Source organism: Candidatus Neomarinimicrobiota bacterium, from assembly GCA_041154365.1.
GTDB lineage: Bacteria > Fidelibacterota > Fidelibacteria > Fidelibacterales > Fidelibacteraceae > Fidelibacter > Fidelibacter multiformis.
In genome coordinates, this window is the sequence record AP035449.1 from 57672 (window position 1) to 288357 (window position 230686).

Consider the following 230686-nt stretch of genomic DNA (forward strand, 5'->3'; position numbering starts at 1 on the left):
TCAATGGAATATCCCTGTAAAACGGGACTGATATACCGACCGTCGGGAAAGATGGAAAGGATTCTGAAATCATGGAGTCCGTCCCCATCTATGGAGGAATCCGCCAGGGTGTGCACAAGGATTTCATAGGTATCCATGGCATAAGCAGCCGTGGAATTGGCTGCGATCCACTCTCCACCGTGCCGGATTTCTACCGTATAAAGCCCCAATGTATCTGCCATATCCTTTCCGATTGGTTCAGCATGTTTTGTATCAAAGTAGCTTCGGCTGAAATGTACCGTGACCCAGCCGCCCTGATCTTCCGGAACATCCATCACAGCATGAATCATGGCTGATACACTGACGTCGGCCATGATGTAATTCTCCTTGATGACCTGGTAAGCCCCACTGGTATCAGTTGCCGTGAATGTTACGGTGTATGCTCCCGGGATGGTATATGTATGAACCGGGTTTTGTTCCTCCGATGTATTACCATCACCGAAATCCCAGTGGATATTGGTCACAGGTGCCATCCCGGGGATTGTCAGGTCGGTGAAATGAACTTCGAGGGGTACAGGCCCCTGGGTGATATCTGTCGAAAATTCAGGTGTCATGGCTCGGCGGGTACGCCAAAGGGTCTGGTTGGGACCAAAGGCCCACACCGTGCCGTCTGAAGCAATGTCTACACCATAAAAACTCAATTCATCCGGGACGGTTCCGGATGTTTTTTGGGTCCAGGACGCACCCAAATCCTCTGTCATATACAATGCTTTATCGCCATGCCATCCGGCAGCATATCCTGTACCACTGACAGGATCAATGCGTATATTGACAAGCATGTAGGGTTGAACATCAAAGGAGGATTCATACCAGGCGGAGCCTCCGTTATCGGTGCGCCAGATGTGAGTTTGATATTCGCCATTTACCGAGAGGCTGTATGTCAGGATAATCGTGTTTTCATCCAGCATCTGGATATTCCGGTAGCCCGGGCCAATACTTGTATTGTCCAGGACAGGTAAGTTTCCACGAATAGATTGCCAGCTTTGGCCGCCATCCCGTGTGATAAAGGGCTCCATGGTCCAGGGGGCTACATTCAGACGGGCAAGAACTGCACCGGTATTCTGGTGTAACCAATGGCCTCCGAAAACATGGGGTCGGCTTGTAGGTGTGGGCGTGATGGATGACAAGGTGAAATGGCCGGTTTCAGGATCCCGCATAATTTTTTTAAACCATCGTGTGCTGGTGACACCCAGGCGGGCTGCTCCACTGACATATACTGTGTTTTCATTTACCTGCTGAAGATGGGTGATCATATCGTCATTCACATCAAAGCGCTGTGACCACGTGTGTCCCCCGTCTGTCGTGCACCAGACATATCCGAAGACGATATTGTAATCGTAATTGTTTGATCCGTCATCCAGGGAGAAGGCCACAGTTCCAATATTTTCGTTGATAAAACTCACTTTGGCTGAGGCGCCTAAACCTGAAAAATCAGTTTCGGCTTCAGGTGAAATATCTCTCCAGGAATCCCCGCCGTCCGTTGTTTTATAAAGTTTATTTTTATTGGAAACCAGGTATACAAGATCTTTGGACAGGAATGCCCCGTCGAGGTAATGATCTCCTTCATTACCAGGCAAGGTTGACAGTTGTTCAAAGGGAGAATCCACCGGATTTTGATGGACCGGTTCTTGAACCATAATATAGGCAGATTTTTCCGCCTGTTTATTTTCTGTGCCATCTGAGACGGTCAAAGATACCGTGTATGATCCAGGTGTCGTGTACGTATGCGCCGGATTCCGGGTCTGGGAGGTCGTTTGATCTCCAAAATCCCAGTTCCAGGAGACACCCTCGCCGGTGCTGAGATCGGTGAAATTCACCAGTAACGGAGCCCTTCCGGAAAGCACATCTGCCGTAAAATCCACCGCCCATTCCAGGTTTTCCTGGTGATAATAAAAAGCGCCCATATCTGCACGGGTTCCGTCAGGATCAGGTGTATAACCGGGGTGACCTGCATCTATCACGGGAGATCCGGCCTGTAAATGGTAATCCTCTGTAAAAAGAGGATCCAGGTTGACATCACCGGTTCCGGGTGTGATTGCCGTATAATCCGCACCGTTGTTCCATACACAGTTGTATTGAATGTTGACCTGGTTGTCTTCCAGGCCGCTGATGCCGGTTCCGTTGCCGGTACAGATATTATTCATAACCTCGCCATACACCATCACGCTAATGCCGATGTATTCACTATTCACAATGGTGTTATTGATAATGAGCGGTGTTCCCCCTTCTCCCAGAGCGATCCCATCCTGTTCGGAATGCTTGATGAGATTATACCGGATGATGGGAGATGATGCCGGAGGGTCATCCATCTGCCAATCCCGCGAGGTAATAATCCCGTAAAAACAACTGTCCATCACGCAGTTTTCTATGACAGGTGAAGCGCTGGGAACGTAAACACCTGCCCAGGCATTGCGGATGGTAAATCCGGAAATGAGGGTGCTTTGGGCCGCATGAGTGACTTTAATGGAATTCATCCATTTTTCGGGAGCCGGTTCGAGGATGCAGTTTTCGGGACCATTTTCAGATGTGAGCACAATTTCTTTTCCATCGATCATGAAATCAAAATCATCGTTATCCGCCGGGTGATACACGCCGTCTTTTACAATAACGGTATCAAAATCTGAAGCCATATTGATTCCATGCTGGATCGTGGCAAAGGGATTGTTGGCGGATCCGTCTCCCGTCACATCTGATCCGTCATTGGATACATAAATGGATTGGTATGTGACCGGTTCAAGGGCTGTGACAGCTCCGTGAATCGTCAACATATCAGACGTAAAATCATTGGTAACGATCAGGGTAACATCATAAACCCCGGGGTTGGTATACACATATTCAGGATGGATTTGTGTGCTTGTGTCGCCGTCTCCGAAATCCCAGAGACGGGATTCAACGGGGCCTGTGGACTGGTCTGTGAAACGGACAATCAGGGGGATGGGTCCATTGCCGGGTGAAAATGTAAAACCGGCCTGGAGTTCCGGTGGAAAGACAATAACCATATCCTCAATGGTATGACTATCAGATAAATCTCCGTCAGAAATAGTCAGGGTTACTGTATAAGTTCCGGGAGTTTCATAGATGTGGACCGGAGCCTGTAAGTTGCTGCTTCCTCCGTCGCCGAAGTCCCATTCCCAGGAGACAATGTGTGTGTTCTCTGCGGTGGACATGTCCGAAAAACGGACAGAAAGCGGTGCAGGTCCGTGAGGAGAGCTGAGAACAGTAAAATCTGCAAGCAGCGAGGAAGGCGCATCTTCAAATTCATAAACGCCCATATCCGGTGCGCCGCCGGACCAGCTTCCGATTGGCATATCCACGATCAGTTCATCCCCCATAGAATAGACGGCGGCTCCTTCATCAATACAGGGGGAATTGGCTGTTAAGTGGTAATCCGTATCAAAGGCGGGATAGTGGCTTGTGACAGAATTCCCCAAATTATTATCAAGCCAGTTGATCACACCGCCGTACATAGTACTTTGTGTAGTGGGACCACCCCGGACATTGGAATAGGCGATCTGCATCTGGCTGTTGGACCAGCATCCGATTTCAGGCAATCCATTAGCATCATTTCCCCAAATAATGCTGTTTACAATATTTACATTGGATACCATGGTAAAAAGGGCGCCAGCCCATTGATTGGCTGAATTGTCTGCAATTGTACAATTGATAATATTCCCATTGGATGCCTGAAGATAGATACCCCCTCCGGCTCCACCGCTGCTGACGCCGGTTGCTACATTTCCGGTTATCAAAACCCTTTCAAGTGTGAAGTCCGTATAACCGCTTTGAAAACCGGCACCGGCAAACCGGGTATTGTTCATGATTCTGGAGTCTGACACATGAACCGTGGAACTGTATGAATGGATGGCGCCATTGTGATTTTCAAGAATGTCTGTAAACGAGACTTGGGCTGTAGAATTGTTTCCCAGCACGACACCGATATTTTCGTTATTGTTAATGGTACAATGTGACAGGGTTGCATGGGAGGCATCTAAATATACACCGCTTTTTAAGTTGTTTTCGATCCGACAATTGCTGATGTCTGCAGAAGCACTTTCAATCAGAATCGCTGCAATGGGCAAATCCGAATAGCCCTGGTTAATCAGGCGAAGATTTTCCAAACCCGGCGATGCCCCTTCACGGATTCTCACATGTGCATATACACTTTGCAGTTCACCGTCCATGGTAAATCCGATAAGCCTGCTGGCAGATGTTATATTTGTTTTGTAAAGAATAATGGGATTAAAAGTGGACAGGCTTTGCAGGATGGTATTATCGATATCGTTCTGATTCCCGGATAGGATGTAGCGGGATGCGAGCACCAGATCTTTATTTTCCAGAACCAGGTTTGTTTCATATACACCGGGATTCACAAGTATTGTATCTCCAGTCACTGCAGCCGTAACGGCTTCTTCCAGTGTTGTGTAGCTATCTGGAACATGAATAACAGCCGCATTTAATGAAGATAACAACATGATCAGGGTCAGCATACTTAAAATCGACTTCATGGTCAGTCCCTTTTTTCTTGAGGATTCATTTATCCCGTCTATGAAATGGGATATTTGAAGCCGGGTTGATCTTGTTTAAGAAATATTTGCTTGTTTAATAGTACTTTAAAATTTATTGGAAAAGTGTATCCAGCATCACTTTTTTATAAAAAATTTTTTAGAAATAGTGTTATGATGTTTTACCCAGGGGTTTGATATATCCGATAAGCCGCCAAACTGCCAAAAGAATCAGCAGATAGGCGACCATAGCCCCAAAGGCGATCCAGTAGCCGGTAATTGAGTTATTGAAAAATACAATTGGTAAATTCAGCAGGATAAGGAGAGGGAAACCCAGAAAGAGGGCAATGCCACCTCCGTATGCCAGATCTTCTGCAGCCGGGGTTTCGAATTCGGGATCGGTGATACGGATGAGCACCAGGCCGGAATTGATGGTACCCGTCATTTCACCGAAAATTCCAATAAACCGTTCAAAATAATAATCATCAAAAGCCCTTTTGGATGCCCAGTGGATGATCAGAAAGGTTGTAAAAGCGGCGGTACCGGACATCACCAGGATAGGCAGCCAGTACTGGCCTATTACAGTGATACTGATAGCAGCGACTGAACCGGTAATCAGGTAGTCCACACTGACACCGGAAGCCCGGTTCATCAGTCCCTTATCGATCACGTAACTTTTTTTTGTCACATCCAGGATGCGCCGGACACCTACGGCAATTAGAAGTCCGATCACAAAGTGAAAAGACCACAGGGTATCTGAAAATTCCCCCAGTCCACCAGACTCCATCAGAAGCGTGACCCCCCGGATGAACAAATAGGTTAAAAGGTAGATGAATCCGATGAGCCCCACCTGAAACGCCATGGGTTCGATAGCTTCAGGAGAGAGAGTAAGAAACCCGGCGACCCCCGGGGAATTCTCCTTTACAATACCGGTCCGGATGTCCCGGTTCAGGCTGTCTTTCCCCTTAATCAGGGCTGTTTCTCCCCGCCGGATGCCCCGGTTGACAAGGGTAATGCCGGCGACATATGCAATGAGAAAGCCGATAACGGCAAATGTGAGTCCAATCATCCCCCCGTTTACCAAACCGGCTTTTTCCCAGCTGTGTCCCATGGTGTAAGCAATTCCCGGTCCCATTCCAAAGCCCAAAGGTACCAGAAAACCGATGCCGGCGAAAAAATTCGGGTTGAAGAAATAGATTACCGTAAATGCCAACAAAAGACCGGCCATTGCCTGGGTGATATAACAGGTAAGTTCAATAAATGCTTTACTCACGGGTCCTTTACCAAAGGACGTTTTGGATTGGCGTAATCCTAATACAATAAATGTCAATGCGAGCAGATGATAAACATACATCCCTAAACGATTCCCATCCAGAGGTATAATATTTAAGACCTGGCTGCCCAGAATCAGTCCGATAAAACCGCCGATTATATTATTGGGGATAAGAAAACGCTGAAAAAAAGGGATATAACGGCGCAGAATGGTTCCTGCAATTAAAAAAAGACTCAGAAATGTAAAATCAAGAACCACATCCTTCAAATTGAGCGTAAGATCCCAGGGTGTCATGGTATCCTCCTGTGTCGGTTTGGCAGTAACCCCATGTAATATAAGATAAAAAGAGTAGAAGAATAAGGATGATGGAACGAGGGGGACAAAGATCGACGGAGTGAGGGAGAGAGGGAGTGAAAAAATGCCGGTCATCGAGTGATCCAGCTATGTCAGGATTGTATCGAGATACCGGTCACCGGGGCGGCTGCCGACAGGTGGAAGTACCGAAGCGCCAGCTTCAAATACAACAAATACTCCTCATATAAAAAAATCAAGACAGCACAATATATTAAAGATAATATAATCTTGCATTTGATCGGATACGGGATTATTTTATCCCCGGGGGATCACACGTATAAGTATCTTCCTATATAGTGAGAATAAAATTTCATAAATCCACACCACATATACTCTATTTGCATACGTCACCCCGAACCCCTGAACCCCTGAACCCCCAAAATGACATAATATAAAAAGCCCCCGTTGAAAAACGGGGGCAGGATTGTCCGGATCAATATTTAAATTGATCAGAAGCGACGGTTTTCTTCGCGACGGGGACGTGCCTCATTGACACGCAGAGCGCGGCCGGAGAGCTCTTTGCCGTTGAGTTCTTCCATTGCTTTTTGCGCTTCTGAATCATCGCTCATTTCGACAAAACCGAATCCCTTGGAACGGCCGGATTCACGATCAGTAATGATGCGGGCCGATTCCACGCTACCATAACCCTCGAACAATGTTTTCAGTTCTTCTTCCGACGTTGACCAGGGCAGGTTTCCTACATAGATATTCATACGAATCCTCTGCTTATCTGTCATGTATTCAAACCAGATCGCCAGGCCATGACAGCCAACCTGAAAATCTGCGTCCTGAGGACGGTTATCAAATGAAATCTGCTTCAGGACACGGTTTCCCATCCCTGAAACGTTGAAAAATAATAACATTTGAGCGAAATCCACTCTTTTTTTTGGAAATATTGAAGATTTATCCCCTAAAAACAGACAAAAAGTGATCAAATTGAAGCATTTACGGGTTTTTTATCCCCCCAAACCGGTTTATTTATGCCTAAATACAGAAAACCCCCTCCGTGAGGAGAGGGTTTGAAAGTCTGATCGCATAGTTTATGACAGATCAGTAGCGCCTGCGCCGGGAGTCGTTGTCGGCAGTGGGGCGGGCTTCATTCACCCGGAGTGCCCGGCCGTCCATCTCTTTTCCGTTGAGGGCTTCAATGGCTTCCTGTGCATCTGAATCATTGCTCATTTCGACAAATCCGAAGCCTTTTGAACGGCCTGAATTACGGTCGGTGATCACACGGGCGGTATCAACCGTTCCGTATTCAGAGAAAAGGGTCTTCAGGGCTTCTTCAGTGACGCCCCAGGGCAGGTTTCCTACATAGATATTCATATCAATCCTTATTACCTGTTGTGTTGTGTACTTCAGATCCTCCGACCACAACAGCCAACCGGTGGAATCCGCGTCCTCTGGACGATGATCGTGTCAACCGGACATGTGCCCGGCCATCTCTTTGAATAAACCTCATGTTGGGGCCTATCGCAGAAAACGGTGAAATATACGACAAGTTTTTTACATTACAAGCTTTTTATTTTAAAAAATTTTTTATTTTCAGCCAGACTCCATGGCCTGTACATCCTGCACCTGATTCTCTGTTGTTGATTTCAACTGTTATTTCATTTATTTTCAAGTAACAGCCTTCGGAAAAAAGCGGTATGTAACGAAGTTTTTTGACGGAAGTCTGAAATATAGGATACGACATAAAGCTTTTTTCCCTTTATAATAGTTATGAAAGGAGCGATTCATGGAAAAACTCATTCAGTCCCTGCAAGGTGTCAATTGGATTGACCTGGGACTCGAAGCTGCGAAAATTGTCTTGATCCTGGTTGTTGCCTGGATTGTGATAAAAATTATTAAACGATCCCTGAAAAGCGTGGAAAAACGCATGGTTCAAAACCGTGTGATGGAAGGTGAAATTGCCACCGATTCCAGCAAACGAGTCCAGACCCTGATGAATCTCACCAGCCAGGGGGTCACCATCCTCCTTTGGGCTGTGGTAATCCTGATGGTTCTGACCCAGATTGGTGTGGAAATCGGGCCTTTACTCGCTGGTGCCGGAATCCTTGGTTTAGCTGTTGGTTTTGGTGCACAGAACCTGGTAAAGGATGTGATATCCGGCTTTTTCATGATTCTTGAGGATCAGATCCGTGTGGGAGATGTGGCCATTCTCAATGGTACCGGTGGACTGGTGGAAAAGATGAATTTCCGGGTGACGGTTTTGAGGGACCTGTCCGGAACGGTCCATGTTTTTCCGAACGGAAGCATCACGACCCTGAGTAATATGACCAACGAGTGGTCTGCCTATGTGTTTAACGTGGGAGTTGCTTACAAGGAAAATACCGATCAAGTGACAGAAGTCATTCAGGAAGTTTTGGAAGGCCTGAAAAAAGATGAAACCCTTGGTTCAAGCATCCTGGAGACGGAGATCTTCGGAGTGGACGGCCTGGGCGATTCGGCGGTTACCATTAAAGGCAGAATCAAAACCATTCCCCTGAAACAATGGGCCGTCGGCCGGGAATTTCTCCGCCGTGTCAAACTAGAGTTTGATGCCCGTGATATTGAAATCCCCTTTCCCCACCAGACACTTTATTTCGGTGAAGCCAGTAAACCTTTTGAACTTCAGGTTATGGAAAAAATTTCACAAAAAGCCAAAGGTGTTGACAGCTAAATTCAAACGGGCCGGATAAAGGTTTTTTATTTTTGTGTTTCAAGGAGTTTGGAATACAAGGATTTGGCCTTTGCTTCGAGTGCTTCAATGGATCCGTCGTTGTGGATCACATAATCTGCACGGCGGATCTTTTCTTTTTCCGGCATTTGCAAAGACATTCTGAAGATAATTTGTTCTTGACTAAGGGATCCCCGCTTCAGGGCCCTATCCATCCGGCATGATGTGGGTGCTGTTACGACAAGTACACCATCGTACATATTTTCGGAACCGGCTTCAAACAGCATGCTGGCCTCGATGACCAAAAGAGGAGGATTTATTTTTAAGGCGGTCTGATGGATTTCCCGGATTTTCTCTTTGACATAGGGATGAATCAGGGCATTGAGTTTTTCCTGGTTTTCCCGGGAGGTAAAGGCTCGTTCTGCCAGAAGGGTTTTGTTGAAATCATGTGTTGAGGGATAAATATCCTCACCAAAAAGAAGGCAGATTTTGTGCTTCACCGTTTCATTGTTGCCAATGATTGATTTTGCAATATCATCAGCATCATATACTTCGGCACCCCAGGCCTTGAAAAAAGCGGCAACAGTTGATTTTCCCGATCCCAGTCCGCCGGTAAGTCCCAGGAAAAACATAAACGCCTCACATCTTTTTCAAAACAGTTTCGATACGTTGTGTGATCTCTTCAATCTCCCCTTCTCCGGAAATACGGTGGAGGAGTCCGTTCTTTTCGTAGTAGTCAATCAGGGGATATGTATTCTTCCGATATACGTCGAAGCGCTTCAGGATTGTTTCACGTGTGTCATCTTCCCGTTGATACAAATCTTTGCTGCCACAATTCGGACAGATGGCATCATCCGGTTTCCCGCCCGGGAACGATGGCGTTGCACCACAATTTCGACAGGTCCAGCGGCTTGTCAGGCGGCGAAGCAGTTCCTCTTCCGGAACGTCGATCAGAATGGCTGCGTCCAATGGAGCCTCAATTTTTTCCAGCATGGCATCCAAAGCACGTGCCTGGGGAAGGGTCCGGGGGAATCCATCTAAAATATATCCTATCCCCTCTTTTTCAAACTCAGTGACCTTTTTTTTCAGAATATCTATCATGATATCATCCGGGACCAGTTTCCCCTGATTCATATATTCTGCCGCTTTTTTCCCCAAGGGGCTCTGTTTTTCCGTCTCTGCTCTTAGAAGATCACCTGTGGAGAGTTTTGTCAGAGACAAACGCTCTTTTAAAATATCTGCCTGGGTTCCTTTTCCGGATCCGGGTGCGCCAAGAAATACAAGTCTCATGCTTCAATCTCCTTTGTTTGGAGGATTTTATAATAAATACACCATGAAAGCAAGATAAGGGAATAAAGCATAGGATTTGCAGTTCGCTTAATGTTACCTGATAGTTCAGGCCTTACAGCATGAAAAATATTCCACGAAAAAGGCAAAACGGCAAAGTTTGCTTTGCCGTTTTGCAAGTATCTTGTGATATGCGGATTTATGCCGTGGTTTTGGGTTCTTCCGGTGTTTTTTGCAGGGCAAGGACCAGGGACAGAATCAGCACGACAATTCCAGCTATTATGAAGTTGAGTTGTACAATCAGTGACGGAACCAGTCCGCTGATGAAGATCCAGATTCCAACAATACCTGCAACAATTGCCGGCCATTTTTTTGAAGCGGTAAATCCCAGCAGAGCAATCAGAATTCCGGCAATAATCATATTCCAATTTACCTGCACACCCGGTATAAAACCGGAAACCACAAGCCACAATCCAAGAATCACATTAACCCATGCTTGCCACATAGAACACCTCCTTTTTTATGTGACACACTGTTTCTGATATCATCAGATGTTCGTAAAAACAGAATAAAATCCACCCACCTGTTAAAGTCTGATAAGACAGGATATGTATCCGGTTGAATAATCATGGTTACACCCTGTACCTTAAGGTAGCGGCTGTATCCCTGTTTTTCAAGCAAAATTTATATCATTTTACTTGTATTCTATTTTTTTATAAGCCTTTCTTAAAGTGCTTCAAGAGCTTTCAGTGCCGTATCGTAATCAGGTTCCTGTGTAATTTCCGGGACCAGTTCCCTGTAAACAACAGTCCCCTCGGTATTGATAATGACAACAGAACGGGCCAAAAGTCCGGCCATGGGACCATCTTCAATCCGCACACCGTAATCCTTACCGAAATCACTGTTCCGCAATTCACTAAGGGAGATTACGTTGTTGATTCCTTCGGCCACACAAAACCGTTTATGGGCAAATGGGAGATCTTTTGAGATACATAAAACCCGGGTGTTTTTCATTTTAACCGCCAGGGAATTAAAACGCCGGACGGACATGGCGCAAACATCTGTATCCAGACTTGGGAAGATATTCAACAGGAGGTTTTTTCCCTTGAAATCCTTCAGGGAAACATCTTTCAGGTCCGTTGTGGTGAGAAGAAAATCCGGGGTTTTATCTTTTTCCCGGGGAAGATCCCCAAAGGTATGAATGGGATTGCCTTTTAATGTAATGTGTGCCATCACGACTCCTTTTGTTTCAGTTTATATTGATTAGAGACAGAGAGCTCCGGAAAGTTGCAGAATGTGGGATTTGTTAATAAAAACAGGGGTCTTTTGAAGAATACGTAAGGTTTTTTAGCCTTTAGAAAAACATCATGCTCCCTTTACAATACGCCGGATATCATTCATCCGGTCCAGGGTTTTTTGATATCCTTCCCCGATAATTTCTTTTCCCAAATCAAAATCCATCAGTTTAATATGCCCCAAATCCGGTGTAATCAGGATATCAGGAGGATTCAGTCTGAGTCCAAGCCGGGAAATTTGCATTTCCATTATATCTACAGACTGCCGATAGACATCCAGAAAGCCGGGAATGTCCTCCTTTTTTTCTCCGGTGCCGGTTTCAAATTTAAACCAGGACTGAAGGAGGGATTCCACAGAAGGAAAGCGATCGGAAAATTTCTCAAAGATAGCTTTATTCAGGGCTTTGTCGCGTTTTTCATCCTGTTTGGATTTCTTCTTTTTTTCCCGGCGCTGAATGAGGCAGTGGTTCAGGTCCACGGCAATAATTACTTCAGCCCCCATCTTTTTTACCACATCCACGGGGACGGGATTCAGAAGTCCACCGTCTACGCAAAGGCGTTTATTTATTTCTACCGGGCGGAAAATCCCCGGGATGGAGATACTGGCACGGACGGCTTCTTTGACAGATCCTTCCGAGAAAATAATTTCTTCACCGGTTTTCAGATCTGCGGCCACGACCCGGAGGGGGATTTTCAAATCCTTAAATGTCCGGACGGTCATGACATGTTCAGCCAGATCCATTACCTTTCGCCCTTCCAGGACCCCGGTGAGACTCATGGAAAGATCCAGAAGGGAAACCACCCGTTTCCAGTCCATGTCCAAAACCGTCTGGTGAAACTCTTCGATATGGCCGGAAGCAAAAATGGCGCCCACATAAGCGCCAATACTGGTACCTGCCACAAAATCCACCGGAATATCATGTTCCTGGAGTGCCTGAATTACACCGATATGGGACCAGCCCCGGGAAGAGCCGCTTCCCAGGGCAAGTCCGACTTTTTTTCTTTGGGTCATTCAGCTGGCTCCAGGAGGAATTTTTCAAAAAACAGCATGAGACTTTGGGTATAAAAATCCCGATTGTTCTTTTTTCGAAATCCGTGACCCTCATCTTTAGCCAGAAGATACCAGGTTTCCGTATCGTTTTTTTTCACAGCATCCAGGATTTGTTCGGCTTCACTGGCCGGAACCCGGGGATCATTAAGTCCCTGAACGATAAAAAGCGGAGTGGAAATTTTATAAGCATTGTTCACCGGGGCAATGGATTCCAGATAAGCCCTCATGTCGGGATCCCGTTCGTCTCCATATTCAGCCCTTCGTAAATCCCGACGGTAAGATTTTGTGTTTTCCAGGAAGGTGACAAAATGGCTGATTCCTACCACATCCACACCAGCTCTCAGGCGGTCATTATAGTGGGTCAGACTGGCGAGGACCATGTAACCGCCATAGGATCCACCCCATACGGCCACTCGGCTTTCATCCAGCTCAGGTTGTTCAGCTATCCAATCAAGTAAAGCTCCGATATCGAAAACCGATTCTTCACGTAGAGTGCCATTATCCAGAAGCAGGTAAGATTTTCCATATCCGGCCGATCCTCTGACATTAGGTGCGAGAATGGACACACCCATTTCATTCAGGATGTACTGGAAGGTTGATGAAAAAGATGGCCTGAACTGGCTTTCGGGACCGCCGTGGATATAGATGATGACAGGTGCTTTTGCAACAGTGCTCTTGCCCTTGTAATAAAATGCCGGGATTTTCCGGAGGCTCCCGTCCGGCAGGGAATCGAAGGTTGTATAATGGATGAGTTCCGGCTGGATAAAACCATCTGTATTCAGTCCACCGACTTCGCTGGTGGTCCACCGGGTAAGGGTGGCATTGGTCAGGCGGATAGAATAGACATCGGTGGGATTTTTGGGTGTATTCAGGCTGATCGCCAGCTCGGTGCCATCCGGGTTGAACCGGAGTCCGCCGATGATACCCAGGGGGAGTTTAGGCAGATTGAGTCGACTACCGCTCCGGAGATTCAGGACAGATAAACGGCTCATGCCGTCTTCATTGGTTACCCAGGCCAGAAGCATGCCATCCCTGCTGACTGTAAAGCCACTGACATCCCAGGTGGTTTTCCCCAATAGCAATTTGATATTGCCGGTGGATATATCGTAACTGCGCAGGGTTTGAAATTCGGCATTTTCATCGGATGTAAAGAAAATCTTGTCACCCAGGGGGGACCATTTGGCGCCACCATAGGAAATTTTTCTGTCAGAGGGGTTGATTGGTGACATTTCTCCTGTTGTCACATCCAGGATATGCAGATAGGATTCATTAATGGAGACATAATTCAGGAGGATGAGTTTATCATTTGCAGGGGACCAGCTAACAGGTTCCCAGTATCCTTCCAGTTGGGCCGCCATCCTGGCGTTGGACAGATCCTCAGCCGGTGCCACATAGATGTCATAATCCGTTCCATTCCGTTGAGTGCCAGGATAGGCCAGCAGCGATCCATCATGAGACCAGAGAGGGGTACCATGGCGGGCTTTTCCGTTTGTTATCATGGTTACCCTGCCATCCTCCAGGTTCATGGCAAAAAGCTGATAGGCTTCATTTCCTCCCACATCCTTCATGAAAACCACAATGGGAGTATCCTCATTGGGACACACCGCGGCATCACCTACCGGTTCATCAAAAAAGGTAAGCTGGTAGCGGGTACCACCGGGCATGCTAACTTTATGAAGCTGGGATGTTTCACCGAAGCGGGTCGATATCAGCATCCCTCCCCCGGGAAGCCAGTCTTCAAGATAGGCTGAACGAACGTTTTGATATTGGTTTAAGCGGTCTTTTAATGATTCAGGGACGGGTGGAATATTTTCCATCACCAGGTTTCCGATTTCAGCCCGGCCGTTATCAGCCCTTTGGGGATCTTTTCCGCATCCGGCCAGTGTTATGGAAAGAATGAGAAAAATCCATAGAATTCGAAATAGTTTCATGGCAAAATCCTTTAACAGTTTATTGTACACGGCAAAAGTCAAAATAAAAAAGAATGATGAAAAGAAAAAGGAGATAGTGGATAAATAGTATTGAAGAATGGATGGCGAATCGTGAGGGGCAAGGTGGAACAGGAGACAATTCCCAGCTGAGGACGCAGGGACTCAAAATTATTTTTTGGGGGATGTGGGAGCTACAAGATTCGAACTTGTGACCCCCTGCTTGTAAGGCAGGTGCTCTGGACCAGCTGAGCTAAGCTCCCCTCAAAAAGCCAGAAAGTTTACGATTCGAAGCAATATTATGCAAGGGAAAAGTCAGTCGACTGTCGACCGAAAAAGTGACGCGTGACAAGTAACGCGTGACAAGGGGTCCAATCATCCAATCCCCCAATCGAATCAATCCCTCATGTCCACTGTCCACTGCCGACTGTCAACTGTCGACTGAAAAAGTGACGCGTGACAAGTGACGCGTGACAAGTAACCCGTGACGAGTGGGTTTGAGGGAGAGGCATTTATTGGCGGGGAAGGTATCGGATTAGGCCGATAGTCATTTTTTTAATTTCAAGGATTTCTTTTTGAAATGTTTTTAATAATTCTTCCGAAATATATTCGAGATGATGTGGGATGATGAGTGGTGTCTCCAGCTTCGAAATACTGCCCCGCCCCATTTCACAGGGCAGGCAATCAAATCAATCCCTCAGCGCTCTCTGCGCCCTCTGCGGGAAGAACCAACTCCAAACTCATAACTCCAACTCAATACTCATCCCTCATCCCTCATCACTCCTCCAAATTCCCCTCCTCACACTCACATAGCGGTTCCGGGCAAAGATTTCCAGGGCTGAATCTGCTTTTACGGGATATCCACCCGTGGGGGGGACAACCCGGCCGCCGGATTCAAGGTAATAGGGCTCATTGTTAATAAATACAATAATGCCCACATGACCATTCCGCCCGGCAATGTCTCCGGGACGTAGTTTTGTCAGATCATCAGGTGACAGGGAACCTCCCTTTTCGATGCGTAGGATTTCGTCTCCCAGCCGGTAGAGTTCCCGGGTATCCAGCCGGTAATTGTTGGAGCCGCCATCCAATCCACCCTGATCTTCAAAACCGGTTTTTTCACAATAATATTTAAATCCCTGCCACGAAAAAAGGGCCACTGTATCTGGAAGCAGGTTAAAATGAACCGCCATCTCATAGGGAGCCGCTACAAAACCGGAGCAATCGAGCCCATAAAGTTTTCGACTGCTTCCTCTATGGGTTTGGGGATCATCCAAATCGAAGAGATCTCCACCCCAACGGTAAAAAGATTGGCCAAAATAGGCCTGGTATATGTTGAATGTAAAAAGGGCCAGTTGGTTGATAATTTCGGAAGGGGATAAGGTGGATAGCGTATCCAGATAAGGCTCAATTGCCGGTGTAATCACATCTTCGAAAAATCTCCGGTTTTGGGTTTTGAAACCGGTCCAGGCCGTATCTCCCTTTTCATAATAGAGACTGTCTGCCAAAACATTTTTATTGAAACGGCTTTTCAAGTCCGGATCTGCGATCTGATAGGGGATGAGAGTCCCATAATCTGTTTTTTGATATATTGCCTCGTTTGGAACGGCGGTATCTGTTTTGGAACAGGCGCTAAGCGAGAGATAGAGAAAAAAACAGAGAACAAGGATAAGAATAAGATTAAGGTTGAGTCCCGTGTCATCAGTGGAACGTATTTCATGGGGTCTCGCAGGTTTTGGGTTCACTTTGTTCCTTTCAACATTTCTTGCTGTTTTCACGATTCAATCGCCACGGTGTGGCATTCCAACGCCTGGCAGTGTTCATTAGCCACTGCGCAGCGTTTTCAGAAGTTAGAAGCTGGAAGTTGGTGTCGCTTCACTCCTGACGAATCAATCCCTCAGCGCTCTCTGCGCCCTCTGCGGGAGGAATCAACTCCAAACTCATAACTCCAACCCAATACTCATCCCTCATCTCTCATCCCTCTTTTTCATGATCATCACACCAATCCCTCCGGCAATCATGGCCAGACACAGAAGCTGTCCCATGGTGACCCAGTCAAAAAAGAGAAAGCCCAGCTGTTCATCCGGCTCTCGAAAAAACTCGATGATAAAACGGCCGATACCGTAAAATATAAGGCCGGATGCGAATTTCACATGTCCGGCAACTCCTTTTCTATGGAGCCAGAAAAGAAAAAGGAAGAGAACGAGTCCTTCGACCAGGGCTTCATAGAGTTGTGAGGGGTGGCGGGGAATGCCGCCGGATCCGGGGAAAATCACGGCCCAGGGGACCTCAGCCGGCCGGCCCCACAATTCTCCATTGATAAAATTTCCAAGGCGACCGAAAAAGAGTCCCACCGGTGCAATGGTTGTGAATTCTCCAATCAGATCCCAGAATTTGATCTGGTGTTTCCGGGCAAACCAGACGACGTACAGGATAATAGCAATTGCGCCACCGTGAAAGGACATCCCCCCGTGCCAGGTCATAAAAATTTCCAGGGGGTTTTTCAGATACCAGGAAAGGTTGTAAAAAAGAACGTATCCCAGGCGGGCTCCTACCAGTAGACTGATGATCGCACCGGTAAAGAGGGAATCCAGCTGTTTTTCCGTCATTTTCAGATCACCCCGGCGGATGATATATTTCATCCAGTAGTAAAAACAGATAAATCCCAACACGTACATGAGTCCGTAATAGCGGATCTCAAAAGTGCCGATTTTAAAGAGATAGGGCTTTAAGTTGTGGACCCATGCCAAGATCATGGCGAACTCCTTCCATGTTTTCGGGAATTTAAATGATTCACCTCAGGAAAAAAAGAAAGGTAGGCCAAAAGTGTCACTTATCTTCTTAACCCTTTTGTTGAGACATAGACCATATGGAAGGATTATAAAATGGCTATTTGACAAAAAGCGGTTATATCACGTGAAATCAGTGAGATAAACCGGACATCCCACACGTTATCCACCGGGGATGTGGATAAGTGTGAACAATGAAAATTATCATAAGTGTTTATAATCGACTGACAATCAATGTTTTATGTTATAGTAAAATTTGTATATTATTATGTGCATACACAGGTTATCCACATTTTAAAAATCGGGTGATGGCCTTTTGATCCATTCTTGCTCATAAGCCATTCCATCAGTACATTTCATGAAAAAATGAGGGAAATATGATCAAAACAGCCTTACCGGGAGTCCGCCTGCGTTTTGCCCGGCCCGGGGATTCAACACAGGTATTGGAATTTATCAAATCACTGGCAGCGTATGAACGCATGAGTGATGAGGTGCTTGCCACAGAAGAGACAATCAGAAAAACATTATTTGGAGAAAAGGCCTATGCTGAAGTGATTTTTGCCGAGCTGGATGGAAAGGCTGTGGGATTTGCTCTCTTTTTTCATAATTATTCAACCTTTGTTTCGCGGCCGGGTCTCTATCTTGAGGATATTTATATCTATCCGGAGTACCGGGGGCGGGGTATCGGCAAAATGATGATGACCTATCTGGCCCAATTGGCGGTGGAACGGGATTGTGGCCGTTTTGAGTGGTCGTGTTTAAAATGGAACAAGCCCTCTTTGGATTTCTATGCCTCGTTGGGAGCTGAAACTATGGATGAATGGGTTACCCTGCGGGTAAGCGGTAAAAAGTTAAAGAACCTTGCCGGTTTTTTTAAGCCGCAGGAGGATTGATCAGGCTCGCCTGGACAGTATCCATGGGAGGATGAGTTCTGCCAGCCGGTGTGTATCTGCCTCAGTGCCTGAATAACAATACGAAAGTGCTATCGTGATAAGTGGTGCTTTTTGAACAAGATCTTTCAACGTGTCTAAAAAACTGAGAATTTCATCATTGGTCCACACGTCCCCTTGGCCGAAAAAGATGGATCTGTTAAAGATATCCACATCCAGATCCAGAGCGGTATCCGCCGGATTGAGATGGTTTAATGCCGTGGCAATATCCGGGTGAATATATTGCCGGACCCTGTTGTGCATCAGAATTTCCGGGCTAAGCCCTGGCTCAATATTTCGTTGATAACAGTAAAAATGGATATTCCTGAAAAAATGTCCCCTGATTGCAGGCGATATGAAGGAATCTTTTCGTATCAGGCGATCTTCTGAAATCACTTTTTTCAAGGCCTTGGGATTGGAAAGGAGCCCGGTAAGGGATTTATCATCTCCGGAAAAATCATTGGCTCCATCCCAGTGATAATCTACATGAAAAAGTGTCCGCGGGAGGATGTCTCTATGGGTTGCCCAAACCCATAGTGCCCATTTATGATCATCCATAACCCATACACCGGGAGCCATTTCCAGGCAGGCGTCGTTATTTCCCTCCTTCGGGTAATCAGGGCATTGCATGGAGGAAGATAATAAGAAAATGATGAATTATGAATGGTGAGTTATGAGTGATGAGGGATGAGTATTGAGTTGGAGTTATGAGTTTGGAGTTGGTTCCTCCCGCAGAGGGCACAGAGAGCGCTGAGGGATGAGTATTGAGTTGGAGTTATGAGTTTGGAGTTGGTTCTTCCCGCAGAGGGCGCAGAGAGCGCTGAGGGATTGATTTGATTGCCTGCCCTGTGAAATGGGGCGGGGCAGTATTTCGAAGCTGGAGACACCACTCATCATCCCACATCATCTCGAATATATTTCGGAAGAATTATTAAAAACATTTCAAAAAGAAATCCTTGAAATTAAAAACATGACTATCGGCCTAATCCGATACCTTCCCCGCCAATAAATGCCTCTCCCTCAAACCCACTCGTCATGCGTTACTTGTCACGCGTCACTTTTTCAGTCGACAGTTGACAGTCGGCAGTGGACAGTGGACATGAGGGATTGATTCGATTGGGGGATTGGATGATTGGACCCCCTTGTCACGCGTCACTTGTCACGCGTCACTTTTTCAGTCGGCAGTCGACAGTCGGCAGTGGACAGTGGACATGAGGGATTGATTCTATTGGGGGATTGGATGATTGGACCCCCTTGTCACGCGTCACGCGTTACTCGTCACTTTTTCAGTCGGCAGTCGGCAGTAGAAAGTCGGAACCTGTACCCCTGAACCCCTGAACCAACTATCAGGAGCGAAGCGACGCTAACTTCGGACAGGCCACGGCCTTTCCTACATCTTCCAGCTTCCAATTTCTTATAAATGATTGGAATCATTTTTCCTACCTGAAACCGAATTATAAGAGAGATGGGATATATGATTTCGTTTAGGTGACGCCCCCCACCCCGGGGGTAAAATACGCCAAAATGCGACACAATGCAAGATTATATTGTTAATCATATATGTGTTATTTCGAATTATTTAATGGATTAATTACAGTTTTCATTTATACTTTGTGACAGTCGCATCCAAGATATCAGCCTATGAAAGATAATGGATTCAAACGCTGCACAGCAGCGTTTGAAAGCCGCGTAGCGGCTATTGAACACCGAACGCAGTGAGGTGCTTGAATCCCATATAGCAGCGCTTGAGCCCACCTCATCATTCATCATTCTTAATTCATCATTCATCATTCATCATTCATCCCCCCTCCCCTTTCATCTCCGCCTTAAATCATGTAAATTATTTCACTACACTTATCAGGGAGAAAGCATGCATATTCCAAGACCGGGGAAATATGTGATTCATGACGAAGATGAAGATAGGCGATTTGATTTTTCAAAATATATGCGGCGGCGGAAATCCCCCCGATCTTTCTGGGGTACTCTCATTATGCTGATTATTGTAGTGGTCGTTTATTTCTTTCTTCAGGGCTTATTAAAATGAGGTGATTATGAAATTAATAGAGTGCGTCCCCAATTTTAGTGAGGGACGTGATAAACAATTGATTGATGAAATTGTCCGTGATATTGCTTCGGTCGAAGGAATTCGGGTGCTGGATATAGATCCGGGCGTGGACACAAACCGGACAGTGGTGACTTTTGTCGGGGAACCGGAGGCAGTTCTTGAGGGGGCTTTTCAGGGAATACGATCGGCATCCCAGCGAATAGATATGCGGCATCACACCGGTGCCCATGCCCGGTTGGGTGCAACAGACGTGTGTCCTTTTGTACCGGTGACGGGTGTGACAGTGGATGAATGTATTGATCTGGCGAAACGCCTGGGAGATCGGGTTGCCCGTGAACTGGGGATTCCTGTTTATCTCTATGAAAAAGCTGCTTCCCGTCCCGAACGGCGAAACCTGGCGGATATCCGGTCCGGGGAGTATGAAGGACTGGCGGAAAAACTGGAGGACCCCGACTGGGCCCCTGATTTTGGCGAGGCGGTTTTCAATGAACGGTCCGGAGCGACGGTCATCGGTGTCCGGGAGTTTCTCATTGCCTATAATGTCAACCTGAATACCCGGGATCGGAAACTGGCTCATGATATCGCCCTGGATATCCGGGAAAAAGGCCGGGCTAAGCGGGATGAGAACGGAAAGATCATAAGGGATGATGAGGGAAAGATTGCCCGGACTCCCGGACTCCTTCAGGAATGCAAGGCTGTGGGTTGGTATATGGAAGCCTTTGATTGTGCCCAGGTCTCCATCAATCTGACGAATTACCACGTGACACCTGTTCACAAAGCTTTTGAAACGGTGGTGGAAGAGGCGGCAAAACGCGGGCTGCGGGTCACCGGGTCTGAACTCGTTGGACTTATTCCTCTGGAAGCCATTTTGGAGGCAGGAGATTACTACCTGAAACGCCAGGGGAAACCTACGGGATATCCTGAAAATGAGCGGATACGCATGGCCGTACAAAGCCTGGGGCTCTCGGAGCTCTCTCCTTTTGAACCGGAGAAAAAAATCATTGAATATTGTGTACAGGATCCAGACAAAGAAACACTTGCAGGTATGAGAATATGTGATTTTACTGACCTGTTGTCGATAGATACACCGGCACCCGGAGGAGGAAGTGTAAGCGCACTTGCCGGAGCTTTGGCTGCAGGACTCGCATCTATGGTGGCTCACCTGACAGCTGGGAAAAAAAGTTATGAGGATGTTCGGGAACGGATGCTGGTCCTTCCTGAAGAAGCCCAAAAGCTGAAAGATAAACTCCTGTTGGCTATTGATGAAGATACTCGTGCCTTCAATGCCGTGATGGATGCCTATCGACTGCCCAAAAAAAGTGAAGATCAGCAGAAAGTTCGGAAAAAAGCAATTGAAGAGGCGATGAAACATGCCTGTCGTATTCCATTAAATGTCATGGAACTCTCATACCAGGCTCTTCGCTTATGCCGTGAGACAGAGGAAAAGGGGAACAAAAATTCCCAATCCGATGCAGCAGTAGGTGTCCTGATGGCCCAGGCTGCCATGCAAGGCGCTGCTTTGAATGTCCGGATCAACCTGAAGGATCTTGAGGATCAGACCTTTCAGGATGAAATGAACAAGGCTGTAAACATCCTCCTGAAAAAAATGGAGGAACAATCCGGAACAAATGGGTAAAGGATGGGGTTTTAAGGGTAAGATCCTTGAAAGATCCGCCTGAATATTTGGGGAATAACCGGAAAAGAATTTATAAGCAATGGTTGTTCACTCTATAACTACAAAAAAGATGTGGACTTAATGGGCAGCAATTCCCATTTTATAGAGGATTCTTACTGAGACAATCATAAAAGAGGAAGGGTTATATGGCTAAAACAAGCATTCTATTCCATTTCAACAGTGAGTCCGGGCAGACCCGGGAACAGTTGAAAGCCACTGTGCAGGCAATGGTTCAACAACGGAACAATGATGTTGAATTAATCGGGATAACCAATGAACCGGAAGAATTAAAAAAGCTGGTACAAGGGGCCAGACCATTGAAAACTGTCCCCACCAGTCAGGACGACGGATTATCTGTCATGTTGAATAAGGCTCTGAAATTAGCTGAAGGGGAGTTTATCCTTCTCCTGGACAATATGGCGACGCCGGTCCTTTTGCGGAAAGCGGCAGTGGATGCCTTCATGATGGCAGCAGAACGGAGTCCGGATGCCGGTCTTTTTTATGCCAGTTATGAACTGGAAGACCAGGGCAAGGTGGAAGAAAAACACCTGTTGGATCACCATATCGGCCGGGTTCGGGATAACATGGACTTTGGAAAGGCCTTTTTTATCCGGAAAAAGGCACTTGAAGCCGTAGGTGGTTTTGATGAAACGGTCAAATACAATGTGTTGTATGATATGCGGCTGAAATTATCCGAAAAGCAGCGTGTCGTCCGTATTGCAAACCGGTATAACGGATCCCTGTACCGCGTACAGTCTGCCGGTAAAAAAGCCAATGTCTTTGATTATCTTCTGGCTGGTAAAGATGTTCAGCTGGAAGCTGAGCGGGTTGTGACTGAACATCTTAAACGAATCGATGCCTATTTGGCTCCAGGGGTTTTCCGGGATCACCAGGCCCCACCGGCAAAAGAACCGGAACTAATCGCATCGGTGATTATTCCTGTCGGTTTCCGGCCGGAGTTTATCGGCACTGCCATTGAAAGCGTCCAGGCACAGACCATTCAGGATATTGAGTGCATTGTCATGGTCAACGGGGGAGAAGAAGATCCAACGGCAGATGTGGTCCGGAAATACATGAAAGGCGGAGAAAAATATGACAGTAAAAAACCTGACGTCCGCCTGGTTGTATTGGATATCAACAACATCGGTCTCTGCCTGAATATCGGATCCAAACTATCCCGGGCCAAATACTATGTCCAGTTGGATTCCGATGACCGCCTGAAACCGGATGCCGTGGAAAAGGTGCTGAAGGTTTTTGAATCCGACCCGGAAATCGGCATGGTGATCGGATCTTATGAAGTCTGGGAAAAGAAAGACAACGGTGAGCTGGTCCGGATGAAAGAGATCCCGGTTGTGACCCATGATGAATGGACAGATGATAATGGCCGGAACAACCTGCTCCGGATTAACGGTGCCGGAGCTCCCCGGTGTATTCCCATTCACGTTATCAAGGAGATGGGTTATTTCAGTATTAATGATGATCCTCATGCCCGGAACTATGGTGAGGATTATGAAATGGTCAATAAAATTGCCGAGTATTACCGGATTGGCCGTGTATGGGATCCCATTTATGAAGTGGTGCGTCATGGCGGTGGGACTGATCATGCGATTGATCAGAATACGGTGGATCGGAACGACAACGCCAAGGACGATATGCGCCGGGAGGCTATACTGCGGCGGCAGGTTTTTAACCGGGACCGGAAAAAGAAATAACGAATCAGACCTCTCTGTCTGTTTGAAAGAGAGGTTAAGCCATATCAACAGCAGGTGTGGGATCATGCCTGCTGTTTTTCCAACGTTTGAAAAGGGGAGTGTGTTATGACACAGGATTTGTTGATTATAGGAATTGATGGAGGTGCCACAAAAGTCAGCGGTTGGACGGCTGAACGGAAAGAGGACGGCACATTCGAGCTGGGCGATCTGAATGTTCAGAAAAAATACAGTGAATACGATTATTATAATCCGGAATTCAAACCGGTGGATATCAAAATTCAGCTTAAGGAGATGGAGGAGGGTATTCATCTGACAGATGAGGAAAAGCGTCAGGGAATAGCTTATATGTATGCAACGGCGGATGTGATCATTGAGCTTGTCAAAGCAAATTCCGGAAAAAAGGCCCTCATCGGTATTGGTATGCCCGGATTGAAAACCAAGGACAGGCGGGGTATCAGCGCCCTGGCAAACGGTCCCCGCATGCCTGAATATGCATCCATCATTGAGAACCGGATCATGCTGAATGATGTTTCGTTGGCGTCGCCCATTCATCATCTTGGATCGGATGCGGATTATTGTGGACTGGGAGAAGAATATTCTTCCCAGGGGCAGTTCAGGGGAGTGGAAAACAGTTATTATCTGGGTGGCGGTACCGGTGTGGCGGATGCGTTGAAACTTAAAGGCCAGCTGGTTCCCTTTGATAACATCAAACCCTGGATGGCCAAGGCATGGGAGATGAAGGCTGAAAGTGGAAAGTCCCTGGAGCGGTATTGTTCTGCTGCCGGTATACAAAGCATTTATAGTGAATACTCCGGTATTCCCGTGACCGAATTGAATCAACAGGAGATCTATGCACCCCAGATTATGGAAAAAGCGATTCAGGGAGAGGAAGGGGCTGTTAAAACCATGAAAGATATCAGCCATTACCTGGCGGAACTTCTTTTCGAAAGGATATCCACCCTTTATGCCGGATCCACCAATCAGTTTGAATTTGTAAATCCTGCCCGGGCTCAGCTCATTTCACGGCATCCATACCTGGGGACGCTTTTGGATCATATCATTATCGGTCAGAGACTGGGAGATTATCTGGAAGCATCCCGGGGAAAGAATCAGATGTGGGAACCTATGATCAGACACCTGGGTGAACTCATTTCAGAAAATGAAAACTTGACAAAGGAATTCAAACAGCATTACCTTAAAGGGAATACATTTAACGAAAACCGCATTGTCCTTTCCAAACTCCGTGAAGCCCCGGCCATGGGAGCGGCAGTGGATGCATGGTTATCAAGGGAAGGATAATTTTTTACACGAAATGGAAGGTGTACTATGTTAGAACCCGGAGTAATCCCTCAAAAAGAGCCCCGGCTGCGTGTGGGAATTGTGTTACCTGAAGATGACCAGCAGGAGATTCAAATAGAATTCCCTTCGGACAACAGTTTTATCATGGAAGTGGACGGTGCCCTGGCGGATCCTCAACCGGGTGCACAGCTTGTGCTCCGGGTGGCCGAAAAAGGGATTCAGATTAAGGATTCTCCCTTTGTCAAGGCGGAAAAAATTGTCTTTAAACAAGTTCGCGGAGAACATGGTCTGGGTGTTCATCCGGTGATTACCGGCCGGAGTTTCCACTGGAAGAAATATATTATGGTACATCTCCCAGATAAAGTGGAAATCACACGGCATAAGGATACCCTATTAGTGGTCAACGAACTAAACCTGGAAACATACCTGATGTGTGTAGCGACGTCGGAAATGGGTTCTGAATGTCCCACAGCCCTGATAGAAGCACAGACCATTGTCGCCCGGAGCTGGATGCTGGCCAATGTGGAGCAAAAGCACATCAGCCTGGGGATCGATGTTTGTAATGATGATTGCTGCCAGCGCTATCAGGGGTTGAATAACCTGACGGACCATTCACAGGAAGGGGCAAATAAAACACGGGGAAAAGTGCTCCTTTACGATGGAAAAATGGTGGATGCCCGCTATTCCAAAGCCTGCGGCGGGGTGATGGAACGCTTTGAAAACCTCTGGTTTGGCGACCCACTTCCCTATATGAAAAATCTAAAGGATATGCCAGAAACGGAAAATGCCCCGGATTTGACAGTTGAAGAAAATGCCCGGGAATGGATTCTGGGAAATCCTGAAGCGTTTTGCAGCGAAGCCTATATTCCTCCCGGGGATTTAAAAAAATATCTGGGCAGCGTGGATGAGGAATCCCGTTATTTCCGTTGGACTGTGACGATAACCAATAAAGAACTGACGGAAAATATGAATGATAAACTGGGATTGCATATCAAGGCGGTAAAAGATATTTACCCCATTCAGCGCGGTGGATCCGGAAGGATGATTCTCATGGGAAACAAAGTGGTGAATCAGCGGGGGGAAGATGAGGAACTTAAAATCAAATCGGATTATGAAGCCCGTCGCATTCTCCATAAAAAGTTTCTATATAGTTCCGCCATTGTGGTGGAAAAGAAGAAAATCCGCAAGGATATCCCCGGAGAATTTATTCTTCACGGCGCCGGATGGGGACATGGAGCCGGTATGTGCCAGATCGGAGCCCTGGGAATGGCCCTTGCCGGATACTCTGCAGAGGAAATTCTGAAACACTACTATCCCGGCGTTGAACTGACCTCGATTTATTCATAACCATAAAACTCTTAAATAGAAATGCAGACCCGTGGGAAAATCCGTCACACAGGAGGACAACCCCGGGTCTGCTTGATTTCCCCCTCCTTCATCTCTTTAAGATATTCTCCGGTTTAAATATATGTGCAGCCGTTTATAATAATGTTAATAATTAATAAATATAATATAAACTTGCATTTATTCATGGATTGCTGTATACTTGTTTGTGAAAATGCTCATCAAAGCCGTGACAATCTGTCTTGGAACAACCATCGGAGGTCTGTCACAGACTGTGAGGATTCAGGAAATGATGATTGATCCTGTCTTTTCCGAAAACAGTGGGGAATATGTGGAAATTCTGAATACCGGGGATCAGTCTGTGAGTCTGAAAAGCTGGTCTTTTGGGGATCCGGGAGATGTGGATATGCTTCTGATGCCGGGGGATTCCCTCCTGTTGCCTGGTGAGTATGGATTGATTCTGGATCCTGATTATGCCGGAGAATATGATGAGGTGATACCCGATTCAACAAAACTGTTTACAATTGAAGACAGCCGGTTTGGGAGTTATGGCCTGAGTAACAGTACAGAGAAAGTATACCGGCTTCTAAATGCCGAAGGACATATCGTCGATTCTTGTATATCTGTTACAGATTTACCGGAAGGATATTCCATGGAACGGGATGATGATGGGCTCTGGCGGGTTAGTCTCGTGGCAGGAGGAACTCCGGGATACCGGAACAGTGTTTGCCGGCCTGATGGTCCCTTCCTGGATGTTTCTTTCAAGGAGATTTTCTGTGAAGGATATACAGTTACAGCTTACATATCCATTTTGAACCAGGGGAATGTATCATCGGGCGAGTGGGAACTATCATTTAAGGATTCCATCACAGAGCAGGAAATCTGGTCCTATGGGAATGGTGAAATAGCAGCTGGTGATTCCATGAAGTGTTTCTGTTCATGGATTTCTCCCCTTTATGGATATTCAAACATCCTATGGCATTGCCGTTATGGAACCTTGGAAAATACAGGAGCAGAAAAAATACAGGTTCCTTTACCGGCAGATTCCCTGTACATCACTGAATTTTGTCCTCTGCCGGCAGATGGTATCTCCTGTGAGTATATTGAGTTTTACAATGAATCCAGGCGGCCTGTTAATCTGGCAGGTACGACGATCAGTGATCTCACGGGGACAGCCTATCTGACAAAAACAGATTACGTGCTTCCAAAACTCGGGCTGAGGGTGGCTGCTGAATGTCCTGATCTCCGGCAGGATATGCAGTCACCCCCATTTTTTGTCTGGATCCCTCCGGAATGGCGTTCCCTGAATAATGGTGGAGATGCGATTGTATGGAAAGATTTTGATGGTCGAGTGCTGGACAGCTTGATGTACACATCATCCTGGAATCTTCAAAGTGGCTTTGGCCTGGATCGGCGTTTCCTTTTCCGTCCGGCCGATCGTGTGGATAACTGGAGTCCTGGATTTTCGCCCGGTGTGATTGCCCTGGATTCATTGCCGGACCGGGCATGGAAAGGTGAACTTTTTCTCATAAACCGCCGGACAGATACCCTGACATTTAAGGTGAATGTTAGCAACCAGGGTCGCCTGTCCGGCCTCCCCCCTTCCACGGAGCTTTTGGCCGTAAACCCTTCAGGTGACAGAAAAGCGATTCACTCTTTTAAGTTTACAGAGGATTGTGAATCCGGTGATACACTCAGGATTTTGGTAAGTGTTTGTTTTGAATTTCCCGGAACCTGGTTGTGGACACTGAACGGAGAGAGTCTATTGGCCGATACAGTGGCAGTGTATACTCCATATATTCGATCTCCCGTGACTTTCAGTGAAGTGATGAATTGTCCATCCTCTCAGGAACCGGCAGAGTGGATTGAACTATATTCCAAAGATATTCCGCTTATTCTCGACCATTGGCAGATACAGGTGGATCAAAGAGTCGCAGAACTGAAAGGCGTGATGACACAGCCCTATACAACGATTACCCATGAAAAACGGCTTCAGAATTTACCTTCTCTGCCTGCTGAAAATTTTCCGGTGTTGTCAAACTCAGGATTTGTACTCAGGCTTTTTGATCCAGATTCAAATCTTATGGATTCGGTCAACCTGGAAAACCACCCGGATTTTACCACTGGTGTCAGTCTGGAAAATCCTCAAACCGGACACCCGTTTATGAGTGGAAAAAGCTGGCACAGGAGTCGGGCTCTAAGGGGACATTCAGCCGGCATGGAAAACAGTATTGCTTTGCGTCCACAGGAAAATATCACTTTTCTATCCGCGGACCCCCGGATACTTAAACAAGGCGCAGGTGAACCCATGATGATTACGGTTTGTGGAGAAAGGGGACTTTCTTATGCAGAAATTCACATTTTCACCCTTACGGGGAATCCGGTGTCTTCCTATGAAATAAATGCCTTTTCTTCTCCACTGGCTCAGGTGTTTTGGGATGGTAACTTCAAAAACGGTTCCCCGGTACCTTTAGGTCTATATGTCATCACGGCGAAAGTTCGCTATGTCGATGGAACGAAAAAAGAAGGCTTCAAATCGGTTCTTGTAAATAGCCCGTGATTCAGATCATGGATAAAACGGTCCGGACCAGTTTTGTAATGCCTGTTTCTGCTTCAGAGATAGAGCGGGCAAGCATATAAGCGGGTGTGGTCACGATCTGATTTTGTGTATCAATGACAACATCAACCGCCGGACAATTTTTATGTTCAGCACCCATGGCTTCCACAGCTCTTGCCATATCCGGATCATTGCCCAGGGTGACCAACGGTTTACGGCCGGCCCTCACGCCGGCTTTTGCCGCCAAAAGAGGAGCCAGGCACATGAATCCCAGTACCTTTTTTTGTTCCAGGGCATCAATGATCAGACGCTCTACTTTTGGCACCAGGGTGCATTGGGGGCCTTGATCGGAAAAATTACTCAGATTTTTCACAATGCCTGATCCTCCGGGGAAAATCAGAGCGTCCAGACTGTTCAGATCAGCCCGGCTGATATCCTGAATTTTACCTCTGGCGATTCGGGCTGATTCTTCCAGGATATCTCTCTCTTCTCCTTTGACCACTTTGTTCCTGACATGGTCTACTACATGCTTTTGTGGGCCTGATGGAGCAAAAATATGGACAGAGGCTCCGGCCTTGTCCAGGGCCAGAAGGGTCAGAACCGATTCATGGATTTCTGATCCGTCGAATATGCCGCAACCGGATAAAATGACGCCAACTGTTGCCATTGTATCACCTCCTCTTCAGAATTTAACCCTTGGAATCCCCCAGGGTAATATAATCATCATGTCGTTCTCTTTCCAGAGCAGTTCCTGTTCCACACCTGCACCGGCTTTTTGCAGTGTTGGGTATTTTTCCAGGGTTTTCCCCAGCATTTTATCCCCCAGGGATATGCTTTTCATGGCGTATCCCTTACCCGGATAAGGGTTTGTGTGGGCATATCTAGGATTTACGCGGGCAAGGGTTGCCGCATAGCGGATGGCGTCTGTCAATGTCCCCAGTGTATCAACCAATCCCAGAGATAAGGCATCCTGTCCTGTCCAGATTCTGCCTTGTCCAATGCTGTCCACCTGAGCATAGCTCATATTTCTTCCGTCTGACACAAAGTTTACAAAACGGTCATACCCGCTTTGCAGAGTTTTGAATTGCCAGGTCCGCTCTGCTTCGGTCATGGAAAACAGCGGATTTCCAAATTGACTGTTGGGATAGAATAGAAGTGAATCAGGATGGATACGGAGCTTTTCCCGAAGAAATTTCTCAAATGTCAAAGAGCCGCCGTAAATCCCGATAGACCCTGTAAGGGTATTGGTTTCTGCAAAAATTTTATCGGCTGGGGCCGAAATATAATAACCGCCCGATGCTGCCAGAGTACCCATGGAAACAATAAAGGGCTTGGTTTTCTTTTTATTGGAAGGATTTATGATGCGGGAAATTTCCCGGTGGATTTTATCACTGGCCAGAATACTGCCACCGGGAGAATCCACCCTGAAGACAATAGCTTTTACCCTTGGATCTTTCCGTGCGGTTTTCAGGCGGTCGCAAATGGTTTGATCCCCCATGGTGAGCTCTCCTGAAAAGGGTGAATAACGGCTACGCCCTTCCAGAATGGTGCCGCTGGCATAAATAACAGCTATTGGTGAGGATGTTCCGTCAGGTTTCCAGTCATAGGGCCAGCCACGGGTCGGGCTGTAAGTCCATAGGCTTTTGTATTCAATCTTTTTTACATCCTCATAACCTGCAATGAGCTCTTTGATTTCATCCGGGTACGCGAGTTCTTGAATAAGATCCAAATCCCGGGCTTCCTGGATCAGATAAGGTCCCCTCCGGATCAAAGAATCCACAGTTTCATAACTCTGCCCATTCCCCCAGGCAATGCCTGTGATGATTTCATCCATGATGTCGGAAAGATATTCTTTCAAAGCTTCTTTGCCGTGTTCAGACATGCCGGTCATGAGTAACGGCTCCGGTCCGGATTTATATTTCCCGATACGCTTAATTTCAACGTTAATACCCAGAGAATCGAGCATCTCTCGCACATACAGACTGCTTGACGATAATCCCTGAATCCGGTATTCCCCCAGGGGATATGCCATCCGTTTTTCTGCTGCAGCAGACAGATACCAGGTCGCCAGATTACCATTGGTACTGTATACATAGATCCGTTTTCCTGCATCCCGCAAATCGGCCAGGGCATGCTGAAATTCCATCAGCTCCGAAAGCCCCATAGTAAAAGACCGGATATCCAGGAAAAGGCATTCAACAGAAACATCATTTTGAAAGGCCCGAAGTGCAGCCAGAAGATCGTTCATATCTGTAGTATTTGCCATTCCGGGAACCATTTCCCGAACATAGGTTCCCTCTAAGCGTATATGGACAACAGGTTTGGCGGTGTTGACCTTTCGCAGGTATCGTGAGTGAAAAGCGGCAGATAATGTGGTCCGTTCTTTATCTTTCCAAAAAGCCAGCGACTGATGGGAGAACGTGACACCCATGGAGACCTGGGCTGTTTTGAGATGATCATCATAAGAGAGTCCTACGTGTAATCCGTCCTTGACCTCCATATCGGCGGTATATATGGCGTGATGATTCCGGAACCGGAAATGTTCATCCACGTTTGTCAGGTAGGAATATCCAAAGGTCAACCGGTTATTAAATGGACGTATTGCCAGGCCAGCTGTAAGATGATTCGGTTCAGCCAGATTGTGTAGAACGGCACCCAGGGAGAGGTAGGGAAAGGGACGAAGCAACATACCGGCGGAAAGGCTTTTATCTGCAGTGGAATATTCAGCGCCAATCCACATATGCCTGAACAGGGGAACCCCAAGTCCGTAATTCCAGGTGAAGGAGCTGTCATATTGTCCGATGATAGAGAATCTTCCCAAAGACAATCCGGCACCTCCGTAGTAATCATCCCCTGTAGCCTGCTGAAAAAAGAGATGCAGTTCGGATCCTTTGGAAAGACCCGAAACAGCAGGGTTGATACCCCGATATTGGAGAAAGGATTCCCCCATAGCCGGATTGTTCAGTCGGGGAAATTGAGCCCATACAAGGGCAGGAATCATTAAAATACAAAGCATAAGCTGTTTCATATTCACTCCATATCCTTCATGTGATCAGTCTATGAAATCTAAACGAAAATCAGAATGTGATGAAAGCTTTTTAAGGGGATTTGCCTGCGTCTTGACAGTAAAAAAAGGGGAATGCGGAAAATTTTTGGAAAGAGGAAGATGCTTTACTATTTTTGAAACCGGATTTCGATGTGGTGTCATGACGACTAAAAAAGAAAAGGAAAAGCCATGAAGCGGTTCAAGATTTTAAAATTAGTCTTAGTAGTTATTTTATTGGGTGGATGTGCTGTTTTTCGCTACCAGGTACCGGATACGGCGATTCGAACAACGCCTGTTCCCCCGCTGAGTGCTGAAAGAAAGGCAGACATTTTAGCCTTATATCATTCTCTGAACCAACCGGTACCGGTATCACCTGAGATCTTTATCAAAGCAGTTCATGGGTATGACCATATTCCCAGGGATAAAGACTTACTGACGATTATTGATTTTTCCCAGCCGTCAACGGAAAAGCGTGCGACAGTGATTGATATGGAAGCCGGTGAGATCCTGTTTAACACCTGGGTTTCTCACGGAGTGAACACGGGTGAAAATATGGCAGAGCACTTTTCAAATACGGAAGGGAGCCGGAAGAGCTCTCTGGGATTTTATTTGACTGGGGAAACCTACCGTGGGAAAAATGGACGGTCTTTGCGGCTGGACGGGCTGGAAAAGGGGTTTAACGACAGTGCCCGGACACGGTATATCGTGATTCATGGGGCCGATTATGTGAGTCCGGAGTTTATTGAAAAAGAAGGCCGGCTTGGCAGAAGCTGGGGATGTCCTGCCTTTCCCCTGGATGTAGTAAAACCGATTATTCGTAAAATTAAACGGGGAAGTGTGGTGTTTATTTATGGAGAGGATCCCGATTATTTAAATCATTCCCTGTATCTTTCACAGGAATCATAAAAACGGGGAATCTTTAAGTGATCCCCCGCTTGAATTTGTAGAAAGTGTTTTAATTAAAAAGTTCTGGAAAGTCTGAAATAGCTGATCCAGGGTGCCTTGCTTGTACTCATATCCTTGGCGATATCAAACCGGACACCAAATTCCCGGGTTGAACCGGTTTCTATACCCAGTCCGATGGTGCTGACCCATTGGTCTCTGTCGAAATCCGTCAGCTGGTCTTTGAGAGATCCTCCGGAAAGGATGTCATCCGTCATCCCGACATCGATAAAACCAAAAAACCACAAATCATCATCAAATCCTACTCCAAGTTCATGGTTCATCAGGAACATCCGCTGTCCCTGGAAGGATTTGTAAGAGATTCCCCGGAGTGTCCCAATACCTCCAAGAGTATATTCATAATGTTTGGGATGGGTTTGATTCCCCTCTTGATCATCCCTTAGTGAGGCCACGGCAATCCGGTTCCGGTACTGGATTGCACGGCCGATGGTTCCGATATACTGGCTGGAGAGATAAAGTCTGTCGAAATCCCAGCCCCCCCCCATGGATGAAGCGTAAGTTTCGTAAAGAAGATCCAGCTGAAGCGCTCCAGGCAGAGACATCCCGTCATTTCCCAAGGCAAGGGTAGCTGAAAAACGGTACCCGGTATTTCTTCCTGGATCTACGCGGCTTATGACAGAATTCATAGAAATCGTATTGTGATGATGAACCGCCAGTGTGTCTTCGTTCTGATAGACATACTCCCCCTTCAGCCTGAGATGGTTGAAAAGTCTCAGAACACCTCCAAAACGGTATCCTTCTGCCAGATATCGGGTGTGGTAATCCTGCTTTAAAAGCAGATAAGCCAATCCGTTATCAAGTTCAGGAAGATTTCGCCAATCCTGTGATTGGGCTTCATGGTAAGCCAACCCATAAAGGTGGAGGGGATTTTTTTCAAAAAAATTGATTCTTAACTGTACAGCGCCCTCTGCTTCTTTGCTGCTGAAGCCGTAGCCAAGTTTGTAAAGCAGGGTTGTTCTTTCCAAATTGCCCATGGAATGGATAATATCTCCATACATCAGATAGAAACCCTGTTGTGTATTGACGGTTACAAAGGGTTCATAGACTGGCAGGGGGTCAATAGGCATAAAAATGGAATACACCCTTTTTTCATGTTTCAGTTCAATGTTTTCGAGGATATTTTCCTGAGGTTTCCAGAAAAAATCCCGGACGGAGCGTCCTTTTAGATTGGATGAAACGATTTTGCCATTTCCGGAATAATTTTTCGGATAGTGGACTTCACCGCCCAGACTCCGGACTGCTCCCTGAATGACGGCCAGACTGTCCACATAAATATCACCGGCATAAACAGTAAGTAGTCCCTGTACTACCCCGGAAACTCTGGCATTCCCGACAAAAACCTTAACATGGGTTTTGGGCTGAATGGTGTCTTCAGGTGCCAGTTCATAGTCTTTATATACCTGCTCCACAAACATATTCTCTTCATTGATGACCGTACCGGCAGTCAAAGCAGAGAACAGAACCGTCAGAACACATAATATTTTTAAAGAGTGCATTGGATTCCTCATCTCGTTTCTTGATTGAGTTTATGAATAGTAATGCTTCCGTTTTCTACAAAGATTTCCACAGGATAAGTTCCTTTACCCGATTTTCCTGATGCGGTTTTACGGGTGGGATCAGAACGGGTTGTTTCCAGTGTAAAGTCAGATTTGATTTTATTGTCATACCCCCGGGTGGTGAGATTGAAGAGGGCATCGACAGATTCCGGTAGTTCCAGGGTAATGGATCCGTTTTTAGAAGTGGCATAAATATGGTGATCATCGAATTTTGATGAGTACAATTTTATGATTCGGATTGAACCGTTATCTGTTTCAGCATCTACAGCACCCAGAACCCTGAAGATGTCGATATCTCCCCCAAGGGTTTTCAGATCGGTACTTCCGTTCAGGTTTTTGGCTTCAATATTTCCGCCGTAGGTTTTGCCCTTTGAAGGCCCTGAGATATCACGAAGGCTGATTTCACCACCTTTGGTTTCTATATAGAGTTCTGATTCACATTCTTCCACTTCAATATCCCCCCCCATAGTGGTCAGACGGGCTTTAAGTCCTGTCATGCCGGAGAGTTCAATATCTCCTCCCATGGTCATGATATCCAGATTGCCGTTCATATCCCGCATGAGAATATCGCCTCCGGCTGTTTCTACAGAGATGTCGCCGGTCAGGACTCTCATTTCGATATCACCGCCTGCTGATTTGATATCAATTTTCCCCTCCAGTTCATAGACATAAGTATCCCCGCCGTATGTTTTTGCATAAATCCGGCCACGGGTGTTTTCGACACGCACATCTCCCCCGGCTGAAACCAATTCAACGGCACCCTGAATGTCTGATATATAAATATCTCCGCCCAGGGTGTTCACGGCGATACTGGTCATCATGGGGACATCCACGATATATTCGACTTTGATATTCCGCGTTCCAAAGGACCATTTTTTCTTATTTTCTTTGTTGACAATATAGCCATTCTCATCGTTTTCAAGTTTCAGGTGATACTCTTTCCACAAGGCATCGGCCTCTTTTTGTGAATTGGCGTCGATTTGCATTTTTTCAACGTAATGAATGGATTCCTCATGATATCCCCGTATCAGAACATCTCCGTTCAGATGGTTCATCGTCAGCTGGGACGGGAGGTCCGAGACCTCGGCTTTTTCACTCCAGGTGAACACATATTTGTCCCCGCTGCAAACAACTCCAGGATTCTGTGCCAACAGAATGGATGCTGTGAAAAGCAAAAGGGTGAATTGAAGTAATTTTTTCATGATATTATTTCTCCAGGGATTGCCCGGGCTCCTGATAATAGCGTTTTACAATGTCCTGAATGTTTTCATTTTTTTCCTCTTCCGAGGCGTTGAGTACTGCCGTTCGTGTTCCGGGATCTTCATCCTGCATGAGAATTTGGATCGCCTCAATGCGAAGGGCCGGACTCGGATCATTGGAAATGACATTTAAGTAGGTGTTTCGTAAGTCATCGTTGATGGGATATTGTGCCAGGGCTCTTAATGCCCGCTGGCGAACGCCCTGATTCTCATCATTAAGGACAGATGAAATCAGTGCCTGCTGGACGGCATCACTGGAGGTGACTCCTTCCATAAGCTTCACGGACCGCAGACGGGTTCCGGGATTCTGATCACTCACCAGTGCGTATGCCAATACTTTTTGTATATCTGGATCACTGATGTTGCCGGTCAATGTCAGATTGTCCTTCCTGGCTGCACTGATGACAAGTTCTCCGGTTGTGTGATCAACCTGTTCAATGCGGATATCTGCAAGGGACTGATTCTTCAGCAACTCATCGAAATTGGCGGATGCCAAAGGTGTCTCAACAGATCCGGCACCACCCGGTCCTCCGATGAAATTTCCAAGAACAATCCCAAAAACCAAGGTTGCAGCAGCAACGCCAACATAGCGGAATGTTCCAGACGGAAGATGAAAACGGTTGTGTTGGGTTGATTCCCTGAACATTTCCCGGTGGATACTGTTCATAATGTTGGCATGTAATGTGGGAATACGGTCTTCATCGATGGGAACTTCCGGCAGAGATTTGATGGCTTTTGACAAGATTTGCTGATTCTCCCAGATTTCCGCACACCGGATACACCGGCTTACATGGGATTCAATTTCTTTTTTTATTTTTTCGGGGATTTCTTCATAATCATAATTCAGAAGAATATCCTCACATTGCCTGCACTTCATGGCTAATCCTCTAATAATTGATTTTTAAAAGGTTTCAAAAGATTCCTCAGTTTTTCCTGGGCACGGAATAAATATTTTTTTACCGTTCCTTCTCCCACACCCAAAATGGTGGAGATTTCTTTGATTTTCAGGTGCTGTAAATAGCGCATTATGAAAACGGTCCGCTGTTTTTCCGGAAGCTTCTTTAAAGCCCCCTCGAGGACAGCTTGAAAATCTGTTTGTTCACTGAAATCAGTGGAATCTTCCTCTGAAACGTCAATATACCGGTCCTCATCTTCGTCGTTGGTTAAAAATTCATGATACTTCCTTTGACGGGTGTGATTGAAGGCCGTGTTCATCGTGATACGATAAATCCATGAATAGAAACTGGCTTCAAAACGAAATGTCCTGATATTCCGGTAGACAGAGAGAAAAACGTCCTGTGTCACGTCCTCTGCATCCTGTTGATTGCGGCAGATTTGTGCCGCGGCGATCAGGACCCGCTTTTCGTATGTCTGAACAAGTTGTTCAAAGGCTGCCATATCTCCATCCTGGGCTCTGCGTATGATCTCTGTTTCGTTCATTTTACTCTCTGATCTGTTGACAGCTTGACGGGTTAAAACGTTGTCACCTTTCTTTTGACGTGTGAATATTGTGAATATGAGGTTATATGGATTCTTTTTCAAGTATTCTGTCTTTCATTAAACAGATTGTCACAGGATTTGTATAAGCGACACATGCCAATATGACACACTATTTGCATTTATGGCAAAATTGTTGCCAATGTGGCAGATGTTACGCTTTGGCACAGCCTGTGCACCTATATATAGTGAAAAAGAAAAAATGAAAAAAAGAAAATAAAAGGAGGTAGCCATGACATTGACAAGACGATATCCGATGTTAAAAGCACGCCGCAACCTGGTGGATGATTTCTTTGAATCCTTTCTGGATAGTTTCAACACCATGTCCAATGTGAACTGGAGTCCCAGCGTAGACCTGGAAGAAACAAAGAATGATTATATCATTCATGCTGAACTGCCGGGCATGAACAAAAAGGACATTGATATCTCAGTGGAGAATGATGTCCTGACCATTTCCGGTGAAAAGAAAGAACGGGTCCAAACGAAGGATTCCAATTGCCTGATTTCTGAGATTATGTCCGGTCATTTCTCCCGGAGCTTCAGACTCCCGGCACAGATCGATTCTGAAAAGATCGAAGCCAAATGGGATAACGGTATTCTTGTGGTGAAGATTCCCAAGAGTGAAGTTGCAAAACCCAAAAAGATTCAAATCAGCTGACGGGAATCCACAGAGTGGTTAACATAGATAAAAAGGGCGTGTCAAACGCCCTTTTTTATGTTGTTTCCAGATTTTCCGCAACGACAGATGTCTCCAGCATACGTTCCAACAAGTGTTTCAGTTCATCATCATAGCTTTGAAATTCATGGTATTGCGTCTGGGTTTCCAGCATTCTGACCAAATTTTCCAGTTCATCCAAATTACAACTGACGGCAAAGTATTCTGGATTCCAGATAAGATGATCCGGTTTTTCCTGACGGTTGTACTCTCGTGACGTATCCCTGAAAAAAACTTTGAAAAAAAGGGATAAAGATACATGTGGATTCATGAAAAACAAAAGATGGATGTGATCGCTTTGAACAGAAGTATATACATGTTGTTGACCATGTGTCTCAAGGTGTTCCCTTATGATTCGTTTCAAATCCCATTCCCTTGCCTGAAGGCATTTACCGCTTAATATTGGTAAAATTACATGGATGAGGATTTGTGCATTACCAGGCGTCATGGTCTAAAATATTAATAAAAAATAAACAAAACAAGCTAATAGTATATTTAATATATTATAAAATAAAAAAAGAAGGCGGAGAACTCTCCGCCTTTGAGGGGGTACGCGAGGTTTTTATGGGATTACATTTTGACATACGACCAGGTGTTGGACCGAAGCGTTTCTTCATCGAAAATGAAACGGAGCATATATTTGGATTCTCCGTTGTTCTTAATCCAGACAGCGACAAATTCGTCGTTATCCCGTTCAATCGTATCGGGTTCACCAAAATCCTGAACAAATCCATGATAATCCTGAGTATGAATACAACCATTCACATATTGTGAAATTTCCTCTTTTTCCCAGCATGGATCAAAGACCTGTGAGGTGGAGGCTGCACACCCGATCAGAATCATTCCTGCTATCAGTACTGCTAATGTTTTCATCTCATGTCCCTTTTTATTTGTTGTTTTTTTCACCATCCGTCCAAGTAGACAGGCTGATTGACAAAAAGTTGTCAGGCGCTTTTTTAAAAGAGTGGGTTTACGAAAAAAGAATTTCTTGCATTAAATCGTAAACTTTACGATATTGTTAAAAACGTAAACCCCCGGAGGACATGACACCCAAACAGAAAAAACTTATGGATACCGCTCTTGCACTCTTTCAGAAAAGAGGGTTCAAGAGTGTTACTGTCGAAGAAATCTGCCGGACCGCCGATGTCAGCAAGATGACTTTTTACAAACATTTCCGGAATAAAGAGGATTTAGTCCTGCAGATTATAAAACATTTGTATGAAGGTGCTATAGATGAGGGTAAAACAATTCTTAAGAGTTCAAAACCCCACCGGGAAAGGATTGCCGATCTTTTGGAATGGAAAATTCAGATGCTGGATCAGTTCACACCTCCCATGCTGCTGGATATGAAAGATTTTGATCCTGCTTTGATGCACTTTATACAGGAAAAATCTTCTGAATCCCTCTCTTTATTCGAAGATTTTATCAGGGATGGCCAGAAAGACGGGGTGTTCAGAGAAAATTTAAACATTGGTTTTTTAATGCACATCTTTCAGATTTTATCCAATAGTTTTTTTTCTGAGAATCTTGAGCAGTATTTTACATCCTACGAGGATTATATTCGGGAGTATCTGGATTTTCTCTTTTATGGCCTGGCGGATCGGGAGTCCAAAACATGAACCGGATCTATAAAGCGGTATGCTTGTTTCTTGCGTGTGTTGTTTCTCTATATGCTGAAGCCGGATTTCGTTCGGAAGTCGTGGGAATGGGTTCACTCTGGAAACAGCAGGATAATCTGGAAGCAAATGGTGGAATTCTCTGGATTCCTGAATTACAGTTTTCATGGCCGGCACGCGTCAACATGGATTTTTTTCTCAGCAGCCGGTTCTCTGGTACCTGGGATAGCTATGATAAGCATCAGTCCGACGGCGACATTTACCGAACGTGGCTCAGGGTAGCAGGCAATACCTGGGACATCCGGGCTGGTCTCCAGAAAATTACCTTTGGTCCCGCCAGACTCTTTAGACCCCTCATGTGGTTTGATGAATTGAACCCGGCAGATCTTTTGGGATTAACAAATGGTGTATGGGGGCTCCGGGGACGGTATTTTTTTCCGGCCAATACGAATGTGTGGGGTTGGGTGCTGTATGGGAACAGTGATTTAAAAGGGCAGGAATGGTATCCGACCAAAGACGAAACGGTGGAATATGGGGGTCGTATTCAATTTCCTGTTACACCGGGAGAATGGGGCTTTTCGCTTCATAGCCGCATCCCCGATGCCAGCCCGGATTATGTACCGGCTGTATTCGATTCCACAAATCAGTTCATCAATGATAATTCCCGGGAATGGCGTGTTGGATTTGACGGATATTGGGACATTGTAACCGGCGTGTGGTTTGAGTCGGTGATAACCCATTCACCTGTTAATCCTGCGATTCCATGGGTTTATTCAAATGTGATCGGCATTGATTACACCTTACCTCTTGGATACGGACTCCATGTCCTGGGCGAGTATGGGTTTAATCATACTTTTAATGAGGAATTTAATGTTATCCTATCTACAAATATGTGGGGAATGATGCTGGATTATCCTCTTTCTTTTTTTAGTTCCCTTTCTGCCATGGGAGTATGGATTCCAGATGAAGACCTGGCTTCCGGCGTGATTTCCTGGCAGTATACCTCCGGGAATTTCACCTACTATGTTCAATTTTTACAAACGTTTACTCAGAATAACAATGTCTCTGTCCCCGGCTTAAATATCCCCTATGACACACAAATAAAAGGAATGCTTAGTTGGACGATCTCTAAATGAACTCTTCAACGTCTGAACGTCTCAGCGTTTCAATGTCTCAACCTAAAAAGGGAGAATACACATGAAAGAATCCGAACTCATAACCATTGATCATCTGACCAAGGTGTATCCTACAGGTACCGGGGGTTTTAAAGCCCTGAAGGATATCAATTTAACCTTCCGGTCCGGTGAGTTTTCGGGTGTCGTAGGTCCCAGCGGGTCTGGTAAAACCACCTTGCTGAATATTATCGGGACCCTGGATAATCCCACAGAAGGAAAAGCAAGTATCCTGGGTCGTTCAGTGAATGCTTTGTCTTCAAAAGATGCAGCCCGTCTGCGAAATCATCACATTGGATTTATTTTTCAGACTTACAATCTTCTGCCGGTTTATACGGTGTATGAAAATGTGGAATTTCCCTTATTGTTGCTGGACTATTCTTCCGACAAACGGGAAAAGATGGTGATGGATGCATTAAGCTGGGTGAATCTTACGGATAAAAAAGATTCCAGACCCTCTCAGTTATCAGGCGGAGAAAGTCAGCGTGTAGCCATAGCCAGGGCTATTGTGAAAAAGCCCGAACTGATACTTGCCGATGAACCCACGGCTAATCTGGATGCCAAAAATTCCTATATGATTCTTGAAATCATGGTAAAAATGAACCAGGAATTAGGAACAACCTTCATCTTTTCCACTCACGATGATAAAGTGATGAAGTATCTGAAACGGACCATATCCCTTGAGGACGGACGGGTCGCCGGGGATGAACAGGCAAAGGCCTGACAGGAGGATATCATGCTTCTTTTCAAACTGGCATATCGAAATATCCGGGGTGCAGGACTCAGATCTTTCCTCAATATTCTGGTTATGAGCATCATCTTTGTCCTGATTGTCTGGATGCAGGGACTGTATGAAGGCGTTACGGTCCAGGCAACAACGGATATGATCCGGGAAGATGTCGCCGGTGGACATTACCGCCACCCTGCTTATGATCCCCATGACCTGGTAGATCTGATGGAAGCACACCAATCATATCAGCCACAACAGAAAGCAGTGGACCGACACGATCTTGAGCCGGTCCTTATAATCAATGCGTCAGTTTATCCAAACGGTAGAATGCAATCCGCACTTTTAAAAGGAATCCGTCCGGATCAGGTTTTGCTGGATTTTCCTGCCCATGAGCTGAAGCCCCAGACGGATGGTGTTATTCCCGCTTTAATCGGAAAGCGAATGGCTGACATGATGCAGGTGGCGTTAGGGGATGAATTTATTATTCAGTGGCGGGACCGTCAGGGGACTTTTGATGCGGCAACTGTCCGGATTGTTCATATTATGACCACGATTGTTCCAACAATCGATGCCGGACAACTGTGGATTCCCCTTAAAAGACTTCAGGAAATGACGGGCATGACAGATGAAGCCACCTATATGATTGCCCGCCCCGGTTTTCAACTTCAGGATCCTCAAGACTGGAAGTTCTATTCTCAGGATGAATTGGTTCACTCCATTGTCAATCTGATGGAAACAAAATCTTCCGGTGGCATGTTTCTGTATCTTATCCTCCTGCTCATGGCCATGCTTTCCATTTTTGACACACAGGTTTTGGCTATTTTCAAACGGCGGAAAGAGATTGGAACCCTGGTCGCCCTGGGAATGACACAAAAGGAAGTATCCCGCCTGTTTACCCTTGAAGGAACCATGTTTGGGCTTTTGGGAGCAGCCCTGGCTGTGATTCTGGGTATTCCCATCTGCCTGTATACCTGGCGGAACGGCATCAATTTCGGACCTGTTATGGATAGCTTCAACCTGGCGGTTTCACCCATTATTTATCCGATTTATACACCCGAAATGATTGTCACAACTTTTATCCTTGTCCTGTTTTTGGTTATGGTGATCAGCTGGATCCCGGCCCGGAAAATTGCCAGCCTCCGGCCAACGGATGCCATTGCAGGGCGCAGGATATATAAGGTGAGAGGTGCAAAATGATACGATTTCTCATAAAAGGACTCCTGAGAGACCGTTCCCGAAGTCTCTTCCCATTGATTACGGTGACAATCGGTGTTGCCCTGGTGACTTTGGGAGACAGCTGGGTTGACGGGGCTCTGGTCGATATTATCGATAACAACGCCCGTCTTGAGACCGGTCATGTGAAAGTGGTTACCCGGGCTTACAAGGAGCAGCTCAGTTCAGCTCCGAATGATTTGGCACTCTTGGGTACGAAAGACCTCATTAATGATCTGGAAAAGGAGTTTACCAATATGGAGTGGGCTCCCAGAATCCGATTTGGCGGTTTACTGGATGTTGGCGGAGAAGAAAATGTTACAATCCGGCAGGTCCGGGGTTCAGGACTGGCAGTGGATTTATCCGAAGGCTCCAAAGAAATTGAACGTCTGGATTTGAACAAAATCCTGGTTCAGGGACATTTGCCCCAGGCTTCTGATGAAATTCTCCTTTCTCCAGGATTAATGGAAAATCTACAGGTGGAAGTCGGTGATGAAGTCACACTCATCAGTTCATCCATGTATGGCAGCATGGTAATCCATAATTTTACCGTTTCGGGTAAGATCCGATTTGGTATTGTAGCGCTGGACAGGAACATGATGATTGCGCCATTGGAGGGAATCCGGTATGCGTTAAATATGGAAGATGCTGCCGGCGCAATCCTGGGATACTTCAAAGATCCGGATGAATATGATAAAAACCTGACCGCATCCATGAAAGAATACTTCAATAAGACATATCACAATCCAAAGGATGAATTTTCACCCTATATGCTGACACTTCGGGATCAGAATTTTCTAAATGATATTCTTCTGCTTTATGAAAACGCCATGGGGATTTTCATTTTTATTTTTGTACTGGTTATGTTTATCGTCCTCTGGAACGCCGGTCTGATGAACGGCATCCGTCGCTATGGTGAAATGGGTCTTCGCCTGGCCATTGGCGAGTCGGCTCACCATATATATCTTACATCCATCGCTGAAGCAGTATTTATTGGATTAGGTGGCAGTGTGACAGGTACACTTATTGGACTGGGATTTGCCTGGTATCTGCAAAATTATGGTGTGGATGTCACGGGGATGTTGGATAGCAATTCCCTCTATATGTCCAATGTTATCCGGGCACGGATTTCCGGATCCACCTTTTATATCGGATTTATTCCCGGCGTTTTGGCAACTGCTCTGGGAGCGATTGTCAGTGGCAGGGGGATTTATAAACGGAAAACAGCTCAACTTTTCAAGGAGCTTGAAGTATGAAAAAATATTACATCGTTATTATCATCGGTATTCTTTTTATGTCAGCCTTGCAGGCGGCGCCACTGCCTGAAGGGATGGAAATACTGAAAAAGGTAGATGAAAATATCACGGCTGAAAACCGGATCATGACATCCCGCATGATTGTCCGAAACCGGCGCAGTGAACGTGAAATAAAAGCCAGGACATGGATTCGTGGAATGGATCAGGCTTTTACAGAATATCTTTCGTCGGCCCGGGAACAGGGGACAAAGATGTTGAAAGAAGGAGACAGGATGTGGATTTATTCTCCTTCTACCGACCGGATTATTCAGATTGCAGGCCACATGTTAAGGCAATCGGTGATGGGATCGGACCTTTCCTATGAAGATATGATGGAAGATCCTATACTGAGCAACCTGTATACAGCCAAAACCCTGTCTGCAGATACCTTACGGAAAAGGCCGTGTTGGGTTTTGGAGTTAACAGCAAAAACAGAAGATATTGCTTATCACTCACGAAAACTCTGGGTAGATCAGGAACGGATGATTGTATTGCGTGAAGAACGTTTTGCCAAAGGTGGAACCCTTCTAAAGGAAACGGATGTACTTCATGTGTTTCAGGTCGATGGCCTCTGGTATCCAAAAGAGATCCTGTATCGGGATGTGTTGAATCAGAATAGCGAAGGGACACGCTTCATCATTGAATCCCTGGAACTGAATGCAGAAATACCTGCTTGGCGCTTTACCAAAGCAGCCCTCAGGCGTTCGTAAAAAAGAGAGGATAAATGTAATCGCAACTTGACTTTATCATAGAATTTGATGAAATTTACCGATGCGACAAAAAAATGCTCATCGAAAACTATGGAGTAAAGACGATTAAAAGATACTTCATTCCTGAGAGTAATCGAAAAGTTAAGAATAAAGAGCACCTTTTTACAGGTGCTTTTTTTTTAGGAACAAATAATCAGCCCGGAGGATTTTAATGCACGAGACGATGGAAAGGCTTGTCAAGCTACAGTCTGTGGACTATCAATTAAAGAGTATAAAGGAAAAGATGGGGAATTTACCGGAGACAGTCCTTGCCCTGGAATCCCGCATCAAGGAAGAAGAAGAAAAGAAAGTTCAGGAATCGGAGCGCATGAATCAGAATCAGGCAGGCGTGACAAAAAACCAGGGGAAGATCAAGGAATACCGGGCAAAACTGGAAAAATATCAGGAACAGCTCTATCTGGTAACGACCAACAGGGAATATGATGCATTAACAGCAGAGATAGATTACGCAAAAAAGGAGATTGAAGAAGCGGAAACACAGATACATGAGGCCCGGGAAGAGAATCAGGAGCTGGAAGAAAGTATTAAACATTCCGATGAAAATATCGAAATGTTAAAAGTGGATTTGGAAAAAGCCAAAAAAAATCTGGAAAAAACCATACAGGAAACCCGGGATGAAAAAGAACGTCTGGAAAAGGAGCGTCAGGAGATTACAAAAAAAATCCCCCGGAATATTCTGAATGTATACGAGAGGGTTCGAAAAGCCCGGCGAGGTGTTGCTGTTGTCCCCATTATACGGGATGCCTGCGGCGGGTGCAACAACAAAGTAATCCCCCAGAAGCGGGTGGATATTTACAAGCGGAATAAAATCGTGACTTGTGATATCTGTGGGCGCTTCATATATTCAGACGAAGGCAATTTGACAGTAGATAAATAAAAGGTATATAGATCTGGAGTTGAAACGACGGTCGCGTCCCGACGGGAATAATCCGGCCGGGATGAGGAAAGTCCGAACTCCGCAGGGCAGGCCGCCTCGTAACGCGAGGAATCAGTAATGATTGGAAAGTGCCACAGAAAACAGACTATCTGTCCTCTTCTGGGAGGAGACTCCCGGAAACAGGCGGATACAGGTGAAAAGGCGAGGTAAAAGCTCACCGGGTCTGCCGAAAGGCAGGCCGCATGGTAAACCCCGGTCGGAGCAATGCAAAACTGAGAGACCGCTCCGGCGGTGAATCCGGCCCGGATTCCATTCTCAAGGTGGCAGCATGATTCCGGAAGTGATTCCGGAACCAGATAAATGACCGTCCTCCCCCATGTCGTATGACATGAAGGGAGAACAGAATTCGGCTTACGTTCAACTCCGGATCATATTTACAAAATGCAATGGATTTTCAAAGAGTTTGATTCCGATCAGTTGCTGATCTTCAGCCGAACCCTTGGCCTCGATCCCCTATATGCTAAACTTTTATTAACCCGGAATATCATCACCCAGCAACAACTGGAAGAATATTTTAATCCCACACCAGACAAACTGTACGATCCGTTTCTCATGAAGGACATGAAAAAGGCGCTCCTTCGAATTCGTCAGGCACTGGCCAAAGAAGAAAAAATTCTTGTCTATGGTGATTATGATGTAGATGGTATTACATCCGCCTCGATCCTCTATCTCTTCTTTCAGAAATTGGGCGGTGATATCTGTTATTATATTCCGGACCGGGAGAAAGAAGGGTATGGGCTTTCCCGGGAAGGACTCGACCATGCAGTCCGTTTGGGTGTTTCCCTTATCATTACCTGTGATTGCGGCATCAATGCAGTGGAAAAGGTCCGCTATGCGAAGCAAAAAGGACTGGATGTAATTATCACAGACCATCACGAGCCTTCCCCAGAGCTCCCACCTGCCCTGGCTATAGTGAATCCCAAGCAGACAGATGACATCTACCCGGAAAAAAACCTGTGCGGTGCCGGTGTCGCTTTCAAACTCATCCAGGGATATTGCCGTTATGAAAGCCTGGATGAAGAAACTGCCTATGATTATCTGGACCTGGTGGCTTTGGGAACGGCAGCAGATATTGTAAGCATGACGGGTGAAAATCGCATACTCATGAGTGAAGGATTAAGGAAAATAAATGTGGGGAGAAACCGGATCGGCCTGAAAGCCCTGATGGATGTCAGCCGGATCCGCCCAGAAGAGATGGATGTATCAAAAATCGTTTTTGGCATTGCTCCCCGGTTAAATGCCGTGGGTCGACTGGGTGAAGCCTCCCGAGCCGTAAAATTACTCACAACACAGGATCCTGTCGAAGCAAAAGCCTATTCGGAAATCCTGGATGATGAAAATACCCAGCGGCGCGCTATTGAGAAAGATGTGATGGAAGAAGCAATCCAGGATATTGAAAAGCGGTATCCTCATCAGCTTCCCAACATTCTGGTCCTGCATAATCCCACATGGCATCCGGGTGTTATTGGAATTGTGGCATCAAAAATCAAAGAACTCTACCATCGTCCTGTGATTATGATTGCTTTTCAGGATGAATTGGGTAAAGGCAGCGGACGGAGTATTACCGGATTTGATTTATACGGCGCGTTGCATGTCCATGAAAAGTGGCTGCAAACCTATGGTGGACACGTGATGGCGGCCGGGCTGACCATTTCGAGGAAAAATCTGGATCAGTTTATGCAGGATCTCCATAAATTTGCGGAAGACACCATCTCACCGGATCTTCTGGAACCCCGGATTTATATCGATGCAGAGGTGGAAATAGAACAAATCAACATGGAGCTTCTTACTTTTCTCGATCGACTGAGACCCTTCGGCCCCGGGAATATGAGGCCTAAGTTCTACCTTAAAAATGTACAACCACAGCAAGCCCGTATCGTGGGAGGAAATCACCTGAAATTCAGAGTCCGGAAAAATCATCGTTCCCTGGATTGTATCGCCTGGAATTTTGGGGAAGAACTGCCATTGGTCAGCGCCCCCGGCAAAACTGTGGATCTTGTTTTTGTCCCGTCCATAAACGACTGGAATGGAACACGTTCGATTCAACTCATTGTAAAAGACTTAAAACCACACGAACAAGCATAAGGAGAGTCAAGGTGGGTGTTAAAATAGCCGGTTATGGGTATTATGTTCCCGAAAAGGTGGTGACAAACCACGACATGGAAAAATTAATGGATACGTCTGACGAATGGATTACCGAACGGACAGGTATAAAAGAAAGACATTTTGTCAAGGTAGGCGAAGAAGGAACATCAGATCTGGCAGTGAAAGCTGCTGAGAAAGCCCTTGATAAAGCCGGCATGACTTCTGGAGACCTGGATATGATCGTGGCTGCAACCCTATCCCCTGATCATGAAATTCCCGGTATCGGTGTGATGATCCAGAATAAACTGACCGGCTGCCGCACGATTCCGGCCTATGATATTCGGCAACAGTGTAGCGGATTTGTATATGGACTCGAACTGGCATCCACCTTTATCAAATCAGGCAAGTACAAGACAATCCTCCTGGTGGGTGCAGAGGTTCAGAGCGTGGGTCTCAATCTGTCTACCGAAGGTCGGGATCTTGCTGTTCTTTTCGGTGACGGTGCCGGAGCTTTTGTGTTGACTGCCTCTGAGGATGAATCCGACGTGTTGGATTCGGTGCTCCACAGCGAGGGAGAGTACTACCAGGCACTGTGGAAAGAGTATCCCAGCATTTATGTGCAGGACAGAATCAGTAAGGAAGATATCACTCTGGGGCGCCACTACCCATCCATGAACGGCCGTTTTGTCTTTAAACATGCCTCAACCCGCATGCCTGAAGTGGTAATGGAATTATTGAATAAAAACAGTGTGAGTAAAGATGAAATTGCCCAGATTATTCCCCATCAGGCAAATTTGCGTATCACACAGATGGTTGCCAACCGGTTGGAACTGACACTTGATACAGTTTATTCAAATATTGAACGATATGGCAATACAACAGCTGCGTCAATTCCCATAGCTTTCTGTGAAGCGCTGAATGAAAAACGGTTCAAACGTGGGGACTATGTGATCACTGTTTCCTTTGGTTCAGGTTTTACCTGGGGAGCAAATCTGATTAAATTCTGATCGTGGTATCGATTGGAGAACAATAATGACAGCAAAAAAAATAAAGAAAAAACCGGTCAATTGGGATCTCATCCTGAAAGCAGGCATGATGGTTCTGGTTGTAATCATAGCAACAATTCTGATTCCCCGGGAACGCTCCCATATATACAGATATCAAATTGGAGAAATCACCCGAGCAACCATTATTGCTCCCTATGATTTTGATATTCTGAAACCTGAAGACGTGATTGAAGCTGAAAAACGGGAAGCTCTGAAGCGGGTCCCCTTTGTCTTTAACCACGATCACGATGCGGAAATCAGAAGCACACAGGATATTGAACAGTTTTTCCGGATGGCGACTGCCCTCAAACAACGCTACCAGTCCCTTAAAAAATCACGGGAAGACCGAAATCTCTACCGGTATAATGTGGAGCGTTTTGAAGAACAAAACAAACGTGTCCGGTCGGACAGTACAGCTTTCTATCAACTGATCAGCCAGTTCAAACAAGATTATAATATCGATATGGAGAGTGATCTTTACCGCGGCTTGTATGATCCTGATAAAAGTCCTCTTCCGGACCTGGAGAACCTGAAAACCCAGTTTCTTCAGGAAATCACCCAGTATATGGATAAGGGAATTGTGGATATCCCCCTCGAGGATATCATGTCCAGTCAAATTGCCATTTCCAGAGCTGGAGAGGAAATTTACCGATCCACCAGTGAAATTTATGACAGGGACAAGGCCATTAATACCCTCTCCCAGAGCCTGAAAACAAACGGGAACGAGCTGAGTTTTGAAAAGAAACAGATGTTGTTTCAGATTTCCCGGATTTTTATCCGTCCGAATCTTATTTACGATAAAGAGCGGACACTCCGGCGCCAGCAGGATGCCATCAGCAGGATTCCCATTGTAGATGGCAAGGTGTTAAAAAATGAAAAAATTGTGGATGCCAATACCCGGGTTACACCTCAAATCTATCGAAAACTTTATTCCCTGAATGTTGCAGAATCCAAAAGAAATCAAAATGCCTTTGGACGGGCTTATTTCATGGGATTTTTCGGCGACCTGCTTATCATGGGATTGCTTTATACAATATTTATACTTTTTATTTACCATTTCAGGAAGGAAATCTATTCAGACCGAAAAAACATTTTTCTTATTGTGATCAATCAATTGATTGTAATCGGACTGGGTTACCTGATTTCATCCCTGAATCATGCGGCCTTTATGGCCGTCCCCGTGACCCTTCTGGCCATGATTGTATCCATCTTTTATGATGAACGGGCTGCCATTTTTTCTACGGTCCCCATTATTCTTATGCTTTCCTATATCTTTGGGAATCCTTTCCATTTTACCGTGGTCCACATGCTTCCGGCACTTATTTCTACTATTTCTATTAAAAAATTGAGAAGCAGGGATCAGATTTTTCAACCCCTGATCTGGGTCTTCCTTTCTTACATTCTCGGTTTGATCGCCCTTGAGCTTGTCAGCTTCAGCTCCTTTGCCGAGCTGACACGGGGAATTTTGTTCGCCTTTATCAATACGGTCGGATCGGTCCTGGCGGCATATGGCCTGGTAAGTGTTTTTGAACGGATGCTGAATATTACAACCGATATGACGCTTTTGGAATTAACGGATTTAAACAAGCCCTTATTGAAAGAGCTGGCCATGAAAGCTCCGGGGACATTCAATCATTCGGTAATGGTGGGGACCATTGTGGATACGGCTGCCGAAGCCATTGGGGCCAATAACCTGCTGGCACGTGTTGGGGCTTATTATCATGATATTGGGAAAATTGCCAAATCCAACTATTTTGCTGAAAACCAGCGGGATGAAAACCGCCTGGAAAAACTCAAACCCCACATGGCGGCAAAGGTGGTGATTAATCATGTCCGGACCGGTATAGAACTGGCTGAACAGTATAATCTGCCAAAAATTGTTATGGATTTTATTCCCATGCACCATGGGACCCAGATTGTGAAGTTTTTTTATGACAGGGCGATGGATCTGGCCGAAGATCCGGCGGATGTGAAGGACAGTGATTTTAAATATCCAGGCCCAAAGCCCAATACCAAGGAAACAGCATTGGTTATGATCGCCGAAGCCTGTGAAGCAGCCATAAAAGCACTGGATAAACCGACAGATGCCGACATTGAAAACCGTGTCAACCTGATTATCAAAACACGGATGGATGAAGGACAGCTGTCTGATTGTCCCCTTACTTTTCATGATATCACAGTGATCCGTGAATCTCTGATCAGGCAGTTTATCAGTATGTATCATCATCGCCCCGAATATCCGGGCCAACAAAAAAGTGAAACGACAAAATAATCCATGCATTCCAGTCGACGTAAAGAAAAGCATATTCACATCTACAATGAATCCGGTTTACGGCTTCCCCTGCGCCATGAGGACATTTCAGGGATTATTCTCACATTGCTGAAAGCCTACCAGTTGTCCTCTTGTGATATCAACATTATTTATATGGCTGACGAACCTCTCAGAGAGATGAAAAAAGAATATTTTGATCAGGATCTCTTTACGGATATTATCAGCTTTACGATGGAATGTTGTGAAGATTATCTGGAAGGAGAGTTGTATATCTCTCTGCCTCGAATCCGGGAAAATGCGTCCCGATATCATGTCAGTATTCGCCAGGAATGTGCACGGATTCTGATTCACGGTTTTTTGCATCTTATGGGATACGAAGACGGCAACCCAGGCGCCAGGGAACAGATGACAAAACTGGAAAACCGTCATCTGGAGGAATGTGGTTATGCCTGATGACCTGCTTCTACGGAGCATATTGTTTGTGGTTCTGTTGCTTTTTTCCGGCCTCTTTTCCAGCAGTGAAACCGCTGTTTTTTCCGTCAAACGGTCCAAGCTGGAAGAAAAAATGCGTGGGGGGCACCCTGAAGCTTTGAGACTTTTAGCCCTTCTGAATTTTCCCCGGCGCCTCCTGATTGCAATTCTTACTGGAAATACTTTTGTCAATATTGCCATGTCTGTCATTTCGGCTTCAGTTGCCAGGGATATCGCCAATTACTATCAGTTATCCCCCATTTTATCCATCCTGGTTCAGGTGTTTGCCGTCACGCTGGTGATTCTCATTGTGGGAGAAATTCTCCCCAAAATCATTGCGGTCCGAAGTGCTATCAAACACAGCCTTCGCATGTCCTCTTTTTTAACGATTGTTTATACGTTGCTTAAACCCCTGACAGCTGTTTTTTACTGGATCACCGATCTTTTCGCCAGGATGTTTCGCATTCAGGGTGAAGAGTTTATTGAAGATTCTGAAGAGTTATCCGCACTGGTAAACCTGAGTGGCGAATCCGGGGCTATCCGTGAAAAAGAACGGGATATGATCCAGTCCCTACTGAAATTGTCCGACACCCGGGTCCGGGAAATTATGATCCCAAGGCCCGATATCCATGCCATCGATATCAACCAGTCCCTGCCCGATATCATCCAGGAGGTGCGCGAATCCAAATTTTCAAGGCTGCCGGTTCATGGCGGCGACCTGGATCATATTATCGGTTTTATTTTTCTTAAAGATATTCTTCACTTAACAGATAAAGAAACCGGAAAGACACACATAAAAAGTTTGCTCAGACCCCCGCTCTTTGTCCATGAGAATAAAAGTGTTGCGAAAATGCTCAGGGAATTTCAAACAAAAAAGACCAAACTTGCCATTGTGGTAGATGAATTTGGAGGGACAAGCGGCCTGGTGACCCTGGAAGATGTGGTGGAAGAAATTGTGGGTGAAATCCAGGATGAAATGGATGAGGAAAACCAGACCATGATCCGGAAGAGCGGCGAAAAAGAGTATATTGTCAATGCTGCCCTAAACCTGGATGAACTGGAAGAAGAACTGGGGATTTCCTTTCCGGAGGAACGGGATTATGATACTCTGGGTGGTTTTGTCATGGATAAACTGGGACGGGTGCCCAAAAAGCAGGATCAATTTGTCTTTCAGAATGTAAGATTTACGGTTGTATTGATGCAACGCCGGCGAATCAAGGAAATTCGCCTGGAATTTTTACCCGAAGCATAAGGGCCTGGATGAAAGCATTTAGTGACCTGGTGGAAATTATCAAGAAGTTGCGTTCACCGGAAGGGTGCCCATGGGATCGTGAGCAAACACCGGAAAGCCTGATCCCTTTTATGATTGAAGAGGTTTACGAAGTGATTGATGCTTTGGACCACCGAAATGACCGGGATTTGGTCAAGGAGCTGGGGGATGTGATGCTTCACCTTGTTTTTCAGGCGGTGTTGGCAGAAGAAGACAATCGTTTTACCATCCAGGATGTTTTGTTTCATATTAATCACAAAATGATCAGCCGACATCCCCATGTTTTTACAAACAAGGTTTTTAATTCTGAAGAAGAGATTCATCATTACTGGGAAAAAAAGAAGAAAGCTGAAGGACGGAAAAGACTCCTGGATGGAATCCCAAAGGAGCTTCCCTCCTTGCACAAAGCCTATCGTGTACAATCCAAAGCTTCCATGGTGGGATTCGACTGGGATAAAATTCATGATGTATGGGAAAAAATCCGGGAAGAGATCCGGGAACTGGAAGATGCCTCCCGGGAAAAAGACGCCGACTCTATGGAAATGGAATTTGGGGATCTTCTTTTTTCCCTGGTAAATGTGGGTCGCTTTCTGGGGATCAATGCCGACGAAGCTTTGAGAAAATCTACCGATAAATTTATCCGCCGCTTTCACCGCGTGGAAGAAATGGCTGAAAGAAATAAGAAAGACCTGCGGGCTCTTTCCCTGGATGAACTGGAAAAAATGTGGCAGCAGGTGAAAGATGTGGATGACGGGGAGATGGGATGAGGATACAAAAGGATGAAGATATGAGGCGGACAGGGGCCTGGGTCCGGGGAGAAAGAGGATTCAGAACGTTCATTGGTCCGGGTAAGCCAACTCATAATTCAATTCATCATGCATCACTCACAATCATCCAATTATATGAATAATAATATAATCTTGCGTTTGATCGGGTTCGTGCTTATTTTATCCCCGGGGGCGTATACACATAAACATCTTGCTATATAGTGCGAATAAAATTTCTCGAATTCACATCACCTGTAACACTTCAGCAATCTATGAAATTTATGCCAGGGCGAGGCAATGATTCCTATGGAGAAGCGTATCGGTAAATCCACGAGCCCTCACAATTTCGAAGCAACTTCTCTTGCCACTTCCAGCGATGTATTACTGCCTCCCATGTCGTAGGTTTTTACTTTTCCTTCGGAAATCACAGCTGCAATCGCCTTTTCCAGACGTTCAGCCATATCTTTTTCACCAAGCCAGTCCAGCATCATTTTTGTCGTCAACAACATAGCCATAGGATTGACTTTATATTGACCGTGATATTTCGGTGCACTTCCGTGTGTTGGTTCGAAAACCGCATAATTGTCTCCAATATTTCCACTGGAAGCAAATCCGAGTCCACCTACCAGCTGGGCAGACAAATCGCTGAGAATATCACCGAACATATTTTCGGCTACGAGGATTTCATAATTCTCCGGGTTTTTCACCAGCCACATGCATTGGGCGTCGATATTGGTTTCCCAGAGTTCGATGTCCGGATAATTTTTTGCTACTTCCCGGGCAGTCCGGATCATGAGTCCGCCTGTCTCTCTGAGGACATTGGGTTTATCTACGACTGTGACCGCTTTTTTCCCAAACTCCCTGGCATATTCAAATGCTTGTGTCACGATGTTCCGGCAGGCCTGACGAGTCATGATGCGCGTAGAAATGGCCATATTGTCCAGGCCCGCATCTTTGAATTTTTTCATTTTGGGATGATGCTTATCCAGCACCTCGTAAACTTCCTTTGGAACCGGATGAAACTCTACACCGCCATACATTCCCTCCGTGTTTTCCCTAAAAATGGTAATATCTATGCCGTCCCGGTAATTCAGGGGATTGCCGGGATAAGCTTTGCAGGGCCGCATGTTCGTATGAAGGTTAAAGGTTTGGCGCAGGCGCACTATGGGACTAAAATACACATAGCCTTTGCCTTTCAAAGTGGGATCCAGTTCCTCATCCGCTTCTTCTTTGGGCTTGGAAGTAATAGCTCCAAAAAGGGCACAATCTGTTGTTTTCAACATATCGAGGGTTCGTTGCGGCAAGGGATCTCCCTCGCTTTTCCAGAATTCCCATCCAATATCTCCGTGAATATAATCGGCATCCAGCTTGAGTGTATCCAGCACAATCCGTGCGGCATCCATCACATCATTCCCTACCCCGTCTCCGGGAAGCCATCCAATTCGGTACTTGGCCATAATCTCTCCTCAGTTCGTTATTGTCTTTATCCTTTAACCAGCTCGAAATCAATGAAATCGGCGTGATGAAATATGATGGATTCAGGGGACCGTTTTTCCCCGGCTCCTTCCTTGGAATGGGTGGCGATGACATGCATCACCGATTCAGGAACTCCATGCTTGAATGCCAGCCCCACACCACTGAAGGGATGGCGAAGATAGCGACCGTAATCGGACTTTGTCACCTTCCCGTTTACGATCTCATATTCAAGCAGTTTTCCCACATCCGCCAGGAGCGCGCCGGCAATCAGAACGTCCCGGTTTACTGGGGTTCGCCGTTCCTGATGGATGGTTTTCAGGACATCTTCAGTTGCTATACACAGACGGCACACAGCCCTCACATGGTCTATGAAGGGAATGGTAACACCCTCTGCAAGCAGGGTAAACGGAATTTTCATCAAAAGATCCCGGGTCCAGCCACGATAAGCCGCGGCTTCCTGCCATACGGCTTCTACCTTTTGTCTGAGTGTTTCGTCCCGGATTTCCTTCATTTCGGGGAGCATGGCGATAACATCCAGCATTAAGGGTTCCTCCTTACTTTTTTTATCACGTCAATCACCGTTCCATCCACCCATTTGACGGCAGCAACCACTTCATCTTCGAAGTCCACCGGTTCAGGTACTCCACACAAAGCTTCTGCTTCGGCTTTCAGTTCCTCAATGCTTTTCAGCGGTAATCCGCTGTTTTTAACTTTTTCCAATAGGTCTGTCCGCAGAGGATTAATTGCGATACCCCGTTCTGTCACAATTACATCGATAAGTTCTCCTGGGCCGCATAGAGTTGTGACTTCATCCCGGATGATGGGAATCCGGTTTCTGAACAAAGGGACGGGCAGGATGGTACACCGGGCATGGAGGCAATTTTGCCAGCCACCGATACCATGTAGCAAAATACCGTCGGAATGGGTCACCACATTTCCATTGAAGTGGACATCCACTTCGGTAGCCCCAAGAATCATGACATCCATCATGGTTGTATAGGTCCCTTTGCCGTGGAAATCATAACAGTGAAAAATGGAAATATCCGGATGCCTGGGATTATTTCGCATGGATTCTACCGCTGTCAGATCAAATGTCTGGGCATCCAGCATATATTCCAGCACCTCATCTTCCAGCATTTTTACTGAATATTCGGTAGAACCGCCAACGGCAAAACGAGCTTTTATTCCCCGTTCTTTCAGCATTTTGTGAAAATAGATACCTATGGCCAGGGATGTCCCGCCGGCTCCGGCCTGGAAGGAAAAACCGTCTTTAATCAATCCGGCTGCATCACAAAATCTGGCAGTATATTCGGCGATGAGAAGGCGGTCCGGGCTACGGGTAATCCGGGTGGTTCCGGATACGATTTGTTCCGGAATACCGATTTTATCCATGACAACCACAAAATCCACATAATTCCCGATGATTTGCATGGGGATACATGGAAAAGGTACCAGATGATCGGTGACAACAATCACCCGGTCTCCATAAAGCATATCTGCCAGAGAATAACCCAGTCCGCCACAGGCTGAGGGGCCATAAAGCCCGTTGGCATTGCCAAAAGGATCGGCTGTTGGAGCAGCGATGACGGCAATATCAATTTTAACTTCACCATCCTGAATGGCCTGGTAGCGGCCACCGTGAGAGCGAAGGACACCCACTCCTCTCATTTTTCCTTCAGAACAAAAACGTCCCAAGGCGCCATTCATGCTGCCTTCGATATGATGGATAGTTCCATCTTTTAAATACTCAATCATGGGCTCATGACATGGAAAAGAGGCAGAAGGAAACCAGACAAGATCTTTAATTCCCAGATCGGATGCGGCTTTGAACACCTGGTTGGCTACCAAATCACCATTCCGGAGGTGATGATGAGTGGAAATCACCATCCCATCCCTGATCCCGGATTTGACCAGGGCGTCTTTTAAAGTTTCCACTTGTTTGTTTCCGTCCGGCGGGTAATCGATGGATGTACGAATAGGCGGACCGTAACGATTTCCTGAAGGCCTGTGTTTGCCGATTCCTTTAAACGGGATGACTTTTTCTCCGTTAATTTCCGGAGGAATCCATCGCCCGGCGGCGTTTTTGGTCCAATCGGATTTATGTGCCATAGGTTTCTCTCCAGTTCTTCGGTATCCGGTTCAATGTTTCTGCCAAACGAATGGTCTTCATTGCCCGTTTGAGGACAGGTGCATCGATCATTTTTGATCCCAGGCTTACAACCCCCAGCCCTTTTTTTTCTGCATCTTCATACGCCATGACAATGGCCTGAGCCTTTTCTATTTCAAATGAAGTGGGAGCAAAGACTTCATGAATGACCGGAATCTGCCGGGGATGGATACACCCCATTCCGTCAAACCCCATCTTTTTGGATTCAAGAGCTGTTTTTTCAAGAGCATTCATATTTGCCACATCGGAAAACACGGAGTCCGTTGCCTGGACCCCTGCAGCCCGGGCCGCAAGTACAAGCAGCGATCGGGCGACAAAACTTTCATCCCCTTCCTCAGTCCGCCGGGTACCCAGATCAGCCGTCAGATCCTCCAGGCCTATAGCCAAAGCAACAACGGTATCACAGGCTTCGGCGATCTCTTGTGCTGCCCCAACACCCCGGGCCGATTCCACAATTGGTATGAGGTAAACGGGATGGTCGATGCCTGATTCAGAAGCAATTTCCTTAATTTTCAAATCAGCCCGAATCACATCTTCCCGGCTTTCACATTTGGGTATTAATACACAATTCACCTTTTCAGGAATCAATGTTTCCAGATCCAGAATCCCTGCAGGGAAAGGATTGATCCGGATCATCCGCTCTGCAGTACCGAAATTGAGTTCATGGAGGGCATTGCGGACCAGAATCCGGGCTTCATCTTTCCGGGAAGGGGCCACAGAATCCTCCAGATCCAGAATGATACCGTCAGCAGCATAGAGTCCGGCATTGATCATCAGTTTTGGATTATTGCCCGGCAAATACAGACGGGAACGGCGGAATCGGTCCTTTTCCGAGGGATAGAAAATACCGGAATGATCTGTGACCAGAAAAGGCTTACAGTCGGGAAAAGCCTTTCGGATAGCTGCTTCCAGTCGGGCCCTCAAGGTGAATGGCAGGGCACCCTGATCTTCTATGCTCAGATGGGCATCCGGAATTCCGTAGTATTCCATCATGTCCAGACAAAGATTACGTATGGATTTTCCGAAAAGATCCCCGACTTTACTCTGGATATCCAGTGTGATTCCACCGGATTCCTTCAGTGTCAGGGTAACAAAACAGTCCCCCCGGGCTGAAGGACCTGTGTTGCCCGATGAAAAAGAGTCACTCAATGGTTTTCCTCCTGCTTATCATAATAGGCTTATAGAGCCATTCCAATCAGAAATGTGGGGCGTTTTCAAAGCTCGCTAAGTTTGTTTACGAATATATCCAAAAGCCTGCAAAGTTTCAATCAAATCAGCTTAAAAAACTAATCGGTGATAAGAATTTTATCCGGGAAATAACACTCGACCTGAAAAACAGGAATTAGGCTCAGTGGATATGTGTCAATAATGAAGGTATTGTCCATGTTGATGGTGACGGGTAAATACAATCTGGCACCCAGATAAGGTGTCAGGTAAAAACGAAAAGTGTGGACATGTATTTGGTAAGCCCGGCCGAAAAGCAGTTCTGCCCGGCGGTCGTAAGGAGTTTGAAGACTCCAGTTGGTGGAAAAACGAACCAGGGTATTGGGGAGCTGAATCTGAGGTATCTTTTCCGAAGAGATCCCCTTTCTGTTAAATGTAAACTTAATGATTTGATCATCCAGGTCCCTGCCGATGAAAAGCAGTGAGAAACGGCGGGTAAATATTTCCTGGGCCAGGTCTGAAACATATTCGATGTGTTTATTTTCAAATCCGATTTCCATGCCGGGATAGGGAACGATATCTTTTCCGATACTCAGAAGATGGCTGAAAGAAAAAAATGTCCCCCGGACATTATATCCTTTATCCTTTTGCCGGTGGATTTCCCCGTAAAAAAGACGCACTTGAAAAGGGCGCTGTGAATTGGCGTAAATATCCCAGAAATTCCAGTAATTATAGACACCCATCTCATACAATTCCGGATCGGTGCGGTATGCCAGGGGGCCTGCCAGCGTTTTGGGATAGCCTCTGAGCTCCAACTGCATAAGTTCGGCAAAGCGGGGTGTCGTCTGATACCCCAGCCCGATATTGGATATATTATAGTAAAAATAAAGATGATGATCCTCAATCACCAGTTCGGTCCGGTTGATGTCTGATGCTGCCAGGGGTGCTATTATGGCTGTAATGAGTAATGTGTATTTAATGAATCGCATAATGAGTCAGGGTAGCTTTTATATTGACTGTAGCGTTCCCTTATCCGGATTTCCATCTGTTTATCAACGGTGATGATATGGCTTAAGGATTGCATTCCAAAACGGATGATTCGTCCCTTTTCATCATAGGTGTTGAAAATTTCGATCTCCATTTTTGTAAGGCCTTCCGGAAGAGGATGGGGTTCAAGGATCATTTTGATGATTCCGTAAGTTTTGGGATCTATCCAGGCCCGGCCCTTCATGAGTCCGGACGTTTCTCCCCGGGGAATAAATTCCACAAGGCGCATTTCTGTGTTGTTCAAAGAGGTTTTTCCCAAATCCCGGATCATGTAGTAACGGTGAAAATTTTCATCATAGAAGTCCGGTGGGTTTTTTTGCGATAGGAGTGTATCCGGTTTCAGTAACGTATCAATGGGCGATTGATTTATTCGGAGCTCTTTATATACACGGACAATGGGCTGATTTTTAAAGTGGTACTCTTGCCCCTTTAGGATCATGCGGGTGCTTAGGGAATCTTCACGAATCATTTGTTCCCGATAAAAAGCAAACATGTAACAGCCCAGGGATTGAAGGTCCTTTTCCCGTTTTATCCGGACATTTTCTATAAATTTTTCAAAGGCATAGATGCGCTGGGGTAAAAGTTTGTCCGGAAGTAAAAAAAGGACTATGAAGAGGGATACAATGATATTCAATTTGATTTTCATCGTTCCACCAGGACTGTGATTTGACCGCCGGGGAGAATAAACAGGGCTTTTTTGCCTTTACCCGATTTCTCTTCCGGTGCTGATACAATCCGGGCCGGCGAAGCCAGGATTTCATCCCATGCCCGATTTATATCACTCACACGCATGACAAGGGTATCTGTACCGACGATTCCATCCCTTATGATAAATCCCTTATCGAAAACATAAGATGTGTTACCCTTTGTGATCACGGGATCAACCTTTTTCATGTGAAGCACTTCCTCGAGGAAATAAGCATCAGCTTCAGGATCCTGTGAAGGAATGACCCATTCTCCGGATAGGATAAGAGGTTCTTCCGGCAGATTCCGGATCAGGGTTGTATTGAAAAACCAGATAATGACCGCAATGAGGATCAGGATTGCCGAAACCCTTTGTATTGGACTAACGCTCATGGAAAAAGACCTTTGCAGCTTTGGGAAAAAGGAAGAGATTCATCAGATTTACGCTCAGGTGGATTCCCCAGGGCATGATAAGACTCTGTCGTGTGACGGTAAAATACGAGAGGATCAGGCTGGTGATGAAAATCCAAACAGTGGCGCTCATCTGCTGGATGTTTGTGTGGACAAAGGCAAAGATAGCAGACAGGAGCAGTGCAGCCCAAAGCCAGTGATTCCACAGCGTTATCAGCGCCATAAAAAGGTAAGCCCGAAAAAGAATCTCCTCCACCATGGAGGCACTCAGGTTGATGGCAAAAGCCCAGCGGCGCTGAACGGAGGTTTTCGGGATGAGCTCGTCCTGCCGGGACAGGCGCTCAGTCGGGGATTCACCCTTGATGCGGCTGATAAGCCATTCCAGCAGAAGAAAAAGGAGGGAAAGAAGTGCTCCTGCCAAAAGCCCCAAAACCAGATCCGGGATCAGATTTTCCAGGGTAAATAATTTTCCTACACGGGTTAACCACCGGTATAAAGACTGATATTTCAGGGGATTTATGGAGTAGAAAAGCCACACAAGGGCCGGAATGGCGGCCGTAAAGAGCCATAAAAAGATCTGCTGATAGAATCCAATCGGACTCCAAACCAATGAGGCAGAAATTTTAAGATCATTCCGGTCCTTGTCCATGTTTCCTTTTCACAAGGTTACAGGATTTTTTTGATTTCTTCCTCCCAGAAAGTCCTGGGACGATAGCCGGTTACCTTATTTACGATCCGGCCCTTTTTGTCGATGATGAAAGTTGTGGGAATACTTTGAAAATTATCATAATTCCGAATCACATCCGGTGTGAACATCATGACGGGATATTGAATCCCCATATTCTGAATATATTTATCTACGGCATCCCAACCGGTCTGATCAACCGAAACTCCCACAATCATAAGACCGTCTTCTTTATATTCATCGTATAAATCGATAAAATCAGGAATTTCCCGCTGACAGGGTGGACACCAGGTTGCCCAGAAGTTTAAAATAACCATTTTCCCTTTTTGATCAGATAAGGTAAAAGTTTCGCCATATCCGTTACGGAGTGTAAAATCCGGTGCATCTTTCAGGTTTTCTTTGTTTTTGTCACATCCCGTCAGCATCATAGCCAGGACCAGTATGGGAATCACAAACCAGCTTTTTTTCATTTTATGTCTCCTGTTTTCTCTTTTAACCTTTTAAACATCACGTTTGTTTTTAGGCGGTTAAAAGAAAAAAGGTTACAAACCCGGGGATTTCAGCCGGCCTACGAGAAATTCCAGACCTTCCAGGTAACTCTGTTCTTTTTTTCCGGCAAATGTGGCAAGGCACACATCCCGGATCATGGATTCACGGCGGAAGGGTTCGCGGGATTGAATATCAGATAAATGGATTTCCACCACCGGGATTTTTATCAGCTCAATGGCATCCCGGATGGCAATGCTGGTATGGGTATATGCAGCCGGATTTATCAGGATGCCGTCCACATATTTCCGTTGCCGCTGCAACAGTGTTACCAGATCCCCCTCGTGATTGGTCTGATAAAACTTCACATCTACATCCAGTTCCCGTGCCCTCTTTCGGATGAGCGTATTCAGCTTGTCCAGTGTCAAATGGCCATAGTGTCTGGGATCCCTGTGCCCCAGGAGATTCAAATTAGGGCCATGAAGTACAAGAATTTTGAGTCTCTTTTCAGATATTGTTGACAAACTGTAGGTCCTTTACCCATTCAAGGGTTTCATAAATCATAGATTTGGGGACATCATCCCGGATCACAGCGTCACCGATCTTTTGTAGAAGAACAAACTGGATTTTGCCATTCCGTACTTTTTTATCGTGTGTCATGGCTTCGTACATTCGGTCGGTATTGTATTTTTTCAGGGATCCGGGAATGGGAATTCGCCGGAGATGCTGAATATACTGCTGGGCGATTTCCACGGGAAGAAGCCCCATGTCGGTACTAAGTTTTAAAGCAGCACACATGCCGATAATCACCGCCTCGCCGTGGGTGTAGGTTCCGTAACCGGCTGTATGTTCCACTGCATGACCAACGGTATGACCAAAATTCAACACCATCCGTAAATTGCTTTCATGTTCATCAGCCGATACAATGAAAGATTTGATCTCAATGGCCCGGATAATCGCAGCGTTTACATGATCCAGGTTTTTCAGAGTCAGGATATCGGAAAAATTTTCCAGGAGAAACTGTGTAAAAATGCGATCCCGGATAAATCCATATTTAATCACCTCTCCAAAGCCGGAAACACGCTGGCGGAACTCCAGGGTTTTAAGGACCGTTGGATCAACGATCACAATTTTCGGCTGATAGATGGCACCGATCAGGTTTTTCCCCCGGGCATGGTTGATGCCCACTTTACCGCCGATGGAAGAATCCACCTGGGCCAAAAGGGTTGTGGGAATTTGTACCAGATTCATGCCACGGTACATGGTGGCGGCCAGAAAACCGGCGGTATCTCCCACCACCCCGCCTCCCAGGGCGATGACAGTGGATCCCCGGTCCATCTTTAAATCCAGCATGGTATCATACAGATATTGTACCGTCTTCAGGTTTTTATTGGTTTCTCCGCTGGGCATGAGAATATACTGAACCTGAAAGCCCTCATTTTTCAGCGATTTTTCCACGACATCCTTATAAAGAGCTGAAACATTCTGACTGGATACCAATACCACCTGGGGGTTGATATTTAATTGTTTCAATATGCTTCCTACCGTGGGAAGGCTCTCGTTCTTTACATAGATGGGGTAACTGCGTTCGTGAAGGTCTACTCGTATTTTATGCATGGTTCTTTTCTACTTTTTCTAGGATTTCGAGGACAATGTCCCGGATGCTTTTTCCGTCAGTTTGAATATAATAATTCGCTTGTTTATAAACAAAAGTCCGTTTCTCCAGAATACTCTCAATGTGAGCAAGCCGGAGTGGCCGGGGCAGCATCGGTCTGTTATCACTCGTTTGAATACGATTCAGGATCGTTTGGGGTTCTGCCTGCAGCCAGATAACCACTCCTGTGGATTGCATCCATTCCCGGTTTCCTTCGTCCAGTGGAAAACCACCACCTGTAGCGATTACCAAATCAGGTGTATTGGGAACAGGATCATGTTTAATCTCCCGTTCCAGTTTCCGGAAAGCAGCTTCACCTTCTGTCCTGAAAATGTCCGGAATACGTTTCCCCGTTTTTTTTTCCAGGTACAGGTCCAGATCCACAAAGGGGCACTTGATGGTTTCTGCCAGGGCCTGACCTACTTTGGTTTTGCCTGTTCCCATCATACCTGTCAGAAAGATGATCATTGAGATGCATCCCGGTGCTTCAGGGTTTCGTCCCAGCTGTCTCCGCCGAATTTTATAAGAAATGCTTCAAGGAGTGGAATGGCTGTGACATTTTCAGCAACTACAGAGGCTGCGGGAACGGCACAACTGTCTGTCCGTTCTTTATGTGCGGAGGTTTTTTCCCCGGTTTTCAAATCCACACTGGCCAGTGGCTTGGCAAGGGTGGGAATGGGTTTCATCACAGCAGAAAAAATCAGGTCACACCCATTGCTCATGCCGCCTTCAATACCACCGCTGTGGTTGGTGCTCCGAATGATGTTCCCATCTTTTATTTCAAAGGGATCATGAACAAGGCTTCCGGGGATTTCAGCAGTTTTAAAACCCAGGCCGAATTCGATTCCGCGAATGGCAGGGATGCCCAGGATCTGGGCGGCAATCATGGATGTCAGGCGCTCGTTCCATTGTGTGTGACTTCCCAGCCCGACCGGCAGATTTTGGACGGCAATTCGGAACAAACCACCCAGAGAATCTCCCTCTTTCCGGGCGGTATCAATAACTTCCATCATTCTTTTTTCCGTTTTTGGATCCGGACAGCGAACCGGAGAGTTTTCTGCCCGATTCCATTCAGTGACAGGAGGCAGGTCATCGGGATCCACTCCGGCGGGGCCGATCCGCGTGACGACAGAATGAAGCGAGATCCCGGCATTTTCCAGGAACTGTCGGCATACGGCGCCGGCAAGAGTCCGGACTGCAGTTTCCCGGGCACTGGCCCGTTCAAGAATATTCCGGAGATCGTCGGTTTTATACTTCAGCATGCCTGCGTAATCGGCATGACCGGGGCGGGGAATTGAAATTTTTTCCGATACATCCGCCTGAACCGGATCCATAACTTTTTTCCAGTTTTCAAAATCACGGTTTCGGATGATACAGGAGAGGGGACTCCCCAGGGTCATGCTGTTTCTCAGTCCGGACAGGATTTCTACCTGATCTTTTTCGATGGCCATCCGGCCGCCCCGCCCATAACCTTTTTGACGGCGGCTTAGCTGATGATTGATTTCATCTATATTCAACCGAAATCCTGCCGGAAGTCCATGGATAATCACGCTGAGGGCTGGTCCGTGACTTTCACCGGCAGTAATACATTGGATTCGTTTCATGTTGATATCCCCATTTGTTTTATGATCTCACGGCGAAGTGATTCCCGGTTGATTTTTTTTGTTATGCCGGGATCATTCCGCCAGATGACCTGACTGTCCAGCGCCTGTTCAATGAGAAGTCCAAGCCCATCTGCCGTTTCTATGCCGCATTCCCTGAAATAATGTTGGAAATGAGTGGGAAGGGGCGCATAATTCAAGTCAAGAAAGCAGTCTCCCGACTTCGGTATGACCTGAAACTCTGCCGGAATATCCGGATGGTTGACTGATCCTGCCGGTGTGGCATTGATCCAAAGGGTAGATCCTGAATAAGTTTCTTTTTCTGAATAAGGCAGCAGACTGAATCGGGCGCAGAATGTCCGGACAGCTTCAGGTGACCTCCCGGCAATATAGATGGCGTGGATCTTATGGGCTTTCAGGGCATTGACAACAGCCGGAGCTACGCCACCGTATCCAAACAGAACATAGCGGTTAAATGCTGTATAACCACTGGTTTTTAAAACCCGGACCAATCCTGTCATGTCTGTGTTCCAGGCCTGAATCCCTGAGGGTGAAAAAAACAGTGTATTCGCCGCGTCACATTCTTTTACACTGATATCCTGTTGCCGGGTATAGGCAAGGACCTCTTTTTTATAGGGGATGGTGATGTTGACGCCTGTATATCCCTCCTGTTGCAAACGGGTCAGGGTTTTTCCCAGATCAGATGGGGGAATATCAAACCGTTCGTAACAGAGGGAAGGCAGACCTGATTCCCTGCCGATAAGGGTGTGAAGTTTTGGACTGATGGAGTAGGCAATGTGATGCCCGATAATTCCCAGTTTCATCATTTACTGCCGGATTTTTTCAAGGGTGCTGAAGAAATCCGGATAACTGATATCCACAACCGAGTAATCTTCGATATTCACCGGGTCCGAAGCAATCAACCCGGCAATGGCCATCGTCATGGCAATCCGGTGGTCCATATAAGCTTTGACTGTCCCGCCGTGAAGGGGGGTGGGGCCGTGGATTGTCATGCCATCCTCGTGTTCTTCAATTTCGGCACCCAGGGTTTTCAAACAGGCAACGGTTGTGGCGATCCGGTCACTTTCTTTGACCCGAAGTTCCCGGGCCCCTCGGATGCGCGTCATGCCTTTTGCCTGGGTGGCAATGAGGGCCAGTATGGGGATTTCATCAATAAGGCCTGGGATGTTTCTGGAGGAAATGGAAAATCCCTGGAGTTCTGAACTTTTAACTACAATATCGCCGTAGGGTTCATGGCTTCTTGTCTCTTCACTGCAGCGGATGTCTGCCCCGGCTTTCTGCAGAAGCCGGAGAAAGGCAATACGGGTAGGGTTCAGACTGACATTGCTCAGCACGATACGGCTTTTATGCAATAAAAGAGCCGCTGCTACCCAAAATGCTGCCGATGAAGGATCGGCGGGTACATTGTATTCAAACCCTGGGATCGGCCTTTTCAGAGCATGAACCGTCCACGTGTTTTTCTTTTTGAAGATAGGAATACCCAACATTTTCATCATCCGTTCCGTATGATCCCTGCACTGGACCGGTTCAGTCACATGGGTTTTTCCTTCAGCCAATAGCCCTGCCAGCAAAATGGCGGATTTGACCTGAGCACTGGCCACCGGCAGGGTATAGCGGATTCCCTTGAGTTTTGAAGGGAAAATGGTTAATGGCAGATGGCCATCAGTGCTGTTAAAAAGGGCATTCATTTTCGACAGGGGCTCAATAATCCGTCCCATGGGTCTGCGGGACAGTGATTCGTCACCATACAGTACCGACTCAAAGGACTGTCCGGGAAGAAGTCCTGCCAGGAGTCGGGTGGTGGTTCCGGAATTGCCGCAATTGAAAGCCGTTTTATCCTCTCCGGTCCAGCCGTGTAACCCCGGGCTCTTTACATTGACGGTATATCGGCCCAGTTGGAAATGGACTCCCACTTTTTGCAGACAGGCGATGGTAGAAAGGACATCCACTCCGGTATTCAGGTAACGGATTTTGGATTTTCCCCTGGCAATAGCAGCAAAAATCAAAGCCCGGTGACTGATGGATTTGTCCCCCGGAAGGGTAATGTTTCCACGGACCCGTTCGGCGGGTGTTATTTGGCAGGTATTTTCAATCATCCATGATAACGGAAATAAAATCCGTGATGTTGTAGTCCAAATCCTGTATACCGGACCGGACCAGTTTCAAATGATGCAATTTTACACAGGTTTCAGGAGCAATCACAAAGGCATTCCGGGGAAGGTCTCCACGGGACAGCATGGCAGCTGCAGCGGCGGTGTCCCGTTCTTCAATCTGGGGGACATCCGGATAGTGGGTGTTCAGGTAGCTTTTGCATTGCCGGAGTGCCTGCAGGTGTGAATGGATCGAAACAGGTTTCCCTTCAAAATCCAGCCGGGATAAAAGACACTGTTTAACCAGAAAGGGAAAATGACCAGAGATTTTGCAGCGGGTCCCCGCCAGATGAGTCAGGGTTTCCTGAACCACACCGCCTACAGCATTCTGTATGGGAAGCAGCCCGATGTCAATGCGCCCCAGTTCAAGATGCTCCAGAACATTTTCTGCTGATGTCAGGCAAAGCACTTCCCCATTCACCAGCTGACGGTCCCGGATGTATTGTAAAGCGGCTTCATGGGAAAAACTCCCTTCATCTCCCATGGCTCCCACACGGATCTTCTCTTTCTGAATGTTGAAGGATTCCTTCCGTATCAGAGATGCGACAGTGTGGGTTGCTTTCATAAAGGATCTGAACATCTCCGAGGAGTGTTCATTGTACATCAGCATATCCCTGAAAAGCTGGGGGGTGTCGTTGCTGCAGAAAGCTTCCACCGCCCGGAGCATCCCATACCCCTTGGTGGGTGTTTTTGATTCCGGCAAATTCAGAGTCAGAAGAATATTTCCGATAAAATGAGTAAGTCCCTGGGATTCGGCAATATGTTTGTCATGCTCATCCGGACTCAGAATCCGGGTGAAAAAATGCCATTCCTGAAAAGTATCCCGCCAGGTTTCAGCCAGTTGAGGGTGTTGATTGGAAGGTGTCAGGATAATCAGATTAACCCTGTTTTCCGCGTAACTGTCCGGCCCAAAAAGAGGGTGGATTCCCAGGTGGGGTATATGGGGAATCATCTCATCCATCCAGCGTATGGGATATGTTTTGACCGATCCGGTATCAATAATAGTGGATGATGGATTTATTTTTTCCCGGTTTTCATGGAGAAAGGCCGGGATACTTGATATGGGGATACAAAGAAAAATTACCTCTTTTTGAAGTGCTTCCTCCAGGGATACCTGTTGGATATTCTTTTCAGGGGTAAAGGGATGGATATCATAAACAGATACATTTCCGTAGCGGCTAAGGATGGATGCAAACACCCGACCGAAACGGCCGTAACCGACGATTGCAAATTCGCGGGATTTCATTTCTTCAGCAATCCCCGTCCGATCACCTGACTGATGATATGGAGCTCTTTCATAAGGTGGTTGAATTGTTTGGGATAAAGGGATTGGGGACCGTCAGAGAGGGCATTGTTGGGGTCGTCGTGGACTTCCACCATAATACCATCTGCTCCGGCAGCCACGGCGGCCCGGGCCATGGAAACCACAAGATCCCGGTTTCCCATAGCATGGCTTGGATCCACAATGATAGGGAGATGGGATAATTTTTTCACTACAGGGACGGAGGAAAGATCCAGGGTAAAACGGGTGGAGTTTTCAAATGTCCGGATCCCCCGCTCGCATAAGATTACCTGTGAATTGCCACCGTTTACAATATACTCGGCAGCATTCAGCCACTCTTCCACAGTAGCAGAAATACCACGCTTGAGGATCACCGGCTTGTCCACGGACCCCAGGGCTTTGAGAAGACTGTAATTCTGCATATTCCGGGCACCTACCTGCAGGGCATCCACATATTTACAAAACAGGTCAATATCCGATATGGCCATGACTTCGGAAACACAGGGGATTCCTGATGCAAAAGCGGCATCCTGCAAGTATTTCAGTCCTTCTTCACCCAAACCCTGAAATGTATAGGGGGATGACCGGGGTTTGTAAGCGCCGCCCCGGAGTACATGAGCCCCGTACCGCTTGATTTCCCGGGAGAGCTTATGAACCATTTTCTCATTTTCCACGGAACAGGGACCGGCGATGACGGCGATTTCCTTACTTCCAAAGGGTACTTTCCCTACGTGAACAATGGTATTCGTGGGTTTAAAGGTCCGGGAACACTGCTTGTAACTTTCGGATATCCGGATAATCTTGTTTACACCGTCAAAACCCTTAACTTTTTCAATATCGACCCGTGAAATATCACCGATAACACCCAGGATCATGTGATCCTCACCCTGGGATTTGTGAATTTTCAGATCCAGTTTGTGCAAATGTTCGGAGATTTGTTCGATCTGGGCGTCTTTAGCCCCTGGATTCATGACAATAATCATGATGTTTTTCCTATCTTTTGATTCACATCTCTGGCACCCTTTTCCCCGGCTTTACGGCCCAGAGCAATGATTTGCGCAAACAAGGATTTCAGGTCTTCAGATGTTAAAAAGCGGGATTCCTGGCCTTCCAGGGAGTGGTAAATTTCCTCTTCACGGCCCGGGACCGTCACGGGTTGCCCCGTTTTACCTTTCTCTTGTCCGATCTGATAGGCCAATTCCATTCTTTGGGATAAAAGGTCGACCAGCGATTTATCAATCCTGTCAATGTGAGCCCGGAGCGATTGTATGTTGGTTTCATCCATGGGAAGTGTTTATTCTCCTATTATTTTCACCATAACCCGTTTAGGTCTGCGCCCGTCAAATTCACCGTAAAAAATCTGTTCCCATGGACCGAAATCAAGGCGGCCGTTTGTGATGGCTACAACGACTTCACGTCCCATGATTTGCCGCTTGTGGTGGGCATCGCCATTATCTTCTCCAGTCCGGTTGTGAGCGTAGAGATCCGTACCCGGATCAAAGGGAGCCAGTTTTTCCAGCCAGCGTTTATAATCCTGATGAAGTCCCGGCTCGTCATCATTAATGAAAACAGAGGCGGTTATGTGCATGGCATTAACCAGGCACAAACCTTCCTGTATGCCTGACTCACGAACCAGATCTTCCACCTGTCCGGTTATATTTACAAAATCCATCCTTGCAGGAATGTTAAATGTAAGGTGTTTTGTCAGTGATTTCATAAGACCTCCTTTAACCTGAAAAGGTAAGGAAAAAAGACGGAAAATAGAAAGCAACATTCTGGGCTATGCCGAGTAAAACTATTGAAAAGTGGAACAGACATCCCGTATATTGAATTAGAAATGCCTCGAATAACATAAATATCCCAACATAACCATTAGTTCAAGGAGGGCTGATATGAATTCAGTGACGGTAATTCAGTCTCTGCAAACCCTGAAAACTGAGGGAAATCCCGTAACAACGGTTTATCTTGACGTGTCAACATCCCAAAAGCTCCGGAATGCAGATATTGTGGTAAATAACATGTTTAAACAAAAAAAGGACAAAACATTTTATAAAAACCTTTCAGATCAGGAGAAAGTGTCGGTTGAGAAAGATGTGGAGGGTATGATCAAATTCCTCAAGAACCAGCTGGGGGAAGAGCGCCGGTCTTTGATGATCGTTTCATCCAACCGGGCGTATGTATGGCAGGTCATTCATCTGGGATTTTCCGTGGAAAATATGATGGTGATAAAGGATCGTCCTTATCTGCGACCTTTTCTGGAAGGTATCAGTCATGAGCGAAATTATGCCATTGTCCTGGTGGATCAGGGAAAGGCTAAGATTCTCATGAATCACCTCGGGAATAAGGAAGAACTTTTCAATGTGGTGAATCTGCTTCCTGAAGATGGAAATGAAGGTGGATTTGGTGGTATGGATGAGCGGAAAAATGAACGTCACCGGGAAGAAATTGTGGCCAAACATTATAAAAATGTAGCAGCTCAACTGGATGTTCTGGATCAGAAATACCATTTCGACTGGATCATTTTAGGCGGACTCCGGGAGAGTATGTCTGATTTTGCCAATTATCTCAGATCAGGCCTGAAGGATAAAATCAGCCGTGAAGTTCCGGTGGATCCCAATCTTTCCATGGATAAGGTTTTTCATCTTGTAGACAAAGAAATCCCGGGATGCCGAATGGATTTTGAGAAAAACATCCTGAACATGTTTGCCAATGAATTCCACAAGAACTACAAAGGGGTTTCCGGCATACGTCAGACGGAAGAAGCCCTTCAACAGGGACGGGTAGAAATGCTGATGATCCAGGATGGTTTTCAAACCAAAGGCAGGGTATGCAAATGGTGCCTGCACATGACAACGGAGGAAGAAGATGAATGTCCCAACTGCGGACATCCCATGGCCCGGACCCTGGATATTACCGACGAGCTGATTCACATGGCCTTGGATACAGGCGCAAAAATAGAATTTATCTCCTCGGATATGGGTGAATTCTCTCCCTTGTGCGGATTGCTTCGATATAAACCGTAACTTGTTGATAATACAGGGACTTTTAAGAAAAGTCTCAACAAATTTTTTAATGAAAGGGTTTAAAACAATGATATATAGTTTTTATCTTGACTTTCATGTGTTTTGAATTTATATTTTTTTAAGTATGTATATATGTTGAAAGTTGTTATTCAACAACCGTAAATTCAGAATAAAAAAGGAAGACAGGATGTCCCTCAATCGATGGCTTCGTTTGGGAACCGTTTTGGTGTTGTTGTCAGGTTGTGCCTGGTTCAGGGGGGGCGAAAGTCCCGAAGGGGACGAAGAGCTTGCAGGTGATTCCACAGAAATAGCTGTGCAAAATGATTTAATTCAGCAGGAGATGAATGAGATCACGGCTTCAGGAAGCCGGGATAGCGTGATTCAGGAGCGGGATTATCCCTTTGTGCTGAATGAGCTCACCTATGAATTGAAAAAACAGGGGGCGCGAATCAAACACCTGGAATCTCAGTTGAAAGAGTTGAAAGCCCAATCCACCCTTTGGGAAAACCCTCTGAAGATTTACAACAAGGAAATTATTCTTCAGAACGGGACCAGCATGTTTGGCAAGATTATATATCAGGATAGTGATGTTTTAAAAATTCAAACACTCATCGGGTACTTTGTCATTCCCCGGGAAGAAGTGGTACGTATTGTAGATAATATTCCCTCATCGGCTGTCGAAAGTCCAGCTGGTACACCGGAACAGGCTGCAGAGTCGCCGGTGTCGGCACCGACGGCAGAAACGGTTTCCCCGGTTGAGCTGCCGGACAGACCCTCACCCTCAGCTGTCAATGCCAATTGCATTTTGGTAGGGAATATCCGTGAAAGTACCGACCCCTCGGGGAATCGGATCTTTTCAGGAGAGGTGAAGAATATTGGTGCCCGCCGGGCTGATTTTGTAAAGGTCACCTTTGTCTTTCGCATGAACTGGAGTGGCGAAACGAAAACCCTGACAACTTTCGTCAAAGGATCCTTTATGAATTATGCCAGCGGGGTAAGTTCAGATGCTGCCTTGCTGCCGGGTGCCACGGGAAGGTTCACATTGAATATTCCGGCTTCTTTTGGTACATTCATCGGTTATTCATACAGCATTAACTGGGAGGAATATGATTAAGCGATTCTCAGCGTTGCCGCATGTGATGATTGTACTCTTTATCCCTGTTCTTTTTCTTGCCTCCTGTGGAGGCTCCCGGCCGGATGTTCCCCCGGAAAAATTACAGCGGACCGAAGACGATTTAAGACGGCGCGAACAGGAAGTCCAGCAAAAAACTATCGAGATCCTTGATTTGAAAAACCAGATTATTATCCTCCAGAGTGAAATCAGTGAACTGAAATCCAATATAATCGAGCTGGAAAATCACCGGGACTCTCTTCGATCCAGGTTGATGAATGAGAAACTGTCCGCCGAAGAGCTGGAAGGTATGCTCTCGGAACTGGACGAAAAAAACCTGGAATTAAAACGGCAAAATGAATTGCTTCAATCGTACCTGAATGCCTCGCAGGATTCCATCCGGAAGGCTTTGGAAACGGCTGCCGTCAAAGAATCCGAACAAAATCTTTTACAGGCAATTACCCGGGATGAGCCGGCAAAAAGCGATACAACGACAGGAAAAATCGCAGCCGATACAAGCGCTTTGGATGCGGCAATCAGTCCTGTCATGGATCTGACACAGGATGAATACCTGCAACGGTACCAGGATGCCCTGGACCTGCTGTTCGACAAACAACGGAATAAAGCTATCGAAGAATTCAGGGAATTGATTCGTATTGCCCCGGACAATGACTATTCTGACAATTGTCAATACTGGATAGGTGAAGGATATTATTCCCAGGGGCTTTATCGTCGGGCCATAGAAGAATTTGAAAAAGTTAAAACACTGCCGAACGGGAATAAAGCCGATCATGCCCAGTTCAAAATCGGATTGTCCTACCTGAAACTAGGCCGGCAGGTGGAAGGACTTGAGGCCTTTAAAACACTACTGGAGGAGTATCCGGAAAGCGAATTGGTCAGCAAGGTCCGGGATATGATTAATTCAGGACAGTTCTGATATGAAATTTTTATGTTTCATCTGTTCTTTGACATGTTTTGCCACTCTTGGGTTTTCGCAGGATCCCATGCTGGATATGGATATGCTTTTTCCTGAACGGACCGCACGGCAGGATTCTGCCATGACATCCCGGCACACTTTCAGAACCGATACAGGTGAATCCGTTTCTTTGGAAGACTTGCTGAAACGTATAGAACGCCTGGAAGAAGAATTCCAACAGCTGAAAGAAGCCCTGGAAGAAAAGCAACCGGTAACGGAAAAAAAGCAGGATGATCCGGGAATTCCTCTCATTGAACAACAGCTTTATGCCCGGGCCCTCCGTCATTTTACTGCCGGGGAGTATGGGAAGGCATCCGAATTGCTGCGGCAGGTAAGAGACAACACCCAGGAGAAAGAACTGAACCTCAGTGCCCTCTATTGGCTGGGGGAATGTGCCTTTCGGCAAGACAACTACAATGAGGCAGTGGTCCTTCTTCAGGAATTGCTTTCCGAAGAGAGTGAGGTTTTTCGGGAAAATGCCCTGATCCTTCTTGCTGTCAGTTTCAGGAATCTCGGGAAACAAGCCGAATCGAACCGTTATTTTCAAACATATCTAAAGGCTTATCCCGAATCCAGGTATTCGGCCCTTGCCCGGAAAGAATTACAAAGAAGTCAGTGATAAAAGTGAAAAAAAATATGAAACAAGTAAAATGGCTGTTCCTCCTGCTGTGCGTGGTTCTGTTAAGCCATACGGCCCACGCATCCTCACAGGTCTCCTTTATGAAACCGGGATCCATGATGCGGGTGCCGTCAAGTTCTGTGGAAGAATCTCCCTATCTTTTTCGCACCGGCTTCGCTTCCGATCTGTACGGGATCGAAGATTTCCGTATGTCCAAAGGTGTTTTCTTTGATATGGACATTATCAATTCACTGAATGTGGGTCTCTCTGTGATTCAACCCTATGATGTCACTGCCATGAGTGCGGCCGATGTAGAATACGGCTTTCACCTGACGAAACGGGTCATGGCCTATGGGGATATTTCCATGGCCGTGGGACTCTGGGATTTTGTCCTGAGGGATATCGACGGCGAAATGCAGGTGGATAATCAGGACTTTTCTATTTTTGCTGTGATTTCTACTGAAAAGATGGTTGGGGAAACGGGATTTAATACCTATATGGGTGTCGGAAGCGGCGGGCTTTCCCGGGGCTTTTCCAGTAATGATTCGACCACAAGTATCGGTGTCTTCGCCGGTTTTCTGTTCAGGACCGGTATGATGTCAGACCGTGGGGGCATTAACCTCATCGGTGAATTTGACGGAGGAGGGTTGAATCTGGGGATGCAAATTCCCCTGACGGCAGAGTACCGCTTAAATCTGGGGATTTCCCAATTGCAGTGGCTGCCAAATTTTGGAAAGGACAATGAAAGTGATTTACCGGCAATTTCCATGGGGCTGACACTGGCGATCCCCCGGGCGATGCCGGAACGGACAGCACGCCGGAGCAGAATATCAACTGTTTCGGATGAGGATGCAGGAACACCAGAAGCAGAAACTGAATACGGAGCGGAACTGGATTCCCTACTCAGAGAAGCGGATGCCACCATTATGGGACTCCGGGATTCCCTGAGGATTTCTGTCCAGACGGTGGATGATCTGAATAATACAATCGCACAGCTTCGGCAGCAGAAATCCGTCCTGGAGGATTCTCTCCAATCGGTGAAACTTCAGCAGCATGTGATGCAGCAAAATATTAACCTGGCCTTAAAACATTTAAGCCGGAGCCTTCGGTATTTTTATGCCGGCGATTATATTCAGGCGCTGAATGAAGTGGATATTGCCATACAGCTCAATCCCAACCTTTCCCTGGCTTATGCACGACGTGGATCCATTTATTACAAAATGGGAGATATACAGAGGGCCACAATTAATTGGAATCTGGCACTGCAGATCGACCCGGAATATGATGACGTCCGCAATATTCTGAAGGTCCTTCAGGAAACACGATCACGGACAGGATCCTTCATGAAAAATAATTAAGGAGTCTGAATGGATTTTGCAACCATCTTAGGGATTTTTATGGGCCTGGGACTGATTTTTTATGGAATCACCCTGCTCACCCAGGATTACCAGATGTTCTGGTCCCTGCCCTCACTTGCCATCGTTTTGGGAGGATCCCTGGCCGCCACTTTGATTGCCTTTCCTCTTCATGAGGTGGGCCGTGTTTTTAAGGTGATAGGCATTGTCTTCAGAAAAGAACGGCGGGATATGCAAATACTGGTCCGCCAGATTGCGGAATTGGCGGCTTTTGCCCGGCGGGGCCCCACAGAACTGGAGAAGCACATCGAAGAGGTACGGCATCCCTTTTTGAAGGATGGCATCCAGCTTGTGATAGACGGCTACAGCGATGTTGATATCCGGGAAATTCTTACATCGAGGATTGTAAACCGGGAACAGCGAGAAAAAGGGGAAGTGAATGTGGTAAAAACCATGGGAAAATTATCCCCTGCCTTTGGAATGATTGGAACCCTTATTGGATTGGTCGTGATGCTCTATGGGATGAGCGTGAGCGACGCCTCAGGTGACATGGCTGCCCAGCTTGGGAAAGGCATGGGGGCTGCCATTGTGACCACCTTCTATGGAGCTATTCTTGCAAACCTCTTTTTCAATCCGGCTGCCGCTAAAATCGATTCGCGTATTCAGAAAGCATCTATGCTGCAACTGATGCTCATCGAAGGGGTCTGCCTTCTCTATCACCGGAAACATCCCCTTATTGTCCGGGAAAAACTGAATTCCTTTCTGCCGCCACGGGACTGGATCCGTGAAGAAGAACGTAAAGAGTGATGGAAGAAACAAAGAAAAAATTACCCCTTCCTCCGGAAGAAACCGATACGGAAGAGTGGCTTGTTACCTATTCGGATATCATGACACTCCTCATGACCTTTTTTGTCCTGCTTTTTTCCATGTCTACGATCGATCCTGTAAAAATTGAACAGTTTGGTGAGGCCATGGGAAAGGAACTGGGGGTCAAAACCTCTGAAAGAACCGGTCGGGTCTCCCTGGCTCAGATTGACCAGGATGTAAAGGAGATTGTGAACGAAGAGAATCTGAACGAGTACGTGGAAGTCACCCATTCCTACAGAGGGGTCACCATCTCCATTGTAGCCGATATTCTCTTTACCCGGGGCAGTGCCGAGCTGAATCCACAGGTTTATCCAATCCTGGATAAATTTATTCCGAAAATTAAAAATTCCATTTATCAGATTGCGGTGGAAGGACATACAGACAGTGACCCCATCCATTCGGATAAATATCCGTCTAACTGGGAATTGTCGGCGGCCAGGGCTTCTCAGGTCGTCAATTATTATATTTCACAGGGCATTGATCCGGAACGGTTCAGGGCCATCGGTTTTGCCCATACCCGGCCCAAAAAACCCAATACAAGTCCGGAATACAAGAGCCAGAACCGCCGGGTAGAAATCACATTCCTGGCAATATCTTAATAAAGGAGAGCTACAATGAATTGTCGGAATCGTATGTTTTTAACTCTGACAATAATTCTGTTAACAGCAGTCATGCTGAGTGGTCAATCCCCGAATTATCTGTCCCAGAAACTCGAACTCGAACAGGCGCTCCAGAATAAAATTTCCCAGGCTGTAGAACGCATTCTTGGGAATAATCATTTTATTGTCGACGTGAAAGCCGATTTGGATTTTGTCCCCGATCAGCGGGTAGAGGAAGTGTATGAACCGGCAGCCCCGGGACGTGTACCGGCACAAACGGCTCCGGAGGCTGAAGGGGCTGAGGAGGGTGACAGGACCTATGAAGAGGAATACAATGAAATTCTTCCAGGTATACCTGCCCGGATAGGTGACCGGGGATTGGATATTCTAACCGAAGAATTACCATCGGATACATCCCGCATTCGTGAAGAGCAAACGGCCGTCTTACCCGGGGTGGGGGATATCGAACCGGAAAGACTTAAAAGCCGTTCGGTTGCCCGCTCTGTGCCCCTGATTCCAAAAGTCCGGAAACTGGATATCAGCATCATTCTGAAAGAGGGTATTGCTCCCGATCTGGTGGAATCCATTCGCCAGGTGGCTATGGTTGCCTCCCATTTTGATCGCTCCCGGGGGGATATGCTGAGTATTATGACAACAACTTTCAGTGAAGATCAACTGATTGCCGGTACGGAAACAGGTGTAGTACCGGGAGCTGTAGAGTATCAGCCCTCCCGTGAAGAAAGGGAACGAACCGGCGAAACCCAGGAATTGATTCGCCAAATCCAGGATCAAATTGAGCGTCTTTCACAACAACAGCAGATGCAGGCACCCCGGAGCAGTGAACCCACACCGACGGAAAATATGCTACTCAAAATCATTGATAAACTCAATACCCGACAGTCCCTGGCTGATGATCTGGAAGCACAGAAGATGATCACAGAGCAAAAACTCCGGCTTGAAATGTTGGGGCGTGATACCACACGCTTGCAGGAACTCAGGGATGAAATTGCTGCATTGAAACTTCAGCTGGCGACTCAGCAGATGGCCGTTGAAGACCGTGTAAGCACACGGGCTGCCTCAGATAGCATGCTTCGGGAAAAAGAAGAACTGGAAGAAGCCATTGCAGAAAAAATCTCTCTTCTCTCTGAGACCCAAAAAGAATTGATGAGTATGCAAAAAGCTCAGATCCCATGGTGGTTCTGGGGGCTTTTGGCTGCATTGCTTGCGGCTGTGATTGTGCTGGTTGTCATGATCTTGAACCGTGGCAAATCTGTACGTCAGGAAGAAGAACCGTTGAAACCCGATCCGGCATCCGGCGAGGACGCTATCCGGGAAAAGATTCTGAAAGAACTGCGCGAAAGCAAGAAAGAGAGCAAACTTGAACGGGAACCGGATCAGGGTTCCGATATGGCTGAAAAGCGGGCAGAACTGGAAGGAATCCGGAAAAATATCGTCAACATGAGTGTCGCCAATCCCGATGCTGCCAGTAAGATCATCCGGGACTGGATGGAAGAAGATGAAACGCCCGCAGACCAGGCGGAAGACAAAGGAGAACGGGAAAATGAGTGATCCTCAAAAACTTTCCAATCTGGACAGGGCCGCTATTATTTATAAAATGCTGGGGGACAATCTATCCGTCTCCCTGTTCAGACACCTTTCCCAGGCACAACTGAACAAATTGCGGCGCCATGCCGAAACACTGGCAAAAGTACCGTTTGATCTGAAAAGAAAGGTTCTGGAAGAGTATTATTTTCAGCTTATGTCTGAAAAAATCCGGGCTGTCAGCGACGGGGACCAGAAAGTGCTTTTTGATTTTTTAAAGCCCATGTCCTCTGATCAAATTAAATACCTTCTGGAACCGGAAAGTGAGCTGGTAAAAGCCCTTGTCCTGAGCCAGTTAAGTATTGAAGTTCAGGTGGATGTGATTAAAAACATGGAAGAGGATGAGCGGGCCAGGGTCCTGATACAGATGAATGATATTGATAAAATCCCCTATGAAGGGATTATCAACATTGAAAACGACATTCGTGAAAAAGCCCGGCTGGTTCCCCATAAAGCCCATTTTAACAAAGGGGGATCCAAGCAGATTGCTGATATTCTCAGCAAACTGGAACCGGATTTTGAAGAACAATTTGTGAGTCATGTGCAAAATGAAGATCCTGAACTGGCCCGGGATCTGGCGAAATATTACATTCCTTTTGATAGTTTCGACAAACTCCCTGTGGATGTGGTCCGGGAGGCATTGAAAAGCGTGGAGCTGAATGACCTGGCCCTGGCCATGAAAGGAATGAGTGAAGAATTTGTCACCTATATCCTGGGAAATCTGCCACAGAAAACCCAGATTATGCTGGAAGATGAAATAAAAGATGTGGAAGGTCCTCAACCCCGGCGGAAGGTGGAAAGCGCACGGCGTAAATTGATTCAGGCCGTTAAACAGCTGGCCGCCGAGGGGAAATTTGATATTGAGGATTTTCTCGATACGGATATGGTGGAATAAAAGCAAACGGTCTGATACATTGAGATTTATTGCCGGACGGGATGTGTCCTGTCCGGCATTTTTTCGCAAGCATGTAATAAGGAGATGAACATGTCCCGCTTTGAAGAGATTATTGAATTTGCTATTGACCAGGAAAAGAAAGCTGCCCGCCGGTATGAACGTCTTGCAGATCTTGTAAAAAATCCCCATACCCGGGAAATGCTCCTCCGGATGAAAGCAATGGAAGAAGAGCACCGGGAAAAACTGGAAAACCTGGATATCAGCGAATTTTTAAATCACACGAACGGCCCCATTCAGGATCTCCATCTGAGTGATGAAAAGGATATTCAATCCAAATTAAAAGATTTAACACCGGAAGATATTCTGGTGATGGCGGCTGATTTTGAGAACGATGCCCACGAACTGTATCTGGTTTTGGCAGACCAGGCTCCTGTTGGCTCGGCAACCCGGGATCTTTTTTTGAAGCTTGCTGAAGAAGAAGCCCGGCATAAATACGATATTGAATCACAATTAGAATCCGGAGTCTAAGCTGCCATGAAGTCCATTCGCCGCTTTTTCAGAATTGTCAGTATCCTCCTTTTATTTCTTATTTCGATCATTCTTTTAGGTATACTCAAAGGGGTAATCAGGCTTTTCAGCCGGACAAAAGGGGATCAGATGATTTTTTATATCATCAAACCCTTTTGTACCCTGATCCGATGGATCTGTGGTGTCCGGATTCAGGTTGAAGGCTTGGAAAATATTCCCTCACGAAATGGTTATCTGGTTGTGGGCAATCATTACAGCTATGTGGAAGTGGTAAGCACGATGTCTGTCGTCCCGGCCGTTCCTGTTTCCAAATCGGAAATCCGCAGTTGGCCTGTTTTTGGTCATGCCGCCCGGATCGGGGGAACTGTGTTTGTAGACAGGGAAAAAGGTGGTTTATCCGGAACCTATATTGAAGTTCTTATGAAAACACTCACAAAAGGCATCAATATCATCTTTTTTCCGGAAGGCACGACTACAGACGGTACCTACCTGAAACGCTTTAAATCCGCCTTGTTTGTCCCCGCCAACCGGCTGAAAGTACCGGTGCTGCCGGTTGTAAGTACAGTAACTGCTATCAATGGAAAACCGGTTCCCCCGGACCATAGAGATCTGATTGCCTGGTACGGAGGTGCCTCATTTGTTCCCCATGCCATGCGCCTGCTTGCTTTCCGTCGCATTGACATGAAATTTAAAATCTGTGAACCCCTCATCCCCGATTATGACGACTCCTCGATAGATGAAAGACGAAAATTTGCCAAACAGGTCCAAAGCCGGATGGATGCAGCGCTTCGGGAAATTGCCCCTGATTATCAGGGTATCCGGGACGAGTAAACAGTCGATTTAAGAATAAAAAGTTATTACATTTCTTTAACAACAAAAGACAGGACTCTCCATGAATCTCGTGCTTATGCGTCATGGACTTGCCGAACCCCGTGAAAGGCACCATGATAGCGATTCAGACAGGAATTTAACGGAAGAAGGGCGCCGGAAACTCTTGCAGTTTATCCCCCTGATTCATCCCTGGTTTCCCAAACCAGACGTCGTGTTTACCAGCCCGGCTATGCGGACCTGTCAAACAGCAGCGATTCTGTGTGATATCTTCCATGTAAGCGAGGATGTGATTCAAACCAATCCTTTGGTTCTGGATGGCTCTGCAGGGGAAATCATTTCATGGCTGGCCGGGATGGTTCTGCCCTCCTGTTTATGGATTGTGGGACATCAGCCAACCCTGGGCCAGCTTTTAAGCGTTCTGATCGGCCTGGATGTTTTCCAGGGATTCCACATGAGTCCAGGTGATTGTGCCCTGGTTTCTTTTCAGGATACACCGGATATCCATAAAGGACATTTGCTCAGCTATGCATCTCCCCGGTTGTTGGACACGCTTATAACACAGGGAGGTTAGATGATTCACGGGCTCAAAGTTTTTTTTTCCAATTCACTTCAGTCAGCCTACAACTGTGTGGATGCCATCAACCGTGGTGAAACAGATGTACACCAGACGGAAACCCTGACCGAATCCATCCGGAGAAGCATGGTCTCGGCTCACCTTTTAGGTGTTGCAACCGGTCACAAAGATTTATCCCGGGAGATTGGGGTTTTACAAAGAATTTTGAATATCTGTCAGGTATACAGTTTCCATCAGGATCGGATTCTCTATTTTGAGGCATCGGCCTATCAAAACCGGAAAGGAGCCCTTCGTGGAGCCCTTTATGTAGAAACACTTCAACGGCAGGATTTTGAAAGCCGGCGGAAAAAACTACCCTTCCAATTGGAAAAAAGTTTCCATCCTGAACGGAAAGCAGACTTTTTACATAAAATTGAACGGCTTCCGGAAAAGATAATCCATACTGATGATTTGCACAAAACAGCCCTGGACTATCTGATTCCCCTGGTATTGATCAAAACAGTGGATTTTGACAAACTGACCATGAAACTCCCCTGGGAACTGCTACCTGATTTTCAGGCTCTTCATGCCTTTTTACTGGCCATGGGACAAGGGGATGCCTTTTGGAAAAAAGAGGTAGAGACGATTCATAAAATAATCAAAGGGATCCGGTCTGTTCTGTGCCTGGATGAAAATTTCAGTACCACAAAACGGGTTTTGTTGGAAGAACGTGAAAAAACAATCCAATTGCTGAAAGGCAACATTTTTGCCCAGTATGAAATGCTGGATCAGTGGGATGAGGTGTTGCGTATGCTGGCAACCCGGAATGATAAAGGATTGATTAAATTTCTTACCCAGCTGATTCGGGAGCGAAAGGAAGCCGTTGATGATTTGCAGAGCTTACAGAAGGCCTGTGAAGAGAAGAGGCTGTGGAAGAATTATTATAAAAAAATTGAAAACTTGTTCGTAACATCTGATGCAGTTTGATAACTAAAAGGGAAAACCATGAAGTATTGTGCAAAAATATCCCTCCTGTTTCTGCTTTTGACCGGCACCCTGGCGGCCCAGTTCGTCCCGGCACCGGTTCAGCTCATCAATACCCCAACTGTTGCAACACTGGCACGGGGATCTTACCTGACAGACTTGCGTTTTACCACCAATGGCGGGGTTCTTATCGGTGCAACCGTGGGACTGACAGACCGCTTTACCATGGGGGTAACCTATGGAGGATCCAATATTATCGGCAATGAGGCCATTACCTGGAATCCCCAGCCCGGTGTGAGTGTCAAATACCGCCTGATTGATGAAGGAATGAAAAAACCAGGTGTATCGGTGGGATTTTCCTCCCAGGGCTATGGAGCCTATACAGACGGGAATTATGAAATTCCATCCCCCGGCTTTTATTCAGTCCTCAGTAAGAACTGGCATTTTATAGGCAATACCAGCCTCCATGCCGGAGCGAATTATTCCCTTGAACAACCGGACAGCACCTATATGCCTTCTTTCTTTGCCGGCGCTGCCATTGAACTGAACCCCCAGTTCTCCCTTATGATTGAATACGATGCCGCCCTGAACTATGAAAAATTTTCAGATTTAAAAAAATTCAAAATTTCCGGTGGATATGGTTTTCTGAATGCAGGACTTCGCGTCGGTATTACCGAAAATCTCTACCTGGAAGTGGATCTGAACAATCTTATCTGGGGTGAAAATGTAGAATCCTTTAACCGTGAAATTAAACTCATGTATTTTGATATCTTCTGATATGAAAATGCCCATGCTTTCCTCTGAAGCACTTTCCTCTAAATCCAAAGAAGAACTGATTGATACTATCAGGACACTTCAGGACCGGGTTCATGTATTTGTCTCGGTGGGGACATCTCTCAGCACGGAAAAAGACCAGGATATCCTCCTGGAAAATATTGTGACCTATGCAAAGAAAATAACCGGTGCTGATGCCGCGACGCTCTATATGATGTCGGAGGATGAGAAAAAACTCCATTTCAGTATTGTCCATACGGATTCCATGAAAATCCGGATGGGGGGGACCTCAGGAAAACCCATCGACTGGTATCCGGTGAAATTGTATAACGAGGATGGGTCACCTTATCTGGAAATGGTTGCGGCTTATGTTGCTTTGAAGAAAAAAACACTAAATTTTAAAGATGTCTATGATGTAAAGGATTTTAATTTCACGGGAACCCGGCAGTTTGATCAAAAAACCGGTTACCGGACCCAGTCTATGCTGGCACTGCCGATGCTGAATCACGTGAATGAAGTAATTGGTGTGCTCCAATTGATTAATGCCAAGGATGAATCGGGGAATACCATTGCCTTTAGTCCTGAATCCCAGGCATTGACGGAAGCTTTGGCCAGTCAGGCAGCCGTGGCGATTACCGAAAACCGCCTGATTCGCGGACTTGAAGAATTATTAAATTCCATCATCCGGGTGATTGCCTCGGCGATTGATGAAAAATCCAAATATACAAGCGGGCATATCGAGCGTGTGGCCGAACTGGCCGTGTATCTTGCACAGCAGGTTTCTGAAAGCCCAAATGGTGTATTTAAGGATGTCCACTACAGTGATGATAAAATTGAGGAGATCCGTTTTGCCGGCCTTCTTCACGACATCGGCAAGATTACCACACCTGAATATGTGGTGGATAAAGCAACAAAACTGGAAACCATTTATGACCGGATCCATACGGTTTTCCTCCGTTTTGAACTGCTGAAAAAAGATCGTGAAATTGAGATGTGGAAAGCACTGGCAGGATCCCCTGAAGAGCCCAACGCCAAGGCGGAACGGGACAATCTGATGAAAAGACTGGAAGAAGAAATCCGGAAAATCAGTGAGGATTATACCTTTATTCAACGGATGAATACAGGGGGGGAATTCCTAAAACCTGAATATAAGGACCGGATTTGCGAGATTGCACAGACACGTGTCTTGATTGACGGGGAAAATACACCTGTTCTTACAGAAGACGAGATCCTTAATCTTCATATTTCCAGAGGCACGTTGACGGAGGCTGAGCGGCAGATTATCAACAATCATGCGGTTGTGACCGACAAGATGCTCTCGCAGCTTCCCTTCCCCAAAAAATTGAAAAATGTACCTTCTTATGCAGCCAATCATCATGAACGGATGGATGGTTCGGGATATCCCAAGGGACTGAAAGCAGAAGATTTGGAATTGCCGGCGCGTATCATGGCCATGGCTGATATTTTTGAAGCACTGACAGCACCGGACAGACCTTACAAAAAGGGTAAAACCCTTTCAGAAGCCATGAAAATAATGGAGTTCATGGTGAAAGATTATCATATTGATCCGGATCTCTTTGCCTTTTTCAAGGAAGCTAAAGTTTACCGCTGGTATGCAGAGAAATTTATGAATCCCGAGCAAATTGATATGGATTAGATATACTCCCGGAAGGGAATTTCTTTAAACTGGAAAAATCATGATTTTTGACCCTTCAGACCATCCTTACAGAAAAACATACCATTTAATGACATCCCTGATTGTGCCCCGTCCTGTGGCCTGGATTTCCACAGTGTCGGCTGACGGGGTGAACAATCTGGCACCTTACAGTTATTTTACCGGTGTCAGCAGTAATCCCCCGGTGCTTGCCGTCTCCATTGCCCGGCGGCGGGACAAGCCCCATGTAAAAGATACCCTTGCGAATATTCGGGATACCGGGTTTTTTGCCGTCAACAGTGTGCCTGTGTCCCTGGGAAACGCCATGGTTGTAACGGCTCAGGATGAACCTCCGGAAACAGATGAATTTTCCCTGGCGGGACTGACCCCCATTTCCTGTGAAAAGATCTCCTGTCCACGGATCAAAGAATCTCCGGCAGCCATGGAATGCAAGATGCTGAAATGGGTTGACGTCGGAGAAAATCATCCCGGTTCATCTGTGCTGATTTTAGGAGAAATCCTGCTCTTTCATCTGGATGATGGTATCATGGATGGAGACAGGATAAACTTAAGTAAACTGGATCCCCTGGGTCGGTTAAACAACAACTTTTACACACGTTTATCGGAAATCTTTGAATTATGAGTGCGACCCGTATTCTCGTTCCCGAGGCATATCACGCCTATCTTGGCATCCCCTATGATGAAGAAATTGTCCCCTTCCCCAATTTTGGTACGGTTCTGATTCAGCACCGACGCTATCTGCCGGATAAACCGGTATTTGTCTGGAAGAATGTTTCACCTTTTACATTTAAAGAGTGGAGTTCCGGTGTCAGGTTGCTGTCGGATGCGTTAAAACAGGCAGGACTGAATGTTTCATCAAGGGTCTGCCTAAAACCGGATCTGTCTCCGGAAACGCTTTTTCTCTTTCATGCCCTGCTGGACGGGGGTATTCCGGCATTTTTTGCCGCCGATTCCGAATCCGGTTCCACCTTACCCCTCCCGGGAGATGTGATTCTGCCTGAAGAATATGTCCTGAAAGGTCCTGGAGATATTTCCGGATCCATTTATTCGGTTGTTGATTCCCTGCTCCACACCCGGCCTGAAGCAGAAGATCCCTTTGATGTACCCTATATTTCCCTGGATCATCCCGCCCTCTTTTTATCTGTTGAAGAGATTTGGTATGAGTTTACACAGTATAATCTCCTCTCTGCGGCACAATCTGTGGGTAAGGAACTCTCCCTTTTCAGGGAAGGGGAGACCCTTTTTACGAAACAAATCTCAGATTCGGTGGATTGGCTGTTTGCCGCTCTCACATCCTTTTATTACGGGTCGACGACACGTTTCGATACCGGTGTGGACGCTCAAAAAGCTGAAAGTCTCCTCAAGGAGAAAAAAATACAGGTTCTGATCCCTGATATTTCCAAAACCGGTGTTTTCTCATTGGATCTGGCAACAGATGATGTCCTCCGGGATACGGTTATTCTTTACAGAGAGTCCCGGACCGGAAAAATACCGAAAACCCTCCCTTATCCCTGGCGCTATTTCTGGACGGCTCCGGTTTTCGCAGGAAACGGTTTTTTTGTTTCCGGGAGAACAGGAAAATGTTGCAAGGGTATGGATTTTATGGTATCGGACTCATCTGACAGGGGGCAACTTTTGCTGCTGGGACATTCTCTTCCTCATGCCGTCTGGATGGAAAAAACTGATCAATTGGAAGCCGTATTGAAAAAACACCTGGAGACACCTTTCCGTGTTCGTTGTGAAGACCCGCAACGCCGGACTTTCATTGTCCTTGATGATCAATAAAATAAAAGGTATTTTACTTGAAAAATAGCGGGATTAGTCATGGATATTGCAACACTTTTCGGTTTACTTATCGGACTTGGACTTATTGCCTTCGGCATGATGGATGAATCATTCAGCATTCCCCACACCTTTCTGAATTGGAATGCCATGGCAGTTGTGCTGGGTGGCACCCTGGCTGCCACAATGATCAATTATCCCTTCAGACAATTTCTTGGCCTGTTGAAAGTGACGGGCAAAGCGTTTGCCAGTCACCAGCAGGAAAGCCTGAAAACGATTCATCAGCTCGTGAATTACAGCCGGTTGATACGAGAAAAGGGACTGCTTTCCCTGGAAGACCAGCTGCCGGAGATGAAGAATCGTTTTATGCAAACAGGTATTGAAATGGCCTTGATCGAAAAAGACAGTGAAAAACTGGAGCGTTTTTTAAGAAGCGAACTGACGAATATGGTTATCCGGCACCGGAATGGCCAGGAGATGTTTTACAATATGGGGTCCTATGCCCCTGCTTTCGGACTGTTGGGAACTGTGATGGGACTTATCCTGATGATGACTCAACAGAGCCGGGTTACCGGTGTAATGACCTTTGCCCAGGATACACAGGTGATGATGACATCCCTCCTGAGTGGTATGGGAAGGGCCTTGGTCACCACATTTTATGGAGTTCTTCTGGCGAATCTTGTCTTTATCCCGATCGGCGGAAAACTGAAAACCCGATCCGATGAAGAAGTTTTTATCAACGAAATCATATTGACAGGCATCTTAAGCCTCCATGCCCGGGAACATCCCCTGATTATGGAAGAGAAACTGTTGACCTTTATTCCCAAAGCGGAAAAGGATGCGCTGAAACATCAAAACGGATGACCGTATGGGCCATATTACATTCGACAGAGACGGTTGGAAACTCATATATGCCTCCCTGCTTACAGGAGTCCTGGCCTTTTTCCTCCTCTTTGTCAGCCGGGCGACCCATGAAGCGACTTCCGTATTCCGTTTTTCAGATAATCTGACAACCCGGATCGGCCGTCAGCTGGAACAGATCAGGGAGCGGGATGGAATGGATTGGCTGTATATTGAAAACACCGGAACAAAAGGGATTAAAATCCTCATTCCTTCCCAGGTGGGAGCCCAGCCCTTTTTCAATTCAGCATCAGATGAAATCAACCCCAATTTTTATCCCTATCTGGCCCAGCTTGTGAGTCTGATTAACGAAACAGACCTTCCCCTGCTGGAAACGATGTACCGGGAACAGATTGCCCGGATTGAATCCTATGGATACCACATCGATACGGATATCCGGATTGAAGGACATTCAGATCAGCAGTCGATACGAACACAACGGTTTTCGGATAATTGGGATCTGTCCACTGCCCGGGCGTATCAGGTCATGCAATATCTGCAAAACCGTCTGCCTGTGCCGGAGGATTATTTTTCCATTGCAGGATACGGTTCCTTTCATCCTCTGCATGATGTGAAAAAATGGGATGAGAACCGCCGGGTTGAAATATATATTAAGGTGAATATGACAAACAGGCGCCACAGGATATCATGAAACTTTTTTCCACACGGCAGGATGCATTATCCAGTCGGGAAAAGGCTGTTCGTTCCGGTTGGATTCTCTCTTTTGGTGATATCATGACCCTTTTGTTGACATTTTTCATCATGATGATTGCCCGCCAGTCCGGTGAAATCAGCCGGATCCATAAATGGACCCATGACCGGCTGGAAGAATCCGGCCGGGAAATCCGATCAGTCATTGAAAAGCAGGATTTATCAGCCTTTACCGTGAACTATCATTCAAAAGGCGTACAGATTACCATCAGTGGTGAATCCCTGTTTGATCCGGGAAAGGCAGAACCCCTTCCGGAGTTTAGGCGTCAACTGACAGATCTGTCCCACGCGATTCGTACCCTGGATATTTTGGACTTAACTCAGACGGAACATGGGCAGTTACTCCGGGAGTTGCGGGAAAACGGTCTGGCCTGGCAGGTGGAAATCCGTATAGAGGGTCATACGGATAACGTCCCCTTGGGTCCAAATGTCAAGTTTAGGGACAACTGGGAACTAAGTGCTGCCCGGGCACAGAGTGTGATGCGGATTTTACATCAGGAAACAGGAATTCCTGAAGAACGTTTTGCCGTGGCCGGCTTTGGTGAGTTTAACCCTGTGGCGTCCAACGAGACCGAATCGGGGAGAAACCAAAACCGGCGTGTAGAAATCTATATTGATGCTTCCATTCAAAAAATTCAGTAATCTATCGGCAGGACATTTCGTACAATCTTCCAACAAAAACAGATCAGGAGACTTATGGAACTTGGATTCATCGGTGTAAAATTTTCAGGAAAAAGCACCCTCTTTGAACTACTCACAGGAAATCATTTTGAAATCCTCCGGTCCGGCCTGGCAGAATCCCGTCGGGGCAGAGTGGTGGTTCCTGATCCCCGTGTAGATACTCTTTCAGAGATTTTCAAGCCGAAAAAAACAACACACGCCACATTCAATTGTATTGATATTATGGGTATCCCATCGGGGAATCGGCACGATACATCCTCGAAATATCTGGAGGCAGTCCGTCAGGTGGACGGTCTGGTGGCTGTTATCCGGGTTTTTGAAGGTTATGGGGACGACGGGAAAGCTGTAACTATCGATCCTCCTGGCGAAATCCGGCACCTGGAAGAGGAAATTCAATTTGCCGACCTGGTGGTTGCCGAAAGCCGCCTTGAGAAAGTAGAACATCTGAAACAGCGGGGAGCCCCCCAGTATGATAAGCATGAACATGACATTCTGATACGATGCAAAGAAGCATTGGATGGTGGAATACCGATTCGGGAGATTTCATTTACCGAGGAAGAAGAAAAGCGAATCCGGGGATTTCAGTTTTTATCAGCCAAGCCTTTTCTGGCGGTTTTAAATTGCAGTGAGATCCGGTACCAGGAACGGGATGTATATATTCGTAAGGTAAAAGAAACATTTCCGGATATGGCTGTAACCGCCGTGTCTGCACTGTCTGAAAAGGAAATTCAGGAATTGGAGGAAAAAGACCGGGCGCTGTTCATGGAGGAACTGGGGATCGACGAACCGGCCATCCATCATGTGATTCGCGCAGCTTATGAAGGGCTGGGATTATTAAGTTTTTTCACGGTTGGGGAAGATGAGGTCAGAGCCTGGACGCTCCGGCAGGGACTCACGGCACCTGCAGCAGCCGGTGTGATACACTCCGATCTGGAAAAGGGATTTATCCGGGCGGAAGTCATTTCCTATGATGTGTTTATGGAAACCCAATCCATGACGAAAGCAAAAGCAAATGGTCAGATCCGCCTGGAAGGAAAGGATTATGTTGTACAGGATGGTGATATATTAAATATTCGATTTAACGTATAGGATAAACCATGGCCAGACCGCAAAAAAACAGACATGTTAAAAATCCACCCCGTTTCGGACAGTTCAAACCCCTGGGAATTCCTTCACGGCAACTGGATGAACTGATTCTCTCCCTGGATGAGTATGAAGCACTCCGGCTTGCTGATGGAGAGGGATATGATCAGTCCCAGGCAGCGGATCTGATGGGCATTTCGCGCCCTACCTTTACAAGGTTGATTGAAAACGCCAGACATAAAATGGCGGAATTCCTTGAAAAAGGTCCTCTCCTTACAATCGATGGAGGTGCCGTACACTTTCTGAAGGATCAGTGGTGGTGCCGAAAATGCGGCCATGCCTTCAGTGGCGAGCTGGTAACCCATCCTGGTCAATGCCCCCAATGTGGCAGTACGGATCTCCACTCCCTGGCAGAACGGTACGGACACGGTAAATGTTGCCGGAATTTATCCGATGATTTTTAAGAAGGTAATACTTCATCCTTTTTTCTATGTGAGTATCTCTATAAGTCCATGCAATTGTTATAACCTACACAATGACTGAGATGGATAGATGATGTTTGAATTTTAACCATTATTCACTGACTCACATATATGATTAATAATATTATCTTGCATTGTGTCGCATTTCGGTGTATTTTACCCCCGGGGTGGGGGGCCTCACCTAAGCGAAATCATATATCGGATTTTTCTTATAATCTCATATTCTGATCAGCAAAAGAATCTAATCAATCATTAATAAGAAATTGGAAGCTGGAAGATGTAGGGACAGGCTGTGGCCTGTCCGAAGTTGGCGTCGCTACGCTCCTGATCGTTGGTTCAGGAGTTCAATGGTTCAGGGGTTCATGGGCTCAGGGGCTCAAGGGTTCAAGGGTTCGGTGGTGGTGGTACAGGTTCCGACTTCCGACTGTTGACTGAAAAAGTGACGAGTAACGCGTGATGCGTGACAAGTGGTCCAATCGAATCAATCGAATCAATCCCTCCAATCTCCGCGTCACTGTCCACTGCCGACTGTTGACTGCCGACTGTCCACTTTCGACTGAAAAAGTGACGCGTAACAAGTAACGTGTGCGAGTGGGTTTAGGGGACAGGCTTTTGTTGACGGGAAAGATATTGGATCAGGCCGATAGTCCTGTTTTTGATTTCAAGTGATTATTCCAAACTATTTTATACAATTAACTAAGTTATACTAATAAATATTACAAAAAATAAAAATTATCCCACAAAAACCACTTGTTACTCGTCACACGTTACGCGTCACCGCCCCGCCCCATTTCACAGGGCAGGCAATCCCCCAATCCAATCAATCTATTCAATCGACTTTTTGACTTTCGACTTTCGACTGATGACTGTCCACTGTCGACTGAAAAAGTAACGCGTGACTGCACTTGCCCCATTTCACAGGGCAGGCAATCAAACCAATCATTCAATCGAATCAATCTCCCCAATCCCCCCAACCTCTCCGCGCCCTCCGCGGGAATGCCCAAAATAAACCCTGCCTCTCTGCGCCCTCTGCGGGAGGAATCAACTCCAAACTCATAACTCCAACTCAATACTCATCACTCATCACTCATCACTCAATTTATCATTCATCATTCATCATTCATAATTCCAAAATAAATCCTCCCACCGGCATGGTCTGGTATTGCAATATTTTCTCAATACTCCCATCCTCTCCATAGGAATATTCCCATATATTTTCCCGGTTGAAGACATTCTGGATATTCAAATATGATGTTAAATGGGCATTCTTAAAATGGACCTTCCACTGAAGAGAAAGGTCAAAACGCTGATAATCAGGATAACGCTCGGTATTGTAGTGGTTTTCGTCCACATACCACCGCCGGAGTTCAGGATAATAGGAACGTTTTGTATAGGGACGCCCACCGGTGTAACGGTAGCGGACACTGATAATGAATTCATCGGCATTAAAGGTAAGGATTTTCATGGGAATGCTCCAGGAATCCTCTTTTATCAGTTTGTATCCGCCGACAAGATTGGCAACGTGACGGAAATCGTAGGAACTGTGATACCACTCTTCATACCGGGGATCCCACAATTCGGATCTGGAAAAGGAATAGCTGGCAATGGCATACCAGCGTTCAAACATTTTTTTATGAAAGAAAAATTCAATACCGCGGGCTTTTCCCTTTCCTTCGGAAAGATAGTAAAGGTCTGTGTCGGTTGTGTCTTTCCCTGGATTCAGACGTGTTGAAGGCAAAGCCAGATCGGCATACCCTTTATAAAATATTTCTGTGGAAAATTTCATGTCATCTGCCGGGTAGAATTCAATTCCGGCTATCACATGATCTGAATATTTACTGTTCAGTGCCGGTTGATTTTCATCCTCATTGGTCATGTTGTGGTAGTAAAACGGAGTTTGATAATGTCTGCCGGCTCCGGCATTCAAATACATCCGGGGACCTACCCTGTATGAAAGTCCCAGCCGGGGGGCCCAGGTGAGTGTGTGCCCCATCGTAAAATAATCAGCACGTAATCCGGCAATGATTTTAAGTCGCTCCAGGGGGTGAAAAGTCATTGAGACAAAGCCGTAACCCTTCTGTTCATGCCGGTCTTCTGAAGATGTATTGTAATCGTAGGTTCTGAATATGCCACGGATAGAATCCCCCTCGTAAAAGAAAAGGGTATCAGGCCATGACACAGATTGGTAGTCCAGATGAACGTTCTTTATCTGCCCGCCAAACTGAATATCTGTCAAAGGTGAAAAGGCTTTGGATACATAGAGTTTAAGAGCCGTTTCTCCCTCAGCAAATTTTGAATTGGCAAAGTCTGTCCTGTGCCCTGGTGATGTATAGCGCTCCACATCATAGCGGTAATCCAGCTGATTCCGGTAAAGTGTCAGCTTACTGTACATATTTTTATTCCAGGTTGTGAGAAGGGTGCCTCCAGTTGCGTAGGTTTCGTTTTCCGTATAGACATACTCTGCTCCACGGCTCCAGGCATCATTTTCATCGGCATCAATTTCTATATGATCCCGGCCATATACCCCGTTTACGATCAGGCGGTGTTTTGACGAAAGGCGGTAAACCGCTTTACCCTGGGTGTTCCAGTAATAGGGAATGGCCATCAGACCGGTATTCTGTATCACAAGATCCAGAAAGCTCTTGTGAAATGTCAACAGATAGGACCCTTTTTCCTGAATCGGACCTTCCAGGGCTGATCCGATGCCGGACATTCCCATGTCGATGTAAAACTGAGGGTGATTTGTGGATCCTTCCCTGAATTTGATGTTCATCACGGATGAAGCTTTGTCGCCGAACTGTGCCGGAAAAGCGCCGGCGTAAAAATCGATGGACTGGACGAACTCCGCATTAATCAGATTAACGGGTCCTCCTCCGGTTCCAGGTTGACCGAAATGATTGGGGTTGGGGATTTCAATGTCATCAATGATGAAAAGGTTTTCTCCCAAAAGTCCGCCACGGACTATGATTTCATTCATCTGGTCGGATGTGTTGGAAACAGAGGGCAGAACCTGTACACTCCGTTGGATATCTCCCTGACTGGCCGGATCTGTCCGGATCTCTCCCAGATCTATGGTCCGTTCACTGACAACAGCCCCCTTCGATTTTTCAAAAGCCGGTGCGGTGACTGTGATGGCATCCAATGACACGGCTTCCGTCACCAGTTCCACGTTCAGATGTGTCTGATTGCCTGCGTGGACTTCCACATTGATTTTAGAGATATCCCGGTATCCTATCATAGAAAAGCGAAGGACATAGCTGCCGGCTGGTATATCCGTCAGACGGTAATATCCCTCTTCATCAGTCATGGTTCCCCATTCCGTATCCAAAACCATCACATTGACACCTGCCAGGGGTTGGGCTGTTTTTTGATCTGTCACCTGTCCCTGAATGTGACCACGACGAGGATCAGCCCCCAGGGTGTGAACACATACCATGATCATCAGCAGAATCACCTTTTTCAGCATTTTGTCTTCCTCCATTTTTCAGAACGGGGAGAATATAAGCATTTCATATAAACTTAGTAGTTGATGTGGTTCACGTGAAAAAGGATGTCAGCCTTTAAATCTGTAAAATTTGTTTAATAAACGGCAGGAATCCCTTATTTTTAACCGTTATAATAATGATGGATTTCAGGGATGAAATACAGTGAGGTGTTGAAAAATGACCACTTATCTTGAAAAAATTCAGCTTGATTTAAAAAATGCCATGAAAGACCGGGATACCGTGCGTACCCGGACTTTGCGAATGCTCCTGTCCAAATTGAAAGAAAAACGCATTGAAGTACTCCACGACCTGAAAGAAGAAGAAGCCCTGGCTGTGATCCGGAAAGCAGCCAAAGAACGCCAGGATTCTGCCCGAACCTATCAGGAGGCGGGACGAACCGATTTGTCCGAAAAGGAAGAGGAGGAGCTGAAAATTATTGAAACCTATCTGCCGGCGGAAATGGATGATGAAGCCATCCGTCAGATCGTCCGGAAAATTATCCGCGATAGCGGTGCAGAAAGTATCCGGGATCTTGGAAAGGTGATGGGACCGGCAATGAAAGAACTTACCGGTCGTGCAGACGGGAAACGGGTCCAAATGATAGTTCGCGAAGAACTGGGAGGTTAATATGCATTGGATGGATATCCTGGCCATTATCATTGTTGCCTGGTTTGTGGTAAAAGATTATTTCAACGGATTGATTTTAAGCAGTTTCCGGTTGATCGGGCTGGTGCTGGGTATTATCATCGGGTCAAACTACAGTGTGAGCGTGGGAAACGCTCTTTTTGGCCGTTTTGACTGGAATCCCACCCTGACCATGGCCCTTGGTTTTGTGGTCCTTTTCCTGGGTGTTGTGATTGTTGCCCAGATTCTGGCCAATCTTATCCGGGCCGCCCTCAACCTGGTCCTTTTGGGATGGGTGGATAAATTGGGAGGTATCGCTCTGGGTGCCTTGAAAGCGGTGATTGTTCTGAGTGTTATTTTCTGGATTTTTGATTTAATGCCCAATAATAACTGGGTTCCCCAGATAAAACGGAATTCCAAAAGTTATGAGCTGCTTGAAGGGGTTGTGCCCATGGTTCATAAAACACTGATCAAACCCTTTTTTGATGAAGGCAAACTCCGTCAGCAATTGAATAACCGGGTTCGTGAGGATATTCTGCCGGCCATTCAGGGTACAACGGAAGAATTTGCCAGGCAACTTCGCCAGTTGGATGCCTTTGATTTTCAGGAACAGCAATATCTGGTGGAGAATTTCAAGAAACTGCCCCTCCCTGAGCGAAAAGAGATTATGCTGAAATTAAAACAGGGTGGACAGGAAATGCGTGAGGCCATCGAACGTTTGAATCAGGGATTATGACAGGATTATGATACACCCCGAAGCGGTCCTGGGGTTTGACCGGGTCCGGCGCCTTCTCAGGGCGGAAACCTCTACAGAAAAGGCAGCTGACCGGGCAGATAATTTGCGCTCTTTCCAGGCTCCTGAAACCTTCCGTAAAACACAGGATTTAATTCTTGAAATGCGGGATCTCATTGCCCTGGATACGGCAATCCCCCTCTCCGGCTTTGGTAACCAGACGCATGTTTTTAAGCGTGCAGCTGTACAGGGAACAGCTTTATCTGGTGAAGAGCTCTTTACCTTGGGTTCCATTCTTCAAACCAGCCGGCAAATCCGGGAATATTTTAAACACCGGCCCGAGAAATATCCCTTGTTACGCAAACGGGTCCTGGACCCTACGGTTGATTTACACCCACTTGAACAGGATATACTCTCTGTTCTCGATGAAAGTGGAGCTGTTGCCGACCACGCATCACCGGAACTGCATGCCATCCGGAAAAAGATCAGCCGGCTGAATCAACGGATTTTCCAGGAAGTACAGAAAATTTCTGCAAAACTGGCAGAAGATCAGGTGGCTGTCAGTGATCAGGTCTCATTCCGGAATGGCCGTCATGTGATACCTGTCAGGGCCAGCCGAAAAAATCAAATTCAGGGCATTATCCACGATCAGAGCCAGACAGGGCAGACTTTTTATATTGAACCGTTAGCTATTGTGGTGATGAATAATGAATTACGGGAAGCCCAGCTGGCTGAAAAAGAAGAGATACACCGGATTTTACAGGCATTAACTGACCAGGTACGGCAGAATCTTGGGGATTTTCAGGCAGCAACAAGTATGCTGGAAGATTTGGATTTTATCCATGCCGCCGGAAAGGTTGCCGTCCGATATGTGTGTGATAAACCCTCGGAAGAAACGGATACTTTTCGTATCGTCAATGGACGGAATCTGGAACTGGCAGTGCAGCGGGATGTGGTTCCTCTCACTTTTTCTCTCGGGAAAAGAAAACGGGGTATTGTCATTACCGGTCCAAATGCAGGAGGTAAAACTGTTGCTCTGAAAACAGTAGGACTTCTTGTCCTTATGAATCAGGCAGGGTTATTGATCCCTGCCGATGCCTCCAGTTCTTTGCCAGTCTTTGATCAGATTTTTGTGGATATCGGTGACGAGCAATCGATTGAAGGGGATCTTTCCACCTTCAGTTCCCATATTCTCCGCATCCGGACCATTCTTGAGGAGGCAACTCATGAAAGTCTGGTCCTGATCGATGAACTGGGCACGGGAACAGATCCTGACGAAGGAGCGGCTCTGGCAGAAGGCATTCTAAGGGAGCTCATGCACCGGGGCACCATGACCTTTGCTACAACACACCACGGTGCCCTGAAAACCCTGGCTTTTGAGATTGATGAACTGGAAAACGGCAGCATGATGTTTGATGATAAATCTCTTTCTCCCACCTATGAATTCCGCTTAGGTATTCCCGGGAGCAGTTATGCCATAGAAATTGCACGGCGCTACCATCTGGATCCCCGGGTCATTGAAACCGCCGTGATGCGGGTCGGGAAAAGCCGTGAAAAGCTGGAACGGCTGATCCAGGATCTTCAACGAAAAATTTTCCGCTATGATACGTTGCTGAAGGATATCCGGAAACGGGAAGAACATCTGAAACAAGACACAGAACATATTCAGGAAAAATTGAAGACCATTGATACTAAATATAAAAAAGCTGAACGGGATGCCCTGAAACGGGCAGAGCTCATCATTGCCGATTTGCAGAAAGAACTGGAAGGAACCATCCGGGAAATCCGCGAATCCGGAGCAGAATCGGCTGCGATTCACAAGGCAAGGCAAACATTTACCCAGATAAAGACCAAGGTTCAGGACCGGCAGGAAAAGACGGCAGATCCCCAAAAAAACATCCTGAAAATGAATGCCTTGAATGTTGGGGATGAAGTGTGGATTCGCTCACTGGGACAAAATGGCAGAATTGTGGAAATCAATCCCCGGAAACGCCGTGTCTGGGTGGATGTGGATGGTTCAAGAATGCGACTGGACCTGTCATGGCTTGACAAAGCCCGGAAATCAGCTCAACGGGTGGAAACTCATGTGGAAAGAAGCACTGATATTGTATCGCACCGGATTGATTTGAGGGGATTCCGGACAGAAGAGGCCCTGAGCAGCCTGGACCGCTTTATCGACAGGGCCGTGGTCAGCCGCCTTTCCCAGGTGGACATTCTCCATGGGACAGGTTATGGGATCCTGAAAAAATTTATTGAAGAATTTCTCGCGAAAGACCGGCGGGTCCTCTCTTTCGAAGAAGCTCCCTGGGATCAGGGTGGTGCCGGTATAACCCTTGTAAAATTGAATATTTAACGGCAGGATATAATGGGACGCATCCCCGAACATGTGATTGAACAGATAAAAGAATCCAATGATATCGTGGATGTCGTATCCTCTTATTTCTCCCTTACCCGGAAAGGACAGAATTACTGGGCACGTTGTCCCTTTCACCAGGAAAAAACGGCGTCCTTCAGCGTGAGCCCGTCCAAGCAGATTTATCATTGTTTTGGCTGTGGAGCCGGAGGAAATGTGATCAATTTTGTGATGAATTATGAAAAAATCACGTTTCCCGAAGCCCTTCACGCACTGGCAGACCGGGCGGGCATCAACCTTGAGGAATATACCTATCAACCTTCGGAAGAAGAAAAAAGTATCAGTTCACGACTCTACGAACTGCACCGCCTGGCCATCGATGTATACAGAAAAGCCCTGAAATCTCCTGAAGGAAAAGCAGCCCGGGAGTATTTGATCAAACGGGGATTGGATGAACATACACTGAGTACTTTTGAAATCGGGTTTGCTCCCGATGCCTGGGATACTCTGTTGAAAACGGCATTAAAGAAAAAATTCGATGAAAACCTGCTTATATCGTCAGGACTTGTGACCGAATCGGAGCGAAAGAAAAAATATGATCGTTTCCGAAACCGGATTATGTTTCCTGTTTTCGACACCCGGGGGAATCCCGTTGGTTTCGGTGGACGGGTTCTGGCCGGTGATGACCAGGGCGCAAAATATCTCAATTCCCCTGAAACTCCGGTGTATCATAAAAGCCGGATTTTGTACGGACTTCATAAATCCCGGGATGCCATACGGAAAGCTGATACCGTTTTGATTGTGGAAGGATATATGGATCTGCTCCAGTTGTGGCAGAACGGTTTTACATATATTATTGCTGGTTCAGGAACCGCCTTTACTCCTGATCATGCCCGGATGATCAAAAGATTTGCTTCCAAAGCGGTTTTATGTTACGATGGTGACGAAGCAGGACAAAAAGCTGCCGTTAAAACAGGTCTTATACTCGCACCCCAGGGAATATCCTGCCGGGTATTAAGGCTGCCGGAAAAAGAAGACCCCGATAGTTTTATCCGCCAGGCAGGTCCGGAAGCGTTTCAGATGAAAATCAGTGAAGCACCGGATTTTATGTCCTACATCGAGTCTTTGATCAAACCATTGCGCCTTTCCGCAGCCAGACGGTCTGATGCTGTCAGGCGGATCCTGGATCAGTTGGGACCCTTTGCCGATCCAGTGATGGAAGAGATGTTCCTCAGCGATTTAGGCCGGGTTTTCGGGACGGATATGGCCGTGTTGAAACAGCAGCTGAATCGTACAGGTTTCAGAGATAAAGAGGATACCGTATATATGGGTCCTGTAGAGAAAGAGAAACATTTTGCCAATAAATCTGAAGCGGCTCAATACCAGCTTATCCAACTGCTTGTAAATAATTCCTCCACATCCATCCGGGCTGCTGCTCTCCGGGTACTGAAGGAGGATCTTTTTACCCATGCCTTCCTCAAAAAGGTCTATCAACACATTCAGCCCCTTCTGCGCAAACAGATTCAAATCTCCCCTTCTTCCCTGGCGGAATCCGTAAAAGATGTTACGGTTCAGCGCTTTATTTTTCGTCTGATAATGGAAGGGAATCCTTTTAAGGAACCCAAAAAAACATTTCTGGATTGTCTGGCACGTCTGGGCGAACAAAAAATCCGGGATCAGCTGAACCTGATTGGAGAAAAACTCCGGGAAGCTGACAAAAAAGGAGAATTTCCAGGTACTCTGTTGAAAGAAAAGCAAATCTTATTGAAAAAACTCAAATCCCTTCAGGATACCCTGACATCAGACATTTTTCACGAAGAGGATGAATAAAGATCCTGTGGCTTTATTTTGTCGTCATGATAAATTCACCCTGCCAATGATCAGGCGGCGGGGTTATTTTAAAATCGCGGCAGCGCTGAATAAAGCGTTCTGAGGGCGGATCGCCCGGGACAAACTCAAGGGCTTTCCGGAAAGCATCGATGGCATCATCCCATTTCTGATTCCAGTAGAGATTTAATCCCTTTTCATACCATTCTATGAGCTTCAGTTCCGCCTCTGTGGCTTCCCCTTTTTTTGCCATCAGATTATATACAGTAATCGGCCTGGCTTTCCCCTTGACGATCAGACGGTCCAGCATCCGGGCTTCTATGAAGGGCTTTGCCAGATTGTATGTGCTTTCTCCAATCATCAGGTAGGTGCCATACTGTTTATTGGCCCCTTCAAATCGGGAAGCGGAATTTACAGCATCCCCCATTACGGTATATTGAAAACGTTGTTCAGATCCCATGTTGCCGGCACTGACCAGCCCGGAATTGATGCCCATGCGGACATAGATTTCCACGCCATATTCCTTTTTTAATTCAGGCCGTAGCTCGGATATCTTTTTCTGCTGCTCCAGAGCGGCCCAGCAGGCTTTCCGGGCATGTTCGTCGTCTTCAACAGGGACACCGAAATCACACATAATGGCGTCACCTTCGTACTTGTCTACGTATCCGTCATAACTCATGAGAATTTGTGTCATAGGAGAAAGATATTTGTTCAATAACATGGCCAGGTCTTCCGGATTCAGACTCTCGGAAATGGTTGTGAAACTTTGAACATCAGAGAAAAACATGGTGGCTTCCCGTTTTTCTCCCGTCAGTGTAAAGGCGTCCGGATGCTCTTCCAGATATTTTAAGATCTTGGGTGATATATAGGTGGAAAACATCCCCCGGATTTTTTTCTTTTCACGCTGCTCTAAGATGAATTCATACAACATGTCAAAAGCATAGGAGAGAAAAACGGCAAGGATGGGAATAAAAAGCTCGATGATAATCCGGTTTTCATTGAATAGATAAAAGGATAAATAGGAATAGCCCAGGATCAAAAGTGAGATGATGATAATCCCCCATACAGGCCCCAGTGTGATAGTGATAATCAGGGCAAGAACACTTAAAACCAGTACAACGATATTATTCACCCATTTATCGGGTTTGATCAGATAATTTCCATCCAGGACCGTTTGCATGGCATGAGCATGGGTTTCTACACCGGCCATAAGGTTCGTCATTCCCTCATAATTGTAAAAGGGAGTGAATTTGGTGTCAAAATGTTCTTCCAGGGCATCTCCGATGAGTACAATCTTATCTTTAAAGGGAGAATCTTCACCGGTAGGATTCAGGATGGAAAGAAGTTCCTTGGGATAGACCGATTTGTCGCCTTTCCACAATTCCATATAATCTGTGTCATAGTCTCCCCTGAGATCTGTTTCCGCATCATCCAGAACAGATGACAGGGAGTAAGAACTAAAGGTTTTGGCCGGCCCGTAATAATTGATCATAAAACTGTTTCCGTTGTTATGCCGGATGCGCAAGGGGCCGTACTCAATAAAATTCATATCCCCGGAAAAGGCCATTTTTACAGAATCGTGAATACCCAGATACTCTTTAATGGCTTTCATGCCCAAAAAAAGATAGTACTTATCTTTAAGGGGATAAAAAATTGAATAATTCCGGGTATACTGATCAATATCTTTCAATTCGCCGATGAGTCCCGTTGTCAGGCAGGCATCGTAAAAAAGATCCACCGGCTCAGTAATATGCTGGATGACATGTCCCCGGACAATTTCCTGGTTCAGCTTACTGGGAAGGATCACATTGCCGGCATATTCTATGGCTTCAGCAAAAAGGGTGTCGCTATGAAGATCATTGATATCATGGGTGTCAAACTGAAAGTCAAAGACGATGAGCTTTGCACCGGCATCCTTGAGGTTCCGGACGACCTTCCCCCACATTTTTCGGGGATAGGGAAAGCGATAGGGGATGGATTCCCAGGATTCCTGATCCAGGGCAACCACGACAATCGGACTCCTCTCCCGGATATCTTCTATGGGGCCGCGCCGCTTGAACCGGTAATCGATGGATTTCAGTTCGACGGTTTCTATCATGCCGGCTTCCCGGATTAAAATGGTCAGTAACATGACGATTGTTCCGATGATCACACCGGCTAAGATGTTTTGCCAGGTCTTTTGTTTGATCTTCATCAAAATTGGTAAGTGTATTTCGTATAAAACCGGGTGCTGGTTCCTGTTGTCCCGGATTGGTTCAGTTTATTAATGTGCAGGTTTAGAAACAAATCATTTTCGAAGATTTTTATACGTAGTTCAGGTGAAACCTGGTACTGGTCAAAGGCCACGTCTCCCGAAGCGTGAGTCCACTTTATTTCAAAAGCACCGAAGAGTTTATTTTCCCACAATGATTTTTCAATTTTTCCGACGAAGGTCTGGTATGTAAAATCGGATGTACGACTGATTTTATTATCCATCAAACTCCAGGATAGAGTCTGGATCAGAGTGGATGACCATCGGGTCAGGGCGGAGGCAGACCAGAGGTTCAGGGAATAGTCGGGACTGATATAGCCTGGTGGTCTGTTAGGAATTTTATCCTTCCGAAGTGTGCGGATATAGTTGATTGTCAGATCTGTGGGGATTCCACCGGTTTTCAGGGGTTGGGTCAGGGTAAACATCTGATACAGGTTTTCATTTCGTATCCGCTGGTCGGTTGCTGCAGATGTAAGCAATTCGCTGAGTGTATCCGCGGCAGTATTCAGGTCGTTTTCTCTGAGATAGTATCTGAAAGACATGGATACCGTGGGAAGTTCCTGTCCCGGCATGACAGACATTGCCGCAGATATGGAATTGGTATTGGTCACATACTCTTTCTGTTGCCCCAACAGATTATCATACTGGCTGCTGTACCGGAGGGTTACGATCAGTCTGTTCCGGAACAGACGAATCCGGTCCCCGATTTCAGACAAGTGTATATCGGTCTGTAAACCCGGGTAAGCAAGGGATGAAAACTCAGGCGCGATATGCTTAAATGTCCATGTAACCAGGTTGTTGTAGTAATTCAGGCGCAAGGTTGTCCAGTATGCCAGGGAAGGATAGTCCATGATTTTATTGGGCTGGAGCCTGAATTCTGTCAGGTCTTCGCTGACTTCGGCTGGTATGGGAAGATTTGTGTTTTCGTTGATGATGAAGAAACGGGACAGCCGGTCAGGACTCATAAAATCCGGGAGTTTGTCTGAAATACTGATGATTTCGTCACCGATGGTGATGGAGTCATGCACTCCTCCCCGGATGTTCCGGTTTGTCATGCTCAGAGCTACATTGTGGGACCATACCAGGCGCTGATTATCCAGGCTCAGTGTGATACTGTTATCAAAAACCAGATTGTCCACCGGTGAATTTCCCTGGAAGATATACGAATCGGTCTCCGGGTTATAATCTTCAATATTCAGGGCCGGATCAAGGCTGGCAGTATCATCCCGGGCATGCATGAGGGTCATTTTCCAATTCAGAAAGGATCCAAAACGGATTTCAGGCTGAATGACCTGGATATCCCGGGCATAGGTAAAGGAGGATATGGTCCAGGTGTGCGAGCTGCTGTCAAGCTCCGCTCGGTTAAGAACCTCCCGAAGCAGTTCTCCCCTGAGGTATGTCAGGTTCAGGAAATTCAGCTTCAGGCGGATCATGGCACCGTTAACCCGATTTCCATAAAGAGTAAGCCGGGAGAGTTCCGGATAAAAAGTACCTAATTCAAGATCCGTATAGGATGTCCGGGCATAGGCATTGAAAGAATTTCTGGGCTGATAGCGTCGGGATTCATTGGAGACCCACAATCCCGAAAGCCCCAGTGTAATACCCTGGATGCTTCCGGTGATTCTGCCGGTAAACCGAAGAAGATTGTTGGGCTCCCCATCTACATCTTCCCAGCGGAATTCGGTCCCTACCTGACCACTCAGGGAACGGTCTATGCGTTGCATGGACTCTTGTGCACTGATGAGAGTAAATGTCCAGGTTTCGGGACTAAAACGGGTACCATAATGATTTTGGGCATAGAGAGTTGCCGTGTACATCCCGGGCTCAAGGGTGCCGGGTGGCAGGGTGAGTGTGATAATATCGGGTGATTTTTCCAGGTAGGAGGAATAATCTGTGTCGTTTAGTTCCAGACGAATGCTGGATAAATCAATATCCGGCATATTAAAAAGGGATACGGCCACCACAAAATCACCGCTTTCAATGGTTCCGCCCGGCTCTGGGGCAAGAATAATATATTCTGCCGGGATACCGCCTTCTTCCGGGGATGTCGTATGTTCTGGAACAGATGCCTTGCCGGTTTCCATATCCCGGATCGTCAGGGGATAATCAAAGGGATTATCATCCGGTGTACTGATCACCCCCCCGTGGGATAATTCAGCCAGGATGAAATATTCCATGTCTCCGCCGGATAAAGCAGTTCCGGGTATAGTGACTGTCCATTCGATCCCGTTGTATTTCATGGGATATTGGTGATATGCCCGGTTCCCGGCGGGACGGATAAACACAACCACTCCATCAACATGGGAGATATTCCCGGAAAATAAACATTGAAAAGTCAGCGTTTCACCGGCTGTGTATTCTCTGACCGGAATATGGACGAGTGTACCGGTTTGAGCTGAAAGGATGCAGGGGATCCAAAGGAGGAACAGAGTCCGGAAGAGGCGATTCTTCATTACCGATATTCTATGATGATGTTTTTTGATTCTCCCCGGGGATTTTGAAACTGGATTTTCAGTTGTTGAAGTTCTTTTTCATCTATGACGATATCCTCGGGGATGTCATTCGGGTTGGTTACCTGAACGTTTACGTTGCCGTTTGTGAGAGATAATCCCGTTTGATTCGGGCCGACCGATACCGTATAGCCTGTGATTTGGTTCATCAATTCCACGAGTCCGCTCAGACCGATAATTTTATCACCCAATCGGGGATCGGATAAGATCCAGAAATCGGTCCCTTTCACTGAAGCGACAGAGGTTGGTGTGGATATTTTAAATTCCCCGCGGCGCTGATCAGAAATTTCTGCCTTCAGTTCCCCGAAATTCATGGATAGATCCTTATTGAGCTGATTCCGGATCTTTTCTCCCCGGATCTCCAAATCGCAGTTTTCGAGGAGTTTCACCTGGCTTTTATCATCGAGAAAGATCAGGGCGACAAAAGACTCTTTTCCTGTTTTGATGATATCTCCGTTTTCCAGGATCGTACCGGCTTTTGCCGTGTTTTTAAACGCCGTTTCATCTTCATGGCGGAATGTTACCTCTCCCCGTGTTTTTGCCACCATGGCAAGTTTCTGATTATCGGCATTGACGGGGATGACCGTTAAGATCAGGAGGATGATAAGAAAGGCTTGTATATATTTCATGGCGACCTCGTTATTCCACAAACACATTTTGTATCGTGTAGGATCCGTTGCGGATGCCGTTGACGATGGTCCGGAGCTCTTCAACTGTGATGGGCCGTCCATTCACAGTCATCATGCCAGACACCTGGTAACCGCTTAACTGACCGGCTTTCAAGGTTTCAAACTGGTCTTCACCCACCAGTTCCTTTAACAACTCTTCCACCGGATTGATCATTCGGCGGGCCGTTTCCTTCGAGGATGGATCTTCAAGAAAGAATCCGAAGATTTCGCTTTTCATGCTTTGAAGCCCCCCCGAAGTTTCAAAGGTTTTTTCAACCTGCCACACGTAATATTTCCCAAATTCCAGATCCCGGCCGGCCAAAGCAGGATCATAATTTAAGACGGTGATATTATTTCCCACGTCATAAAAATCCCCATCATCAGGGAAGGGCAGAACAGCCTCATCCATCATGGCATCGTAAGGACTTGCATGGATGCCAGGAACATACTCACAGATGCGGATGGCATAGTTGCAGGATGCACAGGCTTCGCTTTCCCACTGGAACATGGGAAAGCGGTTGAACTGACTTTCAAAGTCCCGAAGTCCGTGAACCAGATTCCCGGGGCCGATGAGTTCCAGAGAGGTAGGGGATACAATCCGTATATTTTTGGAGACTTCCGACATCTGGCCGCTGCCTTCATTGACAATGCGGACAAGAAAAGAGTAGGTCCCTGCAGGAAGTTGTCCCGTGGATAAGATGGAGTTGGATAAACGGGACATGGCCGTATTGTCCACATCCGCCTGTCCATCGTTCAGATCCACATAGGGACTCCCGGTGTTCACCTGGGCGGGGCAATCATAGGGAATGAAAAAATTGGAGATATTTGAAGAAATAATCTGGTTGGATATGCGGCATGGACCTGCAATGGTAAAGGGATTTAAAACAATAGTGGCGATGGGCTGAAAATCGGTCCAGCCCAAAGCCCTGATGCGGGCTTTAAAATGAAATTCCAGGCTGATCTGGACCGGTTCGGGAAATACACAGGGATAATTCCTGTTACCAATGTAGTATTCGAAAATCAACGGATTTCCCTGAGGGCTTTCCAGATTGAAATCAGAGAGGTAGAACACAACGATATCTTCATTGAAAAATTCTTCGGAAATTTCGATGGGAACCGCTCCTGACAGTCCGGAAGTGGCCATTAAAAAAATAAGAAAACATAAAAGACCACGTTTCATGACAGGCTCCTCTATATTTTTATGGTGTTTAGGGTAAGTTAGGTATTCTCCCTGCGGGTTGTTGTGATAAATATCATCCCGGCTCATTAAATATAGAGGGGTCTGGCAATTAAGTCAATTATATATAGCTAAAAATTTAAATTAAAAAGAAAAGCCTTCCCATGGGAAGGCTTTGTTGATTGAGTATCCCGTAGGGGAGTCGAACCCCTGTTGCAGGAATGAAAGTCCTGAGTCCTGACCACTAGACGAACGGGACGTATCTCAAATAGCCCGCAATTTTAAGAGGATATAGAATATAGTGCAAGAAAAAAATCCGCAGCAAGTGGGGGGACAGGCGGAAAACGCCTGGTATAAATGGTGCGATTCCATGTGTTGTATTTCAAGGGGAAACTCATTATCTTAAAACAATGAACAGGAGGGAACAGTTCATGACCTATCAATTGGAATATATTGAAACAATTCCGGCATTGTTTGCAGATGCCCAGAAACGCAACGCCGGTATGGTTGCCTTTTACACCAAAAAAGAGGGTGAGTGGCAGGGAATTACGTATGCCGAGCTACGGGATGTTACTGAAAATATTGCCATGGGAATGGATGCGTTGGGACTGAAACCGGGTGACCGGATTGCCATTCAGTCTGAAAACCGCCCGGAATGGGTCATGACAGATTTTGCCTGTGCTCATTTTGGCATTGTAAGTGCCACCATCTATCCGACCCTGGTGGAAAAACAGGTGGAATACATCCTGAAAGATTCAGGATCCAAAGCCGTTTTTGCCTCTTCTGAAGAGGATGTGAAAAAAGTGCTGGCCGTTCGGAAAAATTTACCGGACTTACAATATATCATTGTCTTTGATCCTTTTGAAACCGATGATCCCATGATTTTGTCTTTCGGGGAATTGGCGGAAAAAGGCAAAGCCCATAAGGCCAAAGTGGATTTTACCCTTGAAAGCCGGGGCGCTGAGCGGAAAAAGGATGATTTGTGGACAATCATATACACCAGCGGTACCACGGGCATGCCCAAGGGAGTGATGCTGTCACAATTCAATATTTCCACAAATATTCAGGCTGCCCAGGAAACGTTGCATTTCAAAAGTGGATGTCGCTGGCTCTCCTTCCTTCCCCTGAGTCACAGCCTTGAACGGGTTGGCATTCACATGTCTTTCTGGGTTGGATCAACCACCTATTTTGCCGAAGGAATCCTGAAAGTCCCGGATAACCTCAAAGAGGCCAAACCCCACTACCTGGTCAGTGTCCCCCGTTTATATGAAAAGATTTATGCCAAGGTTCTGGATGGTATTGGTCAGGCATCTCCATTAAAACAGAAGATTTTTTTCTGGGCCAAGAACGTGGGTAGTGTTGCGGCACGGGATTTTATCCAGAAAGGAAAAGAGCCGTCCGGTTTGATCGGTTTTAAATACCGTTTGGCCAATAAACTGGTTTTGTCCAAGGTGATGGATGCCTTTGGTGGTCATTTTATCTTCGGGATTTCCGGCGGAGCACCCCTGCCCCGTGTGGTGGGAGAATTTTTTGCGTCTGCAGGCATTGTGATCCTGGAAGGATTCGGTCTGACTGAAACCACACCGGTGACCAATGTGACTCCCCGGGATAATATTAAATTCGGGAAAGTGGGGCCTACAATGCCGGATGTAGAAATGAAAATCGCCGATGATGGAGAAATACTCTTCCGGGGCCCCAATATCATGCAGGGATACTGGAAAAATGAAGAAGCCACCCAAGAGGTCATCGATGAGGATGGATGGTTTCATTCTGGTGATATTGGGACGGTTGACGAAGAAGGCTTTCTCCAGATTACCGACCGTAAAAAGAATATCATTGTCACATCAGGCGGCAAGAACATTGCACCTTTCCAGATTGAAAATGTGCTGAGCAAATCCCGGTATATCGATCAGATTGTGGTGATCGGGGACCGGCGTAATTTTCTGACAGCTGCCGTAGTGCCGGCCCAGGAAGCCGTGGAGCTTTGGGCTAAAGCCAGTGGGATTAACTTTACATCCTGGGATGAACTCCAAAACAAACAGGAAGTTTACACACTGATTGATCATGAAATTCAGCACCTGCAGGAAGAATTTGCCCGGTACGAAAAGGTGAAAAAATTCTTTATCCCTCCCAACCCCTTTACCATTGAAGGAGGAGAGCTGACACCCAGTATGAAAATTAAACGAAAAGTTGTGGAAGAAAAATACAAGAAGGAAATCGATGCCCTGTATTCAGCCTGAGCCTCTTGCGGGAACCTGAGAATCAGGCCGGGATCTATATCCTTCACACATATATCCGAACAGGAGGGAACGATGACAAACGAACGTAATAAGCTGACGGTTATCCCTGATTTTTTTAATGAATCCCTGAGCCGGAATCCGGACAGAAATGTATTCTATGAAAATAAGGGAGGGAAATGGGTCTCTATGACCTATCGCGAAGCGGCTGACCGCATTGAGCTGATTGCCTTTGGCCTCAGACGTCTGGGACTTACCAAGGGAGACCGTGTGGCCATTCAATCGGAAAACCGTTCTGAATGGACACTTACCGATTATGCCTGTGCCCATTTTGGGTATGTCAGTGTGGCTGTTTATCCCACACTTCTGGCACCCCAGATCCAGTTTATTCTCCAGGATTCAGAAACCAGTGCCGTGATTGTTTCCACCCGGGAACAAGCGGAAAAAATTATCTCAATTAAAAAGTCCCTGCCTTCTTTGAAATCCATGGTGGTAATGGACGATGAACCCTTTGATGAAAAATGGATTATTTCCTTTCGTGAGCTGCTGGATATGGGCCGGGAACAGAAAAAGGATTCTGGCACCACCCTGGTAGAAGAAGGGAAAAAAATCATGAAGGATGACCTGTGGACCCTGATTTATACATCCGGAACCACAGGCAATCCCAAAGGTGTGATGCTAACCCATTACAATCTGGTATCGGATGTGACATCCACCTTTGATATTGTGAAATTTGAACGGGGTTGCCGATGGCTCTCCTTTTTGCCCCTGAGCCACAGTTTTGAGCGAGCCGCTTCTCATCTTACTTTCTGGCTTGGATCGGAAATTTATATTGCCGAAGATATTCTGAAAGTCCCGGAATATCTTAAAATCGCCCGCCCCCACTACCTGGTCAGTGTTCCGCGCCTGTATGAAAAGATCTTTGCGAAAATCACCAATCAGATCCATGACGCGCCTGCAACAAAACAGAAAATTTTCAGCTGGGCCAGTCGTGTGGGACGTGAAGCAGCCTCAAAATACCTGGTGAAGGGGAAAAACCCCTCCGGTATGCTGGGAATTCAATATGGGATTGCCAAAAAACTGGTTTTTAAGAAAATCCAGGATGCCTTCGGCGGAGAACTTCGTTTCTGTGTTTCCGGCGGGGCTCCACTGCCCAAAGAAATCGGCGAATTTTTTGCCGCCGCCGGAATTATCATCCTGGAAGGTTTTGGCCTGACCGAAACATCTCCCGTCACCAACGTGAACCTTCCCGATGATATCCGCTTTGGTAAAGTCGGTCCCACCATTTCATGCTGTGAAATGCGTATAGCCGATGACGGAGAAATTCTTTTCAAAGGCAGCAATATCATGAAGGGCTACTGGAACAATCCGGAAGCCACAGCGGAAGCTATTGATGAAGATGGCTGGTTCCATACCGGAGATATCGGCATGGTGGATGAAGACGGTTTTCTGAAGATCACCGACCGAAAAAAGAACCTGATTGTCACCTCCGGTGGTAAAAATATTGCACCTGCCAATATTGAAAATCTTCTGGGTCAGTCTCCCTATATTGATCAGATTGTGGTGATCGGAGACCGCCGGAATTATCTGGTAGCTGTGATTGTCCCAGCCCAAGATGTAATTGAAAAATGGGCACAGGAAAAGGGTTTTACCGAACCCTATGAAGAGATCCTGAAAAAAAAGGAGCTCAAAGATTTGATCGGTGAAGATATTGCCACACGCCAAACTGCCCTGGCCCGTTATGAGCAGATTAAGAAGTTCCTCCTCATTCCCGATGCATTTACCATTTCAAGCGGTGAGCTGACACCCAGCCTGAAAATCAAACGGAAAGTAGTGGAAGAAGGGTACAAAAAAGAGATTGAAAGTCTTTACAAAGAGAACAATATGAACGGACTGATGTAATCTCTATACACCATACACAATATCAAAAAGCATCCGATATCGGATGCTTTTTTTTTATGAGTACTATTCAAATAGCTGAATATTTCCACCGGTATGGATAAACAGGACCGCTTCACCCGGGGAGATGATGCCTTTATTGCAATAGTCAAGTAATCCTGAAGCCCCTTTTCCTGTATAGACGGTATCCAAAAAGATTCCTTCACGGGAAGCAAAGTGTTGAATGGCTTCCCGGCATGCCGGGGTGGGTATGCCATATCCTTCACCGATATAGGCACCGTCTGTATGGACCTGCTTCGGATCCACGGATACATCCATCAGAGCTCCGGCCTGCGATGCAAGGGTGAAAACATTTTTTGCCAGCTCTTTTTCGGGAACGTCCACACTGATGCCGGTAATCCGGCCGTCCCAGTCGCTTATGGCCTGACCCAATACCAGTCCGGCCTGGGTTCCGGCCGACGAAGAGGCATGAATGATATGGCGGATAGGGACATTTGATTGTTTTATATCCCGGAGGATTTCGTCAAAACCGGCGGCATATCCCAGGGTACCGACGGGTGTGGAGCCCCCCGGCGGCATAAAATAGACCCTTCTTCCACGGGCTGTCAGTTCGTCGTACAGCTCCTGTGCCCGGCGTTCACGCTGAGAACGGGGAACATGATATATTGTGGCATTCAGCAAATGGTCTATCAGAAGATTTCCTGTGGGGTGATCCGGTTTTTCACCACTCAAAACGAGAAACACATCCAAACCGTAGCGGCTACCTACGGCAGAGAGTATGCGGCAAAAGTTGGACTGGTTGGCCCCAATTCCAATAAGGCTGTCACACCCTTTTTGCATGGCATCGGCAATCAGGAAATCAAATTTCCGTGTTTTATTTCCACCGAATCCAAAACCGGTCAGGTCATCCCGCTTGATCCATAGTTCACATCCGGTTTCCTCCGATAGCCGGTCCAGCCGGTGGCATGGTGTGGGCAGCAGACTGATTTCAACCCTTGGAAAGGGGGCGAGTTTCTTCTGAATGATGCTCATATTCACCCTTTATTTTTTCAATAATCTATGTATTTTCCGGCAGAAATCACAAAGGGGGTTTTGATGGCGAAAGAGGTTGCCTGGATTACCGGTGCCACAAGTGGAATCGGCGCTGCGTTTGCGGAATATTTTGCTTCCAGGGGATACAATCTGGCGCTGACCGGACGCCGGGAACCCCAATTAAAAAAGCTTGCCGACATGCTGAAGGAAAAATACGGATGTCAATCCCGCCTTTTTCTGGGTGAGTTGTCTGATGAGACGGTTGTTTCAGGTATTGAAGCAGCTCTTCGGAATGATACAGATGCCCGGGTCTTGGTCAATAATGCAGGATTTGCTTCATACGGTGGTTTTCATGAAAGTGACCTTTCAATCCACCGGCGCATGTTGTCGGTCCATTGCGATGTCACGGTTCGTCTGACTCATGCCGCCCTGGCGCCCATGCTTGCCGCGAAAAAGGGAACCATTATCAATGTGGCGTCTCTGGCCGGTTTTTTCCCCTATCCCAACCATACCATGTATTCAGCCACGAAGACTTTTATGATCAATTTTTCCGAATCCCTTGGGATCCGCTACCGGCAGGAAGGTGTGAAATTTATGGCTCTCTGTCCGGGAATGACCATCACCGATTTTCATACCCGTATGGGACTGAATGCAGATAAGGTTTATAAAAAATCCGGATTGGAAAAAGCTCTGACAGCTCAGGAGGTGGTTCAAAAAGCGGTCCGCTGCCTTGAAAAGGGAAGACTGGTATGCATTCCCGGCTGGAACAACCGGATTTTGAAATCAGGATCCCGGCTTGTGCCCCGGAAAATCTTATATAAAATTATGCGGTCCTGGATCGAAAAACGCCGGAATCATCCGGATTTTAAAACCCGGCATTAAACAGATTTTCGAAATGCCCTGATGATTGAAACCGACCTAAGGAGATTTGACATGACTTTACTGGATGCCTGGATCATTGTAATCTATCTGATCGGTGTTGTTTTACTGGGAATTTTTATTTCAAAAAAAGCCGGAAAGGACCTAAAAAACTATTTTCTAAGCGGAAACCGGGTCCCCTGGTATTGGCTCAGTGTCTCCAATGCGTCCTCCATGTTTGACATCACAGGAACCATGTGGGTTGTGTATGTGATGGTTGTGTACGGGATGAAAGGCATCCTTTTGCAGTGGCAGTGGCCTATTTTCAACCAGATTTTCATGATGGTATACCTGGCGGTCTGGATCCGGCGGAGCAATGTCCTGACGGGAGCAGAATGGATGGGTACCCGTTTCAGTCGCCGGGGAGGTGAATTTGCCCGGCTGGCTGTGACGCTTTTTGCCTTCATTTCCGTCATTGGTTTTTTAACGTACGCCTTTCAGGGAATCGGTAAATTTGCCGCAACCTTTCTCCCCTGGGATTTCAGTCCGGATACCTATGCCATCCTCTTTATGAGTGTTACAGCTATATATGTGGTTGCCGGGGGGATGTACAGTGTGGTCTTTACCGATGTGATTCAGTTTGTTCTTCTGGGAGCGGCAGGTATTGCTCTGGGAGTTATCGCCATGCACCGGATTGATGCCGGAGAAATTGCCCGGCTTGTCCCCCAGGGATGGGATACCCTCCGCTTTGGTGCCCGGTTGGGAATAGACTGGAGCGAATCCCTGCCTTCAGCCCAACAGCGAATCATGACGGATGGGTGGGAATTTTTCAGCATCATACTGATGGGACTCCTGTTTAAAGGATTTCTGGTAAGCAGCGCGGGTCCATCTCCAGGATACGACATGCAGCGTGTTCTGGCAACCCGAAATCCCAGGGAAAGTGCCCTCATGAGCGGGATGGTGACGGTTTCACTGATCCCGCGCTGGATTATGATTGCTGGGATTTCCCTGATGGCTGTCAAATTTTTTATTCCCGAAATGCTGGCGATGGGTGCCGATGTGGATTATGAACAAATTTTACCCTTTGTGATCCGTCGTTTTCTTCCGGCAGGACTCATGGGCATTATTCTGGCCGGTCTTCTGGCAGGGTTTATGTCCACCTTTGACAGCACGGTAAACAGCGGTGCTGCCTATCTGGTTAATGATATCTACAAACGTTATATCAATCCTAAAGCTTCTGATAAAAAACTGGTACTCATGTCCTACGGCGCGTCACTCTTTCTGGTACTGCTGGGTATTTTGTTCGGACTCATGGCTGAATCCATCAATGAAGCCATGATGTGGATTGTCTCCGGACTATGGGGTGGGTATGCTGCCCCGAATATGTTGAAATGGTACTGGTGGCGTATGAATGGCTTCGGCTTTTTCTGGGGGATGGTAAGTGGTATGGCCGCCGCCCTGTGCCTGCCTCTCCTGATTCCCGGACTTCATCCACTGGTGACTTTTCCCATTGTTTTCGGACTCTCACTGGCCGGTACGATTGCCGGAAGTCTGCTGACACCAAAAGAACCGGATGAAATTTTGTGCGATTTTTACCGGACAGTGAGACCCTGGGGTTTCTGGAAACCTGTGAAAGAAAAAGTCCAATTGGAAACACCCGGGCTGAAGCCTTCTTCTTTTAGGCGGGATATGATGAGTATCTGTATCGGCATTGTGTGGCAATTAAGCCTTGCGGCCGTGCCTGTTTACCTGGTTATGAAATATTGGGGTCCCATGCTGATATGGCTTGTCGTCGCCTTGATTACAACGGGTCTGCTTAAAGTGGTTTGGTATGATAAGTTGGAAAAAAAATCTTCCGGAACTTAAGGGTTACTTTTCCCGGAAAGAGCCTTTTGGGCTTTTTCCAACACCGTATCTTTGTGATCGACAAGCCAGGCTTTTGCGGCTTCATACTCGTTTGGAATTTCTCCGTCCAGAATGGCATTTTCAATCAGGGATTTTATTTTTCCTACCAGGGGTCCTGGTGGAATAAGATAAAATTCCATGAGCTCCTGCCCCCGCACCGGTGATTGAAATGCTCTCAGCCTGTCCTTCTCTTCCACCACCTGTATCCTTTTTTCCACCTCATCAAAATTATTCTGATATTCCCGGATCTTTTCCGGGTTTTTCGAGGTGATGTCTGCCCGGCACAATGTCAGTAAATCGTGGATGGAATCCCCGGCTTCAACCCGCAAACGACGGACAGCACTGTCGGTCACTTCATCACCGGCGATGGCAATGGGACGCAGATGAAGACGAATCAGCTTCCGGATCTCCTTGATTTGTCGGATCGGCAGTTTCAAATGCCGCCCGATGGTTTCAAACATTCGGGCTCCCACATCCTCATGGCCATGAAAGGTCCATCCCTGATTGGGAAGAAATCGCTTTGTCGGCGGTTTGCCTACATCATGAAAAAGTGCCGCAAGGCGGACCGTCATACTATCGGTCATTTTGCATACGTTATCTACCACTTTGAGGGTATGGTAAAAAACATCCTTATGCCCATACCCGTTTTTTTCTTCCACACCCTTCATTCCGCTTATTTCCGGCAGGATCAACGGCAACAGGCCCGCATTTTCCATGAGAATAAATCCCATGGATGGCTGCAACGCCATCAGTATTTTTAACAACTCATCCCGGATGCGCTCCATGCTGATCATCTGAATGCGTTCTGCCGTTTTTTTGATGGCATTGAAGGTGTCATCTGAAATTCGGTATTGAAATCGGGTGGCAAAACGGATTGCCCGCAACATTCGCAACGGGTCGTCGAAAAAGGTCTCTTCAGGATCAAGAGGAGTCCGGATCACCTCCACTTTCAGGTCCCGAATTCCATTAAAGGGATCTTTAAATTCACCATAGTGATCTGGGCGGATATCTACAGCCATGGCGTTGATGGTAAAATCCCGGCGCCGGAGATCTTCCGTTAGGTCTGTGAATACAACATCCGGTTTTCGGGAGTCTGAACGATAGGTCTCTTTTCTGGCAGTGGCAATTTCGATCTGAATATGTTTATAGGGAATCATGGCTGTACCAAATGGGTGGAATTTCACCACAGGCCTTGCATGGAGAGCCCGGGCAACCCGGTCAGCAAAATCCAGACCATTCCCGGTCACCACAATGTCAAGATCGGTTACAGGACGACCCATAAAGGCATCCCGGACAATCCCTCCCACAATATATGTTTCAAGGTCTGCCCGCCGGCCTTCTTCGCCGATGAGATGTAAACAGTCAATAAGTTCTTTCTGATCCTTCAAAAGGTGGTCGATATCGATTTTCATGTTTCCCGGAATAGTTTGATCCGATACAAAGACCGTTGCAACAAGGGCGGTCCAACCAGCAAATTTAGAAAAACCAGCAGTGTAAAGACAGTACAGAGTTCCTGAAGGTGAGAAATGCCCGGGAAGGATGATACAATTGAAATGAAGCAAAGGGTCAGACCGCTTTGGGATACAAACCCTCTGGACAGGGGCCGGACGGAGGAAGATTCTTCATTCCATCGGCGGAGGATCAGTTCAGTTGAAAAACGCAGGAAAGCATATCGCATCATGAAAAGTACAGCCAGGATGGGCATAAGCGGTACAATGAATGACCAGCGGATTCCCGCCGCTGTCAGGGTAAAGAAAGCAACAAAAAAGGGCAGGGAATGCCGGCTGATATCTTTGATAAATCCTTTACCTGGGCTTGAATGGTGGCGAACAATGGCACCGGCTATCATAAAAGATAGAATCAGCTCCGGCATGTATATGTCCCCATTGCCGTAAAGGACAATGATGAAAATGACAAGAAAGAAGATAAGTTCTCCCCTGAAATGTTTTAAAAAGAAACGAAGAAGCAATCCCATAGCGGCGGAGACAAAAATCACACTGAACAGGTGAATGGCAAACGTTTGAAAAGCCTGAAGCCATCCAGGACCTTTGGTGGTCATGGCTTGCAATAAGATTCCATGTCCCAGAAACGGGAGGATCAGGATCATACCGGTCAAGGTAACGGTATTCAACACCAGGGCTTTGATGCGTACAGGAGCTACATTTTCTCTGTTTACCGAAAGAACTACCGCCGGAGATCCTGACGCCAGGACAAGGGTTGTGAACAGGATGTAAAAGGGAGCGTGGGAACCTTTTAAAAAGGCAAACTGGTGAAATACAACCGGGAGAATAAGGAAAAGGAGGACGGTACCCCATAAAAGTGCTCCCAGCTGTACTGCCATAAGGAGTGGGACTTTTTTGGAGAAATCCGGATAAACCTTTAATTCAAGACGTCCTCCGGCAAGAAAAGCCATGATCATATAAACTGTGAAACGAATAAATTCAAGGGATTCAAGATCCGAAACTGTGATAAGGTTCACCCCTTCAGGTCCCACAAGCATACCATAAAGGACGAATCCCGTCAACATCGGCAGTGTTTTATTTTTAACTGAACGTCCGATAACCCATCCTGAAACGAGGATCAATCCCAGGAGTATGGAAGGGTTGAGATCGGTCGGCAGGTTCAGATACTGGGACAGATATTGGGAGCCGACCGTCAGTCCGGTAAGTATGAGAATAATCAGAAAACTCATCGGTGTACCTCCCACTGAATCAGGAGGATCATGAGAGCATATCCGGCAATATAGGCAAGACCAAGTCCGCCTGAAATAATGCCCGAGCAGGCAGATGAAGAGATCAGATGGAGATGGACGGCAATGGCCGGAGTTAAGACACCCAGCGGAATAAGAGATGTGAGAATGGGCCGGATCTCTTCCACCTGCAGGACCTGCTTCGTAAAAAAGCGACGGAAAGACCAGCGGTTCAGGATAAAGCGTAGTAGTATCAAACCGGGAACAATGGCCGGTGTAAGCCAGGGGTGCAGTTTAAGAGAGAGTCCTGTGTAAAAGAGAAGGAATAGAATCACCGGCCGGACAAGCGGCTTGAGGCTGTCCTGAATCTGCTGTTTCCAGAATCCGCCCGATGAAATAACCATCCCCGATACCAGATTCATCAACAGGGGATTAAAACCAAAAAAGTAAGACATTCCCGAATTGATCAGTAAAAGACTTAAAAGCCAGATGAGCATTCCTTCACCCTGGCTGACCCGCTTGATCCCCATATATACCAGGCGTCCGGTCACCAGGGCGATTAGCACCTGAGCCACAAGGTTCAGTATGAAGTGAGGCATCGAGGTGCTGATTCCCATGGGGGAAAGAATCCCAAAAAGGATAATGGTAAAAAGGCCGCTTAAACCGGAAACCGTTTTGAAAAGAAAAGCAAAAGAGGAGGAGTGTTTTCTGAATTTCTTTAGAAACAGCAGGGATGCGGAAGAAATCTGGGTCAGGGCAAGGGATAGATAGATACCGCCGATAAGAATTTCCCATGCCGGAAAATGAACCAGGTAAAGAAGCATATAAGATGCCGCCAACATTCCGGTGAACATGAAAAAAGAGTGAAGAGCTGCAAAACGTTTGACATTCACATCGAAATATCGGATATCCCTGAATCCAAAAAACAATCCCCAGTACAGCCCTTGAAAACCCAGACTGAATTCCAACAAAGGCAAAGTTTGAACCGTTAATGCATCAGTCATCAGATCCAGTCCCGAAACACCCACATAAACACCTGCCATAAAGGGAATGGAGATGATTAAAAGCTCCCGGAAAATTTCACGGGTTGCTTCAGTACGGACACAGAAAATTCTGAGAAAAAGAAAAACCAGGAAAAAGGTCACACATAAGATAAGAGGCGTTCCCATAAATAAATTTATCTAACTGCTTTCAGGCCTGCAATGTGAATATTCAAAACATACAATATAGAAAAGAATGAATAAAGTTTAATTTGTTGGGCAGGGTTTTTATTTTACATATATGGACATTTTGGAGAAAACACTGAAAGAACGCTTCCATCTTCCTGGTTTCAGGCCTCTCCAGCGTGACATTATTGAAGGGATTCTGGAGGGTAAAAATGTGATTGCGGTGCTGGCAACAGGCGGGGGGAAATCCCTCTGTTTTCAATTGCCGGCCTTGCTGATTGGGCGACTCACCCTGGTAATCACACCTTTGGTTGCATTGATGGAAGATCAGGTGAAACGTGTGATGGAACTGGGAATCGCCGGAACTTATATTTCTTCGGTTCTGGATGAGGAGGAAAAAAGATCCCGCTTACGGTGCCTTGCCCGGGGAGAGTATCAAATCCTCTTTATTGCACCGGAGCGATTGCCGTCCAAATCCCTGAATCAAGCCCTGCAATATTGTCCGCCCTACTTCATTGCCATTGATGAAGCCCACTGTATTTCCCAGTGGGGACATGATTTCAGACCCTCCTACATGGAAATAGGTCCCTTTGTACAACGTTACATGATTCCGTATAGGGCGGCTTTCACCGGGACCGCCACACGGGAAACGATTGAAGATATGAAAAGATCTTTGGGATGGGAGAAAGCTCTGGTGTTGAAAGCGACTTTTGACCGGCCCAATTTGAAATACATGGCGTATTCATTTAAAAATTCCCTGCTCAAACGCAATGCTTTAAAACGGATTTTGAGGGGAATGAGGGGAGCTGGTGCCATATACTGCTCAACCCGGAAAGATGTGGAACAAATACACACTATGCTCAGGATGTGGGGTGCTGATCCCTGCATGTATCATGCCGGTCTTTCTCCTTATCTTCGGAAAAAATCACAGGCTGATTGGATTTCCGGACGTAAACCCCTCATGGTTGCCACAAATGCCTTTGGTATGGGTATAGACAAGGGGGATGTCCGTTTTGTCATCCACTATCAAATTCCCGGAAATCTGGAGAATTACTATCAGGAAGCCGGCCGGGCAGGACGGGATCGCCAGGATTCTTTCTGCATTCTTTTGTATACGGCTGAGGATCAGGAGATCCAGGAATTTTTTCTGTCAGGTCACACCTGGGATCCCCTTATGCTTGAAGATGCCTTTAAGGAAAAGCGAATCCCGGAAAACCTTCCGGAATACGTAAAGCGGGTTTTATCTGAAACGCTATACCCTGATGAAACAGACATACATCGCCTTAGACAGGATTTGAAAAAGCTGAAAGTATATGCATCACTTCAGATGGAAAAATTTGAGAAAATGAAGGGGTATGTATTGGAAAATCGTTGCAGGAGAAAAGCCATCCTGGATTATTTTGATGAAGCATCTTCCCTGAAAAACTGTGGCGGATGTGATGTGTGCCTGTCGTGGTCTCCGGACGATTTGAAAACCGATTACCTTGTGGTTAAAAATGATTTAAGGGATGAAATGGATTTGGCACGACAGCTTTACTCCCGGTTCAGCACACACAGGTTTTATGTTGACGCATTTCATTTCAGACATCGATCCATGATTCGTTGCATTCTGAATCATGGCGAACAAAATGGTCTGGTGCGGGAAATGATTCCGGGCCTTTGGATGACGGCTCCTGCCTTCAAAAGAGAACGTTCCAAAGATATGGGTGATTTGACTTTAAAAAACTTTCCCGGGCTTATTATCCGGGCGAAGAAAGTCCGAAAGCTGGTAGGACAACAACGACTGGAAACCCTGGTAGAAATGCTTCCGAAGTGGTTTCTAAAGGGTATAGGCCGGAAACGTTACCGGAAAATCCTTGAGACCCTTGTGACGGAAGATGAAATTCGTATGCTTCTCTTTCCCCTGAAAGAATCTGTTATTGAAGATGTTTTGAAGGTGTTTGAGCTGCCAGAAGGATGTCTTCCTCCACGAAAAAAACATCTTTCTCAGCTTTTAGCCTGCCACGGAATGGCACCGGAGGATCAGGATCTTTATCTGAAGTGAAGGACATAAACGGAACAAAAGTTTATTCAAACCGTTGGGATTAAATTGAAATTCAGGTATATTTGTCCATGAAGAAAACATCCATGAAGAAATTAATATATCGATACTTCATCTATTCGCTGCTGATCATGTTGTTCGGCTTGTTTCTCCTTCTGGGGGGATATTTTTACCTGAGTCGGGATTTACCCGGCCTGGAAGAGCTTGAACGTTTTGAACCGGAACTAATTTCCCGGGTATATGCTTCGGACGGAACAATTCTGAAGGAATTTTACACACAGCGCCGGGTACTTATTCCTATTGAAGAAATTCCCACCCACGTTGTAAATGCCCTGTTGGCGACGGAAGACAGGGACTTCTATGATCACTGGGGGATGAACGTAAAACGGACCGTCAAAGCCTTTCTTGTGGGATACGGCGGTGCGTCTACCATCACGCAACAGCTTGCACGGACACTTCACCTGAATCTTGAGCGGACCTATATCCGCAAACTGAAAGAATTGATCATTGCCATCAATATTGAACAGACCTATACAAAAGATGAAATTCTGGAAATGTACCTGAATTCGGTCCACTTTGGTCATGGGACGTATGGCATACAGGCGGCGGCCAAGCTTTACTTCAACAAGGATGTTCAGAATTTAAATCTGGATGAAGGGGCCATGTTGATTGGATTACTTCCTGCCCCTGCCCGCTTTACGCCTATCCATTATCCCGATGTGGCCATTCGGCGGAGAAATCTGGTCCTCCGGAATATGGTTATCACCGGTAAAATCAGCAAATGGGATTATGCCAATGCACTGAATCAAAACACATCAGTGGCACCCCGGCGGGAATCCCTGGGAATTGCCCCGTATTTTACAGAGTATGTTCGGCAGGAAATTTCAGATCTGGGTGATCGCTACAATATCAACATTTACCGGGACGGACTGGAAATATATACAACTCTGGACAGCCGGATGCAGTTGATTGCCGAGGAAGCTCTTCAGAACCATTTGCGTTATCAGCAGAAGAAGCTGGACCGCCGGCTTTTAGCCGACCGTGAGGAGATGATTGGTTTGTTGGGGATTTCCGCCGATAGTGTAAACCATCTCTCCAACGATTCTCTGTTTCAAATGCTCGCCAAACGCCAGCGTGTGGTTCAGGGCAGTTTCTTTGCCATCGATCCGGAAAACGGTGCTATTTTAGCCATGATCGGCGGCCGGGATTTTGAAGAAAGTAAGTTCAACCGCGCCGTACAGGCCGAACGGCAGCCTGGATCTGTTTTTAAACCCTTTGTCTATACAGCTGCTGTGGATAACGGCTTTTCACCGTCAGATCAGGTGTTAAATCAGCCGGTAGTCATTATTGAAGCTGACGGGACCCGGTGGACGCCCACCAACTATAACGGAAAAACCGGTGGACTCGTGACGATGCGAGAGGGTATCCAATGGTCTACGAATCTTGTATCAATCCGATGGGCTCAAAAGGTGACACCTGCCGTCGTCAGGGATTATGCCCGGAAAATGGGACTCACGACCCGTATTGATGCGGTTGAATCCATTTCTTTGGGAACATCTCCTACGCGCTTATCTGAACTGGTGGCTGCTTATGCCGTATTTCCCAACCAGGGTGTATGGAATAAACCTTTTGCCATCACCCGCGTCCTGGATCGAAACGGACACGAAGTGTACCACAGTCCCCGGGATACCCGGGAGGTCCTGAGCCGCGAGACAGCTTACATCATGACTGACCTGCTGCGTACTGTTGTAGATGCCGGTACAGGTGGCAGTATCCGGTGGAAATACCAGTTTACCGGTGTACCCGCCGGAGGAAAGACCGGAACAACACAAAATTTTACCGATGCTCTTTTTGTGGGATTTACAAAGAATCTATGTGCCGGGACCTGGGTGGGCGTGGATGATCCCCGGGTCTCTTTAGGCGAAGGTCAGGCCGGGGCTGTGGCTGCCCTGCCGATATGGGCCACTTTTATGAAAAAAACATACGATGAACTGGAACTGCCCGTGAAGGATTTTAACATGCCTCCCGGCGTTCGTTCCATTGAAATCTGCTCTGAAACAAAAAAACTTCCAACTGAATATTGCCCCACAACCACCGAAATTTTCAATGTGCGCTATGCGCCTAAAACACGCTGTACCGTCCATGGGAAAAACAGCTCCCGTTCAAACCGGGGTGTGGATTTTTAAGGTTTTTCGAATTGTAAAAGACCGAAGGCATCAGGCCTGTGAAAGTTTTTCTCCGGTAAATGTGTCCAACTAATCCAATGGGGATGGGATGTTTCATCCCCGCATTTATAAAAATTGGCCTTCCAGATTTGTGTGAATGTATCCTGTGGCAAAGGTGTGTACCGTTGAATCAGATCAAATGGAATCATAAAAGCAAGTTCCCAAAAAAGGGGTGTTGTGATTTCCTCGGGAACAAGGGAAGGAAGAGTACTTTGCCGATGTACCATGTCCAGCTCTTCCCGTGAGAGGATGTCGTAATCGATACGTTTTCCGTCTTTTTTTTGTGGATTCCGGATATAGTAACAGAGCAGATTCCCGCCGCAACTAAATTCAAAATTAAAATATCCTTTTGACACAGCAGGTTTCAGGAAAAATTCCACACAGCTGTCCTTGCTGACTTTTGCCTGGTAACCATCCTGTACACAGCGGACATAGCGGTCGTCGACAGAAAATTTTCCATATAACGCCTGGTGATCCCTGAACAGGCGGATTTTTACATGAGGGATGTGATCACTGCTTTCGGGGCGGATCTCCCGGAGTGTCACCGGTAATATATTTTCCCAGTTCAGGGGATCCAACAGATCGCCCGGATTACTGATGTGTTTGAAGGGGACTGTGAGGATCGGTTTGGAATTCATTAAAACTCCCAGTTGAAATGAGGTGTTGGCAGGTTAAAGGCATGATCCAGGCGGGATATGAGTGAAGGATCTCCTTCCAGGGATTCACTTACCTGAAGGACTGAGGCAGGGCGAACGCCAAGCCACATCCGTGAAAAAGCATTGACTGAACAAACCAGAGTTGGCAGAGAGGGATCTGTTTTTCCCTTATCCGCCCTGCAGTTTTTCCCCAGGTGTACCTGATATTGCCCACTGCATCCCCGCCAGTCAGAATCCTCCGGTAAAAAGGATTCCACCGGGTCAGTTAGCTCCAGATTGAAATCGAAACCGGGACATGTCAGGTGGGTACGTTTCAGTGTTTCTTCCAGGTTCAGAATTCGGATCTGGAAAACCGAGATGGCTTTCATGGTGGCCTGGTGGGGAGAATTCCGGGTAATGGAACGATGATAAAAAGGTCTTTCCAGGAAATCCTGAATTTGCACATGAGGCGGTTCAAGAAGGGTTACCGAATGAATCTGATCTCCCATGCTTCGAAGGAGGGACAAGAGTTCAATCAGCTGTTCTTTGGTTTCGTAAGCCATCCATTCAACTTTAAAAGGGCCCTGTTCTTTTCCTTTTCCGGTTAACCAAAGATGGTGTGTCAGTCTGCCTTGTGTATCTCTGAAACCCAGGCCAAAACCGGTTTTTTTCCACAGGAGTTCTGCATGTGTGTGGAATTTCGGCAGAAGAACCCGTCCGTGGGATGGCAGGTGACGGCGCCGGTTTTCGTGAATGTCCGCAACATCTTCAACCGTCAGGCGGACAGGTGTTCCATAAGGCGGCAGTTTTCTCAGGGATGCCGGCTGGAATGTTACAATGTGCAGATATCCGGCACTTCCAAAACCCAGGGTATTGTAAAATCCCTGTTCAAACATCCCCAGTGTACTTATATGAGCTCCCCGGCCTGCTTCTTCCGCCAGACGAAGTGCCGTAATTTTCCGGGCCAGTTTGAGTTTCCGGGAAACAAATCCCGTGAGTACGGCACCTACAACCGAAAGATCCAAAGTCGAATTCCCATGCAACAATTCCCCGGAAAGGGTGGATACCATGGATTCTGCGTGTCCGTTCACCTCGCCTACGGTGGTTCGTGCTTTCCCCAGCAGAAGTGCCATGGCTTCTTCATTTTCACATTCCATCCAACCTGCTTCTTCCCATATCCGGCGGATATCGGAAAAATCCCGATCATGTTGATATGGACGGATAACAATGGTTTTATCTCCAGACATTGGCCTGTCGTCCTTCCCTTTTTTCCAGTTTCAAGGCATCACTTAAAACAGATGATTTTACGTTAACCCGAAGGTAAAAACTCTTTACTGACGATGTGGGAGTCCAGTTCAGACTCATTTCCCAACAGTGGAGGTCCCTCTTTAATGATATATATTGATACGTAATTTTTTGGTTGATCACATTAATGTTCAGGGTATAATCCAGAGACCAGTTTGGGCTGAGATTGGCTGAAAAACTGGTATTCAATGTAAGATTTTTACTGGTCTTATCCGGATTTGTAGCAGAGTAGTTATAGCGGATGCTCACCCGGGCCTGCCAGTCTGAAATACTCTCGTCATGCCGGGTACCCGTTGTATCCTGATTTCCCTTTTCCCTGAACTGAAAGCCCGTGTCAAAGCTGAAATGAGTGAGTCTGGGAATGGTTTCAAAATCATTGATTCGCCGGTTATTGATGGTATCGTACCGATAGGGATCCATGCGGATATTTCCGCTGAACTGAAGATTGCCGGGTAAACGGGATGCTCTGTAGGAGACATTGACAGGGCTCCATTTGAGGGAATCTGCATTGAAATTATAATTTCCGTTCAGATTCAACGTTAAAAAATCATATTTGTTGAATTTTTCCGGATTTGTTTTATCGGAAAATTTTGCTGAGAACTGATTTCCCACAGACCAGTTCATGGTTCGTGAGTCCCTGGAGGGTGTTTTCCCTAAAAGAGTTGACGAAAAATAATCATAAGTCACCGGATCACCTTTGGTATCGGTCCCCTGGAAGACATAATTCGGGTTGTTGGAAATATCCGGGGTATAGGCAAAGCTCACCGACGGACTGATGACATGTCTGAGAGCCTGAAAATGGCCGGCATGAATATAGAAAATTCCGTAGAATTTGGAGGAAAGACGAAGATTTGCTGAATAGACTGCCCGGCGTTTAAAAGCCTTTTGATCTTCCAGGATTATGTGGCCCGTACTATCCAGAAGAGCCCTTCCGTCCTCTGATAGCCGGGGTGCTTTATATTCAAAAACCCATCCTTCCTGAATGTTGAGTCCGGGAGAAGTTGTCAGCCAATTAAAAAATTTATGATTCAATGATATATTTCCCTGATGAATCATTCTGCTTCGCTGGTCATCCAGAAAGGTGGAATCATTTTGCAGTGTATGGGTATATCGGTTTTGAAAATTGGTTGAGTAGTTATAAGTAAGGGTGTGATACCAGCGTTGGGGATCTGTTGCTTTGGACTTCTTGAAAATCTGGCTGGTGCTTTTGGAGAGGGATATTTGAGGTGCGGAAGCCTGGACATTCCCTGTGATGAGGTCTTCTGTCCGGGAGGCGTTCATGGAGAGTCCCATATCTCCGATTCGTGTGGAATACGTAGCATTTGAGATGAGTTTCTGGTTCAGCCGCTCATCCAGTTCAATGCCGGTTTGCTGATAATAGGACCGGTCATTGGTATAGGAACCTGAAATATTGAGTCTGGAGGATTGGCCAAGGGTCTGCTGGTGGGTCAGGGCAATGTCGTATCGCACCTGTGGGCGTTCTGCCAGAAAATTGTTGTTATAACTGGTCCGGATTTGTCCATTCAGTTTGTATCTCAGGGCATAGCGGGTTGTGTTGTTGATTTTGATTCCCTGCAAATCGAAAAAATCGAGCTGAATTTTTGTGTCCATATAATCGTTGGGAGCCCAGTAATAACCGGCGCCTTTCAAATACCATCCCGAAATGTTGGATGTCCCGAAGGTAGGCATAAACCATCCGCTGTGCCGTCGTCCCTTTTTATCAGGGTATACACCGAAGGGAAGGTAAAAGACAGGGATATTCATAATCCGGAGGACCAGGGGTTTGGCAATGACCACTTTGTCGGGAATCAGTTTCATGCGCCGGGATTCAATCCAGTAATGGGGATCTTCTTTCAGATCGCAGGTTGTGTAACGGGCATAGTCCACATAAAAGGGTTTGTCCTCCCGTTTCTGGATTTGTCGCCCGGTATAGAAACCATCTTCCAGGGTTGTTGAACCGTAGACAGCCCTTCCGCGCCGGGTACGAAAATTGTAGTACAATGCCTCCCCATACATCGGGTCTGCCGTGCCCTGAATAAATTCCGGGATACTCACAAGGCCGGTATCGGTTTCCTGTGGCAAAGCATAGAGCATCTCTGCATTCCAGTCTACCCGGATGGTATCCGATTTAAGATGCATGTTTCCATAATCCAGCTCGGCATGATGAATAAGATCGGTCATATCAGCCATCATGTGGTAATGGATCCTGTCGGCTTGGTACACCAGGTTTGTATCCATGCCCGCTTCCGTGGGATGGGGATAAAAAATCCCCGATACATCCCGGATTACCCGAATCAACATCAGCGAATCGTTTCGAAACAGCATGTGTACCGTATCACCACTGGCGTGATTGAGCCCCTGAAACAGTGAATCTCTGAATACATGATAATCAGATTCGGCCATTCCCTTCATTTCCAGAGAATCCACTTTATTGAACGGATTAAACCAGATCCACAGATCACGTCCCGTAAGTGTGCTTGTGAAAACCACCGAGCTATCTGAAACCTCTGTTTTATAAATTCCCTTCCGGTCTGTTTCCATTACGGCGTGTCCTGAAACATTCAGAGAGTGCAGGGTATCCCCCTTGAAGGAAAGTTTTAAGTGGTCTCCGCTAAGCCTGTTTTCTTCGTAAAAAACCCGGGGATCTCCCTTAAAGAGAGCCATCCCCTCCTTGTCGGAAAAGTTCAGGGAATCGCTGTAAATTTTCAGGGAATCTCTGAGGACCCGTATATTTCCCAATCCTTCAAAAATGCGATTTTCCGTGTTTCCGGACAGACGATCGGCATATACCAGCAACCGTCCGTCTCCCTTATCGTCGTTCCGGATAAAGACGGGGTTGGCATTGCTGAACATATCATTCTTGTCCACATCATACCGGATATAATCTCCTGTCAGCAGCATATTTCCGGTTGAATCGGTCACAACAGCATTTTGATAATAGTGGATGATTCGCGAAGGGTAGTCGTAAAATACCGAATCGCTTCCGGATTGCATGAGTGTATCCCTGATCAGGATATTGCCTTTGCCGGTATAACGGTTTGTCTGAAGGTCGGCATGTACCGTATCTCCTTCCAGGATACGTTCTTTATAGCGGATATAGCTGCGCTCGGGGGAAAAAAGCCGGTCTGTATCTGTTTGATATTCGATTCTTTGGCTTATTACCCGGGAAATAGTATCCCAAACAGTCACGTTTCCCCTGAGAATCAACAGGCCTTTATCTGGATAGTGCAGGGCGTCATCACAGGTTATATGGATGGCACCTTTTTGAAACCGCACATCCTGTTCCAGATGGAGGTATGTCTCCCCGTCCTGCTTTACATGGTGGAGTTCCTCAGCATGTTTCAGTATCAAAGGTTCTACTGCTCCGGACAAGGGGTGGTTCAATCCCATGATCAGGATAATAAAGAGTCTGGTGAGGCTCGTATTTAAAAAATTTTTACTTATCGGAATCAAAACGATCAGGCCACAAATGTTTCAGTCGTTGCCGGATATATTTCTCATATCCGTTTTCTGTAGGATTATAGACAGGTAACCCGGCATGCTGATCCGGAAGATAATTTTGCCTGGCAAATCCCCCGGTATCGTGGGGATACTGGTAATTTTTGGCATAATCCATTTCTTTCATGAGGGATGTGGGGGCATTGCGCAAATGGAGGGGGACATTTTGAAAACCGGTTTCCCGGACAAAATCCTGTGATTTTTTAATACTCAGATAGGCAGCATTGCTTTTGGGAGCAGAGGCGAGAAAGGTTGTCACCTGGGCCAGGATGATGGCAGCTTCCGGCATTCCAATGGCATGGACCGCCTGAAAACCGCTGACAGCCGTCGTGAGTCCCAGGGGTTCCGAATTGCCGATATCTTCCGATGCCAGGATAATCAGGCGCCGGGCAATAAAAAGGGGATCTTCACCGCCTTCCAGCATCACAGCCAGCCAGTAGACCGCCGCATCGGGGTCGCTGCCCCGGACGCTTTTAATAAAGGCTGAAATAGTATCGTAATGATAATCGCCTGTTTTATCGTACAGCAGGTTTTTTTCCTGAAGGGCATTTTCAATATCCTCACGGGATATGGTGAGTTTTTTGGCTCCGCTTTGCCGTGAAAGGGTCATTTTGAAACAGAGTTCCAAAGTATTCAGCATCTTTCGGGCATCGCCCCCTGCATTGCGAAGCAGGAAGTCTTTGTTTTCACGACTCAGTTCCAGGGAATACTTCGAAAGGATAATATCTGAAGTCAGAGCTCTGCTTAAAAGAGTTTCCAGCTCTTCAGATGAGAGAGGTTGCAGTTTGAGGACTTTCATTCGGGAAAGGAGGGGCGAGATAACTTCAAAGGAGGGATTTTCCGTTGTGGCACCGATCAGTACCAGGCTCCCGTTTTCAACAGCATGGAGCAGGGCATCCTGCTGGGCTTTATTGAAGCGGTGAATTTCATCGATGAAAAGGACCGTTTTTTTTCCCATGCTCATGTTGGTCTCGCCGCTTCTGATCAGGTCCCGGACATCTTTTACGCCGGCGGTGACGGCACTGATTTCATGAAACTCCGCCCCGGCGAGACCTGCCATCAAACGGGCCAGGGTGGTTTTTCCCGTCCCAGGGGGACCCCATAAAATCAGGGGAATAATCTCCCGGTTCCTGAAAAGCCTGTTCAGGATTTTCCCCTCGCCGGTGAGATGAGCTTGTCCCACCAGATCGGTAAAACGGGCAGGACGCATCCGGACGGCTAAAGGGGGTAGTACACGCTGATTTTGTGAAAAAAGTGTCTCTTCGGCCATCATGGCAAAATTACAATGATTCCGCTTCTCAGGACATGATTAAATGACAGGGTTGAATGACCATCAGAACCACTGTAAGGTGTGGATAAAAGGGGAACTATGACGGTGGACACACGTCTTGTGAATAATACTTGTTTTCTTATTGGGACTCACTTATATTGTATCGTTGATATGAAAAAACTTCATCGGAAATACATCCTGAGTGTGGCAGCCATCCTGCTGATGGCCTGGAGTAGTGCTTTTGCATGGAATGGTCTCGGGACTTTTGATGCCTATATTCAAAACGGCAAAATCGTTGTGGAATGGCAAACAAAACATGAAGAGAATGTGGATCATTTTGTGATCCAACGTAGCATGAACAGCAACGATTCCTATTATGATCTGGCAAAAATCGAGCCCCACGGAAATGGTTGGGCTTATATTTATATTGATGAAAAAATCCTGGGGAAGTCAGCCAATATGGTGTATAACTACCGGCTGAAAATTGTTTTCCGGGATAAAAGCATCGCTTATTCCGACCAGTCTGTTCAGGTCGTCATGGTGGTGTCCTCTCTCCAGCACACATGGGGCAGTATCAAAGCGATGTTTCAGTAATTATTTTTGTTTTTCTCATTATTCCCGTGTATCTTTTTCTTTAAGAGTATAAATTTATGCCAAATTGGCGTATTCTCCTTTTTTGGAGAAATACCCGTCACTTATAAAAATCTCGAGGTGGGAAATATTCATGAAATTCTCGTTTTTCAAATGGTTATCCAGCGATATTGCCATTGATCTGGGAACGGCCAACACATTGATCTATGTCCGTGGGGAAGGCATTGTTGTCAATGAACCGTCTATTGTTGCCAAGTCAACGATCAACAATAAAGTAATTGCCGTCGGTGATGATGCAAAGGAAATGATGGGACGTACCCATCCAAATATTGAAGTTGTGCGCCCCATGAAAGATGGAGTGATTGCCAACTTTGAAATGACCGATGCCATGCTTCAGGGTTTCATCAAAAAGATTAACATCTCCCGGTTTGCGCGTCCCCGCATCGTGATCTGTGTCCCCTCGGGAATCACTGAGGTGGAAAAACGGGCGGTGAAAGAGAGCGGTGAACGGGCAAATGCCCGGGAAATTTATCTGATAGAAGAACCGGTTGCAGCTGCTGTGGGTATCGGCATTGATATTTCCAAACCAGTGGGTAACATGATTGTGGATATCGGGGGAGGAACCACGGAAATTGCCATCATTGCCCTGAACGGTGTGGTTACCAAAGAGAGTCTGCGGGTTGCCGGAGACGAGATGAATGAAGCCATTATTCAATACTTTAGAAAAGAACACAATCTGCTGATTGGTGAACGAACGGCTGAACAAATTAAACTGAATATTGGGTCTGCAACAAAAGTGGAAGATAAAACCATGTCCGTCAAGGGACGGAATTTTGTGGTGGGTATTCCACGGACCATCGATGTGACATCAGAACAGATCCGTGAGTGCCTGCGGGAAACGGTGGATGTGATGATCAGTGGTATCAAACGAACCCTGGAAAATACACCTCCTGAACTCTCATCCGATATTCTGGACCGGGGAATTATCCTGACAGGGGGTGGTGCGCTTTTAAAGGGTCTGGATGAGCGTATCCGGCTGGAAACAGAGTTACCAGTCCATGTTGCGGAAGAACCCCTCCTCTCTGTTGCCATGGGAACAGGTAAAGTGCTGGAGGATGTCGGTAAATATAGAGAAATACTGATGTAATGCTGAAAAGAATCATAGATTTCTTTTTAAACAGACGATTCCAGATTTCTACTACAGTCCTTTTATTCGTGTCATTTATTATCTTTACCAAAACATCCCATCCGGCAATCCGTCATCTGGAAATATGGGCCGGAGATGTGCTTGCACCGGTGAAAGAGCCCGTGGTCTGGTTCAGAGACCTGATGGAAACCCGCAAAACCAATGAGATTCTCAGCCGGCGTTTGATTCATCTAAGCCAGGAAGCCTCCCGTTTTGCTTCTCTGGCCGATGAGAATCAGCGATTGAGACGCATGCTGGATTTTAAAGAGCGGTCCGAATACAACCTGCTCTCAGCTCTGGTTTTATCAGAGGGAATCCATAAAAGTGTTAATAGTCTCTTATTAAATCGGGGAAAAAAAGACAGTGTTCAGGTGAATGACCCCATCATGAATGTGGATGGTGTCATCGGTAAAATATTTTACACGGGAGAATCCACATCCCTGGCCCAGCTCCTTATCGATCCCAATTCACGCCTGAGTGTTCGCATTGAACCCTCCGGTGCTAAAGGAATCCTCCAGTGGTATGGAGGCAACCGCTTCCTTATTGCTGATATTCCCAATACCATGTCCGTCCAACCGGGCAATCTTGTGGTCACATCAGGAATGTCTGATATTTATCCAGGCGATTTACCTGTCGGGGTTATTCGTGAATTATCCCCGGCACCCGATGGCTTTACCCATATTGTCTATGGAGATTTTCTGGTCAACTTTAACCAAATTCGTGAGGTTTTTATTATTCTGGAATGAATTCTCACCCCTATATAAAATTCATACTTACCGTGCTGGGTACGATTCTCGTTCAGTTCTTTTTCAATGAAGTATTGGATATACAGGGCATCCGCCCGGATCTTTTCTTCATCCTGCTCATCTATCTGGCTTTCCGCCTTTCTCCCACCCAAACCGTATGGGCGGCTTTTCTCCTGGGAATCCTACAGGATGTCCTTTTCCACCCATCGGTTTTGGGACTCTCACCGCTAATCAAAACCTTTTCAGGCTTTATTCTGGCTCAATTGATCCATCAGTCTTTCCTCCGGGTCCGGGTTTTTTCAACCATTTCATCTGTCCTCCTGATTTTTCTGAGCCATGTCGTCTTTAACTGGGCCCTCTTCATTGAAATGCCTGTGGATTTTAATTATGTGTTGATAAACTACAGTCTGCCGGAGTTTCTCTATACAGGGGGACTCTTTTTGCTGGCGAATTATTTTATTCCGCTCTATCCGGAAACTGAGTAATGGCCCAATCACATGAGAATACACTTACACCGGTCCAGTACTATATCCTCATTGGGATAACCATCCTCCTTTTTGGTATCCTTTTATTCAGAATTTACGATCTTCAAATTCGCAGATATTCAGATCTTTCTTCCGAAGCTGTTGAAAATATGTATCGTAAATACAATGTTCCGGCACCCCGGGGCATTATCTATGACCGCTACAACCGGCCGATGGTATACAATCAGTCCAACTATGATCTGGAAGTCTATCCCTTCGAAATTAAACAGAGTGAACATACCTGGGATGTGCTGTCGGATATACTGGATATTCCTGCAGAAACGCTTAAAGAACGGATGGAAAAGAACATGAACGGGTATTACCGCCCGTCAAAAATCGCTTCCAGTCTGGATTTCAAGACTGTTTCCCTGATCCAGGAATATCAGTTGGAACTCTCCGGTGTGACCCTGACATCCCGGCCAACCCGGCAATATGCTCAGGGTGTTCAGGCAGGTCACCTTTTGGGATACACGACTGAAATCGATAAAAACAGCGTTGAACTGCTGAGCAGCCAGGGATACCGTCCCGGTGATTATATCGGTGTCAAAGGTGTTGAAAAATCATACGAAAAAGAGCTGAAAGGGACCAATGGTACCCGGTATGTCCGCATTAACGCCTATGGCATGGATTTCGGTGAGGATTTTTCCAAAAGTATTCCGGTTGTTCCAGGGAATGACCTCTATCTGACCATCAACATGGATTTACAGAATTATGTGGAATCCCTGGCTGATACCCTCCCCTTTTCCGTAACTGTTCTGGATTATACCAACGGTGAAATCCTGGCCATGACTTCCCAGCCGGGATTTAATCCGGCGATCTTTTCCGGTACCGTTGAGACGGATGACTGGCTGGCTTTGCTGAATGATCCGTGTAAACCCTTGATTAACCGTACCGTTCAGGGGCTGTATCCACCGGGCTCTATTTTTAAGCTTATCGGTGCTGTGGCCGCCCTGGAAGACCATGTCATTCCTCCCTCCCGGGAATATCATTGTTCCGGATCCTATCGCCTGGGAAGAAGGGTTTACAAATGCTGGAAGGAGGCTGGACACGGAACCCTGGATCTATACGGCGCCATTGAAAATTCCTGTAATGTCTATTTTTATAATTTGATTCAGGATGTAGGACTGGAACGCTGGCACCGCTATGGAAGTACTTTTCATATCGGCATGTTAACTGGAATTGATATCCCGGAAGAGAAAGCCGGTATTCTCCCGGACAACCGGTACCTGGATGAAAAATACGGTCGTAACGGCTGGACGGTGGGATTATTGCTGAATATGGTGATCGGCCAGGGAGATGTGTTGGTAACACCCATTGACATGGCCCGATATACATGCATTTTGGCTACCCGGGGGAAAATTATCACACCTCATGTGGGCCGGGCAATCTATGATAAAAAAGAAGAAAAACTCCGGATGCTCTCTTTTCCGGAGGATACTGTGCAGGGTGTCCATACTCAGGTTTGGGATGTGATCCACGAAGGCATGCGACGGGTTGTGGCTGGTGAAAACGGGACAGCCAAAGTGGCAAATATTCCCCATCTTGAGGTATACGGAAAGACCGGAACCGCCCAGAATCCCCATGGAGAAGCGCATGGATGGTTTATCGGTTTTGTGAAAGATACACAATTTCCGTACGCCATTGTCGTCTTCGTTGAAAACGGGAAATCCGGCAGTGGTTCTGCGGCTCCCATGGCCCGGAAAATTTTTGATTATTTTTGGAAAGTGAGCGCTTTTTAATGAATTATATCCGGCATCTGAGAGAAAAATTATCAGAATTGGATTATCTGACATTGGTGATTGTCCTGGCGCTGACCATTATTGGACTCTTTTCAATATACAGTGCGTCCAGTGCAGGTGAAACAGCTCGATGGTCCCTCCAGTTTGTAATCCAGCTGATTGCACTCTTTTTGGGGCTCGGTTTTTTTGTGCTGATTTACATAACACCCAAACAATTTTTACTGAGCAATGCCTGGTTTTTTTATATTGCCGGTGTTTTGCTGTTACTGATTCCTTTTTTCACATCTGGCACCATTGCTGAAACAAACCGGTGGATCGATTTGAAAATTGTCAGAGTTCAACCCTCTGAATTCATGAAGTTTTTTCTCATCCTCATTTTAGCCCGGTATTTTTCCACCACGAAAAATTCCACCGATACTTTCCGGTATGTCTTTAAACCCTTGATTTTAACGCTTCTTCCCTTTATCCTGGTGTTTATCCAACCAGACCTGGGGACATCTCTTGTATATCTTGCCGTTTTTATTGGTATGCTTTACGCATCGGGTTACCGGGTTTATTACATTTTTCTGCTGATTGCTCCCATGATTACTGTTGTGGCAGCTTTCAATCTGACGGCATTTACCATCTGGGGTATCCTCCTGGGGTTGATTATCTTTTTTAACCAGACGAATATTTTTGCATCTGTTGGGATTTTTATCGGTAATATTGTTGCCGGTCTGATTACACCCCTGATTTGGAATCATTTAAAACCCTACCAACAAATCCGGATTCTCACCATGTTCAATGCCGAACTGGATCCTCTGGGCGCCGGTTATCAGGTACTGCAGTCGCAAATTGCCATCGGCTCGGGTGGACTCCGGGGTAAAGGCTTCATGGCCGGAACCCAGACCCATTTGCGCTTTCTGCCTGAACAACATACAGATTTCATTTTTTCTGTCATCGCCGAAGAGCTGGGCTTCATAATGGTTGTGATTCTCTTTATTCTCTTCTTTACCCTTTTTACCCGCTGGTTCCGGATGGCTTATCAGACCCGGGACAAGTTCGGAGCCATGCTTATTGTGGGGGCAACCGTGGTTTTGCTGTTCCACTTTTTCATCAATATTGGCATGACCGTCGGACTTCTGCCGGTGACAGGGAAACCCCTCCCCTTTCTCAGCTATGGGGGAAGTTTTCTCGTCACCTGTTATGGACTCGTGGGCATGATCCTCAATGGGAATTCGGAACAAATACCCCGGGTCCTTACCTATCGCTAAGTGATTGGTAAACTCCACTTTTCCCTTTAAATTCCACCGATGATTAAGACAGTCGTGACAAATAAGCGGGCTTTTCATGATTATCATATTCTGGAAACCCTGGAAGCCGGTCTGGCCCTCAAGGGATCGGAAGTAAAATCCATCCGGGAAGGAAAAATCAGTTTGAAAGAAGCCTATTGTTACTTTCAGGAGGGAGAGCTCTACCTCCTTCAGTGTCATATTGCCCCCTATTCTCACCTGGGATATGAAGAACATGATCCCCTAAGGCCCCGGAAACTTCTGCTTCACCGGGATGAACTAAGAAAGCTGCGAAAGAAAAAGGATGAGGGTGGACTCACGATTGTTCCCCTGAAAGTCTATTGGAATAAAAATCACCTGAAAGCGGAAATTGCTCTGGTAAAAGGGAAAAAACTCTATGACAAACGGAGGGATCTGGCGGAGAAAGAATCCCAACGGACCATGGAGCGGATGATGAAACAGAAAAGGTAGATTATGACCACATTTCCTTCACTGAATGAACAGATGGACCTGATCCGAAAGGGGACAGAAGAAATTCTCCCGGAAGAGGAGATGGTCCGGAAAATTGAACAGTCCATCAAAACCCACACACCTATGCGGATTAAACTGGGTGCTGATCCCAGCCGGCCGGACCTGCATATCGGCCACGGTGTAGTGCTCAACAAGCTGAGAAATTTTCAGGATCTGGGGCACCAGGCCGTGTTGATTATTGGTGATTTTACCGCCATGATTGGGGACCCTTCGGGAAAAAGCAAAACACGGCCGGCCCTGACCCTGCAGGAAACCAAAGAAAATGCCCAGTCCTATTTTGACCAGGCGGGGATTATTCTCGATACCCAACGGCTTGAAATACATTATAATTCAGACTGGCTGAACAAGCTCTCTTTTGAAGATGTCATTGTTTTATCGTCAAAATATACCGTCGCCCGCATGCTTGAACGGGACGATTTTGCCAAACGGTATCAGGAGGGAATGCCAATCTCGGTCCATGAATTCATGTATCCCCTGGCTCAGGCCTATGACAGTTATGCTATTCGGGCTGATGTGGAAATTGGCGGTACGGATCAGAAATTTAATTTTTTGGTGGCCCGGGATATTCAACGGGAATACGGTCAGAATCCCCAGGTGATTCTTACCATGCCGATTCTGGAAGGAACGGATGGTGTGGAAAAAATGTCCAAATCCCTGGGAAATTACATTGCCCTGACCGATCCTCCCGAAGAAATGTACGGTAAAACACTTTCCATCCCCGACGAACTGATTCTCCGTTATTATATCCTGACAACCGATTTATCTCCCCGGGAAATTGAGAAAATCAAAAAGGATCTGGCTACAGGGAAAAACCCCCGGGATGCCAAACATGATCTGGCCTGGCATCTGGTCCGGCGCTACCATTCCAAAGAAGATGCCGTCAGAGCCAGAAATCATTTCAACCAGGTTTTTGTAAAGGGCGGCGTGCCGGATGAGATGGAAGAATACACCGTGTCGCCAGATGAGAGAATCTTGGATATCCTGGTTGCTGCCGGTCAGGTTTCTTCATCCGGCGAAGCCAAACGTCTGATGAAACAGGGAGGCGTATCCCTGGACGGTGAAAAAATCACGGATATCCAGGCGGTTCCCCTTTTGAAAGGTGAGGCGGTGCTTAAAATCGGGAAACGGAAATTTTTAAAACTTAAGAAGAAATAATTATTTATGCGCTTTACCTCTTTACTGAAAGGTATTTTCCTTATTTTTCCTGTGTTGGGAATTGCCGGGGATTATCTTTGGCCTACCGAAGCAACACGGCTCCTTAGCGGAACCTTCGGTGAAACCCGGAGCGGACATTTTCATTCAGGGATTGACATTAAAACCTGGGCCCGAAACGGCTATGCTTGTTTTGCCCCCGAGGATGGATATATCGAGCGGGTGCTTGTGAGTCCCACCGGATATGGCAAAGCCCTGTACATCCGTCTGAAAGACAATCGTGTTGCCGTACTGGCTCATCTGGATTCTTTTCACGGCCGGATTGCTTCCCGGGTACAAAGCGAACAGCTCTCCTCGAAAAAGGTGTTTCTCGAACTGGTTTTAAATCCAGGTGAATACCCTGTCCGGAAAGGAGATATTGTAGCTTATTCTGGCAATTCAGGTACAGTCGTTCCCCATGTCCATTTTGAAATCCGGGATTCCTCCAATTATCCCATCAATCCCCTTCTGAATGGTTTTCCCATTGAAGATGATGTAGCTCCGAAACCGGTGGAAATTGCCTTTATCCCCCTGAGTTCGGGTGCCCGGGTCAATGGTTCACCGGATGGCAGGATTTTTCCTCTGATCCTGGATAAAGGGAACACGTACACCCTGAATGATACGGTATATCTTCACGGGACCTTCGGCATCAGTTTAAAAACCTGGGATCGGGGAAATTATCCCCATAACAAAAACGGGGTCTATTCCATCAGTCTTTACCTGGATGGGAAGGATCTTTTTGAAAGTCGTTTTGATCGATTGAACTGGGATCAGACCCACTGGATGCATGAGGATAGAAACTACCGCCTGTTATACGAGGGGAATGGGAATTTTTATCGCTTATTTACTTTTGAAAGTACTGAGGATCTCTCCTTTTACCGCAGTGAAAACGGGGGATACCTGACGGTGGAAGAAGGGGTTCACACCTGTGTGATCCAGGTCCGGGATGCCAATGGAAACCGTAGCGGTGTAAAAATTACCCTGAAAGGTGTTGAAACTCCTGATAATCCCTGTCAGGTGGATAAACAGGAAGATATTTATACTGTTTCCGTGGACTCATGCTACCTTGAAAAATATCCCAATGCCGAACTCGTTATTGAACGGTATAATCCTTACGGACATAAAGAAGCACACGTCAACAGAACCCTTGGGACCCTGGTAAACGGAAACCTGAAAATTAAAGCAGAGGAAGAAAACTGTGCCCTTCTGCTAAGGGTCATCCCAAAACATGGACCGGTTCCGCCACCCCTATTAAAACATTTTTACAATCCTGAAAGCTATCCGAAAGGAGCAATCCAGGTTGTTCCCCGCCATTTTTCTGCAGGCATCCTCTTTGAAATTAAATCCAACATGGTTCTCCCCCCATCTTTACTTTTGTCTCTTGAGGGAAGGGCCTGTACACCGCTGGGCTGGGAGGCGGTAACGGCTAGTTATGCAAGGACAGCGTTGATTCCCCCGGATGAATTTGAATCATACCACAAATTAAACATATATGATTATCATCTCAATGAATGGGAAACGGTATGGAATATTTCTCCTCATGTGGTGAAAACAACAGAAAGAATCTCATTCCGTTCCGATGATGAACAGTTTGGGGTTGTCATCCCTGAAAAGACTTTTTTTCGGGATATCATATCCTGGATCAGCACGGAGGAAAAAGAAAAGGATCCTGAAGGGGGAGAGATCATTTCAAAGATCTATTCTCTTCATCCCATGGATCAGCCTTTAAACGGAGCCCTGGAAATCGCACTCCGGACTGATCCCACCTATCCCTGGCATTCTCAGACCGGTTTATACCGGGCAAAAGGGGATGGAAAATGGTCACTTGTCAGCCAGGATCCGGAACCTGAAAAAGACTATTACCGGGCCCGCACGCGGTCTTGCGGGACTTATGCTTTGATGAGAGACCTGGAACCGCCGGTATTTGAAAAAGTCTTTCCGGGTAATGGGGGACAATATTATTTGAAGGATCTGAATAAAGCCTGGGTTGAAGTCTCGGATAATCTGAGCGGTATAGATGCGGGAAATCTTGTGGTCACGTTAAACGGAACATGGATGATATACTATTACAATGGTCCCACCCGAATTGTTTCAGTAGATATGCCCCGGCAGCTGCCGGCAGGTGAGCATATCCTGGAATGGATTCTTCGGGATAATGCAGGGCATGAGCGAAAAAAAATCGTTAAATTTCACATTATTGAATAAAAGGCAGGATCGGTTACATGAAAGAGAAGCATGAAGACGTATTAATCCGGACAGCCTGTGAAGTACGAGAAAAAGCCCATGCGCCCTATTCCCGTTTTCATGTAGGTGCAGCCCTGGAAGGAAAGGATGGGAAAATTTACACCGGTGTCAATATTGAAAGCAGTTCGTACGGACTCTCTGTATGTGCCGAACGGAATGCCGTAGCCCGGGCGGTTGCCGAAGGGGAGGATACCTTCCGTCGCCTGGTGGTGGCAAGTCCCGGTGGTGTGAGTCCCTGTGGTGCCTGCAGACAGGTCCTTTGGGATATCTGTGGTGATATTGACGTGATTATGGTGGATGAATCAGGAACGGTGACCCGGCAGATGAAAACGTCAGAACTTTTGCCGGCTGCCTTTGATGAGAAAAATTTGAAACATGGGTAATACATCGTGTGTTGTCATCGGTCTGGCAGGAGGCAGCGGATCCGGTAAAACGTCCGTCGCCAGTGCACTGGCCCGGGATTTTAAAGATAAGGGTGCCATTGTTATTGAACAGGACTGGTACTACCGGAATATTCCGGAAGATTCCCGGATTAAGGCATCGGACTGGAATTTTGACCATCCCGATTCTGTAGAATTTTCCCTCCTTATCGATCAGCTGAAAACCCTCAGAAAAGGTGAACCGGTTGAAGCTCCCCAGTATGATTATAAAACCCATTCCAGGATGAAAGAAACCCGCCGGATTTATCCCCAACCGGTGATTATCCTGGAAGGCATCCTGATTCTGGATAATCCTGAATTGAGGTCTCTTCTGGATATTAAGATCTATGTGGATACCGATGCGGATGTGCGCTTTATCCGCCGCTTGCAGAGAGATATTCATGAGCGGGGGCGAAGCGTGGAAAATGTGATTACCCAATATTATAAAACGGTCCGCCCCATGCACGAAACGTTCGTGGAACAGAGCAAAAAGTACGCGGATATTATCATTCCTCAGGGAGCGGAAAATTATGTGGCGATAGATGTGTTGAAAACGAAAATTAAATGGTTATTAAGGGAAGCTCATGGTCGGTGACTGGTATCCTCACAAAGGCGGTTGGATCGAAGTGATCTGCGGCAGTATGTTCAGCGGAAAAACAGAAGAACTCATCCGGCGATTGCGCCGGGCACAAATTGCCAAACAGAAGGTTGTGGTATTCAAACCCCGGATAGACAACCGCTATGATGATGAAAATATTGTCAGTCACAGCCAGTTGCAATTGCCCAGCATTGTCATTGATAAGCCGGAGGATATCCTGCAGCATGCCATTTTTGCCCAGGTGATCGGGATTGATGAGGTGCAGTTTTTAAGTACGGATATTGTGGAGATTGCCCAAAAGCTGGCAGACAGCGGGAAACGGGTGATTATTGCCGGCCTGGATAAGGACTACCGGGGCCGTCCCTTTCCTCCCATGCCCGAACTTCTGGCTTTGGCGGAATATATTACCAAACCCCTGGCCATCTGTATGCGCTGCGGGGCTCCTGCAAATTATACACAACGGTTAACCCGTTCGGATAAACTGGTGGAAGTGGGTGCCGATGAAATTTATGAAGCCCGGTGCCGCCACTGTTTTGAACCTCCGAAAGATGAATAATTTTTTTTAAAGAGGATCTCTTATGAAACTGATTAGTCTCCTTGGAATGTTTATCCTGCTCTTTATCGCCTGGCTGATGTCTTATGAACGAAAAAAAATCCAAATTCGCACCGTCATTTGGGGGATGGGCCTGCAATTGCTTTTTGCCGTGATTATTCTTCAAAAAGGCCTGTTCAGCTTTATGGGAATGGGAGTCCTGGCCCTTCTTATTGTTCTGTATCAGTTTAAGGATGATTTGGTGATACCGGAAAAAAGGAGTCTGGCGGTCCTGAAAGGGCTGGGTTGGACGCTTATTCCCGGCATTGCCTGGTTTTTTGTGTATAAAATTGCCCATGGTGCCCTGGTTTTAATCCTGTTACTGCTTGGAATCATCCTCTTTAAAAAACTGAAAAATCAGTCCTTTTCCCAAACCCTTTCCCGACTTTTCACCGTAGCTCTTTTTACCCTTCCCATAAGCCGGGGGTATGACGGAGAACTGATATTCCAGTCCTTCAGTGACAAAGTGGCCGAATTCCTGAATATGTCCAACTATGGGGCTGCTTTTCTTTTCGGGAATTTGATTGAATCGCAATATTTTTTCCCGGCAGTGGATACCTGGCCCGGATTTGGATATCAGTTTGCCTTTAAGGTGCTCCCCACAATTGTCTTTTTTGCAGGATTTATGAGTATTCTCTACCATCTGGGGGTCATGCAGAAGGTGATTGTGGCCATGGCCCGTTTTATGCAATGGACCATGGGTACATCAGGGGCTGAAACCCTTAGCTGTTCGGCAAATATTTTTGTTGGGCAAACAGAAGCACCCCTTTTGATCAAGCCTTTTATTAAGGATATGACGAATAGTGAACTTTTAACCATTATGGTGGGTGGTTTTGCCACCATTGCCGGCGGTGTTCTGGCCGGTTATATTGCCATGGGAGTCAATGCGGGTCACCTGATCGCTGCCAGTGTCATGTCCGCACCGGCGGCTCTGGTAATGGGAAAAATTATCTTTCCCGAAACCCAGGAATCCAAAACCGCCGGAACGGTAGAGATGCCGGAAATGCCCCGGAATGCCAATGTGATTGATGCCGCTGCTTCGGGAATTACCGACGGGTTGAAACTGGCAGTGAATGTGGGAGCCATGCTCCTGGGATTTATTGCGTTAATTGCTGTGATTGATGTCTTTTTAAACTGGCTGGATATGCTGATCGATGGAAAACTCCTGGGAGGTGCCATCTACGAGTATACCGCCAAAACTGTTTCATCACCCATCACAAAAGAATATGCCGGCATTTTTCCCGGTTCCCTCAAAACACTCTTTGGAAACCTTTTAAGGCCCCTTGCCTTTGTCATGGGTGTCCCCTGGAATGAAGCCCACCTTGTGGGAAACCTGCTGGGAATTAAGCTATCCTTGAATGAATTTGTGGCGTACGGCAACCTGGGGACCTATATTCATGCAAATGTATTAGGAGAAAGGGCTCAGATTATTTCCACCTATGCGTTATGCGGATTTGCCAATTTCTCATCCATTGCCATTCAGCTGGGGGGAATCAGTGCCCTGGCACCCGGCCGCCGCGCCGATCTTTCCAGAGTGGCTTTGAAAGCCATGTTTGGCGGCGCACTGGCGAGCTGGACAACCGCGACGTTGGCGGGAATACTTATTTAAGAGTGGAGAGTGATGAGTGGTGAGTGGTAGCGGCAGGACGTGTCCTGCCGCTGAGTCTGAGTTGAGAGTTTTGAGTTTGGTTTTGTGGACCTGAGTAGTTTTTTATGTATTGGCGATACTTGATGATTGGGAAAACGTTTATACCGTAAAAAAGGCATTTTATCGTTATCTGTTAATATATGATGTTTAATATTATTTTGTTTGTGTGCATGAATTGTATTACTTTTTTCATGGCTAAAAGTATCATTGCAGAAAAAACCCTGGATTTCTCGGTGAATGTTGTCAGGGCATCTCAATTTTTGAATCAGGAAAAGCATGAATACGATATATCCCGTCAGCTTAAAAGAGCCGGAACATCTATTGGAGCCAATGTATCAGAAGCTCTGAATGCTTCATCCCGGAAAGACTTTATTCATAAAATGACTCTTGCTTTGAAAGAAGCGAATGAAGCCTTCTATTGGATTCAAATATTAAAACGGACGGATTACAATCATGAAATCATATCAAACCTGGAATATCCCTGTCATGAAATTATAAAAATCTTAAGATCCATCATTCTCACATCAAAAAGCAGCCTTCATCATTCCACCCTAAAAGATAGTCAATAACGAAAAACGTATCTAACGCACTCAATCAAACTCTCCACTCATAACTTGTACTCAGCGGCAGGACGTGTCCTGCCGCTACCACTCATCACTCTCCACTCTCCACTCTACAAAATTAATTTTATTGCCATCATCAGAATGGCAACGGCAAGGATAGCTTTAATGATCGTTTCACCGCCTTTGACCTGAATTTTCGCACCCCACCAGGCGCCAATGGCATTTCCAATACCCAGGATCAATCCATACATCCAGTGAATATTACCGGAGAGTGAAAAAATAATGATAGAGGGAATCGTGTAAATGGCTACAATAAACACCTTGTGCATATTTACATATACAAGATTCAGTTTAAGAACATGATACAAAACAGCCATGAGTAGAAAGCCCACACCAACCTGGATGAACCCGCCATAAAAACCGATAAAAAAGAGTCCTGCCATTCCGGCAAAACGGTGTTGGGGATGTGGAGCTGTCCGTTCATATGCAATTTTTTTCTGGGGGATTATCATGGTGATGACAATTCCTACCATAATGATGGCCAGCAGCCGTTCAAACCATACATCTGATATTTGGATGGAGAGGAAAGATCCCAGAATGGCACCGGGCAGGGTGGCAGCAGAGAGTTTGAGACTTTCACGGGTATGGTGCACAGCCTGATTCCGGAAAGATTGTACGGCAAATACATTTTGAAACAGAATACCCACCCTGTTTGTCCCATTGGCAAGGGTGCTGTCCAGTCCGAGAAAAATCAGGGCCGGCAGGGTGATGGTTGATCCTCCCCCTGCGTTGACATTGATGAAACCAGCGGCCAGTCCTGTGATGGCAAGGAGTATGATTTTAAGTGTTTCTTCCATTGTGTGCAGTATTTCTGTTATGTGTTTTGTAATGTTCTCAGGGGTTTATAAAAAAGAGCAGCACCTCCTGTGGCGGCTGCCAGTATCCCGATATATGCAAAAAGATCCTGGACAGGAATATATTCGGTAGCAAGTCCCGTCAAGGCGGTGGATACAGCTGTCAACCCGACGACGGAAATGGAAATCAGACTAAAAAAACGTCCCTGAAGGGAATGGGGGACTCTTTTTTGAATGAGGGTGGTTCTGCCGACAATAATGAGGGGGATGAAAAGGGCATGAAAGAAAATAATGGCCCAGAGAAGGGGAATGGTGCTTGCCCACTTGACCGGGATGTATGTGAGTCCATCCATGATGATACCGGTTATAAGCATGATTCCCAGGGGGATTTTCCGTCCCCATTTCATGAGAAAAAGAGAGGTGATAATCATCCCGATAGACAAAAACGTTTCACATAATGCCCAGTCGGATGCGCTGCCGTTAAAAACTTCCCGGACCAGGATAGCCATACCCACAACGGCCGGACCCATAATGAAGAGATTATCCACCACGGTGATAATCAACAACCAGATTAAAACAGGGTCGTTTTTAAGAGTGTCCAGAATATCCGTCAGTGTCCGCATATCCAGGGATTGGATCTGGATATCTTTTTCCAGGGCTGGGTGTTTCATCAGGAATCCTGTGATAAAGGCGAACAGAAAGAGGACTCCGATTAACATAAACACCTGTACGGCTCCCATCAGGTCAATCAGGTATCCGGCAAGGACCGGTCCCAGAATAAAGGCGATCTGAATGGTCACCTGAACGATGGTGTTCCCCCGGAGGAGTTTGGATTCAGGCAGGTAAAGAGGAATCAATGAATCGCGGGAGGGATTGTAAAAGGCTGCCACACTGGTCAGGATAAATGCAATGATTCCCATCATGCGAATGGACAGGTTGTCCAGACTGTGTAACAAGGGGATGAGCAGAACAATCCCGGCCTCCAGGAGGCAGACCCAGCGGATAATGCTGACTTTGCTCCTTCCGTCTGCAAAGATGCCGGCCGGAAGACTGAAAAAGAGGTAAGGCAGATAAACGGCCGAGGCCAGAAGCCCTGTCGTCTGTTTTGATCCGCTGATGTCCAACACAGCCCAAATGAGGGAAACCTGAAACAAAGCATGGGAGACCTGAAAAAAGAAGAGATTCCCCGTCAGGGCCAAAAAAGAATTCCCATCATTTGTTTTTCTCATGAACATGTGCGAATTTAAAAGACTTTTCAGGTGATAAAAAATGTAAAGCGGAGAGAAACCATGCGGAAAAAAATCATAATTGCCCACAGCCCGGATTCTGATGATGCCTTTATGTTCTATGCCTTCGCCGCAGAAAAGATCGATACACGGGGCTATGTGTTTGATCATTATCTTCATGATATTCAGTCTCTGAATGATGATGCGGAAACCGGTCGTTTTGAAATATCCGCCGTATCCATCCATGCCTTTCCCTACATTGCCGATAAGTATGCCCTGATGACCTGTGGTGCCAGCATGGGGGATAATTACGGTCCCATGGTCGTTACGCGAGAACCTGTAGAACCTGATGCTTTGACACAATTAACCGTGGCTGTTCCTGGCTTGAAAACTTCGGCTTACCTGGCTCTGAAGCTTTGGAATCCCCACATTAAAACGGTGGTTATGCCTTTTGACAGGATCATGGAGGGTGTTGAGAAGGGGAAGGTGGATGCCGGACTCCTGATCCATGAAGGCCAACTGACCTGGAAAGACCGGGGTTTATATTCGGTGATCAATCTTGGAGAATGGTGGTATAAGCTGACAGACGGCCTGCCTCTTCCTTTGGGAGGGAATGTGGTCCGGCGGGATCTTGGACAAAAAACGATGCAGGAATTAAATGCAATTCTTCGTGAGGCGATCCGGTACGCCATTGAACATAAGAAAGAAGCCCTTTCCTATGCCATGAAATATGCCGGAGAAATGGATACACAGCGGGCCGGTGAATTCGTTTCCATGTATGTCAACGATTTAACCATTGACTATGGTGAAAGAGGGCGGGAGGCGATTCGGCGGTTCCTCTCCATGGCTTCTGAACGTGGACTGGTTCCCAAAATACCGGTTGAGTCCATGATGGTTTTGTAAATATTGGACTAAATAAAAGTTCATTTATTATTTATTGCTGCATCTATCATTGATAAAGATAGTTGCGGGTCTTTCTCCTGAAAGAGTTTTTGGTAGCAGATTGGATGGTGTTTAAATAAGTGCGGATATCATCTCCTGAATAAAGTGTAGTATGCCCGATTTTTACGCCCGGCACCTCTGTTATGGCATTATATTTTCCGGGCTTGAAAAACTGCTTTCTATCCCATAATCCCTGGCATGTTTTACCTGTCCCCATGCAACCTCGCTGATAAAACACAATATAATAATTAAATACATGCAAATATGAAAATACGGTCGCAAAATCCTTCTGCACAATTTGAATATTTTATTTTTTTGTTCATTTCAATCATTCAATCAACCAATCTCTTTCCCCCACGTGTCTTCGTTCCTTTGTGCTATCTTTTTCTCTGTGCCTTCGCGCACTCAGCGGGAGGATTCTCTCCCTCTCTCCGTCACCTCCTCGTACCCTTGTGCTTTCTTTTTCTCTGTGCCTTCGCGCACTCAGCGGGAGGATTCTCTCCCTCTCTCCATCACCTCCTCGTACCCTTGTGCTTTCTTTTTCTCTGTGCCTTCGCGCACTCAGCGGGAGGATTCTCTCCCTCTCTCCATCACCTCCTCGTACTCTCAGACCCTCGTTTCCTTCCATCTATCCACACCTTCCAGGGAATGATACATGTGGTCCCGTTCGTCCAGACCTATCCGGCGGAAAAGGTCTGCCATGGATTTCTGCTTTGGATAGAATTCAAAATATTCACTCTCAACCGGTTCATCTTCCCATTCAGGATGTTCCAAAACAAGCTTCATGTATTCATGCTCTGCATGGGATTCAAAAGCAGCATTCATCCGGAAACTCCAAGCAGGGTTCATCCACCACATGATGCGTGTCAGATAGTAGTAGGTTCCTGCCATGATACGGGGAAGAAAGACCTTTTTAAACCATCCGAGATGGAGTCCCTTCTGTTTCATGATATCCTGAATCAACATCAGATGCCACTGCTCATTGTCCTGGGATTCCCGGCCAAGATCAATCAGGAACAGAGCCATATTTGATTCAACACGTTTCGCCCAGCGTGAGCGTGTATGGGATTTCGTGACAATTTTATACCCGCCGTTTTCCCATGCCCAATAGGGATACCGGGCCAGGACTTCAATAATCATGAACTTGGGGAGTGTCCGTTTAAAGCCGTACAAAATATCCATCATCAGGTACATGGATTTTAAAATCAGGTTTGCCTTCATCACCGGAGTTTCCAATGTTTTCTTTTGCTCGGCCCTTAAATCGACGGCCTTATCCATGGTATACTCGTAATGATCCATGGCACGTGCTCCTTCTTTTTATGATTCGTATTTAGATAAAAATTAGGAGAACTTTAATCCGGTATCAAGGGGGAAACAAATCACGGGAATTTATATGCGTTAAATTTTTATCGGGGCACGAATATGTGTAACTTATCGTATTAAAATAAAAAGCAGGGTTTCATATCATGATTCATTCCCTCCGCATAAAAATGTTACTGGCTTTTGTTTCTTTTCTTTTCATCCTGGGAGTTCTTTTTTATTCCCAGAAAAACGTGCATGAATTACGGCGGGAGGCAAAGGATGTTCTCCTGTTTTACACGGAATTGTATGCCCGGATTGCCAGCGAGGAAGATTTTACCGATTTCAGTTTTTTATTTGATGAAATTTTAACACGCATCTCTTTTCCAATTGTTGTTACAGGCCGTCAAAATCATGAGATCAGTGCCTGGAAAAATGTTCCTGGTATTCCAGATACGACACGTATGTCTCCGACGGTTCATAAAGCCCTCATCGAAAGAGTCCATGTGATGGATCGATTTACAGAGCCGGTGCCCCTTACCTACGATACCCTGATTGTAGGATATATCCATTATGGGGATAGTCCTACCATTCGTCGTTTAAAGTGGATGCCCTATATTGAACTGGGTGGTGCTATTCTGCTGATATTTATTGGTTTCATGGTCTTCCAATATATCCGGAGCAGTGAAAAAAAATTCATCTGGGTCGGTATGGCCAAGGAAACGGCACACCAGTTGGGGACACCAATCAGTTCTTTGATGGGCTGGTTAGCTTTAGCCCGCGAGACATTTAACAGGCATCACGAGATTTTTGATGAAATGGATGTGGATATTCATAGACTTGAAAAGGTCTCAAACCGGTTTTCACAAATTGGATCCAGGGTACAGCAAAAGACCATTGATTTACAGGATGTGATGAATCATGTCAGGCAGTATATGGAAAGGCGTATTCCCCAAAAGAACAGACAGTTAAAAATTACGTTTCATGTTGAAACAAACCGGCAAATCCGGGGAAACATGGATTTGATTGAATGGGGGATGGAGAATCTGATAAAGAATGCCGTGGATGCCATTGGTGACAATGCCGGACAGGTGGAAGTGCATGTGAAAGATCAGAACGGACAAAAAATTATCATCGATGTGAGTGATACAGGGAAAGGTATTCCAGAGTCCCGCTGGAAGACCATTTTTAAGCCGGGATACAGTACGAAAAAACGGGGGTGGGGACTGGGACTTTCCCTGACCAAACGGATTTTTGAGGAATATCATCACGGACGGATCTTTGTCCACCAATCCAAAGAGGGAGAAGGGACAACGATCAGACTAATTCTGAATTCTGAATGATGATTTTTTTTATTTTGTGAAGAAAGCATATTTCTTGATTTATAATTAGTCATTTGGTAAACTTACCAAGTATTGGAGGAAAGATGCTCGAAGATGAAAAAAAATTATATGAAGCAAAGGCACACATTTTAAAAGCTTTGGCTCATCCCACCCGTTTATACATGGCTGAGCAGTTGTTACATGGGGAAAAATGTGTGTGTGAATTTGTCCGGAAAATTGATGCGGATTTTTCTACCATTTCTAAACATTTGTCCATTTTGAAGGAGGCAGGGATCGTGAGTGACGAGAAACGGGGGAAACAGGTCTTTTACCATCTGAAAACAGCCTGTATTTTACAATTTACGGAATGTGCACTGAATATTATTGAATCCAAACTGGAAGAACAATCGTCTTTGGTGGACCGGATTCATTCTGAAAAGGAAGCGTAATATGATCTGGAAACGGGAGTGGAAGCCGCTTTTGTGGATTGTATCTGTTTTTCTTGTCTTATACTACCTGCCTGTGGGACATCCCCGCTTTGACAATGCCGTACTTGAGGCGTTTGAACTGGTCAAATGGTACGCCCGTGAACACGTGTTGCTCTGTCTGATTCCGGCCTTTTTTATAGCAGGTGGCATTTCTATGTTTATCAGCCAGGGTGCAGTCATGAAATACCTGGGAGCACAGGCTAAAAAAGTTGTAGCCTATGGTGTGGCGTCCGTATCCGGAACCGTATTGGCTGTTTGTTCCTGCACCGTCCTGCCTCTTTTCTCCGGAATTTACAGAATGGGGGCCGGATTGGGACCTGCAACGACATTTCTGTACTCTGGTCCGGCCATTAATGTGTTGGCGATCATTCTTACAGCCCGTGTTTTGGGACTTGAAATGGGGATTGCCCGGGCGGTGGGAGCCATTATTTTTAGCATTGTGATCGGCCTTCTGATGCATGTGATTTTCAGAAAGGAAGAGAATGACCGGGTTGATGCAGAAATGGCCATCCCCGAAAACGGTGATTCACGAAAGGGGTTTCAGAATATTCTCTTTTTTGTTTCACTTGTGGGAATCCTTGTCTTTGCCAACTGGGGTACTCCGGCTGCAAATACAGGAATCTGGGCTGCAATTTATCAGGCCAAATGGATTGTAACAGCTCTCTTTTCTGCCGGACTTGCCGTGATGCTGGTCCTTTGGTTCAATCTTGCCTGGTGGAAAGTCGCCGTTACAGCCGTTCCGGTTGTATTCTTGGGATTTTTGTATCCGGATCAGCCGGTTCTGGCTTTTGCTGCCGGTATGATTGGCCTTTCGGCATTCACAAGTACGGATAAGGGTGAAACCTCGGACTGGTTTAGTGCCTCCTGGGAATTTGCCAAACAAATTCTGCCTCTGCTTTTGTTTGGTGTTTTAATTGCCGGTGCATTGCTCGGCCGACCCGGTCATGAAGGATTGATTCCTTCAGCCTGGGTGGAAGGTGCCGTTGGCGGTAATTCTCTGTGGGCCAATTTCTTCGCCTCTTTCGCCGGAGCCTTTATGTATTTCGCCACACTGACGGAAGTTCCCATCCTTCAGGGACTCATGGGTGCCGGCATGGGGAAGGGACCAGCCCTTGCGCTATTGCTTGCGGGTCCGGCCCTGAGCCTGCCCAACATGTTGGTAATCCGCAGCGTATTGGGGACCATAAAAACGGGGGTGTTTATCTTTTTGGTCATTGTGATGGCCACAATCAGTGGTATGATTTTTGGCATGCTTTGAAAAATGGAGTTTAGGTTCCTTTTGTAATGACAGATATATGGCTGGATTAAATATTGATAAGTCGGTTATTGATGGCTCAACCTTAACCTAATCGGAGGTCTTATGAAACACATTAAAATTCTGGGTGGCGGATGCCCCAAATGCCATAAACTGGCGCAACATGCCGAAGCAGCGGCGAAAACGTTGAATATAGATTATGATATCGAAAAAATAAGTGACTGGAAAGAATATCAGAAGTATGGTGTAATGATAACACCGGCACTGGTGATTGATGAAAAGTTGAAATCGTCCGGGCGGGTTCTGTCGGTTGATCAAATCAAAGAAATCCTGGAATCACACTGAGAAAAAAAATCATGAATAAGAAAAAAATCCTTGTTTTATGTACCGGCAATTCCTGCCGCAGCCAGATGGCAGAAGGATGGTTCAAAGAATTACGTGGAGACGAATTTGATGTCTGGTCTGCGGGAATTGAATCCCACGGACTCAACCCCCGGGCGGTTAAAGTCATGGCAGAAGCGGGTGTGGATATTTCATTTCATCATTCCAAATTAACCGATGAACTTGAAGATATCGATTTTGACATCGTCATCACGGTCTGTGATTCCGCCAGGGAAAACTGTCCATACTTTCCTGGTAATGTCGACCGTTTCCATCAAAGTTTTGACGATCCACCGGGCATCACACAAGAATGGACTGATGAGGAAGCCATCCTGGATGTATACCGGCGGGTACGAGATGAAATCAGACATTATGTAAAAACCTTTAAACCTTCCAACATCTGAACATTTAAACATCTCAACAGCTCAACCTTTAAAATCTTGAATTTAAAATCTTGAACAATTAATATAATCATTGTATAAGTGGAGGGTCTATGGTTGATCAATCGCAAATCATCCTTGTGATGGTTATTTATTTATCTCTTTTAATCGGTTGGGGAATCTGGCAGGGCCGGCAGGTTAAATCACAGAAGGATTATGCGATTGCGGGCCGTAATCTGCCGGGATGGGTTGCTGCTTTAAGTGAAAGGGCAACGGGAGAATCGTCGTGGGCTTTGTTGGGACTTCCGGGATTTGCCTATGCGACAGGACTTACCAGCATCTGGACGGCTGTTGGATGTGTGACAGGCATCATTGTGGCCTGGTGGCTGATTGCATTCCGTTTGCGGGAAGAGGCGGAAAAATATGATGTCAATAGTTTTACGGAGTTTATTGCCCGAAGGCATGGAGCAATGGAAAAACCGATTCGTATGGTAAGTAGCCTGGTGATTGTTTTCTTCTTTTTCTTTTATGTTGGAGCCCAATTCCTGGGCGGCGGAAAAACATTGAATGCCATGTTTGGTATAGAACCGGCTTTGGGGATGCTTTTAACAGCATGTATTATTATTCCATATACTGTCTATGGTGGATTTCGTTCAGTTGTTTATACAGATGTCATCCAGGCCATTGTCATGATTGTAACCCTCATTTTAGGCCCTCTTGTAGGATTATTCTATCTGAAAAATCATCCAGATCTTTTTGCCGATAGCCTGTCAGAGGCGCTCCACCTTGCCGGAAATTCGTACAGCTCGATCACAAGTGGTGTTTCGGGTTTTGCGACCGGCATCGCCATCATGGGCGGTTTTTCGTGGTTTTTTGGATATTTGGGTGGCCAGCCTCAACTAAGCATGCGATTTATGGCCATCAAGGATAAAAATCAGGCGAGAAAAGCCAGGAATGTGGGTGTCATCTGGACACTCTTTGCCTATTTGGGCGCCTTATCCATCGGATGGATTGGTATTGCAATTTTTGGTCCTCAGGGACTCTCTGATCCTGAAACAGTCATGCCTAACGTCATGCTAACTGTTTTTCCGCCGGTTTTTGCGGCTATCCTGATCACAGGCGCCATTGCTGCGATGATTTCAACGGCGGATTCCCTGCTTATTTTGTCTGCGACGGAACTTTCTGAAAATATTCTGAAGCAACATGCAAAGAATTCATTGGGGTATTCAAGAGGCATTACAGCAATACTCGCTGTTGTTGCGCTTCTTATAGCCTATTATACTCCATCAAATCTAATATATACACTTGTCGGATATGTCTGGGCTGGCATTGGCGGGACATTCTCAGTTATCATTTTATTGACCCTGTTTTGGAAACGCTTTCATGGGAAGGCAGTTGTCATTACGATTATCAGCGGTATGCTTTTTACTATCATCTGGATAAGTTCAGGAATGGAAAGCCGAATCACATCCCGATTTTTGACCTTTTTTGTAGCATTGATTGTAGCGGTTATTTCTACCCTTCTATTAGATCGTAAAGGAGAGAACGTAATTGCAGAGGCATAATTGTAAACGCCAGAAAGAGTAGACACGGGATTCTGGTTGTTTAATATATTATTAATAATATAATCTTGCTTTTCATCTGGTGACGGGTTATTTTATCCCCGGGGGCAGACAAACATTCCCTTTTTTCTATATAGAATCGTTCATAACTATTGATTTTCTTAATTCAGCTTTTGCCTGATGGGTGAACTTTTAAACGTTTGAATATCTAAACGTCTAAACGTAAAAACCGGCACATGCCGGTTTTTTTTTCTGCGGAAGAGCCGGGATTCGAACCCGGGGTACGGTTTTGCCGTACACACGATTTCCAATCGTGCACCTTAAGCCAACTCGGTCACCCTTCCCAAAAAGCCCGTTAAATTAAAACTTTCAGAAGTCAATGAAAACAAATAAAAAGGATCCTGCTTATATTCTCTCTGTATGTTAATCCGGTAAATTCCCCGCTTCAATTTTGTGCATTTTCTCGTTCGTCAGATAAATTTCAAATTCATCAGAAGATTGAATATACTCTTTGATACGCTCCCTGAGTTCCCTTTCAAGTCCTGTCTGAATAATCTTTTCATGAAGAGTTTCATAGAGTACGATTAATTTTTTTGAATGGGTACAATAGTAGGCATAATGACCGGATACATGTCCGATGAAATGTTGAATTTTCGCGCCACAAAAGGGACAATTTAGTAAAATGGGTGGTGCCATGAGTTGACAAAATGTAAACAGATAAGAAAATTTTTACAAGAAATACCTGAAATTCTACTTATTTAGCACAATATATCATCTTTAAGTAAGTAATTAACAAAATATGTTGTGATACAATCTTTTGCCTGGAAGTCTTTATAAGTGATCTTTCAATGAAAGAATTGAACATACTGTTGGAATAGGTTCAGGTGGAAGATTTTTTGTGTTTCACCTGGATATCACCGGGTTGGCAGGACATTGAACTCACGATGGCATGAGGTGGTACAGAGCTGGTGATCCATGTATTGCCGCCGATGATGGCTCCTTTTCCGACAACCGTTTTGCCCCCCAGAACTGTGGAATTGGCATAAATAATGACATTATCTTCAATATCCGGATGACGCTTTTCTCCCTTCCGGGGCCGGCCGCTTTTATCAAAGGGCGAAAGGGCTCCCAGGGTTACACCCTGATAAATCTTCACATTCTGTCCAATCCGGCAGGTTTCACCGATAACAACACCGGTGCCATGATCAATAAAAAAACGTCGCCCGATGATTGCGCCAGGATGAATATCTATCCCCGTCCGTGTGTGGGCCCGTTCCGTCATGATCCGGGGAATCAGGGGAATCTCCAGCTCATAATATCGGTGTGCAATCCGGTACACGGCGATGGCTTCAAGTCCTGGATAACTCAGGATGGCCTCTTCCATGCTGTGACAAGCCGGATCTCCCTGAACGGCGGCGTCGGCATCCTCAAGGAGCTGGGTACGGATATCCGGCAGGGATCCAATAATTTCAATCGATAATTCCTCCGCCCGTTTATTGCAATCGCAATCACAACAATCTTTGGGATGTTCCGGGCAGTGGTATTTGATGACCGTTCGTATCTGCCCCACCATTTTACGGGCAATATGTCGCAACATGTCATGAATGTAAAAATTCAAATCTTCCTCGTGGATCATCTCCCGGCTGAATGCCCCGGGAAACAAGAGGGCGAGAATATCCTCAAGGAGTTCATAAACACCGTTCCGTCCCGTGACATTCAGGCCTTCTTCCGGATCTATATGATATTCCCGGAAGCTTGATTCTAATTTATGGGCAATGTCTGTCATGTCTGTATTCATCCACGCATTGATATCCATGGTTTATCCCCGGTTTTTTCTGTTTATTAAATATGGGTTATCTTACAAAAAACGTTACTCATGAAGTCCTTCAATCAGCATTTTAAACCGCTTCAGGAAAGCATCCTCGGAATAGATGTTCCCGATAGACTCCCATCCTGCATGACCCATCTGCCGGCGTAGCCCGGGATTCCGGAGTAATTCATCGATTGTGGAGGCAAAGCTGGAGACATCGTTGGGAGGAACCCGATATCCGTTGCAGTGATCAATCAGCCATTCATGGATACCTCCCACATCAAAAGCGATGACAGGAAGACCGTATGAGAATGCCTCAACACCTGCCAGACCAAAAGGCTCCTGCCACCGGGAGGGGATAAGGACCATATCCGCTTTCTGATAGTATTTTTCCGGATCTTTCACCCATCCGGCAAGGGTTATCCTGGATCGCAGGTTGTATTTATCTATCAGGTTTTTAATGTGTGGCAAATCGGAACCGGTTCCGACTATGGTTAAATGACAGGGACTTTGTACCTGGCGCATGGCTTCAACCAGTAAATCCACTCCTTTCGCCGGAATAATGCGTCCCATAAAGAGAAGTTCAGGCGTGCGACGTTCTTTTTTAGGAGGATAGTCCTTCTGTTCCAGAAAAGGATAAATCTTGACGATGTGATCCGGGGGAATCTGATTGAGTATTAAATTTTTCCTCATAAATTCACTGAGGATGATGACCCTGTAGACATCCCGGATACGTCGGAGCATTTTCAGGTTTTTCAAAATACTGATAGGGCGGACCGGAATTTTACCGGGATGGCGGTTCAGCATGCCTGAACATAAAGTACAAAAGACAGGATGAAAAGGCCGGGTGCAGTTGGTATGGATAAAGGGAAAATATTTGAATTTGCGGGGACAGTAATAATCATGATCATGAATCATTAAAATCACAGGATACCGGTCCAATAAGAAATCGAAGAGACGGGTCTGGGTAATTTTATGAATGATCACGACATCCACATCTTTAATTTTTGCCCGTAGATCATAAAGGCTGATATCATCCATCAGCCAGACTTCCCTGAAGGGTGTATAATATCCCTCTGTATGGTTACTTTCACTTTCAAATACGCCGATATTTTCCCACCCCTGCTTCTGAAACACATGAGCCATACGATAGATAGTATTTTCAATGCCCCCGTAAAAACCGCCTTTTGTATTGACACTTAAGATTTTCATCTGCTGGTCACCTTGCCTTTTGTGAAAATATGAAACGTGTAATTTAGCTGTCGTACCATGAATTGCTCCCCCGGATGTGTATCATTTAATGTAAACAAATAAAGACGTAGAAAAAAAAGTAAAAAAATGTTTGCAGGTAGAATAAATTTTCGTATGTTTCTACTAATAGAAACATGGAGATGCACATGCACTCACCCGTAGAATTTGCCAATATCCTTGCCGGAATCACCGATCCCGTCCTCATGCGGAAATTCATTCGGGAGATTCTGACACCGAAGGAGATCGATGATTTTACCCTTCGATGGCAACTTGTCAAGGAACTGTACAGAGGTGATACACAACGGACTATCGCCGCCAGGCACCATATCAGTCTGTGCAAAATCACCCGGGGATCAAAGATCCTAAAGAAAAAAAATTCAGTTACACGCAGCATCCTTGACAATATGATGCGCAACGAAGAGGAAAACATATCATGAGCAGATCATTTTCACAATTACCGGATACACGAGGCTACTTTGGGGAATACGGTGGATCCTATGTTCCCCCACAGCTTGAATCCATCTTACAGGAAATCACGGATGCCTATGAAAAGATCCGTGAAGACGAATCCTTTCATCAGGAGCTGGCTTATCTGTACAAGCATTATGTCGGCAGGCCCAGCCCCATTTTTCATGCAAAAACACTTTCCAAAAAGTACGGTGGTGCCCAGATCTATTTCAAACGGGAGGATCTGAACCATACGGGAGCCCATAAAATCAATCATTGTCTTGGCGAGGTGCTTCTGGCAAAGAGAATGGGCAAGAAAAAAGTCATTGCTGAAACAGGTGCCGGCCAGCATGGGGTTGCCCTGGCGACTGCCGCAGCATTGCTTGATATGCCCTGTGATGTGTACATGGGCGATATTGACATGGAAAAAGAACACCCCAACGTGACACGAATGAGAATCCTGGGAACACGTGTTGTACCGGTCACCCGGGGGACCCGAACTTTGAAGGATGCTGTGGATGCTGCCTTTGAAGCTTATCTCGGCGATCCGGACAATATTTTTTATGCCATTGGTTCAGTGGTAGGACCCCATCCCTTTCCCATGATGGTCCGTGATTTTCAAAGTGTCGTGGGACGGGAAGCGCGCAGTCAGTTTCTGGAAATGAACGGAAAACTTCCGGATCACCTGATTGCCTGCGTCGGCGGCGGATCTAATGCCATGGGACTCTTTAATGCTTTTCTGGAAGATAAAGAAGTGGGGATGTATGGCGTGGAACCTTCCGGCCTGAGCCTGAATGAAGGAGAACATGCTGCGACACTCACACTGGGTAAACCCGGTGTGATGCATGGTTTCAAATCCTACATGCTTCAGGATGAAGAAGGCAACCCACTGAGAGTCTATTCTGTGGCCAGCGGACTGGATTATCCATCTGTCGGTCCACAGCATAGTTTTCTCAAAGATATTAAAAGGGTTGAATACGTTACCGTGAATGATAAAGAGACGATTGATGCTTTCTTTGAACTTTCCCGGATTGAAGGTCTCATACCTGCTCTGGAAAGTGCCCATGCCGTGGCTTTTGCCGTAAAACTGGCATCGACTCTCCCTAAAACAGCAACTTTGCTGGTGAATCTTTCCGGACGGGGGGACAAGGATATTGAATTTGTAGTGAATAAATATGGCAAAGAGTATGGTTTGTAAATAAACCCCGACCAACGATATATCCAACCTCACAAAAAAACGGGAAGTTGTCTTCCCGTTTTTTATTAATGAGTGTTCTTTTACAAATTTATTCAAATAATACGCGTGAATCCTTTAACCCGTTATAATTTTCAATAAGGACATCCGGCTTGCCTTCCAGCAATGTATCTTTGTCCCGGATATGACTGACGGCGACAGAGCGGTACCCCCAGTGATGGGCGCTGTGTATATCATGAAGGGTGTCTCCCACGACAACAATATCTTCAGAAGAAAATAATCTTCCATAGTGTTGGTTTGCCTTTTCGACGGCCTGTCTTAAAAGTTCAGGCCGGTCTTCCGCATCGTCTCCAAATCCCCCTGTTTCAAAATAATCATCCAACCCAAAATGGGAAAGTTTGACAAATGCTGTTTCTTTGAAATTTCCGGTGACCAGTCCCAAATGGATATCTGATTCACCCCTTAATTTGCCCAGATATTGTTTAATTCCAGGAATTAAAAAACCGTCGTCAGATTGGGGGAAGCGTTCTTTCATACGGTGGATAAAGTGCTCTTTGATGCGATAATATTCACCATCGGCCGGTGTTTCCAGATGTTGCCGGAGCATCTCCCGGATGATAAAAGTATCCGTTCGGCCAAAGAAGATCTGTTTTGGGAATTTAACGGTTTTTCCGACAACAGATCCGATAGATTCGGTAAAAACGGTTGAAGGGGTTTTCCCTGCATGAAGCAGGGTGCCATCTATATCAAAGAGGATAAGTTTATGTGTCAAAACGGACTCCGGATATGACACCTTTTTCCACCTTTTCCGCAACATCCTTTCCCATGAGCCTGCTGATAAGTGCCAAAGAAAAAGCCATGGCCGCGCCGGCACTCCGTCCGGTTATCATCCGGTCACTCATCACCACAGCCTTGTCTTCCACTTTGGAGTCTTTGAGGTATTCTCTCTGCATGGGATGGATGGTGAGTGTACGTCCTTTTGTTACACCGGCTTTTTCCAGGACCCGTGGGGCAGCGCATATTGCTCCGATTTCTTTTCCTGCCTGAACATGTCTGTGTATCAAGGAAAGGATTCTCGAATCTGCCAAAAGGTTTTCAACCCCTTTACCGCCTCCGGGAAGGACAATTAAATCCCATGATTTATTCTGAACATCATCCAGCAATACATCTGTTTCCAGACGAATTTCATGCCCTCCCGTCACATGTCTTTCATGAAGTCCAGCACTGACCACAACAGCACCTGCCCTGCGGAGCATGTCTATGATGGTGACGGCTTCAATTTCTTCAAATCCTTCGGCCAGGGGGACCAGCACTTTGATATCACTCATTGCATATCCCTCCGTGAATTGGAGTTCTTTACCGGTTTCAATTTGTAAAAAAGATAGCGGAATTGTAAACTATTCACAAGTTTTGACTCCAAAAACTAAAAAATTCCATAAGGAGATGACCATGAAACAGGGATTCAAAGGCAGAATTTTATTTGTTTTAATATTTATTTTTATAGCAGGTATCCTTCAGGCTGCCGAACCCACAGCTTCTGACATCAATGCCCGGGAATGGGGAATCTGGACCCTGATTCCACCGTTGACGGCGATTATTCTGGCCTTTGTAACCCGGAATGTGATTTTATCGCTCTTTATTGGAATTTATTCCGGGGCATACATGCTACTTTTAAACACGGATAATGCATTTCATGCCATTTGGAAGGGATTTATCCGGGTCACCTACGAAATGCAGGCCAGTCTGGCTTCATCCTGGAATGCCGGGATTATTCTGCAAACACTGGCCATTGGTGGACTCATTGGTGTTATTTCCCGGATCGGCGGAGCCAAAGCAATAGCAGAAGCTCTTTCCAAAAAAGCAAAATCACCCCGTTCCGCCCAGTTTTATACCTGGTGTATGGGACTCTTTATCTTTTTTGATGACTATGCCAATGCTTTAACGGTAGGGCCCATCATGCGACCGGTGACAGACCGGATGAAGATTTCACGGGAAAAACTGGCCTTTGTCATTGACGCTACTGCAGCTCCCATCGCCGGTATTGCCCTCATATCCACCTGGATTGGATACGAGCTGGGACTCATCAATGATGGATTTACAAGTATCGGCCTGGACGCCAATGCCTATGGAATGTTTATTCGAACCATCCCCTATCGGTTCTATAACATTTTTATCCTGATATTTATTCTTGTAGGGATATGGCTTCTCAGGGAATTTGGTCCCATGTACAAAGCAGAAAAACGTGCCCGGGAAACAGGTAATGTCCACGGTGAAAATGCCCAGCCTATGGTGGATACCGATGCCCGATCCGTCCAGCCTAAAAAAGGAATCAAGCTTCAGGCTTCCAATGCTGTTGTGCCCATTCTCATTTTGATTCTGGGGGCTTTTCTGGGGCTCTATTATGATGGTTACCGGGCGATTGTCACGGGTACGGACTCGACTCTGGCGGAACAGTTGCTCAGCGCGCCACTCTCTTTCTTTGCTTTCCGGGAAGCCTTCAGCGCGTCTAATGCCAGTATTGTTCTGTTTCAGGCAGCTCTGCTGGCAGGAATTGTCGCCATTGCCATGGGTGTGAAACGGAAGATTTTTGGCTGGATTGACGCAATCAACGCCTGGGTCAGTGGTGCAAAAGCGCTGGTGATCACCATCGTGATTCTGATCCTGGCCTGGTCCCTCAGCGGTATTGTGAATGAATTGGGAACTGCCGTCTATCTGGTATCGGTCCTCTCTGATGCCGTCCCCGCCTTTCTCCTCTCCTCCATCATTTTTATTCTGGGTGCTTCCATATCCTTTGCCACCGGCACATCCTACGGGACCATGGGAATTCTCATGCCATTGGCCATCCCCCTGGCGTATGCCCTGGATCCGTCCCGGGGATTTCTGGCAATGAATATCGGCGCCGTGCTCACCGGTGCGATTTTTGGTGATCACTGTTCCCCCATATCCGATACAACTATTCTATCTTCCATGGGATCCGCCTGTGATCATATTGATCACACCCGGACCCAGCTGGGATACGCCGTCCCTGTTGCTTTGATTGCTATCTTTTTTGGATATATACCCGCCGGCCTGGGTGTCCCTGCGTGGATAACCCTTATTATGGGGGCCGGGGCTGTTTTTGCTGTTGTAAGAATATTTGGGAAAAACGTCTGAGCCGGATGTTTAAAAAATCCAGTTCCAGATTTTACTGAGGAGCATCCAGATAATTTTGGCTCCCCAGACAACAATCCCCACAAAAATGCCGAGGAAAATCAAGGCGATTTTAAGCATCCAGTGAACAATAAGCAGGGCAATATCTGCAAGAATGGTGATACCCGTTAGATTTAATAATCCCAGAAGACCCAGGGCAATGGCCATGACGATCAAAGTCATCAGACCACCCAAAATGATTCTTAGCAAAGCGTGTGGAATTGCTGTTTTAAACTTCTTGCTGATGGATGCGGCAATTCCCATCGCCTCTGTGCCCAGAAAGATAAAGAGAAAAACCTGAGCCCAGGCATGGTAGGCATGGAGGAAATTCTCCGGTTGGTTAATAAAAGAAGCATAACTGAAAACCGGATTGATATGCTTAAACCATCCGTAGGCGATAAAACTCCCGAAAAAGAGGGCAAGCAGGCCGACAATGCGAACCCCCACTGTATAGTGATCTTTAATTTTTTCACTGACGGCACCAAAAGCCGTATTAACCTTCTCCCGGATTTCATAAACGTCAATACTTGAAGCTTTTTTCAGCTGGCGATAGGCCCGGGTTGTCCAGAGCAAACGGCCGGCCCGAACACCGGATTTCCAGTCTTTGAAAGCCACCTCATAAATTGGGCTCAATCCGGGAATTACGGTATACTCACTGCCGGTAAAGGCCATCACGTATTCTTTACCCCGGAATGTATAGGTCAGTTCCCAGGTGTCGATACAATCAACATCCAGACGCTGGAATTTGATGACATGGCTGTCAGAACTCTTTTCGCGGGATTCGGAGATCATCGCATCAATAAATGAATTCAGATGGTGACCTTCCGGGAGGACTCCCGGTTGAAACAGATCTTCTGTTTGTGAGACGACATTGTAGGATTCATACTCCTGATAATGGTCCAGGTATTCCGGGAATTGTTTATAAATATTTTCATGGACAATACAGGTGTTCTGATCGGTGTAATCCAGCGTGCGTTCCACAAAGAAATAATGCATCAGTTGTTTGTGTCCCTGACAGGTGTAACAGGTCACGATTCCCCGCCCGGAGCATCGGGGACAGGTGATTTTCCCTGTTCCCCCGCATTGCCGGCAGGTGACTTTCCCGGTTCCGCCGCATGTGCCACAGGTGCGGTATCCTCTGCCGCCGCACGATGAACAGGCCTGGCGGACTGTTTCGTAATAGGTTTCGGTCCCCATGTGTGAGTTTCCGTCTGAATCATAACGGGTCACGGTCCGTTGCCGGGAAACCTGCCGGGAAACCTGACCGCTGCCGCCACAATTGCTGCAGGTGTGCCTTCCCGATCCTCCGCAGGATGAGCAGCGTACTTTACCGGCCCCCTGGCAGGAAGGGCACGTTACCTGGCGTAAGCCGTTACACTGGGGACAGGTGACAACACCCCGGGCGTGACAGTGAAAACAATCAGCTACATACTGGGATCCCTGAACATAATATTTGGTTGTTTTATCTGTAAATTTCTGGATATCCGGCAGAGAGATATCCCACGAGTTGAAATCATTGAGTGTATGTATCTTCCGCTCCGGAATTGTTTGATTTGTATACGGCTCATGACCCTTATCTTTTCGACGGCTTTCATACTGAGTCAGCAGACGCATAGGATAGGCCGGTTTGTATAGGATACTTTCTACCGAAATCTGGTCTCCCAGGTTTTTATAAGGATGGTTTGGGATGGTTTTTGCCCACCCATTGATACTTTTCCGGAGAGATTTTTCAAGTTCTTTATCCTGGCTGACATCCTGCTCGTAAATCATTTCCGTGTTCATGATTCATCCTCCTCCGCTTCCCCTTCTTCCATATCATCCTCAGGGTCTTGCTCCGTTTCTTCATCGTCTTCTTCAGAATCCGGAAGATCCTCTTCTGGGATTTGACGATCTGCCTTATTCCCGGATTTTTTTCTACGTCCGAACCAGCGACGGGTGATGGTGTCATTTTCCGGTTTTTCGGGATTTTCCATATCCGGAGGGACAAATAACGCCGTATAAGTGAAAGGAATTACACTGATGATAAAAAAGAACGCAAATAGGGGGAGAAGAATCGCCATGGCTTTTTCCGGACTGTCTGCCGTCATTTTGAAAAGCATTACGATCCGGAGCAGGAATTCCACAAAGGAGGAATAGGAAACCTTTTCCTCCTTTAACCAGGCCTGGGTTCTGGGCCCGCTTTCCTGATAGGCTTCGCGGACTTTTTCAATGGAAAGACCCTTGAAACTTTTGAGCAGAGGGGATTTTTCCGGATTTTCAAACTTCAGGACCTCTTTTACGTCACCGGTTCGTGAATCAATTGTAATGTCAGCCCAAAGGTGACACGGCAAAACAGACAGAAAAAGCATCAGAAAAAACACAGGAAATACCTGTAACCTGCTCCAATGAAAATTTTTCATAATATTCCTCACGGATTATGAAATGAATGTCAGTATCAGTTAATGTCTCATGAAATATAACAAGAGCAAATTGTAATACAAAAGATAACGTTCAGATATTGAAACATCGGTACTTGAGAGTTGTTTACCTCTCAACAATGTCTAAACAACGTCTCAACCTCTAAACGTTCAATCTTTTCCTTGCTTAAATCATGGAAAAAGCAGATTTTCCCTTGTCTTGACAAATAATTATTTAAACAGGGAATCGTGTATGAAACGTGTCTTATTTTTGCTGATGGTGTTATCTGTGAGTTTCTTCATCTCATCCTGTGGGGGACTCGATAGCAGTGTTGAGATGATCGGATCTGTCCGTAAGGAGTTTGCCCCGGACAAGCGGGTGGCGGTATTTCATGTGACGGCGGAACGAGAAAGCGGCCGTATAGTGCTTCAGGGTGAAACGAATCTGCCCCGGGCAATGAGCACTTTGGAAACAAAATTAAAGGAAAAAGGGATTTCTTTTGTCAATGAAGTCCGCGTATTGCCCGATCGGGAAGAGCTGGATAACCGGTGCCGGGGGGTCATCACCGTTTCCGTTGCCAATATTCGTGTGACTCCGGCAAATTCGGCGGAAATGGCAACACAGGCCATTCTGGGGACGCCGGTCCGGTTGTATAAGAAAAATGAACGGGGATCGTATTACTATGTTCAAACACCGGACGGATACCTGGGCTGGATTGATAACAGTTCGGTCCAACCCATGAATGATAAGGTTTTTGAGTCCTGGAAAGAATCCTCCCGGATTCTCTTTCTGGAGGATTACGGTTATGTGTATTCATCTCCTGATAATCAAAGCCGCCGTGTGTCGGATCTGGTAGCAGGCAGTATTCTGGTGACAACGGGTCAGAAAAACGGGTATTTCAGTGTTGTGTTTCCTGACGGTCGAAAAGGATATGTTTCTGAAAAAGAATCCATGGATTTTAATCAATGGCTGGCTTCACGAAATCCCACGGCTGAAAATATTATTGAAACATCTTACCGGTACATTGGCACCCCCTATTTGTGGGGAGGGACATCCACAAAGATGATGGATTGCAGTGGTTTTACGAAAATGGTATTCTTTTTGAATGGGATTATTCTGCCCCGTGATGCTTCCCAACAGGTATTGGAGGGAACGCTTTTAACCGAAGATGTAGAAGAGTTGTCACATGTTCCCCCGGCTTCCCTGGTTTTCTTCGGACGGCAGGCAACCGACAATTCTCCCTGGCGGGTCTGGCATGTAGGACTTTGGCTGGGAGACGGTCTGATGATCCATGAAGACGGACCTTTGAAAATTGAAAGCCTGAATCCCGATGTATCTCCCTTTAACCAAAAACGGTACGAAACGTTTTACAGTGCCCGGGATTTTTTAAATGTTATCGGAAAGGGATATATCATTCCCGTAGCAAAACATGATTGGTATGTGAATTCATAAAGGTGAAACCATGAAAAAACTCTTAATATGTCTCATAGGATGGACAATCATGCTGAATGGACAGACATTTGATAAAAAAATTAACGGTTATATTGACGCCGGGAATTTTGCCAAAGCAGAGAAAAGAATCTACAAACTGATTGGATCCGGAGAGTTGACAGAAAGTCAGGTGTGGGATTTAAAAGCTCAGATAGATCTGATGCAACGTATCCGTTTGGATTTTAACAAGGATCTTGAGGATATCCTCCCGGCCATAAAAAAATATTATCCCAACGTAAGTCGGGAGCAATTGGAAACCTGGGAAGCGAGCGGTGCCTTGGAATGTATGACCATCGATGGAAAAAAGAAGTATTTTGCCAATGCTGCACCCAATCTCTTCCGGATTGACCCCGAAGCCCGGGCTGTAAAAAAGGCCCAAGATAATCCGGATATGGACACCCTGGATAAAACCCTGAACCGAATTATTCCAAAAATGGTGAAGGAAGCCCGGGAATCAGGAAAAAGTCTCTTATCCCCGGTCCGGATGCGTTTGAACTATACCATGAAACTCAAACCGGATGTGATTCCTGACGGTGAAATAGTCCGCTGCTGGATGCCCTGGCCCCGGGAAGGACACAGTCGGCAATCAGAGATCAAGCTTATCAGTACAAGTCGTGAGGAGTATGTGATCGCGGATAATTCCCATCTTCAACGCAGTATTTATATGGAAGGAAAGGCGGAAAAAGGGAAAGCCACGGAATTCAATGTCGTTTTTGAAATAACAGCCCGGCCGGAGGTGTACCTGTTAAAGGAAGACATGATTAAGCCTTATGATAAAACCAGTCCGCTCTATCAGGAATTCACGGCAGAACGGGAAACGCACATCCGTTTTACTCCGGAAATTCAGGCCCTTTCCAGATTAATTGTTGGAGATGAAACACATCCATTACGCATAGCCCGGAAAATTTTTAAATATATCAGTGACCATTATCCCTGGGCCAGTGCGCGAGAATATTCCACCATTCCCAATATTCCGTCCTATGTGATACAGAATAACAGCGGAGATTGCGGACAGGTTACACTGCTTTTGTTAACCTTATGCCGTTACAACGGAATTCCGGCCCGGTGGCAAAGCGGTTGGATGCTTCATCCCGGTGATGTCAATCTTCACGACTGGGGCGAACTCTATTTTGAAGGTGTGGGATGGGTCCCGGCAGATCAATCTTTCGGCAGACGGAACTTTGAAGATCCGGACATGGAATTCTTTTTTCTGGGAGGGATGGATCCTTACCGCTTGATTGTCAATGATGATTACTCTGCTCCTCTCTATCCTGCCAAAACATGGCTTCGCAGCGAGACAGTTGATTTCCAGCGGGGTGAAATGGAATGGCGTGGTGGGAATCTCTATTTTAACCAGTGGAACTGGGATATGGAGGTAAAATATTTGGAGAGTGGAGAGTTGTGAGTGGAGAGTAGTGAGTTGGAGTTTTGAGTTGATAGTATTTGTTGCCGAAAAAAGCGAATCTTACAGGTTGGGGGATTGAAACTCGAGGTTTGTGTATTGAGTAAAATAATTTTAATATATCCGGGCTTTTGAACTGTAAGATTTGATTTGATGACACACGATGTTATTCTGTTAATTATGGTTTAATCATATCACAATTTGATACTGTTGTACCGGATACATCCATTTGTAGGGCGATCTGTTTCAATGAAAAATAAATAATTCTTTTTAACATCTCTCTTATTTCCAAACGCAACTCAAAACTCCCAAACTCAACTCAAAACTCCCAAACTCAACTCAAAACTCCCAACTCCAACTCACTACTCTCCACTCTTAACTCAAAACTCAAAAAAATAGACTCATGAGTTGATATACAATGAAAGCCATAATCCATGCAACACCGATAGTATAGAAAAAGTAAAGAAGAGTCCATTTGAAAGCACCGGCTTCCCGGTGAAAAATGACCGTTGCGGCAATGCAAGGGACATATAGGAGGACGAAGACCATGAGTGCGAGTCCAACTGCCGCATTATAGGCCGGATCATTCCGCAGGCGTTCACGGAGTGAGGTCGACTCTTCCGTTACCTGGCTTCCGATTGAATAAATGGTTCCCATGGTAGATACCACCACTTCCTTGGCGGCAATGCCACTGACCAGAGCCACACCGATGCGCCAGTCGAATCCCAGGGGTTTGATGGCCGGTTCCAGAGCTTTGCCCAGCCGGGCGGCGTAAGACTGTTCAAACTGAAGGGCTTCTTCTTCCGCTTTAATTTTTTCAAGTGCCCGGGATGTTTCGTAAGGGGAGAGATCCTGTTCCTGGATCTGTGTTTTCAGGGCATCCATTTTTTGGGCAACATTTTCATCTTTGGGAAAATTGCCGGCGATCCAGATAAGAATGGATGCGGCAAGGATCACCGTTGCGGCTTTACGGACATACATCCTGGCTTTATGCCACATCTGTAGCAGCAGGGACTGGAGGGACGGCCAGCGATAGGGGGGCAGTTCCATGACAAAAGGTTCAGATTCCCCTTTGAAAAGAGTTTTTTTAAATAATCCGGCAGATCCCAGGGCAATGAGAATCCCAAAAATATAGATTCCAAAAAGGACTTTTCCAGCATGACGGGCCGGAAAAAAGGCTCCGATCAGAAGAGTATAGACGGGAAGTTTAGCCCCGCAACTCATAAACGGGATAATCAGCAGCGTGGTAATCCGGTCTGCGTCGTTTTTCAGGGTTCGCGTGGCCATAAAGGCCGGAACCGAGCACCCAAAGCCGGTGAGCATGGGAATAAACGATTTGCCATGGAGTCCGACACGATGCATGATTTTATCCACGACAAAAGCAGCCCTGGCCATGTAACCGGTTCCTTCCAGCAAAGATATCCCCAGAAACAGAATAAGAATATTGGGTAAAAAAACCAGGACACCGCCGACACCGGCAATCATTCCATCCACAAGAATAGATCTGAAAAGGGTATCGGGAAGTGTATTCTTAAGTCCTATACTGATCCAGGAGAAAAAATCCTCAATCCAGATCATGGGATATTCTCCCAGGCGGAAAGTTGCTGTAAAAATCAGATACATAATCAAAGCAAAAATTGGTAAACCGGTAAAACGGTTAATCAGGATAGTATCGAGAATATCTGTTAAATCACGTCTCCGTTTGCCCGGGAAATGAACGGTTTCAGTCAGGGCACCCCGGATAAAGGCGTACCGTTCCTCGGTCAGCAAAATTTCCGGATCATTACCGGTAAGATGTTTAAAAGGCTCAAGGTGTTTTGATAAATACTGGTTCAGCGTTATCCAAATGGGATTGTCACGCAGAATCTTATAGACTTCTTTGTCACTTTCCAGCAATTTAATGGCCAGCCAATGATTCGGCTGGCTTGTATTCAGATCTTTTGCCCGGGAAAGAATTTCTTCAATATCGTGAATGAGTTTGTGAAGGGTTTGTGAGTACTGGAGTTTATGAGGTCGGAATGTGATCGTCCCTTCCCGGGTATCTACAATATGGTCCAGCAGATCCTGGATGCCGGTTTTTTCTACGGCTGACGTAGGGACGATATGGGCGCCTAACAGACGTTCTAAATGATCCAGGTTAATATCTATATTTTTATCTTTCACTTCGTCATACATATTAAGGGCAATGACAAAGGGAATATCCAGATCCATGATTTGAGTTGTCAGATATAGGTTTCTTTCCAGGTTTGTCCCGTCAACCACATGAACAACAAGATCAGGTTTTTCGGTCAGGATGAAATTTCGCGCCACCCGTTCTTCCGGAGAATAAGCAGAAAGGCTGTAGGTGCCTGGCAGGTCGGTAAACCGGATTTTATAATCCCGGTATTTCCGGAAACCCTCATATTTTTCGACGGTAACTCCGGTAAAATTTCCCACTTTTTGGTTTGAGCCGACAAGGGCATTAAATAGGGATGTTTTTCCACTGTTGGGATTTCCTGCCAGGGCGACACGAATTTCTTTGGATGGTGTCATGAATGATCAGTATCCGAAAAAGGATTGAAACGATGAAACCACCGGTGTCTGCCGCGTCCCATGCCGCGGCCGCGACCATGGTGTGGACCTCCATGATGGTGAAAAGGACCGGTTCCCAGCAGACGGACTCTGACGGTTTTAGCTTCTTCAAGACGCAAGGTTAGAAAAAAACCGTTTATTTCAACTTCCACCGGATCTCCCAGGGGTGCCTTCCGGATCACATGGATGCGGGCTCCTTTGACCAGCCCCATATCCAGCAATCGCCGGCGGATTTCCCCTTCAGCATACACACCCAGGATCTCCAGCAGTGTCCCACAGCGGGCCTGATCCAACGTTCCTTCCATTGTTTCCGAAGCTCTCATGCTCTCCCTGAAATTAGTCTTAAATTATACAGAAATTGAGAATCATTCTCAACTAAAATCGGGGGTTTTTTCCTGATAGTGAAACATGAAGTCATAACATGTGTGCTATAATTTCCAGTATATTTTTCGTTTGTTAAATGCATACACACAGAACCACAGGCAAACACTCCAAAGCAATGCCCAGAAAAGGCCGTTATAACCTGTTTTATCCAGCCAAAAGTGTTGCCAGCCACTCCAGGTCCAGAGTCCTGCCCATTGCTGCAGTTGATCGTTGGGTTCTCCGGCGAAAAAAGCTTCCAGGTGCAGTGCCCGAAAGAAAATTCTCATAAAAATCTGCATGAAATAGGCTAAAAGGGCATTGATACCCAGTTGTTTGAATGGGAAAATCCATCCTTTATATTTTTTTACATCCACAATCCAGTATAGGAGACCGAAAACGACACAGGCCAGCCCGGCTGTAAACAAGGCATAGGATGCGGTGACATCAGGCTTGTTAAAGCTTAGGGAAGTCACTCCTGTCATAAGACCCGTTTTGTGGATTGCATATCCAATAGCCATAAAGATGGCTCCAAGCCGGAAAGAATCTGTCAAAATACGTTTTCGATCTTTACTTGCCACAGCTTCACCCAGCATTACACCTATAATGGTTAAGGCACCATAAGAAATCGAAACCCACGGAAGGCAGTGAACCCGCAGTGGTTTTGCCATATTGCCGGAAAGGGTACTTATACGGAAAAAAGGCTCGCTGGTATTTCCGAAATTCAGCCACCAGTCTGTAAAATGGCTCATGAGCATATGGAAGGCAAGAACCCCAAAAACGGCGATCCATCGTCCTTTGCGGTTCAGCTTAAGGCTTGCAGCAGCCATAAAATACGATACCCCGATAGCCTGAAGGATCCCCCACCACCAGGAGAGCCCAAGAATCAGGCTGATGTATAGAATGCCGAAAAAAATCAATTTAACGGTACGGCTTAAAACGTGATTCCACCATTCCCGGCCATGCTTTGCCCGGCTGAGGGGCAGACACAGTCCAACAATGAAAATAAAGAATGGAGCTACCAAATCTGTCAGGGTTAATCCAACATTTTTCAACGCCGCTTCCGGCATGGTGTTAATCTCTTCTTCAGTAAAACCTTCTTCGGTTTTTTTCTCTACAAATCGTTCCCAGGCTATATCTGCATGATTCCAGGTGGAAATGGGAAGACTGCCAAACCAGGAAGCAGTTTGTGGGAGGTTCCGGTATCCACCGGCTCCGATGGCGATGACAATGAACATGAGAAAAATCGTCAGACCCCGAAAAACATCGATAGCCTCAATACGGTCTTTACGCAATTCTGCCATGGCAGGTCTCCAATCGTTGATATTATCTGATCTGTTGTGAAAATCTAAATAAACTCCCCCGGGTTTAAAATGATTTGTCTGATTCACGGTGTATTTTATTCTCCTATTGGATTAATATATTTTAAGACATTATGAGAGTAGGTTTGTATAAATACATTGGATAGTTAATGGTGTTGAAGGCTTATAAAAGGCCTCTGTTATGGGATATCGATCATCGTAAAGATGGATAGGGTAACGACATTTTGTCATCAATTTTAATGAAAATAAATTATTTATTAGTAGAATTTTAGAATCTCATCAGCTATATTGTCACTTGATGATTTCTGAATATTAGAAACATAAACAATTATTTTGTGCCAGCGTGGAGAACCACACGTTGATGGTATAAAATTGAATCCTAAACGGAGGATGTCAATGCGAAAGTTTATTGTGGCAATCGTCGTTTTAATCTGTATAACCGGATCTATGTCGTGGGCAAGTACGGCCGGAAAAATTGTCGGAACCGTCACGGATGCCGATACAGGACAGCCTTTGGCCGGGGTGAATGTTTTTCTGGAAGGCACCACCATGGGCGCGGCAACAGACGAAAGCGGATTTTATGTGATTTTGAACGTTCCACCGGGAGAATACACAATCCGTTCGTCCATGATCGGATATGCACCGGTAACCGTTCAGGGAGTCCAGGTGAGCATGGGACTTACATCAACCATTGATTTTCAAATGACCACCGAAGCGCTGAGAACCGGCGAGGTGGTTGTTGTTGCAGAGCGTCCTCTGCTGAAAAAAGATGAATTCACTTCCCGCCACTCGGTATCCAGTGAAGATATTACCATGCAACCCATTGAAAATTTTCGGGATATTGCCCGGAATCAGGCCGGTGTAGTGGGAAACAATTTCAGGGGCGGCCGAAGCGGTGAAGTGCTGGTCCTGGTGGATGGTATCCCTGTCCGGGATCCTGCCGGTCAGTACTCCGGAGATCTCGGCGGATTTACGGCAAATATTCCTGAGCAGAGCATCCAGGAACTGGAAGTGACCCTCGGTGGTTTCAGCGCTGAATATGGGAATGTCCAGTCCGGTGTTCTCAATCTGGCCATGAAAGAAGGAAGCTCTAAGCTCAAAGGTCTGTTTAAAGTAACAACCACAAGTCTTGGGTCAGCTGTCAACGAAGCTCTGATGGGTGAACGGGATACCTGGCTTGGAACCTATGATGTTCATACCCGCTATGATTCTCTGGCCGGCGGCGGCGTGGACACCGTCCATGTGGATTCACTCCTCTATGGTACCCAATACCAGCATAAACTGGAACAACTGTATCAGTTCAGTCTGAGCGGCCCGATTCCCTTTACGGAAAAGATTTTTAACGGACCGGCCACCTTCTTTGTCTCAGCAGATGTGACCGACCGAAGCCAGAGCTATATGATTAACCAAAATTCCTATAGCAATAATTTCCAGGGAAAACTCACGTTTAAACCTACCAAAAACACCAAACTGGCATTTGGCGGCCTCTATTCATCCTCGGAGTGGGATCAATTCTATCTTCCTGCCTCCAAATACGGACCGGAAGGTGATTATCCTGTTCAGCAATATCAATATACAGAAGCAGATGACAGCATGCTGGTGATCTATAATTATGTGGAGAACCCTGATGAATTTGGGGATGAACAGGGAGTCATCACACCTGTCAGCCTTGATTCCGTGAATGGAACGGTTTATGATAAAATTCAGGAATATTACGTGGGTGGCATGCAGGATTACCTGTGGAACTATGCCAAAATGAGCAATAACATGTATCTTGTATGGACCCATACCCTGAGTTCTAAAACATATTATGAACTCCGTTTCCAGAATTTCTTTTCTCAATACCACTATGCCACTCCCGATGTGGATGACCGGGATGGAGATGGTGATACGGAAGAAGATCTGGAATGGGATGTAAGCAAAGAAGGCCCCCATCCCATCTACCGGGAAAGGGAAGATAATTACTGGTGGATCCGCGGTGATGATCCGGGATACAGGCACCAGGAATCGGTTTCCCGAACCCTCAAAGGGGATATCGTGAGTCAGGTGACCCGTAACCATCTGATTAAAACAGGTTTTGAACTCAACCTTCATGAGTCTGATCTTGAAAATATAAGCTGGACTTTGGGGCCCTCATTCCCGCGGAAAGATATGTGGAATGAAAGCACCATCGATCTGGGAATCTATGCCCAGGATAAGATGGAATTTGAAGGATTGATCGCCCTTATCGGTCTGCGCTATGATTATTTCAATCCCAACGGATGGGGAGACCCGATTTACTATCCGTCGAATTTTGAAGAACCTTTCTCAACCCTGGATTCACTTGGCACTCCTGTCCTCAACGATCCCATTTCTCCCGACCCACACCATCAATTGAGCCCCAGGCTGGGAATATCCCATCCCATTACAGACCGAACGGTCCTCCATTTTACATATGGCCATTATTTCCAACGGCCAGATGCCTATTTTCTCTACCGGAATCACACCTATACCGGCCTGACAAAAGCAGGCAACTGGGTGGGTAATCCCAATTTGAAACCTGAGAAAACCGTTGCTTATGATATCGGTCTTGAACACCTGTTTACACCTGATTTAAAAGCCTCTGTGACCGGTTATGTGAAGGATGTGACAAATCTGGTGGATAATTACAAGTTTATCCTTCGGAAATTGCAGGGGACGGAAGTACGGATTTTCCAGAATGCCGATTATGCGAACATCAAGGGACTTGAATTTGCCCTTCAAAAGAGGCTGAATGATGGTTGGGGTTTCACGGCCAACTACACCTTTTCTGTCGCAAAGGGACGAAGCACATCCTATACGGAAGGTGCCGGAGAATACGATAGTGCCAAACGGATGAATATCCTTGGGTATGATCAGACACATACCGTCAACGCGACACTGACGCTGGCCTCTTCTGAAAAATTCAACACCCTGCTCAGAAACTGGCGGGCAAATCTGCTCTTCAAATACGGCAGCGGCCTGCCTTATACATCGTATAATTCCAGCGTTCCCAATGATGCCAGAATGCCCTGGACGGCAAACTTTGATTTGCGCATCAACCGGACATTCGACGTGGGTTTTGCTGATTTGCAGGTCTTTATGGATATTTTTAACCTGATGAACCGGCAAAATGTGGACTGGATTGGTAGCGCCCGGTATTATGAATTGTATGACGATCCGTCCATCACCCGGTATAATGAACTCTCGGGCGAAATGACCCGGAGTCCCCAGGTCTATAGTAATGAACGACAATTCCGTTTTGGAATGTCCGTCCAGTTTTGATAACCCCTCAGTGAACGGGAGGTCATGAATGATCATGAAACAACATAAAATATTATTAACGGGCCTTGTGCTGATATTGCTCATGAGTCCGGTTCTTAATGGCGCAGATGCTGAAAAAAATCACTTTCTTATGCGGAAAGATGCTTACACAGCCGACAGCCCCATTGTGGAATCGGATTGGGACTGGCATAAGATCGGTGTTTTGTGGAACCGGATTACGAATTTCAGCTATATGGGCGATGATGCCTATACAGACAGAACTCCATCCTGTGATTATCCAGGTGGTACGGGAAATTCCTACCTGTATAGGGGCACAATCTGGTTGTCTGCCTTTGTCGACGGAGAATTCCATTCCACACAGGGGGATGACCAGGAATTTTCCCCCCTAACTCCTGTTACTATGTATACAGGCGATGAGGCTCAAAAAGCTGAACAGGAATCCTACGCAGAATACTATGATGTCAATGCTCCTTTGGCAAGTAATCACTTTCCCCTGGGCGTGAAAGTGATCGAAAGGACCTATGCCTGGAGTGCCGATTTCGCATCGGATTTTATTATTTATGAGTATGACATCATTAATGTGGGGATTGATACGGATGGAGACGGATATCCTGATACAGACCGGGATCTGGATGAATTTTACTTTACCATCCGTTTTGATGGTGATGTGAGCAAACTTCCCCACTGGGGGGCAGAATACCGCTTTTCCAACCAGGATGACCATGTTGTGAGTAACGGTGTGGACTGGGAATGGATCGAAGCTTTCCCTCAGATGCAGGGACGGGATCACGGCCTGACCATTGAAGAGATCGACAGTTCCATGATTATGATGTTTGATGGAGATAACCCTGAATTTGATGCTTTTGATGGCCACCCCGATGATTTTGGCAATCCGGCAGAAGACGGGACTCTTCAGACACCCGGTGTTCTGGGCTTGAGAATTTTAAAAACTGAACCAAAGCTGAAACCTCATTCGTTTCATACCTGCCACATCTATAACGATCCGGGTACGGATCAGGAAACATGGGACAGGATGATTTCAGATCCTACCTTTGAGGATTTGCTGATTGATCCCCGGAACAATCTTCCCTATCCCCTCGATTACCGGGGTATCCTGACCTTTGGTCCCATGGATGTCTTTAAAGCAGGAGACACCTTGAAAGTGACAACAGCCCTGGCTGTAGGCAGCGATCCGGACAGCGGAGGGGTACACAGCCTTGTGGAATTTGTGAATATCATGAAAATGGCGAAATATATGGTCGATCATGATTACGATATTCCCATTGATGAATTGATTCCTCCGGCACCGAATGTGGAAGTGGAAGAAGTAGTAAATGAAGCCGGTGAATTCCAGGGTGTTCATCTTTTATGGGATGATTCTCCTGAATCTCATCCCAATTTTGCCGGATATATTGCTTACAAAGCCAGTGAAAAGACGGCAACGGGCGATCTCCTCTGGGTTCCCATCGACACCTTTATGGTCGATGAAACCTGGCCGCCGCCACTGGGTAAAAAAGCATCAGTATACAAAATTTTTGACAGTAATGTAGAATTTGGGTTTGATTATTACTACACAGTCCAATCGGTTAGTGTTGAAATCATCGATCCGCCCATTGGTGTTCAGGCCACATCCATGCGGGATCCAAATGCCTACTATCCGATATCACCGGCAACCCCGGTTGCGACAGAAAACCTGGATGATGTCAAAGTTGTGCCCAACCCCTATGTGGGCAGTGCGATATGGAATAACCGGATTCCCAGCAGTGCAAATCCCTGGGAACATCGACTGCAGTTCATCAACCTACCTGCCGATGCGACGATTAAAATCTTTACAATAGACGGGGATTTTGTTGATGAAATCCATGCCGGAGAAACGGTCCGCATTGGTGAAGGATATCCGGATGCCCGGGATTCTGTCGCCGAATGGGATCTGTTGACCCGCAATGATCAGGAAGCGGCCCCGGGAATCTATATGTATGTAGTGGATTCACCTTCTCTGGGGACTAAAGTCGGTAAATTTGTCGTTGTCCGGTAATGCGAAAAAGAGGATAGAATTATGCAAAATAAATCGTTGATACTTATCCTGCTAATTGTGCTCATGGTAACAGTGACTCCAGGTGAAACATTTGCACCTGTAGGGACTGTTGTGGGACAATTTATGGAAATCGGCATGGGGGCAAAGGGAGCTGCCATGGGCGAAGCCTATACAACCGGGGCTTCCGGTGCCGAAGCCGTTTTCTGGAATCCTGCCGGACTGGTGGACGGAGGAAACAATCAACTCTTCGTATCCCAAACCCAATGGCCGGCAGATATGGCTTTCGGTGGAGCGGCACTCTCCATGACTTTCGGTAACTTGGGGACATTCGCCATCAGTTCTGTTTATCTGATGACCGATGATATGGAAATCACCTCCCTGGACGCTCCCAACGGGACAGGAGACTTTTTCTCCCTGTCCAACTATACGCTGGGACTCTCTTATGCCCGATATCTTACGGATCGCGTCTCTGTAGGATTAACCGGAAAGCTGGTTCGCGAAGAGTACCTGGACCATGGATACAGTGCATGGTCTCTGGATTTGGGATCCATTTACCGGACTGGTTTTCATGGATTAAAACTGGGTATGTCCATCATGCATTTCGGACCGGAAATTCGCTTTAGCGGTGATTACATCGATTATTCCGATCAGCAATCCTACCTTCCGGATCCCCAGGTTCCCAAAGAATTTGAGACCTATTCTCTGCCGGTCATGTTCCGTTTTGGAACCAGTATCGATCTGATGAATAAGATGGATCACAGACTCACGGCTGCCGGAGATATGATTCACCCCAATAATAATGTTGAACAATACAACCTTGGCGTAGAATATGCTTTCCGGGAAATGGTAACGCTTCGGAGTGGTTATAAATTTGCTTCCGATGAAGGCGGACTCACTCTGGGTGCCGGCCTCCGGATGGCGGTCATGGATTGGACGACCCTCTGCATTGATTACGCATATTCTGATTTGGGACTGTTAACCAACAGTCACAGGTTTTCCCTGGGTATATCCTTTTAAAAAAGGTTATATTGAAATGAAAAAGAAAACGAGAAAAGGAGAAACAAATGAAACGAATTGTTAGCGTAGTTATTTTAGCTCTTTTCGTAACAACCTCCCTTTTCGCAATTGATTTTTCCCGTGTACAGGAAATTTCGATGCCTGATTCGGCATTGAATAATGGTGGTACAGGGAATATGGTTGCCGGAGAGGATGTGGATGGCGATGGTAAAAAAGAAATTTACCTCGTGAATGATAACTGGAACGACGACCCCAGTGAGCTAATTCCTAGGATCTATAAGCTGGAAGAAGACGGATCAGGAGGCTGGGAAGTGGTATGGAGTGCCGTGGCTCCTGTAGACGCCCAGAACACCTGGCCACCGCTTCTTTTGGACGATTTGGATGGCGACGGCAAAATGGAACTCATTTGGTCAGTCGTCAACAATTTTGCAACGGAAGCAAATCCCTACAGAGTTCTGATTTACGAACATCAAGGTGGCGACTCGGATCTGTTCGGTGTTGATGACGGAGCAGGCGGTTATGCCCCGAATGCAGCCTGGACAATCACGGATCAGGATAATTTAAACCTCCGACTTTTTGATATGGATGTTGCGGATATCAAAGGGGACGGTGTGAAACGGATTATCTTTGCGGACCGTACCGGTAACAACAGTGGGTATCATTTTGGCGTCATTACGGTCAGTGATGTTCCCGATGCCGGCGATGGTTCAGAAACATGGGAAGTTGAAGCGACAGCTCAGGATTTTACCTATGGTGGAGATAACAAATGGGATGTCGTTGTGATAGAACCCTCTTTCTATACTTTTGATGAGGTAGTCATCAGCAAGACAACCTGGAACGGCAGTGACTGGGAATATTCTGAATTGTCACCTCTGCCCGGTGGTATTTCTTTCAGAGCTGCACAAACAGCTGATATTGACGGAGACGGGACAAAAGAAGCCATTACTGGTGAATACTATTACGGAGATGATACCCGTCATCTCTGGCTCCTCCAGGAGGAAGCGGATACCCTGAAAAGAACCGGACTTTTTGATATAAGCACAGAATCTTATCTGAATGGTGGCCGGTTGACGGGTGGTTCACATGGTGACATTGATGCAGATGGAAATCTGGACTTTGTTTTTGGCTCCAGATATTCCGGTCCACCCAATGCGATGATTTTCTTTCTCTCTCATAAGGGAGGAGATATTACATCACCGGATAATTGGGAACTCTCATTTGTCGATACAGCCTATGATGATGGCTTGACAGGTATTTGGGATGTGATAGATGTGGCCAATATGGACGACGATGAGTATCTGGAAGTTGTTTATACATCCAGTGTGCCTTATGATGAAGGGGTAGAACCTTTTTTCGATCATATTTCTTATCCCATTATTGTCATGGATCCGCAAATTGCAAACAGCATTGATAAAAGCAATCCCTTACTGCCTTTTGCCTATAAACTTGAACAGAACTTCCCCAATCCCTTCAACCCGTCTACGACACTCTCAATCCATATTCCAACGGCAGAACACGTGAATCTTGCCATCTATGATATTACCGGAAAAGAAGTGAAAGTTCTTGTAAATTCACATCTGAATGCAGGTAATCATTCCTTTGTCTGGGATGGAACCGACATGAATGGCCGAAAAGTTGCATCCGGTTCTTATATCTATCGGATGAAAGCAGGAAATGTGGTTAAAGTTCGGAATATGACACTGCTTAAATAATGATGAATGATGAATGATAAATGATGAATTCAATGATGAGTTCATGCATTTATCAAACAATATGAAAAGGGGCGGATCATTCCGCCCCTTTTCTTTTAACCTAATATTCCAAACTCACAACTCACAACTCACAACTCACAACTCTAACTCAATACTCTCTACTCTCAACTCTCCACTCCCATAGAGTATTCACACCCACAATAATTTTGTCGGTATAAATCCCATTTCCGACTGAGTTCAATACTTTTTTTATACCCATCCTGTTTCTTGAAATTATATTCTACAAAACCAGGGAATTGCCGGCCGATTTGGAAAATGACAGGAGAAATTTTATATGGACTGATGGTTAAAGTGGTGGTAAAGTAAGGAATGTGAAGTTTTTTTGCTTTTATTGAAGTCCGCTCAAGACTGTAATAAAAACATTTTTCACATCGTTTGCCCCGTTCCGGTTCTCTTTCAAATCCGCGAATCCATTGCCGCCAGGATGCATGATTATAATCATCTTCTATAAGGGGAACATTCAACATTTCCGCCAGTTTCCGGGCGTATTTTAATCGTTTTTCATACTCTTCCCGGGGGAATATATTGGAATTGCTGAAAAAAAAGGTCACATCATAGTCGTCTTTTATCAACCGGAGTGTAGAAGCCGTGGCGCAAGGGGCGCAACAGGTATGGAGGAGGATCTTGGGATGTTCAGTGCTCATGTGGTGACGTTATTGATTCTGGACTTATGAATCAAGAACAGAATCTCCTGGACAAGGTTATAAAACAAGAAGCTGAATTGCATGAGCATGTTAATCCATCTCCGGAGTTTTTCATAAAAATAGTGTCTCCAATATATAAGATAAATTCTATTTTACACCCCCCCGGGGACAAAATAACACCCGATATAGTCAAAAACAAGATAATATTATTAATAATATATAGTACGTTGTGAATATGATTGAGTACCTGTTACCATTCTTTCGCAATTGAATTCTCATCCCTTTAACCGTAATTTCCCCTTTGCACAAAAAGTATGGAGAGTCCTGTGCCTGTCATACAAATCATGTCCGAATTGTTAAGTAATCGTATAGCGGCCGGCGAAGTGGTACAAAGGCCTGCTTCCGTTGTCAAAGAGTTGATTGAAAACAGTCTGGATGCGAATGCAACGGACATAGTAATTCAAATTGAAGACGGAGGACGTGAGTTAATCCGGGTTGTGGATAATGGCAGTGGAATGGACCGGGATGATTTGTTGCTGGCATTTGAACAACATGCAACAAGTAAACTCTTTGATATGGAAGATCTTACTGCTATCAAAACACTGGGATTCAGGGGCGAAGCGCTTGCCAGTATTGCATCCGTATCCCGTATCGATGCCAGAACCTGCAATAACGACATGGGGGAAGGATTCAGGCTTTTAATCAATGGTGGAAAAGTGGATCGGCTGGAAGGTGCCGCCATGAAACGGGGGACATCCATAGCTGTTCGGAACCTTTTTTTCAACACACCGGCAAGAAAAAAATTTCTTAAATCAGCGAATGCAGAATACCGACATATTGTGGAAATTGTCCGGCGCTTTGCTTTAGCCCGACCCAATATTCGTTTTCACCTGAGTGCCAATGAAAAGGATGTCTACATTTTGCCGCCGGAAGATCTATCATCCCGGCTGAACCGGATATTTTCTAAACGATTGACGGAAAATTGTATAACGGTTCACGAGGAAGAACCACCCCTGACTCTGAAAGGGTTTATGGGTACCCGGGAACTGGTCCGTCGGAAAAGCGGTGAGCAGTATCTCTATGTAAACGGAAGGCTGGTGACCGACCGGATGATGAACAGTGCTGTTTACGCTGCATACGGTGGTCACCTGGATAAAGGAGAATTTCCCTTTTTCGTCCTTTATCTCTCACTGCCGCCTACAGAAGTGGATGTGAATGTTCATCCGGCAAAAACCGAGGTGAAATTCAGAAGTGAGTGGCAGATCTATCAATTTATACGCCGGAGCTGTGAAGTGGCAATGAAAGAGTGGACAGGAGATTCATCCGGAATCAGCCAATCCGGCGAATTGAATGAACAGGATTTTTTCTCTGGGAAAAGGTCTGTACCTGCCGCTGCACCTCCCCGGCTCGAAGGGGAACAGCTTTCGTTTTCCGGGAAGGATGAAAGGGATACATTGATCAAGGGGATGAATAAGTCTTCATTTTCAGCTAAAGATTTTTCACTGGATGAACGGATACGACGTTTTGAAAAAAGCATCACAGAGGCTGCTCCGGATGATACACATCCCCTGTTGACTGAACGGAATTTCTGGCAGGCTCACGGGAAGTATATCTTTACACAAATTTCCAGTGGAGTGGTTGTTATTGATCAACGGGCAGCCCATACCCGTATTCTGTATGACAGAGCGATCAAAGCTCTGAAACAAGCTTCATCTTCCGCCAGCCAACAACTTCTGTTTCCCGTAACCCTTGAATTGTCCCCGGACGATTTTTCCATCCTGTTGGAAATGGTACCGTCTCTGGAAAAACTGGGATTTTCCATGCGGGAATTCGGCAGGTATTCAATCCTCATTGAAGCTGTCCCGGCGGATTTGCAATGGCTCGAAGAAGGGAAAGTCGTTTTGCAGATTCTGGACGATTATAAAAATTCCCGCCGCTTACACAATCCAGTCAGCGAAAAAATTGCTCTCGCCTATGCCGAAAGAGCGGCAGTCCGAAGAGGTGAAGAACTGACTCCCGCTGAAATGCAAAGACTCACAGACGAGCTGTTTCAAACGGAAAATCCGTATCTGTCTCCTTCCGGAAAACCGGTGATTATCCGGGTTACACTGAATGAACTGGACCGCCGGTTTGAAAGAAATTAAGGGAAATCACATGAGACGGAATAAATCTCTCATCGTATGGCCTCTCTTTATGACCCTCTTTTTCTTAGGTAGTGCCTATGCGTGGTTAAAATTTACGGAGGCATTCCCTGTTGTGAATGTTCAGGTAGAAACAGACAGGGAAGAAGCCGTTGGCATTGCAAGGCAAACAGCTGAATCTCAAGGGTTTTCTGTACATGATATGCGGACTGCAGTCCGCTTTGATCTGGATCGGGAAGTCCAGTATTATACTGAATTGGAGGCTGGCGGAAAAGAGGCTTTCGGAGAGATGCTTGCGGATACCCTGTATGAACCCTACACCTGGCTTGTCCGATTTTTTCAGGAACGCCAGGAAGCAGAATGTCTGGTTCGTCTGACTCCCAATGGAAAGGTGTATGGATTCTACCAAAAAGTCCCGGAGGATGAGCCCGGCCCGAGACTATCTGAACCGGAAGCACGGGCACGGGTTGCTGATATATCCAGTCGTTTAAATATTCCCCTTCAGGCTTATGAGGAAGTGGAAGTCTCGTCGGAAATTAAACCCGGTGGGCGGTTGGATCATGTGTTCGTCTATGAACGTCCGGATGTTACCCTGGGGAAGGAAGGCCGGTATCGAATCCGTTTTACGGTTACCGGAAATCAAGTTACCCAGATAAAACAGTATGTAGACGTGCCCGAAGCCTTTCTCCTGCGATATGAAAATATGAGGGCCGCAAACCGGACGATTGCACATGTGGGATTGGTGGCGATGTTTCTCTTTCTGGGGGTAGGGGGATTGGCAGGATTATACTTCCTTTTAAAACGACATGCCGTAAAATGGAAACCGGCTCTTTATTGGGGAGGGGGAATTGCCATCCTGCAGATTGCTGCTCTTTTTAATCAATGGCCTCTGATTTGGATGAACTATGATACGGCTCTCTCAAAAAGCGGTTTTGTATTTCAACAGGTTTTTGGCTTCATTCTTTCAGGAATGGTACTGGCTTGTGTCATGGCCCTTACTTTTGCTGTGGCTGAAGGACTCACACGCATGGCTTTTCCCGGGCAGATACGTTTGTGGAAAGCATGGAGTGGACCGGTTGCTGCGACAGGAGATGTACATAAACAAACCTGGATTGGGATTTTGTCTACAGGGATATTTTTTGGTTTTTCCACACTTTTTTATTTGATGGTATCCCGTCATTGGAATTGGTGGTCTCCGGCCAGTCCCCTTTATGATCCCAATATCCTGGCGCATATCCTGCCCTGGTTGAATCCTTTGGCCATTTCTCTCCAGGCCGGATTCTGGGAAGAAGCTCTCTTCAGGGCGATCCCTCTTGCCGGTGCAGCACTCCTGGGACAAAGATTCGGCGGAAAAAAATGGTGGATCGGTGCCGCCCTGGTGATACAGGCCTTGATCTTTGGGGCAGCCCACGCCTCCTATGCCAATCAACCCGCCTTTGCACGGGTCGTGGAGCTTTTTATCCCATCCCTTGCTTTTGGCTTCCTTTATCTTCATTACGGACTCCTTCCCGGTGTGATTCTGCATTTTGTGTATGATGTCGTGTGGATATCCTTGCCCCTTTTTAACACATCGGCTCCGGGGAGTGGGATACATAGGATTCTGGTGATCCTGCTGACTCTTTTTCCCTTGGGGATCATTTATTTTCACCGTTTAAGACTCGGGAAACAGGAAATTAAAACCTCATTTCTGAATGGTAACCATGTTGTGAAAATCCCTGAAAAAGAAAAATCACCGGAACTACCTCTGAAAACAGGTCGGATAACTCCCATGGCGAGAGGATTTTTATTTCTTTCCGGACTCATTTTTCTTGTGATTTGGTACCATCACACATCCTTTGAAAATGAGGATCCCGGGTTGGGGGCGGGGCGGGCTGAGGCCCGGAGGGCCTCCGAAGCGGCCCTGGCCGAACGGGGTTTTGAGCTTGCAGATAGTGTGTGGATGGTGAGTGAACGGGTGGTGAAACCACAGGAACGGGAAGGCCGCTTCGCCCGGCAGATCGGTGGTGAAACGGGGTACCGGCAACTTATGGGATCCTTCCTTTCCGGCCCCGCCTGGGTTGTCCGATATGCACGCTTCTCCGGGGATGTGCCGGAAAGGGCTGAAGAGTTCAGAATTTATGTTGTGGGGGACGGCGAAATCCGCCGTTTCATCCACCGCCTGCCGGAAGCCCGCCCCGCCCCGTCCCTCTCTGAAAAGGAAGCAGAAAAATCTGCCCATGCTTTCCTACGGGCCCGTCTGGGACTCGATCCCCGTTTGCTGAAAAATATATCCGTTACTCCCCAAAAAATGCCGAATCGAACAGACTGGACCTTTACTTGGGCTGATACCCTGAGATATCCCCTGAATACAGGAGAAGGAAGGGTGAATGTAACAGTTTCCGGAAACGAGATAAGCCAATACAATCCGGGATACATCCACATTCCGGAACAATGGGAAAGGGACGAGCGGAACCGGGAGACTCTTCGGAATCTGATACAAATCCTGTCTGTGGTTTTCTTATTTATTCTCTTTATTGTGACAGCAATATCTGCGTATCAAAGTGATTATCATGACCATGTGTCTCAAAAAATATGGATCCTTTTGGGAGGAGTTGTCTTATTGGCAGGTCTCTTTCATCTGTGGAACACATGGCCTGATACACGCTTTGGTCTGAATCCGGCTGAACCCTTACAGGGACAGATATTTCGTTGGGTCGCCTTTGGTGTGATCCGAAATCTGGTGTTGGCCTTTTGCCTGCCCCTGCTTTTTCTATTAATCCGTGATTTTGAATCGGATCACATGCGGGATAAGCCCTCAATGTGGATCGGTTTTTCCGCCGGATTATGGAGCTTGGGGATATTGGCTCTGGTTCATAGCAGACTAACCTTTTATCAACCGGCCTGGGCTGATTATTCAGCTCTTAATGCCCGCGTTCCCGCTGGACATCTTCTTGTCACCCGTTTATGGATTTTTTCAATCCTATGTCTTGTGTTTATGATACTTTTTCGGGGAGTAGATAGACTGACAGGAGGGGGAGTCCGTAGGCGTGTTTACGGGTATCTGGTGTTTCTCGCTGCCGGATTCGGCTTTTCAGCCCTTTTTTTCATGGATACAATAACAAGCTGGTTTGTTACCGGACTGCTGATCTTTCTGTTGTCTGCCTGGGTATACCGGATTGTTTTCCGGGCGATGCCTTCTGCCATCCCCTTTGTGATACTACCTTTCTTTGCTGCCAATGGTTATACCCAAATCCGTTATGAAGGGTATCCGGGAGTCTTATTGAGCGAAAGTATCGTTTTGGCAGGATTATTCATTACTGCTTTTGTTTTCAGTTACTATTTACGGGTCAAACAAAAAAAAATATGATTCAGCCGGAACTTATTATTATTACAGGACCAACTGCTTCGGGAAAATCCGAAATGGCCGTCCGTATGGCACTGGAAAAGAAGGGTGTGATCATTTCTGCCGACAGCCGGCAGGTATATAAATACATGGATATCGGCACTGCCAAGCCGACACCGGAAGAACAAAAAGGCATACCTCATTATCTCATGGATTTTCTGGATCCCACGCAGAACTACAGTGCCGGTGAATTTGGACGGGATGCCCGGAAATTGATGGACACTTTTATGAAAGAAAATCGCCCGGTTATTGTCTGTGGTGGCAGTGGCCTGTATATCCAGGCCATGTTGGGTTTCATTCCTGAAGGAGAAAAAGCAGACCCAAAAATCCGCTCATTAATCCGCCAGAGAGGTGAAACCGAAGGGTGGGATATCCTCTGGCAACGTTTGCAGGAGTGTGATCCCAAGTATGGAAAAAAAATTGACCCCAATAATATCCGCCGTATATCGAGAGCCTGGGAGATCATTGAGCAGACAGGAAAGACACCTACTGAATATTTTGAATCTCAGGACAAATCTTTCCCATGGGAATACCGGTTTATTGTTACAGACATTCCCCGTAAAACGCTCTGGAAGCGTATTGAAATCAGGACCCGGCAGATGATCGAAATGGGCTTTGAAAAAGAAGTTCGCTCTTTGCTGGATAAAGGCTATAGTCCGTCTCTCAATGCCCTGAACACTGTAGGTTATAAAGAGATGATCGCCCATATCCGGGGTGAATGTAGCCTGGAAGAAGCCGAAGAGTGGATCAATATCCGGACGCGGCAATATGCAAAAAAACAAATAACCTGGAACAAGAAGATGTTGAGCCGGTATTAGAAAGAGATTGTGTGTCATTTGACAGTTTGGAAGCAGACTTTTTGGGCAGTGGGGTGGGTCACTGGTTGTTATGAAAGCTATCGTACTTTACCTGAACTCACCCGGAATGATAAAAAACCAAAATTAGAATTCAATTCTCAAATTGTTATTTGAACGGTTATATTGTATTTTTCACCGCTGATGTAAACAAAAAGGAATCACAATGAAAAAAGTTTTGATTGTATCGATGGTCATCCTTGGACTGATTGCTGGTTGCAGTAAAGATTCCGGAGATGTTTTGTATTCAAAGAGTGCTCCGGAATATACATTTTTCAAATCGCTGGCAGATAGTGTCCCGGTTTTGAATCCTGATGAAAAAGTGACATTAATTGCCCTGGATTGTGGGAATATTACCAATTATGATGTGATGCCGGAGCTCTACAGGGCTGTCAATGGGCAGTTGGACATTACAGAAGTTCCATCCGAGCACATTGTCAATTATATCAATCAGGTTGCGGTCTCTCTTGCGGACAAAAACATGTTCATGGCGGATGCAGCCGATCAGGGGATTGAAGTCCCTGAGGAAGATATCCAGGCTGAACTGGAACAGATTTGGTCCAATCCCCGCTTTGGCGGTTCGGAAGAAGCATTCAAAGATTACATTGAATCCCAGGGATTTACTATGGATATGGTTCAGCAGGATATTCGGGATGGACTGATTTTCCAGGCTTATCTGGAACAGGTGATTGATCCTGAAATTGATGTCCCGGAGGAAGTCCTGCGGGAAGCCTATAAGGAACCGGTCTCGGCATCGGTCCGACATATTTTGCTTTCAACCCAGGGACAGAATCCTGAAGAGAAGGCAGAAACCCGGAAAAAGATGGAAGGGATACTCAAACGAGCCCGTTCCGGAGAGGATTTTTCTGAGTTAGCCGAAGAGTATTCTGAAGATCCGGGTTCAAAAGAACAAGGTGGCCTTTATGAGAATTTTTCCCGTGGACAGATGGTCCCGGCATTTGATGAAGCTGCTTTTTCTGAACCGGTTGGATCCATCACCGATATTGTTGAAACACAGTTCGGTTATCATATTATCAAGATTCTGGACAGGAAATCCGAAACCCGGCCTTTTGAAGAGGTTCGTGACTCCCTTCGGGCCAATGAACTCTCATCACTCCGGAATGCCGCCATTGAAGTCAAACTGGAAGAACTCAAAGAAAAATACAATTATTCCAAAGAGTTTTGAGTGGAGAGTGGAGAGTAGAGAGTAGAATGAAGAGTATTGAGTGGTGAGTTTTGAGTGTTGAGTGTTGATACGGCAACGCCACTGTCACTACACAGAGATGGAGTTTAGATAAAGAAAAGGACGGGGTAACCGTCCTTTCTTCATTTATCATGTCTCATTTCAAAGATATGTATTTTAGATTATTAATATAAGCGGTTTGTTTTAAGTTGATCAGATGATATACTTGATAGATCAGAGAATAAGGTGCATTATATATCAATACAAATATATGAATAATAATATTATCTTGCTTCAAGTCGCATTTCGGTGTATTTTACCCCCGGGGTGGGGGGGGTTACCTAAACGATATCATATATTTCATATCTCTTATAATGCGGCTTCAGTTAGGGAAAAAGATTCCAATCATTTATAAGAAGTTGGAAGCTGGAAGCAGGGACAGGCCGTGGCCTGTCTGAAGTTAGCGTCGCTGCGCTCCTGATAGTTGGTTCAGGGGTTCATGGGTTCATGGGCTCAGGGGTTCAGGGATGGTCAATGGTCAACTGCCGACTGTCGACTGAAAGAGTAACGTGTGACAAGAGGTTCAAGCACCGCTTTGCGGTGTTCAAATGCTGCTGTGCAGTGTTCAATGATCTCACTTCGTTCGATCTTCAATCCTAGCTTTGCAGATTTCAATGGGTGACCTCTTTTTTGAACACTACATAACAGTGCTGAAATGCTGAGCGCAGCGAAACAATTAAACGGCACGAAGTGCCGCTTGAATTTTTGAACGCCGCAGGCGTTTGAACACTGAGCGTAGTGAAGTACCAATCCCCCAATCGAATCAATCCACTACAGACTGTCCACTGCCGACTGTTGACTGCCGTCTCAACCTTTAAACGTTTAAACGTTTTCCTTTCCACTATCAACACTTGTCCTTATATTATTTCACGCTTCGGACACGGGAGGGAACCCAATCCGAACGTAACATAAGCGACAATGAGGCCGTACTTTGCTGAATACGGTCCGGTAATGAAGATTGTCCTGAAAAAAAGTGCACAGGTGGCAGCATCAACTGCCAATGCATGATGTGATGGATTCTCTTCAGCAAGCCGATGGTATGTATGGAAAATATGGAGGTACCATGCAATTTGAAAATAAACAGTACTGGGGTGTAATCCTGGGAGCATCCAGTGGGTTTGGTCTGGCAACAGCTAAAAAACTGGCTTCCCAGGGAATGAATATTTGTGCTATTCACCGGGATCGCCGGGGTTCCATGAAACGTATCGAAGAGGACTTTGATGCCATTCGTGCTTTTGGGGTGAAATTCCTATCTGTGAATACAAATGCCCTGGATCCCGGGATTCGACAGGATGTATTAAATATGTTACAAGAAAACATGGGGGAGGGAGAAAAGGTCCGGATGCTGCTCCATTCCATTGCCTTTGGAAATTTAAAATTGCTTGCACCGTGTCCGGATAAAGGTGGACAAAGATCTGCCAGGGCTCTGCTGGCAGAAAAACTGGGGATCTCTGCTGATAAATTGGAAGCGGCTATTCAGGATCTGTTTTCGGTGGGTGTTTCCAGACTCCATCCACTGGCTGATCCTCCTTTATACAACCAGGAACGGCTGGCTTCGGAAGAAGATTTTTCCAATACGATTTATGCAATGGGAACCAGCCTGTTGGGATGGGTTCAGGATATATTTTCACGGAACATCTTTGCGTCGGATGCACGGGTTTTTGGACTCACCAGCGAGGGGAACAGTATTGCCTGGCAGGGATATGCACCAGTAAGCGCAGCAAAGGCAGTTCTTGAATCCGTTTCCAGATCCCTGGCCGTTGAAATGGCCCCTTATGGGATCCGGAGTAATATTATCCAGGCAGGTGTGACAGATACTCCGGCGTTGCGCCATATTCCTGGACATGCCCATATCGCTTCTTCAGCCATGCTGAGAAATCCCTTTAAACGGCTTACCCGCCCTGAAGATGTGGCAAATGTTATCGCCCTTTTATGTACAGAAGAAGCAGCCTGGATTAACGGTGATATCATCCGGGTAGATGGGGGTGAGCATGTTGCCGGATGACAAAGGAGACACAAGATGAAATATCAGGATTTTCTGACACGCACATCCTTTGAAAAGGAGGATCTGCTTGCATTCGCACATGGACATTTGATTCAGGATGCGCCGGGAGAAATGGGGCGTCTTCCTGCACCACCCCTCCTGATGATGGATCGTGTGACCTGGGTGGATAAACGTGGACGGCGTGGCCATATCACGGCTGAAAAGGATATCCGGATTGATGATTGGTTTTTTCAATGTCATTTTCTGGGTGACCCTGTTCAACCGGGCATACTTGGATTGGATGCCATCTGGCAACTGATCGGCTTTTATTGTTCGTTGAATGGTGCAACCGGTTCCGGCCGTGCACTGGGATGTGACAGCGTGGAATTTAATGGACAAATCCGTCCCCATAACCGGATCGTCCGCTACGAAATTGAAATCCGTCGTTTCAGTGAAATCAGAGAAACCGGAGCCATGATTGCTGTGGGAAATGGAAAAGTGTTTGTGGATGACGAACAGGTCTATGTCATGAAAAATGCCAAGGCCGGAATTTTTAAGGATATTGCCTATTCAGATTATCCAATCCGGTCCGATCACGCCATTGGAGGATTACCACCCCACGAAGAATCAACCCTTGACAAGATTCTTAAACGGTTCAGGAGGAATGATGGACAGTAAACAAGCTCCTGTGCATATCAGGGAAAAAGTCCTGGAAACCATGCCTCAAAAACACCCCTTCCGCTTTGTCGATGCAATTCATACTCTGTCAACAGAAGAAATCAGCGGTGAATACAGGGTAACCGGTGATGAATTCTTTTTTCCCGGACACTTTCCCGGAAGACCCACCATGCCCGGAGTGATCCTGATTGAAGCGATGGCCCAGGTTTCAGTGGTGGCTTTAGGGATATATGAAACTATGGTAACCGGAGGAGATCTGAACAAGGTGACTCTTTTTACGGAATGTGATATAGAATTCTTTAATGTGGTACCGCCAGGAAGCAAAATTTTAATTCATGGGAAAAAGATATATTTCAGGCGGGGTAAAATTAAAAGTAAAGCATGGGTGACCCTGGAAGACGGGACATTGATAGCCCGGGGACACCTTGCCGGAATAGGAGCAAATGTATGAATCACAGACGTGTTGTTGTCACCGGGTTGGGTATCATTGCCCCCAATGCCCATGGCATACAGGATTTTGAAAAAGCCCTAAGGGAGGGAAAAAGCGGAATCCGTTTTCTTCCTCATCTGGAAAAACTCAAGTTTGGATGCCGCGTCGGAGGGATTCCCGATAATCTTGATCAAATATCAGAAGAATACTTTCCGGCAGATATTCTCCATGTGCTTAATGAGTCTATGCGTTATGCAGGTATTGCAGCTATAGATGCCTGGACAGATGCCGGTATGCAAATACCTCTACCAGATGATGACCGGGTCAACTGGGATTCGGGAGCTATTGTTGGAACCGGTATCGGAGGTGCAGACACCTTGGGTATCATTATTCCGAAAGTGAACGAGGGGAGGGCTAGAAGGCTGGGTTCTGCCGTTGTGGAACAAACTATGTCCAGTTCGGTGTCAGCACGGTTGAGTGGACTCCTGGCTCTGGGAAATCAGGTGACGACCAATTCCAGTGCCTGTTCGACAGGCACGGAAGCCGTTATTATGGGATATGAACGGATTCGCGAAGGTAAAGCGGATAAAATGTTGTGTGGCGGAGCCGAGGGATCTTCCCCCTATATATGGGCTGGTTTCGATGCCATGAGGGTCCTGAACACAGGGAAGAATGAGGTGCCTGAACAGGCATCCCGCCCCATGAGTGCCACTGCCGGAGGATTTATTCCAGGTGCAGGAGCCGGTATCCTCCTCCTTGAGAGTCTGGATAGTGCCCAACAGCGGGGTGCCCGGATTTATGGGGAGATTTTGGGAGGGGCTGTCAATTCCGGAGGCCAGCGAAATGGCGGAAGCATGTCCGCCCCAAACGGAGAAGGTGTTCAGCGATGTATTCGTGCAGCTCTACATCATGCAGGTATCGGACCCGGTGATGTCGATGTCATAAACGGTCACCTGACAGCTACAATGGCTGATCCTTTGGAGCTTGCAAACTGGGCTGCGGCTTTGGAACGGACCCCCGTTGATTTACCATATATTCATTCAACAAAATCTTTGGTGGGACATTGTCTTGGAGCCGCAGGAGGAATTGAATGTGTTGCCTCCCTCCTCGAAGTGCACAAAGGATTCATTCATGGATCAATCAATTGTGAGGATTTGCATGAAAAAATTCTGCCGTATGAAAAGCGGGTTGTGCATGACACCATAGAAAAAGATTTTAATATTTTAATCAAAGCCAGTTTTGGTTTTGGTGACGTTAATTCGTGTGTCGTTTTTCAGAAATATGAAGGATAAATATTCAAATAAAACAACAATGAAAGCCTGTTAAGGAGGAAACCATGGAAGAAAAAGTCATCTTTGAGAAAGTCCTTGAGATTCTCAAACCCTATGTGCGTGAAGCAGAAGACTTGAAAACTGCAACGGAAGAGACAGATATTTTAAATGATCTGAAAGTAAATTCTTCCCGGCTGGTAGACATTATTCTGGCCATTGAGGATGAATTTGATATTGAAGTCTCGGATGATGAGGCCGATGAGGTTCAGACAATTGGTGATACTGTTTCTTTGATCACCGGGAAAATTTAAATCCGGTCAAACTGTCATGAACAGGACTCATGAACATCAAAAAGACCCGGCTGGTCACGGCCGGGTCCCATCTGATATGAAACAAAAGAACTTACTGAATATTTCTATTCCCTTTGGAATACGCTGCCGTTGTACAATACAGAAATGGGTTGATTGGATCTTTTTTCCACTCCTGGCCCCTGTGATCATTTTTATCCTGAAGTATGTACAGAAAAACCGGATAAAGGATCTTAAAAAAATTCGGATGTTATTTAAACGAATAGCGGGAGAAAGCAAGATTCCTACCCTCATTTGTGCCAATCATTTAACGAAGGTGGATTCTATTTACATTCATCATGCCTTTGCATCCCTTCCATTCTATTGGCGTCATTTCAGGCTTTTTTCCTGGAATATCCCTGCCAAAGAAAATTTCTGGACGAAACCATTGGACCGGCTTGTGACATATCTTGGGAAATGTATACCTATCGTCCGGACAGGTACTCCGGAACACCATAAAGAAGTCCTGGATACGCTTCGGTATCTCCTTGCCCGTGGCGAGCTGTGCACCGTTTTCCCTGAAGGCGGCCGAAGTCCAGATGGCCGGGTGAATGTTCAAAATGTCCGCTATGGAGTCGGAACGATTTTAAATGGCCTGCCAGACTACCGGGTTCTCTGTGTGTATATGCGTGCTGAAAACCAAAAAGAAATGTCAGACCTGCCTCCAAAAGGAGATACTCTTTATTTTGATTTTAAAGTGATCACACCTCAAAGTATACAGACTGGCAGACGTGCTGAACGGGATATATCAAGGACTATTATTGAAAAGATCAAAGAAATGGAAGATCTCTATTTTGAAAAATATAAATCATAACATCCCTCTCGTTTTAGGGAATGATATTGTGGATTTAAGTCACACGGATGCCTGGAATTTCCATCCCCGGTTTCCGGATCGCACCTGTACACCTTCAGAGCTATATTATCTAAATCGATGGCCTCTGGGAAGTCCTGAATATATCGAAAGACTTTGGATGATATGGAGTATAAAAGAATCAGCTTATAAAGCACATAAACAACATAATCCGGACATGTCCGGGTGGTGGAATTCCTTCGAGGTGATGCCTGAAAAGGGACAGGTTATTAGTCATGGTGAACTTTTACTACATGTGAAAGCAGAGAAGGGATATGGCGGTAAGGAAGGAAACATACCCTATATTCACACATTGGTATATTCTCCATATCTGACTCTTGATCAGATAAAGAGTGATGTGACATGTATGGAAGTGAATATGGACCAATCCAAGGCTGTAAGGGACTTTACAGTTCGAAAGCTTTTTGGGCCGGACAACATGTTGTGGCCTGAAAGAATCACTTGGTGCAAGGAAAAATCAGGTGCACCAGTACTTAAAATCAGTCACGAAACCTTGAAAGGACGGTTCTCGTTGAGTCACCACGGACGCTTTGTGGCCTTTGCAACAAATTACAATGTTGAAGGAAAAACTTGTCATTATGTTTCTTAATCAGTACAATAACGATAAGAATAGTAGAGAATCATGAAATTATCCGTCAAAAGCGAATATGCCATTCTGGCTATGATAGACCTGGCAGAACGGGAGTCGGAAGGACTTCAGCATATAGAAGACATTGCCAGGAGAAAACATATTCCCCGTAAATTTCTGGAACAGATTCTCCTCATTTTGAAAAGAGCAGGTTATGTTCGCAGTAAAAGAGGAGCAGTAGGGGGATATCGAATAGGAAAGAGTCCATCAGAAATTTCCCTGGCAGAAATTATACGGCTGATGGATGGTGCCCTGGCTCCGGTGGAATCGGTCAGTGTTTATTTCTATGAACAAACACCCATTGAGCAAAACCAGAAATTGATTGATGTTTTTCGTGAAATCAGAGATTATATCTCCACAATTATGGAAGGGACTCATATTTCGGATTTGTTGTAGAAAATTTTTTTAAATCAAATACGACAAAAAAGATAGAAAAGATCAAGAAAGGTGTATCACATGTTTGAATTAGCTTTGGAAGTGGGGCTTGCGTTGTTAGGACTCGCGTTTTTTGCAGAACTCGTGGATTCTTCCCTTGGAATGGGATACGGGACCACTCTTACACCAGTGCTTTTACTATTAGGGTTTGAACCATTGCAGGTTGTCCCCGCTATTCTTTTGTCTGAACTGGTGAGTGGTTTACTGGCCGGTTTTACGCATCATGCTGTAGGGAATGCCGATTTTAAGCCGAAAACGATGAGCTTAAAACGGATCTATCGGGCATTTAAAGAAATGGGATTTACAAAAAGTATGAAAAAAGGGCTCCCAATGAACCTGAAGGTTGCCCTGCTCATTGCAAGTTGTAGTGTAGTTGGTACTGTAAGCGCTGTATTAATAGCCGTGAATATTCCAAAGTTATGGTTGAAACTGTATATTGGCGGACTGGTCTTTGCGATTGGACTAATTGTTTTGTTAACAATAAATAAAATGTATGCCTTTTCCTGGAAAAAGGTGGGTATACTGGGCATCATCGCTTCATTCAATAAAGGGATCAGCGGGGGCGGTTACGGACCCGTTGTCACAAGTGGACAGCTTTTATCCGGTGTAGATGGAAAAAATGCGGTAGCCATCACCTCTGTTGCAGAAGGACTCACATGTCTGGTGGGTGTGCTTTTATACATCTTCACCGATACCAACCTGGATTGGTCCCTGGCTCCTTACCTGACGATCGGTGCAGTTTTATCTGTGTATCCTTCAGCTTTTTTCGTAAAATCGATTAAGCCAAAAGTCTTTAAAATGGCAATTGGAATTCTGACCATGTTACTTGGAATCTTAACTCTTTATAAAACACTTATTCATTAAGGAAAAAACATGAGGTTCTGTGCGTTGACTGCTCTTTTAATTTTCCTGGTTCCGTTCCTGATTTTGCATGCAGAAGAAGTCGATACCAAGGCTTCCCATTTTGGCTTTATCCGCTGTGCCTTTGTCAGTGAACCTGCTCTGGAATCGCAGTCTTTTTCTGTTTTTCATGCCCGCTGGGGTATGAAAGGCAAAGTTTCACATCGCTTAGGATATAAACTGTATGCAAAATTCTCTTCACTCGGGTCTCTGGAGGTTCAAAGGGATTCAACAGGCTATTTAACTCATGTGTCTGCCGACATACCCGTTGGACTTTTGGATGCATACATGGATATACAGGTTGTGGATAAACTCGCTTTCCGAGTGGGACAGATGAAGGTTCCTTTCAGTGATTCCAATTTAAAAAGTCCTGCATCTATGCCATTCATTTACCGGCCTCTGACACGTCAGATTACACCCCCTATCCGTGATATCGGAATCCAGGGAATGTGGTCTCCGGGAACCCGGGGCTTTACAATTTCTGCCGGTCTATTTAACGGAGAAGGGTATAATGCAGTGAACACGGATGACCATTTAAGTGGCGGCATGCGGGGAGAAATCCCCCTATATGATAAACACAAGATATCTGTATCATGGTTTACAGATAAATCCCGGAATTTTCGGGGACAATATTTCAATGGTGCTTATCTCTGGTCCGCAGAGAAATTTGAAACCGGTAGTGAATATGTCTTACAAAACCGGGATGGAAAGAGCTCCAATGCCTTCTATATCTTTGTTAAAACTTCAGTTGAGACTAATAATCTCTGGTTTAGTTCCTTTGATCCGGCTTTTCGCTTTGAACACCTTGATGAAGCCGGTTTCGGAAAAACCAATCTAATGACGGCAGGATGTACTTTCCATCTGGATAACAGTGCTCTGAATATTTTCCGGGTTGATTACAGTCATCCACTGGATGATCACGGAGATAAAGTCCTAACCGCCCTGCTTCAAATTACCTGGTAGTACCTGTCTGTTTGACATTCAATGTTCTTTCCAGCCTTATCAGTTGATGGTCTAACTGATTGAAACGCTGTTTCTCTAATACTGCCGGCCAGGGTGTTTTTTTATTGGATAAATAGGATTTCAGAAGTTCTTCCGTTTCAGATGAAGTTGCTGGTGCCTTTTCCAGATTGCTTAACAGATCATTCAGCGCTTCTTTTTCTTCAATCAGTCTTTCTTGTTCTATTTCAAGTTCATCTTTAATTTGCCGAACTTCGGATATCGCTCTCGACAGATTGATTTTTGCATTGGCGATTTCGATGGAAACGGATGTGGATTGCCAGGCAATTCCCAACAGCCCCAGAGTAGCTACAATCATACAAAAACTCAACGATATCCAGAAAAACCGTGGGATGTTTGATGGTGTCATTCAATACCCTCCTATTCAATATTTACATATCCGAACATGTCCGGATATGTAGTTTAAGAACCATTATTATGCAGTATCATTACGAATTGTCATATAATAAGTCACACCACCGCCAAGACTGATGAGCGAAGCGGCAAGAGATGCATATTGATAATTGCCGAAGATATCCGATAGCCATCCTCCTGCCAAAGGGCCGGTGATTCCGGCGATGCCATATCCAAGGAAGACCCAGGGATAGACCTTCCCCACATTGGATACACCAAAGAGCTGGGCTGTTTCTTTGGCAAAGAGGACAAAGTTGGACCCAAAAGAGAAGCCGGTAATCAGAGCGAGTAAGATAAAAAGCAGGCTGTTCAGGGGAAGAAATCCTAACAGAAAGGTGCTGACACCCAATGATCCCAAGGCAATGAGAACAAGTAATCTGTTAGAAAAGAAATCACTCAGCCAGCCCCATACTATGCGTCCGGTAAAATTGGCGATGGAAAAAAGAATAATTGTGGCTGCCAGAATCTGCTCAGATATAGAATGGACGAGCCCCATGGGTTTTAGATTACCGATTACCATTAAACCTGAAAAGGTACCACAAAACATGGTGATGAGTAACATGAGATATTTTTTTTCTTTCAGAAAACCAGGCTTCAGGGGAACTTCGGTCCCTGATTGTTCCGGCACCGTATAAAAAAGAGCCATGAACAGCAGGATGAGTCCAAATGTCATTCCAATTATCATAAATATATTCAGGGCATGATAACCTTTTGAAAAAAGGGATTCTGCCATCAGAGTGACGACGACAGCTCCACCGCCAAAACCGGCTGCCGCAATACCGGCAATGAGTCCTTTTTTTTCTGGGAACCATTTAACGGGAATTGTCAGTGCCATCAAATATCCAAAACCAGTGGCAATCCCGCTGAATATACCGATCCCCAAAAGAATCAGGAAAAAATTTCCAGCAGATAAAGCGGAAAGACCGTATCCCAGAAAAAAGAGTATAGCCGATATCATTGCCAATTTTTTAGCACCGATTTTCTGTTCAAGGGAACCAGCCCAGATCATGGATAAAGCGAAAACAGCAATGATAAGTCCGAAAATTAATTGGGTCTGGGCACCGCTAAGACCGTAATCTGTTTTGAGGGAAGGAACGAAAACGCTCCATGCGTAGATTCCGCCAAGGCATAACATGGAAAAAAATGAAGCAAGGATATTCATTCGTTTCATAAGACATCCTGATGATGAGTGAACGGTTATGAATGATTAAGATATTCGGTATAAAAGATAGGAAGCTTTTTAAATGATGACAACGTATTTATAACTTGACATAAATCAAAAAGGCCGTTCTAAAAACGGCCTTTTGGGGAACGGATAAAAAATTTTTTTAGAAGATAAATTCCATACCAATCAATAATTGATCCCAGGATTCATCCTGCCCTTCATACGTCCATGTCCAAGATTGCCAGGATGTGCTGATATTGACACTTTGCCGGAAAAGCCATGAGAACCCGGCACTTCTTACGTGAACCGGATCTTCCCCTTTACGCGGATTGGGTCTGAACTGATATCCTCCATAGAGATTCATGGGTAAAAAGGGTGGATGAATGGATACGCCAGCTCTGTGGGTTAAGGTTCGATTGAACTTTTCTTCAATCCCTTCATTGATTTTTTGATCAAACAGTTCATCATCTTCAGAATCCCATTTCAACCCACTCCACTGAATCAAATCCGCCTGATAGAAGATGTCAAACCATTTGAGAAGAAGAGCAGCTCCTGCCTGGAATTCCATAGGGCGTGTCAGGGTATAATCAAAGGGCTCATATTCTACAACAAGGCTGTCTCCAAAAATCTCCGTATTATCTTCAGTTACCCATAAAGTTTTCGGCAGTTGGGCAGCCAGACCGATGTTCAGATACGGGGTTAAGGTATGGATCAGGCCAATTTTTCCAGAGACCCCGACAAAAGAAGGTTCAACCAGAAGTTGTGTATTTTGGTCAAAATACTTGGCAGTCAGCTTGAAATCCCCCATCGGAATTTGAAAATCAGCACCGATGTATAAATCTTTGGCAAATTCCGTAGCTCCTGCCAGATGTAAAGTATAACTACTGCCTTCAATGCGTTGGGAATAGGAGGGGATTTCATATTTCATGGCATATTCAAGATCCTGGGTAATTCCCGTTGACCAGCTCAGATGTCCGCGAAAAACGGGGATGGCATGGGTATAGGAAACATGGGATATCCGGCTTTGTGGTAATGTTTCGCTTCCGCTGGTAAATTCCCCGGATCCATAGGTTCCCCGGAGAATCCGGAACTTTGTCATGGCGATATTAGCCGGATTAAGTGAGAGTTCGGGCATAACCTGACCGGCAGCCACGCCGGCCCCTCCAATGGCTGTACTTTGAGGCAGATGCCCTGAAAATCCGTTAAAAGGACGTAATGCATCTTCTTCGCTATACTGTGCACACAGAATCTGAATACTTAAGAAAACAATAAATAGTATTTTTCTCATCATGTTTACCGTTTTGGTTTACTGCTACGGCGATTGTCTGAACTTTTTGTTTTGGTTTCTTTTGATGAATCCGAGGACGAGGACGAGCTGCCGCCGGATGATGATTTGGGGGTGGAGTATGATTTGGTTTCACTGGAAGTGGCAGGTGGAGGTGAAGAGACAGGACTTGCATTACCGGAAGACATACGGGTATTTGCTGAAGGTGCCGGAACAGATCCAGGAGAGGGCGAGGATGGACCAATAGCCCTTGGAACAGTCAGTGTCCGTCTTCCAGGGGTTTTGCCACTGTCATCATTACCTGAAGATCCACTTCCCGGTGTGGGTGTGTAATACCAGTACCCATCCCGGTACCAGTAATACCGGTTGTTGTAATAATACCAGTCCCGGTTATAATACCTGTAATCATAATAGTAAGGATCATAATAATAATTTCCTGTAAACCAGTCATACCGCAAATGCCAGCGATAGGGTGAATAGGAATGATATCCATAGGGATCGTAGAAATGATAGTTTTCCACCCTGTTATCGTTGTATTCCTCATGGTAATATGTAATGGCCGCCGAGGAATCCGCCTCAATGGCAGACAATGGTGGGCGCGTGAGTGTATAACATCCCGATGTGGAGATGAGTATCATTGCCAGCATCGAAAGGTTGAAAAGTATGCGTTTCATAAGCTTTCCTCTTCTTCCCGTATATTAGACACGGGAATGGATGAATCGTTAATTTTCTTACTCTAAGTTAAGGATATTTGTTCCCCTTAAAAAAGGAATAACAGGTATAAGAATCTATCCTGTAGGGCTATTCTCATAAAAAAAAAGGGGTTGATATCAACCCCTTTGAAGCGTCTTTGATTTGTTTATCTATTCTAAAGATTCAATGGCTTTTGCCTGATCCCAGATCGCCTGGCCTTCTTCCTGCCGGCCCTGGAGATATATAACACGTCCCAGTTTCTTTAAATAGTTCACGTTCATGGGGTTTTTGTCCACCATTTGCTGATAGTAATATTCGGCAGTGGCATAGTCTTTTAATTCAGTGTATAAATCTCCCACGGCTTCAAGGACAAGCATATCGTCGGGATTCATGGCCAGAACTGTTTCAAACTGGTTTTTAGCCTTTTCATAATATGTGGTGGCCATTTCCGTTTCTCCCCGTTCTTTGGCTTCAGAGGCCATTCTTACGTAGAGGTAACCCAGGTTGAAATAGTTATCTGAATTGTCCGGATTTTCTTCCACAATTTGCTTAAATGTGGCTTCAGCTTCATCATACCGTTCTTCTTCCAGGAGTATCCGGGCATAGAGCTTTGCAGCATCCTGCTTTCTTTCGGTTTCCATCTGGATCACATCCTTCAACAGGCCCAGGGCTTCATCCTTTTTTCCCTGCTGAATCAGCTGAATGGCCTTGTATTCTTTTAGAATCGGGGCTTTTTCAGAGTTTTCAATACCTTCATTAATATAGGTCATGCTTTTTTCCGGATCGTTTTCATAGATTTTTGCAATACGTGCCAGTTGGTAGTATGCCCGTTCATCATCCGGTTTCAGGCTTTTGGCATCTTCCAGGAAACGGATAGCCTCCTGAACGGCATTTACGGAATCTGTTGCTGACTTGTTTTGCAATGCCGTGTAGTATTTCAGTCCCTCATTATAGGATTTCTGCCAGTAAAATTCTTTCAGCTGTTCAATATCTTCCTTAAACTGGGGACCCCGTTCCAGCGATTTATTCAGGTATTCCAGGGCCAATCCATATTTTTCCTGGGGACCGTACACATCCCGGGCCAAAAGGTAAGGGACTTCCGGATTGGTTGGTTCCCGATCCATGGCGAGCAGAAAGAATTCTTCAGCCTTGGGAAGGTTTTTCTGCTGGACATAGAGTTTTGCAGATGTGAATTCCTGGGATGAGCACCCGATGATCAGGGCTATAACTGCCAGAAAGAGTTAGATGTTAACTTTTGAAATTTTCATTATGTCTCCTTTTTGATATCCTTATAATTTATTTAATGCACAGCCGGAATCAAATAATTTGTCCGCCAAATTTTTCTTACACCGAATGTTATCTTCTTTAATCCACACAGATCATTTCCAGTAAATTTTGAACCCGGTGCTGGATAGACTCCCGGGTGACTGAAACAAGCCGGTCTGTGGAAAAGGTCTCCACAAGAAATGAAGCCATTACTGTCCCGTGGACCATGGCATTTTTATAGTCTTTCAGGGATAATTCTTTGAGATTCCGGGTGGACAGGTATCCCATAAAGCCTCCTGCAAAGGAATCTCCTGCACCGGTGGGGTCTACAACATTCTCAATAGGGTAGGCAGGCATGATGAATAATTTATCTTTGTGAAAGAGCATGGCACCGTTTTCTCCCCGTTTTACAATAAGGAATTGGGGACCGGATTGCAGTGTCTTTTTTGCTGCTGTGAGGATACTGGAGGTTCCGTTCAACTGTCGGATCTCATCTTCATTGATGAAGAGGATATCTACTTTTGAAATAACGTCCAGAAGCGAATCCCGGCTGATGTCGATCCAAAGGTTCATGGTATCTAAAGCCGTCAGGGGATGATTTTCCATCTGGTGCAATACTTGTAGCTGTAGTTCGGGATGGATGTTTCCAAGAAAAAGGATGGGACTTTTCCGGTATGCAGGGGGAAGAGATGGTTGAAAATTTTCAAAGACATTCAGTTCGGTATACAAAGTATCCCGCTTATTCATATTGCTCTTGTAACGGCCGCCCCAGCGAAAAGTCTTTCCATCCTTTATTTCCAGTCCTTCAAGGTCAATCCCGTATTTTTGTAGCAAATCCAGAGCGGACTTTGGAAAATCTGTCCCAGCCACGCCGACAAGACATGTTTTCGTGTAGTGGGATGAGGATAGACTGAAATAGGTGGACGATCCCCCCAAAGCATTATCCCGTCTTCCAAGGGGTGTTTCTACGCTGTCCAGCGCAATGGACCCCACCACCACAATCTGTGTCATATCACATTTCCCTTTTCTTGAGTTGTTCCCGGACCCACATATTTAATCCCCCCTGAAGGATCAATTCCTGAGCAGGGACCCCCAGACCGTCCATGGGAAATTGTTCCTCCCGGACGTGAAGATTCCGGGTTTTCCAATCCACAAGGACTTCCAGATCTGTCTGGTATGTCAGTTCTCCTTTGCCGAATTGCCGCAAAAGATAATGAATAAATTCGGGAGATTCCACGACGATAAACCCATTGTTAATGGCATTCCGCTTGTATGTCTGGCTAAAGGATCCGGCAATCACCATTTGAATACCCAGATATTTCAGTGCAGTAGCTGCCTGTTCACGACTGCTGCCGGTACCGAAATTAAATCCACCGGCCAGAATATCTCCAGGGCGGACCAGGGATTGGAAGGCCGGATCATAGTTTTCCATGGCTACGGCTGCCTGTTGCTCCGGTGTCATGGTGTCGTTGTATGTGTATTTTCCAGGATAAATTCCATCTGTATTCATGTTGTCGGCCGGACAAAAAAGGAGTTTGCCACGGGTGGTTTGAGGAAAACCTTCTATGAGTTCGGAAGGTGCCTGTTCGGTTTGTTTTGCAAGGGGAATCCGCTTGGCAATGGGGTTGAGGTCTTTTTCGTCATTCAGGGGACTAATATATCCCGTCAGGGCGGATTTGGCCACAACAGCCGGTGATGCCAGATATGCTTTTGCCTCTTTGGATCCCATGCGTCCCTTGAAATTTCTGTTGGTGGCAGAAATTCCCACTTCCCCGGCTTCAAGTAGGCCCTGGCCAAGGCCGATACAGGGACCGCATCCTGGTGGTAATGCAACGGCTCCGGCTTCCAGCAAAGCTTGCCAGTCACCCGCTGCCTCGCTTTTTTTCTGGACCTCTGCCGATGCTGCTGCAATGTAAAAGGTAACCCCCGGTGCCACTTTTTTTCCTCTCACAATTTTTGCTGCTTCAGCCAGATCTTCATACCGGCTGTTGACACAGGAAAGCAGATAAGCTTTGTTGATTTTAATTTTTTGTGTTTCAGCCCGGGTAGCAGATTGATATGTTTTCACATTGTGTGGACCACTGACGACGGGTGTGACGGTTTTCAAATCCAGGGTGATTTCCTGTGCATACACGGCATCGGGATCTGGACGAAGCCGGAACTTGTATAATGCCTCCAGAGTCTCTGAATTGATACGGGGATGCCGTCCATTCCCGTCTGTGTCGGAAGGTACTCCCGGGAGCCCCTGTTTTCGAAGTTCTTCCTCCCGGTTTTTCATCCATTCCAGGGTTTTGCTGTCAATGGGGAATAATCCCGCCAATGCTCCCCATTCCGTTGTCATGTTGGCAATAGCCAGACGGTCTGCAATGGGAAGTGATAAGACACCTTCTCCTGAGAATTCCAGAGCATGATTTAATACTTCGTCATGATTGAAAATCCCGCATAAGGTTAAGATAACATCCTTGCCACTGACACCAGGCTTTAAGGCACCCGTCAAAACCACTTTGGTAACAGGCGGGATTTGCCACCAGGTCTTGCCCGTTGCCCACAGAGCTGCTGCATCGGTCCTGACAACGGGTGTACCCAGGCACCCCAGTCCACCGTACATGTTGGAATGACTGTCTGATGCCACAACCAGTGTCCCCGGGAAAGCATATCCTTGTTCACACATAATCTGGTGACCAATACCATATCCTGCGGGATAAAAATCCACTCCCATATCTCTGGCAAATTCTTCGATCGCCTGGTATTTTGACAGATTTTTTTCAGATGTATCCTGGACATTGTGATCAAGGGCAAACACCGGCTGCCGGGGATTGGCGATGGAAAAGGCACCGATTTCCCGGAATTTCGGGATAACTGCTCCGGTATTATCATGGGTTAATACATGACGCGGCCGGATACTGACATAATCACCACTGTGCAGCACCCCTGTAGTGTTCACTGCGTGTTGTTGAACGATCTTTTCAATAAGATTTTGTCCCATACCGAACTCCCGATTGGTTTCTGCTTAATCTATACCCGGAAAATCTATTAAAATTTGAGCGGAATGATAATCAAAATAGGGAAAATTTAAAGAGAGATAATATTGTATTGGGTAGCCATCGGGATTATTCCGGGGATATGGGTTGTGCTTCGTTGCATTTAGAAATGAAGATACTTATATTTCTAAGCTGAAAACAAATGGAGAAAATATGAAGAAAAATGTATACCTTTTTGGAGCAGGTAAAGCCGAAGGCCGGGCCACAGACAAGAATTTGCTGGGTGGTAAAGGAGCAAATCTTGCGGAGATGAACCGTATTGGTTTGCCGGTGCCTGCCGGTTTTACGATTACTGCAGATTACTGCAACCGCTGGAATGAATTAGGAACCGAGAAAGCCATTGAAGAGCTAAAGCCTGAAGTGGAAAAAGGGATTTCACATATTGAAGAGATTATGGGAGCCAAATTTGGAGATCGTGAAAATCCCTTATTGGTATCTGTCCGCTCAGGAGCCCGTGTATCCATGCCTGGGATGATGGATACCGTGTTGAATTTAGGTCTGAATGAAGATACGGTTGCCGGTCTGGCAAAGAAATCCGGGAATGAGCGGTTTGCCTGGGATTCTTATCGCCGTTTTATTCAGATGTATGGTGATGTTGTGATGGGAATGAAACCGGAATCCAAGGAAGATGAAGATCCCTTTGAAGTCATTATCGATAAGATCAAGAAAGAAAAAGGGGTTGAACTGGATACGGAACTGACGACAGATGATTTGCAGAAACTGGTAGCCCGTTTTAAAAAAGCTGTGAAAGAAGTCACCGGAAACGAATTTCCCACGGATCCCTGGGAACAGCTTTGGGGAGCCATCGGGGCTGTTTTTGGAAGCTGGAATAACTCACGGGCGATTTATTACCGGAAAATGAATGGTATTCCCCATCATTGGGGGACAGCTGTTAATGTGCAATCCATGGTTTATGGTAACATGGGTGAAAATTCTGCAACAGGTGTTGCTTTTACCCGTGATTCAGCAACCGGTGAAAATATTTTTAACGGAGAATACCTGGTAAATGCCCAGGGTGAAGATGTCGTAGCCGGAATCCGGACACCCCAGGAGATTACACTGGAAGGATCCCGCCGTTGGGCTAAACTGCAGAATATTTCTGAAGAGGAACGGAAAGAAAAATATCCGTCCCTTGAAGAAGTCATGCCTGAAGTCTATAAACAACTTTTTGATATTCAGAAAAAGCTGGAAGAGCACTACAAGGATATGCAGGATCTGGAGTTTACCATTCAGGAAGGCCGGTTGTGGTTGTTGCAGACACGGAATGGAAAGCGTACCAGTGCAGCAGAGGTCCGCATTGCCATGGAGCTTTTGGAAGAGGGAAAAATCGACGAGAAAACAGCCATCACCCGGGTCAATGCCAACCGGCTGGACGAATTGCTTCACCCTGAATTTGATAAATCAGCTTTGGAAGAAGCCACGATCATTTCCAAAGGATTGCCTGCTTCGCCGGGAGCTGCAACAGGCCGGATTGTGTTTTTTGCCGATGATGCTGAAACCTGGAAAGCCAAAGGTGAAAAAGTTGTTCTTGTCCGTATTGAAACATCGCCGGAAGATTTGTCCGGTATGGATGCAGCGGAAGGGATTCTCACAGCCCGTGGTGGTATGACATCCCACGCGGCAGTGGTTGCCCGGGGTATGGGTAAATGTTGTGTCTCCGGTGCCGGTGGCATTCGGGTGAATTATAAAGAACGGAAAATGGTTGCCGAAGGAAAAGAGTACAAAGAGGGCGACTGGATTTCCCTGAACGGAACAACCGGGGAAGTCTATGAAGGCAAGGTGGAAACCATCGAGCCGAAGATGAGCGGTAATTTCGGAAAACTCATGAATCTTTGTGACAAGTATACCCGCATGAACGTCCGGACCAATGCCGATACTCCCAAAGATGCAAAAGTTGCCCGGGATTTTGGTGCTTCCGGAATTGGATTGTGCCGTACCGAACACATGTTTTTTGAGGGGGACCGGATCAAAGCGGTTCGGGAAATGATTTTGGCAGATGATGAAAAGGGCCGTCGGAAAGCCCTGGATAAACTCCTTCCCATGCAACGTGGGGATTTTGAGGGTATTTTTGAAGCGATGGACGGATTGCCTGTGACGGTACGCCTTCTGGATCCACCTCTCCATGAATTTGTCCCCCAGGATGAGAAATCCCAGGCGGATATGGCGAAAGAACTGGGGGTTTCTCCCGAAGAAGTCTTCAATAAAGTAGAATCCCTGCACGAAGTGAATCCCATGCTTGGGCACCGGGGCTGCCGTCTGGGTAATACCTATCCGGAAATTACGGAAATGCAGGCTCGTGCGATCATTGAAGCTGCATTGAATTGTAAGAAACGCGGTATCAAAGCGCTTCCGGAAATCATGGTTCCTTTGATTGGTACCAAAGAGGAACTGAAAATGCAGGAAGAAATCATCCGGTCAACAGCAGAAAAGGTATTTGAAGAAAGAAATGATACCGTGGATTACATGGTTGGCACCATGATTGAAATTCCCCGTGCAGCATTGACGGCTGATGAAATCGCCAAAACGGCTGAGTTCTTTTCTTTCGGGACCAATGATCTGACCCAGATGACCTTCGGGTACTCAAGGGATGATGTGGGTAAATTTCTCCCCATCTATCTGGAGAAAAATCTTCTGGAACACGATCCCTTTCAGGTGTTGGATCAGACCGGTGTTGGACAGCTTGTTGAAATCGGTACCCAAAAGGGGCGGAGTACCCGTCCTGAGTTGAAAGTTGGCATTTGCGGTGAACACGGGGGAGAACCCTCATCCGTGAAGTTTTGTCACAGAGTTGGCATGAACTATGTCAGCTGTTCGCCCTTCCGGGTGCCTGTTGCCCGGTTGGCGGCTGCACAGGCTGCCATTGAGGAAAACAAGTAAAACCATCCTCAGCGTTTGATATATGAAAAAAGAGCCTTTGAATAAAGGCTCTTTTTTTTATCACAAAATAATATAAAGATAATTTTTTGGTTCAATATATGAATTATTTAATCTTTGAACCTCCCCCGGGGATAAAATATAAGGTCGAGTCTAAAAATGCAACATAATATTGTAAATCATATATTTATAAAGTGTTCTTCACTCGTAAATAGTAAAAAACTGAATGACGTAAAAGAATGGTTGGTATATAAATATATATTAATACGGTTTTGATGAAAACAGCTTATAATATTTGGTCACCCTCAACTCACCCCTCTCAATTCTCAATTCTCAATTCTCAACTCTCAACTCTCAATTCTCAATTCTCAATTCTCAATTCTCAACTCAACACTCTCCCTCTCTACTCTTAACTCTTAACTCTCAACTCGTCTAAGTTGTAATACGCCTGCCTTTGACATATTTATCCGGCACCACGTGTTGAAGCATCCCGAAACCATAGTCGGTAAATTCACCCAGGCCGGCTTCATAGGCAAATCGGACCAGTTCGGGAGTCCCTCTGAGGACAAGGGGTGAAAAGAAGCTTTTCACTTTGAGAAAACCAAGATCTTCGTATTTATGGATATTGATTAATTTGGTAATCTTGCTTTTTTTCCGGAGGACGTAATCCGGATCAAATTCCACCTTGAGAAAGGGTTTTTCCAGTGTTTCCCCATAATAAGCTTCATACCGCCGGTGCATAGCTTGGGTAAGATAGTGATTCATGTCGTAATCCATGGGGAGGATAAACATGAAAGCTTTAGATTTTTGTGGACGTGTAATAGCTGCAGGGGAAAGACAGGTAAAGTGGGGGACCTCTTCCAGTTCCGGTGTTTCTTCAAATTCGGTCCGGACCAGGGTAAAGCGGGTTGTTTGAATTTGTATCACTTCCCACTCTTTAAAGACCTTATCCAGACATTTGATGAACTGGATATCCGGGGATGAAATGTAGAGAGTGGTAGGTTCTTCTCCTCCCATAATCCGATTTTCATTGATTTTCCGGTTGGGAATATGAAGCTGTGAAAAAGTGTATGTGTCAAAAGATTGCCAACGGCGTTCCCGGATGATTTTTTCATCACAATGGCGGTGAAATGTCCGTGTCGCTAAACGAATCAAATGACGGACCTGTGTATTCACATTAATGGGAATACTATAGTTCGGAACTTGCGGAGCTAATATGAGTCGTAAAAGCATCTACTCACCTTCCCAGATGGTTTAATAATACACGTTTTCTTCCTGATCCGCAATATATTTATCACCCGTCAAGAAACATCGCAAAATTTAAGAAAAAGTAGGTTGAGTGCAAGGAAGAATTTCGCATCCGCCTTTTCCGTCTTTTAAATGCCTGGGATATCTTTTAAATTCGGCACTGCCGGAGAGATGGCAGAGCCTGGTTGAATGCACTGCACTCGAAATGCAGCGTCCGCTTTTGGCGGACCGGGGGTTCGAATCCCTCTCTCTCCGCTGCTTTAGAGATGGAGAATTACTTCTCCATACATCCCGATGAACGGATCTACTTGATGACCGGGTAAGACGGAAGGACGCCTGGATGATTTGCCCCTCACACGTATCCCCTCATTCATCATTCTTCATTCAATTCAAAATACAGAATTTAAAATTCAGGATTGATCATGAATAATATGCCTCAGCAAACAACAGATAAAACACAATTCTATAAATCACTCAAAAAACAGGCATCAGCCTTGTTAGAGGGAGAGTCAGACCTGATTGCGCAAGCGGCCAATTTATGTGCATTGCTATGGTATTCCTTGCCCGATATTAATTGGGTGGGCTTCTATTTTTATAAAAATGGTGAATTGGTCCTCGGACCCTTTCAGGGAAAGCCGGCCTGTGTGCGAATGAAACCCGGGCAGGGTGTGTGTGGGACCGCCTTTCAAAATCAAAAAACATATTGTGTTGATAATGTCCATGCCTTTGATGGTCATATTGCCTGTGATCCGGATTCCCGCTCGGAAATCGTGATTCCCTTTTTTATGAATCATACCTGCAAAGGGGTTCTGGATATCGATAGTCCATTAATAAAACGTTTTCATGAAGAAGATCAGATCGGTCTGGAACATATTGTTCGCAGCCTGGAAGAAAATATCCGCTAGCTTTGATGATCATAAATGTACCCGCCGGTTCCTTCCTGCTCTGCCTCGACACCTAAACCCAGCACCAGGCGATTCACAAAATTAAAATATGCAATGACCAAAGCAGCATCCAGTATGGAACGATCATCCAAGCCGGAATCCTTCATTTTGCAAATGTGTTCCTCTGAACTTTTTGTATCCGGATTTCGTGTTAACAGTTCAGCATATTGACAGAATAAAAAATCCACAGATGATAATCCGGCGCTTTTATAATCCTTTTGAAAAGCCCGAAGTTTCTCATCATCCTTCCAAAAATGTTTCAGGGCTTCAAGATGATGTTTCTGACAATATTCGCACCGGTTTGCCTTGGAAACCACAACAGCCATCATTTCACGCTGTGCACGGGTTAGTGGAGATTTACCGAACATAACGGTCATGTAAAGATCCATATGCCGGGTGATACTTTCAGGATTCAAACTCTGAATTTTATGGATGTTTGCAAGCTTACCCCTCGATTTCTCTAATTCTAAGTAAATATTTTTTAATGCTCCCTCAGCTTCATTCGGCTCGATTATTTTTATATATGCCATGAAAGTTCCTTAATATTGATTTGTTTGCGATCTTGAGCCATCAGAAAATCCATTTCATTCATCCTCTTATGTATGAATCACTCTTTCATCATCACACTCCGTTTCAAATTGCACGGTAAGATGGTCAATGTGATACTCTTTTAATAAGGATAACATTTTTTCACGGATTTGGGCTGTTTTTGATAAAAGCCGGTCGTCTATGATGGCTTCACAACTGAAGGCCCGGGTGGATTCAGAAATATTCCAGATGTGGACATGGTGAATATTCGTGATTTCATCAAGCGTTTCAAGTTTTTGTACAATCTCGTCCAGATGTAGATCTTCCGGTGTGCCGTTCAGTAAGATTCGTATCGTGGATTTAAGGACTTTAATGCTACTGAATATCATGAGGATGGCGATCACCAATGTGACGGCCGGATCAATCCAGGACCATTTCCAAAGCCAGGCACCGATGGCTGCAAGGATTACGGCAACTGAACTGAGGGTATCGTAAAAAAGGTGTAAAAAAGCACTGCGGATATTCAGACTATGGTCCTTATCCTTATTTAAAAAAAAGATACTCAGGGCATTTCCGAAAAGTCCGATTATGGCGACAGGGAGCATAATGCTTAAGACGGGGATTTCCGGATTTTGAAAACGCTCCCAGGCTTCCCGGACCAGGAAAAAGGCAATGACGATGAGAATGGACATGTTGATAAAAGCAGATAAAATTTCTGCCCGGTGATATCCAAAGGTAAAACGGGTATTCGCCGGTTTCCTGGATAAAGCCTGGGCGCCATAACTGATGCCGATGGCCAGGGTATCCTGAAGATTATGAACGGCATCAGAAAGAAGTGCAAGACTGTTGGATAAGAAACCACCGATGAATTCTGCCAGCGTGATGACTGCATTCAACAGGAATACAATCAGGATTTTGCCTTGTGAAGATGCGTGATGATGTGTGTGTGAGTGCACGTGAACCTCTTGATTTTGGGGGAATAATTTAGGAGGATTTATCTGTTTTTGAAAAAGACATCAGCATTTTGATTTCATCCGCCCAGATTTCCGGGTTAACGGTTTCCAGAATCAGGGGGATGCCCCTGAACCGGTTATCCGACATGACATATTTAAAAACTGCCAAGCCCAAATTTCCCTTTCCCAATGACTCGTGCCGGTCCTTCTTTTCGCCCAATCCGGCCTTGGCATCATTGAAATGCATGCCCTTTAGCTTGGAGAATCCGATGAGTTTGTCAAAGGATTCAAAAACCTTCCGGCAGGACTCTTCCGATCTTAGGTCGTATCCTGCGGCAAAGGCGTGACAGGTATCGATACAGACTCCAATACGGTCCGGATCTTTTACCTGATCCATGATTTCAGCCAGCTGCTCAAAGGAATAGCCGATATTGCTTCCCTGTCCCGCTGTATTTTCAAGGACGGCTGTCACCCCTTCTGTTTGATCCAGAGTCTGATTGACAGATTCAGCAACCCTGGCCAGACACTCTTTTTCCGATATTTTCCTGAGATGGCTCCCCGGATGAAAATTCAAACGATCCAGCCCCAGCTGTTCACACCGTTTCATCTCAACCAGAAAAGCATCTCGGCTTTTTTTGAGTCCCTCAGTTTCCGGATGGCCCAGATTTATCAGATAACTGTCATGGGGCAGAATGCTTTCAGGAGGGTAATTCAAAGAAGCACAGGCTTTTTTAAAAGCGTTGATTTCCTCTTTTTCAAGAGGTTTGGCGTGCCATTGACGCTGATTCTTTGTAAAAAGGGCAAAGCCTGTAGCACCGATATCCGCCGCGTTTTTGGGTGCATTTGATACACCCCCTGCCGCACTGACATGAGCCCCCACATAATAAGGTTTCATGAGATCCTCCTTCCCGGGAATATAAAATCTGTCCCTGGAATTATAAAGAATTTCCAAAGCCATCGCATTGGAATTTTCTTAACTTATCCCGGATACGAAAGGATGAGGAGATTGATGGAAGAAACAATAGAACAATTGTCGCGCTTTCACAGTAAAGCCCTGGACGATATTTTGGGTAAACCTTTTAAAGTGCTGGATGATGGGTTTGTACGGGTTGTGGATTATATGGGAACTGACAGCAGCATTGTTCAGGCTGCCAGGGTCTCATACGGAAAAGGCACGAAAAAAGTCAGCCGGGATCGTGAACTCATTCGCTATCTCCTTCGACACCAGCATACCAGTCCCTTTGAAATGTGCTCCATTAAGCTCCACGTCCGTGTGCCCATGGATTGCTGGCGCCAATGGATACGTCACCGGACCGCCAGTGTCAATGAATATTCCACCCGTTATTCCATCGCCATCAATGCTGCCCAGAAAACAGCTCCGGATGCCTGGCGAGGGCAGTCAGACGTGAATCATCAGGGGAGTGCCGGACTCATTGATCCTGAAACGGGACGGGAATTCAGCCAAGAGGAATCGGAATTACACCAACTTGCACGCCACATCTATTCAAAACGCCTGGATGCAGGTGTAGCCCGTGAACAGGCCCGAAAAGACCTGCCTCTTTGTACCTATACAGAAGCCTACTGGAAAATCGATCTTCACAATCTCCTCCATTTTCTTAAACTCCGGATGGAAAACAACGCCCAGAAAGAAATCCGGGACTATGCCCTGACCATCGGCCATGAAATTGTGAGCCGCTGGGCCCCGGTAACCTGGGAAGCTTTCAACGATTATGTGATGCAATCCATACAATTTTCTCGACTTGAACGGGAAATCCTGGCGTGTCTGCTTCAGGGACTTCCGGAAGCTGCCCTTGAAAAGGCGGAATCTTTTGGCTGGCTGGTGCGGGATGCACAGGGAATCCTGAAAAAAAGACAGGAACGCTACGAATTTGAAGAAAAGATGCGGAGCATGAATATCACTCTTCCCTGGGAAAAAGATTCCATCTAAAAATATCTGAAATTGTGAAAAGTGTTTTTAACTGTCTAAAAATTTTCCAAAGGGAATTCTATCTTTACATGTACTCCTTTATCACCAGTGATGCTCATCGAGCCGTGAAGTTGCTCGGTGAGAAGGTGTATTAAATGATATCCCAAAGTCCCCTTTTGTCGAAAAGTATCCACGTCTTCAATCCCAATGCCGTTGTCAGAAATGCAAAGTCGGACATGATGTGTATTTACCCGATAACAGGAAATGTTGATTTCACTGTTCTTTTCCTTTCTGCCCGAGAAAGCATGTTTCAATGCATTTGTCAGCAATTCACTCAGGATAAGTCCACAAGGTATGGCCTGATCAATATTTAAAAACAATGACTCTACATTTTGAACAATTTTTATATGGTCGGCAGAATAGGTTTTTATGAGATATGCCGTAAGTGTTTCAACAAATGTTTTACAGTTAATCTCCTGTAAATCTCCGGTCGTATATAGAAGATTATGAACCAGAGACATGATCATCACCCGTTCGCTGGAGTTTTGAAAAGCGATCTGAGCTTCGTCAGGATTATGTATGCGTTTGGCCTGTATCCTCAACAGACTGGATATCACATTCAGGTTGTTTTTTACCCGGTGATGGACTTCTTTCAGCAGGAGTTCCTTTTCTGCCAGACTCTTTTCAATTTCTGCTTCATGGATTTTTTCCTGTTTATATGCTTCTTCCAGGGCCAGATTTTTTGTCTGTAAGGTAGAGGTTTTTTGACGTACCTGTCGTTTCAAAAGAATGGTGAATCCGATAAAGAAGAACAGTCCCACACCAATGACGAGAAGAAGTAAGACGATATATTGAGGAATCCGAAACGATTCAGGTGAGTTCAGCCATGTGTGAAGGGATGTGTAATACACGGAACGGGTTGAGTTTTTCATGCGGGAAATGTGCCTGTCTATGAGGGGAATAAGGGGATTATCCGGTGTTTTAGGAAAGGCAAAGTAGACATTGGATGGTCTGAAAACAATAGGGGACGGAATGATGTCGTCATTGGGACTCAGGGTGAAATAAAAAAAACGGGTGGCTACTATAAGGTCCACTTCACTGGCTTTCAGGGCTTTGATGGACGAGGGATAATCCGGATAGGAATAAACGGTAAAATCAAGATGAAACCAGGGCCGGAGTTCCTCTTTTAAATAGTTTTCCTGAATGGATCCCCTTAAAACAGCGATCTTTTTATTGTTTAAATCATGGATGGCATTGAGAGATGTTGTCCGGGTTGTAAAAACCTGCAACCAGGATTCTATAACCGGAACACTGTTAAATGTAAGAAAATTCTCCCTTTCCTCCAGGTAAGAAACATCCAGAACAATATCCAGTTTCCCCTGTTTCAGAAGGACTAAATTCGAATCCCATGTATTAAAGATATATTTCACATCCCAATGTTCACGCCTGGCAATATCATTCATGATATCTATAAAAATTCCCTGAGGATTCTTTGATTCATCCAGAAAAACCTTGGGTGGATTTTGATAGATACCCACACGGACTTCCCGTCCGGATAATGTATCCGGAAAAAGGCAGAAAAGTATAAATAGCAACAACATCAGGATTCGGTTCATAAAGCAGGATCGGTGAAAAGAAAGCAGAAAAAGTTTTCTTGCCATAACAGACTCCGCTTAGTGACTGAACAGATATCATCAATATATGTGAAAAAGCTTTATGATTTCTACGCTTTCTGAGGAAATGTGATGGTGAACACAGTGCCCCGGGATTGTTTGGATTCAACCTGAAGAGATCCTTTGATTTGTTCTGTCAATAACTCAACCAGGTGAAAACCCAGGGTGTTACTCTTGGTGGGATCAAATCCTTTGGGCAGTCCAACACCATCATCTTTAACTTGTATCTGGACAGTTTCAGAATCTGGTGTAAATACTTTTAGATGAATTTCGCCGGTTTCCCTCCCTTGAAAAGCATACTTTAACGCATTGGATATAAGTTCATTGAGGATGAGTCCACAGGGGACGGCTGTGTTGATGTCCAGGGCAATATCCTCTACATCGCTTTTTATCCTGATCTGGGATCCGTGTGCATAGGTGGAAACTAATTGACGAGCCAGGCTGATCAGATAAGATTCCAAATCGACGGCTTCAAAATTTTTCGTGTCATACAGCTTTTTGTGGACCAATGCCATGGCCAGAACCCGGTTACTGCTGTTTTTAAAGGCTTCGATGGCATCTTCTTTTGTATTGACTTTTCGTGCCTGAAGTTTCAGAAGACTTGAAATCACATTCAGGTTGTTTTTTACCCGGTGATGAATTTCCTGTAGCAGGATTTCCTTTTCCTGCAGGTTTTTCAGGATTTGTTCCTCAGAAGCCTTTCGTTTTTCTTCCAGTTCGATTTTATACAGGGCAAATCCAATATCCTCTGCCACTTCAATAAAGAGGTTTTGTTCTTCTTTCAAATCAGCAAATTCCGGGGGAACCCCCACCGTTAATACACCGTATAGATTTTTCTGATAGTTCAAAGGAGCTGAATAAACGGCATAATCAGGGTTTTTATCAGAAAACTCACATTGACTACAGGCACTTTCCAGGCCGTGGTAGATATGAAAAGATTGAGATTTGACAACATCTGTGATACAAGCCGGCAGTTTTTCCTCTGTAAGTTGATTAAAATGTTTTTTGAATCCGCAGGTATTCTTGCCGGAGGTTTTTGTAATGTGAATATTTTTTTTGTCGTCTATCATGGTAATCCAGGCGTCCTGATACCCAAGGGTTTCCGTCAGATTTTTGCAGGCTTTTTCTACCAGCGAATCACGATCCGTTTCTTTCACAATCAATTGATTGACATTCCGTATCCCCAACAGAACCTGCTTGGCATGTGCTTCACGGGTCTGTGCCCGTTTCCACTCATACCAAAGGCCGATGGCATCAGCCACACTATTGATCAGATCCTGCTCCTCAGGAATGATGAAGGGTTTGTCTTCCGTATAAAAAACAAGGAGCCGTCCCAACACTTCACCACGGGCTTTGATAAGGGCGTGCAGGTTTTTATTTAAATCTGAGCTTGTCAATCCGTTGCGGTAAATACGTCCCTCCAATTCAATGACAGGAAAAGCTGAACCCGGAAACTGCATGGCTTCCTTCACATGGCGGATTACACGCTTGCAAAACTCTTTTTCCGGTAGGTTCTCCAGGGTTTCCTTGCGGACAGACGAAATACAAGCCAGTTCCTTGAGTCGTTCCTTTAACTGTCCCTCCATTTTCTTTTTGTCTGTGATATCCCGTGCCACACCATAGAGGATTTTCTCTTCCGGATAGGGAAAGGAGTTCCAGGCCAGCCATTTGATACTTCCGTCCTTGCAAAGATACCGGTTTTCAAACTGGTAAATTTCCTGTCCATCGATCAATATGGACCGGACATTTTCCGTTAAACCTCTGTCTTCAGGATGTACAAATTCAATCCAGGGTTTGGAAAGCAGCTCTTCCCGGCTCCAGCCCAGTACCCGTGTCCAGGAAGGATTCAGGACTTTGAAATAACCGTCAAATCCTGCAATGCACAACATATCCAGTGCGTGCTTGAAAATACGGTCACTGTTGCGAAGCTGTTCATCAGCCTTCTTCCGTTCTGTAATATCCCGGGCACTGCCCTGAATCCCGATGGGATTTCCCTGATCATCCAAAAGCAGGGTTGTGCCGATTTCCACAGGCAAATGTGCTTTATTCCTGCGAATTAATTCCGTTTCGAATGTTTGTCCCTCATTGTGCGGCAGGGATTTCAGCGCTTTTTGAAATACAGCATTAAGTGCTTCAAATTGGCCTTTGGCGCAAAATTTCCGGATATTCCGGCCAATTATGTCCTCTGGTGCATAACCCAACATCTGCATAACCGCCGGGCTCACATACTGGAAATTATAATTCATGTCCATCAACCAGATCATATCCACTGAATTATCTGTCAGTAAACGGTACTTTTCTTCCCGTTCCTGAAGTTCCAGGGTCCGTTGATCTACCAGACTTGCCAGACGATTTTCCCGGTTCCGCAAATAGGCGATAAAAAGTGCCAATAACAGGGTGAGAATCAGGCCGGCAATACTTGTTAAGCGGGTTGTTCTCAATGGAAAAACACTGTAAAAAGCCCGGGTGGGATGAGTGACCAGCGCCAGGGAACGACCGAACATGAACAGGGGATAACTGTTGGAATGTTTGAATCCCCGAAGGGTCCCCTTTTCCACAAATGTGGGACATGGAGTCTGTTTGTCCTGCCGGTACGATGTAATAATTCGTTGACCTTCTTTATCCTCCAAATCCACCAGGTGGATGCAGATCAGAGAGTCCACCCCCAATGAAGAGGTCGTAATGCTTCGATGTAAAATAGTGGGAAGGTGAAGGGCTGTGAGGGCAATGCCCATGAGGTCACAGGAGAAGTGATGATCATATTCTTTATGAGCATGGCGGAAGGCCGGTTTCATGATGTAGAGAACCTGTGATGGAGAATTTTCCCTGTAATCCGGGAGTATGCCTGTGGCGGTCATCCGATTCGTAATGAGCAGTTCCCCCAGTGTTTCCCTGAGATGGGGATCCGAAGCAATATCAAACCCAATCAAAGATTCGTGAGGTGAGAAAGGTGCTATCTGCCGGACAGGATAATAAAAATTCCGGGGAGCAACCGGAATGGAATATCCCTCATCCGTCATCTCCCAGACTTTAAAAGGTCTTTCTTTTTCCTTACCCATCTGATATTCATAGGATTCGAGTGCTGCCTGATCAATATAATCCACCCAACTGTAAAACCAGGCATGAGAAATCTGAGTGAGGGGTTCGACAAACTGAAAGAATTCCGTGTCATCTACATAATTGCTGCTTTCCTGAAATCGCACAAGGCTGTTCAGATTGTTCCGGATTGTTTCAAAAGAGCGGGTGACATCCTCTGAAATGGAAGCACAAAATTGCCTGTAAATTTCATTTCGTTCCAGGTGCTCGTAATTATAGATCATGAATGTGAGCGTCAGTGTCATCAGCATCCCCAGAACGACCGTGATGATAATTTCCAGATGCCGAAGGATGGATTCCTGCCGTTTGCGCCAGACGAGGTTGATGGCAGCACCGCTTAACAGGATAACACCGATCAGAATGGACATCATCAACACACGGCGTTGGGTAAGCCATAGCAGATCGCTGTAGGTGTCGTATAATATATCAATACCTACAAGCATGATGAGAGATTCCGTATCTGGATCATATACGGGAGACAAGGCCGTCATGACCTGATTCTCTGAGTTTCCCAAGGGGCCAATTACAACCGTTTCACCGTGATGAAGCCGGATTCGATTCTCAGGATTTAATTTTTTTTCACTAAGAAAATCAGATAATTCTCTGAAAGAAAAAGGTTGAGAAAATGTGTTGGGTCCCATTTTCAATGCGTTGCCCTTTAAGGCAAGGGTATAAATACCTTGGTGATCGATCAATTCCCCGTAATGTTTTAGCTGGTTTTTCACTTGGTGATATGCAAGGGAGGCACTGTCGGACTGTGTAAAGTTCAGTTCCTGAATAAGCTGCTTATCCAGAGAATTTGCCAGCCCCTGTGCCTGATATGTGAGCTTTTGACGGATATAGTTCTCCGTAACACGTCCTTGCCACAAGGTACCAAAGACACCCAGGCCAACCACTATGACAAGAATCACAAGAGCAAAAAGGGAAATTTTATATTCTTTCCAGTGTTGCTGAAAATTGAACTGTATCATCGTTCTGACCGTTTATTATCCGTTAACATTTTAATACAGACAGCCATTTAATCGTTATCTTTCCGATAGCTTACCTGGTATGTGAGAGATACTGACATGTTAGATTGTGCTAATTACCTGACACAATTTAGAGAGGTGCAAAAACGGAACCAAATAAATTATGGTTATGCTTTCCGGGGTTTTGTAACAGAACGATTGATCACATCTTGACTTCAGGGATAAAAAAGTCTAATCTTATTTATTCATTTTCAATCAGCAGATGGAGGGAATCATGGGGCTGAAACATAAGGTGGTATGGATTGTATTCGTCTTGGTGCTTATTGTTGCTGTAAGTGGAGTTTTTTATCTGAACCGGCTGAAAAGGCAGGCTTTACCCCCTTTAGAGGGTGAAATAGTCCTGACCGGACTTGAAAATCCTGTTACGGTATACAGGGATGAATGGGGGGTTCCCACGCTGGTAGCCCAAAGTGAAAGGGATATATATCTGGCGGTCGGCTATGTGATGGCTTCGGATCGTTTATGGCAGATGGATTTACTCCGGAGAGTTACACAGGGACGGTTGTCGGAAATTTTTGGGAAGGATTTGGTGGAGACGGATCTGTTGATGCGGACCCTCAGGATGACTGAGAAGAGCCTGAAAATTCTTGATAGCACGGAAAACCCTGATATACTCACGGCTCTGGAAGCCTTCTCTGCCGGAGTGAATACCTATATTGAAGCACATCAGGATAAGCTACCGCCTGAATTTGTGATCCTGGGATATGAACCGGAACCTTGGAAACCGGTCCATTCCGCCAATCTTATCGGGTATATGGCCTGGGACCTGACCATGCCCTATTCAGCAGAAATAATTCTGCACAAAATCAGACAAAAACTGGGAGATGATTATTTTCGTGAGTTAATCCCGGATATCACCGGCCAGCACGCGGTTGTCCATGAGGAGCTATCCGGCGCTGATTTGCCGGATATTGGTGCGGTGTTTCAGAAGGCAACTCAAAAGCTTGACCAATTGGGCGCCGTTGTGTTTCATGGAAGCAATAATTGGGTTGCCGGACCGGAAAAAAGCGAAAGTGGTGCCCCACTCTTTGCCAATGATATGCATTTAGGACTCTCTTCGCCTGGAATCTGGTATCCCATGCACCAGGTTGTCCCAGGTAGACTTCATGTCAGTGGTGTGGTTCTACCAGGGCAGCCCTTTGTTGTTGCCGGTCACAATGAGCGCGTCGCCTGGGGAATGACCAATGTAATGGTGGATGATATGGATTTTTATCTGGAAAAGGTTTCGGATGAAAATCCGGGTTTTTATGAATACCAGGGGGAATGGAAAGCCTTTGAAATCCAAAAGGAAACCATACCCGTCAAAGGGCAGGAACCGGTTGAAAAAACAGTTCTTTTTACACACCATGGGCCTGTGATCAGCGATTTCAAAGGGACAGGCGAAGATGTGATCACCATGAGATGGCTGGGTTATGACATAAGCCGGGAACTGGAAGGGGTGTACGCTTTAAACAGGGCAAATAACTGGCATGATTTTCGGGAAGCGGCAAAGGGTTTTATTGCCGTCAGTCAGAATATTGCCTATGCCGATGTGGATGGAAATATTGGCCTTCAGACCTGTGCCGGCATTCCGGTCCGGAAAAAGGGGGATGGACTCATGATCGTGCCGGGTTGGACCGGCGAGTATGAATGGGAGGGGATCGTCCCCTTTGAAGAAAGGCCTTACAGTTTGAATCCCTTAAAGGGAACGGTTTCATCTGCAAATAATAAAACGACGGATAAAGCATATCCCTATCATATCAGCTACTGGTACGCCCTGCATTACCGGATAGAAAGGATCCGGGAAATGCTGAACAACAAAGAGAAACTCACCCCCAGGGATTTTATGCGTATGCACACGGATTACCAGTCTGCCATGGTGCAGGATTTTCTCCCCGGCTTATTGCAGGTTATCCATGACCACCGGGAAGAATTGAGTCCGGCAGAAGCCGGTGCCCTCAACCTTTTACGTACCTGGTCCGGGTCTATGGAAGCCCATGAAGCAGCACCGGCTGTTTTTGATCATTTCTACGTGACATTTGTCCGGAACCTTTTCCATGACGAAATGGGTGATTCGTTGTTTACGGAATATACACGGAGTTCCTACCTTTCACGCTATGCTGTAGACAAAATCTGGGAAAATCATGGCGGAATCTGGGTGGATGATATTGACACAAAAGGAACCGAAGAATCACTAGAGGATATGATCTGGGTGACCTTTCAGGATCTAGTCGCCGATCTGGGAAGGAAACTGGGAAAGGATCCTGAATCATGGGAGTGGGGAAAACTGCACACCCTGACCCTCAGCCATCCCCTGGGTTCAGTAAAAATGCTGGACAGGGTTTTTCATTTGAACCGGGGACCTTATCCGGCCCCAGGCAGTTTTCATACCGTGTGTCCCTATGCCTACAGTCTGGCAAATCCCTATCATGTGAACCATGGCGCTTCACACAGACATATTTACAATCTTGCCGATTGGGATAAAAGTTATGTCATTCTCCCAACCGGCACGTCAGGAAATCCTGCCAGCCCCTTCTATCTCGATCAGACGGAAATGTACCTGAAAGGTGATTACAGACAGGATTTCTTTTCGGTGGATAGAGTAAAAGAATCTGCAAAATATGTCCTGATACTCCAGAACAAACAGTGACAGAAATGCCGTAACCGAATGGTTTTTGAATATTCCCGAGGTGCTTCCAGGCCGATGTGTTTTATTAAAGCTTTTGCTTAATATATGAAAATCCCTATTCCAAAAGACCCCCGGGGATAAAATACACCGCCATCAAGAAGAAAGCAAGGTTATATTATTTTTGATATATTAAAAATTCAATGACATCCAATAAGATTCACTTGAGTTGTGTTGATTGATTAATCCACTGTTATCGTGGATAAAGTTTAATCTTTTTATCTTTATTTTCCGGCAAAATCCACATTTTTAAATACCAGAGTGGGCATCCGGAAACTGGAAAAAGAGTAGGGGTCATTACCAGCAGCATGAAGTGATGTCATCAAGTCCAGGTAATTCCCTGAAATATTCATTTCAGTGACCGGGCGGACCAGTTTCCCATCCCGGATTTCATGTCCCATAACCCCATAGCTGAAATCACCGGTGTTTGAGTTTGAATTTCCCCCGATAAACTGAGTGACGTAAATCCCTTCCGATACGTTTTTGATCAGTTCTTCAGGTGATAATGATCCGGGATTGAGAATCAGGTTTGAAAAGCTTCCCGAAGTAGGATCCATTCCCAGTTTGTTCCCATAGTAGGAATCAATGAAATAGTTCTTAAGGGTCCCTTTGTCAAAAAGGGTTCTCTTTTGTGCCAGAATCCCTTCTTCATCAAAATAACGGCTCCCAAGTCCCCGGGGAATGAAGGGATCGTTCCGTAAAGTAAACAGGTCTGAACCGACCTTACGATCCATCATGCCGTCAAGGAAAGAGCGTTTTTGATACAGAGACCTTCCGGTAAGGGCTCCGATGACGGGATACAGAAGTCGGGCAACGGCAGTATTTTCCACAACCATGGTTTTAATACCGGAAGCGATTTTTTCGGCACCCAGTTTTTGTTCAACCCGTTTTACAGCCTCTGCAGCGACGGTTTCCGGATCCCATAAATCTTCAAAATGCCGGGCATTAATGGATTTCCAGTCTTCCGGCTTCCGTCCTCCCGGTTCGTCGATGCTAACTTCTACACTCATACCCACATAGGTTCTTTCCACTGTTCCTGAAAAACCGTTGGAAACCCTTCCATAGACATGACTATGGCCGTTCCAGAATTCACCGGTTACAGATATCAATTGCCGGTTTTTTGCATAGGCACCTTGAACCAGGCGATCCAGAAGCTTCTTTTTTCTTTCAATCGTCATGGAAGATAGCGCCGGATCGACCAAATCCAGATCCACTTCCGGCATCGATACCGGGTACAACGCCGGATCCGGAAGTCTTCGCGCTTCATCCTTTTCAAGATATGAGGTCATGGAAACAGCTTTGTCCAGAAAAGATTCCAAACGGTCCTGGTTTAAATCGTTGGTGGAATGGTAAGAATACCGGTTGTCTTTGAAAATTTCAACGCGGAGGGAAGACTGGATGGATTCTTCCATTTTTTCAATGGAATCATCCCGTTGACTCATACTGAATCCTGAATTTACACTAAGGACTGAGCGGATGTCATCAGCTCCGAGCTTCAGCGCTTTTTGCTCCACCCATTTTAACATATTTACATAATTTTTTTGTGATTGCATGATAGACCTCAAATATTTTTACCACCTACGGTTATGGAAGACACCTTACAGGTTGGAATACCCTGGGATACCGGGACCGACTGGCCACCCTTTCCACAGGTCCAGCCGCCTTCAGCCAGTTTCAGATCATTGGCTACCATGGTGATTTTACTCAGGACATCCGGACCGTTTCCGATAATGTTGATATCTTTCACAGGCTGGGTCAGTTTTCCGTTTTCAATCATGTACCCGGATTTTACATAAAAGGTAAAATCTCCGGCGCCGATATGAACTTCGCCATTCAGGAACTGATCGGCATAGATTCCACGGGGTGTGCTATGAATGATCTCTTCAAAGGTATGGGGTCCGTTGAGCATATAGGTGTTGCGCATCCGGGGCTGTGGCGGATACTTAAAAGATTCACGACGGCCATTCCCGGTGGGTTTGAGTCCGTAATATTGAGCACTGATCCGGTCATGCATGTAAGAGCGGAGAATCCCGTTTTCCACAAGGAATGTTTTTTGACCGGGAATGCCTTCGTCGTCTACATTGATGGATCCCCGGATGTTGAGGTTGGTTCCGTCATCCACAATGGACACAAAAGGTTCAGCAACTTTTTTATTCATCCGGTCTGAAAAAATAGAGATTCCCTTCCGGTTGAAATCTGCTTCCATCCCATGACCAATGGCTTCATGAAGGAGGATTCCCGCACTGCCGGCAGCCAGAACAACGGGCATTTCTCCGGCAGGTGCCGGAACAGCATCGAAAAGGGCGACTGTCCGTTTGACGGCTTCACGGGCCAGATACATCAGTTTATCACGGGTGTACCAGTTGATATCCTGCCGGGCTGACAAGTTAAATCCGTTGTTTTCACGGCGGCCTTTTGCTTCTGCCACACAAAAGGCATTAAAACGGGTCATGGGTTGATAATCTCCCGCTATAACACCCTCAGATGTGGCAATGAGAATCAGGCGTTCATTATCGGTAAAATTTAATTGTGTCGCCTGAATCCGTGTATCCCGCTTCAGCATTTCATGATTCACAAATTCAAGCATCTGAATTCGTTTTTTAATGGATACATCCTCCCACCGGGTGATGATCGGATAATAATCGGGCAGTTCCCTTTCCTTCAAGGGTTTGACTTCCTTTTGTCCCGGACTTGCGGCAATTTTAGCTGCGGTCTGTGCCACACTCTGCATTTTTTCCGGTGAGATCTCTTCTGTAAAGGAATAACCGGTCTTGTCACCTTTTAATACCCGGACACCCATCCCCAGAGAGGATTCGATGTAAGCCCGGTTTACGGTGTTGTTTTCCATTACAACCGAATTTCCTGTAGAGTACTCAAAAAAGAGATCTGCATAATCGCCCCCCTCAGACAGGGCTGTCTCCAGTGTTTTTCGGATGATCTCCTCATCCACGCCAAAAAAGGAGAAATAATCCCCCAGATTCTTTGGTGCAGCACTGCCGGGACGTTTCAGACAATTACTGAGTGTTAAGGGCATTCCGGCAAGTATGATGCCTGCCGTACCGGCTTTAATAAAATCCCGACGGGTCATTTTTTTCATAGATCCTCCCGTTTAAACAGATAAGGTTAAATATAGTTTACCCATAAAAGGCTTCCAAGCCCATTTTTTGAGTAAAAAAGGAAAAAAACTTTCTTGAAAGTGCATAAATAAAGGATTTTCTCTTGACATGTATTAAAATTATCCCAATATTAAATTCGAGTTACGTGGGAAACATCAAAACAAACAAACTAAACAAAGGAGAGCCCAAATGAGTTTAAGTAAAGCTGATCTCGTGAGCAAAATTGCTGCTGATGCCGGTATCACCAAAGACCAGGCAGGAAAAGCCCTGAACAGTTTTCTCGGAGCCGTTGAAGATGCATTGAAAGCCGGTGACAAACTGACACTGGTAGGTTTTGGAACTTTTTATGTAGCTGAACGCAGTGCACGGACCGGTGTCAATCCCGCAACCGGTGAAAAGATTCAAATTGCTGCTTCCAAAGCACCGAAATTCAAAGCCGGAAAAGCCCTGAAAGAAGCTGTCAAATAAGCTCTTTCAACATGATGCAAATTAAACCCCGTCTCTCAACAGACGGGGTTTTTTGTTTCAGGGAATCACCCCTGAGCCCCCTATCGATTCATGCTTTCTCGTGATCAGGTAAATTGAATCTGAAACCTCGTACCCCATCCCTCGTTAACAGGTATTATGGAAATGTATCCTCCTTACGGAGATGTCTTGACTAAGACACTGAATTTCAATATTCTCAACTAATAGTTTGGAGAAGCGAATGTCTGTTAAACGTCTGATGATTCTTGCCTTTATGATTATCTGGTCCCTGCCCCTCCAGGCCCAGTTCGGAAAAAACAAGGTCCAGTATGATACCTTCGATTGGAAATATATTCAAAGTAATCACTTCGACATTTATTATCATAATGACAATTACAAAATTGCCGAATTTGCTGCCCGGGAGGCTGAACAGGCCTATACCAGTATTCGCAATCTGCTGAACTGGCCTCTGCAAAAACGGTACTCCATGATTCTTTATAACAGCCATAAAGCGTTTCAGCAAACCAATACCTATTCAGGTGATATTACCGAGGGGGTCGGTGGCTTTACAGAGCTCTTTAAAAACCGCATTGTATTGCCCTTTGAAGGAAGCTATCGGGATTTCCGGCATGTAATCCATCATGAAATGGTCCATGCCGTGATGAATGACATGTATTTCGGAGGATCGATTCAATCAATTATTTCCGGCGCCGTAACCCTGGATATCCCTCTGTGGCTGGCCGAAGGGACGGCTGAATATGAATCCCTTCGATGGGATACGCAGGCGGATATGTTCATGCGCGATTTTGCCTTTAGCGGTCAGTTACCCCCCATGTGGGCCCTGAATGGATATTATGCCTATAAGGGCGGCCAGTCTATTATTCGCTTTATTCATGATACATATGGAATGGAAAAACTAACAGATTTCTACGGCTCCCTCAAAGCTACCCACAGTGTCCCACGAAGCATCAAGCGGATTTTTAATATGTCCGAAGAGGATTTTACGGCTGAATGGCATAAGTATATACAAAAAAATTATTGGCCGGATATCGATTTTGCCGAGGATATTCTGAATATCAGTGTCCGCCTGACAGATCATAATGAGCTTGGAAATTACCAGAATATCGCTCCGTCCCTGAGTCCGGATGGATCCAAAATTGCCTTTCTCAGTGACCGGAACGGTTACGCGGATATTTTTACCATGCGGGCTGAGGACGGGAAAGATGTTGAAAAAATTGTCTCCGGCCAGCGAAAGGCAGGTCTTGAGGAACTTAAATGGCTTTCCCCGGGGATTAGCTGGTCACCTGATTCAAAAAAAATTGTCTTTGCCGCAAAAAGCGGTCCTTCTGATGCCCTGGTTGTGGTGGATGTGGAATCCAAAAAACAAACCTTTTATCCCATTGAAGAACTGAACGGGATTTATTCTACCGATTGGCACCCCCGTGAAAATATCATAGTCTTTGCTGGAAACAATGGCCGGCAAAGTGATATTTACACCTATCATCTGGATACCAAAACCCTTACAAATCTCACCCGGGATCACACCAGTACCGAAAATCCCAAGTGGGCGCCGGATGGAAAATCCATTCTTTATATTGCTGAAAAGCGCCGCAGTTTACCACTCCGTTCTTTTCGCCATCCCTATCAGAACGATGTTTGGCGTATCACCTATCCCGAAGGAATTAAGAAAGCAGTGACCCAAACTGACTGGGATGAAGATTATGCCATTTCCGCACCCGATGGGAAAACGGTGATTTATACATCCGATGAAAATGGGATTTTTAATGTGTGGATTAAACCTGAAGATGGTGAACCGTATGCTGTGACGAATATTTTAGGGGGGATATTCCACCTGGATATCTCACGAGACGGCGGCACCATCGTTTTAACGGCTTTTCAAAATGGTGGTTGGGATATCTACCGGATAAATGAACCTCTTTCCTTGCCCTTACGAGACCTGAACATAACAGAATTTAGAAAACATCATTATACGATTGAAACCACTGAGCCTCTGGCGTATCAATCCGACATGGATCAATCAGCATCCGGTGAAAAAGCCATGCCGGCAACGGTAAGCGACATCGAAAAACCGGAAAGACAAGGAGAATACAGCAAATTTGTCTTTATCCCCCGTCACAGGCAGGATGCCTTTACTGAAGGGGATTCTGTTGCCCTGGATTCAACACGTATCTTGACCGAAACAGGTGAATATAAAACTCATGAATACAAAACTCGCTTCTCCCTGGATCTTGTGGATAGCCAGGTGGGGTATTCCACGTTTTATGGAATTCAGGGACAAACTGTATTCCTTTTCAGTGATATGATGGGTGACCACCAGATCGGTATCGGGACCGAATTATATATCGATTTGAAAAACAGCGACTATTCCATGAGTTATGCATATCTTAAAAACCGGCTTAATTTTGCCGCGACATACTACAATGATTCTAACCACTATTATACTTATTATCTGACAGACTATGGATATGCCATCCGTTTCACTCGGTACCGCAATTATGGATTGATAGCGGGGGTATCATATCCCTTCGATCGTTACAGACGTCTTGAATATACACAAACACTGTCAACCATCAGCCGTGAAGTGATGGATATGTATGAGTCCCACGAGGATTTTGATCACTCCTTCCGAAGCGCTGTTTCCACACTTGCCTATGTGAAAGATAACGTCCTGTGGTCTTATACAGCCCCCATGGATGGGACCCGCTGGCGGGCACAGTTTGATTTTTCGCCCAATATCAGTACGGGAACACCGGCTTTTAACACACTCTCACTGGATTTCAGGAAATACTGGAAATTCAATTTTGATTATCACATCGGTTTCCGTGTGACCAGTGGATACTCATGGGGAAGGAACCCCCAGACATTTCTTATCGGAGGTGTGGAAAATTGGCTCAACTACCGCTACAATACCAACGCCCCCCTTTTCGGTACTTCGTCGGAGAATTTCAGTGACGATATGACTCTTTATTACTTTTCCCGGTTCATCACCCCAGTCCGGGGGACACCTTATTTTGCCAGGTATGGGGATAAATTCACGGTAGTCAATACTGAACTTCGTTTCCCATTTCTGGAATATGCAAAATTTCGCTTCCCCCTTCCCATGAATCTGTGGCAAATACGGGGTGTACTTTTTATGGATGCAGGTACTGCCAGGTATGACGATTTAACCCTTATTCAGGATCCGGACCTGTGGCCTTTTAACAATACATTTCAGGACCTCATTGCATCAACAGGAACGGGCATTCGTATTTACCTTGGCTATTTCCTGCTGCGTATCGATATGGCCTGGGAATATGACGGCAACGGTTTTTCAAAACCCCGCTATCTCTTTTCTTTAGGAGGGGATTTTTAATGTCTGACGATACCGGAGTCCGGCTTTTATGAGAATTCCGAAACTCTATGTCTATATTTTTAGAGAACATCAGGGACCTTTTTTTGCTGCGATTCTGGTCTTGGCTTTCCTATTCATCTCGAATTTGCTCATGACAAGTCTGGATAAGTTGCTGGGAAAGAACCTGGGTTTTGTGGCCATAGAATATATTTTGTTGAACCTCGCCTGGATCCTGGCCATGGCGGTCCCTATGGCCGTTCTCATTTCTACACTAATGGCTTACGGCCGTCTGGGAGAAGATAACGAAATTACAGCCATGCGGGCTTCGGGTATCAGCTTCGCGTCCATTATCCGGCCGTCTCTTCTATTCGCTTTTATTGTGATGTTGGGACTTTTGTATTTCAATAATTATATCCTGCCGGATGCAAATCACCGGGCACGGCTTTTAAAACGAGCGATTTATCAGAAACATCCCGACCTGAATATCAATGCGGGATACTTCCTGTATGATATTCCCGATTACACACTTTTTATCCGGAAAAAGGAAGGCAATACTCTAAAAGACCTGCTTATTTACCATACTTCTCCTGAAGGACAGCATATTACCGTCTGGGCTCACACCGGAAATTTGTCTACTCAGGGAACCCGGGTGATTCTGGATTTGCAGGATGGTGAAATTCATGAGTACCCCGCTGATAAAGATGAAGAATACCGGATTCTCCATTTCGAAAAACACCGCATTACCATTCCTGTGGATGAAATGTCTCTTCAAAGAAAAGAATCGGATCACCGGGGAGACCGGGAGATGGATATCGCAGAGATGATGACTATGGTCCGGGATTATCGGGAACGGCAGGAGGACATCCGAAACAGAATTAAATCAGAGATGGCCCGCTGGGACGCAGACACTACAGTCTTTGATATTAAAAGTTTTGAGCTTCACCTTAAAAACCGGATAACCGCTATCGAGAAAGATTCTATCGCAAGTAATCCCCAAAAAGCCAGGACTTATCAGCAGCAGATCAGAACCCTGAAAGCCCGGCTGAAACGCCTGGATACGGATATGAGAATCCTCCAGGCTTATAAAATGCAAGAAAATAAATATTTGGTAGAGGTGCACAAAAAAGTATCCATGCCGGTCGCCTGTATCATTTTTGTCTTGGTGGGAGCTCCACTGGGAATCATCGCCCGCCGGGGAAGTATGGGAGTCGCGGTTGGCGTGAGTGTGGTCTTTTTCCTGGTGTATTGGGCATCTCTTATGGGTGGAGAACGTCTGGCTGACCGGGCTATTATCTCTCCCTGGGTGGCTATGTGGTCCTCCAATATTGTCTTCGGACTCTTGGGAATTTTCCTGGTGTGGTACGCCATCCGGGAACAAGTCACCCTGAAAATATTCAGAAAATCCATTGAAAACGAGAGCAGTGAATCATGATAATTATTCATCACGGCGTAAAGCCTGTCATTCATCCCAAAACAATCCTGTTACCGGAAACCACCTTGATCGGTGATATAAAAATCGGTGAATATTCCTCTGTATGGTTTCGCTCGGTCCTCCGGGGAGATATTCATTATATTCGCATCGGAAAAAATTCAAACCTTCAGGATGGTGTTCTGGTCCACACCGGGACAGGTGAATACCCCGCACTGGTAGGTGATGATGTGACCATTGGCCACGGTGCCATTATCCATGGGACAGACATCCGGGACAGAGTTCTGATCGGCATGGGTGCCATGTTGTTAAACGGATCTGTTGTGGAAGAAGGATCCATTGTGGCAGCAGGGGCTGTTGTCCGGGAACATTTTACCGTCCCTGCGAGGACCCTTGTTGCCGGTGTGCCGGCAAAAGTGATCCGGGATGTGACGGATAAGGAATATGAAAAAATTCTGAATTCGGCACATCATTACCGCGAACTGGCAAAATCATATCTTTTAACGAATCAGGAGACAGACTGATGTTACCCTATACTTTGATTGAAAAAAAACAGGCCGGCAAAACACTCACCCGCAAAGAGTGGGAGTTTTTTATATCCGGTTATTTATCTGAAGACATCCCTGCATACCAGATGTCCGCAATGTTGATGGCCATCTATTTTCGCGGATTGGAAGATGAGGAAGTATCAAACCTGATTGATATCGTGATTCAAAGCGGGAAAAGAATACATTTCAAACACAAAGATGTCTTTTATGCTGATAAACACAGTACCGGCGGTGTTGGAGATAAAATTTCACTGATTCTTGCGCCCCTGGCGGCAGCCTCCGGCAGGGTAAGGGTCCCTATGATTTCCGGAAGAGCACTGGGACACTCAGGTGGTACGTTGGATAAACTGGAAAGTATTCCCGGCTTACGGACCAATTTGACATTGAAAGAATTTCAGGAGCAGACAGATAGAATCGGATGTGCCCTCATCGGACAAACAAACGATATTTGTCCGGCGGACAGGGAATTGTACGCTCTCCGGGATGTAACGGCGACCGTTCGTTCTATTCCACTTATTTGCATTTCAATCCTGAGTAAAAAAATCGCCGAAGGGATTCAGGGACTTGTTTTGGATGTAAAATCAGGGAATGGTGCCTTTATGCAAACGAAAAAAGACGCAGAAACTCTGGCATCAAAATTGAAACACTTTGGAGAGGCAGGTGGATTGAAAGTCACACCTGTTATCACAGACATGAATCAACCTCTGGGACAAGCAGTAGGAAATTGGCTGGAAGTCCGGGAATCCCTGGATGTCCTCCATGGCGGTGGCCCCCAGGATGTTCGGGATCTCTCCATTCGCCTGACAGAAGAGATGATCCTTCTTGCTGAGCCCAAAGCCGACCGGAAAGTAATCCATGCCGAGCTGGCATCTCTCCTGGATAATGGGAAAGCCTTTGATAAGTTTTTGGAAATTGTCAAAGCACAGGACGGGGATATTTCCGTCCTCGAAGATCCCGAATCTTATCCCGAGCCGGACTATGTGGCAGAAGTCACTGCCGATGAGGCCGGAACGGTTCAATCCATTGATACCTATGGGTTAGGGCTGGATGCCATTGATTTGGGTGCCGGCAGACGAAAAAATACTGACACCATCGATCCCAAAGCCGGGATGCTGGTTCATGTCAATATTGGCGATAACATTTCTCCCGGAGATCCCGTTATAACTCTCTTTTCCGACAATGAAAAAGCATTGAAGAACAAAGTGAAGGAGATTGGGGAGAGGGTTAAGTTAAATTGAGAATTGAGAATTGAGAATGGAGAATTCCTCTTCGCTATTAAACAGTTATTTGCTTGGGTGATGATTGAAATGGAAAGGTTGCAAGAGTGGGTCCCCGGATTTCAGTCTTGTGATTTTGAAGCTCTTGGCTTGTTCTCACTTTTCATTTCATGTAAATTGCGTCTGCTAAGAATTCACTAAAAAAAATGGGATTTGACATGACGGAAAAAAGCACAAAAGGCCGGTCTCCCTGGTGGTGGATACCATCGCTTTACTATGCTGAAGGACTCCCTTACGCGATTGTTATGTATATCACGGTGGTGATGTACAAGAAAATGGGGGTTTCAAATGCTGAAATTGCTCTTTATACCAGCTGGCTCTACTTGCCCTGGGTGATTAAACCCTTCTGGAGCCCTATTGTGGATGTGTTGAAAACAAAGCGGTTCTGGGTCCTTGCCATGCAATTTCTTATCGGTGCCGCTTTGGGCAGTATCGCCCTCACCATACCCCTGCCGAATTTCTTTAAAATCACTATAGGAATTTTCTGGCTTATGGCCTTCAGTTCCGCCACCCATGATATTGCAGCGGACGGGTTGTACATGATCGGCCTGGACCAGCATCAACAAGCCTGGTTTGTCGGGATCCGGAGTACTTTTTACCGTTTTGCCATGTTGACGGGACAAGGTTTGCTGATTATTCTGGCTGGACTGATTGAAAGTAACAGCGGACTGGATTCCGTTGAACTGAAAGCATATTCCGATGTCTCCCCGGATGTATATACCATGGCCACTGTGGAGGATATGCCCTCCATCGATGACACAGATGAATTGTCGATTGTCAGCTGGCCAGATGAGGTTGTGATTGATGCTGAACCCATCCTCACGACCAAGGCCGATTCCATCAAAGCCGCCGTAAAGGCCTGGAATCTGGCTCACGGTCAGCCGAAAGAAGAGGAACTAGTCAAAGAGGAATCACCTACCTGGTGGTCTGTTCATGTGTCGGATCCGCTGAAACAAACCCTGAAAAACCGTTTCGGTGAAAAACCCAAACCGGTTCTTGAAAAAGCAGGCAATGTAGGGGTCCTCTTTTTCCGCCTGAATAAAGCACCTGAAAAAGATGATGAAGAAGTCGTGATAACTTTCGGCCGGAATACAGGGAGTAAAAACATCAATCTGGTGGAA

Annotated in this window: 194 protein-coding genes, 4 tRNA genes and 1 other RNA gene (2 of these 199 only partly in view); 112 read left to right on the forward strand and 87 right to left on the reverse strand. The window is 46.0% G+C overall.

Annotated features, from left to right (window positions below):
- The 4 genes from strainIA91_RS00210 to strainIA91_RS00225 form a co-directional block, all read right to left on the reverse strand.
- Positions 1 to 4544, reverse strand: partial view of a PKD domain-containing protein gene (locus tag strainIA91_RS00210; RefSeq protein WP_400167074.1) — the 5' portion only. The gene continues 598 nt to the left of window position 1, outside the view; the window shows 4544 of its 5142 coding nt (coding positions 1-4544); it begins with the start codon at positions 4542 to 4544; its stop codon lies beyond the left edge, outside the window.
- Positions 4545 to 4713: 169 nt separating this feature from the next.
- Complete coding sequence (locus strainIA91_RS00215; protein ID WP_400167075.1) at positions 4714 to 6108, reverse strand: hypothetical protein; 1395 nt, start codon at positions 6106 to 6108, stop codon at positions 4714 to 4716.
- A gap of 509 nt (positions 6109 to 6617) precedes the next feature.
- Positions 6618 to 7031, reverse strand: a complete 414-nt coding sequence (locus tag strainIA91_RS00220) for an RNA recognition motif domain-containing protein (protein WP_400167076.1) — start codon at positions 7029 to 7031, stop codon at positions 6618 to 6620.
- 187 nt (positions 7032 to 7218) lie between these two features.
- Positions 7219 to 7491, reverse strand: coding sequence for an RNA recognition motif domain-containing protein (locus strainIA91_RS00225; protein ID WP_400167077.1), 273 nt, complete (start codon positions 7489 to 7491; stop codon positions 7219 to 7221).
- Between the two features lie 412 nt (positions 7492 to 7903).
- Between strainIA91_RS00225 and strainIA91_RS00230 the strand changes: the two genes are divergently transcribed.
- Positions 7904 to 8827, forward strand: coding sequence for a mechanosensitive ion channel family protein (locus tag strainIA91_RS00230; RefSeq protein WP_400167078.1), 924 nt, complete (start codon positions 7904 to 7906; stop codon positions 8825 to 8827).
- 26 nt (positions 8828 to 8853) lie between these two features.
- On the opposite strand, the gene coaE is transcribed toward strainIA91_RS00230, so the two are convergent.
- The 11 genes from coaE to lgt all read right to left on the reverse strand — a co-directional run bounded on the left by coaE (position 8854) and on the right by lgt (position 17138).
- The gene (gene coaE, locus strainIA91_RS00235) at positions 8854 to 9456 is read right to left on the reverse strand and encodes a dephospho-CoA kinase (protein ID WP_400167079.1); all 603 of its coding nucleotides are present in this window, start codon (positions 9454 to 9456) and stop codon (positions 8854 to 8856) included.
- A 7-nt stretch (positions 9457 to 9463) separates the two neighbouring features.
- On the reverse strand, positions 9464 to 10114 hold the full coding sequence (locus strainIA91_RS00240; RefSeq protein ID WP_400167081.1) for an adenylate kinase: 651 nt from the start codon (positions 10112 to 10114) through the stop codon (positions 9464 to 9466).
- 196 nt (positions 10115 to 10310) lie between these two features.
- Positions 10311 to 10616, reverse strand: a complete 306-nt coding sequence (locus tag strainIA91_RS00245; protein ID WP_400167082.1) for an SPW repeat protein — start codon at positions 10614 to 10616, stop codon at positions 10311 to 10313.
- Positions 10592 to 10792, reverse strand: a complete 201-nt coding sequence (locus strainIA91_RS00250) for a hypothetical protein (RefSeq protein WP_400167083.1) — start codon at positions 10790 to 10792, stop codon at positions 10592 to 10594. The genes strainIA91_RS00245 and strainIA91_RS00250 overlap by 25 nt, the downstream gene beginning before the upstream one ends.
- A 45-nt stretch (positions 10793 to 10837) precedes the next feature.
- Entirely contained in the window at positions 10838 to 11344 is a 507-nt protein-coding gene (gene tpx, locus strainIA91_RS00255; RefSeq protein ID WP_400167084.1) for a thiol peroxidase, read from the reverse strand.
- A 132-nt stretch (positions 11345 to 11476) separates the two neighbouring features.
- Positions 11477 to 12418 carry a patatin-like phospholipase family protein gene (locus strainIA91_RS00260; protein ID WP_400167085.1) on the reverse strand — a complete coding sequence of 314 codons (942 nt, stop codon included), beginning with the start codon at positions 12416 to 12418 and terminating at the stop codon, positions 11477 to 11479.
- Positions 12415 to 14388 (reverse strand): S9 family peptidase, encoded by a 1974-nt coding sequence (locus strainIA91_RS00265; RefSeq protein WP_400167086.1) that lies wholly within the window; start codon positions 14386 to 14388, stop codon positions 12415 to 12417. Before strainIA91_RS00265 ends, strainIA91_RS00260 begins: the two co-directional genes overlap by 4 nt.
- A 185-nt stretch (positions 14389 to 14573) precedes the next feature.
- A tRNA-Val gene (locus tag strainIA91_RS00270) sits at positions 14574 to 14648 on the reverse strand.
- Between the two features lie 249 nt (positions 14649 to 14897).
- Positions 14898 to 15053 carry a hypothetical protein gene (locus strainIA91_RS00275; protein WP_400167087.1) on the reverse strand — a complete coding sequence of 52 codons (156 nt, stop codon included), beginning with the start codon at positions 15051 to 15053 and terminating at the stop codon, positions 14898 to 14900.
- Positions 15054 to 15152: 99 nt separating this feature from the next.
- A complete protein-coding gene (locus tag strainIA91_RS00280; RefSeq protein ID WP_400167088.1) occupies positions 15153 to 16127 on the reverse strand; it encodes a hypothetical protein in 975 nt (324 codons plus the stop codon).
- Between the two features lie 222 nt (positions 16128 to 16349).
- Positions 16350 to 17138, reverse strand: coding sequence for a prolipoprotein diacylglyceryl transferase (gene lgt / locus strainIA91_RS00285; protein WP_400167089.1), 789 nt, complete (start codon positions 17136 to 17138; stop codon positions 16350 to 16352).
- A gap of 410 nt (positions 17139 to 17548) precedes the next feature.
- Here lgt and strainIA91_RS00290 point away from each other — a divergent pair, with 410 nt between their 5' ends.
- Entirely contained in the window at positions 17549 to 18064 is a 516-nt protein-coding gene (locus strainIA91_RS00290; protein WP_400167090.1) for a GNAT family N-acetyltransferase, read from the forward strand.
- Here the strand turns inward: strainIA91_RS00290 and strainIA91_RS00295 are convergent, their stop codons facing one another.
- The gene (locus strainIA91_RS00295; protein WP_400167091.1) at positions 18065 to 18730 is read right to left on the reverse strand and encodes a UPF0489 family protein; all 666 of its coding nucleotides are present in this window, start codon (positions 18728 to 18730) and stop codon (positions 18065 to 18067) included. It abuts the gene before it with no gap.
- A 1240-nt stretch (positions 18731 to 19970) separates the two neighbouring features.
- On the opposite strand from strainIA91_RS00295, the gene strainIA91_RS00300 reads away from it, so the two are divergent.
- The 6 genes from strainIA91_RS00300 (at position 19971) to strainIA91_RS00325 (ending at position 28755) form a co-directional block, all read left to right on the forward strand.
- Positions 19971 to 20144, forward strand: coding sequence for a hypothetical protein (locus tag strainIA91_RS00300; RefSeq protein WP_400167092.1), 174 nt, complete (start codon positions 19971 to 19973; stop codon positions 20142 to 20144).
- A gap of 7 nt (positions 20145 to 20151) precedes the next feature.
- Positions 20152 to 21801, forward strand: coding sequence for a glutamate formimidoyltransferase (gene ftcD / locus strainIA91_RS00305; protein ID WP_400167093.1), 1650 nt, complete (start codon positions 20152 to 20154; stop codon positions 21799 to 21801).
- A 185-nt stretch (positions 21802 to 21986) separates the two neighbouring features.
- Positions 21987 to 23552 (forward strand): glycosyltransferase family 2 protein, encoded by a 1566-nt coding sequence (locus strainIA91_RS00310; RefSeq protein ID WP_400167094.1) that lies wholly within the window; start codon positions 21987 to 21989, stop codon positions 23550 to 23552.
- A 105-nt stretch (positions 23553 to 23657) separates the two neighbouring features.
- Positions 23658 to 24851 (forward strand): hypothetical protein, encoded by a 1194-nt coding sequence (locus tag strainIA91_RS00315; RefSeq protein ID WP_400167095.1) that lies wholly within the window; start codon positions 23658 to 23660, stop codon positions 24849 to 24851.
- A gap of 27 nt (positions 24852 to 24878) precedes the next feature.
- Positions 24879 to 26198, forward strand: a complete 1320-nt coding sequence (locus strainIA91_RS00320) for a SpoIID/LytB domain-containing protein (protein ID WP_400167096.1) — start codon at positions 24879 to 24881, stop codon at positions 26196 to 26198.
- Positions 26199 to 26403: 205 nt separating this feature from the next.
- The gene (locus strainIA91_RS00325) at positions 26404 to 28755 is read left to right on the forward strand and encodes a hypothetical protein (RefSeq protein ID WP_400167097.1); all 2352 of its coding nucleotides are present in this window, start codon (positions 26404 to 26406) and stop codon (positions 28753 to 28755) included.
- Between the two features lies 1 nt (position 28756).
- Here the strand turns inward: strainIA91_RS00325 and elbB are convergent, their stop codons facing one another.
- Both elbB and sppA read right to left on the reverse strand, forming a co-directional pair.
- Complete coding sequence (gene elbB / locus strainIA91_RS00330) at positions 28757 to 29419, reverse strand: isoprenoid biosynthesis glyoxalase ElbB (RefSeq protein WP_400167098.1); 663 nt, start codon at positions 29417 to 29419, stop codon at positions 28757 to 28759.
- 15 nt (positions 29420 to 29434) lie between these two features.
- On the reverse strand, positions 29435 to 31780 hold the full coding sequence (sppA, locus tag strainIA91_RS00335; protein WP_400167099.1) for a signal peptide peptidase SppA: 2346 nt from the start codon (positions 31778 to 31780) through the stop codon (positions 29435 to 29437).
- A 31-nt stretch (positions 31781 to 31811) separates the two neighbouring features.
- On the opposite strand from sppA, the gene strainIA91_RS00340 reads away from it, so the two are divergent.
- Together strainIA91_RS00340 and strainIA91_RS00345 are read left to right on the forward strand one after the other, a co-directional pair.
- Entirely contained in the window at positions 31812 to 31991 is a 180-nt protein-coding gene (locus strainIA91_RS00340; RefSeq protein ID WP_400167100.1) for a hypothetical protein, read from the forward strand.
- Positions 31988 to 32704, forward strand: a complete 717-nt coding sequence (locus strainIA91_RS00345) for a murein L,D-transpeptidase catalytic domain family protein (RefSeq protein WP_400167101.1) — start codon at positions 31988 to 31990, stop codon at positions 32702 to 32704. The genes strainIA91_RS00340 and strainIA91_RS00345 overlap by 4 nt, the downstream gene beginning before the upstream one ends.
- 53 nt (positions 32705 to 32757) lie before the next feature.
- Here strainIA91_RS00345 and strainIA91_RS00350 read toward each other — a convergent pair whose 3' ends face one another.
- Genes strainIA91_RS00350 through strainIA91_RS00365 form a run of 4 tightly spaced genes read right to left on the reverse strand, consistent with a single transcriptional unit; the run spans position 32758 to position 37016 of the window.
- Positions 32758 to 34257, reverse strand: a complete 1500-nt coding sequence (locus strainIA91_RS00350; RefSeq protein ID WP_400167102.1) for a hypothetical protein — start codon at positions 34255 to 34257, stop codon at positions 32758 to 32760.
- A gap of 8 nt (positions 34258 to 34265) precedes the next feature.
- The gene (locus strainIA91_RS00355; protein ID WP_400167103.1) at positions 34266 to 35519 is read right to left on the reverse strand and encodes a DUF4097 family beta strand repeat-containing protein; all 1254 of its coding nucleotides are present in this window, start codon (positions 35517 to 35519) and stop codon (positions 34266 to 34268) included.
- A gap of 4 nt (positions 35520 to 35523) precedes the next feature.
- The gene (locus tag strainIA91_RS00360; RefSeq protein WP_400167104.1) at positions 35524 to 36453 is read right to left on the reverse strand and encodes a HEAT repeat domain-containing protein; all 930 of its coding nucleotides are present in this window, start codon (positions 36451 to 36453) and stop codon (positions 35524 to 35526) included.
- 2 nt (positions 36454 to 36455) lie between these two features.
- Positions 36456 to 37016 carry an RNA polymerase sigma factor gene (locus strainIA91_RS00365; protein WP_400167105.1) on the reverse strand — a complete coding sequence of 187 codons (561 nt, stop codon included), beginning with the start codon at positions 37014 to 37016 and terminating at the stop codon, positions 36456 to 36458.
- A gap of 289 nt (positions 37017 to 37305) precedes the next feature.
- On the opposite strand from strainIA91_RS00365, the gene strainIA91_RS00370 reads away from it, so the two are divergent.
- Entirely contained in the window at positions 37306 to 37731 is a 426-nt protein-coding gene (locus strainIA91_RS00370) for an Hsp20/alpha crystallin family protein (RefSeq protein WP_400167106.1), read from the forward strand.
- Positions 37732 to 37786: 55 nt separating this feature from the next.
- On the opposite strand, the gene strainIA91_RS00375 is transcribed toward strainIA91_RS00370, so the two are convergent.
- Positions 37787 to 38236, reverse strand: coding sequence for a transposase (locus strainIA91_RS00375; RefSeq protein ID WP_400167107.1), 450 nt, complete (start codon positions 38234 to 38236; stop codon positions 37787 to 37789).
- A gap of 122 nt (positions 38237 to 38358) precedes the next feature.
- A complete protein-coding gene (locus strainIA91_RS00380; RefSeq protein ID WP_400167108.1) occupies positions 38359 to 38661 on the reverse strand; it encodes a hypothetical protein in 303 nt (100 codons plus the stop codon).
- A gap of 170 nt (positions 38662 to 38831) precedes the next feature.
- Between strainIA91_RS00380 and strainIA91_RS00385 the strand changes: the two genes are divergently transcribed.
- From strainIA91_RS00385 to mazG, 14 genes are all read left to right on the forward strand, one after another.
- The gene (locus tag strainIA91_RS00385; RefSeq protein ID WP_400167109.1) at positions 38832 to 39407 is read left to right on the forward strand and encodes a TetR/AcrR family transcriptional regulator; all 576 of its coding nucleotides are present in this window, start codon (positions 38832 to 38834) and stop codon (positions 39405 to 39407) included.
- Positions 39404 to 40540 (forward strand): hypothetical protein, encoded by a 1137-nt coding sequence (locus strainIA91_RS00390; RefSeq protein ID WP_400167110.1) that lies wholly within the window; start codon positions 39404 to 39406, stop codon positions 40538 to 40540. The genes strainIA91_RS00385 and strainIA91_RS00390 overlap by 4 nt, the downstream gene beginning before the upstream one ends.
- A 61-nt stretch (positions 40541 to 40601) precedes the next feature.
- On the forward strand, positions 40602 to 41300 hold the full coding sequence (locus strainIA91_RS00395; protein WP_400167111.1) for an ABC transporter ATP-binding protein: 699 nt from the start codon (positions 40602 to 40604) through the stop codon (positions 41298 to 41300).
- Between the two features lie 12 nt (positions 41301 to 41312).
- Positions 41313 to 42503 carry an ABC transporter permease gene (locus strainIA91_RS00400; protein ID WP_400167112.1) on the forward strand — a complete coding sequence of 397 codons (1191 nt, stop codon included), beginning with the start codon at positions 41313 to 41315 and terminating at the stop codon, positions 42501 to 42503.
- Complete coding sequence (locus tag strainIA91_RS00405; protein WP_400167113.1) at positions 42500 to 43774, forward strand: ABC transporter permease; 1275 nt, start codon at positions 42500 to 42502, stop codon at positions 43772 to 43774. The genes strainIA91_RS00400 and strainIA91_RS00405 overlap by 4 nt, the downstream gene beginning before the upstream one ends.
- Positions 43771 to 44523 carry an outer membrane lipoprotein-sorting protein gene (locus strainIA91_RS00410; protein ID WP_400167114.1) on the forward strand — a complete coding sequence of 251 codons (753 nt, stop codon included), beginning with the start codon at positions 43771 to 43773 and terminating at the stop codon, positions 44521 to 44523. Before strainIA91_RS00405 ends, strainIA91_RS00410 begins: the two co-directional genes overlap by 4 nt.
- A gap of 211 nt (positions 44524 to 44734) precedes the next feature.
- A complete protein-coding gene (locus strainIA91_RS00415) occupies positions 44735 to 45460 on the forward strand; it encodes a zinc ribbon domain-containing protein (RefSeq protein ID WP_400167115.1) in 726 nt (241 codons plus the stop codon).
- 15 nt (positions 45461 to 45475) lie between these two features.
- Positions 45476 to 45889: RNase P RNA component class A (rnpB, locus tag strainIA91_RS00420), an RNA gene on the forward strand.
- 12 nt (positions 45890 to 45901) lie between these two features.
- Complete coding sequence (recJ, locus tag strainIA91_RS00425) at positions 45902 to 47605, forward strand: single-stranded-DNA-specific exonuclease RecJ (protein WP_400167116.1); 1704 nt, start codon at positions 45902 to 45904, stop codon at positions 47603 to 47605.
- An 11-nt stretch (positions 47606 to 47616) separates the two neighbouring features.
- Positions 47617 to 48612: a 3-oxoacyl-ACP synthase III family protein gene (locus strainIA91_RS00430; RefSeq protein WP_400167117.1), complete on the forward strand. Its 996-nt coding sequence runs from the start codon at positions 47617 to 47619 to the stop codon at positions 48610 to 48612.
- Between the two features lie 25 nt (positions 48613 to 48637).
- Entirely contained in the window at positions 48638 to 50923 is a 2286-nt protein-coding gene (locus strainIA91_RS00435; protein WP_400167118.1) for an HD family phosphohydrolase, read from the forward strand.
- 3 nt (positions 50924 to 50926) lie between these two features.
- Positions 50927 to 51376, forward strand: coding sequence for an rRNA maturation RNase YbeY (ybeY, locus tag strainIA91_RS00440; RefSeq protein ID WP_400167119.1), 450 nt, complete (start codon positions 50927 to 50929; stop codon positions 51374 to 51376).
- A complete protein-coding gene (locus tag strainIA91_RS00445; protein WP_400167120.1) occupies positions 51369 to 52646 on the forward strand; it encodes a hemolysin family protein in 1278 nt (425 codons plus the stop codon). Before ybeY ends, strainIA91_RS00445 begins: the two co-directional genes overlap by 8 nt.
- An 8-nt stretch (positions 52647 to 52654) precedes the next feature.
- Positions 52655 to 53431: a nucleoside triphosphate pyrophosphohydrolase gene (gene mazG, locus strainIA91_RS00450; RefSeq protein WP_400167121.1), complete on the forward strand. Its 777-nt coding sequence runs from the start codon at positions 52655 to 52657 to the stop codon at positions 53429 to 53431.
- Positions 53432 to 53769: 338 nt separating this feature from the next.
- Here mazG and strainIA91_RS00455 read toward each other — a convergent pair whose 3' ends face one another.
- From strainIA91_RS00455 to strainIA91_RS00545, 19 genes are all read right to left on the reverse strand, one after another.
- Entirely contained in the window at positions 53770 to 54888 is a 1119-nt protein-coding gene (locus strainIA91_RS00455; protein ID WP_400167122.1) for an isocitrate/isopropylmalate dehydrogenase family protein, read from the reverse strand.
- A gap of 26 nt (positions 54889 to 54914) precedes the next feature.
- Positions 54915 to 55448, reverse strand: coding sequence for an HD domain-containing protein (locus strainIA91_RS00460; RefSeq protein WP_400167123.1), 534 nt, complete (start codon positions 55446 to 55448; stop codon positions 54915 to 54917).
- Complete coding sequence (gene citF / locus strainIA91_RS00465; protein WP_400167124.1) at positions 55448 to 57016, reverse strand: citrate lyase subunit alpha; 1569 nt, start codon at positions 57014 to 57016, stop codon at positions 55448 to 55450. Before citF ends, strainIA91_RS00460 begins: the two co-directional genes overlap by 1 nt.
- On the reverse strand, positions 57006 to 58223 hold the full coding sequence (locus tag strainIA91_RS00470; RefSeq protein ID WP_400167125.1) for an aldolase/citrate lyase family protein: 1218 nt from the start codon (positions 58221 to 58223) through the stop codon (positions 57006 to 57008). The genes citF and strainIA91_RS00470 overlap by 11 nt, the downstream gene beginning before the upstream one ends.
- Before the next feature lie 137 nt (positions 58224 to 58360).
- A complete protein-coding gene (locus strainIA91_RS00475; RefSeq protein ID WP_400167126.1) occupies positions 58361 to 59227 on the reverse strand; it encodes a hypothetical protein in 867 nt (288 codons plus the stop codon).
- Complete coding sequence (locus strainIA91_RS00480; protein WP_400167127.1) at positions 59188 to 59931, reverse strand: hypothetical protein; 744 nt, start codon at positions 59929 to 59931, stop codon at positions 59188 to 59190. Before strainIA91_RS00480 ends, strainIA91_RS00475 begins: the two co-directional genes overlap by 40 nt.
- Positions 59928 to 60362 carry a VOC family protein gene (locus strainIA91_RS00485; RefSeq protein WP_400167128.1) on the reverse strand — a complete coding sequence of 145 codons (435 nt, stop codon included), beginning with the start codon at positions 60360 to 60362 and terminating at the stop codon, positions 59928 to 59930. Before strainIA91_RS00485 ends, strainIA91_RS00480 begins: the two co-directional genes overlap by 4 nt.
- On the reverse strand, positions 60352 to 61029 hold the full coding sequence (locus strainIA91_RS00490; protein ID WP_400167129.1) for a lysostaphin resistance A-like protein: 678 nt from the start codon (positions 61027 to 61029) through the stop codon (positions 60352 to 60354). The genes strainIA91_RS00485 and strainIA91_RS00490 overlap by 11 nt, the downstream gene beginning before the upstream one ends.
- Before the next feature lie 17 nt (positions 61030 to 61046).
- Positions 61047 to 61535: a peroxiredoxin family protein gene (locus tag strainIA91_RS00495; protein ID WP_400167130.1), complete on the reverse strand. Its 489-nt coding sequence runs from the start codon at positions 61533 to 61535 to the stop codon at positions 61047 to 61049.
- A 72-nt stretch (positions 61536 to 61607) separates the two neighbouring features.
- Positions 61608 to 62075: a type II 3-dehydroquinate dehydratase gene (aroQ, locus tag strainIA91_RS00500; protein ID WP_400167131.1), complete on the reverse strand. Its 468-nt coding sequence runs from the start codon at positions 62073 to 62075 to the stop codon at positions 61608 to 61610.
- Positions 62059 to 63168, reverse strand: coding sequence for a 3-dehydroquinate synthase (aroB, locus tag strainIA91_RS00505; protein WP_400167132.1), 1110 nt, complete (start codon positions 63166 to 63168; stop codon positions 62059 to 62061). Before aroB ends, aroQ begins: the two co-directional genes overlap by 17 nt.
- Positions 63161 to 63673, reverse strand: a complete 513-nt coding sequence (locus strainIA91_RS00510) for a shikimate kinase (protein WP_400167133.1) — start codon at positions 63671 to 63673, stop codon at positions 63161 to 63163. Before strainIA91_RS00510 ends, aroB begins: the two co-directional genes overlap by 8 nt.
- Positions 63670 to 64809: a chorismate synthase gene (gene aroC, locus strainIA91_RS00515; protein WP_400167134.1), complete on the reverse strand. Its 1140-nt coding sequence runs from the start codon at positions 64807 to 64809 to the stop codon at positions 63670 to 63672. Before aroC ends, strainIA91_RS00510 begins: the two co-directional genes overlap by 4 nt.
- Entirely contained in the window at positions 64806 to 65633 is an 828-nt protein-coding gene (locus strainIA91_RS00520) for a shikimate dehydrogenase family protein (RefSeq protein ID WP_400167135.1), read from the reverse strand. Before strainIA91_RS00520 ends, aroC begins: the two co-directional genes overlap by 4 nt.
- Positions 65634 to 66923: a 3-phosphoshikimate 1-carboxyvinyltransferase gene (aroA, locus tag strainIA91_RS00525; protein WP_400167136.1), complete on the reverse strand. Its 1290-nt coding sequence runs from the start codon at positions 66921 to 66923 to the stop codon at positions 65634 to 65636.
- Positions 66916 to 68223, reverse strand: coding sequence for a prephenate dehydrogenase/arogenate dehydrogenase family protein (locus tag strainIA91_RS00530; protein ID WP_400167137.1), 1308 nt, complete (start codon positions 68221 to 68223; stop codon positions 66916 to 66918). Before strainIA91_RS00530 ends, aroA begins: the two co-directional genes overlap by 8 nt.
- The gene (gene aroF / locus strainIA91_RS00535) at positions 68220 to 69242 is read right to left on the reverse strand and encodes a 3-deoxy-7-phosphoheptulonate synthase (protein WP_400167138.1); all 1023 of its coding nucleotides are present in this window, start codon (positions 69240 to 69242) and stop codon (positions 68220 to 68222) included. The genes strainIA91_RS00530 and aroF overlap by 4 nt, the downstream gene beginning before the upstream one ends.
- The gene (locus tag strainIA91_RS00540) at positions 69239 to 69544 is read right to left on the reverse strand and encodes a chorismate mutase (protein WP_400167139.1); all 306 of its coding nucleotides are present in this window, start codon (positions 69542 to 69544) and stop codon (positions 69239 to 69241) included. The genes aroF and strainIA91_RS00540 overlap by 4 nt, the downstream gene beginning before the upstream one ends.
- A 9-nt stretch (positions 69545 to 69553) precedes the next feature.
- Positions 69554 to 69976, reverse strand: a complete 423-nt coding sequence (locus strainIA91_RS00545) for a secondary thiamine-phosphate synthase enzyme YjbQ (RefSeq protein WP_400167140.1) — start codon at positions 69974 to 69976, stop codon at positions 69554 to 69556.
- A gap of 175 nt (positions 69977 to 70151) precedes the next feature.
- Here strainIA91_RS00545 and strainIA91_RS00550 point away from each other — a divergent pair, with 175 nt between their 5' ends.
- The 22 genes from strainIA91_RS00550 (at position 70152) to strainIA91_RS00655 (ending at position 90272) form a co-directional block, all read left to right on the forward strand.
- Positions 70152 to 71282, forward strand: a complete 1131-nt coding sequence (locus strainIA91_RS00550) for a hypothetical protein (protein ID WP_400167141.1) — start codon at positions 70152 to 70154, stop codon at positions 71280 to 71282.
- Between the two features lie 187 nt (positions 71283 to 71469).
- Positions 71470 to 72396, forward strand: a complete 927-nt coding sequence (locus strainIA91_RS00555) for a hypothetical protein (RefSeq protein ID WP_400167142.1) — start codon at positions 71470 to 71472, stop codon at positions 72394 to 72396.
- Positions 72389 to 73330, forward strand: coding sequence for a tetratricopeptide repeat protein (locus tag strainIA91_RS00560; RefSeq protein ID WP_400167143.1), 942 nt, complete (start codon positions 72389 to 72391; stop codon positions 73328 to 73330). The genes strainIA91_RS00555 and strainIA91_RS00560 overlap by 8 nt, the downstream gene beginning before the upstream one ends.
- A 1-nt stretch (position 73331) precedes the next feature.
- Positions 73332 to 73988 carry a tetratricopeptide repeat protein gene (locus tag strainIA91_RS00565; protein ID WP_400167144.1) on the forward strand — a complete coding sequence of 219 codons (657 nt, stop codon included), beginning with the start codon at positions 73332 to 73334 and terminating at the stop codon, positions 73986 to 73988.
- A gap of 17 nt (positions 73989 to 74005) precedes the next feature.
- Positions 74006 to 75346, forward strand: a complete 1341-nt coding sequence (locus strainIA91_RS00570) for a hypothetical protein (protein ID WP_400167145.1) — start codon at positions 74006 to 74008, stop codon at positions 75344 to 75346.
- Positions 75347 to 75355: 9 nt separating this feature from the next.
- Complete coding sequence (locus tag strainIA91_RS00575; protein WP_400167146.1) at positions 75356 to 76150, forward strand: motility protein A; 795 nt, start codon at positions 75356 to 75358, stop codon at positions 76148 to 76150.
- Positions 76150 to 76809, forward strand: a complete 660-nt coding sequence (locus strainIA91_RS00580; RefSeq protein WP_400167147.1) for a flagellar motor protein MotB — start codon at positions 76150 to 76152, stop codon at positions 76807 to 76809. The genes strainIA91_RS00575 and strainIA91_RS00580 overlap by 1 nt, the downstream gene beginning before the upstream one ends.
- A 15-nt stretch (positions 76810 to 76824) precedes the next feature.
- The gene (locus strainIA91_RS00585; RefSeq protein WP_400167149.1) at positions 76825 to 78378 is read left to right on the forward strand and encodes a hypothetical protein; all 1554 of its coding nucleotides are present in this window, start codon (positions 76825 to 76827) and stop codon (positions 78376 to 78378) included.
- Positions 78371 to 79306 carry a FliG C-terminal domain-containing protein gene (locus tag strainIA91_RS00590; RefSeq protein ID WP_400167150.1) on the forward strand — a complete coding sequence of 312 codons (936 nt, stop codon included), beginning with the start codon at positions 78371 to 78373 and terminating at the stop codon, positions 79304 to 79306. The genes strainIA91_RS00585 and strainIA91_RS00590 overlap by 8 nt, the downstream gene beginning before the upstream one ends.
- Before the next feature lie 90 nt (positions 79307 to 79396).
- Positions 79397 to 79834, forward strand: a complete 438-nt coding sequence (locus tag strainIA91_RS00595; RefSeq protein WP_400167151.1) for a ferritin-like domain-containing protein — start codon at positions 79397 to 79399, stop codon at positions 79832 to 79834.
- Between the two features lie 6 nt (positions 79835 to 79840).
- A complete protein-coding gene (locus strainIA91_RS00600) occupies positions 79841 to 80665 on the forward strand; it encodes a lysophospholipid acyltransferase family protein (protein WP_400167152.1) in 825 nt (274 codons plus the stop codon).
- A 61-nt stretch (positions 80666 to 80726) separates the two neighbouring features.
- On the forward strand, positions 80727 to 81236 hold the full coding sequence (locus strainIA91_RS00605; protein ID WP_400167153.1) for a SixA phosphatase family protein: 510 nt from the start codon (positions 80727 to 80729) through the stop codon (positions 81234 to 81236).
- A complete protein-coding gene (locus strainIA91_RS00610; protein WP_400167154.1) occupies positions 81237 to 82205 on the forward strand; it encodes a hypothetical protein in 969 nt (322 codons plus the stop codon). It abuts the gene before it with no gap.
- An 18-nt stretch (positions 82206 to 82223) separates the two neighbouring features.
- Positions 82224 to 82979 (forward strand): hypothetical protein, encoded by a 756-nt coding sequence (locus tag strainIA91_RS00615; RefSeq protein WP_400167155.1) that lies wholly within the window; start codon positions 82224 to 82226, stop codon positions 82977 to 82979.
- Between the two features lies 1 nt (position 82980).
- Entirely contained in the window at positions 82981 to 84633 is a 1653-nt protein-coding gene (locus strainIA91_RS00620; protein ID WP_400167156.1) for an HD domain-containing phosphohydrolase, read from the forward strand.
- A 40-nt stretch (positions 84634 to 84673) separates the two neighbouring features.
- Positions 84674 to 85273, forward strand: a complete 600-nt coding sequence (locus tag strainIA91_RS00625; RefSeq protein ID WP_400167157.1) for a flavin reductase family protein — start codon at positions 84674 to 84676, stop codon at positions 85271 to 85273.
- Positions 85270 to 86436 carry a hypothetical protein gene (locus strainIA91_RS00630; RefSeq protein WP_400167158.1) on the forward strand — a complete coding sequence of 389 codons (1167 nt, stop codon included), beginning with the start codon at positions 85270 to 85272 and terminating at the stop codon, positions 86434 to 86436. Before strainIA91_RS00625 ends, strainIA91_RS00630 begins: the two co-directional genes overlap by 4 nt.
- A gap of 39 nt (positions 86437 to 86475) precedes the next feature.
- Entirely contained in the window at positions 86476 to 87297 is an 822-nt protein-coding gene (locus strainIA91_RS00635; RefSeq protein ID WP_400167159.1) for a motility protein A, read from the forward strand.
- A 4-nt stretch (positions 87298 to 87301) separates the two neighbouring features.
- On the forward strand, positions 87302 to 87985 hold the full coding sequence (locus strainIA91_RS00640) for a flagellar motor protein MotB (protein ID WP_400167160.1): 684 nt from the start codon (positions 87302 to 87304) through the stop codon (positions 87983 to 87985).
- Positions 87982 to 88686, forward strand: coding sequence for a flagellar motor protein MotB (locus tag strainIA91_RS00645; protein ID WP_400167161.1), 705 nt, complete (start codon positions 87982 to 87984; stop codon positions 88684 to 88686). The genes strainIA91_RS00640 and strainIA91_RS00645 overlap by 4 nt, the downstream gene beginning before the upstream one ends.
- 54 nt (positions 88687 to 88740) lie before the next feature.
- A complete protein-coding gene (gene ychF / locus strainIA91_RS00650; RefSeq protein WP_400167162.1) occupies positions 88741 to 89814 on the forward strand; it encodes a redox-regulated ATPase YchF in 1074 nt (357 codons plus the stop codon).
- 8 nt (positions 89815 to 89822) lie between these two features.
- The gene (locus tag strainIA91_RS00655; protein ID WP_400167163.1) at positions 89823 to 90272 is read left to right on the forward strand and encodes a DUF134 domain-containing protein; all 450 of its coding nucleotides are present in this window, start codon (positions 89823 to 89825) and stop codon (positions 90270 to 90272) included.
- 1138 nt (positions 90273 to 91410) lie between these two features.
- Here strainIA91_RS00655 and strainIA91_RS00660 read toward each other — a convergent pair.
- Entirely contained in the window at positions 91411 to 93756 is a 2346-nt protein-coding gene (locus tag strainIA91_RS00660; protein WP_400167164.1) for a carboxypeptidase-like regulatory domain-containing protein, read from the reverse strand.
- Between the two features lie 196 nt (positions 93757 to 93952).
- Here strainIA91_RS00660 and strainIA91_RS00665 point away from each other — a divergent pair, with 196 nt between their 5' ends.
- The 4 genes from strainIA91_RS00665 to dnaG are packed head-to-tail and all read left to right on the forward strand — an operon-like array spanning position 93953 to position 99315.
- The gene (locus strainIA91_RS00665; protein WP_400167165.1) at positions 93953 to 94402 is read left to right on the forward strand and encodes a GatB/YqeY domain-containing protein; all 450 of its coding nucleotides are present in this window, start codon (positions 93953 to 93955) and stop codon (positions 94400 to 94402) included.
- 1 nt (position 94403) lies between these two features.
- A complete protein-coding gene (locus strainIA91_RS00670) occupies positions 94404 to 95135 on the forward strand; it encodes a CvpA family protein (protein WP_400167166.1) in 732 nt (243 codons plus the stop codon).
- Between the two features lie 7 nt (positions 95136 to 95142).
- Positions 95143 to 97485 carry an endonuclease MutS2 gene (locus tag strainIA91_RS00675; RefSeq protein ID WP_400167167.1) on the forward strand — a complete coding sequence of 781 codons (2343 nt, stop codon included), beginning with the start codon at positions 95143 to 95145 and terminating at the stop codon, positions 97483 to 97485.
- Positions 97486 to 97497: 12 nt separating this feature from the next.
- On the forward strand, positions 97498 to 99315 hold the full coding sequence (gene dnaG, locus strainIA91_RS00680) for a DNA primase (protein WP_400167168.1): 1818 nt from the start codon (positions 97498 to 97500) through the stop codon (positions 99313 to 99315).
- Positions 99316 to 99328: 13 nt separating this feature from the next.
- Here dnaG and strainIA91_RS00685 read toward each other — a convergent pair whose 3' ends face one another.
- The 5 genes from strainIA91_RS00685 to strainIA91_RS00705 all read right to left on the reverse strand — a co-directional run bounded on the left by strainIA91_RS00685 (position 99329) and on the right by strainIA91_RS00705 (position 106177).
- A complete protein-coding gene (locus strainIA91_RS00685) occupies positions 99329 to 101506 on the reverse strand; it encodes a CHASE2 domain-containing protein (protein WP_400167169.1) in 2178 nt (725 codons plus the stop codon).
- The gene (locus tag strainIA91_RS00690; protein WP_400167170.1) at positions 101506 to 104016 is read right to left on the reverse strand and encodes a hypothetical protein; all 2511 of its coding nucleotides are present in this window, start codon (positions 104014 to 104016) and stop codon (positions 101506 to 101508) included. Before strainIA91_RS00690 ends, strainIA91_RS00685 begins: the two co-directional genes overlap by 1 nt.
- Positions 104016 to 104702 carry a FecR domain-containing protein gene (locus strainIA91_RS00695; protein WP_400167171.1) on the reverse strand — a complete coding sequence of 229 codons (687 nt, stop codon included), beginning with the start codon at positions 104700 to 104702 and terminating at the stop codon, positions 104016 to 104018. The genes strainIA91_RS00690 and strainIA91_RS00695 overlap by 1 nt, the downstream gene beginning before the upstream one ends.
- A gap of 10 nt (positions 104703 to 104712) precedes the next feature.
- Positions 104713 to 105921 (reverse strand): hypothetical protein, encoded by a 1209-nt coding sequence (locus tag strainIA91_RS00700; protein WP_400167172.1) that lies wholly within the window; start codon positions 105919 to 105921, stop codon positions 104713 to 104715.
- 184 nt (positions 105922 to 106105) lie between these two features.
- Positions 106106 to 106177: transfer RNA gene (locus tag strainIA91_RS00705), tRNA-Glu, on the reverse strand.
- Between the two features lie 172 nt (positions 106178 to 106349).
- On the opposite strand from strainIA91_RS00705, the gene strainIA91_RS00710 reads away from it, so the two are divergent.
- Positions 106350 to 108158 (forward strand): AMP-dependent synthetase/ligase, encoded by a 1809-nt coding sequence (locus strainIA91_RS00710; protein ID WP_400167173.1) that lies wholly within the window; start codon positions 106350 to 106352, stop codon positions 108156 to 108158.
- 72 nt (positions 108159 to 108230) lie between these two features.
- Positions 108231 to 110057 (forward strand): AMP-dependent synthetase/ligase, encoded by a 1827-nt coding sequence (locus strainIA91_RS00715; RefSeq protein WP_400167174.1) that lies wholly within the window; start codon positions 108231 to 108233, stop codon positions 110055 to 110057.
- A gap of 63 nt (positions 110058 to 110120) precedes the next feature.
- Here strainIA91_RS00715 and strainIA91_RS00720 read toward each other — a convergent pair whose 3' ends face one another.
- Positions 110121 to 111086, reverse strand: coding sequence for a 1-aminocyclopropane-1-carboxylate deaminase/D-cysteine desulfhydrase (locus strainIA91_RS00720; protein WP_400167175.1), 966 nt, complete (start codon positions 111084 to 111086; stop codon positions 110121 to 110123).
- Positions 111087 to 111149: 63 nt separating this feature from the next.
- Here strainIA91_RS00720 and strainIA91_RS00725 point away from each other — a divergent pair, with 63 nt between their 5' ends.
- Together strainIA91_RS00725 and strainIA91_RS00730 are read left to right on the forward strand one after the other, a co-directional pair.
- Positions 111150 to 111968: an SDR family NAD(P)-dependent oxidoreductase gene (locus strainIA91_RS00725; RefSeq protein WP_400167176.1), complete on the forward strand. Its 819-nt coding sequence runs from the start codon at positions 111150 to 111152 to the stop codon at positions 111966 to 111968.
- Positions 111969 to 112019: 51 nt separating this feature from the next.
- Positions 112020 to 113810, forward strand: coding sequence for a sodium:solute symporter family protein (locus strainIA91_RS00730; RefSeq protein ID WP_400167177.1), 1791 nt, complete (start codon positions 112020 to 112022; stop codon positions 113808 to 113810).
- Here strainIA91_RS00730 and strainIA91_RS00735 read toward each other — a convergent pair.
- The 3 genes from strainIA91_RS00735 to strainIA91_RS00745 are packed head-to-tail and all read right to left on the reverse strand — an operon-like array spanning position 113807 to position 117707.
- Positions 113807 to 115261 carry a CCA tRNA nucleotidyltransferase gene (locus tag strainIA91_RS00735; RefSeq protein ID WP_400167178.1) on the reverse strand — a complete coding sequence of 485 codons (1455 nt, stop codon included), beginning with the start codon at positions 115259 to 115261 and terminating at the stop codon, positions 113807 to 113809. The genes strainIA91_RS00730 and strainIA91_RS00735 overlap by 4 nt on opposite strands.
- Positions 115258 to 116541, reverse strand: a complete 1284-nt coding sequence (locus strainIA91_RS00740) for a hypothetical protein (RefSeq protein WP_400167179.1) — start codon at positions 116539 to 116541, stop codon at positions 115258 to 115260. The genes strainIA91_RS00735 and strainIA91_RS00740 overlap by 4 nt, the downstream gene beginning before the upstream one ends.
- The gene (locus strainIA91_RS00745) at positions 116538 to 117707 is read right to left on the reverse strand and encodes a hypothetical protein (protein ID WP_400167180.1); all 1170 of its coding nucleotides are present in this window, start codon (positions 117705 to 117707) and stop codon (positions 116538 to 116540) included. The genes strainIA91_RS00740 and strainIA91_RS00745 overlap by 4 nt, the downstream gene beginning before the upstream one ends.
- Before the next feature lie 112 nt (positions 117708 to 117819).
- On the opposite strand from strainIA91_RS00745, the gene strainIA91_RS00750 reads away from it, so the two are divergent.
- Positions 117820 to 119748: a RecQ family ATP-dependent DNA helicase gene (locus tag strainIA91_RS00750; RefSeq protein ID WP_400167181.1), complete on the forward strand. Its 1929-nt coding sequence runs from the start codon at positions 117820 to 117822 to the stop codon at positions 119746 to 119748.
- A gap of 83 nt (positions 119749 to 119831) precedes the next feature.
- Positions 119832 to 121931, forward strand: coding sequence for a penicillin-binding protein 1A (locus tag strainIA91_RS00755; RefSeq protein WP_400167182.1), 2100 nt, complete (start codon positions 119832 to 119834; stop codon positions 121929 to 121931).
- On the opposite strand, the gene strainIA91_RS00760 is transcribed toward strainIA91_RS00755, so the two are convergent.
- From strainIA91_RS00760 to strainIA91_RS00775, 4 genes are read right to left on the reverse strand one after another with little or no spacing between them, the layout of a single operon-like run.
- Positions 121928 to 122608, reverse strand: coding sequence for a carbohydrate-binding family 9-like protein (locus strainIA91_RS00760; RefSeq protein WP_400167183.1), 681 nt, complete (start codon positions 122606 to 122608; stop codon positions 121928 to 121930). The genes strainIA91_RS00755 and strainIA91_RS00760 overlap by 4 nt on opposite strands.
- A complete protein-coding gene (locus tag strainIA91_RS00765) occupies positions 122608 to 123852 on the reverse strand; it encodes a GNAT family N-acetyltransferase (protein WP_400167184.1) in 1245 nt (414 codons plus the stop codon). The genes strainIA91_RS00760 and strainIA91_RS00765 overlap by 1 nt, the downstream gene beginning before the upstream one ends.
- Positions 123839 to 127300, reverse strand: a complete 3462-nt coding sequence (locus tag strainIA91_RS00770; RefSeq protein ID WP_400167185.1) for a putative LPS assembly protein LptD — start codon at positions 127298 to 127300, stop codon at positions 123839 to 123841. Before strainIA91_RS00770 ends, strainIA91_RS00765 begins: the two co-directional genes overlap by 14 nt.
- A 46-nt stretch (positions 127301 to 127346) precedes the next feature.
- On the reverse strand, positions 127347 to 128681 hold the full coding sequence (locus strainIA91_RS00775; protein WP_400167186.1) for a replication-associated recombination protein A: 1335 nt from the start codon (positions 128679 to 128681) through the stop codon (positions 127347 to 127349).
- A gap of 168 nt (positions 128682 to 128849) precedes the next feature.
- On the opposite strand from strainIA91_RS00775, the gene strainIA91_RS00780 reads away from it, so the two are divergent.
- The 14 genes from strainIA91_RS00780 to strainIA91_RS00845 all read left to right on the forward strand — a co-directional run bounded on the left by strainIA91_RS00780 (position 128850) and on the right by strainIA91_RS00845 (position 142527).
- Entirely contained in the window at positions 128850 to 129272 is a 423-nt protein-coding gene (locus strainIA91_RS00780) for a hypothetical protein (protein WP_400167187.1), read from the forward strand.
- Positions 129273 to 129402: 130 nt separating this feature from the next.
- Positions 129403 to 130416 (forward strand): rod shape-determining protein, encoded by a 1014-nt coding sequence (locus strainIA91_RS00785; protein WP_400167188.1) that lies wholly within the window; start codon positions 129403 to 129405, stop codon positions 130414 to 130416.
- Entirely contained in the window at positions 130416 to 131201 is a 786-nt protein-coding gene (gene mreC / locus strainIA91_RS00790; RefSeq protein ID WP_400167189.1) for a rod shape-determining protein MreC, read from the forward strand. Before strainIA91_RS00785 ends, mreC begins: the two co-directional genes overlap by 1 nt.
- Positions 131198 to 131686 carry a rod shape-determining protein MreD gene (mreD, locus tag strainIA91_RS00795; RefSeq protein ID WP_400167190.1) on the forward strand — a complete coding sequence of 163 codons (489 nt, stop codon included), beginning with the start codon at positions 131198 to 131200 and terminating at the stop codon, positions 131684 to 131686. The genes mreC and mreD overlap by 4 nt, the downstream gene beginning before the upstream one ends.
- The gene (gene mrdA / locus strainIA91_RS00800) at positions 131686 to 133464 is read left to right on the forward strand and encodes a penicillin-binding protein 2 (protein ID WP_400167191.1); all 1779 of its coding nucleotides are present in this window, start codon (positions 131686 to 131688) and stop codon (positions 133462 to 133464) included. Before mreD ends, mrdA begins: the two co-directional genes overlap by 1 nt.
- Positions 133443 to 134717 carry a rod shape-determining protein RodA gene (gene rodA, locus strainIA91_RS00805; protein WP_400167192.1) on the forward strand — a complete coding sequence of 425 codons (1275 nt, stop codon included), beginning with the start codon at positions 133443 to 133445 and terminating at the stop codon, positions 134715 to 134717. Before mrdA ends, rodA begins: the two co-directional genes overlap by 22 nt.
- A gap of 39 nt (positions 134718 to 134756) precedes the next feature.
- Entirely contained in the window at positions 134757 to 135206 is a 450-nt protein-coding gene (gene smpB / locus strainIA91_RS00810) for an SsrA-binding protein SmpB (protein ID WP_400167193.1), read from the forward strand.
- 3 nt (positions 135207 to 135209) lie between these two features.
- Positions 135210 to 136421: a tyrosine--tRNA ligase gene (gene tyrS / locus strainIA91_RS00815; RefSeq protein ID WP_400167194.1), complete on the forward strand. Its 1212-nt coding sequence runs from the start codon at positions 135210 to 135212 to the stop codon at positions 136419 to 136421.
- A gap of 6 nt (positions 136422 to 136427) precedes the next feature.
- Complete coding sequence (locus strainIA91_RS00820; protein WP_400167195.1) at positions 136428 to 138662, forward strand: M23 family metallopeptidase; 2235 nt, start codon at positions 136428 to 136430, stop codon at positions 138660 to 138662.
- Between the two features lie 17 nt (positions 138663 to 138679).
- Complete coding sequence (gene cdd / locus strainIA91_RS00825; protein ID WP_400167196.1) at positions 138680 to 139084, forward strand: cytidine deaminase; 405 nt, start codon at positions 138680 to 138682, stop codon at positions 139082 to 139084.
- Positions 139077 to 139715: a uridine kinase gene (gene udk, locus strainIA91_RS00830; protein WP_400167197.1), complete on the forward strand. Its 639-nt coding sequence runs from the start codon at positions 139077 to 139079 to the stop codon at positions 139713 to 139715. The genes cdd and udk overlap by 8 nt, the downstream gene beginning before the upstream one ends.
- Entirely contained in the window at positions 139705 to 140274 is a 570-nt protein-coding gene (locus strainIA91_RS00835) for a thymidine kinase (protein WP_400167198.1), read from the forward strand. Before udk ends, strainIA91_RS00835 begins: the two co-directional genes overlap by 11 nt.
- Before the next feature lie 22 nt (positions 140275 to 140296).
- Positions 140297 to 141919, forward strand: coding sequence for a NupC/NupG family nucleoside CNT transporter (locus strainIA91_RS00840; protein ID WP_400167199.1), 1623 nt, complete (start codon positions 140297 to 140299; stop codon positions 141917 to 141919).
- 230 nt (positions 141920 to 142149) lie between these two features.
- On the forward strand, positions 142150 to 142527 hold the full coding sequence (locus strainIA91_RS00845) for a four helix bundle protein (RefSeq protein ID WP_400167200.1): 378 nt from the start codon (positions 142150 to 142152) through the stop codon (positions 142525 to 142527).
- A 104-nt stretch (positions 142528 to 142631) separates the two neighbouring features.
- Here the strand turns inward: strainIA91_RS00845 and strainIA91_RS00850 are convergent, their stop codons facing one another.
- Both strainIA91_RS00850 and strainIA91_RS00855 read right to left on the reverse strand, forming a co-directional pair.
- Positions 142632 to 143378 carry a sulfite exporter TauE/SafE family protein gene (locus strainIA91_RS00850; RefSeq protein ID WP_400167201.1) on the reverse strand — a complete coding sequence of 249 codons (747 nt, stop codon included), beginning with the start codon at positions 143376 to 143378 and terminating at the stop codon, positions 142632 to 142634.
- 17 nt (positions 143379 to 143395) lie between these two features.
- Positions 143396 to 144604: an MFS transporter gene (locus tag strainIA91_RS00855; protein WP_400167202.1), complete on the reverse strand. Its 1209-nt coding sequence runs from the start codon at positions 144602 to 144604 to the stop codon at positions 143396 to 143398.
- Positions 144605 to 144664: 60 nt separating this feature from the next.
- Between strainIA91_RS00855 and strainIA91_RS00860 the strand changes: the two genes are divergently transcribed.
- Positions 144665 to 145504 (forward strand): menaquinone biosynthesis family protein, encoded by an 840-nt coding sequence (locus strainIA91_RS00860; RefSeq protein ID WP_400167203.1) that lies wholly within the window; start codon positions 144665 to 144667, stop codon positions 145502 to 145504.
- 645 nt (positions 145505 to 146149) lie between these two features.
- On the opposite strand, the gene strainIA91_RS00865 is transcribed toward strainIA91_RS00860, so the two are convergent.
- Positions 146150 to 146842, reverse strand: a complete 693-nt coding sequence (locus strainIA91_RS00865) for an alternative oxidase (protein ID WP_400167204.1) — start codon at positions 146840 to 146842, stop codon at positions 146150 to 146152.
- 167 nt (positions 146843 to 147009) lie between these two features.
- Between strainIA91_RS00865 and strainIA91_RS00870 the strand changes: the two genes are divergently transcribed.
- The 6 genes from strainIA91_RS00870 to strainIA91_RS00895 all read left to right on the forward strand — a co-directional run bounded on the left by strainIA91_RS00870 (position 147010) and on the right by strainIA91_RS00895 (position 152233).
- A complete protein-coding gene (locus strainIA91_RS00870) occupies positions 147010 to 148185 on the forward strand; it encodes a sensor histidine kinase (protein ID WP_400167205.1) in 1176 nt (391 codons plus the stop codon).
- Positions 148186 to 148268: 83 nt separating this feature from the next.
- Positions 148269 to 148613, forward strand: coding sequence for an ArsR/SmtB family transcription factor (locus strainIA91_RS00875; RefSeq protein ID WP_400167206.1), 345 nt, complete (start codon positions 148269 to 148271; stop codon positions 148611 to 148613).
- A gap of 1 nt (position 148614) precedes the next feature.
- Positions 148615 to 149910 carry a permease gene (locus tag strainIA91_RS00880; RefSeq protein ID WP_400167207.1) on the forward strand — a complete coding sequence of 432 codons (1296 nt, stop codon included), beginning with the start codon at positions 148615 to 148617 and terminating at the stop codon, positions 149908 to 149910.
- Positions 149911 to 150012: 102 nt separating this feature from the next.
- A complete protein-coding gene (locus strainIA91_RS00885; protein ID WP_400167208.1) occupies positions 150013 to 150252 on the forward strand; it encodes a thioredoxin family protein in 240 nt (79 codons plus the stop codon).
- Positions 150253 to 150263: 11 nt separating this feature from the next.
- On the forward strand, positions 150264 to 150692 hold the full coding sequence (locus strainIA91_RS00890; RefSeq protein ID WP_400167209.1) for an arsenate reductase ArsC: 429 nt from the start codon (positions 150264 to 150266) through the stop codon (positions 150690 to 150692).
- Between the two features lie 89 nt (positions 150693 to 150781).
- Entirely contained in the window at positions 150782 to 152233 is a 1452-nt protein-coding gene (locus strainIA91_RS00895; RefSeq protein ID WP_400167210.1) for a sodium/proline symporter, read from the forward strand.
- 252 nt (positions 152234 to 152485) lie between these two features.
- Here the strand turns inward: strainIA91_RS00895 and strainIA91_RS00900 are convergent.
- From strainIA91_RS00900 to strainIA91_RS00915, 4 genes are all read right to left on the reverse strand, one after another.
- A tRNA-Ser gene (locus tag strainIA91_RS00900) sits at positions 152486 to 152574 on the reverse strand.
- A gap of 79 nt (positions 152575 to 152653) precedes the next feature.
- Positions 152654 to 152926, reverse strand: coding sequence for a hypothetical protein (locus strainIA91_RS00905; RefSeq protein ID WP_400167211.1), 273 nt, complete (start codon positions 152924 to 152926; stop codon positions 152654 to 152656).
- A gap of 184 nt (positions 152927 to 153110) precedes the next feature.
- Positions 153111 to 154046, reverse strand: coding sequence for a serine O-acetyltransferase EpsC (epsC, locus tag strainIA91_RS00910; protein WP_400167212.1), 936 nt, complete (start codon positions 154044 to 154046; stop codon positions 153111 to 153113).
- A 54-nt stretch (positions 154047 to 154100) separates the two neighbouring features.
- Positions 154101 to 155252, reverse strand: a complete 1152-nt coding sequence (locus tag strainIA91_RS00915) for a glycosyltransferase family 4 protein (protein ID WP_400167213.1) — start codon at positions 155250 to 155252, stop codon at positions 154101 to 154103.
- Between the two features lie 185 nt (positions 155253 to 155437).
- Between strainIA91_RS00915 and strainIA91_RS00920 the strand changes: the two genes are divergently transcribed.
- Together strainIA91_RS00920 and trpB are read left to right on the forward strand one after the other, a co-directional pair.
- Entirely contained in the window at positions 155438 to 155728 is a 291-nt protein-coding gene (locus tag strainIA91_RS00920) for a Trp family transcriptional regulator (RefSeq protein ID WP_400167214.1), read from the forward strand.
- Positions 155725 to 156936: a tryptophan synthase subunit beta gene (gene trpB, locus strainIA91_RS00925; RefSeq protein WP_400167215.1), complete on the forward strand. Its 1212-nt coding sequence runs from the start codon at positions 155725 to 155727 to the stop codon at positions 156934 to 156936. Before strainIA91_RS00920 ends, trpB begins: the two co-directional genes overlap by 4 nt.
- 88 nt (positions 156937 to 157024) lie before the next feature.
- Here trpB and strainIA91_RS00930 read toward each other — a convergent pair whose 3' ends face one another.
- Together strainIA91_RS00930 and strainIA91_RS00935 are read right to left on the reverse strand one after the other, a co-directional pair.
- The gene (locus strainIA91_RS00930; RefSeq protein WP_400167216.1) at positions 157025 to 157705 is read right to left on the reverse strand and encodes an HAD family hydrolase; all 681 of its coding nucleotides are present in this window, start codon (positions 157703 to 157705) and stop codon (positions 157025 to 157027) included.
- Positions 157695 to 158261, reverse strand: a complete 567-nt coding sequence (locus tag strainIA91_RS00935) for a DJ-1 family glyoxalase III (protein WP_400167217.1) — start codon at positions 158259 to 158261, stop codon at positions 157695 to 157697. Before strainIA91_RS00935 ends, strainIA91_RS00930 begins: the two co-directional genes overlap by 11 nt.
- Before the next feature lie 121 nt (positions 158262 to 158382).
- On the opposite strand from strainIA91_RS00935, the gene strainIA91_RS00940 reads away from it, so the two are divergent.
- On the forward strand, positions 158383 to 160086 hold the full coding sequence (locus strainIA91_RS00940) for a Na+/H+ antiporter NhaC family protein (RefSeq protein WP_400167218.1): 1704 nt from the start codon (positions 158383 to 158385) through the stop codon (positions 160084 to 160086).
- Positions 160087 to 160095: 9 nt separating this feature from the next.
- Here strainIA91_RS00940 and strainIA91_RS00945 read toward each other — a convergent pair whose 3' ends face one another.
- Positions 160096 to 161904, reverse strand: coding sequence for a hypothetical protein (locus strainIA91_RS00945; RefSeq protein WP_400167219.1), 1809 nt, complete (start codon positions 161902 to 161904; stop codon positions 160096 to 160098).
- Complete coding sequence (locus tag strainIA91_RS00950; protein ID WP_400167220.1) at positions 161901 to 162521, reverse strand: hypothetical protein; 621 nt, start codon at positions 162519 to 162521, stop codon at positions 161901 to 161903. The genes strainIA91_RS00945 and strainIA91_RS00950 overlap by 4 nt, the downstream gene beginning before the upstream one ends.
- 250 nt (positions 162522 to 162771) lie before the next feature.
- Between strainIA91_RS00950 and strainIA91_RS00955 the strand changes: the two genes are divergently transcribed.
- Together strainIA91_RS00955 and strainIA91_RS00960 are read left to right on the forward strand one after the other, a co-directional pair.
- A complete protein-coding gene (locus strainIA91_RS00955) occupies positions 162772 to 163971 on the forward strand; it encodes an NlpC/P60 family protein (RefSeq protein ID WP_400167221.1) in 1200 nt (399 codons plus the stop codon).
- 10 nt (positions 163972 to 163981) lie between these two features.
- On the forward strand, positions 163982 to 165415 hold the full coding sequence (locus strainIA91_RS00960; RefSeq protein ID WP_400167222.1) for a transglutaminase-like domain-containing protein: 1434 nt from the start codon (positions 163982 to 163984) through the stop codon (positions 165413 to 165415).
- Positions 165416 to 165799: 384 nt separating this feature from the next.
- Here the strand turns inward: strainIA91_RS00960 and feoB are convergent, their stop codons facing one another.
- From feoB to strainIA91_RS00975, 3 genes are all read right to left on the reverse strand, one after another.
- A complete protein-coding gene (feoB, locus tag strainIA91_RS00965; protein WP_400167223.1) occupies positions 165800 to 167944 on the reverse strand; it encodes a ferrous iron transport protein B in 2145 nt (714 codons plus the stop codon).
- Positions 167941 to 168306, reverse strand: coding sequence for a ferrous iron transport protein A (locus tag strainIA91_RS00970; RefSeq protein ID WP_400167224.1), 366 nt, complete (start codon positions 168304 to 168306; stop codon positions 167941 to 167943). The genes feoB and strainIA91_RS00970 overlap by 4 nt, the downstream gene beginning before the upstream one ends.
- A gap of 105 nt (positions 168307 to 168411) precedes the next feature.
- Positions 168412 to 169647: a heparan-alpha-glucosaminide N-acetyltransferase domain-containing protein gene (locus strainIA91_RS00975; RefSeq protein WP_400167225.1), complete on the reverse strand. Its 1236-nt coding sequence runs from the start codon at positions 169645 to 169647 to the stop codon at positions 168412 to 168414.
- Between the two features lie 414 nt (positions 169648 to 170061).
- Here strainIA91_RS00975 and strainIA91_RS00980 point away from each other — a divergent pair, with 414 nt between their 5' ends.
- From strainIA91_RS00980 to strainIA91_RS00995, 4 genes are read left to right on the forward strand one after another with little or no spacing between them, the layout of a single operon-like run.
- Positions 170062 to 172947: a TonB-dependent receptor domain-containing protein gene (locus strainIA91_RS00980; RefSeq protein ID WP_400167226.1), complete on the forward strand. Its 2886-nt coding sequence runs from the start codon at positions 170062 to 170064 to the stop codon at positions 172945 to 172947.
- A gap of 34 nt (positions 172948 to 172981) precedes the next feature.
- The gene (locus strainIA91_RS00985) at positions 172982 to 174982 is read left to right on the forward strand and encodes a hypothetical protein (RefSeq protein ID WP_400167227.1); all 2001 of its coding nucleotides are present in this window, start codon (positions 172982 to 172984) and stop codon (positions 174980 to 174982) included.
- 21 nt (positions 174983 to 175003) lie between these two features.
- Positions 175004 to 175999 (forward strand): PorV/PorQ family protein, encoded by a 996-nt coding sequence (locus strainIA91_RS00990; protein ID WP_400167228.1) that lies wholly within the window; start codon positions 175004 to 175006, stop codon positions 175997 to 175999.
- Positions 176000 to 176046: 47 nt separating this feature from the next.
- A complete protein-coding gene (locus strainIA91_RS00995; RefSeq protein ID WP_400167229.1) occupies positions 176047 to 177711 on the forward strand; it encodes a FlgD immunoglobulin-like domain containing protein in 1665 nt (554 codons plus the stop codon).
- A gap of 164 nt (positions 177712 to 177875) precedes the next feature.
- Here strainIA91_RS00995 and strainIA91_RS01000 read toward each other — a convergent pair whose 3' ends face one another.
- On the reverse strand, positions 177876 to 178415 hold the full coding sequence (locus tag strainIA91_RS01000; RefSeq protein ID WP_400167230.1) for an epoxyqueuosine reductase QueH: 540 nt from the start codon (positions 178413 to 178415) through the stop codon (positions 177876 to 177878).
- 326 nt (positions 178416 to 178741) lie between these two features.
- Between strainIA91_RS01000 and mutL the strand changes: the two genes are divergently transcribed.
- The 14 genes from mutL (at position 178742) to strainIA91_RS01070 (ending at position 194542) form a co-directional block, all read left to right on the forward strand.
- A complete protein-coding gene (gene mutL / locus strainIA91_RS01005) occupies positions 178742 to 180559 on the forward strand; it encodes a DNA mismatch repair endonuclease MutL (protein WP_400167231.1) in 1818 nt (605 codons plus the stop codon).
- A 10-nt stretch (positions 180560 to 180569) separates the two neighbouring features.
- Positions 180570 to 183902: a CPBP family intramembrane glutamic endopeptidase gene (locus tag strainIA91_RS01010; RefSeq protein ID WP_400167232.1), complete on the forward strand. Its 3333-nt coding sequence runs from the start codon at positions 180570 to 180572 to the stop codon at positions 183900 to 183902.
- Complete coding sequence (miaA, locus tag strainIA91_RS01015; RefSeq protein ID WP_400167234.1) at positions 183899 to 184756, forward strand: tRNA (adenosine(37)-N6)-dimethylallyltransferase MiaA; 858 nt, start codon at positions 183899 to 183901, stop codon at positions 184754 to 184756. The genes strainIA91_RS01010 and miaA overlap by 4 nt, the downstream gene beginning before the upstream one ends.
- Before the next feature lie 202 nt (positions 184757 to 184958).
- A complete protein-coding gene (locus strainIA91_RS01020) occupies positions 184959 to 185978 on the forward strand; it encodes a peptidylprolyl isomerase (RefSeq protein WP_400167235.1) in 1020 nt (339 codons plus the stop codon).
- A 1030-nt stretch (positions 185979 to 187008) separates the two neighbouring features.
- Positions 187009 to 188040, forward strand: a complete 1032-nt coding sequence (locus tag strainIA91_RS01025) for an SDR family oxidoreductase (RefSeq protein ID WP_400167236.1) — start codon at positions 187009 to 187011, stop codon at positions 188038 to 188040.
- A gap of 15 nt (positions 188041 to 188055) precedes the next feature.
- Positions 188056 to 188697, forward strand: coding sequence for a bifunctional 3-hydroxydecanoyl-ACP dehydratase/trans-2-decenoyl-ACP isomerase (gene fabA, locus strainIA91_RS01030; RefSeq protein ID WP_400167237.1), 642 nt, complete (start codon positions 188056 to 188058; stop codon positions 188695 to 188697).
- Positions 188684 to 189148 carry a 3-hydroxyacyl-ACP dehydratase FabZ family protein gene (locus tag strainIA91_RS01035; protein WP_400167238.1) on the forward strand — a complete coding sequence of 155 codons (465 nt, stop codon included), beginning with the start codon at positions 188684 to 188686 and terminating at the stop codon, positions 189146 to 189148. Before fabA ends, strainIA91_RS01035 begins: the two co-directional genes overlap by 14 nt.
- Entirely contained in the window at positions 189145 to 190419 is a 1275-nt protein-coding gene (locus strainIA91_RS01040) for a beta-ketoacyl-[acyl-carrier-protein] synthase family protein (RefSeq protein ID WP_400167239.1), read from the forward strand. The genes strainIA91_RS01035 and strainIA91_RS01040 overlap by 4 nt, the downstream gene beginning before the upstream one ends.
- 44 nt (positions 190420 to 190463) lie before the next feature.
- Complete coding sequence (locus strainIA91_RS01045; protein ID WP_400167240.1) at positions 190464 to 190709, forward strand: phosphopantetheine-binding protein; 246 nt, start codon at positions 190464 to 190466, stop codon at positions 190707 to 190709.
- A gap of 16 nt (positions 190710 to 190725) precedes the next feature.
- The gene (locus strainIA91_RS01050; protein ID WP_400167241.1) at positions 190726 to 191559 is read left to right on the forward strand and encodes a lysophospholipid acyltransferase family protein; all 834 of its coding nucleotides are present in this window, start codon (positions 190726 to 190728) and stop codon (positions 191557 to 191559) included.
- Positions 191477 to 192205, forward strand: a complete 729-nt coding sequence (locus tag strainIA91_RS01055) for a 4'-phosphopantetheinyl transferase superfamily protein (RefSeq protein ID WP_400167242.1) — start codon at positions 191477 to 191479, stop codon at positions 192203 to 192205. Before strainIA91_RS01050 ends, strainIA91_RS01055 begins: the two co-directional genes overlap by 83 nt.
- Before the next feature lie 33 nt (positions 192206 to 192238).
- Positions 192239 to 192640 carry an RrF2 family transcriptional regulator gene (locus strainIA91_RS01060; protein ID WP_400167243.1) on the forward strand — a complete coding sequence of 134 codons (402 nt, stop codon included), beginning with the start codon at positions 192239 to 192241 and terminating at the stop codon, positions 192638 to 192640.
- A 60-nt stretch (positions 192641 to 192700) separates the two neighbouring features.
- A complete protein-coding gene (locus tag strainIA91_RS01065) occupies positions 192701 to 193543 on the forward strand; it encodes a sulfite exporter TauE/SafE family protein (protein WP_400167244.1) in 843 nt (280 codons plus the stop codon).
- A gap of 9 nt (positions 193544 to 193552) precedes the next feature.
- Positions 193553 to 194542, forward strand: coding sequence for a porin (locus tag strainIA91_RS01070; protein ID WP_400167246.1), 990 nt, complete (start codon positions 193553 to 193555; stop codon positions 194540 to 194542).
- Here strainIA91_RS01070 and strainIA91_RS01075 read toward each other — a convergent pair.
- From strainIA91_RS01075 to lysF, 7 genes are all read right to left on the reverse strand, one after another.
- The gene (locus strainIA91_RS01075; protein ID WP_400167247.1) at positions 194532 to 194948 is read right to left on the reverse strand and encodes a hypothetical protein; all 417 of its coding nucleotides are present in this window, start codon (positions 194946 to 194948) and stop codon (positions 194532 to 194534) included. The two genes, strainIA91_RS01070 and strainIA91_RS01075, sit on opposite strands and share 11 nt — an antisense overlap.
- Before the next feature lie 66 nt (positions 194949 to 195014).
- A complete protein-coding gene (locus strainIA91_RS01080; protein WP_400167248.1) occupies positions 195015 to 196163 on the reverse strand; it encodes an MFS transporter in 1149 nt (382 codons plus the stop codon).
- Positions 196164 to 196320: 157 nt separating this feature from the next.
- Positions 196321 to 197448: a hypothetical protein gene (locus strainIA91_RS01085; protein WP_400167249.1), complete on the reverse strand. Its 1128-nt coding sequence runs from the start codon at positions 197446 to 197448 to the stop codon at positions 196321 to 196323.
- A 2-nt stretch (positions 197449 to 197450) separates the two neighbouring features.
- A complete protein-coding gene (locus strainIA91_RS01090) occupies positions 197451 to 198116 on the reverse strand; it encodes a hypothetical protein (RefSeq protein WP_400167250.1) in 666 nt (221 codons plus the stop codon).
- Positions 198117 to 198305: 189 nt separating this feature from the next.
- A complete protein-coding gene (locus strainIA91_RS01095; protein ID WP_400167251.1) occupies positions 198306 to 199259 on the reverse strand; it encodes a tetratricopeptide repeat protein in 954 nt (317 codons plus the stop codon).
- 241 nt (positions 199260 to 199500) lie between these two features.
- Positions 199501 to 200412, reverse strand: a complete 912-nt coding sequence (locus strainIA91_RS01100) for a PfkB family carbohydrate kinase (RefSeq protein WP_400167252.1) — start codon at positions 200410 to 200412, stop codon at positions 199501 to 199503.
- A gap of 1 nt (position 200413) precedes the next feature.
- Entirely contained in the window at positions 200414 to 202387 is a 1974-nt protein-coding gene (gene lysF / locus strainIA91_RS01105; RefSeq protein WP_400167253.1) for a homoaconitase, read from the reverse strand.
- Between the two features lie 208 nt (positions 202388 to 202595).
- Between lysF and ppdK the strand changes: the two genes are divergently transcribed.
- Positions 202596 to 205319 (forward strand): pyruvate, phosphate dikinase, encoded by a 2724-nt coding sequence (ppdK, locus tag strainIA91_RS01110; protein WP_400167254.1) that lies wholly within the window; start codon positions 202596 to 202598, stop codon positions 205317 to 205319.
- Positions 205320 to 205748: 429 nt separating this feature from the next.
- On the opposite strand, the gene cas6 is transcribed toward ppdK, so the two are convergent.
- Positions 205749 to 206549 (reverse strand): CRISPR-associated endoribonuclease Cas6, encoded by an 801-nt coding sequence (gene cas6 / locus strainIA91_RS01115; RefSeq protein ID WP_400167255.1) that lies wholly within the window; start codon positions 206547 to 206549, stop codon positions 205749 to 205751.
- Between the two features lie 180 nt (positions 206550 to 206729).
- Between cas6 and strainIA91_RS01120 the strand changes: the two genes are divergently transcribed.
- Positions 206730 to 206819: transfer RNA gene (locus tag strainIA91_RS01120), tRNA-Ser, on the forward strand.
- Between the two features lie 167 nt (positions 206820 to 206986).
- Positions 206987 to 207469, forward strand: a complete 483-nt coding sequence (locus tag strainIA91_RS01125) for a GAF domain-containing protein (protein WP_400167256.1) — start codon at positions 206987 to 206989, stop codon at positions 207467 to 207469.
- On the opposite strand, the gene strainIA91_RS01130 is transcribed toward strainIA91_RS01125, so the two are convergent.
- The 3 genes from strainIA91_RS01130 to nfo all read right to left on the reverse strand — a co-directional run bounded on the left by strainIA91_RS01130 (position 207466) and on the right by nfo (position 209884).
- Positions 207466 to 208038, reverse strand: a complete 573-nt coding sequence (locus strainIA91_RS01130) for a peroxidase-related enzyme (protein WP_400167257.1) — start codon at positions 208036 to 208038, stop codon at positions 207466 to 207468. The genes strainIA91_RS01125 and strainIA91_RS01130 overlap by 4 nt on opposite strands.
- 66 nt (positions 208039 to 208104) lie before the next feature.
- Positions 208105 to 208992, reverse strand: a complete 888-nt coding sequence (locus strainIA91_RS01135; RefSeq protein WP_400167258.1) for a cation diffusion facilitator family transporter — start codon at positions 208990 to 208992, stop codon at positions 208105 to 208107.
- Between the two features lie 28 nt (positions 208993 to 209020).
- Positions 209021 to 209884: a deoxyribonuclease IV gene (nfo, locus tag strainIA91_RS01140; RefSeq protein WP_400167259.1), complete on the reverse strand. Its 864-nt coding sequence runs from the start codon at positions 209882 to 209884 to the stop codon at positions 209021 to 209023.
- Positions 209885 to 209998: 114 nt separating this feature from the next.
- Between nfo and thyX the strand changes: the two genes are divergently transcribed.
- The gene (gene thyX / locus strainIA91_RS01145; protein WP_400167260.1) at positions 209999 to 210937 is read left to right on the forward strand and encodes an FAD-dependent thymidylate synthase; all 939 of its coding nucleotides are present in this window, start codon (positions 209999 to 210001) and stop codon (positions 210935 to 210937) included.
- Between the two features lie 35 nt (positions 210938 to 210972).
- On the opposite strand, the gene strainIA91_RS01150 is transcribed toward thyX, so the two are convergent.
- Positions 210973 to 212577 (reverse strand): histidine kinase dimerization/phosphoacceptor domain -containing protein, encoded by a 1605-nt coding sequence (locus tag strainIA91_RS01150; protein WP_400167261.1) that lies wholly within the window; start codon positions 212575 to 212577, stop codon positions 210973 to 210975.
- Between the two features lie 62 nt (positions 212578 to 212639).
- Positions 212640 to 216656 carry a PAS domain S-box protein gene (locus strainIA91_RS01155; protein WP_400167262.1) on the reverse strand — a complete coding sequence of 1339 codons (4017 nt, stop codon included), beginning with the start codon at positions 216654 to 216656 and terminating at the stop codon, positions 212640 to 212642.
- A gap of 271 nt (positions 216657 to 216927) precedes the next feature.
- Between strainIA91_RS01155 and strainIA91_RS01160 the strand changes: the two genes are divergently transcribed.
- A complete protein-coding gene (locus strainIA91_RS01160; protein WP_400167263.1) occupies positions 216928 to 219342 on the forward strand; it encodes a penicillin acylase family protein in 2415 nt (804 codons plus the stop codon).
- Positions 219343 to 219602: 260 nt separating this feature from the next.
- Here strainIA91_RS01160 and strainIA91_RS01165 read toward each other — a convergent pair whose 3' ends face one another.
- Together strainIA91_RS01165 and strainIA91_RS01170 are read right to left on the reverse strand one after the other, a co-directional pair.
- The gene (locus tag strainIA91_RS01165; protein ID WP_400167264.1) at positions 219603 to 220931 is read right to left on the reverse strand and encodes a TldD/PmbA family protein; all 1329 of its coding nucleotides are present in this window, start codon (positions 220929 to 220931) and stop codon (positions 219603 to 219605) included.
- Between the two features lie 8 nt (positions 220932 to 220939).
- Positions 220940 to 222475, reverse strand: coding sequence for a TldD/PmbA family protein (locus tag strainIA91_RS01170; protein WP_407935519.1), 1536 nt, complete (start codon positions 222473 to 222475; stop codon positions 220940 to 220942).
- Between the two features lie 208 nt (positions 222476 to 222683).
- Between strainIA91_RS01170 and strainIA91_RS01175 the strand changes: the two genes are divergently transcribed.
- From strainIA91_RS01175 to strainIA91_RS01200, 6 genes are all read left to right on the forward strand, one after another.
- Positions 222684 to 222962 carry an HU family DNA-binding protein gene (locus strainIA91_RS01175; protein ID WP_400167265.1) on the forward strand — a complete coding sequence of 93 codons (279 nt, stop codon included), beginning with the start codon at positions 222684 to 222686 and terminating at the stop codon, positions 222960 to 222962.
- A 238-nt stretch (positions 222963 to 223200) separates the two neighbouring features.
- Entirely contained in the window at positions 223201 to 226332 is a 3132-nt protein-coding gene (locus strainIA91_RS01180) for a peptidase MA family metallohydrolase (RefSeq protein WP_400167266.1), read from the forward strand.
- Positions 226333 to 226360: 28 nt separating this feature from the next.
- Complete coding sequence (locus tag strainIA91_RS01185; RefSeq protein WP_400167267.1) at positions 226361 to 227743, forward strand: LptF/LptG family permease; 1383 nt, start codon at positions 226361 to 226363, stop codon at positions 227741 to 227743.
- The gene (locus strainIA91_RS01190; RefSeq protein WP_400167268.1) at positions 227740 to 228264 is read left to right on the forward strand and encodes a gamma carbonic anhydrase family protein; all 525 of its coding nucleotides are present in this window, start codon (positions 227740 to 227742) and stop codon (positions 228262 to 228264) included. The genes strainIA91_RS01185 and strainIA91_RS01190 overlap by 4 nt, the downstream gene beginning before the upstream one ends.
- Positions 228264 to 229526 (forward strand): thymidine phosphorylase, encoded by a 1263-nt coding sequence (locus strainIA91_RS01195; protein ID WP_400167269.1) that lies wholly within the window; start codon positions 228264 to 228266, stop codon positions 229524 to 229526. Before strainIA91_RS01190 ends, strainIA91_RS01195 begins: the two co-directional genes overlap by 1 nt.
- Before the next feature lie 197 nt (positions 229527 to 229723).
- Positions 229724 to 230686, forward strand: the 5' portion of a protein-coding gene (locus strainIA91_RS01200) for an MFS transporter (protein ID WP_400167270.1). 888 nt of this gene lie beyond the right edge of the window; the window shows 963 of its 1851 coding nt (coding positions 1-963); its start codon is at positions 229724 to 229726; its stop codon lies off the right edge, out of view.

Excerpts from the sequence above, each read along its gene's own strand:
- strainIA91_RS00215 (WP_400167075.1), bottom strand. The coding sequence starts at position 6,108 with ATGACACCCTGGGATCTTACGCTCAATTTGAAGGATGTGGTTCTTGAT.
- strainIA91_RS00220 (WP_400167076.1), bottom strand. The coding sequence starts at position 7,031 with ATGTTATTATTTTTCAACGTTTCAGGGATGGGAAACCGTGTCCTGAAG.
- strainIA91_RS00225 (WP_400167077.1), bottom strand. The coding sequence starts at position 7,491 with ATGAATATCTATGTAGGAAACCTGCCCTGGGGCGTCACTGAAGAAGCC.
- strainIA91_RS00230 (WP_400167078.1), top strand. The coding sequence starts at position 7,904 with ATGGAAAAACTCATTCAGTCCCTGCAAGGTGTCAATTGGATTGACCTG.
- coaE (WP_400167079.1), bottom strand. The coding sequence starts at position 9,456 with ATGTTTTTCCTGGGACTTACCGGCGGACTGGGATCGGGAAAATCAACT.
- strainIA91_RS00240 (WP_400167081.1), bottom strand. The coding sequence starts at position 10,114 with ATGAGACTTGTATTTCTTGGCGCACCCGGATCCGGAAAAGGAACCCAG.
- strainIA91_RS00245 (WP_400167082.1), bottom strand. The coding sequence starts at position 10,616 with ATGTGGCAAGCATGGGTTAATGTGATTCTTGGATTGTGGCTTGTGGTT.
- tpx (WP_400167084.1), bottom strand. The coding sequence starts at position 11,344 with ATGGCACACATTACATTAAAAGGCAATCCCATTCATACCTTTGGGGAT.
- strainIA91_RS00260 (WP_400167085.1), bottom strand. The coding sequence starts at position 12,418 with ATGACCCAAAGAAAAAAAGTCGGACTTGCCCTGGGAAGCGGCTCTTCC.
- strainIA91_RS00265 (WP_400167086.1), bottom strand. The coding sequence starts at position 14,388 with ATGAAACTATTTCGAATTCTATGGATTTTTCTCATTCTTTCCATAACA.
- strainIA91_RS00275 (WP_400167087.1), bottom strand. The coding sequence starts at position 15,053 with ATGGGGCGGGGCAGTATTTCGAAGCTGGAGACACCACTCATCATCCCA.
- lgt (WP_400167089.1), bottom strand. The coding sequence starts at position 17,138 with ATGATCTTGGCATGGGTCCACAACTTAAAGCCCTATCTCTTTAAAATC.
- strainIA91_RS00290 (WP_400167090.1), top strand. The coding sequence starts at position 17,549 with ATGATCAAAACAGCCTTACCGGGAGTCCGCCTGCGTTTTGCCCGGCCC.
- strainIA91_RS00295 (WP_400167091.1), bottom strand. The coding sequence starts at position 18,730 with ATGCAATGCCCTGATTACCCGAAGGAGGGAAATAACGACGCCTGCCTG.
- strainIA91_RS00300 (WP_400167092.1), top strand. The coding sequence starts at position 19,971 with ATGCATATTCCAAGACCGGGGAAATATGTGATTCATGACGAAGATGAA.
- ftcD (WP_400167093.1), top strand. The coding sequence starts at position 20,152 with ATGAAATTAATAGAGTGCGTCCCCAATTTTAGTGAGGGACGTGATAAA.
- strainIA91_RS00310 (WP_400167094.1), top strand. The coding sequence starts at position 21,987 with ATGGCTAAAACAAGCATTCTATTCCATTTCAACAGTGAGTCCGGGCAG.
- strainIA91_RS00315 (WP_400167095.1), top strand. The coding sequence starts at position 23,658 with ATGACACAGGATTTGTTGATTATAGGAATTGATGGAGGTGCCACAAAA.
- strainIA91_RS00320 (WP_400167096.1), top strand. The coding sequence starts at position 24,879 with ATGTTAGAACCCGGAGTAATCCCTCAAAAAGAGCCCCGGCTGCGTGTG.
- elbB (WP_400167098.1), bottom strand. The coding sequence starts at position 29,419 with ATGGCAACAGTTGGCGTCATTTTATCCGGTTGCGGCATATTCGACGGA.
- sppA (WP_400167099.1), bottom strand. The coding sequence starts at position 31,780 with ATGAAACAGCTTATGCTTTGTATTTTAATGATTCCTGCCCTTGTATGG.
- strainIA91_RS00340 (WP_400167100.1), top strand. The coding sequence starts at position 31,812 with ATGAAATCTAAACGAAAATCAGAATGTGATGAAAGCTTTTTAAGGGGA.
- strainIA91_RS00345 (WP_400167101.1), top strand. The coding sequence starts at position 31,988 with ATGAAGCGGTTCAAGATTTTAAAATTAGTCTTAGTAGTTATTTTATTG.
- strainIA91_RS00350 (WP_400167102.1), bottom strand. The coding sequence starts at position 34,257 with ATGCACTCTTTAAAAATATTATGTGTTCTGACGGTTCTGTTCTCTGCT.
- strainIA91_RS00355 (WP_400167103.1), bottom strand. The coding sequence starts at position 35,519 with ATGAAAAAATTACTTCAATTCACCCTTTTGCTTTTCACAGCATCCATT.
- strainIA91_RS00360 (WP_400167104.1), bottom strand. The coding sequence starts at position 36,453 with ATGAAGTGCAGGCAATGTGAGGATATTCTTCTGAATTATGATTATGAA.
- strainIA91_RS00365 (WP_400167105.1), bottom strand. The coding sequence starts at position 37,016 with ATGAACGAAACAGAGATCATACGCAGAGCCCAGGATGGAGATATGGCA.
- strainIA91_RS00370 (WP_400167106.1), top strand. The coding sequence starts at position 37,306 with ATGACATTGACAAGACGATATCCGATGTTAAAAGCACGCCGCAACCTG.
- strainIA91_RS00375 (WP_400167107.1), bottom strand. The coding sequence starts at position 38,236 with ATGACGCCTGGTAATGCACAAATCCTCATCCATGTAATTTTACCAATA.
- strainIA91_RS00380 (WP_400167108.1), bottom strand. The coding sequence starts at position 38,661 with ATGAAAACATTAGCAGTACTGATAGCAGGAATGATTCTGATCGGGTGT.
- strainIA91_RS00385 (WP_400167109.1), top strand. The coding sequence starts at position 38,832 with ATGACACCCAAACAGAAAAAACTTATGGATACCGCTCTTGCACTCTTT.
- strainIA91_RS00390 (WP_400167110.1), top strand. The coding sequence starts at position 39,404 with ATGAACCGGATCTATAAAGCGGTATGCTTGTTTCTTGCGTGTGTTGTT.
- strainIA91_RS00395 (WP_400167111.1), top strand. The coding sequence starts at position 40,602 with ATGAAAGAATCCGAACTCATAACCATTGATCATCTGACCAAGGTGTAT.
- strainIA91_RS00400 (WP_400167112.1), top strand. The coding sequence starts at position 41,313 with ATGCTTCTTTTCAAACTGGCATATCGAAATATCCGGGGTGCAGGACTC.
- strainIA91_RS00405 (WP_400167113.1), top strand. The coding sequence starts at position 42,500 with ATGATACGATTTCTCATAAAAGGACTCCTGAGAGACCGTTCCCGAAGT.
- strainIA91_RS00410 (WP_400167114.1), top strand. The coding sequence starts at position 43,771 with ATGAAAAAATATTACATCGTTATTATCATCGGTATTCTTTTTATGTCA.
- strainIA91_RS00415 (WP_400167115.1), top strand. The coding sequence starts at position 44,735 with ATGCACGAGACGATGGAAAGGCTTGTCAAGCTACAGTCTGTGGACTAT.
- recJ (WP_400167116.1), top strand. The coding sequence starts at position 45,902 with ATGCAATGGATTTTCAAAGAGTTTGATTCCGATCAGTTGCTGATCTTC.
- strainIA91_RS00435 (WP_400167118.1), top strand. The coding sequence starts at position 48,638 with ATGACAGCAAAAAAAATAAAGAAAAAACCGGTCAATTGGGATCTCATC.
- ybeY (WP_400167119.1), top strand. The coding sequence starts at position 50,927 with ATGCATTCCAGTCGACGTAAAGAAAAGCATATTCACATCTACAATGAA.
- strainIA91_RS00445 (WP_400167120.1), top strand. The coding sequence starts at position 51,369 with ATGCCTGATGACCTGCTTCTACGGAGCATATTGTTTGTGGTTCTGTTG.
- mazG (WP_400167121.1), top strand. The coding sequence starts at position 52,655 with ATGAAAGCATTTAGTGACCTGGTGGAAATTATCAAGAAGTTGCGTTCA.
- strainIA91_RS00455 (WP_400167122.1), bottom strand. The coding sequence starts at position 54,888 with ATGGCCAAGTACCGAATTGGATGGCTTCCCGGAGACGGGGTAGGGAAT.
- strainIA91_RS00460 (WP_400167123.1), bottom strand. The coding sequence starts at position 55,448 with ATGCTGGATGTTATCGCCATGCTCCCCGAAATGAAGGAAATCCGGGAC.
- citF (WP_400167124.1), bottom strand. The coding sequence starts at position 57,016 with ATGGCACATAAATCCGATTGGACCAAAAACGCCGCCGGGCGATGGATT.
- strainIA91_RS00475 (WP_400167126.1), bottom strand. The coding sequence starts at position 59,227 with ATGCGATTCATTAAATACACATTACTCATTACAGCCATAATAGCACCC.
- strainIA91_RS00480 (WP_400167127.1), bottom strand. The coding sequence starts at position 59,931 with ATGAAAATCAAATTGAATATCATTGTATCCCTCTTCATAGTCCTTTTT.
- strainIA91_RS00485 (WP_400167128.1), bottom strand. The coding sequence starts at position 60,362 with ATGAGCGTTAGTCCAATACAAAGGGTTTCGGCAATCCTGATCCTCATT.
- strainIA91_RS00490 (WP_400167129.1), bottom strand. The coding sequence starts at position 61,029 with ATGGACAAGGACCGGAATGATCTTAAAATTTCTGCCTCATTGGTTTGG.
- strainIA91_RS00495 (WP_400167130.1), bottom strand. The coding sequence starts at position 61,535 with ATGAAAAAAAGCTGGTTTGTGATTCCCATACTGGTCCTGGCTATGATG.
- aroB (WP_400167132.1), bottom strand. The coding sequence starts at position 63,168 with ATGCATAAAATACGAGTAGACCTTCACGAACGCAGTTACCCCATCTAT.
- strainIA91_RS00510 (WP_400167133.1), bottom strand. The coding sequence starts at position 63,673 with ATGATCATCTTTCTGACAGGTATGATGGGAACAGGCAAAACCAAAGTA.
- aroC (WP_400167134.1), bottom strand. The coding sequence starts at position 64,809 with ATGAAACGAATCCAATGTATTACTGCCGGTGAAAGTCACGGACCAGCC.
- strainIA91_RS00520 (WP_400167135.1), bottom strand. The coding sequence starts at position 65,633 with ATGATGAAACTGGGAATTATCGGGCATCACATTGCCTACTCCATCAGT.
- aroA (WP_400167136.1), bottom strand. The coding sequence starts at position 66,923 with ATGATTGAAAATACCTGCCAAATAACACCCGCCGAACGGGTCCGTGGA.
- strainIA91_RS00530 (WP_400167137.1), bottom strand. The coding sequence starts at position 68,223 with ATGAAATCCCGCGAATTTGCAATCGTCGGTTACGGCCGTTTCGGTCGG.
- aroF (WP_400167138.1), bottom strand. The coding sequence starts at position 69,242 with ATGATTATTGTCATGAATCCAGGGGCTAAAGACGCCCAGATCGAACAA.
- strainIA91_RS00540 (WP_400167139.1), bottom strand. The coding sequence starts at position 69,544 with ATGGATGAAACCAACATACAATCGCTCCGGGCTCACATTGACAGGATT.
- strainIA91_RS00545 (WP_400167140.1), bottom strand. The coding sequence starts at position 69,976 with ATGAAATCACTGACAAAACACCTTACATTTAACATTCCTGCAAGGATG.
- strainIA91_RS00550 (WP_400167141.1), top strand. The coding sequence starts at position 70,152 with ATGAATTCAGTGACGGTAATTCAGTCTCTGCAAACCCTGAAAACTGAG.
- strainIA91_RS00555 (WP_400167142.1), top strand. The coding sequence starts at position 71,470 with ATGTCCCTCAATCGATGGCTTCGTTTGGGAACCGTTTTGGTGTTGTTG.
- strainIA91_RS00560 (WP_400167143.1), top strand. The coding sequence starts at position 72,389 with ATGATTAAGCGATTCTCAGCGTTGCCGCATGTGATGATTGTACTCTTT.
- strainIA91_RS00565 (WP_400167144.1), top strand. The coding sequence starts at position 73,332 with ATGAAATTTTTATGTTTCATCTGTTCTTTGACATGTTTTGCCACTCTT.
- strainIA91_RS00570 (WP_400167145.1), top strand. The coding sequence starts at position 74,006 with ATGAAACAAGTAAAATGGCTGTTCCTCCTGCTGTGCGTGGTTCTGTTA.
- strainIA91_RS00575 (WP_400167146.1), top strand. The coding sequence starts at position 75,356 with ATGGATTTTGCAACCATCTTAGGGATTTTTATGGGCCTGGGACTGATT.
- strainIA91_RS00580 (WP_400167147.1), top strand. The coding sequence starts at position 76,150 with ATGGAAGAAACAAAGAAAAAATTACCCCTTCCTCCGGAAGAAACCGAT.
- strainIA91_RS00585 (WP_400167149.1), top strand. The coding sequence starts at position 76,825 with ATGAATTGTCGGAATCGTATGTTTTTAACTCTGACAATAATTCTGTTA.
- strainIA91_RS00590 (WP_400167150.1), top strand. The coding sequence starts at position 78,371 with ATGAGTGATCCTCAAAAACTTTCCAATCTGGACAGGGCCGCTATTATT.
- strainIA91_RS00595 (WP_400167151.1), top strand. The coding sequence starts at position 79,397 with ATGTCCCGCTTTGAAGAGATTATTGAATTTGCTATTGACCAGGAAAAG.
- strainIA91_RS00600 (WP_400167152.1), top strand. The coding sequence starts at position 79,841 with ATGAAGTCCATTCGCCGCTTTTTCAGAATTGTCAGTATCCTCCTTTTA.
- strainIA91_RS00605 (WP_400167153.1), top strand. The coding sequence starts at position 80,727 with ATGAATCTCGTGCTTATGCGTCATGGACTTGCCGAACCCCGTGAAAGG.
- strainIA91_RS00610 (WP_400167154.1), top strand. The coding sequence starts at position 81,237 with ATGATTCACGGGCTCAAAGTTTTTTTTTCCAATTCACTTCAGTCAGCC.
- strainIA91_RS00615 (WP_400167155.1), top strand. The coding sequence starts at position 82,224 with ATGAAGTATTGTGCAAAAATATCCCTCCTGTTTCTGCTTTTGACCGGC.
- strainIA91_RS00620 (WP_400167156.1), top strand. The coding sequence starts at position 82,981 with ATGAAAATGCCCATGCTTTCCTCTGAAGCACTTTCCTCTAAATCCAAA.
- strainIA91_RS00625 (WP_400167157.1), top strand. The coding sequence starts at position 84,674 with ATGATTTTTGACCCTTCAGACCATCCTTACAGAAAAACATACCATTTA.
- strainIA91_RS00630 (WP_400167158.1), top strand. The coding sequence starts at position 85,270 with ATGAGTGCGACCCGTATTCTCGTTCCCGAGGCATATCACGCCTATCTT.
- strainIA91_RS00635 (WP_400167159.1), top strand. The coding sequence starts at position 86,476 with ATGGATATTGCAACACTTTTCGGTTTACTTATCGGACTTGGACTTATT.
- strainIA91_RS00640 (WP_400167160.1), top strand. The coding sequence starts at position 87,302 with ATGGGCCATATTACATTCGACAGAGACGGTTGGAAACTCATATATGCC.
- strainIA91_RS00645 (WP_400167161.1), top strand. The coding sequence starts at position 87,982 with ATGAAACTTTTTTCCACACGGCAGGATGCATTATCCAGTCGGGAAAAG.
- ychF (WP_400167162.1), top strand. The coding sequence starts at position 88,741 with ATGGAACTTGGATTCATCGGTGTAAAATTTTCAGGAAAAAGCACCCTC.
- strainIA91_RS00655 (WP_400167163.1), top strand. The coding sequence starts at position 89,823 with ATGGCCAGACCGCAAAAAAACAGACATGTTAAAAATCCACCCCGTTTC.
- strainIA91_RS00660 (WP_400167164.1), bottom strand. The coding sequence starts at position 93,756 with ATGCTGAAAAAGGTGATTCTGCTGATGATCATGGTATGTGTTCACACC.
- strainIA91_RS00665 (WP_400167165.1), top strand. The coding sequence starts at position 93,953 with ATGACCACTTATCTTGAAAAAATTCAGCTTGATTTAAAAAATGCCATG.
- strainIA91_RS00670 (WP_400167166.1), top strand. The coding sequence starts at position 94,404 with ATGCATTGGATGGATATCCTGGCCATTATCATTGTTGCCTGGTTTGTG.
- strainIA91_RS00675 (WP_400167167.1), top strand. The coding sequence starts at position 95,143 with ATGATACACCCCGAAGCGGTCCTGGGGTTTGACCGGGTCCGGCGCCTT.
- dnaG (WP_400167168.1), top strand. The coding sequence starts at position 97,498 with ATGGGACGCATCCCCGAACATGTGATTGAACAGATAAAAGAATCCAAT.
- strainIA91_RS00685 (WP_400167169.1), bottom strand. The coding sequence starts at position 101,506 with ATGAAGATCAAACAAAAGACCTGGCAAAACATCTTAGCCGGTGTGATC.
- strainIA91_RS00690 (WP_400167170.1), bottom strand. The coding sequence starts at position 104,016 with ATGAAGAATCGCCTCTTCCGGACTCTGTTCCTCCTTTGGATCCCCTGC.
- strainIA91_RS00695 (WP_400167171.1), bottom strand. The coding sequence starts at position 104,702 with ATGAAATATATACAAGCCTTTCTTATCATCCTCCTGATCTTAACGGTC.
- strainIA91_RS00700 (WP_400167172.1), bottom strand. The coding sequence starts at position 105,921 with ATGAAACGTGGTCTTTTATGTTTTCTTATTTTTTTAATGGCCACTTCC.
- strainIA91_RS00710 (WP_400167173.1), top strand. The coding sequence starts at position 106,350 with ATGACCTATCAATTGGAATATATTGAAACAATTCCGGCATTGTTTGCA.
- strainIA91_RS00715 (WP_400167174.1), top strand. The coding sequence starts at position 108,231 with ATGACAAACGAACGTAATAAGCTGACGGTTATCCCTGATTTTTTTAAT.
- strainIA91_RS00720 (WP_400167175.1), bottom strand. The coding sequence starts at position 111,086 with ATGAGCATCATTCAGAAGAAACTCGCCCCCTTTCCAAGGGTTGAAATC.
- strainIA91_RS00725 (WP_400167176.1), top strand. The coding sequence starts at position 111,150 with ATGGCGAAAGAGGTTGCCTGGATTACCGGTGCCACAAGTGGAATCGGC.
- strainIA91_RS00730 (WP_400167177.1), top strand. The coding sequence starts at position 112,020 with ATGACTTTACTGGATGCCTGGATCATTGTAATCTATCTGATCGGTGTT.
- strainIA91_RS00735 (WP_400167178.1), bottom strand. The coding sequence starts at position 115,261 with ATGAAAATCGATATCGACCACCTTTTGAAGGATCAGAAAGAACTTATT.
- strainIA91_RS00740 (WP_400167179.1), bottom strand. The coding sequence starts at position 116,541 with ATGAGTTTTCTGATTATTCTCATACTTACCGGACTGACGGTCGGCTCC.
- strainIA91_RS00745 (WP_400167180.1), bottom strand. The coding sequence starts at position 117,707 with ATGGGAACGCCTCTTATCTTATGTGTGACCTTTTTCCTGGTTTTTCTT.
- strainIA91_RS00750 (WP_400167181.1), top strand. The coding sequence starts at position 117,820 with ATGGACATTTTGGAGAAAACACTGAAAGAACGCTTCCATCTTCCTGGT.
- strainIA91_RS00755 (WP_400167182.1), top strand. The coding sequence starts at position 119,832 with ATGAAGAAATTAATATATCGATACTTCATCTATTCGCTGCTGATCATG.
- strainIA91_RS00760 (WP_400167183.1), bottom strand. The coding sequence starts at position 122,608 with ATGAATTCCAAACCGATCCTCACAGTCCCCTTCAAACACATCAGTAAT.
- strainIA91_RS00765 (WP_400167184.1), bottom strand. The coding sequence starts at position 123,852 with ATGTCTGGAGATAAAACCATTGTTATCCGTCCATATCAACATGATCGG.
- strainIA91_RS00770 (WP_400167185.1), bottom strand. The coding sequence starts at position 127,300 with ATGGGATTGAACCACCCCTTGTCCGGAGCAGTAGAACCTTTGATACTG.
- strainIA91_RS00775 (WP_400167186.1), bottom strand. The coding sequence starts at position 128,681 with ATGATGGCCGAAGAGACACTTTTTTCACAAAATCAGCGTGTACTACCC.
- strainIA91_RS00780 (WP_400167187.1), top strand. The coding sequence starts at position 128,850 with ATGAAAAAACTTCATCGGAAATACATCCTGAGTGTGGCAGCCATCCTG.
- strainIA91_RS00785 (WP_400167188.1), top strand. The coding sequence starts at position 129,403 with ATGAAATTCTCGTTTTTCAAATGGTTATCCAGCGATATTGCCATTGAT.
- mreC (WP_400167189.1), top strand. The coding sequence starts at position 130,416 with ATGCTGAAAAGAATCATAGATTTCTTTTTAAACAGACGATTCCAGATT.
- mreD (WP_400167190.1), top strand. The coding sequence starts at position 131,198 with ATGAATTCTCACCCCTATATAAAATTCATACTTACCGTGCTGGGTACG.
- mrdA (WP_400167191.1), top strand. The coding sequence starts at position 131,686 with ATGGCCCAATCACATGAGAATACACTTACACCGGTCCAGTACTATATC.
- smpB (WP_400167193.1), top strand. The coding sequence starts at position 134,757 with ATGATTAAGACAGTCGTGACAAATAAGCGGGCTTTTCATGATTATCAT.
- tyrS (WP_400167194.1), top strand. The coding sequence starts at position 135,210 with ATGACCACATTTCCTTCACTGAATGAACAGATGGACCTGATCCGAAAG.
- strainIA91_RS00820 (WP_400167195.1), top strand. The coding sequence starts at position 136,428 with ATGCGCTTTACCTCTTTACTGAAAGGTATTTTCCTTATTTTTCCTGTG.
- cdd (WP_400167196.1), top strand. The coding sequence starts at position 138,680 with ATGAAAGAGAAGCATGAAGACGTATTAATCCGGACAGCCTGTGAAGTA.
- udk (WP_400167197.1), top strand. The coding sequence starts at position 139,077 with ATGGGTAATACATCGTGTGTTGTCATCGGTCTGGCAGGAGGCAGCGGA.
- strainIA91_RS00835 (WP_400167198.1), top strand. The coding sequence starts at position 139,705 with ATGGTCGGTGACTGGTATCCTCACAAAGGCGGTTGGATCGAAGTGATC.
- strainIA91_RS00840 (WP_400167199.1), top strand. The coding sequence starts at position 140,297 with ATGAAACTGATTAGTCTCCTTGGAATGTTTATCCTGCTCTTTATCGCC.
- strainIA91_RS00845 (WP_400167200.1), top strand. The coding sequence starts at position 142,150 with ATGGCTAAAAGTATCATTGCAGAAAAAACCCTGGATTTCTCGGTGAAT.
- strainIA91_RS00850 (WP_400167201.1), bottom strand. The coding sequence starts at position 143,378 with ATGGAAGAAACACTTAAAATCATACTCCTTGCCATCACAGGACTGGCC.
- strainIA91_RS00855 (WP_400167202.1), bottom strand. The coding sequence starts at position 144,604 with ATGAGAAAAACAAATGATGGGAATTCTTTTTTGGCCCTGACGGGGAAT.
- strainIA91_RS00860 (WP_400167203.1), top strand. The coding sequence starts at position 144,665 with ATGCGGAAAAAAATCATAATTGCCCACAGCCCGGATTCTGATGATGCC.
- strainIA91_RS00865 (WP_400167204.1), bottom strand. The coding sequence starts at position 146,842 with ATGGATCATTACGAGTATACCATGGATAAGGCCGTCGATTTAAGGGCC.
- strainIA91_RS00870 (WP_400167205.1), top strand. The coding sequence starts at position 147,010 with ATGATTCATTCCCTCCGCATAAAAATGTTACTGGCTTTTGTTTCTTTT.
- strainIA91_RS00875 (WP_400167206.1), top strand. The coding sequence starts at position 148,269 with ATGCTCGAAGATGAAAAAAAATTATATGAAGCAAAGGCACACATTTTA.
- strainIA91_RS00880 (WP_400167207.1), top strand. The coding sequence starts at position 148,615 with ATGATCTGGAAACGGGAGTGGAAGCCGCTTTTGTGGATTGTATCTGTT.
- strainIA91_RS00885 (WP_400167208.1), top strand. The coding sequence starts at position 150,013 with ATGAAACACATTAAAATTCTGGGTGGCGGATGCCCCAAATGCCATAAA.
- strainIA91_RS00890 (WP_400167209.1), top strand. The coding sequence starts at position 150,264 with ATGAATAAGAAAAAAATCCTTGTTTTATGTACCGGCAATTCCTGCCGC.
- strainIA91_RS00895 (WP_400167210.1), top strand. The coding sequence starts at position 150,782 with ATGGTTGATCAATCGCAAATCATCCTTGTGATGGTTATTTATTTATCT.
- strainIA91_RS00905 (WP_400167211.1), bottom strand. The coding sequence starts at position 152,926 with ATGGCACCACCCATTTTACTAAATTGTCCCTTTTGTGGCGCGAAAATT.
- epsC (WP_400167212.1), bottom strand. The coding sequence starts at position 154,046 with ATGGATATCAATGCGTGGATGAATACAGACATGACAGACATTGCCCAT.
- strainIA91_RS00915 (WP_400167213.1), bottom strand. The coding sequence starts at position 155,252 with ATGAAAATCTTAAGTGTCAATACAAAAGGCGGTTTTTACGGGGGCATT.
- strainIA91_RS00920 (WP_400167214.1), top strand. The coding sequence starts at position 155,438 with ATGCACTCACCCGTAGAATTTGCCAATATCCTTGCCGGAATCACCGAT.
- trpB (WP_400167215.1), top strand. The coding sequence starts at position 155,725 with ATGAGCAGATCATTTTCACAATTACCGGATACACGAGGCTACTTTGGG.
- strainIA91_RS00935 (WP_400167217.1), bottom strand. The coding sequence starts at position 158,261 with ATGAGTGATATCAAAGTGCTGGTCCCCCTGGCCGAAGGATTTGAAGAA.
- strainIA91_RS00940 (WP_400167218.1), top strand. The coding sequence starts at position 158,383 with ATGAAACAGGGATTCAAAGGCAGAATTTTATTTGTTTTAATATTTATT.
- strainIA91_RS00945 (WP_400167219.1), bottom strand. The coding sequence starts at position 161,904 with ATGAACACGGAAATGATTTACGAGCAGGATGTCAGCCAGGATAAAGAA.
- strainIA91_RS00950 (WP_400167220.1), bottom strand. The coding sequence starts at position 162,521 with ATGAAAAATTTTCATTGGAGCAGGTTACAGGTATTTCCTGTGTTTTTT.
- strainIA91_RS00955 (WP_400167221.1), top strand. The coding sequence starts at position 162,772 with ATGAAACGTGTCTTATTTTTGCTGATGGTGTTATCTGTGAGTTTCTTC.
- strainIA91_RS00960 (WP_400167222.1), top strand. The coding sequence starts at position 163,982 with ATGAAAAAACTCTTAATATGTCTCATAGGATGGACAATCATGCTGAAT.
- feoB (WP_400167223.1), bottom strand. The coding sequence starts at position 167,944 with ATGACACCATCCAAAGAAATTCGTGTCGCCCTGGCAGGAAATCCCAAC.
- strainIA91_RS00970 (WP_400167224.1), bottom strand. The coding sequence starts at position 168,306 with ATGAGAGCTTCGGAAACAATGGAAGGAACGTTGGATCAGGCCCGCTGT.
- strainIA91_RS00975 (WP_400167225.1), bottom strand. The coding sequence starts at position 169,647 with ATGGCAGAATTGCGTAAAGACCGTATTGAGGCTATCGATGTTTTTCGG.
- strainIA91_RS00980 (WP_400167226.1), top strand. The coding sequence starts at position 170,062 with ATGCGAAAGTTTATTGTGGCAATCGTCGTTTTAATCTGTATAACCGGA.
- strainIA91_RS00985 (WP_400167227.1), top strand. The coding sequence starts at position 172,982 with ATGAAACAACATAAAATATTATTAACGGGCCTTGTGCTGATATTGCTC.
- strainIA91_RS00990 (WP_400167228.1), top strand. The coding sequence starts at position 175,004 with ATGCAAAATAAATCGTTGATACTTATCCTGCTAATTGTGCTCATGGTA.
- strainIA91_RS00995 (WP_400167229.1), top strand. The coding sequence starts at position 176,047 with ATGAAACGAATTGTTAGCGTAGTTATTTTAGCTCTTTTCGTAACAACC.
- strainIA91_RS01000 (WP_400167230.1), bottom strand. The coding sequence starts at position 178,415 with ATGAGCACTGAACATCCCAAGATCCTCCTCCATACCTGTTGCGCCCCT.
- strainIA91_RS01010 (WP_400167232.1), top strand. The coding sequence starts at position 180,570 with ATGAGACGGAATAAATCTCTCATCGTATGGCCTCTCTTTATGACCCTC.
- miaA (WP_400167234.1), top strand. The coding sequence starts at position 183,899 with ATGATTCAGCCGGAACTTATTATTATTACAGGACCAACTGCTTCGGGA.
- strainIA91_RS01020 (WP_400167235.1), top strand. The coding sequence starts at position 184,959 with ATGAAAAAAGTTTTGATTGTATCGATGGTCATCCTTGGACTGATTGCT.
- fabA (WP_400167237.1), top strand. The coding sequence starts at position 188,056 with ATGAAATATCAGGATTTTCTGACACGCACATCCTTTGAAAAGGAGGAT.
- strainIA91_RS01035 (WP_400167238.1), top strand. The coding sequence starts at position 188,684 with ATGATGGACAGTAAACAAGCTCCTGTGCATATCAGGGAAAAAGTCCTG.
- strainIA91_RS01040 (WP_400167239.1), top strand. The coding sequence starts at position 189,145 with ATGAATCACAGACGTGTTGTTGTCACCGGGTTGGGTATCATTGCCCCC.
- strainIA91_RS01045 (WP_400167240.1), top strand. The coding sequence starts at position 190,464 with ATGGAAGAAAAAGTCATCTTTGAGAAAGTCCTTGAGATTCTCAAACCC.
- strainIA91_RS01050 (WP_400167241.1), top strand. The coding sequence starts at position 190,726 with ATGAACAGGACTCATGAACATCAAAAAGACCCGGCTGGTCACGGCCGG.
- strainIA91_RS01060 (WP_400167243.1), top strand. The coding sequence starts at position 192,239 with ATGAAATTATCCGTCAAAAGCGAATATGCCATTCTGGCTATGATAGAC.
- strainIA91_RS01065 (WP_400167244.1), top strand. The coding sequence starts at position 192,701 with ATGTTTGAATTAGCTTTGGAAGTGGGGCTTGCGTTGTTAGGACTCGCG.
- strainIA91_RS01070 (WP_400167246.1), top strand. The coding sequence starts at position 193,553 with ATGAGGTTCTGTGCGTTGACTGCTCTTTTAATTTTCCTGGTTCCGTTC.
- strainIA91_RS01075 (WP_400167247.1), bottom strand. The coding sequence starts at position 194,948 with ATGACACCATCAAACATCCCACGGTTTTTCTGGATATCGTTGAGTTTT.
- strainIA91_RS01080 (WP_400167248.1), bottom strand. The coding sequence starts at position 196,163 with ATGAAACGAATGAATATCCTTGCTTCATTTTTTTCCATGTTATGCCTT.
- strainIA91_RS01085 (WP_400167249.1), bottom strand. The coding sequence starts at position 197,448 with ATGATGAGAAAAATACTATTTATTGTTTTCTTAAGTATTCAGATTCTG.
- strainIA91_RS01090 (WP_400167250.1), bottom strand. The coding sequence starts at position 198,116 with ATGAAACGCATACTTTTCAACCTTTCGATGCTGGCAATGATACTCATC.
- strainIA91_RS01095 (WP_400167251.1), bottom strand. The coding sequence starts at position 199,259 with ATGGATCGGGAACCAACCAATCCGGAAGTCCCTTACCTTTTGGCCCGG.
- strainIA91_RS01100 (WP_400167252.1), bottom strand. The coding sequence starts at position 200,412 with ATGACACAGATTGTGGTGGTGGGGTCCATTGCGCTGGACAGCGTAGAA.
- lysF (WP_400167253.1), bottom strand. The coding sequence starts at position 202,387 with ATGGGACAAAATCTTATTGAAAAGATCGTTCAACAACACGCAGTGAAC.
- ppdK (WP_400167254.1), top strand. The coding sequence starts at position 202,596 with ATGAAGAAAAATGTATACCTTTTTGGAGCAGGTAAAGCCGAAGGCCGG.
- cas6 (WP_400167255.1), bottom strand. The coding sequence starts at position 206,549 with ATGCTTTTACGACTCATATTAGCTCCGCAAGTTCCGAACTATAGTATT.
- strainIA91_RS01125 (WP_400167256.1), top strand. The coding sequence starts at position 206,987 with ATGAATAATATGCCTCAGCAAACAACAGATAAAACACAATTCTATAAA.
- strainIA91_RS01130 (WP_400167257.1), bottom strand. The coding sequence starts at position 208,038 with ATGGCATATATAAAAATAATCGAGCCGAATGAAGCTGAGGGAGCATTA.
- nfo (WP_400167259.1), bottom strand. The coding sequence starts at position 209,884 with ATGAAACCTTATTATGTGGGGGCTCATGTCAGTGCGGCAGGGGGTGTA.
- thyX (WP_400167260.1), top strand. The coding sequence starts at position 209,999 with ATGGAAGAAACAATAGAACAATTGTCGCGCTTTCACAGTAAAGCCCTG.
- strainIA91_RS01150 (WP_400167261.1), bottom strand. The coding sequence starts at position 212,577 with ATGGCAAGAAAACTTTTTCTGCTTTCTTTTCACCGATCCTGCTTTATG.
- strainIA91_RS01155 (WP_400167262.1), bottom strand. The coding sequence starts at position 216,656 with ATGATACAGTTCAATTTTCAGCAACACTGGAAAGAATATAAAATTTCC.
- strainIA91_RS01160 (WP_400167263.1), top strand. The coding sequence starts at position 216,928 with ATGGGGCTGAAACATAAGGTGGTATGGATTGTATTCGTCTTGGTGCTT.
- strainIA91_RS01165 (WP_400167264.1), bottom strand. The coding sequence starts at position 220,931 with ATGCAATCACAAAAAAATTATGTAAATATGTTAAAATGGGTGGAGCAA.
- strainIA91_RS01170 (WP_407935519.1), bottom strand. The coding sequence starts at position 222,475 with ATGAAAAAAATGACCCGTCGGGATTTTATTAAAGCCGGTACGGCAGGC.
- strainIA91_RS01175 (WP_400167265.1), top strand. The coding sequence starts at position 222,684 with ATGAGTTTAAGTAAAGCTGATCTCGTGAGCAAAATTGCTGCTGATGCC.
- strainIA91_RS01180 (WP_400167266.1), top strand. The coding sequence starts at position 223,201 with ATGTCTGTTAAACGTCTGATGATTCTTGCCTTTATGATTATCTGGTCC.
- strainIA91_RS01185 (WP_400167267.1), top strand. The coding sequence starts at position 226,361 with ATGAGAATTCCGAAACTCTATGTCTATATTTTTAGAGAACATCAGGGA.
- strainIA91_RS01190 (WP_400167268.1), top strand. The coding sequence starts at position 227,740 with ATGATAATTATTCATCACGGCGTAAAGCCTGTCATTCATCCCAAAACA.
- strainIA91_RS01195 (WP_400167269.1), top strand. The coding sequence starts at position 228,264 with ATGTTACCCTATACTTTGATTGAAAAAAAACAGGCCGGCAAAACACTC.